At 71.8% G+C, this 227,523-nt stretch carries 205 protein-coding genes, 3 pseudogenes, 1 CRISPR repeat array and 1 riboswitch (2 of these 210 cut by a window edge); of the genes and pseudogenes, 125 read left to right on the top strand and 83 right to left on the bottom strand.

The window, feature by feature from the left end; all coding sequences use genetic code 11:
* The 5 genes from OG338_RS18480 to OG338_RS18500 form a co-directional block, all read left to right on the top strand.
* Window positions 1–118: the final stretch of a DUF488 domain-containing protein gene (locus OG338_RS18480; RefSeq protein WP_405938358.1), read on the top strand. Its footprint begins 269 nt before the window's first position; only the last 118 of its 387 coding nucleotides appear in the window; its start codon lies off the left edge, out of view; the stop codon is at window positions 116–118.
* A 52-nt stretch (window positions 119–170) separates the two neighbouring features.
* Window positions 171–1,319, top strand: coding sequence for an alanine racemase (gene alr / locus OG338_RS18485; protein ID WP_405938359.1), 1,149 nt, complete (start codon window positions 171–173; stop codon window positions 1,317–1,319).
* Window positions 1,320–1,371: 52 nt separating this feature from the next.
* Window positions 1,372–2,610 carry an alpha/beta fold hydrolase gene (locus OG338_RS18490; protein ID WP_405938360.1) on the top strand — a complete coding sequence of 413 codons (1,239 nt, stop codon included), beginning with the start codon at window positions 1,372–1,374 and terminating at the stop codon, window positions 2,608–2,610.
* Window positions 2,579–3,130, top strand: coding sequence for a tRNA (adenosine(37)-N6)-threonylcarbamoyltransferase complex ATPase subunit type 1 TsaE (gene tsaE / locus OG338_RS18495; RefSeq protein ID WP_405938361.1), 552 nt, complete (start codon window positions 2,579–2,581; stop codon window positions 3,128–3,130). Before OG338_RS18490 ends, tsaE begins: the two co-directional genes overlap by 32 nt.
* A gap of 129 nt (window positions 3,131–3,259) precedes the next feature.
* On the top strand, window positions 3,260–3,457 hold the full coding sequence (locus OG338_RS18500) for a hypothetical protein (RefSeq protein WP_405938362.1): 198 nt from the start codon (window positions 3,260–3,262) through the stop codon (window positions 3,455–3,457).
* A 21-nt stretch (window positions 3,458–3,478) separates the two neighbouring features.
* Here OG338_RS18500 and OG338_RS18505 read toward each other — a convergent pair whose 3' ends face one another.
* On the bottom strand, window positions 3,479–4,024 hold the full coding sequence (locus OG338_RS18505) for a hypothetical protein (protein ID WP_405940461.1): 546 nt from the start codon (window positions 4,022–4,024) through the stop codon (window positions 3,479–3,481).
* A 224-nt stretch (window positions 4,025–4,248) separates the two neighbouring features.
* Here OG338_RS18505 and tsaB point away from each other — a divergent pair, with 224 nt between their 5' ends.
* The 9 genes from tsaB (at window position 4,249) to groL (ending at window position 11,779) form a co-directional block, all read left to right on the top strand.
* Window positions 4,249–4,887, top strand: coding sequence for a tRNA (adenosine(37)-N6)-threonylcarbamoyltransferase complex dimerization subunit type 1 TsaB (gene tsaB / locus OG338_RS18510; protein ID WP_405940462.1), 639 nt, complete (start codon window positions 4,249–4,251; stop codon window positions 4,885–4,887).
* Window positions 4,884–5,390 carry a ribosomal protein S18-alanine N-acetyltransferase gene (rimI, locus tag OG338_RS18515; RefSeq protein ID WP_405938363.1) on the top strand — a complete coding sequence of 169 codons (507 nt, stop codon included), beginning with the start codon at window positions 4,884–4,886 and terminating at the stop codon, window positions 5,388–5,390. Before tsaB ends, rimI begins: the two co-directional genes overlap by 4 nt.
* Window positions 5,390–6,490 carry a tRNA (adenosine(37)-N6)-threonylcarbamoyltransferase complex transferase subunit TsaD gene (gene tsaD, locus OG338_RS18520; RefSeq protein ID WP_405938364.1) on the top strand — a complete coding sequence of 367 codons (1,101 nt, stop codon included), beginning with the start codon at window positions 5,390–5,392 and terminating at the stop codon, window positions 6,488–6,490. Before rimI ends, tsaD begins: the two co-directional genes overlap by 1 nt.
* Window positions 6,487–6,759, top strand: coding sequence for a hypothetical protein (locus tag OG338_RS18525; RefSeq protein ID WP_405938365.1), 273 nt, complete (start codon window positions 6,487–6,489; stop codon window positions 6,757–6,759). Before tsaD ends, OG338_RS18525 begins: the two co-directional genes overlap by 4 nt.
* Window positions 6,760–7,297: 538 nt before the next feature.
* Entirely contained in the window at window positions 7,298–7,963 is a 666-nt protein-coding gene (locus OG338_RS18530) for a hypothetical protein (RefSeq protein WP_405938366.1), read from the top strand.
* A gap of 70 nt (window positions 7,964–8,033) precedes the next feature.
* Complete coding sequence (locus tag OG338_RS18535) at window positions 8,034–8,399, top strand: hypothetical protein (protein ID WP_405938367.1); 366 nt, start codon at window positions 8,034–8,036, stop codon at window positions 8,397–8,399.
* A gap of 133 nt (window positions 8,400–8,532) precedes the next feature.
* Window positions 8,533–9,510 (top strand): polysaccharide deacetylase family protein, encoded by a 978-nt coding sequence (locus OG338_RS18540; protein ID WP_405938368.1) that lies wholly within the window; start codon window positions 8,533–8,535, stop codon window positions 9,508–9,510.
* A gap of 231 nt (window positions 9,511–9,741) precedes the next feature.
* A complete protein-coding gene (gene groES / locus OG338_RS18545) occupies window positions 9,742–10,050 on the top strand; it encodes a co-chaperone GroES (protein WP_018101172.1) in 309 nt (102 codons plus the stop codon).
* Between the two features lie 103 nt (window positions 10,051–10,153).
* Window positions 10,154–11,779 carry a chaperonin GroEL gene (groL, locus tag OG338_RS18550; protein ID WP_405938369.1) on the top strand — a complete coding sequence of 542 codons (1,626 nt, stop codon included), beginning with the start codon at window positions 10,154–10,156 and terminating at the stop codon, window positions 11,777–11,779.
* 64 nt (window positions 11,780–11,843) lie between these two features.
* Here groL and OG338_RS18555 read toward each other — a convergent pair whose 3' ends face one another.
* Entirely contained in the window at window positions 11,844–12,107 is a 264-nt protein-coding gene (locus tag OG338_RS18555; protein WP_405938370.1) for a DUF397 domain-containing protein, read from the bottom strand.
* Window positions 12,100–12,990 (bottom strand): helix-turn-helix domain-containing protein, encoded by an 891-nt coding sequence (locus OG338_RS18560; RefSeq protein ID WP_405938371.1) that lies wholly within the window; start codon window positions 12,988–12,990, stop codon window positions 12,100–12,102. The genes OG338_RS18555 and OG338_RS18560 overlap by 8 nt, the downstream gene beginning before the upstream one ends.
* 203 nt (window positions 12,991–13,193) lie before the next feature.
* Here OG338_RS18560 and OG338_RS18565 point away from each other — a divergent pair, with 203 nt between their 5' ends.
* From OG338_RS18565 to OG338_RS18595, 7 genes are all read left to right on the top strand, one after another.
* The gene (locus tag OG338_RS18565; protein ID WP_405938372.1) at window positions 13,194–13,595 is read left to right on the top strand and encodes an ATP-binding protein; all 402 of its coding nucleotides are present in this window, start codon (window positions 13,194–13,196) and stop codon (window positions 13,593–13,595) included.
* A gap of 171 nt (window positions 13,596–13,766) precedes the next feature.
* A complete protein-coding gene (locus OG338_RS18570; protein ID WP_405938373.1) occupies window positions 13,767–14,951 on the top strand; it encodes a 4Fe-4S cluster-binding domain-containing protein in 1,185 nt (394 codons plus the stop codon).
* Window positions 14,948–15,739 carry a hypothetical protein gene (locus OG338_RS18575; RefSeq protein ID WP_405938374.1) on the top strand — a complete coding sequence of 264 codons (792 nt, stop codon included), beginning with the start codon at window positions 14,948–14,950 and terminating at the stop codon, window positions 15,737–15,739. Before OG338_RS18570 ends, OG338_RS18575 begins: the two co-directional genes overlap by 4 nt.
* Window positions 15,717–16,499, top strand: coding sequence for an enoyl-ACP reductase FabI (gene fabI, locus OG338_RS18580; RefSeq protein WP_405938375.1), 783 nt, complete (start codon window positions 15,717–15,719; stop codon window positions 16,497–16,499). The genes OG338_RS18575 and fabI overlap by 23 nt, the downstream gene beginning before the upstream one ends.
* 144 nt (window positions 16,500–16,643) lie before the next feature.
* Complete coding sequence (locus tag OG338_RS18585; protein WP_405938376.1) at window positions 16,644–17,090, top strand: SRPBCC domain-containing protein; 447 nt, start codon at window positions 16,644–16,646, stop codon at window positions 17,088–17,090.
* Window positions 17,087–17,425, top strand: coding sequence for an ArsR/SmtB family transcription factor (locus OG338_RS18590; protein ID WP_405938377.1), 339 nt, complete (start codon window positions 17,087–17,089; stop codon window positions 17,423–17,425). Before OG338_RS18585 ends, OG338_RS18590 begins: the two co-directional genes overlap by 4 nt.
* 12 nt (window positions 17,426–17,437) lie before the next feature.
* The gene (locus tag OG338_RS18595; protein WP_405938378.1) at window positions 17,438–17,974 is read left to right on the top strand and encodes a hypothetical protein; all 537 of its coding nucleotides are present in this window, start codon (window positions 17,438–17,440) and stop codon (window positions 17,972–17,974) included.
* Here OG338_RS18595 and OG338_RS18600 read toward each other — a convergent pair.
* Window positions 17,911–18,951 (bottom strand): hydroxyacid dehydrogenase, encoded by a 1,041-nt coding sequence (locus tag OG338_RS18600; RefSeq protein ID WP_405938379.1) that lies wholly within the window; start codon window positions 18,949–18,951, stop codon window positions 17,911–17,913. The genes OG338_RS18595 and OG338_RS18600 overlap by 64 nt on opposite strands.
* 129 nt (window positions 18,952–19,080) lie before the next feature.
* On the opposite strand from OG338_RS18600, the gene OG338_RS18605 reads away from it, so the two are divergent.
* Both OG338_RS18605 and OG338_RS18610 read left to right on the top strand, forming a co-directional pair.
* Complete coding sequence (locus OG338_RS18605; RefSeq protein WP_405938380.1) at window positions 19,081–20,715, top strand: IS200/IS605 family accessory protein TnpB-related protein; 1,635 nt, start codon at window positions 19,081–19,083, stop codon at window positions 20,713–20,715.
* Between the two features lie 78 nt (window positions 20,716–20,793).
* Window positions 20,794–20,925, top strand: coding sequence for a hypothetical protein (locus OG338_RS18610; RefSeq protein WP_405938381.1), 132 nt, complete (start codon window positions 20,794–20,796; stop codon window positions 20,923–20,925).
* 425 nt (window positions 20,926–21,350) lie between these two features.
* On the opposite strand, the gene OG338_RS18615 is transcribed toward OG338_RS18610, so the two are convergent.
* On the bottom strand, window positions 21,351–22,124 hold the full coding sequence (locus tag OG338_RS18615; RefSeq protein WP_405938382.1) for an SDR family NAD(P)-dependent oxidoreductase: 774 nt from the start codon (window positions 22,122–22,124) through the stop codon (window positions 21,351–21,353).
* 52 nt (window positions 22,125–22,176) lie between these two features.
* Window positions 22,177–22,848, bottom strand: coding sequence for an MOSC domain-containing protein (locus tag OG338_RS18620; protein WP_405940463.1), 672 nt, complete (start codon window positions 22,846–22,848; stop codon window positions 22,177–22,179).
* A gap of 89 nt (window positions 22,849–22,937) precedes the next feature.
* Here OG338_RS18620 and OG338_RS18625 point away from each other — a divergent pair, with 89 nt between their 5' ends.
* Entirely contained in the window at window positions 22,938–23,867 is a 930-nt protein-coding gene (locus OG338_RS18625) for a LysR family transcriptional regulator (protein WP_405938383.1), read from the top strand.
* A 91-nt stretch (window positions 23,868–23,958) separates the two neighbouring features.
* Here the strand turns inward: OG338_RS18625 and OG338_RS18630 are convergent, their stop codons facing one another.
* On the bottom strand, window positions 23,959–24,285 hold the full coding sequence (locus tag OG338_RS18630; RefSeq protein ID WP_018101161.1) for a WhiB family transcriptional regulator: 327 nt from the start codon (window positions 24,283–24,285) through the stop codon (window positions 23,959–23,961).
* Window positions 24,286–24,710: 425 nt separating this feature from the next.
* On the opposite strand from OG338_RS18630, the gene OG338_RS18635 reads away from it, so the two are divergent.
* The 4 genes from OG338_RS18635 to OG338_RS18650 all read left to right on the top strand — a co-directional run bounded on the left by OG338_RS18635 (window position 24,711) and on the right by OG338_RS18650 (window position 29,047).
* Window positions 24,711–25,322 (top strand): response regulator transcription factor, encoded by a 612-nt coding sequence (locus OG338_RS18635; RefSeq protein WP_003948568.1) that lies wholly within the window; start codon window positions 24,711–24,713, stop codon window positions 25,320–25,322.
* Between the two features lie 249 nt (window positions 25,323–25,571).
* Window positions 25,572–26,147, top strand: coding sequence for a sigma-70 family RNA polymerase sigma factor (locus OG338_RS18640; protein WP_132904942.1), 576 nt, complete (start codon window positions 25,572–25,574; stop codon window positions 26,145–26,147).
* A 167-nt stretch (window positions 26,148–26,314) separates the two neighbouring features.
* Window positions 26,315–27,817 carry an IMP dehydrogenase gene (guaB, locus tag OG338_RS18645; protein WP_405938384.1) on the top strand — a complete coding sequence of 501 codons (1,503 nt, stop codon included), beginning with the start codon at window positions 26,315–26,317 and terminating at the stop codon, window positions 27,815–27,817.
* Window positions 27,818–27,922: 105 nt separating this feature from the next.
* Window positions 27,923–29,047 carry a GuaB3 family IMP dehydrogenase-related protein gene (locus OG338_RS18650; RefSeq protein WP_018101158.1) on the top strand — a complete coding sequence of 375 codons (1,125 nt, stop codon included), beginning with the start codon at window positions 27,923–27,925 and terminating at the stop codon, window positions 29,045–29,047.
* A 65-nt stretch (window positions 29,048–29,112) separates the two neighbouring features.
* Here OG338_RS18650 and OG338_RS18655 read toward each other — a convergent pair whose 3' ends face one another.
* Both OG338_RS18655 and OG338_RS18660 read right to left on the bottom strand, forming a co-directional pair.
* A complete protein-coding gene (locus OG338_RS18655; protein ID WP_405938385.1) occupies window positions 29,113–29,643 on the bottom strand; it encodes a hypothetical protein in 531 nt (176 codons plus the stop codon).
* 123 nt (window positions 29,644–29,766) lie between these two features.
* Entirely contained in the window at window positions 29,767–31,029 is a 1,263-nt protein-coding gene (locus tag OG338_RS18660; RefSeq protein ID WP_405938386.1) for a nucleotide sugar dehydrogenase, read from the bottom strand.
* A 247-nt stretch (window positions 31,030–31,276) separates the two neighbouring features.
* Between OG338_RS18660 and OG338_RS18665 the strand changes: the two genes are divergently transcribed.
* The 7 genes from OG338_RS18665 (at window position 31,277) to OG338_RS18695 (ending at window position 45,499) form a co-directional block, all read left to right on the top strand.
* Entirely contained in the window at window positions 31,277–32,986 is a 1,710-nt protein-coding gene (locus tag OG338_RS18665; protein ID WP_405938387.1) for a glycerol-3-phosphate dehydrogenase/oxidase, read from the top strand.
* 177 nt (window positions 32,987–33,163) lie between these two features.
* Window positions 33,164–35,107 (top strand): protein kinase domain-containing protein, encoded by a 1,944-nt coding sequence (locus OG338_RS18670; protein WP_405938388.1) that lies wholly within the window; start codon window positions 33,164–33,166, stop codon window positions 35,105–35,107.
* A 196-nt stretch (window positions 35,108–35,303) separates the two neighbouring features.
* Window positions 35,304–38,072 (top strand): protein kinase, encoded by a 2,769-nt coding sequence (locus OG338_RS18675; RefSeq protein ID WP_405938389.1) that lies wholly within the window; start codon window positions 35,304–35,306, stop codon window positions 38,070–38,072.
* A 106-nt stretch (window positions 38,073–38,178) separates the two neighbouring features.
* A complete protein-coding gene (locus tag OG338_RS18680; RefSeq protein WP_405938390.1) occupies window positions 38,179–39,816 on the top strand; it encodes a serine/threonine-protein kinase in 1,638 nt (545 codons plus the stop codon).
* Between the two features lie 148 nt (window positions 39,817–39,964).
* On the top strand, window positions 39,965–41,593 hold the full coding sequence (locus OG338_RS18685; protein ID WP_405938391.1) for a succinic semialdehyde dehydrogenase: 1,629 nt from the start codon (window positions 39,965–39,967) through the stop codon (window positions 41,591–41,593).
* Between the two features lie 61 nt (window positions 41,594–41,654).
* On the top strand, window positions 41,655–43,478 hold the full coding sequence (locus OG338_RS18690) for a GMC oxidoreductase (RefSeq protein ID WP_405938392.1): 1,824 nt from the start codon (window positions 41,655–41,657) through the stop codon (window positions 43,476–43,478).
* 299 nt (window positions 43,479–43,777) lie between these two features.
* On the top strand, window positions 43,778–45,499 hold the full coding sequence (locus OG338_RS18695) for a peptidase (RefSeq protein ID WP_405938393.1): 1,722 nt from the start codon (window positions 43,778–43,780) through the stop codon (window positions 45,497–45,499).
* Between the two features lie 301 nt (window positions 45,500–45,800).
* Here the strand turns inward: OG338_RS18695 and OG338_RS18700 are convergent, their stop codons facing one another.
* The gene (locus OG338_RS18700; RefSeq protein ID WP_405938394.1) at window positions 45,801–46,109 is read right to left on the bottom strand and encodes a chorismate mutase; all 309 of its coding nucleotides are present in this window, start codon (window positions 46,107–46,109) and stop codon (window positions 45,801–45,803) included.
* 323 nt (window positions 46,110–46,432) lie between these two features.
* Between OG338_RS18700 and guaA the strand changes: the two genes are divergently transcribed.
* The 3 genes from guaA (at window position 46,433) to OG338_RS18715 (ending at window position 50,327) form a co-directional block, all read left to right on the top strand.
* The gene (guaA, locus tag OG338_RS18705; RefSeq protein ID WP_405938395.1) at window positions 46,433–48,019 is read left to right on the top strand and encodes a glutamine-hydrolyzing GMP synthase; all 1,587 of its coding nucleotides are present in this window, start codon (window positions 46,433–46,435) and stop codon (window positions 48,017–48,019) included.
* Between the two features lie 337 nt (window positions 48,020–48,356).
* Complete coding sequence (locus tag OG338_RS18710) at window positions 48,357–49,622, top strand: hypothetical protein (protein ID WP_405938396.1); 1,266 nt, start codon at window positions 48,357–48,359, stop codon at window positions 49,620–49,622.
* A 183-nt stretch (window positions 49,623–49,805) separates the two neighbouring features.
* The gene (locus OG338_RS18715) at window positions 49,806–50,327 is read left to right on the top strand and encodes a DoxX family protein (protein ID WP_405938397.1); all 522 of its coding nucleotides are present in this window, start codon (window positions 49,806–49,808) and stop codon (window positions 50,325–50,327) included.
* Window positions 50,328–50,483: 156 nt separating this feature from the next.
* Here the strand turns inward: OG338_RS18715 and OG338_RS18720 are convergent, their stop codons facing one another.
* A complete protein-coding gene (locus OG338_RS18720) occupies window positions 50,484–51,794 on the bottom strand; it encodes a PspC domain-containing protein (RefSeq protein WP_405938398.1) in 1,311 nt (436 codons plus the stop codon).
* Window positions 51,795–51,991: 197 nt separating this feature from the next.
* On the opposite strand from OG338_RS18720, the gene OG338_RS18725 reads away from it, so the two are divergent.
* A complete protein-coding gene (locus OG338_RS18725; RefSeq protein WP_405938399.1) occupies window positions 51,992–53,290 on the top strand; it encodes a PspC domain-containing protein in 1,299 nt (432 codons plus the stop codon).
* Complete coding sequence (locus OG338_RS18730) at window positions 53,274–53,978, top strand: LuxR C-terminal-related transcriptional regulator (RefSeq protein WP_405938400.1); 705 nt, start codon at window positions 53,274–53,276, stop codon at window positions 53,976–53,978. Before OG338_RS18725 ends, OG338_RS18730 begins: the two co-directional genes overlap by 17 nt.
* 43 nt (window positions 53,979–54,021) lie before the next feature.
* Here the strand turns inward: OG338_RS18730 and OG338_RS18735 are convergent, their stop codons facing one another.
* Window positions 54,022–55,068 carry an NlpC/P60 family protein gene (locus OG338_RS18735; RefSeq protein WP_405938401.1) on the bottom strand — a complete coding sequence of 349 codons (1,047 nt, stop codon included), beginning with the start codon at window positions 55,066–55,068 and terminating at the stop codon, window positions 54,022–54,024.
* A gap of 309 nt (window positions 55,069–55,377) precedes the next feature.
* On the opposite strand from OG338_RS18735, the gene OG338_RS18740 reads away from it, so the two are divergent.
* On the top strand, window positions 55,378–55,731 hold the full coding sequence (locus OG338_RS18740) for a hypothetical protein (RefSeq protein WP_405938402.1): 354 nt from the start codon (window positions 55,378–55,380) through the stop codon (window positions 55,729–55,731).
* Window positions 55,732–55,790: 59 nt separating this feature from the next.
* Here OG338_RS18740 and OG338_RS18745 read toward each other — a convergent pair whose 3' ends face one another.
* A complete protein-coding gene (locus tag OG338_RS18745; protein WP_405938403.1) occupies window positions 55,791–56,945 on the bottom strand; it encodes an NlpC/P60 family protein in 1,155 nt (384 codons plus the stop codon).
* Window positions 56,944–57,094, bottom strand: a riboswitch (cyclic di-AMP (ydaO/yuaA leader). Its footprint overlaps the gene before it by 2 nt.
* Window positions 57,095–57,278: 184 nt before the next feature.
* Between OG338_RS18745 and pcrA the strand changes: the two genes are divergently transcribed.
* Window positions 57,279–59,717, top strand: coding sequence for a DNA helicase PcrA (gene pcrA / locus OG338_RS18750; RefSeq protein ID WP_405938404.1), 2,439 nt, complete (start codon window positions 57,279–57,281; stop codon window positions 59,715–59,717).
* Between the two features lie 69 nt (window positions 59,718–59,786).
* Here the strand turns inward: pcrA and OG338_RS18755 are convergent, their stop codons facing one another.
* Together OG338_RS18755 and OG338_RS18760 are read right to left on the bottom strand one after the other, a co-directional pair.
* Complete coding sequence (locus OG338_RS18755) at window positions 59,787–61,205, bottom strand: M23 family metallopeptidase (RefSeq protein ID WP_405938405.1); 1,419 nt, start codon at window positions 61,203–61,205, stop codon at window positions 59,787–59,789.
* A gap of 200 nt (window positions 61,206–61,405) precedes the next feature.
* Window positions 61,406–62,251 carry an esterase/lipase family protein gene (locus OG338_RS18760; RefSeq protein ID WP_405938406.1) on the bottom strand — a complete coding sequence of 282 codons (846 nt, stop codon included), beginning with the start codon at window positions 62,249–62,251 and terminating at the stop codon, window positions 61,406–61,408.
* 304 nt (window positions 62,252–62,555) lie between these two features.
* Here OG338_RS18760 and OG338_RS18765 point away from each other — a divergent pair, with 304 nt between their 5' ends.
* Entirely contained in the window at window positions 62,556–62,969 is a 414-nt protein-coding gene (locus OG338_RS18765; protein WP_405938407.1) for a cobalamin B12-binding domain-containing protein, read from the top strand.
* A gap of 135 nt (window positions 62,970–63,104) precedes the next feature.
* On the opposite strand, the gene OG338_RS18770 is transcribed toward OG338_RS18765, so the two are convergent.
* Together OG338_RS18770 and OG338_RS18775 are read right to left on the bottom strand one after the other, a co-directional pair.
* Window positions 63,105–64,769: a DUF5691 domain-containing protein gene (locus OG338_RS18770; RefSeq protein ID WP_405938408.1), complete on the bottom strand. Its 1,665-nt coding sequence runs from the start codon at window positions 64,767–64,769 to the stop codon at window positions 63,105–63,107.
* 29 nt (window positions 64,770–64,798) lie between these two features.
* The gene (locus tag OG338_RS18775) at window positions 64,799–66,187 is read right to left on the bottom strand and encodes an SWIM zinc finger family protein (protein WP_405938409.1); all 1,389 of its coding nucleotides are present in this window, start codon (window positions 66,185–66,187) and stop codon (window positions 64,799–64,801) included.
* 127 nt (window positions 66,188–66,314) lie between these two features.
* On the opposite strand from OG338_RS18775, the gene OG338_RS18780 reads away from it, so the two are divergent.
* The 5 genes from OG338_RS18780 to sucD all read left to right on the top strand — a co-directional run bounded on the left by OG338_RS18780 (window position 66,315) and on the right by sucD (window position 73,281).
* A complete protein-coding gene (locus OG338_RS18780) occupies window positions 66,315–67,427 on the top strand; it encodes an AAA family ATPase (RefSeq protein ID WP_365678416.1) in 1,113 nt (370 codons plus the stop codon).
* Entirely contained in the window at window positions 67,424–69,787 is a 2,364-nt protein-coding gene (locus OG338_RS18785) for a DUF5682 family protein (RefSeq protein WP_405938410.1), read from the top strand. The genes OG338_RS18780 and OG338_RS18785 overlap by 4 nt, the downstream gene beginning before the upstream one ends.
* Window positions 69,784–71,004 carry a VWA domain-containing protein gene (locus OG338_RS18790; protein WP_405938411.1) on the top strand — a complete coding sequence of 407 codons (1,221 nt, stop codon included), beginning with the start codon at window positions 69,784–69,786 and terminating at the stop codon, window positions 71,002–71,004. The genes OG338_RS18785 and OG338_RS18790 overlap by 4 nt, the downstream gene beginning before the upstream one ends.
* Before the next feature lie 189 nt (window positions 71,005–71,193).
* A complete protein-coding gene (sucC, locus tag OG338_RS18795; protein ID WP_073862690.1) occupies window positions 71,194–72,375 on the top strand; it encodes an ADP-forming succinate--CoA ligase subunit beta in 1,182 nt (393 codons plus the stop codon).
* Window positions 72,376–72,396: 21 nt separating this feature from the next.
* On the top strand, window positions 72,397–73,281 hold the full coding sequence (gene sucD / locus OG338_RS18800) for a succinate--CoA ligase subunit alpha (RefSeq protein ID WP_405938412.1): 885 nt from the start codon (window positions 72,397–72,399) through the stop codon (window positions 73,279–73,281).
* A 105-nt stretch (window positions 73,282–73,386) separates the two neighbouring features.
* On the opposite strand, the gene OG338_RS18805 is transcribed toward sucD, so the two are convergent.
* The gene (locus OG338_RS18805) at window positions 73,387–74,607 is read right to left on the bottom strand and encodes a helix-turn-helix domain-containing protein (RefSeq protein ID WP_405938413.1); all 1,221 of its coding nucleotides are present in this window, start codon (window positions 74,605–74,607) and stop codon (window positions 73,387–73,389) included.
* Between the two features lie 125 nt (window positions 74,608–74,732).
* Here OG338_RS18805 and OG338_RS18810 point away from each other — a divergent pair, with 125 nt between their 5' ends.
* A complete protein-coding gene (locus OG338_RS18810; protein ID WP_405940464.1) occupies window positions 74,733–76,286 on the top strand; it encodes a DUF6350 family protein in 1,554 nt (517 codons plus the stop codon).
* On the opposite strand, the gene OG338_RS18815 is transcribed toward OG338_RS18810, so the two are convergent.
* Window positions 76,276–77,121 (bottom strand): hypothetical protein, encoded by an 846-nt coding sequence (locus tag OG338_RS18815; protein ID WP_405938414.1) that lies wholly within the window; start codon window positions 77,119–77,121, stop codon window positions 76,276–76,278. The genes OG338_RS18810 and OG338_RS18815 overlap by 11 nt on opposite strands.
* A gap of 296 nt (window positions 77,122–77,417) precedes the next feature.
* Here OG338_RS18815 and purN point away from each other — a divergent pair, with 296 nt between their 5' ends.
* Together purN and purH are read left to right on the top strand one after the other, a co-directional pair.
* On the top strand, window positions 77,418–78,074 hold the full coding sequence (purN, locus tag OG338_RS18820) for a phosphoribosylglycinamide formyltransferase (protein WP_405938415.1): 657 nt from the start codon (window positions 77,418–77,420) through the stop codon (window positions 78,072–78,074).
* A complete protein-coding gene (gene purH, locus OG338_RS18825) occupies window positions 78,061–79,614 on the top strand; it encodes a bifunctional phosphoribosylaminoimidazolecarboxamide formyltransferase/IMP cyclohydrolase (RefSeq protein WP_405938416.1) in 1,554 nt (517 codons plus the stop codon). Before purN ends, purH begins: the two co-directional genes overlap by 14 nt.
* A 97-nt stretch (window positions 79,615–79,711) precedes the next feature.
* On the opposite strand, the gene OG338_RS18830 is transcribed toward purH, so the two are convergent.
* Complete coding sequence (locus tag OG338_RS18830) at window positions 79,712–80,296, bottom strand: RDD family protein (RefSeq protein ID WP_405938417.1); 585 nt, start codon at window positions 80,294–80,296, stop codon at window positions 79,712–79,714.
* A gap of 227 nt (window positions 80,297–80,523) precedes the next feature.
* Between OG338_RS18830 and OG338_RS18835 the strand changes: the two genes are divergently transcribed.
* From OG338_RS18835 to OG338_RS18845, 3 genes and pseudogenes are all read left to right on the top strand, one after another.
* Window positions 80,524–81,393 carry a bifunctional methylenetetrahydrofolate dehydrogenase/methenyltetrahydrofolate cyclohydrolase gene (locus tag OG338_RS18835; protein ID WP_405938418.1) on the top strand — a complete coding sequence of 290 codons (870 nt, stop codon included), beginning with the start codon at window positions 80,524–80,526 and terminating at the stop codon, window positions 81,391–81,393.
* Between the two features lie 28 nt (window positions 81,394–81,421).
* Window positions 81,422–81,871, top strand: a pseudogene (locus OG338_RS18840) (DUF3017 domain-containing protein); the annotation flags it as partial.
* Window positions 81,872–82,239: 368 nt separating this feature from the next.
* Window positions 82,240–83,229, top strand: a complete 990-nt coding sequence (locus OG338_RS18845; RefSeq protein ID WP_405938419.1) for a malate dehydrogenase — start codon at window positions 82,240–82,242, stop codon at window positions 83,227–83,229.
* A 71-nt stretch (window positions 83,230–83,300) separates the two neighbouring features.
* Here OG338_RS18845 and OG338_RS18850 read toward each other — a convergent pair whose 3' ends face one another.
* Together OG338_RS18850 and OG338_RS18855 are read right to left on the bottom strand one after the other, a co-directional pair.
* Window positions 83,301–84,023, bottom strand: coding sequence for an isocitrate lyase/phosphoenolpyruvate mutase family protein (locus tag OG338_RS18850; RefSeq protein ID WP_405938420.1), 723 nt, complete (start codon window positions 84,021–84,023; stop codon window positions 83,301–83,303).
* 8 nt (window positions 84,024–84,031) lie between these two features.
* Window positions 84,032–84,541: a carboxymuconolactone decarboxylase family protein gene (locus OG338_RS18855; protein ID WP_405938421.1), complete on the bottom strand. Its 510-nt coding sequence runs from the start codon at window positions 84,539–84,541 to the stop codon at window positions 84,032–84,034.
* Between the two features lie 46 nt (window positions 84,542–84,587).
* Between OG338_RS18855 and OG338_RS18860 the strand changes: the two genes are divergently transcribed.
* Window positions 84,588–85,994 carry a PLP-dependent aminotransferase family protein gene (locus OG338_RS18860; RefSeq protein ID WP_405938422.1) on the top strand — a complete coding sequence of 469 codons (1,407 nt, stop codon included), beginning with the start codon at window positions 84,588–84,590 and terminating at the stop codon, window positions 85,992–85,994.
* An 8-nt stretch (window positions 85,995–86,002) separates the two neighbouring features.
* Here the strand turns inward: OG338_RS18860 and rocD are convergent, their stop codons facing one another.
* Complete coding sequence (rocD, locus tag OG338_RS18865; protein ID WP_405938423.1) at window positions 86,003–87,208, bottom strand: ornithine--oxo-acid transaminase; 1,206 nt, start codon at window positions 87,206–87,208, stop codon at window positions 86,003–86,005.
* A gap of 179 nt (window positions 87,209–87,387) precedes the next feature.
* Between rocD and trpS the strand changes: the two genes are divergently transcribed.
* Together trpS and OG338_RS18875 are read left to right on the top strand one after the other, a co-directional pair.
* Window positions 87,388–88,401, top strand: coding sequence for a tryptophan--tRNA ligase (trpS, locus tag OG338_RS18870; RefSeq protein ID WP_405938424.1), 1,014 nt, complete (start codon window positions 87,388–87,390; stop codon window positions 88,399–88,401).
* Between the two features lie 106 nt (window positions 88,402–88,507).
* A complete protein-coding gene (locus OG338_RS18875) occupies window positions 88,508–89,101 on the top strand; it encodes a 2'-5' RNA ligase family protein (protein WP_405938425.1) in 594 nt (197 codons plus the stop codon).
* Window positions 89,102–89,106: 5 nt separating this feature from the next.
* Here the strand turns inward: OG338_RS18875 and OG338_RS18880 are convergent, their stop codons facing one another.
* Together OG338_RS18880 and OG338_RS18885 are read right to left on the bottom strand one after the other, a co-directional pair.
* On the bottom strand, window positions 89,107–89,895 hold the full coding sequence (locus OG338_RS18880; RefSeq protein ID WP_405938426.1) for a decaprenylphospho-beta-D-erythro-pentofuranosid-2-ulose 2-reductase: 789 nt from the start codon (window positions 89,893–89,895) through the stop codon (window positions 89,107–89,109).
* A gap of 30 nt (window positions 89,896–89,925) precedes the next feature.
* On the bottom strand, window positions 89,926–91,266 hold the full coding sequence (locus tag OG338_RS18885) for an FAD-binding oxidoreductase (protein ID WP_405938427.1): 1,341 nt from the start codon (window positions 91,264–91,266) through the stop codon (window positions 89,926–89,928).
* A 140-nt stretch (window positions 91,267–91,406) separates the two neighbouring features.
* On the opposite strand from OG338_RS18885, the gene OG338_RS18890 reads away from it, so the two are divergent.
* On the top strand, window positions 91,407–92,366 hold the full coding sequence (locus OG338_RS18890; RefSeq protein ID WP_405938428.1) for a YihY/virulence factor BrkB family protein: 960 nt from the start codon (window positions 91,407–91,409) through the stop codon (window positions 92,364–92,366).
* Here OG338_RS18890 and OG338_RS18895 read toward each other — a convergent pair.
* On the bottom strand, window positions 92,314–93,582 hold the full coding sequence (locus OG338_RS18895; protein ID WP_405938429.1) for a D-alanyl-D-alanine carboxypeptidase family protein: 1,269 nt from the start codon (window positions 93,580–93,582) through the stop codon (window positions 92,314–92,316). The genes OG338_RS18890 and OG338_RS18895 overlap by 53 nt on opposite strands.
* Before the next feature lie 121 nt (window positions 93,583–93,703).
* Between OG338_RS18895 and OG338_RS18900 the strand changes: the two genes are divergently transcribed.
* Both OG338_RS18900 and OG338_RS18905 read left to right on the top strand, forming a co-directional pair.
* Window positions 93,704–93,949: an SCO4848 family membrane protein gene (locus OG338_RS18900; protein WP_405938430.1), complete on the top strand. Its 246-nt coding sequence runs from the start codon at window positions 93,704–93,706 to the stop codon at window positions 93,947–93,949.
* A gap of 257 nt (window positions 93,950–94,206) precedes the next feature.
* Window positions 94,207–95,760, top strand: coding sequence for an ABC transporter substrate-binding protein (locus OG338_RS18905; RefSeq protein WP_405938431.1), 1,554 nt, complete (start codon window positions 94,207–94,209; stop codon window positions 95,758–95,760).
* 23 nt (window positions 95,761–95,783) lie between these two features.
* Here OG338_RS18905 and OG338_RS18910 read toward each other — a convergent pair whose 3' ends face one another.
* On the bottom strand, window positions 95,784–96,509 hold the full coding sequence (locus OG338_RS18910) for a TetR/AcrR family transcriptional regulator (protein WP_405938432.1): 726 nt from the start codon (window positions 96,507–96,509) through the stop codon (window positions 95,784–95,786).
* Between the two features lie 98 nt (window positions 96,510–96,607).
* Here OG338_RS18910 and OG338_RS18915 point away from each other — a divergent pair, with 98 nt between their 5' ends.
* Window positions 96,608–97,117, top strand: coding sequence for a MarR family winged helix-turn-helix transcriptional regulator (locus OG338_RS18915; protein WP_405938433.1), 510 nt, complete (start codon window positions 96,608–96,610; stop codon window positions 97,115–97,117).
* Window positions 97,118–97,143: 26 nt separating this feature from the next.
* On the opposite strand, the gene OG338_RS18920 is transcribed toward OG338_RS18915, so the two are convergent.
* From OG338_RS18920 to OG338_RS18945, 6 genes are all read right to left on the bottom strand, one after another.
* Complete coding sequence (locus OG338_RS18920) at window positions 97,144–97,926, bottom strand: hypothetical protein (RefSeq protein ID WP_405938434.1); 783 nt, start codon at window positions 97,924–97,926, stop codon at window positions 97,144–97,146.
* A gap of 88 nt (window positions 97,927–98,014) precedes the next feature.
* Window positions 98,015–98,791: a succinate dehydrogenase iron-sulfur subunit gene (locus OG338_RS18925; protein WP_405938435.1), complete on the bottom strand. Its 777-nt coding sequence runs from the start codon at window positions 98,789–98,791 to the stop codon at window positions 98,015–98,017.
* Window positions 98,791–100,545, bottom strand: a complete 1,755-nt coding sequence (sdhA, locus tag OG338_RS18930) for a succinate dehydrogenase flavoprotein subunit (RefSeq protein ID WP_405938436.1) — start codon at window positions 100,543–100,545, stop codon at window positions 98,791–98,793. The genes OG338_RS18925 and sdhA overlap by 1 nt, the downstream gene beginning before the upstream one ends.
* Window positions 100,546–100,575: 30 nt before the next feature.
* Window positions 100,576–101,049 carry a succinate dehydrogenase hydrophobic membrane anchor subunit gene (locus OG338_RS18935; protein WP_018101094.1) on the bottom strand — a complete coding sequence of 158 codons (474 nt, stop codon included), beginning with the start codon at window positions 101,047–101,049 and terminating at the stop codon, window positions 100,576–100,578.
* Window positions 101,050–101,054: 5 nt separating this feature from the next.
* On the bottom strand, window positions 101,055–101,435 hold the full coding sequence (sdhC, locus tag OG338_RS18940) for a succinate dehydrogenase, cytochrome b556 subunit (RefSeq protein ID WP_026171265.1): 381 nt from the start codon (window positions 101,433–101,435) through the stop codon (window positions 101,055–101,057).
* A 243-nt stretch (window positions 101,436–101,678) separates the two neighbouring features.
* On the bottom strand, window positions 101,679–102,188 hold the full coding sequence (locus OG338_RS18945; protein ID WP_405938437.1) for a 2-oxo-4-hydroxy-4-carboxy-5-ureidoimidazoline decarboxylase: 510 nt from the start codon (window positions 102,186–102,188) through the stop codon (window positions 101,679–101,681).
* A gap of 334 nt (window positions 102,189–102,522) precedes the next feature.
* Between OG338_RS18945 and OG338_RS18950 the strand changes: the two genes are divergently transcribed.
* From OG338_RS18950 to OG338_RS18970, 5 genes are all read left to right on the top strand, one after another.
* Window positions 102,523–104,130, top strand: coding sequence for a beta-N-acetylhexosaminidase (locus tag OG338_RS18950; protein ID WP_405938438.1), 1,608 nt, complete (start codon window positions 102,523–102,525; stop codon window positions 104,128–104,130).
* 177 nt (window positions 104,131–104,307) lie between these two features.
* Window positions 104,308–105,087, top strand: a complete 780-nt coding sequence (locus OG338_RS18955) for a DUF4328 domain-containing protein (protein ID WP_405938439.1) — start codon at window positions 104,308–104,310, stop codon at window positions 105,085–105,087.
* A gap of 157 nt (window positions 105,088–105,244) precedes the next feature.
* A complete protein-coding gene (locus OG338_RS18960; protein ID WP_405938440.1) occupies window positions 105,245–105,814 on the top strand; it encodes a hypothetical protein in 570 nt (189 codons plus the stop codon).
* Between the two features lie 283 nt (window positions 105,815–106,097).
* On the top strand, window positions 106,098–106,907 hold the full coding sequence (locus OG338_RS18965; protein WP_405938441.1) for a sigma-70 family RNA polymerase sigma factor: 810 nt from the start codon (window positions 106,098–106,100) through the stop codon (window positions 106,905–106,907).
* On the top strand, window positions 106,907–108,007 hold the full coding sequence (locus tag OG338_RS18970) for a hypothetical protein (RefSeq protein ID WP_405938442.1): 1,101 nt from the start codon (window positions 106,907–106,909) through the stop codon (window positions 108,005–108,007). The genes OG338_RS18965 and OG338_RS18970 overlap by 1 nt, the downstream gene beginning before the upstream one ends.
* A gap of 177 nt (window positions 108,008–108,184) precedes the next feature.
* On the opposite strand, the gene OG338_RS18975 is transcribed toward OG338_RS18970, so the two are convergent.
* Entirely contained in the window at window positions 108,185–109,102 is a 918-nt protein-coding gene (locus OG338_RS18975; RefSeq protein ID WP_405938443.1) for a L,D-transpeptidase family protein, read from the bottom strand.
* 203 nt (window positions 109,103–109,305) lie between these two features.
* On the opposite strand from OG338_RS18975, the gene leuE reads away from it, so the two are divergent.
* Window positions 109,306–109,974 (top strand): leucine efflux protein LeuE, encoded by a 669-nt coding sequence (leuE, locus tag OG338_RS18980; RefSeq protein WP_405938444.1) that lies wholly within the window; start codon window positions 109,306–109,308, stop codon window positions 109,972–109,974.
* Window positions 109,975–110,016: 42 nt separating this feature from the next.
* Here the strand turns inward: leuE and OG338_RS18985 are convergent, their stop codons facing one another.
* A complete protein-coding gene (locus OG338_RS18985; protein WP_405938445.1) occupies window positions 110,017–112,530 on the bottom strand; it encodes a YfhO family protein in 2,514 nt (837 codons plus the stop codon).
* 276 nt (window positions 112,531–112,806) lie between these two features.
* Here OG338_RS18985 and OG338_RS18990 point away from each other — a divergent pair, with 276 nt between their 5' ends.
* Together OG338_RS18990 and OG338_RS18995 are read left to right on the top strand one after the other, a co-directional pair.
* Window positions 112,807–114,339, top strand: coding sequence for a hypothetical protein (locus OG338_RS18990; protein WP_405938446.1), 1,533 nt, complete (start codon window positions 112,807–112,809; stop codon window positions 114,337–114,339).
* Window positions 114,336–116,648 carry a glycosyltransferase gene (locus OG338_RS18995; RefSeq protein WP_405938447.1) on the top strand — a complete coding sequence of 771 codons (2,313 nt, stop codon included), beginning with the start codon at window positions 114,336–114,338 and terminating at the stop codon, window positions 116,646–116,648. The genes OG338_RS18990 and OG338_RS18995 overlap by 4 nt, the downstream gene beginning before the upstream one ends.
* 45 nt (window positions 116,649–116,693) lie before the next feature.
* On the opposite strand, the gene OG338_RS19000 is transcribed toward OG338_RS18995, so the two are convergent.
* Entirely contained in the window at window positions 116,694–118,061 is a 1,368-nt protein-coding gene (locus OG338_RS19000; protein ID WP_405938448.1) for a polysialyltransferase family glycosyltransferase, read from the bottom strand.
* Entirely contained in the window at window positions 118,058–119,035 is a 978-nt protein-coding gene (locus OG338_RS19005; protein WP_405938449.1) for a glycosyltransferase family 2 protein, read from the bottom strand. Before OG338_RS19005 ends, OG338_RS19000 begins: the two co-directional genes overlap by 4 nt.
* Window positions 119,036–119,243: 208 nt before the next feature.
* Between OG338_RS19005 and OG338_RS19010 the strand changes: the two genes are divergently transcribed.
* From OG338_RS19010 to OG338_RS19025, 4 genes are read left to right on the top strand one after another with little or no spacing between them, the layout of a single operon-like run.
* Complete coding sequence (locus OG338_RS19010) at window positions 119,244–120,593, top strand: DUF6716 putative glycosyltransferase (protein WP_405938450.1); 1,350 nt, start codon at window positions 119,244–119,246, stop codon at window positions 120,591–120,593.
* 47 nt (window positions 120,594–120,640) lie between these two features.
* The gene (locus OG338_RS19015) at window positions 120,641–122,074 is read left to right on the top strand and encodes a cytidylyltransferase domain-containing protein (RefSeq protein WP_405938451.1); all 1,434 of its coding nucleotides are present in this window, start codon (window positions 120,641–120,643) and stop codon (window positions 122,072–122,074) included.
* Between the two features lie 11 nt (window positions 122,075–122,085).
* Window positions 122,086–123,024, top strand: a complete 939-nt coding sequence (locus OG338_RS19020) for an N-acetylneuraminate synthase family protein (RefSeq protein ID WP_405938452.1) — start codon at window positions 122,086–122,088, stop codon at window positions 123,022–123,024.
* Between the two features lie 11 nt (window positions 123,025–123,035).
* Complete coding sequence (locus OG338_RS19025) at window positions 123,036–124,112, top strand: hypothetical protein (RefSeq protein ID WP_405938453.1); 1,077 nt, start codon at window positions 123,036–123,038, stop codon at window positions 124,110–124,112.
* 35 nt (window positions 124,113–124,147) lie between these two features.
* Here the strand turns inward: OG338_RS19025 and OG338_RS19030 are convergent, their stop codons facing one another.
* Window positions 124,148–125,413, bottom strand: a complete 1,266-nt coding sequence (locus OG338_RS19030; RefSeq protein WP_405938454.1) for a M48 family metallopeptidase — start codon at window positions 125,411–125,413, stop codon at window positions 124,148–124,150.
* A gap of 277 nt (window positions 125,414–125,690) precedes the next feature.
* On the opposite strand from OG338_RS19030, the gene OG338_RS19035 reads away from it, so the two are divergent.
* The 7 genes from OG338_RS19035 (at window position 125,691) to OG338_RS19065 (ending at window position 134,147) form a co-directional block, all read left to right on the top strand.
* Complete coding sequence (locus OG338_RS19035; protein ID WP_405940465.1) at window positions 125,691–126,920, top strand: amidohydrolase; 1,230 nt, start codon at window positions 125,691–125,693, stop codon at window positions 126,918–126,920.
* A gap of 149 nt (window positions 126,921–127,069) precedes the next feature.
* Entirely contained in the window at window positions 127,070–128,110 is a 1,041-nt protein-coding gene (locus OG338_RS19040; RefSeq protein WP_405938455.1) for a BMP family protein, read from the top strand.
* 252 nt (window positions 128,111–128,362) lie between these two features.
* Window positions 128,363–129,952, top strand: coding sequence for an ABC transporter ATP-binding protein (locus tag OG338_RS19045; RefSeq protein WP_405938456.1), 1,590 nt, complete (start codon window positions 128,363–128,365; stop codon window positions 129,950–129,952).
* Entirely contained in the window at window positions 129,949–131,064 is a 1,116-nt protein-coding gene (locus OG338_RS19050; RefSeq protein WP_405938457.1) for an ABC transporter permease, read from the top strand. The genes OG338_RS19045 and OG338_RS19050 overlap by 4 nt, the downstream gene beginning before the upstream one ends.
* Entirely contained in the window at window positions 131,061–132,350 is a 1,290-nt protein-coding gene (locus OG338_RS19055) for an ABC transporter permease (protein ID WP_405938458.1), read from the top strand. The genes OG338_RS19050 and OG338_RS19055 overlap by 4 nt, the downstream gene beginning before the upstream one ends.
* Entirely contained in the window at window positions 132,347–132,751 is a 405-nt protein-coding gene (locus OG338_RS19060; protein WP_405938459.1) for a cytidine deaminase, read from the top strand. Before OG338_RS19055 ends, OG338_RS19060 begins: the two co-directional genes overlap by 4 nt.
* 118 nt (window positions 132,752–132,869) lie before the next feature.
* Entirely contained in the window at window positions 132,870–134,147 is a 1,278-nt protein-coding gene (locus tag OG338_RS19065) for a thymidine phosphorylase (protein ID WP_405938460.1), read from the top strand.
* On the opposite strand, the gene OG338_RS19070 is transcribed toward OG338_RS19065, so the two are convergent.
* From OG338_RS19070 to OG338_RS19080, 3 genes and pseudogenes are all read right to left on the bottom strand, one after another.
* Complete coding sequence (locus OG338_RS19070; RefSeq protein WP_405938461.1) at window positions 134,116–135,171, bottom strand: sigma-70 family RNA polymerase sigma factor; 1,056 nt, start codon at window positions 135,169–135,171, stop codon at window positions 134,116–134,118. The genes OG338_RS19065 and OG338_RS19070 overlap by 32 nt on opposite strands.
* A 98-nt stretch (window positions 135,172–135,269) precedes the next feature.
* Window positions 135,270–135,359: pseudogene (locus OG338_RS19075) on the bottom strand (murein L,D-transpeptidase); the annotation flags it as partial.
* A 28-nt stretch (window positions 135,360–135,387) separates the two neighbouring features.
* Complete coding sequence (locus OG338_RS19080; RefSeq protein WP_405938462.1) at window positions 135,388–136,686, bottom strand: MFS transporter; 1,299 nt, start codon at window positions 136,684–136,686, stop codon at window positions 135,388–135,390.
* A 63-nt stretch (window positions 136,687–136,749) separates the two neighbouring features.
* On the opposite strand from OG338_RS19080, the gene OG338_RS19085 reads away from it, so the two are divergent.
* Window positions 136,750–137,703, top strand: coding sequence for a LysR family transcriptional regulator (locus tag OG338_RS19085; RefSeq protein WP_405938463.1), 954 nt, complete (start codon window positions 136,750–136,752; stop codon window positions 137,701–137,703).
* Window positions 137,704–137,768: 65 nt separating this feature from the next.
* On the opposite strand, the gene OG338_RS19090 is transcribed toward OG338_RS19085, so the two are convergent.
* Both OG338_RS19090 and OG338_RS19095 read right to left on the bottom strand, forming a co-directional pair.
* Entirely contained in the window at window positions 137,769–137,981 is a 213-nt protein-coding gene (locus OG338_RS19090; RefSeq protein ID WP_405938464.1) for a DUF397 domain-containing protein, read from the bottom strand.
* Window positions 137,978–138,808, bottom strand: a complete 831-nt coding sequence (locus OG338_RS19095) for a helix-turn-helix domain-containing protein (protein WP_405938465.1) — start codon at window positions 138,806–138,808, stop codon at window positions 137,978–137,980. The genes OG338_RS19090 and OG338_RS19095 overlap by 4 nt, the downstream gene beginning before the upstream one ends.
* A gap of 207 nt (window positions 138,809–139,015) precedes the next feature.
* Window positions 139,016–140,569: a CRISPR direct-repeat array (repeat unit 29 nt; unit sequence GGGACCATCCCCGCGCGTGCGGGGAGCAG).
* A 229-nt stretch (window positions 140,570–140,798) separates the two neighbouring features.
* Between OG338_RS19095 and cas3 the strand changes: the two genes are divergently transcribed.
* The 8 genes from cas3 (at window position 140,799) to cas2e (ending at window position 150,194) form a co-directional block, all read left to right on the top strand.
* Window positions 140,799–143,693 (top strand): CRISPR-associated helicase Cas3', encoded by a 2,895-nt coding sequence (gene cas3, locus OG338_RS19100; RefSeq protein ID WP_405938466.1) that lies wholly within the window; start codon window positions 140,799–140,801, stop codon window positions 143,691–143,693.
* The gene (gene casA, locus OG338_RS19105; RefSeq protein WP_405938467.1) at window positions 143,686–145,404 is read left to right on the top strand and encodes a type I-E CRISPR-associated protein Cse1/CasA; all 1,719 of its coding nucleotides are present in this window, start codon (window positions 143,686–143,688) and stop codon (window positions 145,402–145,404) included. The genes cas3 and casA overlap by 8 nt, the downstream gene beginning before the upstream one ends.
* Window positions 145,401–146,069, top strand: coding sequence for a type I-E CRISPR-associated protein Cse2/CasB (casB, locus tag OG338_RS19110; protein ID WP_405938468.1), 669 nt, complete (start codon window positions 145,401–145,403; stop codon window positions 146,067–146,069). Before casA ends, casB begins: the two co-directional genes overlap by 4 nt.
* Window positions 146,070–146,161: 92 nt before the next feature.
* Window positions 146,162–147,379 carry a type I-E CRISPR-associated protein Cas7/Cse4/CasC gene (gene cas7e, locus OG338_RS19115; protein WP_405938469.1) on the top strand — a complete coding sequence of 406 codons (1,218 nt, stop codon included), beginning with the start codon at window positions 146,162–146,164 and terminating at the stop codon, window positions 147,377–147,379.
* On the top strand, window positions 147,376–148,104 hold the full coding sequence (gene cas5e, locus OG338_RS19120) for a type I-E CRISPR-associated protein Cas5/CasD (RefSeq protein ID WP_405938470.1): 729 nt from the start codon (window positions 147,376–147,378) through the stop codon (window positions 148,102–148,104). The genes cas7e and cas5e overlap by 4 nt, the downstream gene beginning before the upstream one ends.
* Window positions 148,104–148,874 (top strand): type I-E CRISPR-associated protein Cas6/Cse3/CasE, encoded by a 771-nt coding sequence (cas6e, locus tag OG338_RS19125; protein WP_405938471.1) that lies wholly within the window; start codon window positions 148,104–148,106, stop codon window positions 148,872–148,874. Before cas5e ends, cas6e begins: the two co-directional genes overlap by 1 nt.
* Before the next feature lie 4 nt (window positions 148,875–148,878).
* Window positions 148,879–149,838 (top strand): type I-E CRISPR-associated endonuclease Cas1e, encoded by a 960-nt coding sequence (gene cas1e / locus OG338_RS19130; RefSeq protein WP_405938472.1) that lies wholly within the window; start codon window positions 148,879–148,881, stop codon window positions 149,836–149,838.
* A complete protein-coding gene (cas2e, locus tag OG338_RS19135; protein ID WP_405938473.1) occupies window positions 149,835–150,194 on the top strand; it encodes a type I-E CRISPR-associated endoribonuclease Cas2e in 360 nt (119 codons plus the stop codon). Before cas1e ends, cas2e begins: the two co-directional genes overlap by 4 nt.
* A gap of 57 nt (window positions 150,195–150,251) precedes the next feature.
* On the opposite strand, the gene OG338_RS19140 is transcribed toward cas2e, so the two are convergent.
* A complete protein-coding gene (locus OG338_RS19140) occupies window positions 150,252–150,932 on the bottom strand; it encodes a prolyl oligopeptidase family serine peptidase (protein WP_405940466.1) in 681 nt (226 codons plus the stop codon).
* Window positions 150,933–151,155: 223 nt separating this feature from the next.
* Here OG338_RS19140 and OG338_RS19145 point away from each other — a divergent pair, with 223 nt between their 5' ends.
* Both OG338_RS19145 and OG338_RS19150 read left to right on the top strand, forming a co-directional pair.
* Window positions 151,156–152,310: an adenosine deaminase gene (locus OG338_RS19145; RefSeq protein ID WP_405938474.1), complete on the top strand. Its 1,155-nt coding sequence runs from the start codon at window positions 151,156–151,158 to the stop codon at window positions 152,308–152,310.
* Window positions 152,311–152,444: 134 nt separating this feature from the next.
* A complete protein-coding gene (locus tag OG338_RS19150; RefSeq protein ID WP_405938475.1) occupies window positions 152,445–152,759 on the top strand; it encodes a hypothetical protein in 315 nt (104 codons plus the stop codon).
* 73 nt (window positions 152,760–152,832) lie between these two features.
* On the opposite strand, the gene OG338_RS19155 is transcribed toward OG338_RS19150, so the two are convergent.
* The 5 genes from OG338_RS19155 to afsQ1 all read right to left on the bottom strand — a co-directional run bounded on the left by OG338_RS19155 (window position 152,833) and on the right by afsQ1 (window position 156,603).
* Window positions 152,833–153,036 carry a PspC domain-containing protein gene (locus OG338_RS19155; RefSeq protein ID WP_073964298.1) on the bottom strand — a complete coding sequence of 68 codons (204 nt, stop codon included), beginning with the start codon at window positions 153,034–153,036 and terminating at the stop codon, window positions 152,833–152,835.
* Between the two features lie 90 nt (window positions 153,037–153,126).
* Window positions 153,127–153,681 carry a VanZ family protein gene (locus OG338_RS19160; RefSeq protein ID WP_405938476.1) on the bottom strand — a complete coding sequence of 185 codons (555 nt, stop codon included), beginning with the start codon at window positions 153,679–153,681 and terminating at the stop codon, window positions 153,127–153,129.
* Window positions 153,682–153,779: 98 nt separating this feature from the next.
* Window positions 153,780–154,391 carry a hypothetical protein gene (locus tag OG338_RS19165; protein WP_405938477.1) on the bottom strand — a complete coding sequence of 204 codons (612 nt, stop codon included), beginning with the start codon at window positions 154,389–154,391 and terminating at the stop codon, window positions 153,780–153,782.
* Window positions 154,388–155,929 carry an ATP-binding protein gene (locus OG338_RS19170; protein ID WP_405938478.1) on the bottom strand — a complete coding sequence of 514 codons (1,542 nt, stop codon included), beginning with the start codon at window positions 155,927–155,929 and terminating at the stop codon, window positions 154,388–154,390. The genes OG338_RS19165 and OG338_RS19170 overlap by 4 nt, the downstream gene beginning before the upstream one ends.
* The gene (gene afsQ1, locus OG338_RS19175) at window positions 155,926–156,603 is read right to left on the bottom strand and encodes a two-component system response regulator AfsQ1 (protein WP_026171255.1); all 678 of its coding nucleotides are present in this window, start codon (window positions 156,601–156,603) and stop codon (window positions 155,926–155,928) included. Before afsQ1 ends, OG338_RS19170 begins: the two co-directional genes overlap by 4 nt.
* A 212-nt stretch (window positions 156,604–156,815) precedes the next feature.
* Between afsQ1 and OG338_RS19180 the strand changes: the two genes are divergently transcribed.
* Both OG338_RS19180 and OG338_RS19185 read left to right on the top strand, forming a co-directional pair.
* Window positions 156,816–157,562 carry a SigE family RNA polymerase sigma factor gene (locus OG338_RS19180; protein WP_405938479.1) on the top strand — a complete coding sequence of 249 codons (747 nt, stop codon included), beginning with the start codon at window positions 156,816–156,818 and terminating at the stop codon, window positions 157,560–157,562.
* 348 nt (window positions 157,563–157,910) lie between these two features.
* Window positions 157,911–159,542 carry an IS200/IS605 family accessory protein TnpB-related protein gene (locus tag OG338_RS19185; RefSeq protein ID WP_405938480.1) on the top strand — a complete coding sequence of 544 codons (1,632 nt, stop codon included), beginning with the start codon at window positions 157,911–157,913 and terminating at the stop codon, window positions 159,540–159,542.
* A 57-nt stretch (window positions 159,543–159,599) separates the two neighbouring features.
* On the opposite strand, the gene OG338_RS19190 is transcribed toward OG338_RS19185, so the two are convergent.
* Together OG338_RS19190 and OG338_RS19195 are read right to left on the bottom strand one after the other, a co-directional pair.
* Entirely contained in the window at window positions 159,600–160,448 is an 849-nt protein-coding gene (locus OG338_RS19190; protein ID WP_405938481.1) for a DUF1932 domain-containing protein, read from the bottom strand.
* Entirely contained in the window at window positions 160,445–161,812 is a 1,368-nt protein-coding gene (locus tag OG338_RS19195) for a hypothetical protein (RefSeq protein WP_405938482.1), read from the bottom strand. The genes OG338_RS19190 and OG338_RS19195 overlap by 4 nt, the downstream gene beginning before the upstream one ends.
* A gap of 266 nt (window positions 161,813–162,078) precedes the next feature.
* Here OG338_RS19195 and ribA point away from each other — a divergent pair, with 266 nt between their 5' ends.
* The 4 genes from ribA to OG338_RS19215 are packed head-to-tail and all read left to right on the top strand — an operon-like array spanning window position 162,079 to window position 166,700.
* Window positions 162,079–163,635: a GTP cyclohydrolase II gene (ribA, locus tag OG338_RS19200; RefSeq protein ID WP_405938483.1), complete on the top strand. Its 1,557-nt coding sequence runs from the start codon at window positions 162,079–162,081 to the stop codon at window positions 163,633–163,635.
* Window positions 163,632–164,981, top strand: a complete 1,350-nt coding sequence (locus OG338_RS19205) for a glycosyltransferase (protein ID WP_405938484.1) — start codon at window positions 163,632–163,634, stop codon at window positions 164,979–164,981. The genes ribA and OG338_RS19205 overlap by 4 nt, the downstream gene beginning before the upstream one ends.
* Window positions 164,978–166,096 (top strand): hypothetical protein, encoded by a 1,119-nt coding sequence (locus OG338_RS19210; protein WP_405938485.1) that lies wholly within the window; start codon window positions 164,978–164,980, stop codon window positions 166,094–166,096. Before OG338_RS19205 ends, OG338_RS19210 begins: the two co-directional genes overlap by 4 nt.
* Window positions 166,056–166,700, top strand: coding sequence for a hypothetical protein (locus tag OG338_RS19215; protein ID WP_405938486.1), 645 nt, complete (start codon window positions 166,056–166,058; stop codon window positions 166,698–166,700). The genes OG338_RS19210 and OG338_RS19215 overlap by 41 nt, the downstream gene beginning before the upstream one ends.
* A 2-nt stretch (window positions 166,701–166,702) precedes the next feature.
* Here OG338_RS19215 and OG338_RS19220 read toward each other — a convergent pair whose 3' ends face one another.
* Window positions 166,703–167,329, bottom strand: a complete 627-nt coding sequence (locus tag OG338_RS19220) for a hypothetical protein (RefSeq protein ID WP_405938487.1) — start codon at window positions 167,327–167,329, stop codon at window positions 166,703–166,705.
* Window positions 167,330–167,402: 73 nt separating this feature from the next.
* Between OG338_RS19220 and OG338_RS19225 the strand changes: the two genes are divergently transcribed.
* Both OG338_RS19225 and OG338_RS19230 read left to right on the top strand, forming a co-directional pair.
* Window positions 167,403–167,888, top strand: a complete 486-nt coding sequence (locus tag OG338_RS19225; protein WP_405938488.1) for an NUDIX domain-containing protein — start codon at window positions 167,403–167,405, stop codon at window positions 167,886–167,888.
* Window positions 167,889–167,919: 31 nt separating this feature from the next.
* On the top strand, window positions 167,920–168,972 hold the full coding sequence (locus OG338_RS19230) for a glycosyltransferase family 4 protein (protein ID WP_405938489.1): 1,053 nt from the start codon (window positions 167,920–167,922) through the stop codon (window positions 168,970–168,972).
* Between the two features lie 34 nt (window positions 168,973–169,006).
* Here the strand turns inward: OG338_RS19230 and OG338_RS19235 are convergent, their stop codons facing one another.
* Entirely contained in the window at window positions 169,007–169,600 is a 594-nt protein-coding gene (locus OG338_RS19235; protein ID WP_405940467.1) for an ATP-binding protein, read from the bottom strand.
* A gap of 177 nt (window positions 169,601–169,777) precedes the next feature.
* Here OG338_RS19235 and OG338_RS19240 point away from each other — a divergent pair, with 177 nt between their 5' ends.
* Window positions 169,778–170,194: a hypothetical protein gene (locus tag OG338_RS19240; RefSeq protein ID WP_405938490.1), complete on the top strand. Its 417-nt coding sequence runs from the start codon at window positions 169,778–169,780 to the stop codon at window positions 170,192–170,194.
* A gap of 70 nt (window positions 170,195–170,264) precedes the next feature.
* Here the strand turns inward: OG338_RS19240 and OG338_RS19245 are convergent, their stop codons facing one another.
* From OG338_RS19245 to deoC, 3 genes are read right to left on the bottom strand one after another with little or no spacing between them, the layout of a single operon-like run.
* Window positions 170,265–171,158 carry an aldehyde dehydrogenase family protein gene (locus tag OG338_RS19245; protein WP_405938491.1) on the bottom strand — a complete coding sequence of 298 codons (894 nt, stop codon included), beginning with the start codon at window positions 171,156–171,158 and terminating at the stop codon, window positions 170,265–170,267.
* Entirely contained in the window at window positions 171,148–172,587 is a 1,440-nt protein-coding gene (locus OG338_RS19250) for an aldehyde dehydrogenase family protein (protein WP_405938492.1), read from the bottom strand. The genes OG338_RS19245 and OG338_RS19250 overlap by 11 nt, the downstream gene beginning before the upstream one ends.
* 5 nt (window positions 172,588–172,592) lie before the next feature.
* Window positions 172,593–173,540 carry a deoxyribose-phosphate aldolase gene (deoC, locus tag OG338_RS19255; RefSeq protein WP_405938493.1) on the bottom strand — a complete coding sequence of 316 codons (948 nt, stop codon included), beginning with the start codon at window positions 173,538–173,540 and terminating at the stop codon, window positions 172,593–172,595.
* Window positions 173,541–173,675: 135 nt separating this feature from the next.
* Here deoC and OG338_RS19260 point away from each other — a divergent pair, with 135 nt between their 5' ends.
* Window positions 173,676–174,314 (top strand): PH domain-containing protein, encoded by a 639-nt coding sequence (locus OG338_RS19260; RefSeq protein WP_405938494.1) that lies wholly within the window; start codon window positions 173,676–173,678, stop codon window positions 174,312–174,314.
* Window positions 174,315–174,368: 54 nt separating this feature from the next.
* On the opposite strand, the gene OG338_RS19265 is transcribed toward OG338_RS19260, so the two are convergent.
* The 3 genes from OG338_RS19265 to OG338_RS19275 form a co-directional block, all read right to left on the bottom strand.
* Window positions 174,369–176,015: a phospho-sugar mutase gene (locus OG338_RS19265; RefSeq protein WP_405938495.1), complete on the bottom strand. Its 1,647-nt coding sequence runs from the start codon at window positions 176,013–176,015 to the stop codon at window positions 174,369–174,371.
* Window positions 176,016–176,082: 67 nt separating this feature from the next.
* Window positions 176,083–176,907 carry a purine-nucleoside phosphorylase gene (locus OG338_RS19270; RefSeq protein ID WP_405938496.1) on the bottom strand — a complete coding sequence of 275 codons (825 nt, stop codon included), beginning with the start codon at window positions 176,905–176,907 and terminating at the stop codon, window positions 176,083–176,085.
* A 95-nt stretch (window positions 176,908–177,002) separates the two neighbouring features.
* Window positions 177,003–177,440: a gamma-glutamylcyclotransferase gene (locus OG338_RS19275; protein ID WP_405938497.1), complete on the bottom strand. Its 438-nt coding sequence runs from the start codon at window positions 177,438–177,440 to the stop codon at window positions 177,003–177,005.
* Between the two features lie 260 nt (window positions 177,441–177,700).
* Here OG338_RS19275 and OG338_RS19280 point away from each other — a divergent pair, with 260 nt between their 5' ends.
* Together OG338_RS19280 and OG338_RS19285 are read left to right on the top strand one after the other, a co-directional pair.
* The gene (locus OG338_RS19280; protein WP_405938498.1) at window positions 177,701–179,140 is read left to right on the top strand and encodes an NAD(P)H-quinone dehydrogenase; all 1,440 of its coding nucleotides are present in this window, start codon (window positions 177,701–177,703) and stop codon (window positions 179,138–179,140) included.
* Between the two features lie 122 nt (window positions 179,141–179,262).
* A complete protein-coding gene (locus OG338_RS19285) occupies window positions 179,263–180,207 on the top strand; it encodes a DeoR/GlpR family DNA-binding transcription regulator (RefSeq protein WP_405938499.1) in 945 nt (314 codons plus the stop codon).
* 37 nt (window positions 180,208–180,244) lie between these two features.
* On the opposite strand, the gene OG338_RS19290 is transcribed toward OG338_RS19285, so the two are convergent.
* Window positions 180,245–180,862, bottom strand: a complete 618-nt coding sequence (locus OG338_RS19290) for a TetR/AcrR family transcriptional regulator (protein ID WP_405938500.1) — start codon at window positions 180,860–180,862, stop codon at window positions 180,245–180,247.
* 139 nt (window positions 180,863–181,001) lie between these two features.
* Window positions 181,002–182,756 (bottom strand): acetyl/propionyl/methylcrotonyl-CoA carboxylase subunit alpha, encoded by a 1,755-nt coding sequence (locus OG338_RS19295; RefSeq protein WP_405938501.1) that lies wholly within the window; start codon window positions 182,754–182,756, stop codon window positions 181,002–181,004.
* Between the two features lie 372 nt (window positions 182,757–183,128).
* On the opposite strand from OG338_RS19295, the gene OG338_RS19300 reads away from it, so the two are divergent.
* Entirely contained in the window at window positions 183,129–183,596 is a 468-nt protein-coding gene (locus tag OG338_RS19300) for a hypothetical protein (protein WP_405938502.1), read from the top strand.
* 7 nt (window positions 183,597–183,603) lie between these two features.
* Here the strand turns inward: OG338_RS19300 and OG338_RS19305 are convergent, their stop codons facing one another.
* From OG338_RS19305 to OG338_RS19320, 4 genes are all read right to left on the bottom strand, one after another.
* Entirely contained in the window at window positions 183,604–184,212 is a 609-nt protein-coding gene (locus OG338_RS19305; protein ID WP_405938503.1) for a Maf family protein, read from the bottom strand.
* A 23-nt stretch (window positions 184,213–184,235) separates the two neighbouring features.
* Window positions 184,236–184,364, bottom strand: coding sequence for a morphogenic membrane protein MmpB (gene mmpB, locus OG338_RS19310; protein ID WP_405938504.1), 129 nt, complete (start codon window positions 184,362–184,364; stop codon window positions 184,236–184,238).
* A gap of 80 nt (window positions 184,365–184,444) precedes the next feature.
* Window positions 184,445–184,651, bottom strand: a complete 207-nt coding sequence (locus OG338_RS19315; protein WP_405938505.1) for an acyl-CoA carboxylase epsilon subunit — start codon at window positions 184,649–184,651, stop codon at window positions 184,445–184,447.
* Window positions 184,652–184,665: 14 nt separating this feature from the next.
* Window positions 184,666–186,249 carry an acyl-CoA carboxylase subunit beta gene (locus OG338_RS19320; protein WP_405938506.1) on the bottom strand — a complete coding sequence of 528 codons (1,584 nt, stop codon included), beginning with the start codon at window positions 186,247–186,249 and terminating at the stop codon, window positions 184,666–184,668.
* Window positions 186,250–186,382: 133 nt separating this feature from the next.
* Between OG338_RS19320 and OG338_RS19325 the strand changes: the two genes are divergently transcribed.
* The 5 genes from OG338_RS19325 to hutH all read left to right on the top strand — a co-directional run bounded on the left by OG338_RS19325 (window position 186,383) and on the right by hutH (window position 192,378).
* Window positions 186,383–187,285 (top strand): biotin--[acetyl-CoA-carboxylase] ligase, encoded by a 903-nt coding sequence (locus OG338_RS19325; protein ID WP_405938507.1) that lies wholly within the window; start codon window positions 186,383–186,385, stop codon window positions 187,283–187,285.
* 125 nt (window positions 187,286–187,410) lie between these two features.
* Window positions 187,411–188,592: an adenylate/guanylate cyclase domain-containing protein gene (locus OG338_RS19330; RefSeq protein WP_405938508.1), complete on the top strand. Its 1,182-nt coding sequence runs from the start codon at window positions 187,411–187,413 to the stop codon at window positions 188,590–188,592.
* Window positions 188,593–188,668: 76 nt separating this feature from the next.
* Window positions 188,669–189,481: an enoyl-CoA hydratase/isomerase family protein gene (locus tag OG338_RS19335; RefSeq protein ID WP_405938509.1), complete on the top strand. Its 813-nt coding sequence runs from the start codon at window positions 188,669–188,671 to the stop codon at window positions 189,479–189,481.
* An 85-nt stretch (window positions 189,482–189,566) separates the two neighbouring features.
* Window positions 189,567–190,745 carry a diguanylate cyclase domain-containing protein gene (locus OG338_RS19340; RefSeq protein WP_405938510.1) on the top strand — a complete coding sequence of 393 codons (1,179 nt, stop codon included), beginning with the start codon at window positions 189,567–189,569 and terminating at the stop codon, window positions 190,743–190,745.
* Between the two features lie 88 nt (window positions 190,746–190,833).
* Window positions 190,834–192,378 (top strand): histidine ammonia-lyase, encoded by a 1,545-nt coding sequence (gene hutH, locus OG338_RS19345; RefSeq protein WP_405940468.1) that lies wholly within the window; start codon window positions 190,834–190,836, stop codon window positions 192,376–192,378.
* A gap of 12 nt (window positions 192,379–192,390) precedes the next feature.
* Here the strand turns inward: hutH and OG338_RS19350 are convergent, their stop codons facing one another.
* Window positions 192,391–192,681, bottom strand: a complete 291-nt coding sequence (locus OG338_RS19350) for a hypothetical protein (RefSeq protein ID WP_405938511.1) — start codon at window positions 192,679–192,681, stop codon at window positions 192,391–192,393.
* Between the two features lie 437 nt (window positions 192,682–193,118).
* Here OG338_RS19350 and OG338_RS19355 point away from each other — a divergent pair, with 437 nt between their 5' ends.
* From OG338_RS19355 to OG338_RS19365, 3 genes are all read left to right on the top strand, one after another.
* Window positions 193,119–194,384: an Ig-like domain-containing protein gene (locus OG338_RS19355; RefSeq protein WP_405938512.1), complete on the top strand. Its 1,266-nt coding sequence runs from the start codon at window positions 193,119–193,121 to the stop codon at window positions 194,382–194,384.
* Window positions 194,385–194,530: 146 nt separating this feature from the next.
* Window positions 194,531–195,991, top strand: a complete 1,461-nt coding sequence (locus OG338_RS19360) for an ABC transporter permease (RefSeq protein ID WP_405938513.1) — start codon at window positions 194,531–194,533, stop codon at window positions 195,989–195,991.
* A 35-nt stretch (window positions 195,992–196,026) separates the two neighbouring features.
* Complete coding sequence (locus OG338_RS19365; protein ID WP_405938514.1) at window positions 196,027–196,710, top strand: ABC transporter ATP-binding protein; 684 nt, start codon at window positions 196,027–196,029, stop codon at window positions 196,708–196,710.
* Window positions 196,711–196,769: 59 nt separating this feature from the next.
* On the opposite strand, the gene OG338_RS19370 is transcribed toward OG338_RS19365, so the two are convergent.
* The gene (locus OG338_RS19370) at window positions 196,770–197,288 is read right to left on the bottom strand and encodes an RDD family protein (RefSeq protein WP_405938515.1); all 519 of its coding nucleotides are present in this window, start codon (window positions 197,286–197,288) and stop codon (window positions 196,770–196,772) included.
* 139 nt (window positions 197,289–197,427) lie between these two features.
* On the opposite strand from OG338_RS19370, the gene OG338_RS19375 reads away from it, so the two are divergent.
* Both OG338_RS19375 and gdhA read left to right on the top strand, forming a co-directional pair.
* Window positions 197,428–197,778, top strand: coding sequence for a DUF1330 domain-containing protein (locus OG338_RS19375; protein ID WP_405938516.1), 351 nt, complete (start codon window positions 197,428–197,430; stop codon window positions 197,776–197,778).
* Between the two features lie 349 nt (window positions 197,779–198,127).
* A complete protein-coding gene (gene gdhA / locus OG338_RS19380) occupies window positions 198,128–199,507 on the top strand; it encodes an NADP-specific glutamate dehydrogenase (RefSeq protein ID WP_405938517.1) in 1,380 nt (459 codons plus the stop codon).
* A 12-nt stretch (window positions 199,508–199,519) separates the two neighbouring features.
* Here the strand turns inward: gdhA and msrA are convergent, their stop codons facing one another.
* Window positions 199,520–200,173 carry a peptide-methionine (S)-S-oxide reductase MsrA gene (msrA, locus tag OG338_RS19385; protein WP_405938518.1) on the bottom strand — a complete coding sequence of 218 codons (654 nt, stop codon included), beginning with the start codon at window positions 200,171–200,173 and terminating at the stop codon, window positions 199,520–199,522.
* A 72-nt stretch (window positions 200,174–200,245) separates the two neighbouring features.
* Window positions 200,246–201,349, bottom strand: coding sequence for a hypothetical protein (locus tag OG338_RS19390; RefSeq protein WP_405938519.1), 1,104 nt, complete (start codon window positions 201,347–201,349; stop codon window positions 200,246–200,248).
* A gap of 66 nt (window positions 201,350–201,415) precedes the next feature.
* On the opposite strand from OG338_RS19390, the gene OG338_RS19395 reads away from it, so the two are divergent.
* The gene (locus tag OG338_RS19395; protein ID WP_405938520.1) at window positions 201,416–202,561 is read left to right on the top strand and encodes a cystathionine gamma-synthase; all 1,146 of its coding nucleotides are present in this window, start codon (window positions 201,416–201,418) and stop codon (window positions 202,559–202,561) included.
* 48 nt (window positions 202,562–202,609) lie between these two features.
* Here the strand turns inward: OG338_RS19395 and OG338_RS19400 are convergent, their stop codons facing one another.
* The 3 genes from OG338_RS19400 to OG338_RS19410 are packed head-to-tail and all read right to left on the bottom strand — an operon-like array spanning window position 202,610 to window position 203,939.
* A complete protein-coding gene (locus tag OG338_RS19400; RefSeq protein WP_405938521.1) occupies window positions 202,610–202,861 on the bottom strand; it encodes a hypothetical protein in 252 nt (83 codons plus the stop codon).
* The gene (locus OG338_RS19405) at window positions 202,858–203,352 is read right to left on the bottom strand and encodes a sigma factor-like helix-turn-helix DNA-binding protein (RefSeq protein ID WP_405938522.1); all 495 of its coding nucleotides are present in this window, start codon (window positions 203,350–203,352) and stop codon (window positions 202,858–202,860) included. Before OG338_RS19405 ends, OG338_RS19400 begins: the two co-directional genes overlap by 4 nt.
* 56 nt (window positions 203,353–203,408) lie before the next feature.
* Window positions 203,409–203,939 carry a MarR family winged helix-turn-helix transcriptional regulator gene (locus tag OG338_RS19410; RefSeq protein ID WP_405938523.1) on the bottom strand — a complete coding sequence of 177 codons (531 nt, stop codon included), beginning with the start codon at window positions 203,937–203,939 and terminating at the stop codon, window positions 203,409–203,411.
* Window positions 203,940–204,095: 156 nt separating this feature from the next.
* On the opposite strand from OG338_RS19410, the gene ilvA reads away from it, so the two are divergent.
* From ilvA to OG338_RS19425, 3 genes are all read left to right on the top strand, one after another.
* Window positions 204,096–205,325, top strand: a complete 1,230-nt coding sequence (gene ilvA / locus OG338_RS19415; RefSeq protein WP_405938524.1) for a threonine ammonia-lyase — start codon at window positions 204,096–204,098, stop codon at window positions 205,323–205,325.
* Window positions 205,326–205,427: 102 nt separating this feature from the next.
* Entirely contained in the window at window positions 205,428–206,414 is a 987-nt protein-coding gene (locus tag OG338_RS19420; protein ID WP_405938525.1) for an ATP-binding cassette domain-containing protein, read from the top strand.
* Complete coding sequence (locus tag OG338_RS19425) at window positions 206,411–207,274, top strand: ABC transporter permease (RefSeq protein ID WP_405938526.1); 864 nt, start codon at window positions 206,411–206,413, stop codon at window positions 207,272–207,274. Before OG338_RS19420 ends, OG338_RS19425 begins: the two co-directional genes overlap by 4 nt.
* A 69-nt stretch (window positions 207,275–207,343) precedes the next feature.
* On the opposite strand, the gene greA is transcribed toward OG338_RS19425, so the two are convergent.
* Both greA and OG338_RS19435 read right to left on the bottom strand, forming a co-directional pair.
* Entirely contained in the window at window positions 207,344–207,841 is a 498-nt protein-coding gene (greA, locus tag OG338_RS19430) for a transcription elongation factor GreA (protein ID WP_405938527.1), read from the bottom strand.
* A gap of 183 nt (window positions 207,842–208,024) precedes the next feature.
* Window positions 208,025–208,441: a DUF4307 domain-containing protein gene (locus OG338_RS19435; protein ID WP_405938528.1), complete on the bottom strand. Its 417-nt coding sequence runs from the start codon at window positions 208,439–208,441 to the stop codon at window positions 208,025–208,027.
* Between the two features lie 97 nt (window positions 208,442–208,538).
* On the opposite strand from OG338_RS19435, the gene mca reads away from it, so the two are divergent.
* The gene (mca, locus tag OG338_RS19440; RefSeq protein WP_405938529.1) at window positions 208,539–209,420 is read left to right on the top strand and encodes a mycothiol conjugate amidase Mca; all 882 of its coding nucleotides are present in this window, start codon (window positions 208,539–208,541) and stop codon (window positions 209,418–209,420) included.
* 1 nt (window position 209,421) lies between these two features.
* A complete protein-coding gene (locus OG338_RS19445; RefSeq protein ID WP_405938530.1) occupies window positions 209,422–209,661 on the top strand; it encodes a hypothetical protein in 240 nt (79 codons plus the stop codon).
* A gap of 55 nt (window positions 209,662–209,716) precedes the next feature.
* Here the strand turns inward: OG338_RS19445 and OG338_RS19450 are convergent, their stop codons facing one another.
* The 6 genes and pseudogenes from OG338_RS19450 to OG338_RS19475 all read right to left on the bottom strand — a co-directional run bounded on the left by OG338_RS19450 (window position 209,717) and on the right by OG338_RS19475 (window position 217,940).
* Window positions 209,717–212,896 carry a tetratricopeptide repeat protein gene (locus tag OG338_RS19450; protein ID WP_405938531.1) on the bottom strand — a complete coding sequence of 1,060 codons (3,180 nt, stop codon included), beginning with the start codon at window positions 212,894–212,896 and terminating at the stop codon, window positions 209,717–209,719.
* Window positions 212,897–213,116: 220 nt separating this feature from the next.
* Window positions 213,117–213,293 (bottom strand): annotated as a pseudogene (locus OG338_RS19455) (FHA domain-containing protein); the annotation flags it as partial.
* A 6-nt stretch (window positions 213,294–213,299) separates the two neighbouring features.
* A complete protein-coding gene (locus OG338_RS19460; protein WP_405938532.1) occupies window positions 213,300–214,979 on the bottom strand; it encodes a protein kinase domain-containing protein in 1,680 nt (559 codons plus the stop codon).
* Between the two features lie 33 nt (window positions 214,980–215,012).
* On the bottom strand, window positions 215,013–215,519 hold the full coding sequence (locus OG338_RS19465; RefSeq protein ID WP_405938533.1) for a flavin reductase family protein: 507 nt from the start codon (window positions 215,517–215,519) through the stop codon (window positions 215,013–215,015).
* Between the two features lie 135 nt (window positions 215,520–215,654).
* Window positions 215,655–216,878: an acyl-CoA dehydrogenase family protein gene (locus OG338_RS19470; RefSeq protein ID WP_405938534.1), complete on the bottom strand. Its 1,224-nt coding sequence runs from the start codon at window positions 216,876–216,878 to the stop codon at window positions 215,655–215,657.
* Window positions 216,879–217,940 carry a class I SAM-dependent methyltransferase gene (locus OG338_RS19475; protein WP_405938535.1) on the bottom strand — a complete coding sequence of 354 codons (1,062 nt, stop codon included), beginning with the start codon at window positions 217,938–217,940 and terminating at the stop codon, window positions 216,879–216,881. It abuts the gene before it with no gap.
* A gap of 151 nt (window positions 217,941–218,091) precedes the next feature.
* On the opposite strand from OG338_RS19475, the gene OG338_RS19480 reads away from it, so the two are divergent.
* Window positions 218,092–219,372, top strand: a complete 1,281-nt coding sequence (locus tag OG338_RS19480) for an RNA-guided endonuclease InsQ/TnpB family protein (RefSeq protein WP_405938536.1) — start codon at window positions 218,092–218,094, stop codon at window positions 219,370–219,372.
* Here OG338_RS19480 and OG338_RS19485 read toward each other — a convergent pair.
* From OG338_RS19485 to OG338_RS19495, 3 genes are all read right to left on the bottom strand, one after another.
* Window positions 219,351–220,310, bottom strand: a complete 960-nt coding sequence (locus OG338_RS19485) for a hypothetical protein (RefSeq protein WP_405938537.1) — start codon at window positions 220,308–220,310, stop codon at window positions 219,351–219,353. The genes OG338_RS19480 and OG338_RS19485 overlap by 22 nt on opposite strands.
* A gap of 218 nt (window positions 220,311–220,528) precedes the next feature.
* Window positions 220,529–221,701 carry an MFS transporter gene (locus OG338_RS19490; RefSeq protein WP_405938538.1) on the bottom strand — a complete coding sequence of 391 codons (1,173 nt, stop codon included), beginning with the start codon at window positions 221,699–221,701 and terminating at the stop codon, window positions 220,529–220,531.
* Window positions 221,702–221,716: 15 nt separating this feature from the next.
* A complete protein-coding gene (locus tag OG338_RS19495) occupies window positions 221,717–222,964 on the bottom strand; it encodes an acetyl-CoA carboxylase biotin carboxylase subunit family protein (protein ID WP_405938539.1) in 1,248 nt (415 codons plus the stop codon).
* Between the two features lie 610 nt (window positions 222,965–223,574).
* Here OG338_RS19495 and OG338_RS19500 point away from each other — a divergent pair.
* The 4 genes from OG338_RS19500 to OG338_RS19515 form a co-directional block, all read left to right on the top strand.
* Entirely contained in the window at window positions 223,575–224,249 is a 675-nt protein-coding gene (locus OG338_RS19500) for an iron-containing redox enzyme family protein (protein ID WP_405938540.1), read from the top strand.
* Window positions 224,250–224,317: 68 nt separating this feature from the next.
* Window positions 224,318–225,601 carry an ATP-grasp domain-containing protein gene (locus OG338_RS19505; protein WP_405938541.1) on the top strand — a complete coding sequence of 428 codons (1,284 nt, stop codon included), beginning with the start codon at window positions 224,318–224,320 and terminating at the stop codon, window positions 225,599–225,601.
* Window positions 225,589–226,782, top strand: a complete 1,194-nt coding sequence (locus tag OG338_RS19510; protein ID WP_405938542.1) for an acetyl-CoA carboxylase biotin carboxylase subunit family protein — start codon at window positions 225,589–225,591, stop codon at window positions 226,780–226,782. Before OG338_RS19505 ends, OG338_RS19510 begins: the two co-directional genes overlap by 13 nt.
* Window positions 226,779–227,523: the 5' portion of an arginine deiminase family protein gene (locus OG338_RS19515; RefSeq protein ID WP_405938543.1), read on the top strand. 371 nt of this gene lie beyond the right edge of the window; the window shows 745 of its 1,116 coding nt (coding positions 1–745); the start codon lies at window positions 226,779–226,781; its stop codon lies off the right edge, out of view. Before OG338_RS19510 ends, OG338_RS19515 begins: the two co-directional genes overlap by 4 nt.

The following is a 227,523-nucleotide window of genomic DNA, read 5'->3' on the forward strand; positions in this document are numbered from 1 at the left end:
GGCCGGGCTGGTCCGCGAGGGCGGCCCGGTGACGCTCGTCACCGCCGTCAAGGACGTCGAGCACAGCCACGTACCGGTCCTCGCCGACCATCTGGAACACGAGCTGCGCCACCGCTGACGCGCCCCGCCGGACCGGCCCGCACGGGCGGCTCTGAGACACTGGGCGCGATATGAACGAGACAGCGTCCTTGCGAGCCCGTGCCGAGATCGACCTCGCCGCACTCCGCGCCAATGTGCGCGTCCTGCGTGCCCGGGCGGCCGGGGCGCAACTGATGGCCGTGGTCAAGGCCGACGCCTACGGGCACGGCGCGGTCCCCTGCGCGCGCGCCGCGCGGGAGGCGGGCGCCGCCTGGCTGGGCACCGCGACCCCGCAGGAGGCCCTGGCCCTGCGCGCCGCCGGGCTCGACGGGCCGATGCTGTGCTGGCTCTGGACCCCGGGCGGCCCCTGGCGCGAGGCGATCGAGGCCGGTATCGACGTGTCGGTGAGCGGCATGTGGGCGCTGGACGAGGTCACCGGGGCCGCCGCGGCGGCCGGCCGGACCGCCCGTATCCATCTCAAGGCCGACACCGGACTCGGCCGGGCCGGCTGCCAGCCCGCCGACTGGCCCGGACTGGTCGCCGCCGCCCGCACCGCCGAGCGCGCCGGCACCGTCCGCGTCACCGGCCTCTGGTCCCACTTCGCCTGCGCCGACGAGCCGGGCCACCCCTCGATCACCGCCCAGCTGGACACCTTCCGCGACATGGTGGCGTACGCCGAGAAGGCCGGCGTCGAGCCCGAGGTGCGGCACATCGCCAACTCCCCGGCGACCCTGACCGTCCCCGAGTCCCACTTCGACCTGGTGCGGACCGGGATCGCCATGTACGGCATCTCGCCCAGCCCGGAGCTGGGCACATCGGCCGGCTTCGGGCTGCGCCCCGTGATGACGCTCGCCGCGTCCGTCGCCCTGGTCAAGCAGGTCCCGGCCGGCCACGGCATCAGCTACGGCCACCACTACACGACCCCCCGCGAGACCACCCTCGGCCTGGTGCCCCTCGGTTACGCCGACGGCATCCCGCGCCACGCGTCCGGCCGGGGCCCGGTCCTGGTCGGCGGGGTGCGGCGGACCATCGCGGGCCGGGTCGCCATGGACCAGTTCGTCGTGGACCTGGACGGCGACGAGGTCGCGGCGGGCAGCGAGGCGGTGCTGTTCGGGCCCGGCGACCGGGGCGAGCCGAGCGCCGAGGACTGGGCACAGGCCGCCGGAACCATCGCGTACGAGATCGTCACCCGGATCGGCGGCCGGGTACCGCGCGTCCACCTGGGCGCCACGACCGACTGACACGACCCACTGACACAACCCACGGACACGACCCACGAGGAGCGGGGCACGGGTGAGCGACTTCAGCACGGGTGACGTGGTGGCGGCGGCCGCCGCTCCGGGGGCCGGCTGGCGCCGGGCGGGCATCGCCGGCGCCGCCATAGGCGTGCTCGCCGCCGGGGCCGCGGCCGGGGTCGCCGTGGAGCGGCTGACCGTCGGCCGGGGCATGCGAAAGCGTGCCCGCCTCGCCCTGGACGCCACCGGCCCGTACGGCGCGCTGCGCGGGACGCCCGGCCGGGCCACCGCCGACGACGGCACCGAGCTGTACTACGAGGTGGACGAGGTCGATCCGCCCGAGGACACCGCCCCCGCGGGCTCCCGCAGGCGCCGGCTCTTCGGGCGCAAGGCACCCGCCCCCGTCACCGTCGTCTTCAGCCACGGCTACTGCCTCGGCCAGGACTCCTGGCACTTCCAGCGCGCCGCCCTGCGCGGCCTCGTACGCACCGTCCACTGGGACCAGCGCAGCCACGGCCGCTCCGAGCGCGGCCGCGCCCAGGCCCGCGCCGGCGGCGGGGTGCCCGTCGGCATCGACCAGCTCGGCCGCGACCTCAAGGCCGTCATCGACGCCGCCGCCCCCGAAGGCCCGCTCGTCCTCGTCGGTCACTCGATGGGCGGCATGACGATCATGGCGCTCGCCGACCAGTACCCGGACCTGCTCCGCGACCGGGTCGCCGCCGTCGCCTTCGTCGGTACGTCGAGCGGGAAGCTCAACGAGGTGAGCTTCGGGCTGCCCGTGATGGGCGTCAACGCCGTGCGGCGCGTCCTCCCCGGGGTGCTGCGGGCGCTCGGCTCGCAGACGGAGCTGGTGGAACGGGGGCGCCGGGCGACCGCCGACCTGTTCGCCGGGCTGATCAAGCGGTATTCCTTCGGCTCCCGGGACGTGGACCCGGCCGTCGCGCGGTTCGCGGAACGGCTCATCGAGTCCACCCCGATCGATGTGGTCGCCGAGTTCTACCCGGCCTTCGCGGAGCACGACAAGAGCGCGGCCCTGCCCCTCTTCCGCGACCTCCCGGTCCTTATCCTGGCCGGCGACAAGGACCTGGTGACGCCCAGCTCGCACAGCGAGGCCATCGCGGACCTGCTGCCCGAAGCGGAACTCGTCATCGTGCCGGACGCCGGGCACCTGGTGATGCTGGAGCATCCCGAGACGGTGACCGACCGGCTCGCGGACCTGCTGGTGCGGGCCGGAGCCGTACCGGAGTCCTCTAACGTTGGCGGGCATGGAACCGCAGAACAGCCCGGCGGCCGCTGAGGCCACCGCGTACGAGAACACCCCCGGCGCCGTCACCGTGCGCCTCGCCCTCGAATCCCCCGAACAGATGCGGGCCCTCGGCCGCCGGCTCGCCGCCGCGCTGCGCCCCGGCGACCTCGTCATGCTCACCGGCGAGCTGGGCGCCGGCAAGACGACCCTGACCCGGGGGCTCGGCGAGGGCCTGGGGGTGCGGGGTGCGGTGACCTCCCCCACGTTCGTGATCGCCCGCGTCCACCCGCCGCTGGCCGGGGGCCCCGCGCTGGTCCACGTCGACGCGTACCGCCTGGGCGGCGGTCTGGACGAGATGGAGGACCTGGACCTCGATGTGTCGCTGCCCGACTCCGTGGTGGTCGTGGAGTGGGGCGACGGCAAGGTCGAGGAGCTCTCGGACGACCGCCTCCAGGTCTTCATCGACCGCGCGGTGGGCGACACCGATGACGAGCGCCGCACGGTGACCCTGGTGGGCGTCGGGGCGCGCTGGGCGGGCCTGCGCAACGAGTCCTGGACGCCGTGGGGCTGACCGCCCCGCGCTTTCCGACGTGGTGTCGGCAAAATGTTGCGCGGGACGGGGCGGACATGGTGACATGGAGGACGAGAGCAGGTTAGGTCTACCTAACCACGCCTTCCACCGGATCTCCAGGAGGCATTCATGCCGACGTCCGAGCGCACCCCGGACCCGCGACCGGCGGTATCGATGACGGCCCTGCTGGCAGCGGGCGCGGCGGCAACGGCGGTATCGACGCCGCCGGTCAAGCCGGCCCGGACCAAGCCCGCCCGGCGCTTGAGGACATCTGTGACGGGGGCATCGACGGCCCGCGCCGACAAACCGAGCCCGTCCGGCGATTGAGGGCAAAGGGGCAGGTCCGGGCTACGGGACCACCACGACGGCCGCCCCCACCGTGGCGAACCGCCACACCGCATCCCCGTCGGCCCGGGACATCCGCACGCCCCCCGCCTTCACCGTGGGGTCCGGCTCCTCCATCGACCCGTCCCGCGCCGCGCTGAAGCCGATCGTCACGTCGTTCACCGTTGCGAACCGCACCACATGCTCGATCGGCACCCCGTCGGACCCCTGCACGCTGCCCGAGCGCGACGTCACGTGATACGTGCCCGGCTCCGCGAGCACCGGACTCGGCATCACCTTGAACGTCCGCGTCGCCTTGCCCTTCGCGTCGACCAGCCACACCCGGCGGTCGTGCAGCGCGTAGACGACCCGCGCCCCGGTCCCGGAGCCGGCGGGCACGGTGAGCGGGTCCTTCTTCGGCTTGGCCTTGCCGTGGCCCCCGGCCGGCGCGGACGCCGACGCGCTGCTCGACGCCTTCGGCTTCGTCGCCAGATCGTCCGGCACATTCGCGGAAGCCTGGTACGCCAGGAAGCCGACCGCCGCGACGGCCGCCGCGGTGAGCGCGGCCACGATTCCCGAGCTGCCCCTTGCCACCGTGCGTGCCTCTTTCGCTGTCGTATGCCGTAAGGCGCGAACCGTACGTCGTACGCGAACCGTAAGTCGTACAAGCGTTTACACGTACTCCGCGTACACCCGGTGACGGTAGCAGCCGGGACCGCCCGGGCCGGGACGCCGTACGGGGCGCGGGGCGGGCCGCGCCGGAGCCGTAGGCTGTTTGCGTGCTCTTGCTCGCAATGGATACCGCCACCCCCGCCGTCACCGTCGCCCTGCACGACGGGACCCGCGTCGTCGCCGAGTCCGTCCAGGTCGACGCCCGCAGGCACGGGGAGCTGCTGCTGCCCGCCGTCGACCGGGTCCTCGCCGACGCCGGGCTGAAACTCGACGCCGTGACGGACGTCGTCGTGGGCGTCGGCCCCGGCCCGTACACCGGACTGCGCGTCGGCCTGGTGACGGCCGCCACCTTCGGCTCGGCGCTCTCCGTGCCCGTGCACGGCCTGTGCACCCTGGACGGTCTCGCGTACGCCGCCGGGCTCGAAGGACCCTTCGCCGTCGCCACGGACGCCCGCCGCAAGGAGGTCTACTGGGCGCGTTACGAGGACGCCCGGACCCGGACCGAGGGCCCCGCCGTCGACCGGCCCGCCGACCTCGCGGACCGGCTCGCGGGCCTCCCGGTCGTCGGCGCGGGCGCGGTGCTCTACCCGGACGCGTTCCCGGACGCGCGCGGCCCCGAACACCTGGCGGCCGGCGCCCTCGCGGGCCTCGCCGCCGAACGCCTCGCGGCCGGCGGGGAGCTGCTGCCGCCCCAGCCGCTCTACCTCCGCAGGCCCGACGCGCAGGTCCCGAAGAACTACAAGGTGGTCACCCCGAAGTGACCGTCACGACCGCGGTGCTGCGCGGGATGCGCTGGTGGGACATCGACCCCGTGCTCGCCCTCGAACACGAGCTGTTCCCGGAGGACGCCTGGTCGGCGGGCATGTTCTGGTCCGAGCTGGCCCACGCGCGCGGCCCGGCGGCCACCCGCCGCTATGTCGTCGCCGAGGAGCCGGGCACCGGCCGGATCGTCGGATACGCGGGCCTCGCGGCCGCCGGCGACCTCGCCGACGTACAGACGATCGCGGTCGCCCGCGACCACTGGGGCGGCGGGCTCGGCTCCGAGCTGCTGACCGACCTGCTCCGGCACGCCACGGCCTTCGAGTGCGCCGAGGTGCTCCTTGAGGTCCGCGTGGACAACACGCGCGCCCAGAAGCTCTACGAGCGCTTCGGCTTCGAACCGATCGGCTTCCGCCGCGGCTACTACCAGCCGGGCAACATCGACGCGCTCGTCATGCGCCTCCACGTACACGAAGAAGCAGCGGAAGAAAACGGGATCCACTGATGGCTGACGAACCGCTCGTACTCGGCATCGAGACCTCCTGCGACGAAACCGGGGTCGGCATCGTCCGGGGCACCACGCTCCTCGCGGACGCCGTCGCGTCCAGCGTCGACACGCACGCCCGCTTCGGCGGCGTCGTCCCCGAGATCGCCTCGCGCGCCCACCTGGAGGCGATGGTCCCCACCATCGAGCGCGCCCTGAAGGTGGCCGGGGTCAGCGGCCGCGACCTCGACGGGATCGCCGTCACCGCCGGACCCGGCCTCGCGGGCGCCCTGCTCGTCGGCGTCTCCGCCGCCAAGGCGTACGCGTACGCGCTGAACAAGCCGCTGTACGGGGTCAACCACCTGGCCTCCCACATCTGCGTCGACCAGCTGGAGCACGGCCCGCTGCCCGAGCCCACCATGGCGCTCCTGGTCAGCGGCGGGCACTCCTCGCTGCTGCTCGCGCCGGACATCACCAACGACGTGCGGCCACTCGGCGCGACCATCGACGACGCGGCCGGCGAGGCGTTCGACAAGATCGCCCGAGTGCTGAACCTCGGCTTCCCCGGCGGCCCGGTCATCGACCGCCTCGCCCGCGAGGGCGACCCGGCCGCCATCGCCTTCCCGCGCGGGCTCACCGGCTCGCGCGACCCCGCGTACGACTTCTCGTTCTCCGGCCTGAAGACCTCCGTCGCCCGCTGGATCGAGGCCAAGCGGGCGGCCGGCGAGGAGGTGCCGGTACGTGACGTGGCCGCGTCCTTCCAGGAGGCCGTGGTCGACGTGCTCACCCGCAAGGCCGTCCGCGCCTGCAAGGACGAGGGCGTCGGCCATCTGATGATCGGCGGCGGCGTCGCGGCCAACTCCCGGCTGCGCGCGCTCGCCGAGGAGCGGTGCGAGCGGGCCGGCATCCGGCTGCGCGTGCCCCGCCCCAAGCTGTGCACCGACAACGGGGCGATGGTCGCCGCGCTCGGCGCCGAGATGGTCGCCCGCAACCGGCCCGCCTCCGACCTGGAGCTGTCCGCCGACTCCTCGCTGCCCGTCACCGAGACCCACGTCCCGGGCGCCCACACGCACGACCACGACCACGTGCACGAGATCAGCAAGGACAACCTCTACTCATGAGCGCCCCGGTCACCGCCCTGATGTGGGAGGCCCGCGCCGCCGAGGGCCGGGGCGGCGAGCTGGCGGAGTGGGCCCGCGCCCGCGCCGCCGCGCTGCCCCGCCCCCCGCTCCGCGGCGAGCTGCTGCGCGCCCCGCAGGACCGGGTCCTCGTCATCACCTGGTGGCAGGGCGGGTACGCCGACGAGCTGCCGGAGCTCCCCGAGCCCGACCCGGCCCTCGTCACCCGGCCGGTCCACCGCTGGCGCTTCGAATCGCTGGGAGCGGTCTAGGGCCTGGCCACGGCACGTCGATGAGTTCCGGGAGCCCGCGCGGTCTACCCTTCACGGCACTTTGCCCCCGTACGTGAGGAGAGGACCATGCAGAAGGTCACCGTGGCCTTCGGGGATGCCCCGGCTTTCGGGCCGGGGAGGCATCGGGCCCTTGCAGGCCCGGCGCCCTCACGGCGAAGGAGCGCCCTCTGAACGGGTATGCTGCCCGGCGTGCGGTGCGAGAACCAAGCTCCGTACGCGTGCTGATCGAGAACCAAGACGGCACATGCACCACCAAGCTTTGCCGTACCGAACCGGGCAGGTTTCGTCCCGGCTGGTGTTGATCGTGGAAGACCTGTCGGGTCGCTGACCCGTAGGCGGCGTGAGCCAGGAATCCCCCTGCTTCCGCTGGGGGAGGATTCAACACGTTTCTGTGGTTCGAAGAAGAACCGGATCGAGGAAGCGGTCGGCCACTACGTCTGAATCGCGTCGTGGCCATCCGCAACGCCTGATCCCCGCGCGGGGATTGGGGCCATGGGCGCTCGATAAGGTCTGCCCCATGTCCCCTCGCTTCGTGCTGCCGCCGCCCCCGCCACCCGTGCAGATACGCGCCTGGCCCGACCGGGACGCGCTGCTCGCCGACCGGTCCTTCCTGCTCGGCGTCCTGGTCAAGGCGCACATCGGCCCCGGCCGGCTCGGGCTGCTGTGGCTGTGGGGGGTGGTCGGCGCGATCGGCTGGTCGGTCATCGGGACGGCGATCATCACCTTCGAGCAGTCGTACGACGTCATCAGCGCGATCATGGGCGTGGTGATGACCGGACTGGGCGCCGCCGCCCTGATCCCCGCGGTGATCCTGACCGTCGTCGGAGTGCGCCGGGACGCGGCGCTGCGCCGGCTGCTCACGCAGTGGGGCGAGCTGGACCGCGACCCCGCCCGCGACGCCGGACTCCGGCTCCCCGGCACGACGCTGGGCTGGCTGCTGCCCTCCTTCGTGCTCGGCGCGCTGGGGCTGTACGTCTGCGTCGTGGTGCCCGCGGAAGCGGTCCGGGGCGAGGACACGTACGGGCTGATGGCGGCGCTCATGGGGCTCGGGCTGCTGGCCTGGCTCATCGGGCTCGTCGGCGTCTTCAAGGCGTTCTGGCACCGGCGCTGGATCGTACGGACGCTGGCCGGGGCGACCACGCGGCCCGCACCGGTCGCGCAGGGCGGGGGCGTCCACCGCTGAGCCCGGCGTCCTACCCTTGGCGTGTACACGCGTGGCCGTGGTGGCGCGCCGACACAGGGGAGGGCTTTTCATGGCGTGGTACTGGTGGGTGCTCATCATCTTCTGGACCGGCGGCTTCGGCTGGCTGGCCGACAACGTCCGTACGGCGCTGCGCAACCGGCACACCCGAAGGCTTGAGCTGCTGGAGGCCGGCCGGCAGGAACGGCTCGCGGTCGAGGCGGCGAACCGGCCGCCCGAGCCCGTCTGCGGCTGCACGCACCACCTCGCCAAGCACGACAAGCAGGGCAAGTGCCATGAGCGGGTCGAGCTGCCGACCGCCTGGGACGAGCAGAAGAAGCCCGTCCGCTTCGAGTCCGGCCAGTGCAACTGCCAGCAGTACGTAGGCCCTCAGCCGCTCTCGCAGGTGTACGCGGACGACCTCACCGACCTCGCGTGACGCGTTCGGCCGCCCCCGTGTGAGCCACCCGGGGGACCGCGCGCGCCCGGCGGCGGTGTCGGAGCCGATGCCCCGTCGCGTACTGGCAGTATCCGGCGCCATGCAGCCAGTACGACAAAAGGACAAATTGGCCATGAATGGGCGTGAAACGGGTGCGGTGACGGGCGGGCGGCAGCGGGTACGGGGCCGCCTGCGGCGCAGGCCGGGTTACGCGGTCCTCGCCGCGCTCCTGGTCGCCGCCGCCGCGTCCGGCTGCGCGGCCGGGGACGACTCGGGCGCCGCGGCCCGGAGCGCGAAGGCCCAGGCCGGCCAGGCGGGCCCGCAGGCGGAACCGGCGGCGGCCGGGGCGCTCGGCACCCGCGCGGCGCAGGCGGAGCGGGCGAAGCTGGCCCAGGCGGCCCGCGCGGTCGCCGCCAAGAAGTGGGGCCTGGCGGCCACGCCGCTCGCGGCGCCCGTACCGCCCGCGAAGAAGCCGCACATCACGACCCGCAAGGGCTTCGAGGTCTCCGGCCAGAACGACTCGCTGCCGCCGGTCTTCACCCGGGTCCCCACCAAGGACAAGGTCGTCTTCCTGACCATGGACGACGGGGACGACAAGGACCCCGAGCTGCTGAAGATGATGTCGGAGCTGAACATCCCGTACAGCGCCTTCCTCACCGACTACCTGGTGCGCGACGACTACACGTACTTCGCGGACGCCCAGTCCCGGGGCACCGTGATCGGCAACCACACCCTCAACCACCGCTATCTGCCGGGCCTCTCGCACGACGAGCAGAAGCGCGAGATCTGCGGCCAGCAGGACATCCTGGAGAAGCAGTTCGGCAAGCGGCCCCGGCTCTTCCGGCCGCCGTACGGCAACTACAACACCGACACGCTGAAGATCGCCAAGTCCTGCGGCATCACCGCCGTGCCGCTCTGGGAGGCGGAGGCGTTCCCCGACCACATGGAGTGGCGCGAGGAGGACCAGGACCTGCACCCCGGTGACATCATCCTCACCCACTTCCGCGGCAAGGCGGACTGGAAGGGGAGCATGCCCGACCTGGTCCGGTCCGTCATGAAGGTCATCACGGACAAGGGCTACGCCGTGGCCCGCCTGGAGGACTACGTATAGGAGGCGGCACGGGCGCGGGCGGCCCCCGCGTACGCCACGAGGGGCGTGAATTGGCACTCCGCTTGACCGAGTGCTAATCGCGGCCATAGTCTCAGTGCTGGCACTCCCCATCGGAGAGTGCCAGCACTTCTGTGCGACCGGCAGGTCCGGCACCCGCGACGACGGGCCCACCTGGTCGCCACCCCAAAGACTGTTAAACCCCGTGAGATCTCCGAAGGGGGAGACCGGATCGTGTCGACCGCCAGCTCCAAGGTTGCGATCAAGCCGCTTGAGGACCGCATTGTGGTCCAGCCGCTCGACGCCGAGCAGACCACGGCCTCCGGCCTGGTTATTCCGGACACCGCGAAGGAGAAGCCCCAGGAGGGCGTCGTCCTGGCCGTGGGCCCGGGCCGCTTCGAGAACGGCGAGCGTCTGCCGCTCGACGTCAAGACCGGCGATGTCGTGCTGTACAGCAAGTACGGCGGCACCGAGGTGAAGTACAACGGCGAGGAGTACCTCGTCCTCTCGGCGCGCGACGTCCTCGCGATCATCGAGAAGTAATTCACCCACGTTTGCTTCTGTTCTGCGCCCCTGGCCCCCTGCGACATAACTAGCCGGGCGGCAGGGGCGCAGTTCTTGTTTTTGAGAGGAACAGTTCAGCTCCATGGCGAAGATCCTGAAGTTCGACGAGGACGCCCGTCGCGCCCTTGAGCGCGGCGTCAACAAGCTTGCCGACACGGTCAAGGTGACGATCGGCCCCAAGGGCCGCAACGTCGTCATCGACAAGAAGTTCGGCGCCCCCACCATCACCAACGACGGTGTCACCATCGCGCGCGAGGTCGAGCTGGACGACCCGTACGAGAACCTCGGTGCCCAGCTGGTGAAGGAGGTGGCCACCAAGACCAACGACGTCGCGGGTGACGGCACCACCACCGCCACCGTCCTGGCCCAGGCGCTCGTCCGCGAGGGTCTGCGCAACGTCGCCGCCGGCGCCTCCCCGGCCGCCCTGAAGAAGGGCATCGACGCCGCGGTCAAGGCCGTGTCCGAGGAGCTCCTCGCGACCGCCCGCCCGATCGACGACAAGTCCGACATCGCCGCCGTCGCCGCGCTCTCCGCGCAGGACCCGCAGGTCGGCGAGCTCATCGCGGACGCGATGGACAAGGTCGGCAAGGACGGTGTCATCACCGTCGAGGAGTCCAACACCTTCGGTCTGGACCTCGACTTCACCGAGGGCATGGCCTTCGACAAGGGCTACCTGTCCCCGTACATGGTGACCGACCAGGAGCGTATGGAGGCCGTCCTGGACGACCCGTACATCCTGATCCACCAGGGCAAGATCGGCTCGATCCAGGAGCTGCTGCCGCTCCTGGAGAAGGTCATCCAGGCCGGTGGCTCCAAGCCGCTCCTGATCATCGCCGAGGACGTCGAGGGCGAGGCCCTGTCGACCCTGGTCGTCAACAAGATCCGCGGCACGTTCAACGCCGTCGCCGTCAAGGCGCCCGGCTTCGGCGACCGCCGCAAGGCCATGCTCGGCGACATCGCCACCCTCACCGGTGCGACCGTCATCGCCGAGGAGGTCGGCCTCAAGCTCGACCAGGCCGGTCTGGACGTGCTGGGCACCGCCCGCCGCGTGACCGTCACCAAGGACGACACCACCATCGTCGACGGTGGCGGCAAGTCCGACGAGGTCGCCGGCCGCGTCAACCAGATCAAGGCCGAGATCGACGCCACGGACTCCGACTGGGACCGCGAGAAGCTCCAGGAGCGCCTGGCGAAGCTGGCCGGCGGGGTCTGCGTGATCCGCGTCGGTGCCGCCACCGAGGTCGAGCTCAAGGAGAAGAAGCACCGTCTGGAGGACGCCATCTCCGCGACCCGCGCCGCGGTCGAGGAGGGCATCGTCTCCGGTGGTGGCTCCGCCATCGTCCACGCCGTCAAGGTCCTTGAGGGCAACCTCGACAAGACCGGCGACGAGGCCACCGGCGTCGCGGTCGTCCGCCGCGCCGCCGTCGAGCCGCTGCGCTGGATCGCCGAGAACGCCGGCCTTGAGGGCTACGTCATCACCTCCAAGGTCGCCGAGCTCGACAAGGGCCAGGGCTTCAACGCCGCCACCGGCGAGTACGGCGACCTGGTCAAGGCCGGCGTCATCGACCCGGTCAAGGTCACCCGCTCCGCCCTGGAGAACGCCGCCTCCATCGCCTCGCTGCTGCTCACGACCGAGACCCTGGTCGTCGAGAAGCCGGCCGAGGAGGAGCCGGAGGCCGCGGGCCACGGCCACGGCCACTCGCACTAGCGTTCAGCCACGAAGGCCCGGTCCCCTGCGGGGGCCGGGCCTTTCGCGTTGGGCTGCGCGGCGGCTACAGGCCGGGCATCAGGCCGGGCTGCCCCGCTCGCACGCCTGCTACGTATGCGGCGTACTCGGACTCCGTCAGTGGAATGCGCCGGTTCTTGAGGATGGAGTGCCGGAGCACGTACCCCTTGCCCGGAACCTTCGCCACTTCGAGGCAGTCCCCGGACCCGCCGGTGGATGCCTCCGACTTCTCGAAGGAGAGGTGGTCATCGGGGATGGCGTCCAGCTCCTGGAGCACCTTCAGCTTGGCGTTACGAGCTTCGTCAGTCACGGGATAGCTCTCTTCTGATCTTTTCGATTCGCTCTACGGACTCATCCGGGCTCAACGAGAGGTCTTTCAGGTCCCCGATGAAGTCACGCAACCCCCGGACTTCCTTGGGGGTGTCCTTCATGATCATGCCCGTCATGGCATCGAACGCGGCGACCGGCCTTTCGTTCTCCCCGAACTCCAGCAGGTGGAGCGGGTATGCCAGTGCCGCGTTCGCTTCGAAGGGGACCACGCGCACGGTAACGGAGCGTTCGTGGACATCGGCCACGAGGGCGTCGAGCTGGCGGCCCATCACCTCGGCCCCGCCCACACGTTGGTGCAGGGTGGCTTCACCGATGATGGCTTCGATCGTCGGCGGGGTAGGCCGCTCGAACAGCTTTCGGCGCATCTGCCTGAACTTGACCGAGCGTTCGATGGCGGCCGTGGACATCGTGGACTTGCCCAGGTAGCTCGTGACGGTGCGCCCGTAGTCCCAGGTCTGGAAGAGCCCGGGGATGATGCTGCCGGCGCAGGTGGTGATCCGGCTTGCGATCTGCTCGTTGGTGACGAAGACCAGAAGACTGGCGTCGGTGTCGTCGGCAAACTCGGGGGCATTCCACCAAGCGCTCTGGACGAGGGCCAGGCCCTCGGAGCGCATGGTCTCCAGGCGGACACGTGTGACGTCGTCCATCTGGAGAAACGTGCAGATGGTGGCCCACTCCTTGTCTTTGGGCCAGGTCTCCCCGCGCTCCATACGCGAGACGCGATGGTACGACTTCAGGCCCAGCGCGCGAGCCAGGTCGAGCTGCTGCACCGGCTCTCCGTCGTGCCGGGCGGCGAGGCGGACCTCCTTCAGCGCCTCCCCGAAGCGCTGCCGCGCTGAGTTGGCGACTGGATTGAGCGCCATGGATCGCCCTCCCCTCTCCGGCCGTCCCTTGGCGAGAGCGTATCGCGCGCCCCCTCTCGGACAGCACTTCCGGGGGTACTTCCGGCAACGGGGTTGCGTACGCAGTTGCGTACGCACCACACTCGTCATTACGCACCGGACGGACAACGTGGCGGTGTGTGACGAGTTGTGCGGCTGGTCGCAGCCGCGTGCTGGAGGCTGCCATGCCCGCGATCGCGGATTTGTCCGGCCGGGCCTCTGAGGTGAAGACCTTTACCTCAGAGCCCGACTCCGTTTTTGAAGCCCGCAGTTGGGCGACCAAGGTCTGCGAGACCTTCGGCATTGCCGGAGAGTTGTTAGACACGTACCGACTCCTCGTCTCCGAGGTCGTCACCAACGCCGTCATGCATGGCCAGGGTGCGGACTACACGGTGGTGGTCTGCGGGGACGGCTGGGTCGAAGTGTGGGATGCCGGAAGCGAGTTGCCGCACAAGCGGGAACACGGCCTGGAGTCCGAGGGGGGCCGAGGGCTCGATCTTCTGGAGTTGCTCGCCCCTGGGTACCGAGTGGTTCAGGACGATCGGGGTGGAAAGTGCGTCCGCTTCCTGCCGGAGGTATCGGCATGAGGCAATCCTCCTGGTCACGCATCACCCGCCCCGGTGCCCGCCCCGGTGCCCGTGCCGGGCCGAGGCCGGCGCATCGAGTACGCCGGGCCCGACGACGGGCTTACTCCCAGATTCACCGTGCGCTGAGCAAAGCGCCGGTGCAACGTCTTCCGGAAACCGAGGTGGTAAGTCGTGATCAAAGAAGGTCAGTTCACCTACATCGAGGGTGGCGCCGCAGTCGTTCCCTACACGGGGAAGTACGCGGTAGCCGTCCCCAACCCGTTCGAGATGATCCGCGCAGGCTGGCAGGGAGCGGGCCTGGCGGCCGACCTTCCGTACAACCCGCTGCGTGTCGAGTTCGAGATCACAGACGGGTGCAATGACTCCTGTCCTTCGTGCGGCATGGGTGCCAAACCGCTCAGTGATGGAGTCACCCTCACGCGAGAGCAGCTCGACCATCTGGTGAACCAGTTCACCGACGTCTCGCTCCCCTCGTACGCCGTCACCGGCGGCGAGCCCTTCACTCAAATGGAAGCGCTCCTGTACTTCATGAAGCGCGCCCGAGGGCGGGTCGACCTGGGCAAGCTCACCACGAACGGCATCTGGGGTGGCGAGGAAACGACCCGCCGTCGCTTCGACCAGCTCGTGGAGGCCGGTCTGCTCGACAACCGGGTCTTCGTGCCGGTGATCATGCTCTCTGTCGGAGAGCAGACCACTCCGCTCGACCGTGTCGCCCGGATCATCCACTACGTCGTGACACAGTTCAGCGATCGTGAGCTGAACATTGCGCTGTCCAGCCTGGACGACCCCTCGCAGCGCGAGCACCAGCAGCTCTTCCAGCTCTTGGACGTCTACCAGGAAGCGTACGGCGACTTTCCGCACGACCGGGTCCACAGCACGATGCGTGTGTACCTGGAGAATGACCGGCTGAGCAACCAGGCGGAGATTCACCGGCCGGGCAGCACCAGCGTTACCCGGTGGATGAGGAACTGCTACGACTGTTTCGCTCCCACGGTAGGGACGTACGTCCTACCGCACGCCCTGATGAAGGTCAGCGGGGACCTCTACTCGTGCGCCGCGTTCAACGTCCCCGAGAAGCTCAGGTTCGGGAACCTGCTGGAAGAGAGCTTCCGCACGATCCTCGACCGGGTGAACGCGACCGGCTATGTACGCACGGTGCGCGAGGGTAGTGGCCTGGCCGGCGTCGGGTCGATCGTGCCCAAGTCGACCACGGATGCGATGACGTGTGGCAGCTTCTGTGGCTCGTGCACGATGCTCATCGACAAGGTTGAGGGCATCACCGGTGAGCGCGTCGGTCTGCCCAGGCTGCCCATCTTTTCGGCAGACAGCCTCTTCCGCGAGGAGGTCGCGCGGTGATCGACCACATCGTCACCGAGACGCTGGCGCTCGTTGCCGAGAAGCCCACGTCCGCGTGCGCGGCTCGGACCGTAGGTCTGTTCACCGAGCTGGACATCGACAGCCTCGCTCTTCAGGAGATCATCACGATTCTTCAGAACCGGTGCCACGTGATCATCCCGGACGAGGTGACGGCCCGGGTGCGTATGGTCGGCGATCTCACCCGGGCCGTGAACGACGCGCTCGCGGCATCCCCGTCGAGCCGCATCGAGATGGCGGAGGACTATCTGCGCGGCCATAAGAGCCTGCACCACGAGCGGGCCTCCCGCTTCCAGGCCGCCGGCGACCGGATGCGCGCCCGAGGTCTGTCGGACGAGCACGTCCTGATCGACCTGGGCGCCGGTTACACCGAGCTGGACTACGTTTTACGCAGTTCGTACGGCTTCCGGGGCCGCTACGTACCGGCCGACGTCTGGATCGACGGCACCTTCGATCTCCTCACCTGGCAGCCGCCGCGTCCGTACCACTGGTACGCGGCATTGGAGGTCATCGAGCACCTGAATGACCCGCGCTCGCTGGTCGAGCGGCTCATGGAATGGGCGGTCGAGGGCTTCGTCCTGACCACACCCAACAAAAACGTGGTCGACGTCTTTGCGCAGGACCCCACCCATGTTTCAGCTCTTGACGAGAAAACTCTACAGAGTTGGGGGATGGAAACCTCCCTGCACAACTTCTACGGCCACTACCAGGACGGCATCTGTGCCGTATGGACCCGACAAAAGAAGGATGGGCATGACTCTCGACGGTAAGAAGGTCCTGGTCTTCGGTGTCCTCACCGAACCCTCGATGGGCTTCCAGATCGCGAAATCCGTCATGGACCGCGGCGGCGACGTCATCGTGGCGAACGCCCCGGGCCGTCCCAGCAGCATCATGAAGCGGATCGTGACCCGCCTGCCGAAGCCACCGGTCGACTGCTTGGAAGCCGACATCACCAACGACGAGGATCTCGCTGAGCTGGCCCGGAACATCGGCAAGCACTGGGACCACCTTGACGGGGTGGTCCACGCGGTCGCGTTCGCTCCGGCCGATGCCCTCGGCGGCAACTTCCTGAACACACCGTTCGAGTCGGTGGCCACCGCCATGAGCGTCTCGGCGTTCAGCCTGAAGAGCCTTACCGCGCACGTGCTGCCGCTGCTGGAGCAGGCCGAGCGCGCCTCGGTCGTCAGCCTCACCTTCAATGCGACCGTGGCATGGCCGGTCTACGACTGGATGGGTCCGGTCAAGGCGGCCCTGGAGTCGACCAACCGGTACCTGGCGCGCGATCTCGGAGTGAAGGGTATCCGCGTCAACGCGGTCGACTCCGGCCCGATCACCACCATGGCCGGCAAGTCCATCCCCGGCTTCGAATCCCTCGCGGAGGCATGGCCGCAGCGCGCCCCGCTGGGCTGGGACACCTCGGACGCCGCACCGGTCGCCGACACCGTCGCCTTCCTCCTCGGTGACGACTCCCGCGCGATCACCGGACAGGTGCTGCACGTGGACGGCGGATTCTCGGCCGTAGGTGCCTGAGCAGCCACCAAGCGCAGGAAGGCCCGGCACCCCGGGAGGGGGCAGGGCCTTCCTGCTGCGGCAGGGTGCAACCCTCGGGTTGCGTCTGGGTGGTTGAAGTGCAACCCTGGAGTTGCATTCGATGGTGACGACGAAGGAGCCCTCATGAGCGAGGACCGGATCGAAAGCGAGACCTTGATCGCGGCGCCCCCGGAGCGGGTCTGGGCGCTGGTGGCTCAGCCCGGGTTCTGGGTGGCCGACAAGGCGAGTCTGCCCGGGACCGTGGCCGAGGAGGGGGCGTTGATGACGGCGAGGAATACCGAGCACGGCGACTTTCCGGTGCGGGTGGAGAAGGTGGAGCCGCCCACGTATCTGGCGTACCGGTGGACCAGCGCGTTCCCCGGGGAGGAGCTGCGGGAGGCCAACAGCACCCTGGTGGAGTTCACGTTGACCCGGGAGGGCGAGCAGACGCGGCTGCGGGTGGTCGAGAGCGGGTTCGCGGCGCTGGCCGCGTCCGAGGAGGTGCGCGGTCAGAATCTGAAGGACCACGCCGGAGGCTGGCCCCTGGAGCTGGACGCGCTCAAGAGCCGCGCCGAACAGCCCGCCGCGTGACGGAGGAACGTCCCGAGGCCGTCGACGGTGTCCTCGCCGCACTGGCCGACCCGACGCGGCGCCGGCTGCTCGATCTGCTCGCCGAGCAGGGCGAGGCCACGGCCACGACGCTCGCCGGACCGCTTCCCGTCTCGCGGCAGGCGGTGGTCAAGCACCTCGCCGTCCTGGAGGCCGCCGGGCTGGTTTCCGGCGGCCGGGTCGGACGCGAGGTGCGCTACGCGGTGCGGCCCGCGGCGCTCGACGCGACGGCGCGGTGGATGGCCTCGCTCGCGGCCTCCTGGGACCGGCGGCTGGCCCGCATCAAGCGCGTCGCCGAGGCGGCGGAACAGAAGTGAAGGAAGCACGCCATGGACACCACGGCACTGCGCACCGCCTACGACAAGCTGCTCGAAGCGGCGGCCCTCCCCGGCCTCGGTGACGCCGACGACGGAGGGTGGAACGCCGACGAGATCCTGGCCCATCTCCTCAGTGTCGACGCCTCGCTCGCGGCGGTCGCCCTGGCCGTCGTCGCCGGATCACGGCCCGCCTTCGACAACCGGGTCTCCCTCGACCCCTGGAATCTCGGCCGGATCATCAGGGAGCACGCGGGCCGGGCGGATCTGATCGACCACGTCCGGAGCCAGGCCGGCGTCCTGTGCGACATCGCCGACCGGCTCGGCGAGGAGGCCGCCTCGGTGCCGGTGCCGACGCTGCTCCTGTCGCGGGACGCCGTCGTGCTGGACCGGCCGATGCCGCTGGCGAGCCTCGTGGACGGCCTCGCCGAGGACCACGTACCCGGGCATACGCGGCAGCTCCTCGATCTCCGCGCCACCCCCGTACATCACGCCGACCGGTCCAGTGCCGCCGGAAGCACCGGCTCCGCGAACGGCCGTCCCCGGGCGTAGCGTTCCAGCTCGTCCAGGGCGTGGTCGGTCATCCGGTGCAGTTCGTTGCCGAGGGAGCCGGCCACGTGCGGGGTGAGGAGGACGTTCGGGAGGTCGTACAACGGGGAGTCGGACGGCGGGAGTTCGGGGTCCGTCACGTCGAGTACGGCGTGCAGGCGGCCCGGGACCAGTTCGCGCAGGAGAGCCGCCTCGTCGATCAGGGAGCCCCGGGCCGTGTTGATCAGCGTGGAGCCGGTCCGCATCAGGGCCAGCTCGCGGGCGCCGATCATGTGGTGGGTCTCGGGGAGCTGGGGGGCGTGCACGGAGACGACGTCGGCGCGGGTGCACAGCTCGTCCAGGGCGGCCGGTTCGGCGCCGAGGCGGGCCGCCTCCTCCGCGGTGACGAAGGGGTCGTACAGCAGGACCGTCAGGTCGAAGGGGCGCAGCAGCTCGATGACGCGGCGGCCGATGCGGGAGGCGCCGACGACGCCCACCGTGCGGCGGTAGTTGCCGGCGCCGTCCAGCTCGGCGCGCCAGTCGTGGTCGGCGCGGAGCTCGCGGTAGACGTGGGCGGAGTGCGGGACGCGCTTGTTGGCCAGCAGGATCGTGGCCAGGGTGTATTCGGCCACCGGCAGCGCGTTGGCCCCGGCCGCCGAGGAGACGGCGAGGCCGCGCTCCCAGCAGGCGTCGGTGATGTGGTGCTTGACGGAACCGGCCGCGTGGACGACCGCCTTCAGGCGGGGCGCGGCGGCCAGGACTTGGGGGGTGAGCGGGGTGGCGCCCCAGCAGGTGAACAGGACCTCCGCCTCGGCGAGGGCGGCGGCGACGCGCGGGTCCGGGGCGGCCAGGTCGTGGGCGACGAGGGCCGGGTCCGTACGGGCGAGGGCGGCGAGCCGGTCGCGGTGGCGGGGCGCGAAGAGGCGCTCGCAGATGTCCGGGCCCATGGCGAGCAGGACCGACGGCCTGGGCTTCTGAACTTGTGTGGGCTGAGTGCGCATAAGCGAGTTGTAGCGCCCAGGTGGCGTGGTGGTGGGTGGGGGTTGGGGAACGCAGTCTCTGGAGTCGAATGGGTGACCTTGTGGGTGGTTGCTCGTTGCGCCGGGTGACGTGATGAACCGGTTGGGGGTGTGGCGGTGGGAGACGTAAAGGAGTTGGCGGCGTCGTTCGTGGTGCCTGGGCCGTCCGGTGTGGCGGTGCGGGACCGTCTCAAGCACCTCACCAAACAGGATGAGCAGCTCCTGCGGGCTGTCGGTGCGCACCAGGGGCGACTCGCGTCGCAGGATCTGAAGGCACGGTGTGCAGATGGTCTGGAGCACAGCGCGGAGTCGTGGGCTGTACGTAAGCGTGGGTTGACGGGGGTGTCGTCGTCGCGGATCGCGGGGGCGATCACGAAAGCGTCGCATGATCAGTGGGCGCTGGCCCGGCGGTGCTTGGCCGCGCACATCCGCACCCTTGAGGCCGGGATCAAGACGCTCGAGCACCGCCTGTCGCTCCCGGTCGGGACCAGGGGCACGAAGCGCGGGGCAGGTGGATACCGGTCCAAGAGCGAGTGGTTCCACAAGTCGCGTCGTCTGAAGGCATTGGAGGACCGGCTCGCGGCTGCTGTCGCGGATTGGAGGTCGGGGCGGGTGCGGGTGGTGCGTGGCGGGAAGCGCCTGCTGAACACCCGCCATCATCTGGCCGAGGCCGGGCTGAGCGAGGGTGAGTGGCGTCAGCGGTGGGAGGCGGAGCGGTGGTTTCTGGCGGCGGATGGTGAGTCGGGGAAGCGGTACGGGAACGAGACGATCCGCGTCACCCCGGAGGGGCAGGTCAGCATCAAGCTCCCCGCCCCCTTGGCCCACCTGGCCAACAGCGCACATGGCCGCTACACCCTCACCCCCACGGTCCGGTTCGCGCACCGAGGGGCGGAGTGGGCCGACCGCATCGAGGCGAACCGTGCTGTGGCCTACCGCATCCATTACGACACCGGCCGGGACCGCTGGTATCTGACCGCGTCCTGGCAACGCCCTGCCGTGCAGACCGTTCCGTTGGAAGCTGCGAGGGCCGGTGGTGTGATCGGGGTGGATACCAACGCCGACCACTTCGCCGCCTACCGCCTCGACCCCCACGGCAACCCGGTCGGCAACCCCCGCCGCTTCGGCTACGACCTGTCCGGAACGGCTGCGCACCGTGATGCGCAGGTCCGCCACGCCCTCACCCGCCTGCTGCACTGGGCCCGCCGGACCGGTGTCACCGCGATCGCGATCGAGGACCTGGACTTCGGGGCGGAGAAGACGCGGGAGAAGCACGGGCGCAGGAAGCGTTTCCGGCAGCTGATCTCCGGTATGCCCACCGGAAAGCTCAAGGCCCGCCTTGTCTCCATGGCGGCCGAACACGGTCTCGCGATCATCGCGGTCGACCCTGCCTACACCTCGATGTGGGGTGGCCAGCACTGGCAGAAGCCACTGACCACCCCGCACCGGGAGATGTCCCGTCACGATGCCGCCGGTATCGCGATCGGGAGACGCGCCCTCGGACACCCGATCCGGCGTCGGACGACACCGCCCCGTGCGCACCAGAGCGATGTGCACGGGCATCGGACCGTCCAGGCCGCACCAGGTGCCCCAGGGCGTGAGGGACCCCGCCTCCGCATTCCCGGACCACGGACACGATCCGTGTCGCCGGATGCGGCGAGAACGCGGGCGACCAGGACACCCAAAACCGTCCGGGATGTCCGCAGTGAGCAGGAATGGGTCCAAGACCCACTCCTGCTCACTGAATAGGAACGGTTCTTGCGGGTCGTGGATGGTCGGATGGTCGGTCGAGGAAGCCGAAGCCGATACAGCCAAGGAGCCCCGACCATGTACAACTACAGCCACGACAACAAGGGCGGCTTTCTGCTGGTCTGCCCTTACAGCGGCACCAAGACCGTCGACACGGTCGCCCGCTGCAACGTGAGCCGGAACGACGGCGAGCGGCTGCTCCAGAACTGATGGGCCCCACCCTCAACACGCGGGTCTGCAACGACACCTTCGCGAGCGAGAAGGACACCGTGCCGAAGTACCTGGTGCAGGACGACAACAGCAGCCCGGCCACCACTGTCCACGAGCAGCACATCACCAACAACCTCTTCGTGAGCGAGGGCACCGGCGGCTACGGCTTCACCAGCCCGACGCCCGGCTTGGCCTTCGACCACAACGCGTTCCACGGTGCCCCGACGACCCGCCCGAACCCGGGCGGCATCACCGCCGACCCGCTGCTGCTGGACGACTTCCGGCTCGGCGCTGGCTCCCAGGCCCTCGCCGCCGGCGCGGCCGTCGAGGACAACGACGGCCAGGACTACTTCGGCAACCACCTGAAGCCGGCGCCCCAGCATCGGTGCCTGCGCGGGCCGCGGCGTGAAGTAGCCCTGGTCCCTTTACTGCGGCCCGTACTTGCGGCCCGTGCGCGAGGTCAGCCCGCCGAGCAGGCCGCGCGGGGCCAGCTTCACCGCGCCCATCAGCGCCTTGTAGCGCGGGTCCGGGACCGACACGGACTTCCCGCGCGCCAGGTCCGCGAGCGCGGCCGTCACCAGCTTGTCCGCGTCGAGCCACATCCAGCCCGGGATGTTGCCCGTGCCCATTCCGGCCCGCTCGTGGAACTCCGTACGCACGAAGCCCGGGCACAGCGCCATCAGCCGCACCCCGGACCCGGCCAGATCCTTCGCCGCACCCTGGCTGAACTGCACGACCCACGCCTTCGAAGCGCCGTACGTGCCGCGCGGGACGAACGCCGCGACCGAGGCCACGTTGACGATGCCGCCCCGGCCGCGCTCCCGCATCGGGGCCGCCGCCGCCGAGGTCAGCCGCAGCACCGCCTCGCAGTGCACCTTCAGCATCGACAGCTCGTCGGCCATCGGGACCTCCAGATAGCGTCCCTTGTTGCCGAAGCCCGCGTTGTTGACCAGCAGGTCGACCGGGTGCCGGGCGTCCCCGAGGCGCTCCTCGACCGCGCGGATGCCCTTGTCGTCGGACAGGTCGGCCCGCAGCACCTCCGCCTCGATGCCGTGCCGGTCGTGCAGCTCCGTTGCCTGCTCACGCAGCCGCTCCGCGTCCCGGGCCACCAGGACCAGGTCGTACCCGTCGGCGGCGAGCCGCCGGGCGAAGGCGGCACCGATACCCGCCGTCGCACCCGTGATCAGTGCAGTCGTCATACGCGGCACGTTAGAGCATCCCGGAACCGCGCCTCCGGGGGCTCCCGCGCCCTCAGGAGGCGGTGAGCTCCGCCGCGTACGCGCGCGCCTTCCGCAGCGTCGACGGGGACAGCGCCTCGCCGGCCGGGAGGAGCAGCGGCAGCAGGTCCCGCCGGGTGGTGACGGCCCGGAACTGAAGCTCCACGGTCACCTCGTGGTCCGGCCGGTGCACGATCTCGACCGGGTCGCCCGCCCGGACGGACCCCGGCGTGATCACCCGCAGATACGCCCCGGGGGCCGCCGCCCGCGTGAACCGCCTGACCCAGCGGGCCTCGCCCAGGTGGCCCTGGAACGTGCGGCACGGGATACGGCCCGACGCGACCTCCAGCACCAGCTCCCCGCCGATCCGCCAGCGCTCGCCGATCAGCGCCTCGCCGACCCGCAGCCCGGCCGTGGTCAGGTTCTCGCCGAACGAGCCGTTGGGCAGCGCCCGGCCCAGCTCCCGCTCCCAGGCGTCCAGGTCCTCGCGGGCGAACGCGTACACCGCCTTGTCCGAGCCGCCGTGGTGGCGCAGATCGCACACCGCGTCCCCGGCAACACCGCTGCCGCCCGCACCCTTCGGACCGGGGTCCGAGACCCGTACCGGCCCGTCCACGGGGTGCTTGTCGATCCCCGTCCGGCCACCGGGGGCGTCGGTGTAGGACGCCGCCGTGGGACGCCCCGCGTTCACGGTCAGCACTGTCATCGCGGTCATACCGGAACGGTATCCAAGGCCGGCTCAAAGTCGCGCGCGAATATCTCGCACCCACCCCAAGGGTCACTTATGCTGGAGGGGTGATCGAAGCCCGCCACCTCCGCGTCCTGCGCGCCGTCGCCACCACCGGCTCCTTCTCCGCCGCCGCCCGGGAGCTGGGCTGCACCCAGCCCGCCGTGAGCCAGCAGATGAAGGCCCTGGAGTCCTCCGCGGGGACCACGCTGCTCATCCGGACCGGCCGCGAGATGCGGCTGACCCAGGCGGGCGAGACGCTGGTACGGCACGCCTCCGGCATCCTCGCCGGGCTCACCGCCGCCGAGGAGGAGGTCGCCGCGATCGCCGGACTGCGGGCCGGCCGGGTCCGGCTCGTCTCGTTCCCGAGCGGCAGCTCCTCGCTGGTCCCCGGCGCCCTCGCCGCCCTGCGCGCCGCCCACCCCGGCACCCGGGTCTCCCTCGTGGAGGCCGAGCCGCCCCGGTCGGTCGAGATGCTGCGCGACGGTGACTGCGACATCGCCCTCGCCTTCCGCTACGGGGAGCCGGACGCCGAATGGGACGACCTGGTGGTCCGCCCCCTGCTCACCGACCGCCTCACGGGCCTGGTCCCCGAGGGGCACGCGCTGGCGGACCGGGACGAGGCCGGCATCGCGGAGCTGGCCGGGGAGTCCTGGATCGCCGGGTGCCCCCGGTGCCGCAGGCAGCTGGTGGAGGTGTGCGAGGAGTCCGGCTTCACCCCGCGCATCGATTTCGCCACCGACGACTACCCGGCGGTGATCGGCCTGGTCGGCGCGGGCCTGGGGGTCGCCGTACTGCCCGCCCTGGCCATCGAGTCGGTACGCCCCCGAGGCGCCAGGACCCTCACGGTGGAGCCGGCCATCGAACGCGAGATCGTCGCCCTGACCCTGCCGGACCTGGCAAGGGTCCCGGCGGTGGCGGCCACCCTGGACCACCTGGCGCTGACGGCGGGCAATTCCGGCCCCGCCGGCGCCAAATCCAGCCCCTCCGGCGCTTGAGGAGCGGGGGTCCGGGGGCGGAGCCCCAGGTTTCGGGAAGGGGCGGGGTGGGGTGCAGAAACGTTTCTCCCCCCGATACGCGCAGCGAAGGTCACCCATGCCCCGGCGGAGACGCCGGCGCCGCGGCGGTGATCAGCCGATTGCGCGCCCGCCCCATCAACTCCTCACGCTCGTCCTCGGTGAGCCCGCCCCACACCCCGTAGGGCTCACGAACGGCCAGCGCGTGCGCCGCGCACTCGGCCCGTACGGGGCACCGCATGCAGACCTCCTTCGCGGAGGTCTCACGCGCGCTCCGGGCCGCCCCGCGTTCCCCCTCGGGATGGAAGAAGAGCGAGCTGTCGACGCCGCGGCAGGCCGCCAGCAGCTGCCAGTCCCACAGATCGGCGTTGGGTCCGGGAAGTCGGGAGAAATCGGCCATTGCTTGTCCCCTCGAAACCGTGCTGAGTCGGAAACGTCGTGTTCGTCGTGGGTGGGTGCTCGTCGATGACCGCGTACAAGACCGTACATCTACGGTGCTAGTAGATGTAAATATGACTGATTGCGAATCTAGCCACAGACACCACTAAAAGGGAAGAAATCCCGCTAAATGGGGCACGGAGCCGCCAAAAGTTTCGGTTGACGGCTGGACGACCCGTGGCGCTCTGCTCCGTGAGCGCGTACTCACGTAGAGTGCCGAACTCGGTCTTCCAACCCGTAACTCTTTCGAGTGACCATCGTTGAGAGTGCGGAGGCGGTTGGCAGAAAGAGCGATCGGGCAGATGTCCGAGAGCGTCAACCGCACAGGTGACGACTTGTAACAGCCTGGAGGCTCAAGGTGACGCGCATCAGCTGCGGAGGGCGGTCATGACTTCCGTCCTCGTCTGCGACGACTCCCCGCTTGCCCGAGAAGCGCTCCGTCGCGCGGTCGCGACCGTGCCCGGCGTCGAGCGGGTGACGACGGCCGCCAACGGCGAGGAAGTCCTCCGCCGCTGGGGCGCCGACCGTTCGGATCTGATTCTCATGGACGTACGCATGCCCGGGCTCGGGGGGGTGGAGACGGTCCGCCGGCTGCTCTCCGCCGACCCCGGCGCCCGGATCATCATGCTGACCGTCGCCGAGGACCTGGACGGCGTCGCGCTCGCGGTCGCCGCCGGTGCCCGCGGCTATCTGCACAAGGACGCCTCCCGGGCCGAGCTCCGGGCGACCGTCACCCAGGCGCTGGCCGACCCGACGTGGCGGCTCGCCCCGCGCCGGCTGCGGTCGGCCGAGATGGGTGCGGCGCCCACGCTCACGGCGCGCGAGATCCAGGTGCTGGAGGGGATGAGCCACGGCCGCTCCAACGCGGAGATCGGCCGCGAGCTGTTCCTCTCCGAGGACACGGTGAAGACGCACGCCCGGCGGCTCTTCAAGAAGCTCGGCGCCTCGGACCGCGCCCACGCGGTGGCCCTGGGCTTCCGATGGGGCCTGGTGCGCTGACGATCGGCCCGGGCTCCGAGGGCCCGGGCCCACGGGGTGCGGCGCGAGCCGTACCCCGCCGATCCGGCGGTATGTGACGCTTCCCGGCCGATGCCGCATCCTTGAGACGTGGAGTTCCTCGGGAACGATTCGGTCGAGCGGAAGGGGAGGGCGCAGGACATGACTTCCGGCGCACCCGCTCATAACGCTTCGGTGCACAACTACGGAGGCGGTGCCGCGGATGAAGCGGGGCCGGGGCACCATGGTTCGATGCGCGACGACGGGACGACGGCGATCGGTGCCCTGGTGCACCGCGCCGTCGAGGGCGATGCGCAGGCCACGCACGACCTGCTCGCCCACGTCCACCCGCTCGCCCTGCGCTACTGCCGGTCCCGGCTGAACCGGCTGCCCGGTGACGCCCGCCACTTCGTGGAGGACCTGGCGCAGGAGGTCTGCGTCGCCGTCCTGATGGCGCTGCCGCGCTACAAGGACACGGGCAGGCCCTTCGAAGCCTTCGTCTTCGCCATCGCCGGTCACAAGGTGGCCGACCTCCAGCGCGCCGCGATGCGGCATCCCGGGTCGACCGCCGTGCCCTCCGACGAGATGCCGGAGCGCCCCGACGACTCGCTCGGGCCCGAGGAGCGCGCGCTGCTCAGCAGCGACGCCGCCTGGGCCAAGAAGCTGCTGGCCAACCTCCCGGAGAACCAGCGCGAACTGCTCGTGCTGCGCGTCGCCGTCGGGCTGACCGCCGAGGAGACCGGCCAGATGCTCGGCATGTCCCCGGGCGCCGTCCGGGTCGCCCAGCACCGCGCGCTGAGCCGGCTCAGGGCCCTCGCCGAACAGTGAGCCGGGCGGGCGGGTGCGCCGAACGGAGGGCCGGGCGCCTCGGAGCCGTACAGCACAGCCGTAGAAAGCTACAGAACCTGCGGGTGATCTTGCTCGTGGAATGAGACGCCTCCAGAGGCCGTTAGCATGGACATCCGCACCGATCAAGGCCATTTGGGGAAGGTGTCATGACTGCAAACGTCGACGGAGTGCCCGAGAAATTCGCGACGCTCGGGCTGACATACGACGACGTGCTGCTGCTGCCGGGCGCATCCGAAGTGCTGCCCAACGCGGTCGACACCTCGACGCTCATCTCGCGCAACGTCCGCGTCAACATCCCGCTGCTGTCCGCCGCCATGGACAAGGTCACCGAGGCCCGCATGGCCATCGCGATGGCCCGCCAGGGCGGCGTCGGCGTGCTGCACCGCAATCTCTCGGTCGAGGACCAGGTCAACCAGGTCGACCTGGTCAAGCGGTCCGAGTCCGGCATGGTCACCGACCCGATCACGGTCGGCCCGGACGCCACGCTCGCCGAGGCGGACGCGCTCTGCGCCAAGTTCCGCATCAGCGGTGTCCCGGTCACCGACCAGGCGGGCAAGCTGCTCGGCATCGTCACCAACCGCGACATGGCGTTCGAGTCGGACCGCTCGCGCCAGGTCCGCGAGGTCATGACACCGATGCCGCTCGTCACCGGCAAGGTCGGCATCTCCGGCGTGGACGCCATGGAGCTGCTGCGCCGCCACAAGATCGAGAAGCTGCCGCTGGTGGACGAGGCGGGCCTCCTCAAGGGCCTCATCACGGTCAAGGACTTCAAGAAGGCCGAGCAGTACCCGAACGCGGCCAAGGACGCCGACGGCCGGCTGCTCGTGGGCGCCGCCGTGGGCGCCAGCCCCGAGGCGCTGGACCGCGCCCAGGCGCTGGCCGAGGCGGGCGTCGACTTCCTCATCGTGGACACCTCGCACGGCCACAACAGCAACGCGCTGAACTGGATGGCCAAGATCAAGTCCGCCGTGAACGTCGACGTGATCGGCGGCAACGTGGCGACCCGCGACGGCGCCCAGGCCCTGATCGACGCCGGTGTGGACGGCGTCAAGGTCGGCGTCGGCCCCGGCTCCATCTGCACCACCCGCGTCGTCGCCGGCATCGGCGTCCCGCAGGTCACCGCGATCTACGAGGCCGCGCTGGCCGCCCGCGCGGCGGGCGTCCCGGTCATCGGCGACGGCGGCCTCCAGTATTCGGGCGACATCGGCAAGGCGCTCGCCGCCGGTGCCGACAGCGTGATGCTGGGCTCGCTCCTCGCGGGCTGCGAGGAGTCCCCGGGCGAGCTGATGTTCATCAACGGCAAGCAGTTCAAGTCGTACCGGGGCATGGGCTCGCTGGGCGCGATGCAGTCCCGCGGCCAGGGCCGCTCCTACTCCAAGGACCGGTACTTCCAGGCCGAGGTCGCCTCGGACGACAAGCTCGTCCCCGAGGGCATCGAGGGCCAGGTGCCCTACCGCGGCCCCCTCGCCAACGTGCTGCACCAGCTCGTCGGCGGCCTCCGCCAGACCATGGGTTACGTGGGCGCCGCGACCGTGGACGAGATGGAGAGCAAGGGCCGCTTCGTGCGGATCACCTCGGCGGGCCTCAAGGAGAGCCACCCGCACGACATCCAGATGACGGTCGAAGCGCCGAACTACAGCAAGAAGTAACGCGACGACGCAGGTGAGGGGCGGTCCCGGGTTCCCGGGACCGCCCCTCACCTGCGTGTCGGGGATACTGGACAGCGCAGACGCAGAGGGAAAGGCCACATCATCGTGACTGAGATCGAGATCGGGCGCGGCAAGCGCGGCCGCCGGGCATACGCATTCGACGACATCGCCGTCGTCCCGAGCCGCCGGACCCGCGACCCGAAGGAGGTCTCGATCGCCTGGCAGATCGACGCCTACCGCTTCGAGCTGCCGTTCCTGGCCGCCCCCATGGACTCCGTGGTGTCCCCGCAGCACGCCATCCGCATCGGCGAGCTCGGCGGCCTCGGCGTCCTCAACCTTGAGGGGCTCTGGACGCGGCACGAGGACCCGCAGCCGCTCCTTGACGAGATCGCCGAGATGCCCGTCGAGACGGCGACCCGCCGGCTCCAGGAGATCTACTCCGCGCCGATCCAGGAGGAGCTGATCGGGCAGCGCATCAAGGAGGTGCGCGACTCCGGCGTCGTCACCGCCGCCGCGCTCTCCCCGCAGCGCACCGCGCAGTTCTCCAAGGCCGTGGTCGACGCGGGTGTGGACATCTTCGTGATCCGGGGCACCACGGTCTCCGCCGAGCACGTCTCGGGCGCGGCCGAGCCGCTGAATCTGAAGCAGTTCATCTACGAGCTGGACGTCCCGGTGATCGTCGGCGGCTGCGCCACGTACACCGCGGCCCTGCATCTGATGCGGACCGGCGCGGCCGGTGTCCTCGTCGGCTTCGGCGGCGGCGCCGCGCACACCACGCGCAACGTGTTCGGCATCCAGGTCCCGATGGCGACCGCCGTCGCCGACGTGGCCGGTGCCCGCCGCGACTACATGGACGAGTCCGGCGGCCGTTACGTGCACGTCATCGCGGACGGCGGCGTCGGCTGGTCCGGCGACCTGCCGAAGGCCATCGCCTGCGGTGCGGACGCCGTGATGATGGGCTCCCCGCTGGCCCGCGCGACGGACGCGCCGGGCCGCGGCCGCCACTGGGGCATGGAGGCCGTTCACGAGGACGTGCCGCGCGGCAAGCTGGTGGACCTGGGCTCGGTCGGGACGACCGAGGAGGTCCTGACCGGCCCCTCGCACACCCCGGACGGCTCGATGAACATCTTCGGCGCCCTGCGCCGCGCGATGGCCACCACGGGCTACAGCGACCTCAAGGAGTTCCAGCGCGTCGAGGTGACGGTCGCGGACTCGCAGCACCGCCGCTGAGTTTCCCGTACGTACGCCGGAGGGCCCGGACCGCAAGCGCGGTCCGGGCCCTCCGGGCTTTCGCGTTACGCGCCCTTGCGCGCACCGGCGACGGCACCGACGGCGCCGAGGGCCAGGAAGAGGTACGTCTTGAAGTCGGCCGCTTCGCTGTACGCGTCCGTGAGGGCGCTGAAGTGGTCGAAGAAGATGCTGGTCGCCGACTCGTGCGCGAGGTCCGAGAGCACGATCGAGATGCCCGCGAGCTGACCGATGTACACGGCGCCGACGGAGAGCAGGGCGCTGACGACGGTCAGGGCCGGGTTGGCGCCGCCGAGCTTGCTCGCGGCGAAGCCGACGAGGAAGCCCACACCGACGGCGAGGTAGCCGATCTCGTGCTCGAAGTTGCCGAGGATGAGGCCGTAGACGAGCGCGCCGACGACCGCCGCCACCACGCCCGCGCCGAGACCGAGCGCGATGTTGTTGCGGGCCGGAGGCGCCGGGGTGAAGGGCGCGGGGCCGCCGCCGAACGGGGCGCCGGGCTGCTGGCCGGCGAACGGGTTGCCGCCCTGGGGCTGACCGCCGTAGGGCTGGTTCGGCGGTGGTACGGACTGGCTCATGCTGGGTTCTCCCCCTGGGGACGTCTTACGCACTGCTGTGCGAGGAGTGACGCCGCAGGCTAGCAGCCGGTTCCGACATCGGCCCACCGGAATCCTTGGGGGGACTGGGCTGAGGGCCCGTCATCACAGCCGGTGGGCGGCTCCGGCGGGGGTCGCGCCCCGGGTGTCCAGGAGCAGCTGCGCCTTCACGGCGAGGCCCTGGAGGTCGTACGTACGGTGTTGCTGGAGCAGCACCGTGAGGTCCGCGCCGGCGGCCGCCTCGTAGAGCGAATCGGCGCGGGGGACGGGGAGTTGGCGGACGCGCCAGTCCAGGACGTGCGGGTCGTGGAAGCCGATCTGGGCGCCCATGTCCATCAGCCGGGTGGCGATCTCGCGGGCGGGCGACGCCTCCTGGTCGGCGAGGTCGGGCTTGTAGGTGACGCCCAGCAGCAGAATGCGCGCGCCGCGCACCGCTTTCCCGTGCTCGTTGAGGAGGGTGGCACAGCGCTGGATCACGTACTGCGGCATCCGCTCGTTGATCTCCTGCGCCAGCGAGACCATCCGCAGCGGGGGGCCGGGGGTGCGGTGGTGGTACGGGAGATGGCCCGGGTCGACCGGGGCGCCGTGGCCGCCGACGCCGGGGCCCGGGCGGAAGGGCTGGAAACCGAAGGGCTTGGTCTCGGCGCACCGGATGACGTCCCAGAGGTCGACGCCCAGATCGTGGCAGAGCACCGCCATCTCGTTGACCAGGGCGATGTTGACGTACCGGAAGTTGGTCTCCAGGACCTTTGTCATCTCGGCCTCGCGGGTGCCCCGGGCCCGGACCACCTTGTCGCTGAGCCGGCCGTAGAAGGCGGCGGCGGATTCGGTGCAGGCGGGGGTGAGGCCGCCGATGACCTTGGGGGTGTTGGCGTAGACATGGGCGCGGTTGCCCGGGTCGAGCCGGCTGGGGGAGTGCGCGAGGTGGAAGTCGCGCCCGCCGCGCAGGCCCGAGCCCTCCTCCAGGATCGGGAGCAGGAAGCCTTCCGTCGTACCGGGCGGAACGGCCGACTCCAGGAGCACGGTGGTGTGCGGGCGCAGCCGGGCGGCCAGGGCGCGGGCCGCGTCGGCGACGGCGCTCAGGTCCAGGGTGCGGTCGGGGCCGAGCGGGGTGGGCGCGCAGATCACGGCGGTGCGGACGCGGCCCAGCTCGGCCTGGTCGGTGGTGGGCCGGAAGCCCAGCGAGAGCATGCGGCGGATGTCGGAGGCCGGCAGCGATCCCTCGACCGGGGCCCGGCCCGCGGCGACCTCCGCGAAGGCCCGGGGGTCGGTGTCGTAGCCGATGGTCTGGATACCGGCGTGGACGGCGGCCTGGGCCAGGGGTAGGCCGAGGTGACCGAGTCCGATGACGGCGAGGTCTGCAGGCACTGGGTGGGCCGTCCTTCCCTTAAGACCAGGAGACAGAAAGCGCAACCGCTGTGGACAGCGCTATGTCAGGTTAGGCGTAAATATGACCTATATGTCGCATTGCGGGGCCCTTGTCGTCCGGGTGTTGTCCACAGGCGGTGGCTGAAGTCGCGCGGCGCGGACAGAATCGATCTGTGGGCACGGGCGCCGAACGCATGGTCGGGGCCGCGATCCGTGCCGGACCACCCCGAGCAACCGGGAGGCAGCGGTGAGGACAGCGACACTGGGACCCGCGGAGCGCGCCGAGGCGCTTGCCGCCATGGCCGAGCGCGAACTGGACGTGCTGGTCGTGGGAGCGGGCGTGGTCGGCGCCGGGACGGCGCTGGACGCGGTCACCAGAGGGCTCTCGACCGGTCTGGTCGAGGCGCGCGACTGGGCGTCCGGCACGTCGAGCAGGTCGAGCAAGCTGATCCACGGCGGCCTGCGCTATCTGGAGATGCTGGACTTCGCCCTGGTCAGGGAGGCGCTGAAGGAGCGCGGGCTGCTGCTCGAACGGCTCGCCCCGCATCTGGTGAAGCCGGTGCCCTTCCTCTACCCCTTGCAGCACAAGGGCTGGGAGCGGCTGTACGCCGGTTCCGGGGTCGCGCTGTACGACGCGATGTCGGTCTCCTCCGGGCACGGCCGGGGCCTGCCCACGCACCGCCATCTCTCCCGCCGCCGGGCCCTGCGCGTCGCCCCGGCCCTGAAGCGGGACGCCCTGGTGGGGGCGTTGCAGTACTACGACGCCCAGATGGACGACGCCCGCTATGTCGCCACCCTGGTGCGCACCGCGTCCGCGTACGGCGCGCAGGTGGCGAACCGGGCGCGGGTGACCGGCTTCCTCCGGGAGGGCGAACGGGTCGTCGGCGCCCGCGTGGAGGACGTCGAGGCGGGCGGTACGTACGAGGTCAGGGCCAAACAGGTGGTCAACGCGACCGGGGTCTGGACGGACGACACCCAGTCGCTGATCGGCGAGCGCGGCCAGTTCCACGTACGGGCCTCCAAGGGCATCCACCTGGTCGTCCCCAAGGACCGCATCCACTCCTCGACCGGCCTCATCCTGCGCACCGAGAAGTCCGTGCTCTTCGTCATCCCCTGGGGCCGGCACTGGATCGTCGGCACCACGGACACCGACTGGGACCTGGACAAGGCGCACCCGGCCGCCTCCAGCGCCGACATCGACTATCTGCTCGAACATGTGAACGCGGTCCTGTCGACGCCCCTGACCAGGGACGACGTCGAGGGGGTGTACGCGGGCCTGCGGCCGCTGCTGGCCGGTGAGTCGGACGCCACCAGCAAGCTGTCGCGCGAGCACACGGTCGCCCACCCGGTGCCCGGCCTCGTCGTCGTCGCGGGCGGCAAGTACACGACGTACCGGGTGATGGCGAAGGACGCCGTGGACGAGGCGGTGCACGCCCTCGACCAGCGGGTCGCGGACTGCGTCACCGAGGACGTCCCGCTGCTGGGCGCTGAGGGCTACCGCGCCCTGTGGAACGCGCGCGCCAGGATCGCCGCCCGCACCGGCCTCCATGTCGCCCGGGTGGAGCATCTGCTCAACCGGTACGGCTCGATGACCGAGGAGATCCTTGAGCTGATCGTCTCCGACCCCGGGCTGGGCGAACCGCTGCCGGCCGCCGACGACTACCTGAAGGCCGAGATCGTGTACGCCGCCTCGCACGAGGGCGCGCGGCACCTGGACGACGTACTGACCCGGCGCACCCGGATCTCCATCGAGACCTTCGACCGGGGCACCCGCTCCGCCCGGCTCTGCGCCGAGCTGATGGCGCCGGTCCTCGGCTGGGACGCAGGCCGCATCGACCGGGAGACCGAGCACTACGAGAAGCGGGTGGAGGCGGAACGCGAGTCGCAGCGCCAGCCGGACGACCTGACGGCGGACGCGGCGAGGCTGGGGGCGCCGGACATCGTGCCGCTGCTGTGACCTCGCCCCGGCCGGAGTCCGGTTCCGGCTGTGACTCCGGTTCCTGGCAGAACTCCGCTTCCGGGAACCGAGCCGGAAACCACGCCGGGAGCGGCATCAGGACCCGGCACCGGGACCGGTCCCGGGGTGAGGGACAATGAACGCTCTGCCAGGGCGGGTTGATCGCAGAGGGGACGCATGTCGGAGGCGGAGCAGGCACGGGAGCCCCAAGGGGACACGGACGGACGTCTCCTGGCGGGGCGCTACCGGCTGGGGAAGGTGCTCGGCCGGGGCGGTATGGGCACGGTCTGGCGTGCCGTCGACGAGACCCTGGGCCGCACGGTCGCGGTCAAGGAACTGCGCTTCCCGTCGGCCATCGACGACGACGAGAAGCGCCGCCTCATCACGCGTACGCTGCGCGAGGCAAAGGCGATCGCGCGCATCCGGAACAACGGCGCGGTCACCGTCTACGACGTGGTGGACGAGGACGACCGGCCGTGGATCGTCATGGAGCTCATCGAGGGCAAGTCGCTGGCCGAGGCGGTCCGCGAGGACGGGGTCCTGACGCCGAAGCGGGCCGCCGAGATCGGCCTCGCCCTCCTCGACGTGCTGCGCTCCGCGCACCGCGAGGGCATCCTGCACCGCGACGTGAAGCCGTCCAACGTGCTGATCGCCGAGGACGGCCGGGTCGTGCTGACCGACTTCGGGATCGCCCAGGTCGAGGGCGACCCGTCGGTCACCTCCACCGGCATGCTCGTCGGCGCCCCCTCCTACATCTCGCCGGAGCGGGCACGCGGCCACAAACCGGGACCGCCCGCCGACCTCTGGTCGCTCGGCGGCCTGCTCTACGCGAGCGTCGAGGGCTCCCCGCCGTACGACAAGGGCTCCGCCATCGCGACCCTGACCGCCGTCATGACCGAGCCGCTGGACCCGCCGAAGAACGCGGGCCCGCTGAAGGAGGTCATCTACGGGCTGCTCACCCGGGACCCCGAACAGCGGCTGGACGACGCCGGGGCACGTGCCCTGCTCACCGACGTCATCAGCGCCTTCGAGCAGCCGGAGCGCCCCGTTCCGCCGCCCGCCGACGCCACCCAGGTCATGGCGCTGCCCAAGGGCGTCGCCGACGCCGGGCCCGCGTCCGGTGACACGGGCGAGGGCGCCAGGGACCGGCTGCGCGGCGCGCTGCGCTCCGTGCGCAACGCCAGGACGCCCGCCGCCGGTGCGGCGGCCGCCGCCCCCGTCGCCGCACCGCCCGTCCCGGCCCGCCCGGCCGCCGCACCCGGCGCCGCGTCCCCCTCCGGGACCGTGCCGCCGCAGCGCCCGGCCTCCTCGCCGGTCACCGCGCCCCGGGCGTCCCTCACGGACGTGGTCCCGCGCCGCACCCTCGCGATCATCGCGGCCGTCATCGTGCTCGCGGTCCTCGGCACGGTGCTGGCGCTCACCCTCGGCGGGGGCGACGACAAGCCCGACGACTCCGGCGGGAAGAACACCGGCGCCTCCGCCCCCGCCGGGGCGCCGAGCGCCGACGCCCCGTCCGGCTCCTCCGACGCCGCCCAGGGCGACAGCGGCAAGGAGCGGGACACCGGCCAGGGCGAGGACAAGGGTCAGGACAAGGGCGAGGACGACGACGCGGCCGGTGAGCAGGGCGAGGACGGCAAGAAGGACGGCAGGACCGAGGACGCCGTGCCCGCCGGCTACCGCACGGTGACCAACAAGCGGTTCCACTTCTCCATCGCGATGCCCGAGGGCTTCAGCTTCGACACCAACTCCGGCCAGGGCGCCGGTGCGATCTACAACGAGGGCGGCGGCTTTCCCCGTCTCCAGGTCGACTACACCTCCTCGCCCGGGAAAGACGCCGCCGCCTCGTGGAACTCCGCCCGGGGCGGGGTCGCCGCCACCAGCACGAAGTACCACCACCTGGGCATCAAGAAGGTGTCGTACAACGGCTATCCGACCGTCGCCGACTGGCAGTTCGAGCGTACGCAGCAGGGGCAGCGGGTCCGGGTGCTCAACCGGGGCTTCAAGGCCGACGGCAGCCACGGCTACGCGATCATGATCAGCTGCAAGGCCGACGAGTGGGACGGCAAGGAGTGCCGGGCGCTGCGGAAGGCGGCGTTCGCCTCGTTCAAGCCGGTCGACTGAGCCGGCGGCGGGATTCGGGGCGGCCGCGCCGCCGGTTGCGCGGACCCTGCCGCGCGGTCGCCACTTGCCACGTATGGTGAGAGTCCGGAGACCGTACGCAGCCGGAACACGCAGTCAATTGCACCGCGAGCGACTGCGATTGACCGATTCGGCGCGGTCTCCGTGACCGGGGGACAGCGCGCTCTGGGGAGGCGTCGTGGACGACTACGCGGGTCGGGTGCTCGCCGACCGCTACCGCCTTCCGCTGCCCCCGTCCGACGCGTACGAACTCGTGGAGACACGGGCCTTCGACACCTACAGCGGGCAGGAGGTCCTGGTCCGTCAGGTGCCGCTGCCCGAGATCGTGGACGCGGAGTTCGTGGAGGGCGACGGCCGGACGTCCGCCGCGCCGAGCACCGCCCGGCGGCCCGCCGACCCGGCCGTGCGGCGCGCCATCGAGGCCGCCCAGGCGGCGGCCCAGGTGCCCGACCATCCGCGCCTGGACCAGGTCTTCGACGTGTTCGCGGAGGCGGGCTCGCTCTGGATAGTGAGCGAACTCGTGGCGTCCCGCCCGCTCGCCGCGCTGCTCGCGGAGCGCCCGCTGAATCCCTACCGGGCCGCCGAGATCGGCTCCGACGTGCTGACCGCGCTGCGCGTGCTGCACGCGCATGGCTGGACCCACCGCAACATCACCGTACGCACGGTGCTCGTCTGCGACGACGGGCGCGTCGTCCTCACCGGCCTCGCCGCCGGGGCGGCCGAGGAGGCGCTGTGCGGCTACAGCCCGGTGCCGAGCCCCGACGACGAGGAGCCGGCCGAGGAGGGCTTCGGCGGCCCCGCCGTCGAGACCGCCCCCACCGGCCCGTACATCCCGCCCACCGGCCTGCTGCCCGCCTCCCGGGGGCCGGCGGCGATAGAGTCCGGCCGCCCGTACGACTCCGAGGAGGACTCCGAGGACGGCTCCGCCGAGGACCCCGCCTCCCGGCCGGTGCCGCCCGCCGGGTTGCCCCTGCCCGCCGCCGGGGCGGACAGCGCCGCGCGTGCCCGGGCCGGGGCGATCGCCGCGTACCGGGCCGGTACCCGCGCCGCCGCCCGCCGGGAGGCGCCCCCGGACCGGGACGAGTGGGCGCGGGACACCGCACCGTCGGGCCCCGGCGCGCCGGGCCGCCCCCGGGACGAGGACACCGCCGAGCCGTGGAGCGCCCTGCCGCCGGGGCGGGGTGACGCTTACGGGGACGATGCGTACGGCGACGACGTGTACGGCGCTGCCCCCGACCGGCCGCGTCCCGAGCTGCCGCAGCTGCCCGGGGGCTGGGTGCGGGACCCGGACGCGTCGGGGGCGTACGACGCCCACCCCTACGACGACGGGGAGGACGACGGTCCGGCGCCGCGCCGTCTCCACCTCGCCGGCACCTGGGACGACGGGCCCGCCGCCGGGCGCCCCGTGCCCGCGGGCGGCTCCCGCGACGCGCTGCGCGCCGACGCCGCCCGGCGCGGCACACCCCCGGGCGCCCGCGCCGAACTGCCCCCGCCGGACCGGGACGCGTACACCCCCGGGGCGCCCGGCCACGGCCCCGACGCCCCGAGCCCCGACGCCCCCGCGGACCGCTGGGGCGACGAGGACCCCGGGACCCCCGGCGCGGCCGGGTACCGCGGGCCCGCCACCGCGCTCGCCGCCGAGCGGGCGCGGCAGGCGCGGATCACCGTCGTCGGCGCGGTCACCGAGCGGTGGGCGCCGGAGCAGGCCGGGCCGGTGCACGGCAACTGGCAGCTGGCGCCGCCCATCGGGCCCGCCACCGACCTGTGGGCCCTCGGCGCACTGCTCTTCCGCGCCGTCCAGGGGCACGCGCCCTACCCCGAGGACAGCGCGGCCGAGCTGGTCCAGATGGTGTGCGGCGAACCGCCCGCCTTCGCCGAGGAGTGCGGGCCGCTGCGCCCGGTCGTGGAGTCGCTGCTCAGGCAGGACCCCACCGAACGGCCCGATGTGGAGGAGCTGAGCGGCTGGCTGCGCTCCCTCGTACGGTCGGCGCCGGAGCCGGAGGCCGGATTCGACATCGTGCCGCTGCCCGCCGAGGACGCCACCCGGCTCCCCGTCGTCCGCAGGCGCGGCGAGCTCGTCCGTAAGCGGCGCGCCAAGCGCGGCGGAGGGACGCACGCCCGGCACCGGCAGAACCGGGACGCCGTGGACCGCACCGCCGTCACCCACCACGAGCCACGCCTGAAGCCGTCCCGCGAGCCCCGCGCGCCACGGGAACCCCGCGCGCTGCGCGAGGGCGACCAGCCGCGCCGGCTCGGCCGGACGCTGCTCGTCCTCATCATGCTGGCGCTCGTCGCGGCCATCGCGTACGCCGTGCTGTTCCTGCCCGGGTCCGGCGAGGACGACAAGGGGGCCGGGCCCGCCCCCTCCCGTACCGCGTCCGCACCACCCGCCGCCACGACGCCCGAACCGACGACGGGCGCGTCCGGGAAGCCGTCCGCGCCCGCCTCCTCCGGGGCGCAGAAGCCGCAGACCAGCCGGTCCGCCGCAGCGCTCGCGCCCGGGTACACCCTGCGCAAGGACGCCGAGGGCTTCGAGGTCGGGCTGCCCAAGGGCTGGCAGCGCAGCCCCGCCAACGCGGAGCGTCAGATCCGCTACGGCAGCGACGGGTTCAGCGTGCTCATCGTCCCCGGCCGCGACACCGCCAAGGCCAACGGCAGCGACCCGCTCGACTACCAGCGGGACAAGGAGCCGGAGCTGAAGCCGTTCCGGGATTCCAGCTGGTCGTCGGCGAGCGGGCTGCGGCGTACGGACGTCGGCCGACAGGCCATGGCCGAGGGCCAGTTCACCTGGCAGGACGCCAACGGCCGCGAGGTGTACGTCCGTAACCTCGTCATGCTCGTCGGCGGGCGGTACCACATCCTCCAGGTCATCGGCCCCGAGGACGAGCGCGACCGGATCACCGAGATCTACCAACAGGCCAGCGTCTCCTACCGTGTGACGGGCTGACGCACGGGATTCGCATCACAGTGCGGTCTCGTGGGCGATGCGAGGTTCCGTGGCCGCGCGTCCCCTCCGTAACCTGTCTTCCGAAGCAACGGGGGCGGGGACACAGGTGGATCGATCACAGGGCACGGAAGCGGGGCTGCTGCTGGCCGGGAGGTACCGGCTGGGCGAGGTCCTCGGACGCGGCGGCATGGGCAAGGTGTGGCGCGCCCACGACGAGGTGCTGCACCGCACGGTCGCCGTCAAGGAGCTGACCGCCGGTCTTTACGTGGCCGAGTCGGACCGGGTCGTGCTGCACGCCCGGACCCAGAAGGAGGCCCGCGCGGCCGCCCGGATCACCCACCCCGGCGTCGTCACCGTCCATGACGTGGTCGAGTACGACAACCGGCCGTGGATCGTCATGCAGTACGTGGACGGGCCGTCGCTCGCCGACCGGGCGAAGGAGTCCGGCGGTGAGATCGAGGCCCGCGAGGCCGCCCGGATAGGGCTGCACGTGCTGGGCGCGCTGCGCGCCGCGCACGGGGCCGGGGTGCTGCACCGGGACGTGAAGCCGGGCAACGTGCTGCTCGCCCGGGACGGCCGGGTGCTGCTCACCGACTTCGGGATCGCCGCGATCGAGGGCGACTCCACCATCACCAGGACCGGTGAACTCGTCGGCTCCATCGACTATCTGGCGCCCGAGCGGGTACGCGGCGGCGACCCCGGCCCCGCCTCCGACCTCTGGTCCCTGGGCGCCACGCTGTACACGGCCGTCGAGGGGCGCTCGCCGTTCCGCCGGACGTCCCCCATATCGACCATGCAGGCCGTCGTCACCGAGGAACCGCCGCCGCCCGGCCGGGCCGGGCCGCTCGCCCCCGTCATCACCGCGCTGCTGCGCAAGGAGCCGGCGGACCGCCCGTCGGCCGCCGAGACCGAGCGGATGCTCCTGGAAGCCATGGAGGGCCGCTCGCCCCGGGCCGCCCAGGCGTTCGTCCCGACGCAGCAGGTCTCCGGGGACATGCTGCGCGGCGGCACCGCGGTGCTGCCCCAGCCCGGGCCCGCCGTGCAGCCGGTCCCGGCCCCCGCCCCGGCGCCCCGCCGCAGCCGGTGGCGTATCAGGGTCCTGGTCGTCGCCCTGGCCGCGGTGATCGGCGGCGGCGCGGCCACCGCCGCGATGATGTACGCGCACCGCACCGAGGCGGCCGGCGGCACGGACGGCGGCACGGCCGCGCACGGCACCCGTACCCCGGGGCCGGTCACGCCGACGCCGACCCCGACGCCCACACCGAGCCCCTCGGACACCGTGAGGCAGGACGTGCCGGACGGGTGGCGGCGCGTCGTGGACCCGTCCGGGTTCAGCGTGCTGCTGCCGGAGGGCTGGAAGCGCGTGGTCACCGACAACAACATCGACTACACCCCCGATGACGGTGTGCACTACCTCCGGGTCAGCTCCGACGCGTCCCCCGACTACGACCACCCCTACGACCACATGATCGGTCTGGAGGAGCAGCTGAGCACCCGGCTGCCCGACTACGAGCGGATCGAGCTGAACAGCAACGTCTACCGCGATCACATCGGGTCCGTCTGGGAGTTCACCTGGACCGAGAAGAACGGCGAGGCGCGGCACGCGATCGACCAGATGTACCTCGCGCGGGACGGCGGCCCGGAGTACGCGCTGTACATGACGGGCCCGGCGGACGACTGGGACGACACCCGCGACCGGTTCAACGCGATCCTCCGCAGCTGGCGGCCCCCGGCCGAGCAGTAGTCCGCCGGGCCATAGCCCCTGATCAGGGCTTATGCCGCCAGTGATCACTGGCTGAGTTGGCGAGGCTGTGGCGGGACTCCGGGAGAGACGGTGAAAAGGTGTTACCCACGGGTACCCAAAGCCCTTCCGCCGACGTACTCTCGCCCTCATGACGGACTCGCAGGCCCCCACGTCCCCCGCCGCCGCCACGGCCGGCACCAACCCCGTGGCCGCCGCCCCCGCGGGCGTGCGCACGGCCGCCGATGTCGTGACGCCGGAGGTCGTCGCCCGGCTGACGCGCGGGGTCACCGGCTCCGGCCGCACCGCCAACCACACGCCGTTCACCGGCGAGAAGCTGGCCGACCTGCCGGAGTCCACCCCCGAGGACGTGGCCGCCGCCTTCGCGCACGCCCGCGCCGCCCAGCCCGCCTGGGCCGCCCTGCCGGTCCGGGCCAGGGCCGCGGTGCTGCTGCGCTTCCACGACCTGCTCATGGACCGTCAGTCCGAAGTCCTCGACCTCGTCCAGCTGGAGACCGGCAAGGCCCGCCTCCACGCCCACGAGGAGGTCCAGGCGGTCGCCGTCGCCGCCCGGCACTACGGCCGCAGGGCGGCCGCGTATCTGAAGCCGAAGCGGCACACCGGGGTCGTGCCGGCGCTCACCAAGGTCACCGAGCTCCGTCAGCCGCGCGGTGTCGTCGGCCAGATCGCTCCCTGGAACTACCCGCTGGAGCTGTCCGTCGGCGACGCGCTGCCCGCCTTCGTCTCCGGCAACGCCGTGGTGATGAAGCCCGACACCGAGACCGCGCTGACCGCCCTGTGGGCCCGCGACCTGCTGATCGAGGCGGGGCTCCCGGCCGAGGTCTTCCAGGTCGTCATCGGCGACGGACCGGTCGTCGGCCCGGAGGTCGTCAAGCACGCCGACTACGTCTCCTTCACCGGCTCCACCCGCACCGGCCGCGAGGTCGCCCAGGGCGCGGCCGCCCGGCTCGTCGGGGTCTCGCTGGAGCTCGGCGGCAAGAACGCCATGCTGGTCCTGGCCGACGCCGACGTGGAGAAGGCCGCCGCCGGCGCCGTCCGCGCCTGCTTCTCCTCGGCCGGACAGCTCTGCATCTCCATCGAGCGGCTGTACGTCCACGAGTCGGTCGCCGACGACTTCGTGGAGCGGTTCGCCGCGCGTACCAAGGCGATGCGGCTCGGCAGCTCCCTCGCGTACGGCGCCGACATGGGCTCGCTGGTCGGGACACGGCAGCTGGAGACCGTCAGCCTGCATGTCGCCGAGGCCGTCGAGAAGGGCGCCAAGCTGGTCGCCGGCGGGGTCGCCCGCCCGGACATCGGCCCGCTCTTCTACGAGCCGACAATCCTGGACGGCGTCGAGGCGCCCATGGCCGTGTGCGCCGAGGAGACCTTCGGCCCGGTCGTCTCGATCTACCGCTTCCGCGACGAGGACGAGGTCGTGGACCTGGCCAACGCCACCCCGTACGGCCTGAACTCCAGTGTCTGGACCAAGGACTCCCGGCGCGGCCACCGCGTCGCCGCCCGGCTGCGCACCGGCACCGTCAACATCAACGAGGGGTACGCCCCCGCGTACGGCAGCGTGCAGTCCCCGATGGGCGGCATGAAGGACTCCGGTCTCGGCCGGCGCCACGGCTCCGAGGGCATCCTGAAGTACACCGAGGCCCAGACCGTCGCCCAGCAGCGGCTGATCCCGCTCGCCCCGTCCTTCGGGATGGACGACGAGAAGTACGCCGCGTTCATGACCCGCAGCCTGAAGGCGATGAAGGCGTTCCGCCTGCGCTGAGCCCGCCGACCCCCTCGTACCACTTCTGTCCTTTTCTGTCCTTTTCGTATCGAGGAGTGCCATGTCCCAGGACAGCCCTGCCCAGAATCAGGACCGGCCGGCCGGTGCGGCCGATGACGCCGCGTACGACTACGACGTGATCGTCGTCGGGTCCGGCTTCGGCGGTGCGGTCTCGGCGCTGCGGCTGACCGAGAAGGGATACCGGGTCGGCGTCCTGGAGGCGGGGCGCCGCTTCACCCCGGGCACCCTGCCGAAGAACTCCTGGGACCTGAGGAACTACCTCTGGGCGCCCGCCCTCGGCCTCTTCGGCATCCAGCGCGTGCACCTGCTCGGCAAGGTGATGGTGCTGGCCGGCGCCGGGGTGGGCGGCGGCTCGCTGAACTACGCCAACACGCTGTACGTGCCGCCCGCCCCGTTCTTCGAGGACCGGCAGTGGGCGCACATCACGGACTGGCAGGACGAGCTGAAGCCGTACTACGACCAGGCCAAGCGGATGCTCGGGGTCCGGCTCAACCCCACGACGACCCCCTCCGACGTCCACCTCAAGGCGACCGCCGAGGCCATGGGCGTCGGCGACACCTTCCACCTCGCCCCGGTCGGCGTCTTCTTCGGCGACGGCCGGGACGCGGACGGCGCCGCGCGCGCCAAGCCCGGCGGGACGGTCGCGGACCCGTACTTCGGCGGGGCGGGCCCGGCGCGCAAGGCGTGCACCGAGTGCGGCGAGTGCATGACCGGCTGCCGGCACGGCGCGAAGAACACCCTCAACGAGAACTACCTCCACCTCGCCGAGAAGGCCGGCGCGGTCATCCACCCCATGACCTCCGTCGTCGGCGTCACCGAGCACCCGGAGGGCGGCTACCGCGTCGCCACCGTGCCCACCGACCGCCGCCGGAAGGCGAAGCCCACGGACCTGCGCGCCCGGAAGGTGGTCGTCGCGGCGGGCACGTACGGCACCCAGACCCTGCTGCACACCATGAAGGACAAGGGACTGCTGCCCCGGCTCTCCGCGCGGCTCGGGGAGCTGACCCGTACCAACTCCGAGGGGCTGGTCGGCGCCCAGACCTCCGACCGGCGCTACCGCAAGAAGCACGGTACGAAGCCCGACTTCACCAAGGGCGTCGCCATCACCTCGTCCATCCACCCGGACGCCAACACCCACATCGAGCCCGTCCGCTACGGCAAGGGCTCCAACGCCATGGGCGGCATGACCATCGTCCAGGTCCCCTACAGCGCCCACCGGGTCCGCGCCTGGTTCGGCAATCTGGTCAAGCACCCCACGATCGCCGTCCGCTCGCTCTCCAACCGGCGCTGGTCGGAGCGCGTCATCATCGGGCTCGTCATGCAGTCGCTCGACAACTCCCTGACCGCCTACCGCAAGCCGGGCGGCATCGGCAAGGGCCTGCTCACCGCCCGCCAGGGCCACGGCGCGCCCAACCCCACGCAGATCGCCGAGGCGACGCAGAGCGCGACCCTGCTCGCCGAGGAGATCAACGGCTTCCCCGGGTCCAACATCGGTGAGCTGATGGGCACCCCGCTCACCGCCCACTTCCTCGGCGGCTGCCCGATCGGCGCCACCGCGGAGGAGGGCGTCATCGACCCGTACCACCGGCTCTTCGGGCACCCGGGCATCTCGGTGGTCGACGGCTCCGCGGTCTCCGCGAACCTCGGCGTCAACCCGTCGCTGACGATCACCGCCCAGGCGGAGCGCGCGATGTCGTTCTGGCCGAACAAGGGCGAGCCGGACCGGCGCCCGGCGCAGGGTGAGGCGTACGAGCGGCTGGCGGCGGTGGAGCCGCAGGCGCCGGCGGTCCCGAAGGAGGCGTTCGGCGCGCTCCGGCTGCCGTTCCTGGGGATGCCGGCGGTGCCGCCGAAGGGGAAGGCGTAAAAGCCAGGACAGGCCCCGGGGAACAGCAGAAGGGGCTGCACCCCCCTCCCAGTGCAGCCCCTCACGCTGTAACCGGTCCATCGTTCAACAACCGACAACCGGTGTTCCGCATGCATGACCTGCCGGACCCCCGGATGGTTGTCCTCGCACTGATGAAATCCTTATGTGAGGTGGATCACTCCGCTTGTCGTGCCCGATCCGTGATCTGTTTTCGGGCAACTTTTCCCGCGCGCCCCCGGTCGTACCCCCTGTCGCCGCCACAGCGGTCACACAGCCCCCGACGACCCCGAAGGCCCCAGATGAGAAGCACGACCCCGTTCCGCCGTGCGGCGGGCATCGTCGCCTCGGCCGGCCTGCTGGCGGGCGGTCTGCTCACGCTGAGCAGCCCCGCTCAGGCGGCCGGTCCCGAGTTCACGATCGGCGGCCCCGCCGAGACCGCCCTGCACCCGTATCCGGCCACGGGCTCCCCGCAGCGGGCGAGCCTGGACATCACGGTGACCAATCCGTCCGAGGACGAGGAGAACGGCGTCTTCGGGGACGAGTACACCGTCCGCTTCGACCTCGGGAAGCTGGCGGGCGTCGCGGACGTGTCCTTCGAGAAGGACAGCAGCCTGGACTGCGAGCGGACCGGGACCACCGCCGTCTGCCACGACTACGGGATCTGGCCCGGCCTGAGCACCCTCGCCGAGCTCCAGGTCAGCGCCGCCGAGGGCAGCGAGGACGGCGACTCAGGCACCATCGAGGTCACCGCCGAGGCGGACGGCGTCACCTTCCGCCCGTTCACCGCGCGGGTGTCGATCGGCGGGCCCGACCTGTCGATGAAGCAGCTGCCGCTGAGGACGGAGCTCAAGCCCGGCGACAGCCAGCCGGTGCCCGTCACCTTCACCAACAACGGCACCCGCGCCGCCCAGGGCGTCCTGCTCACCCTGCGCAACACGCGCGGGCTGGAATTCACCGAGCGGTACGAGAACTGCGAGTACAGCGAGGAGGACCTGGGTATGGGCAGCCCCGGCGCCTGGTCCACCGCGCTCTGCACCTTCCCCGGCAGTTACGAGCCCGGCGCCACGTACACGCTGGAAGTGCCGCCCACCTTGCGGGCCACCGAGCGCGCCTTCTACGACACCTTCCTCTACCGGATCGGCGAGGACGGCACCGACGCCCGCGCCGCGCTGCGCTCCGGCGCCCGCTTCAGCCCCGGCAAGGGCGCGAAGCTGGCCCTGCGCAAGGCCCCGGCCGCCCGCTCGGCCGACCTGGACCCGTCGGACAACCAGCAGGAAGCCGACTTCCGGACCGCCAACACCGCCGACTTCGCGGCCTACGGCGACCAGGCCGCGGGCAAGCCGGGCGACACCGTCGACGTGACCCTGGGCTTCCGCAACAAGGGCCCCGCCTGGATCGGCTACATCCGCTCCGGCGAGCCCGTCGCCACCGTCGACTTCACCGTGCCCCACGGCAGCTACGTCGTCTCGAAGCCGGACATCTGCCGGGGCGTGACCGCGGCCGGCGAATACCGCGAGAACCAGGAGAAGGCACCGCGCTACTTCTGCACCACGCCCATGACCGTCCTGGAGGACGCCGACTTCGCCCTGCCGTTCCGGCTGAAGCTCGTCTCGGCGGAGGCCGGGGCGACCGGTGACGTCGTCGTCCGCAACACCCACCTCCAGGCGCCCCCGCTGGCCTTCGACCCGGAGCCCGGCAACAACAAGGCGTCGGTGGTGCTCAACGCCGAGGACTCGGACGCCACGACGGGCGGTTCCGGCAACGGCGGCTCGACGGCCACGGGCGGCTCGTCCTCGTCGGGGACGAGCGGTACGAACGGCACGAGCGGTACGAACGGCTCCGGCTCGTCCTCGTCCGGCACCGGCGGCACTTCCGGCTCCGGCACCACGGGCTCCGGCTCCGGTGACGGCTCCCTCGCCTCCACCGGCACCGTCGCGCTCGCCGCGTCCGGCGCGGCGCTCGTCGCACTGCTCGCGGGCGGCGTCCTGTTCACGGTGTCCAGGCGGCGCGCGACGCGCTGATCCCCGTACACGCGGAAACGGCCGGCCCCGGGCGTCCCCGGAGCCGGCCGTTTCCCCGGAGAGACCTGGCGGTCCCTCCGAGTGACCGGGCTGCTGTCCCCTGCCGACCGGTCACAAACGCCGGTGCGTGGTCCCACGGCGTACACGCGGTACGCCACACACCCCGGCGGAGCCACATGTGGTTCCCCTGACCCGCGCCTGGCCGGCACGGACACCGGGACCAACGAAGCCGCGCCGGACCCGGTCACGCGCCGTACGGGTGAGACTCCGCCCGAACTGGGATACGGCGGGGGAGCGCCGTTCAGACCCGGCCCCGGCACAGTTCCAGCAGCGTCATCGCCAGCGGGGTGCCCGGCTTGCCCAGTGCCTCGCGGTAGCGGACCAGGATCTCCGTCTCGCGGGACAGATTGACCCGGCGGCCGCCCGACGTCATCCGGGCCTCCTGGATCACCGCCGAGACCGCCATCCGCTCCTGGACGAGCCCGATGATCCGGTCGTCCAGGGAATCGATACGGGTGCGGGCGTCGCCGATCAGGGACGCGGCCTCGTCGGTGCGGGCGCCGGTCGTCTCGGCGGCGGTCTTCGCCGCGGGGCTGGTGGTGCTGCTCATGACGGTCTCCCGGTGAGATGCGGCACCCGGGGCCGGACGGGTCCGGAACGCGGAACGCCCCGGGCCTGTCGGCCCGGGGCGCCTGGAACGTTGCTTGTCAGTTGCTCAAGCAGCACGACCATGGCAGCCGGCGGGCCGGATGCCATAGGTAAAGACGAAGGTCGTGTGCTGACGCATGCGGACAGTATGGCCCCTCGCCCCCGGGCCTTACGCACCCGGCCCGGATCGTGAGACGGCGCACACCCCCTCGGACCGGGGCAGGTCGCTTCCGGCCGCCGGTAGAATTGGAGGACCGACCCCTCTCCACCGCCGGAAGGCCGCCCGTGCCAGCAGCACCCCCCGCCGCCCCCGACACCACCACCGACGTGGTCCTGGTAGTCGACTTCGGCGCGCAGTACGCCCAGCTCATCGCCCGCCGCGTCCGTGAGGCCCGGGTCTACAGCGAGATCGTGCCGTCCACGATGCCGGTGGCCGAGATGCTGGCCAAGAACCCCCGCGCGATCATCCTCTCCGGCGGCCCCTCCTCCGTCTACGCCGAGGGCGCGCCCACGCTGGACCGCGCGCTCTTCGAGGCCGGGGTCCCCGTCTTCGGCATGTGCTACGGCTTCCAGCTGATGGCGACCACGCTCGGCGGCACCGTCGACGACAACGGCGCCCGCGAGTACGGCCGCACCCCGCTGACCGTCGCCAAGTCCGGCTCCACGCTCTTCGAGGGCACCCCGGCCGAGCAGTCGGTGTGGATGTCGCACGGCGACGCCTGCTCCGCCGCCCCCGAGGGCTTCACCGTCACCGCGTCCACCGAGGTCGTCCCGGTCGCCGCCTTCGAGAACGACGAGAAGAAGCTCTACGGCGTCCAGTACCACCCCGAGGTCATGCACTCCACGCACGGCCAGCAGGTCCTGGAGCACTTCCTGTACCGGGGCGCGGGCATCGAGCCCACCTGGACCACGGGCAACGTGATCGAGGAGCAGGTCGCCGCGATCCGCGCCCAGGTCGGCGACAAGCGCGCCATCTGCGGCCTGTCCGGAGGCGTGGACTCCGCCGTCGCCGCCGCCCTCGTCCAGAAGGCCATCGGCTCCCAGCTCACCTGTGTGTACGTCGACCACGGCCTGATGCGCCAGGGCGAGACCGAGCAGGTCGAGAAGGACTTCGTCGCCGCGACCGGCGCCAAGCTCAAGGTGGTCGACGCCGAGAAGCGCTTCCTCGACGCGCTGGCCGGCGTCTCCGACCCGGAGCAGAAGCGGAAGATCATCGGCCGCGAGTTCATCCGCGTCTTCGAGCAGGCCCAGCTGGAGATCCTCCAGGAGGACGGCCCCGAGGTCGCCTTCCTCGTCCAGGGCACGCTCTACCCGGACGTCGTGGAGTCCGGCGGCGGCACCGGCACCGCCAACATCAAGTCCCACCACAACGTGGGCGGTCTCCCCGAGGACATCGAGTTCGAGCTGGTTGAGCCGCTGCGCCAGCTGTTCAAGGACGAGGTCCGGATGGTCGGCCAGCAGCTCGGCCTGCCGGACGAGATCGTCCAGCGCCAGCCCTTCCCCGGCCCCGGCCTCGGCATCCGCATCGTCGGCGAGGTCACCAAGGACCGCCTCGACCTGCTCCGCGAGGCCGACGCCATCGCCCGCGAGGAGCTGACCGCGGCCGGCCTGGACCGCGACATCTGGCAGTGCCCCGTGGTCCTGCTCGCGGACGTCCGCAGCGTCGGCGTCCAGGGCGACGGCCGCACCTACGGCCACCCGATCGTGCTGCGCCCGGTCTCCTCCGAGGACGCGATGACCGCCGACTGGTCCCGACTGCCGTACGAGACCCTGGCCAGGATCTCCACCCGCATCACGAACGAGGTCGCCGACGTCAACCGAGTGGTACTCGATGTGACGAGTAAGCCGCCGGGGACGATCGAGTGGGAGTGACGTTTCCCGCAGCCCGCTGACGATGCCGCCGCCCGACGACCGGGCGGCGGCATCGTCGTATGCGGCCCCGGCGCGCAACTCGGCCTCGCCGGCGTTCGAGGCGCGGGGCCCGGGACGGAGCCCCGGTTCCGGGAAGGGGCGGCGGCTACCGGGGCACGCTCGGCCTGGCCCACCTCGTGCTCGGCGCCTGAGCAGGTATCGAACACGCTGACGAAGACACCCTTCCGGTGCGCCCCGATGCGCCGCCCCTCCACCCCGTACGGCACAATTCGCAGCGTTCACAGACGAGTTGACCCGCCGACGGCGGCAACAGGGGCGGGAAAGGGCGGCGTTCTCCGTGGCGTTGGACGAGGCACGACAGGGCGCGCACGGCGGCGGCTGCACCTGCGGGGACTGCCCGCACGGGGCGCGCCAGGGACACCGGCGCGCGGTGGCCGCCTTCCTGGCCAAGCGCGACGAGTTCGCCGCCGGACAGGGGCTGCCCGCCGGGGTCGCCCAGTCGGCGTCCGCGACCCGGCAGTGGGTCTCCGACGAGCTGACCGAGTCCGCGCGCGAGGTGGCCGACCGGGGCCGCGAGGCCGGGGACGCCTGGCTGTACCGGGTGTGGCAGCGCACCCTGGTCGTCGTCTGGGGCGGCCTCGCCGTCCTCGCCCTCGCCGAGGCGGCGACCGCGATCGGCGCGGGCTGGACCCACGCCCGTACCGCCGGACTCGTCGCCGGCCTGGTCACCGCCGGGCTGCTGACCGCCGCCGCCCATGTCCACCGGGCCCGCGGCGGCCTGCTCGCCCCGCTGATCGGTGAGGACAACCGGCTCTCCACCTCCCGCGCGGTCGCCGCGTCCTGGGTGCTGCTCGCCGTGTTCTCCGTGCTCGTCCTCGCCCTCGAACTGGCCGCCGCCTCCGGGCACGCCCGGCGCGACGAGCTGATCGACGGCCTGGACCTGGCGCGCGGCGCCGGCATCGTGGCGGTGCTCGCGCTGGTGTGCGCCGTGGCGGTGGCGGTGCGCCGGGTGGTGAGCGTACGGGTGCTGTCCGGGCGGCTCCAGAAGCTGCGCGCCGACCGGCCGCGCGCGGCGGACCTGCTCACCGACGACTCGGGGCGCGGCGGCTTCACGGATGTGCAGTACGTGCTGGTGTCCACGGTCGCCGTGGTGTTCGCCGCCGTCCGCCTGGCCCGCAGGCCCGAGCAGCTGCCCGACCTGCCGTGGGGCCTCGCCCTCCTGGTGGCCGTGTCGGCGGCCGTCTACTTCACCGGGAAGTTCGCCGAGGGCGGCCGGCCCGTCGTGCTCTCGGTCGTCCGGTCCCGCGAGGCGGGCGACCTGGACGCGCCGATCCGCACCGGGGACGACATCGAGATCCGCGGCGCCGGATTCGTGCCGCCGGGCGCGGGCGCCCCGGACCGGCTGGCCCGCGTCGTGGTGCGGATCGGCACCGTGCACGTCCACGTCCCCTTGGTCCCGGTTCCCGGAGGCTTCGCGAACCCCTCCGACACCCTGCTCACCGTGCCGGTACCGGTCGAGGTCGAACCGGGCACGGCCGAGGTACAGGTGGTGACGGCCGCGGGCACGGAAACACCCCCGATCACCATCGCCGTAACGGACTGACCCCACCCGGCCGCCGCGCCCCCGCCGCCGCGTCCGGCGACCGTCTCCCACGACCACGACCACGACCGCGCCCCGCCAACCCGTACCGCGCCCGATCCCCCCACCCCGTTCGTACGTAAGGTCGGGTGACGGGCCGTACGGTCCGGTGGCGGGCGACACGCGGTCGTGGAAGGCGGGAGCAGCATGTACGGGTACGGCGGGAACGGGCGGGGGCCGGGGCGGGTACAGGGCGAGGGCGGCAGCCTGCGGGACCTCGCGCGGGAGCATGCCCTGCTGCCGCTGCGCATCTTCCTCGGCGTCACCTTCGTGTACGCCGGGCTCGACAAGCTCACCGACAGCGCGTTCCTCCACGCCACCGGCCCGGGGTCGATCGGTGAGCAGATGCACTTTCTCCGCGACTCCGCCGCGATCCCCGGCCTGATCGACCTGGCGCTGAACAGCCCGTCCGGCTTCGGATACGCGATCGCGTTCGGCGAGCTGGCCGTCGGCATCGGCACCCTCCTCGGCCTGTGGGCGAGGATCGCCGCGCTCGGCGGCGCCCTCATCTCGCTGAGCCTGTGGCTCACCGTCAGCTGGCAGACCTCCCCCTACTACCTCGGCAGCGACCTGATCTACCTCATGGCATGGCTGCCGCTGCTGCTGGGCGGAGCCGCGTCGCTCTCCCTGGACGCGCTCCTCGCCGCGCGCCGGCGGCGTATCCGGTAAGCGATCCAGGTCACCCACGCGGCCGTCCACAGCCCGCCGCAGAACAGCGCGATGAAGAACTGCGGCGGGGCGTCCCAGCCGCCCGCCGCGTCCACCGCGTATCCGGCGGCCAGGGACAGCATCACCAGGCCGGTGACGGCCCGCCCCGGCCGGAACTCATGACGCGGCACGGTTGACCTCCAGCTGTCCGTAGTCCACTTCCAGATCCAGGTCGATCGTGCCGCCCGGGGTGCTGCCCTCGGCCGGCGGCATGGTCCGGCGCTGCTCCTGCGTGGCGCGGATGTCCAGATCGCCCTTGCGATGGCCGTCCACCACCACCAGTGCCCCGAACCGGGTCCGCGCGTGCACCCGGACGGTGACCTCCGGAGGGACGTGCACCACGACCCGGCCCGCCCGGGCCTCCACCCGGGTCCCCACGGTCTCGCCCTTCGGCACCGTGATCCGGGTCAGGTCCAGCTCGGCCTGGCCCGAGCCGATCGCGTACAACGGCTGGACCGCGGCGACGGACGCCGGGCGCCACTCCTCGCGCACCCAGTGCGTGCCGATGTCCTTGGGCAGCGAGGCGGCGCCCACCAGCAGCCCGGACGTGATCATCGCCAGCAGCAGCGTGCCGAACCCGGTCCGCCCGATGAACGCGCTGATCAGGATCGCCAGCCCGAACACCCCGAGCGCGGCGGCGAACCCGATCTCCAGGCTCGTGCCCATCGGCTGGGACCCCCAGGTCAGCCCCGTACCGAGACCGCCCGCGACCAGCGCGCCGGCGAACGCCGGGCCCGCGATGGACCGCGGCCCCCGCACCTCCCGCGACCGGGGCGGCGGCGGGCGGAACGGCGCTTCGGGCGTCGCCCCGCGCGGTTCGCCGAGGACCGCGGCGTCGTGCGGCCCCCACAGATAGCCGATCGCCACCTTCCCGGTCGACCCGTCCTTCACTATGGGGTCGCGCCACCACGACGGCCACGACAGCACCGGCGGCGCCTTCACCTCGGGCGGTGCCTCCGACGCGGCCTGCGCGGCCGCCTGGTGCAGCGGGTCCTCCGGACCGGCCTTCTTGCGCGCCTGCGTCCACATGGAGAAGCCGAGGACCGCGAGCGACAGCAGCGCGGAGAACGCCAGCGTGCCGCCGTTGCCCAGCATCGACAGGAAGAGACCGCAGCCGATCAGCGCGCACAGCACCGCGCTCAGCGACGCCAGCTCGACCCGGCCCGACAGCAGCCGCCGCGCCTCGTTCTCCTCCTCGCCCTCCGCCGGGATCAGCAGCCAGGCGAAGCCGTAGAAGATCAGCCCGAAGCCGCCGGTCACCGACAGCACTCCGAGCACGATCCGGAAGATCACCGGATCGACGTCGCAGTACCGGCCCAGCCCGCCGCAGACCCCGGCCACCACCTTGTGCCGCGGGCTGCGGTGCAGGCGCGGAGCGGGGTCCGGGGGAGGTGCGGCGCCGGGCGGCGCGTCCTGGGGAACGGTCATGACTCCATGGTGACGGCCCACCCGCCCCACCGGCACCCGCCCCGACCCTGGCCGGTCCCTGATATTGGCCGGCCCGCCTCTCAGGGATGCCGGACCCCCGCCCCGGGCCCCACCCTGCTACGGTCCCGGCTGTCTCAGGGTCGAAGTGGGGGCCGACCCTGATGCCCTCGCCCGTACGGGCATGTGACGATCGGACCATGCCAGCCGCCACCAGCCGAGCCGCAAGCTCTCACGCCCCCGACCCGGAGGAGCCTCCGCTGCGCAAGCTGTACCGCAGCGCCGACGGCCGGCTCCTCGGCGGTGTGGCGCGCGGACTCGCCGGACACCTCGGACTCCCGGTCGCCTGGCTCCGGTTCGTCTTCCTCGGCCTGTTCTTCGCGGACGGCCTCGGCGCCCTGCTCTACGCGGTGTTCTGGATCGTGGTCCCGCTCGGCGTCGGCGGTGTGGACGGCCCCCGATCCGTCTTCGAGACCGCCCCCGACGGCACCCGCCGCCTCCGCAAACCCGACAAGGGCCAGCTCTTCGCCCTCATCGCGCTGCTCGTCGGCGCCGCCATCTTCGTCGGCAACGTCGACATGGGCAGCAAGGCCGACCGCTACATCTGGCCCAGCCTCCTCATCGGCGCCGGCTCCGTCCTGGTCTGGCGCCAGGCGGACAACGCCCGCCGCGCCCGCTGGATGGAGGTCGGCCGCCGCCGCCGCGTCCTGCAACTGGCCCGCGCCCTGGCCGGAGTCGCCCTCGTCGGCCTCGGCCTCGCCGTCTTCATGGTCGTACGCGGCTCGGCCGCCCAGCTCGGCAACGTCATCACCGCCGCCATCGCCGTGCTCACCGGCATCGCCCTCCTCGCCGGCCCCTACCTCGTCCGCATGACCCAGGACCTCTCCGAGGAACGCCTCATGCGCATCCGGGCCCAGGAGCGCGCCGAGGTCGCCGCCCATGTCCACGACTCCGTCCTGCACACCCTGACCCTGATCCAGCGCAACGCCGACGACGCCGGCGAGGTCCGCCGGCTCGCCCGCGCCCAGGAACGCGAGCTGCGCAACTGGCTGTACAACCCCGAGGGCACCGGCAAGGACGAGGACGACGAGCCCGAGACCCTGGCCGAGGCCGTCAAACGGGCCGCCGCCGAGGTCGAGGACAAGCACGGCGTCCCGCTGGAGGTCGTCGTCGTCGGCGACTGCCCGCTGGACGAGAAGCTGGCCGCACAGATGCAGGCCGCACGCGAGGCGATGGTCAACGCCGCCAAGTACGGTGGCGAGGGCGGCGCCGTCCAGGTCTACGCGGAGGTCGAGGGCCGCACGGTCTTCGTCTCCGTGCGCGACCGGGGACCGGGATTCGACCTGGACTCCGTACCGGGGGACAGAATGGGCGTACGTGAATCGATCATCGGCCGGATGCAGCGCAACGGCGGCACGGCCCGGCTGCGTTCGGTGCCCGGCGGGGGCACCGAGGTCGAGCTTGAGATGGAGAGGACGAGCGATGAACGGGACCAGTGAGGCGACCGGGGGCCAGGAGAACCCGGAGCGCCGGGTACGAGTCGTGCTCGTCGACGACCACCGGATGTTCCGCACCGGCGTCCAGGCCGAGATCGGCCGCACCGAGGAGACCGGCGTCGAGGTCGTCGGCGAGGCGGCCGACGTCGACCAGGCGGTCACCGTCATCACGGCGACCCGCCCCGAGGTCGTCCTCCTCGACGTCCACCTCCCCGGTGGCGGCGGCGTCGAGGTGCTGCGCCGCTGCGCACCCCTGATGGGCACCGCCGAGAACCCGGTGCGCTTCCTCGCGCTCTCCGTGTCCGACGCCGCCGAGGACGTCATCGGCGTCATCCGCGGCGGCGCCCGGGGGTACGTCACCAAGACGATCACCGGCACCGACCTGGTCGACTCCGTCTTCCGGGTCCAGGACGGCGACGCCGTCTTCTCGCCCCGCCTGGCCGGCTTCGTCCTCGACGCCTTCGCCTCCACGGACGCGCCCCCGGTCGACGAGGACCTGGACCGCCTGACCCAGCGAGAACGCGAGGTGCTGCGCCTGATCGCCCGGGGCTACGCGTACAAGGAGATCGCCAAGCAGCTGTTCATCTCGGTGAAGACGGTCGAGTCCCACGTCTCGGCGGTGCTCCGCAAGCTCCAGCTCTCCAACCGCCACGAACTGACCCGCTGGGCGACCGCGCGACGGCTCGTCTAGGCGGCTTCGGTCCTGATCGGGCCGGGGCAGCGAGGGCCGGGGCCTATGCCACCCGGGTCGCCCCCGCGAAGGGCATTTGATCGATGGGCGCGATCCGGACCGGAGCCCCGGGGCGCGGCGCGTGGATCATCCGGCCGTTCCCGATGTACAGGCCGACATGGCTGACGCCCGAGTAGAAGAACACCAGGTCCCCGGGGGCCAGCTGGGAGCGCGGCACCCGCTGCCCGGCGTTGATCTGGGTGTACGTGGTCCGGGGCAGCGACACCCCGGCGGCGCGCCAGGCGGCCTGGGTGAGCCCGGAGCAGTCGAAGGCGTTGGGCCCGGTCGCACCCCATACGTACGGCTTGCCCAGGGCGTTGTACGCGAAGGCGACCGCCTGCGCGGCGCGCGCGTTGGGCGCGGCGACGGCGGCGCGCGGCGCGCCGCGGTCGGCGTGACCGGCCCCGCGCCCGTCCTCGGCGGCGTCGTAGGAGGCGCGCTCGGCCGGGGTGAGGCGGGCGAGCAGGCGGCGGGCCTCGGCCAGCTTGGCGCGGACGGTCGCCCGGTGCTCCTTCAGGGCGGCCTGCCGGGAGGCCAGTTCGGTGAGCTTCCCGGCCGCCTCGGCGCGTACCTGGGCGATCTCCGCGACCTGGCGGCGTACCGAGCGAACCTCGGTGGCCCGGCGCTCACCGGCCCGCTCCGCGTAGGTGGCGCGGCGCAGGTACTGGTCCGGGTCGGAGGAGAGCGCCAGCTGTACGGACGGGTCGATTCCGGCGGACCGGTACTGCGCGGCGGCGTACGCGCCGAGCACGTCGCGGGCGGTGTTGAGGCGGGCGGTCCGGCGGGCGGCCTCGTCGCGCAGGGCGTCGACCGACTTGGCGGCGGCGGCCGCCTCGGACTTCGCGCCGTTGTACTTCTCGGTGGCGACCTCCGCCTCCCGGTACAGCCGGTCCACCTGGGCCTTGACCTGCTTCGCGGTGGGCGCGGGGTCCGCGTGCGCGGCTCCCGGCAGCACGGCGGCCGTCGCGGCTCCGGCGACGGCGAGGGTCGCCGCGGTGCGGGCCGCGGAGGCGGTGATGAGGCGCTGCCTGGGTTTGCGATGCGCTGCCACGGGGGCGGGCGTCCTTCCGTGCGACGGCCCGACGGGGTATACCGGCGGGCTTCTCCGGCGGCCGGCGAGGACGGTTCCTGCTCCACGGCCACCGGGAAGGGACGCTAATCCGAGGTCACGGGAAGGTGTCGTTATGGCGGGTATTGGTCGCTCTTGGCGTGGCATTGTCGCCGAATGACCGCACATGAAGCCCGATTGAACGGGAAAAGCACCCCAGAATCAGGCAAAAAGTGCATTCATCATTCAAGCGACCCGTAGGGCCCACCCTGCCCGGAGCGGTCCGGGGCGAGGGTTCTAGGGTGCGGAACCATGCGCGTACTCATCGATTTCGTCGTCGCCCTGCACATCATCGGCATCGCCGCCCTGCTCGGCGGCTTCCTCGGCCAGATGAAGGCGATGAAGGCCGGCACCGCCCGGTTCGTCCCCGGCATGCTGCACGGCGCGCTGACCATGCTCGTCACCGGCGTCGCCCTGGTCGGCCTGGACCAGGCCGACGACCACCCCGTGAACAACGTCAAGATCGGCATCAAGCTGCTGTTCCTGGTCGTGATCCTGGGGCTCGTCTACGTCAAGCGGGACGAGGAGAAGGTCGAAAAGGGCGCCTTCGCGGCGGTCGGCGCGCTGACCCTGGCGAACATCTTCATCGCCACGCTCTGGACCTGAGCGGCGGACGCGCCTCGAAAGAGGGGGCCGGCCCCGCGCGGACCGGCTCTCTTCCCCGGTCAGGCGGGGCGCACACTCCCGTAGATCGGCATGTAGTAGATCGACTCCTCGCGCACATTCGCCCCGGGCTTCGGTGCGTGGATCATCATCCCGTCGCCCTTGTAGATCCCGACGTGGCTGATGTCGTCGTAGAAGAACACCAGGTCACCGGGTTGCAGATCCGCCGTGGCGATTCGCGTCCCGACGTTCACCTGGTCCCAGGTGGTGCGCGGGATGTCGACGCCCGCCGCCTTCCAGGCCGCCTGCGTCAGTCCCGAGCAGTCGTACGAGGAGGGGCCGGTCGCCCCCCAGACGTACGGCTTGCCGATCTGGGCGCGGGCGAAGGCGAGGACCTTCTCCGCCTTCGTGGAGGCGCTGCTCCCGGAGCCCGTGCCGGTGCCGGAGCCCGAGCCCGTCTCCGTACCGCTGCCGCCCGACTCCTTGGCCTTCCGCTCGGCCTCCTTCTTGGCGGCGGCCTGCTTCTTCGCCAGCTCCGCGGCCTTCCGCTCGGCCTCCGCCTTCTTCTTCCGCTCCAGCTCCGCCAGCCGCGCCTTCTCCTCGGCGGTCAGCTTCGAGAGCAGCGTCCGGGCCTCGGTCAGCTTCGTCTGGACGTTCTGCTTGCTGGTGCGCAGCGCGGCCTGAGACTTGGTCAGCGTCTCCAGGCTTCGCACGGCCGCGGCCCGCTGCTTGGACGCCTTCGCCTGCTGCGTACGGAATTCCGTGACCGCCTGCTGCTGGCGCTCGGCCATCCGGTTCATGAGGTGGGTCTGGGCGAAGAACGACTGCGGGTCGTCGGCCAGGAAGAAGGTCGCGGTCGACGCGAGGCCGCCGTTGCGGTACTGGGCGGCGGCGTAGTTGCCCAGCGTCCTGCGGGCGTCGTTCAGCTTCTCGGTGCGCTTGGCCACGTCGTCCAGGAGCGTGTCGACCCTGGACTTCTGCTGGTCCGTGGCCTCCTTGGCCTGGTTGTACTTCTGGGTCGCGTTGCCCGCCTGCCGGTAGAGGTCGTCCACCTTCTTCTGGACTTCCGCGATGCTCGGCTTCGGGGTGGGCGCGGCCATCGCGCTCTGCGAGGACAGCAGGGTCACCGAGGCCAGCGCCGCCGAGGTCAGCCCGACGGCGGGGGCGGTGGAACGCACCCGGGTGCGCGGTTTGCGATGCGACGCCAAGGCCGGCATCTCCTTCCGTGGACCGCCTACCGGGTTAGCTGTCGGGTTCGGGCGGAACGGAAGGCTGCCCTACGGTCCGGTGGGGGAGGACCGATTCACCCCGGTGATGCGTGTGGGTCCCCGGTTCCGGGCGGGCCCGGATTCGGCGTGGCGGCACGCTCGGCGTAGGTCGCCTCTGGGGGTACGGGCCGTCCGAACGTGCACGCTAGCCAACTCATGGGGCCGCTGTGAAGGTTGATGTGCGATATGCCCGATACATTTCCGTGACCTTTTCGGAGCGGGGCCGGGTGTCAGTGGAGAGCCCGGGCCTGTCCGTCGGACAGGCCCTAGACTCGGACAGCGATGAGCAGCCTCTTTGACGACAGTTTCCTGGCCGGCCTCCAGCAGGAGGAGGACGCGCCCCCGCCGCCCCCCGAGGACCCCGCACCCGAAGCGGTGCCGGAGGGCCTGTTCGCGGGCGTGTTCGACGGGCCCCCGCCGCCCCGTGACGCGTACTACCGCGACGGCGCGCACCGCCCCGTCATCGACCCCGAGGCGCTGCTCGACGGGCTGAACACCGAGCAGCGCGCCGCCGTCGTGCACTCCGGGTCGCCCCTGCTCATCGTCGCAGGCGCCGGCTCCGGCAAGACCAGGGTGCTCACCCACCGCATCGCCCACCTGCTGGCCGAGCGGGGCGTCCACCCCGGCCAGATCCTGGCGATCACCTTCACCAACAAGGCCGCCGGCGAGATGAAGGAGCGCGTCGAGCAGCTGGTCGGGCCCCGGGCCAACGCGATGTGGGTCATGACCTTCCACAGCGCCTGCGTCCGCATCCTGCGCCGCGAGTCCAAGCGGCTCGGCTTCACGTCCTCGTTCTCGATCTACGACGCGGCCGACTCCAAGCGGCTCATGGCCCTGGTCTGCCGCGACCTGGAGCTGGACCCGAAGCGCTACCCGCCGAAGTCCTTCACCGCCAAGGTCTCCAACCTCAAGAACGAGCTCATCGACGAGGAGACCTTCGCCGGGCAGGCCACCGACGGATTCGAGAAGACGCTGGCCCAGGCGTACGCGATGTACCAGGCCCGGCTGCGCGAGGCCAACGCGCTGGACTTCGACGACATCATCATGACGACGGTCCATCTGCTCCAGGCGTTCCCCGACGTCGCCGAGCACTACCGCCGCCGCTTCCGCCACGTCCTCGTCGACGAGTACCAGGACACCAACCACGCCCAGTACACGCTGGTACGCGAGCTGGTCGGCCCGGCCGGTCCGGAGCATGCGCCCGCCGAGCTGTGCGTCGTGGGTGACGCGGACCAGTCGATCTACGCCTTCCGGGGCGCGACCATCCGCAACATCCTCCAGTTCGAGGAGGACTACCCGGACGCGACGACGATCCTGCTGGAGCAGAACTACCGCTCCACCCAGACGATTCTGTCCGCCGCCAACGCGGTCATCGAGCGCAACGAGAGCCGCCGCCCCAAGAACCTCTGGACCAACGCCGGCACCGGCGCCCGCATCACGGGCTACGTCGCGGACACCGAGCACGACGAGGCGCAGTTCGTCGCCGAGGAGATCGACCGCCTCACCGACGCGGGTGACGCGAAGGCCGGCGACGTCGCCGTCTTCTACCGGACGAACGCGCAGTCCCGTGTCTTCGAGGAGATCTTCATCCGGGTCGGCCTGCCCTACAAGGTCGTCGGCGGCGTCCGCTTCTACGAGCGCAAGGAGGTCCGGGACGTCCTGGCCTACCTGCGGGTCCTCGCCAACCCCGAGGACACCGTCCCGCTCCGCCGCATCCTCAACGTGCCCAAGCGCGGCATCGGCGAGCGCGCCGAGGCCATGATCGACGCGCTCTCGCTGCGCGAGAAGATCACCTTCCCGCAGGCGCTGCGCCGGGTGGACGAGGCGTACGGCATGGCCGCCCGCTCCGCCAACGCCGTCAAGCGGTTCAACACGCTGATGGAGGAGCTGCGCACGATCGTGGAGTCCGGTGCCGGACCCGCCGTGGTGCTGGAAGCGGTCCTGGAGCGTACGGGCTATCTCGCCGAGCTCCAGGCGTCCACCGACCCGCAGGACGAGACCCGCATCGAGAACCTTCAGGAGCTGGCCGCCGTCGCCCTCGAATTCGAGCAGGACCGGGGCGAGGAGGAGGGTGCGGGCACGCTCGCGGAGTTCCTGGAACAGGTCGCGCTCGTCGCCGACTCCGACCAGATCCCCGACGAGGACACCGACGGCTCCGGCGTCATCACGCTGATGACCCTGCACACCGCGAAGGGCCTCGAATTCCCGGTCGTCTTCCTGACCGGAATGGAGGACGGCGTCTTCCCGCACATGCGGGCGCTCGGCCAGGTCAAGGAGCTGGAGGAGGAGCGCCGTCTCGCGTACGTCGGCATCACCCGCGCCCGTGAGCGGCTGTATCTGACCCGGGCCGCCATGCGCAGCGCCTGGGGCCAGCCCTCGTACAACCCGCCGTCGCGCTTCCTTGAGGAGATCCCGGACCAGCATCTGGAGTGGAAGCGGAAGGGCCCGATGGCCGCCCCGGCCGGCCCCACCTCGGGGATCACCTCGTCGCTCTCCGCCTCCCGGACCCGCTCCGGCCCCTCCGGCTTCGCGACCCGGCGGACTTCGGACAAGCCGACGATCACACTGGTGGCGGGCGACCGGGTCACGCACGACCAGTTCGGCCTGGGCACGGTGACGGCGGTCGAGGGCGTCGGCGACCAGGCGAAGGCCACGGTCGACTTCGGCGACGACCGCCCCAAGAAGCTGCTCCTGCGGTACGCGCCGGTGCAGAAGCTCTGAGACACGCGTGACGGCCGGAGCCCCCGAGGCCCCGGCCGTCGTCGCCGTTCGTCCCGCGCGGGCCGGCTCTCAGGTCGGGTTGATCCCGTGGCCGCGCAGCCACGGCAGCGGGTCGATCGCCGCGCCGCCGCCCGGCCGCACCTCGAAGTGCATGTGCGGGCCGGTCGAGTTCCCGGAGCTCCCGGAGTACGCGATGACGTCACCGGCCTTGACCGGGCCCGAGCGGATACGGGTGCTGCTGAGGTGGCAGTACCAGGTCTCCGTGCCGTCGGCCATGGTCACGATGGCCATGTTGCCGTAGGCGCTGTTGTACTGCGTACGGACCGTGCCGTCGGTCGCCGCCATCACCGGGGTGCCGTACTGGACGGGGAAGTCGATGCCCGTGTGCACGGACATCCAGTTGACGCCCGCCTGCCCGAAGTAGGCGCTCAGCCCGTGCTGCTTGACCGGCATCACGAACTTGGGGCGCAGGGCCTCCTTGCGGGCGGCCTCCTCCTCGCGCTTCTTCTTCTCGGCGGCCTGCCGCTCCTTCAGGTCGATGCGTTCCTGGGTGCGGCTGGCGCGGTCCGCGAAGTTCTCCGCGTCGGCGCTGAGGTTGGCGAGCTGGGTGTCCAGCGCGTTGTTCGCCACGACCGGCTTGACCGTGCCGGGGTCGGCGGCGGCCATGGTGGTGGTCGCGTCCTTCTTCGTCTCGTCCCCGCCCATCCCGCTCACGGACGCGGCGGCGATCCCGGCCACGCTCATCACGCAGGCGGAGGGAACGGCGACGGTGAGGAGTGCGGAGCGCTTCGCGGGGGAACGCCTGCGGCTGCGGCCGCCGCGACGGGCCTCGGCGGGGGCGGGACCGGGGTGCGGCGCGGCGGTCTCGTCCGGCTCGATGCCGTCGGCGGCGCGGCGGTGGGGCTCGTACGGGTCGTAGTCGCCGTTCTCGTACGACTCGCTGTTGTCGTACGTCTCGTACGTCTCGTACGTCTCCGAGGGGGCTGCCTGTTCGGCTTCGTTCGAGGCGGCCGGGCTTTGCACATTTTGCTCTTCGTGCCCGGGCGTGGCGCCGGTGTTCCAGGCGGTGGCGTCGTACACGCCGGTGTCGTACGTCCCCGTGTCGTCCGAGGGCCACGCGGGCGTGGCGGCGGTCCAGGTGGTGGTGTCCCACTGGCCGGAGTCGTAGCCCTGCTCCGGCAGCCAGGTCGTGGTGGTGTCGTACGTGGCGGTGGCGTACGCGGTCGTGTCGTACTGCGGGTGCTGCTGGGCCTGGTAGGCGTGGTGCGCGCCGGTGTCCCACTGGGTGGTGCCGTACGCGGTGCCGTAGCCCTGCGAGGTGTCGTACGAGGCGTCATAGGCGCCGTCGTAGGTGGCGCCGGTGCCGGGGAGGGAGCCGAAGAGCGGGTCCGTCTCGAAGCTGCCCGTCTCGAAGCCGCCCGTTTCCAAGCTGCCTGTGGAGTAGCCGTCGTATCCGGCATACCCGGCGTGGGGGTGCTGGTCGTTCACCAACTTCTCTCTCGCCTCGGCAGCAGGACGCAGGTTCCGGGGGTGTGGGGTACCCCGGGAGAACTGGCGGCGACTGTACCCGGCGGTATCCGCCGTCGACAATCTTCGACGGCGCCGGGGCGCACGGGAAAACGGGCAATCGGCCGTCTTTCGGCGGCGCCCGCACAGAGCCTTGGCTCTATGTTCGAAGTTTGTTCGGTTTAGGCGGCGGGGCTGGTGCGGGTGGTTCCGGCGGTGGCCCCGGGGGTCTCCCGGGCGGGCTCCGGCTCGTCCAGCGCCTGCCGTACGGCCGCCGCCACGGCCGGGTGCACCGGCAGCGCGAGGTGGCCGATGCCGGTGACGCGTACGTTGACCGCGTCCAGGTCCGGGTGGTCGACGCGGGCCGCCTCGGCGGGGACGATCACCCGGTCGAGTTCGCTCCAGAAGCTGACGAACCGGGTGCGGCAGCCGGGCGCGGGCAGCCGCAGCTCCTCGACGGGGGCCGAGCCCCGGCGCATCTGCCGCACGATGGGCAGCGCCCCGGCCAGCGGTGCGACGGCGGTCCCGGAGTGCGGGGTGCCCAGCGTGACGAGAGTCCGCACCCGGCGGTCACCGGCCAGCCGCTGTACGTAATAACGGGCGATGAGCCCGCCCAGGCTGTGGCCCACGATGTCCACCCGGGGGTGGCCGGTGCGGGCGCAGATCTCCTCGATGTGCCGGTCCAGCAGCTCGGCGGCCGTACGGATGTCGCTGGTCAGCGGGGAGTAGTTGAGCGATTCCAGATGGAGCCGGCCGTGCCGGGCCAGCGAGCGGCGCAGCAGGACGAAGACGGAGCGGTTGTCGATGAAACCGTGGAGAAGGACGACGGGCGGCCGGTCGGTGGGCGCGATGTCCGGGCGCCCGGCGGGCTCGGGTCCTTCACCGGCCGGTGCGCGGCCCGGGTGGCGCTCACCCGCGATCCCGGTCGGATACAGCAGAGCGTGCCCGGCGAGTACGAAGAGCTCCAGCGCGGTCGCTCTCAGCAGGGCGGCCGGCGGGGCGGGGAACGGCAGGCTGGGGGTCTTCATGGTCGGCCTCCTGCTCCGGACGGGCGCCGCGGAGACGGGCTGCGGCCCGTGCGGACGGAGGGCCCGTGTCACCGCGCCGTGCGGCTGACGGCGCGGTGACACGGCGACCCGGTGCGGCTCCCCGGGCAACGGCCCCGGTCGGCGAAACCGCCGAGGAATGCGGGGGCTGGTGCCCGTGAACAATGTCCCATGTGTGATTTCCCCCTCCCGGCCCACCGCGAAACGGCGGCTTGCGGGATGCTGTGGATAACGTTCGTTCACATCCCCGGCCCTTCAGGCACGGGAGACGCATGTGGAGGCAGTGATGGGTGTGACCGGTCCGATCCGTGTGGTGGTGGCGAAGCCGGGCCTCGACGGCCATGACCGCGGGGCGAAGGTGATCGCGCGGGCACTGCGCGACGCGGGTATGGAGGTCATCTACACCGGCCTGCACCAGACGCCCGAGCAGATCGTGGACACGGCGATCCAGGAGGACGCCGACGCGATCGGCCTCTCGATCCTCTCCGGCGCGCACAACACGCTCTTCGCCAAGGTGATCGAACTCCTCAAGGCCCGCGACGCGGCGGACATCAAGGTCTTCGGCGGCGGCATCATCCCGGAGGATGACATCGCCCCCCTGAAGAACCAGGGCGTCGCCGAGATCTTCACCCCCGGCGCGACGACGACGGCGATCGTCGACTGGGTCAACGCGAACGTCCGCCACCCGGCCGAGGCGTAGGGCGCCGGGGGCGCCGGGGTCCGGGGGCGCTGCGGTCCGGGGTGCGGCCCCCCGCGGCCCAGGCCCCGGGCTGACGGGATCGCCCTGAGCCCCCGCGCCCGTCAGGAGGCGGGATTCACGCGCGGGGGCGCGGGGTCACCGTATCGGGGCCCCGGACAGCTCGCTGTCCATCGTGGCGCGTAGGCGCAGGGTGGAGACCAGGCGTTGGAACGCCTCCGTCCAGTAGCCGTTCGCGCCGGGGGAGGCGTCCGCGGGTTCGGCGGGGGTGGTGGTCAGGACCTCCAGGCGGGCCGCCTCGGTGGGGTCGAGGCAGCGTTCGGCCAGGCCCATGACGCCGCTGAAGCTCCACGGGTAGCTGCCCGCGTCCCGCGCGATGTCGAGCGCGTCGACCACGGCGCGGCCGAGCGGCGGTGCCCAGGGGACCGGGCAGACCCCCAGCAGCTGGAACGCCTCCGACAAACCGTGCGCGGCGACGAAATCCGCGACCCAGACGGCCCGTTCCGCCGGGGGCAGCACCGCCAGGAGCTTCGCCCGCTCGGCGAGCGACGCCGTACCGGGGCCGTTCGACGGGGGCGTCGAGGGCGGACCCAGCAGCGCCCGCGCCCACGCGGCATCCCGCTGCCGCACCGCCGCCCGGCACCAGGCCGCGTGCAGCTCCTCGCCCCAGCCGTCCGCCACGGGCAGGCCCACGATCTCCGCCGCGCCGCGCCCGCCGAACCGTCCCGGCCAGACGGCGAGCGGGGTCGCCTCCACCAACTGGCCCAGCCACCACGACCGTTCGCCCCGGCCGGACGGCGGGAGCGGCACCACCCCGTCGCGCTGCATCGCCTCGTCGCACTCGTGCGGCGCCTCCACCGCGACGAACGGCGCGTCCCCGGTGAGCCCCGGGCTCACACAGGACAGCGCCCGGTCCGCCATCCGCCGGGCCAGCGCCGAACCGGGCAGCGCGGACAGCAACTCGGCCGCCGTCGCCCTGACATTGCGGCTGCGGTCCGTGAGCGCCCGCTCCAGGAACTCCTCGTCACCGGCGGACAGCCCGGTGCGCAACGAGTCCACGAACATCAGCCGGTCCTCGGCCCGTTCGGTCTTCCATGTGGTGGCCAGCAGCGCGCGGGCCGCCTCCGCGTCATACGCCCGTACGGCTCCGAGCAGTGCGATCCGCTCCGCGAACAGGCCCTCCTCCCACAGCCGGCGCACCGCCTCGGCGTCGTCCGGCGAGGGCAGCAGCGCGCTGCCGGACGCGCCGCGCAGCGCGAACTTCCACTCCGGGTTGAGACCGGCCAGCCACAGGCCGCGCGGCCCGGCGAACTCCAGGGTCTGCGGGCGCAGATCGGTGCGGGCCCGGGCCGCGTCCAGCAGGGCCGGCAGCGCGGAGTCCGGCGCCCGGTAACCGTGCACATTGGCGGTGGCCAGCCACTGCGGGATCAGCTCCGTCAGGTCCGGGGCCGCGCCCCGCCTGCCGCCGGAGCCCGACGCCCGGTCCGCCAGGAGCTGGGCCAGCCGACCCCGGGCCGCCTCCGGCAGGGGCGGCCGGGGATCGTCGGGCGCCACGGCGGGGCGCGGGGACGCGGCGGCGGGCAGCAGCCCCGCCCGCCGGCACACGGTGTGCAGCGCGGCGGCGGCCAGCAGCGCGGCCGCCGCGCCGTCCGGGCCGGTGCCGGACACGCCCGCCGGCGGCCGGCGGTCCGTGCCGAGCAGGGCCGAGGTGACCAGCTCCTCCCACGGCACGGAGGCGAGCGCGTCGGACGCGGTGGCCGCGCCCGCTGTCGGGGTGGCGGCTGGTGTGGTCGTACGGGACATCGCCCCTCCTCGGGAGCCGGACTACGGGGTCAGATGAGCGTGACGGTCTCGACGGGAGCACCCGTCCCGCCCGCGGGCCACGCCGCCAGCGGGTCGAAGCCCCGGTGGCCGCACTCGCCGAAGACCGTGAGCGGGGCGCCGCCCGAGACCGCGACGAGCTTCCAGAGCGACGGGCGGTTCAGCGCGGCGGGGGTCACCGGCAGGGCCTCCCGGCCCTCCGCGTCCACCAGCTGCCAGCCGTCCGGGGACGGCACGGGTATGACGTCGCGCAGGGTCACCGGCCAGGACTCCGCCCACGGGTCGTCGCCCAGGGCCCGTCCGTACGCGGCGATCGCCTCGGCGGCCGTGACGCCCGGCGGAGGCGTCACGGCGGGCTCGGGGACGCCGAAGCGCTCGCCCAGCTCGGCCCGGAGCTGCCCGGACCCCGGATGGGGCGTCAGGCCGGCGTCGACCGTGGCGCCCACGGGCAGCGCCTGGGCGGGAGCGCGGCCGGCCGCCCCGAAGGACAGCAGCAGCGCCGTGCGCCCCGACTCCTCCCCGTACAGCCAGATGCGGCGCGTGACGATCTTGCCCTCGGGCGTGTCGTACTGGGCGAGGACCAGCCAGCGGTCGCGGACCGGCGGACCCTCCGGGGAGGCGGGCAGCCCCACCCGGGTGCGGACCGTGGCCGCGAGCGCGGGCGGCAGCCGGTCGCGGCCCAGCCAGGCCGAGTCCAGCAGATGGAGCAGCGCACACTCCTCAAGCAGCCGCACCGGCCAGCCCGGACCGGACGCTGGGACGGCGCCCAGCTCCCGCACCCGGCCCGCGAGACCGGGCGCCTGCGCGTCGACCATGCGGGCCGCCGTCTCCTCCCACAGCCCGTACCCCGACTGCTCGGCCGCCGCGAGACCGCCCCGCAGCAGATCGGTGAGCCGCTGCTCCAACTCCCGCGCACCGCCCCCGATCCGCTCGGCGCGCTTCTCCGCCCGCTTGCGCGCGGCCTCCGGATCGGCGAGGCCCGCCGCCCCCTCCACGGCGGGCCGCGCCTTCGCCTCCGCACGGGCGCGGCGGCCGTCCAGCCACTCCCGCGCCCAGTCCGGCGGCGACCCGGCGGGCACCGCCGCATCGTCGGCGGCGCGGAGCAGCAGCAGCCCCAGTGCGTGCTTGCACGGGAACTTCCGGCTGGGGCAACTGCACTTGTACGCGGGACCGGTGGCGTCGACCACCGTCCGGTACGGCCTGCTTCCGCTGCCCTTGCACAGCCCCCACACCGCACCCGTCCCGTCCCACCCGGTGTCCGACCAGGAGCCGGCCGTACCGAGCTTGTTCCCCGCCTTGCGTGAGGCGTCGTCAGGAGCCAGGGCCAGTACCTGCTCCACCGTCCGGCGCGCGGCCGGGGCAGCGGCGCCCAAGGGTTCTCCCCCGTCAGTCAGCAGCATGCCAACGACGTTAGGCGGCCCCACTGACAATCGCCCTGACCTGCGCAAAGGTCGATTGTCAGTGCCATGGTGCACGGTGGAACCACATCCGGCCGACCGACTTGGCGACCGATCCGGAGGGGGATCCATGACCGTGTCCGAAACCACCCAGGCGAGCACCGGCGAGGCGCTGCGCCCGCATGCCGAGGACGCCTTCGCCGACGAGCTGAAGGCGCTCGCGGCGGCCGACGACCGCCCCAGGCCCGAGCGCTGGCGCCTGTCGCCCTGGGCCGTCGCGACGTATCTGCTCGGCGGCACCCTGCCCGACGGCACCGTCATCACACCCAAGTACGTGGGCCCGCGCCGCCTCGTCGAGGTCGCCGTCACCACACTCGCCACCGACCGGGCGCTGCTGCTCCTCGGCGTCCCCGGCACGGCGAAGACCTGGGTCTCCGAGCACCTGGCCGCCGCCGTCAGCGGTGACTCGACGCTGCTCGTCCAGGGCACGGCGGGCACCCCGGAGGAGGCCGTCCGCTACGGGTGGAACTACGCGCAGCTGCTCGCCAACGGCCCCAGCCGCGACGCGCTCGTGCCCAGTCCGCTGATGCGGGCCATGTCCCAGGGCATGACCGCCCGCATCGAGGAACTGACCCGCATCCCCGCCGATGTGCAGGACTCGCTGATCACGATCCTCTCCGAGAAGACCCTGCCCCTGCCCGAGCTGGGCCAGGAGGTCCAGGCGGTGCGCGGGTTCAACGTCATCGCGACCGCCAACGACCGCGACCGGGGTGTCAACGAGCTGTCCAGCGCGCTGCGCCGCCGGTTCAACACCGTGGTCCTGCCGCTGCCCGCCACCCCGGAGGCGGAGGTCGACATCGTCTCCCGCCGCGTCGACCAGGTCGGCCGCTCGCTCGACCTGCCGCCCGCGCCGGACGGCCTCGCCGAGATCCGCCGCGTCGTCACCGTCTTCCGCGAACTGCGCGACGGCGTCACCACCGACGGCCGCACCAAGCTCAAGTCCCCCTCGGGCACGCTCTCCACCGCCGAGGCCATCTCCGTCGTCACCAACGGCCTCGCGCTCGCCGCCCACTTCGGCGACGGCGTGCTCCGCCCCGGGGACGTCGCGGCCGGCATCCTCGGCGCGGTCGTCCGCGACCCGGCGGCGGACCGGGTGATCTGGCAGGAGTATCTGGAGACCGTGGTGCGCGAGCGGGACGGCTGGAAGGACTTCTACCGTGCCTGCCGGGAGGCGTCCGCATGACCGGCACCCGCGCGGCCGGGCCGCTGCTGCTGGGGGTGCGGCACCACGGCCCCGGCTCGGCCCGCGCCGTCCGCGCCGCCCTCGACACGGCGAACCCCCGGGCGGTCCTCATCGAGGGCCCGCCCGAGGGCGACGCGCTGCTGCCGCTCGCGGCCGACGAGGAGATGCGCCCCCCGGTCGCCCTGCTCGCCCACGCGGTGGACGACCCCGGCCGGGCCGCCTTCTGGCCGTTCGCCGAATTCTCCCCCGAGTGGGTCGCGATCCGCTGGGCCCTGGCCCGGGACGTGCCCGTCCGCTTCATCGACCTGCCCGCCGCGCACTCGCTGGCGATGGAGGCCGACGCGGACCGGGACGACACCGAGGGGGAACAGCCCGTCCCCGTCGACCCGATCCGCGTGCTCGCCGAGACCGCCGGATACGACGACCCCGAGCGCTGGTGGGAGGACGTGGTCGAGCACCGCACGCCCGGCAGCGGCGAGGCGGCCGGACCGCTCGCCGCGTTCGCCGCGCTCGGCGAGGCGATGACCGCGCTCCGCGAGGCGTACGGGGACGGCGGGCATCCCAGGGACGCGGTGCGCGAGGCGTACATGCGTATCCAGATCCGTACGGCCGCCAAGGAGTTCGGCGACGGGTTCGCCGTGGTCTGCGGCGCCTGGCACGTCCCCGCCCTGCGTACGCGGACGACGCTCACCGCCGACCGGGCCCTGCTCAAGGGCCTGCCCAAGGCCAAGGCCGAACTGACCTGGGTGCCCTGGACCCACCGCAGGCTCGCCCGGCACAGCGGATACGGCGCGGGCATCGAGTCGCCCGGCTGGTACGAGCACCTGTTCGCCGCCCCGGACCGCCCCATCGAGCGGTGGATGACGAAGGTCGCCGGACTCCTGCGCGCCGAGGACCGGTTCGTCTCGTCCGCGCACGCCATCGAGGCCGTCCGGCTCGCCGAGACGCTGGCCGCGATGCGCGGCCGCCCGCTCGCCGGGCTCAGCGAGACGACCGACGCGATCCGGGCCGTCATGTGCGAGGGCTCCGACGTGCCCCTCGCGCTCGTCCACGACCGCCTCGTCGTCGGCACCACGCTCGGCGAGGTCCCCGACACCGCCCCCGCCGTCCCCCTCCAGCGCGACCTGACCCGGCGGCAGCGCACCCTGCGGCTCAAGCCGGAGGCCGACGAGCGGGAGATCGAGCTCGACCTCCGCAAGGACACCGACGCCTCCCGCAGCCGCCTGCTGCACCGGCTCCGCCTCCTCGGCATCGCCTGGGGCGAACCGGCCACGGGCCGGGGGAGCACCGGCACCTTCCGGGAGAGCTGGCGGCTGCGCTGGGAGCCCGAGCTGTATGTGCGCGTCGCCGAGGCGGGCGTCTGGGGCACCACCGTGCTCTCCGCCGCCACCGCCCGCGCCGAGTCGGACGCCCTGGCCGCCACCGCGCTCGCCGAGGTCACCGCGCTGGCCGAGCGCTGCCTGCTCGCCGGCCTGCCGGACGCCCTGCCGGTCGTGATGCGGGCCCTCGCCGACCGCGCCGCGCTCGACGCCGACGTCGGCCACCTCGCGGACGCCCTCCCCGCCCTGGCCCGCACCCTGCGCTACGGAGACGTCCGCGCCACGGACACCACCGCGCTCGGCGGGGTCGCGGCCGGCCTCGCGGAGCGGATCTGCGTCGGCCTGCCCCCCGCCTGCACCGGGCTCGACGCCGAGGGCGCGGAGGCGCTGCGCCGCCAGGTGGACGGCGTCCACACCGCGATCGGGCTGCTCGCCGGAGCCGTCCCGGAAAACGCGGACGGGCTGCGGACACGGTGGCGCGCGGTGCTGCACAAGCTCACCGTCCGGGACACGGTCGCGGGCGTCATCCGGGGCCGGGCGGCCCGGCTGCTCCTGGACGACGGCCATCTCGACCAGGACGCCGCCGCCCGGCTGATGGGCCTCGCCCTCTCCCCGGGCACCCCGCCCGCCGACGCGGCCGCCTGGATCGAGGGCTTCGTCGGCGGGGCGGCGGGCGGCGGCATGCTCCTCGTCCACGACGAACGGCTGCTCGCCCTGGTCGACTCCTGGCTCACCGGAGTCCCCGCCGACACGTTCACCGACGTGCTGCCCCTGCTGCGGCGCACCTTCTCCGCGTACGAGCCGGGCGTCCGGCGCACCCTGGGCGACCTCGTCCGGCGCGGCCCGGCCCCCGCCGGGGCGACCGGGGCCGGCTCCCCGTCGGGGGCGGGCGCGACGGCCCCGGGCTTCGGCCCGGTCCTGGACACGGCCCGCGCGGACGCGGTGGTCCCGGTCCTCCGCCTGCTCCTCGGCCTGGACGAGCGCCCGGCGACGACGGAGCCCGCGCACCACGACGACACGCCCCTGGGGGAAACGGCATGACGGTCAAGGACACCGCCCACGAGGACACCGCCCACGACGAGCGGCTGCGCCGCTGGCGCCTCGTGCTGGGCGCCGACGGCGAGGAGAGCACCGGCCGCGCGCTCACCGGCCGCGACGCCGCGATGGACCGGGCGCTCACCGCGCTCTACGAGAGCGGGGGACGGCCCGGCGGCCGGGGCGGCGGCGGGCGCTCCGCCGGGCTCGGCGCCTCCGCGCCCTCCGTAGCGCGCTGGCTCGGTGACATCCGGACGTACTTCCCCAGCTCCGTCGTCCAGGTCATGCAGCGCGACGCGATCGACCGCCTCGGCCTCTCCGCGCTCCTGCTCGAACCGGAGATGCTGGAGGCCGTCGAGGCCGACGTCCACCTCGTCGGCACCCTGCTCTCGCTCAACAAGGCCATGCCCGAGACGACGAAGGAGACCGCCCGGGCCGTGGTCCGCAAGGTGGTCGAGCAGCTGGAGAAACGGCTCACCACCCGCACCCGGGCCACGCTCACCGGCGCGCTCGACCGGTCGGCGAAGGTTACCCGCCCCCGCCACCACGACATCGACTGGGACCGCACCATCCGGGCCAACCTCAAGAACTACCTGGAGCTCCCCGGCCGGGACGGCGCCGGCACGATCGTCCCCGAACGGCTTATCGGCTACGGCCGGGCCGCCCGGTCCGTGAAGAAGGACGTCATCCTCTGCATCGACCAGTCGGGCTCGATGGCCGCCTCCGTGGTCTACGCGTCGGTGTTCGGCGCCGTGCTCGCCTCGATGCGCGCCCTGAACACCCGGCTCGTCGTCTTCGACACGGCCGTCGTCGACCTCACCGACCAGCTGGACGACCCCGTGGACGTCCTGTTCGGCACCCAGCTCGGCGGCGGCACCGACATCAACCGCGCCCTGGCCTACTGCCAGTCCCGGATCACCCGGCCGGCCGACACCGTCGTCGTGCTCATCAGCGACCTGTACGAGGGCGGCATCCGCAACGAGATGCTGAAGCGGGTCGCCGCGATGAAGGCGTCGGGGGTCCAGTTCGTGACGCTGCTCGCGCTCTCCGACGAGGGCGCCCCGGCCTACGACCGCGACCACGCGGCGGCGCTGTCCGCCCTCGGCGCCCCCGCCTTCGCCTGCACGCCGGACCTCTTCCCGGACGTCATGGCCGCCGCGATCGAGAAGCGCCCCCTGCCGATACCGGACCCGGAGACCGCCCCCACCAGTGGGAATCTGTGACCGTAATCACCGCCCAGGTGTGATCTGCGATTTAGGGTCACACCGGCCTCGGGGATAACCTGCGAGATGGACATGCCGCGTATCCGGTCACCGTGTGCGCCTTCCTAGTGACACCGCAGTCACGTTGCCCCTCGCGGCACGCCCACGCAGAAAACCAACCGCGAGACCATTGATAAGGGACGGACGCGCGTGGACCTGTTCGAGTACCAGGCGAGGGACCTCTTCGCCAAGCACGGTGTACCGGTGCTGGCCGGTGAAGTCATCGACACGCCTGAGGCAGCCCGCGAGGCGACCGAGCGGCTGGGCGGCAAGTCGGTCGTCAAGGCGCAGGTGAAGGTCGGCGGCCGCGGCAAGGCCGGCGGCGTCAAGCTGGCGGCGAACGCCGACGAGGCGGTCGCCCGCGCGACCGACATCCTCGGCATGGACATCAAGGGCCACACGGTCCACAAGGTGATGATCGCCGAGCTGTCGCCGGAGATCGAGGCGGAGTACTACGTCTCGTACCTGCTCGACCGCACCAACCGCACCTTCCTGGCCATGGCCTCGGTGCAGGGTGGCATGGACATCGAGGAGGTCGCGGAGAAGACCCCCGAGGCCCTTGCGAAGGTCCCGGTCAACGCCGTCGACGGCGTCGACATCGCCAAGGCCCGCGAGATCGTGGCCCAGGCGAAGTTCCCGGCCGACGTGGCCGAGGGCGTTGCCGAGGCCCTGGTCACCCTGTGGGAGACCTTCGTCGCCGAGGACGCGCTCCTCGTCGAGGTCAACCCGCTGGTGAAGACCAAGGACGGCCGCATCCTGGCCCTGGACGGCAAGGTCTCGCTCGACGAGAACGCCGACTTCCGCCAGCCGGAGCACGAGGCCCTTGAGGACAAGGCCGCGGCCAACCCGCTGGAGGCCGCCGCCAAGGCCAAGAACCTCAACTACGTCAAGCTCGACGGTGAGGTCGGCATCATCGGCAACGGCGCCGGTCTGGTCATGTCGACCCTGGACGTCGTCGCGTACGCCGGTGAGAACCACGGCAACGTGAAGCCCGCCAACTTCCTCGACATCGGCGGCGGCGCCTCCGCCGAGGTCATGGCGAACGGCCTGGAGATCATCCTCGGCGACCCGGACGTCAAGTCCGTCTTCGTCAACGTCTTCGGTGGCATCACCGCCTGCGACGAGGTCGCCAACGGCATCGTCCAGGCCCTGGAGCTGCTCAAGTCGAAGGGCGAGGCCGTCACCAAGCCCCTCGTCGTGCGTCTCGACGGCAACAACGCGGAGCTGGGTCGCAAGATCCTCTCCGACGCCAACCACCCGCTGGTCCAGCGCGTGGACACCATGGACGGCGCGGCCGACAAGGCCGCCGAGCTCGCCGCGGCTGCGAAGTAAGGAAGAGGGACTCAGACCACCATGGCTATCTTCCTCACCAAGGACAGCAAGGTCATCGTCCAGGGGATGACCGGCGCCACGGGCATGAAGCACACCAAGCTCATGCTCGGCGACGGCACCAACATCGTCGGCGGCGTGAACCCGCGCAAGGCCGGCACGACCGTCGACTTCGACGGCACCGAGGTCCCCGTCTTCGGCTCCGTCGCCGAGGCGATGGAGAAGACCGGCGCCGACGTGTCCGTCCTCTTCGTGCCGCCGGCCTTCGCCAAGGCCGCCGTCATCGAGGCGATCGACGCCGAGATCCCGCTCGCCGTCGTGATCACCGAGGGCATCGCCGTCCACGACTCGGCCGCCTTCTGGGCGTACGCCGGCTCGAAGGGCAACAAGACCCGGATCATCGGTCCGAACTGCCCCGGCCTGATCACCCCCGGCCAGTCCAACGCCGGCATCATCCCGGGCGACATCACCAAGCCCGGCCGCATCGGTCTCGTGTCCAAGTCCGGCACGCTGACCTACCAGATGATGTACGAGCTCCGCGACATCGGCTTCTCGTCCGCCGTCGGCATCGGTGGCGACCCGGTCATCGGTACGACGCACATCGACGCCCTCGCGGCGTTCGAGGCGGACCCCGAGACCGACCTGATCGTCATGATCGGCGAGATCGGCGGCGACGCCGAGGAGCGTGCCGCCGACTTCATCGCGAAGAACGTCACCAAGCCGGTCGTCGGTTACGTCGCGGGCTTCACCGCCCCCGAGGGCAAGACCATGGGCCACGCGGGCGCCATCGTCTCCGGCTCCTCCGGCACCGCGCAGGCCAAGAAGGAGGCCCTTGAGGCCGCCGGCGTGAAGGTCGGCAAGACGCCGACCGAGACCGCCAAGCTGGCGCGCGAGATCCTCGGCGCCTGACCCCGGCGCCGCGCTCGCGCGGCAGGGTGTCACCGTACGCACGACGCGGGCCCGTCCCCCACACCCGGGGGACGGGCCCGCGTCGTCGTGGTGCGCCGGACCTGCTCAGCCGGCCTCCGGCACCAGCCGGGCCGGGCCGTGGAAGAACTCGTCGCCGAGCTTCTTCCGCAGCTTGACGTCCTGCGGCGTCAGCTTCTGCGGGCCCCCGACCGGCGGCACCCCGCCGACCTTCTGGGCGGGCGCCGGAGGTGTCTCGTACTTCCGGGGCGCCGTCGCCAGGGTGATCAGCGTCAGCCCCACGATCAGCACGGTGAACGCGATGGCCGTCCGGGCCCACAGCTGCGCCTTGCGTTCGCTGCCGGTACGGATCAGCTCCGGCACCGGCAGCGGGGCGACGGGCCGGCTGCGGGCGAGGGTGCCCAGGTGCTCGTGGATCAGCGCGGACTGCCCGGCCGGCGCGTCCGGCTCCGCGATCTCCGGCAGCCGCTCGGCGACCGCCGCCCGCGCCGTCACCAGCCGCCCGGCCGCCGCCCGGGTGCTCGCCTCGGTCTCCGCCGCGGTCTCCGGCAGCCCGAGACCCACCCCGTCGTGCAGCACCAGCGTGCGGCGGTACGAGGGGGGCAGGGCCAGGAGCGCGTCCAGCAGCGCCCGCGAGGCCGGGGCCTCGGGCGGCGGGTCGAGGCGGCGGTGCTCCCGGTTGAGCCGGCGCCACGGGGACATCGCGTACTCATAGGCGGCGGCCCGCACCCAGCCGACCGGGTCCCGGTCCACCGCGACCTCCGGCCACCGCTCCCAGGCCAGCTCGAACGCCTTGGTCACGGCCGCGCGGGACAGCGCGCGCTGCCCGGTCAGCAGATAGGTCTGCTGGAAGAGGGCCGAGGCGGCGTACTGGTACAACGCGTCGAACGCGGCGGCGGGAGTGTCGTCGGGCGCGTGCTCCGGATCGCCGGGAGGCGCGTCGGGCACTTCAGCCACCTCAGCTGCATCAGGCACAACAGCCACCTCGGCCACCTCGGCCACCTCAGCCACAACAGCCTCGTCCGGCTCAACGGCGACCGGAACCGGCGGAGGGGGCTCCGGAGGCGCCGAGGGCGCCGGGGGCTCCGGGGCGGTGGCGCCCGCCCCGATCAGCCGTGCGTACGCCTCCCGCTTGCGCCCGCGCGGGCTGCTGCGGCCCGTCTCCCAGGCCCGGACCGTCGCCCGGGTCACCCCGACGGCCGACGCGACCTGGTCCTCCGTCAGCGAAAGCGCCTCCCGCAGCCTGCGCCGCTCCTTCGGCGAGGGCAGCGGAGGGGCGGCGGCCTTCTCGGACGTGCTCTGCGTCATGAGGGCCGCCCGCACGGCCTGCACCGGGTGAAAAAGTACATAAACGTATATTGATCGACACCCCGGCTGTTCGCCCGTTACACGAAATAAGCGCGTGTCGTTGGCAGCATGACCGCGTGACCCAAGTGACCGAACGCAGCCCCTTGTTGTCGCAGGACGAGCGGGAACGGCCCGTCGTACTGGTCTCCGCGGTGCTGCGCGGGGCCGTCGCGGCCGGGCTCGGCCTGGGCTCCCTCGTCGTCCTCGTCGCCGTGCTCTGGGTCAGCTCACCGGCCCCGGGCAGCGGCCCCGGCGAGGCGTTCCACGCGGCGGCCGCGCTCTGGCTCCTCGCGCACGGCGCCGAGCTGGTCAGGACCGAGACGCTGACCGGGGCCCCGGCACCGATGGGCGTCGTCCCGCTGCTGCTCGCCGTGCTGCCGGTGTGGCTGGTGCACCGGGCGGCCAGGGATGTGCTGGAGCCCGACGAGGGGCGCGGCGCCCCGTCGCCCGGGGGCGCGTTCGCCCTGGTGACGGGCGGATATCTGCTGGTCGGCGGCGCGGTCGCCCTCTACGCGCGCGGCGCGTCGCTGTCCGCGCGGCCGCTCTCCCTGCTCTTCCCCGGCGCCCTCGTGGTGGCGGGCGCGGCGGCGGCCGGAGTATGGACGGCCCGTGGACGCCCGCTCGGCCCGCCGCCGTCCTGGGCGCCGGTGCGGCTGCACGAGGCGATGGCGCGCAGCCGGTTCCTGCGGCGGGCCGACGCGGTGGGCCGGTCGGCGCTGGCCGGGACCGCGGTGCTGCTGGGCGGCGGCGCGCTGGTCGTCGCGGCGGCCCTGGTGTGGCACGGCGCACCGGTCCAGGAGTCGTTCCTCCGGCTCTCCGGCGACTGGGGCGGCCGCATCGCCGTGCTCCTGCTGGCGCTGGGGCTCGTGCCGAACGCGGCGGTGTGGGGCGCGGCGTACGGGCTCGGCCCCGGGTTCGCCCTCGGTACGGCGTCGACGGTCACCCCACTGGCCTTCACCGGGCCCCCGGCCGTCCCCGACTTCCCGCTGCTCGCCGCGATGCCCGCGCCCGGCCCGGGCGCGCCGCTGAACTGGGCGGCCGGGGCGGTCCCGGTGGCGGCGGCGCTGACGGTGGCCTGGTTCACGGTACGGAGAGCGGTGCCGGCCGAGGGCGTACGGGAGGAGGCGTGGAGCCTGGGGGAGACCGCGCTCACCACCGCACTGGGGGCGGCCGGCTGCGGGCTCGGCACGGCGCTGCTGGCGGCCGCCGCCGGGGGACCGCTCGGCACCCACGCCCTGGCGGACTTCGGACCGGTGTGGTGGCTCACCGGGGCGGCGGCCCTGGCGTGGACGACGGCGATCGGCGTCCCGGCGGCCCTGCTGCTACGGGCCTGGCGGCTGCGCGGACGTAAGAAGGAAGGCGCCGAGCCGGCGGAGCCGGGCACCACGGCGCCTTCGGTGAGCACGATCAAGCCCCCCAAGCCCCCCAAGCAGCCCGCACCCGTCGTCCCCCAGCCGCCCGCACCCGCGAAGGCCGAGGACACGGGCGTGGACACGGGCGAGGCCGGCGAAGAGGGCCAGGGCGACGACGGGGACGACGACCTCGACGCGTACGACTTCCTGCCCACTGACCCCTGGCACGCCCGGGAGGCCGAGCGGGAGGCCGACGCGCCCCCCGGCCCCCCGGCCGCTAGCGCTTGACGCCGAAGAACGGCTCCAGCGGCTTCGGGAGCAGGTCGTTGCAGGTCAGCTGGCCGGACTTGGTCAGGGCGTCGTTCACACAGGTGTAGTAGTCGCGGTAGACCATCTGCACCGTGAACGTCGTCGCGACGATCGCCAGCGCGACCACGCCCGTCACCAGACCGCTCACCGCGGCCGTGGTCTGCTGCCGGCCCCCGCGCTGCGCGGCGAGCGTGTCCGGCGCGGGAGCGGTCCCGTCCGCCTGGGAGCTTGCCGCCCCGGCAGGCGCGGCGGCGTCACCGGCCACCGGCGGCCTCGGCTTGGCGCGCAGCGCGCTGACCGCCCAGTACGTGGCGAGCGCGCCGAGCAGCAGGGCGATCTCCGAGAAGTCGAAGATCGCGAAGAAGAAGGCCCACATGCCGGAGAGCAGCGCGTAGCGGGCGCGGCGCTGGATGGGGTCGGTCGGGTCCCAGCGCGGACCGGCCGGGGGCCGCTCCGTACCGCCGGGACCGGAGGGCCGCCCGCCGAAGGAGCCGTTCTGACGGCCGGGCTGCCGGCTGCTCCACTGGCTGCCCCACGCGGGCCGGTCGCCGCCGTTCGCGGAGCTGTCCGAGGAGTCGTCCGGAGACCCGTCCGGAGAGCCGGACGGGTGGCGCGGCTGCCAGGGCTGGTCCGGCCGGCCCTCGGGCGGCGGCGCGAAGGGGTTGTCGTCGTTCGGGCTCCCGGAGGAACCGTTCGGGCTCCCGGAGGAACCGGAGGAGCCGGTGGAAGAGGACGAGGAGGAGCGCTCGCGCATCAGCACGGCGGCCCGCTCGGGCAGCGGCTGGCGGAAGGCGGTGCGGCGTCGATCCGGCATGTGGTGAACGTCTTCCCCATCTCGTCGTTTCCGCCCGGCGGACGGTTCGCTGCCCCTGACGCTACCTTCCGGCGCGGAGGGGCCGAAAGCGGGGAGCGCGGGGGTCCGTCACCCCCGTCAGACGGGGGAGCGGCGAGGTGCCGGTATCGTTGCTGACGGTCGGCCCGTTCGTAGAGTTCCCCGTATGGGGGAGTGCGCTTCTTTCGTACGACCGTACAAATCGCAGGCCGCCGCCCCGGTGCCGTGGTGGCGGGCCGGCCGCTTCGAACCGCTCGCACGCGAGAAAGGGCCCAGCCGTGGCCTCCCCGCTTCCCTCCGCCGCCCCGGCCCGTGTGGTCGTCCTGGTCTCCGGTTCCGGTACGAATCTCCAGGCCCTGCTCGATGTGATCGGTGACGATCCCGAGGGCTTCGGCGCCCGGATCGTCGCGGTCGGCGCCGACCGCGACGGCATCGCCGGCCTGGCACGGGCCGAGCGCGCCGGGCTCCCCACCTTCACGTGCCGCGTCAAGGACCACGCCACCCGCGAGGAGTGGGACGCCGCGCTCGCCGAGGCCACCGCCGCGCACCGGCCGGACCTCGTGGTGTCCGCCGGGTTCATGAAGATCGTGGGCAAGGAGTTCCTGGCCCGGTTCGGCGGCCGGTTCATCAACACCCACCCCGCCCTGCTCCCCAGCTTTCCCGGCGCCCACGGCGTGCGTGACGCGCTCGCGTACGGAGTGAAGGTGACCGGGTGCACCGTCCACTTCGTCGACGACGGCGTCGACACCGGTCCGATCATCGCGCAGGGCGTGGTCGAGGTGACCGAAGAGGACACCCCGGAGGGCGAAGCGGCCCTCCACGAACGCATCAAGGAAGTCGAGCGCAAGCTGCTCGCCGAGGCCGTGGGGCGGCTCGCCCGCGACGGCTATCGCATTGAGGGACGAAAGGTTCATCTCGGTCATGTCGGAGAATAAGTCCATCCGCCGCGCCCTGGTCAGCGTCTACGACAAGACGGGCCTCGAAGACCTCGCCCGCGGTCTGCACGAGGCGGGTGTCGAACTGGTCTCCACCGGGTCCACCGCCGGAAAGATCGCCGCCGCCGGTGTCCCGGTCACCAAGGTCGAGGAGCTGACCGGCTTCCCCGAGTGCCTCGACGGCCGCGTCAAGACGCTGCACCCCCGCGTCCACGCCGGCATCCTCGCCGACCTGCGCCTGGACGCGCACCGCGCGCAGCTGGCCGAGCTGGGCGTCGAGCCGTTCGACCTGGTCGTCGTCAACCTGTATCCGTTCAAGGAGACCGTCGCCTCCGGCGCCACCGCCGACGAGTGCGTCGAGCAGATCGACATCGGCGGCCCGTCGATGGTCCGCGCCGCCGCCAAGAACCACCCGTCCGTGGCCGTCGTCACCAGCCCGGAGCGTTACGCCGACGTGCTCGCCGCGGTCAAGGCGGGCGGCTTCGACCTGACCGCCCGCAAGCGGCTCGCCGCCGAGGCGTTCCAGCACACCGCCGCCTACGACGTGGCCGTCGCCGGCTGGTTCGCCGACGACTACGCCGCCGCCGACGACTCCGGCTTCCCGGACTTCTTCGGTGCGACGTACGCGCGCGAGGACGTCCTGCGCTACGGCGAGAACCCGCACCAGCCCGCCGCGCTCTACACCTCCGGCACCGGCGGCCTCGCCGAGGCGGAGCAGCTGCACGGCAAGGCGATGTCGTACAACAACTACACGGACACCGACGCCGCCCGGCGTGCCGCGTACGACCACGCCGAGCCCTGCGTCGCGATCATCAAGCACGCCAACCCGTGCGGCATCGCCATCGCCGACGACGTCGCCACGGCGCACCGCAACGCGCACGCCTGCGACCCGCTCTCCGCGTTCGGCGGCGTGATCGCCGTCAACCGTCCGGTGACCGTCGCCATGGCCGAGCAGGTCGCGGAGATCTTCACCGAGGTCATCGTCGCCCCGGCGTACGAGGACGGCGCGGTCGAGATCCTGGCGCGTAAGAAGAACATCCGGGTGCTGCGCTGCCCCGAGGCCCCGTCCGCCGAGGTCGAGGTCAAGCCGATCGACGGCGGCGCGCTGCTCCAGGTCACCGACCGCCTCCAGGCCGAGGGCGACGACCCGGCCAACTGGACGCTCGCCACGGGCGACGCGCTCTCCGCCGACGAGCTGCGCGAGCTCGCCTTCGCGTGGAAGGCGTGCCGCGCGGTCAAGTCCAACGCGATCCTGCTCGCCAAGGACGGCGCCTCGGTCGGCGTCGGCATGGGCCAGGTCAACCGGGTCGACTCCGCGAAGCTGGCCGTCGAGCGCGCGGGCGAGGAGCGGGCCGCCGGTTCCTACGCGGCGTCCGACGCCTTCTTCCCCTTCCCGGACGGGCTGGAGATCCTGACCGCCGCCGGCGTCAAGGCCGTGGCCCAGCCGGGCGGTTCGGTCCGCGACGAGCTGGTGGTCGAGGCCGCGAAGAAGGCGGGCGTGACGATGTACTTCACGGGCACCCGGCACTTCTTCCACTGAGCCGAATCGTCCGGGCCGACTCGTTCCCGTACGACCGAGGGCCGTAACCCCACGCGATGCGCGTGCGGTTACGGCCCTCGGCCTGTCGGGCGGTCGGTCAGCCGACGCGCACGACGACGCTGGAGCAGACCTTGTCCGCGAACGTCTGGTTCTTGTCGTCCCACAGCGGCCACAGCCAGCCGATGTAGCAGGCGAGGCTGTCCAGGAAGTGGGCGATGTAGCGGACGAAGGCCATGCCGAAGCCGAGCGGGCGGCCGTCGGCCTCGCGCAGCAGGCTGATGCCGAGGGCCTTCTTGCCGATGAACTGGCCGGTCGTGCCCTCCTTGTAGAGCTTGAAGAGGCCGCCGCCGATGCCCACGATGATGCCGAGGAACATGACCGCGGTGCCCGCGCCACCGCCCATGCCGCCGCCGATGCCCATGATGACGGCGTAGGGGATGCCGATGCAGATGCCGTCGATCAGGATCGCGCCGACACGCCGCCACCAGCCGGACAGCGGCGGGCGGGCGCCGTAACCGGGCTGCTGGCCGTAGTCGCCGCCGGGCACCGGCGGGGCGGTCGGGTAGCCGTAGCCCTGCTGTGGCACACCCTGCGGGGCCTGCGGGTAGCCGTAGCCCGGCTGCTGCGGCTGACCGGGCTGCTGCCCGTAGGGGTTGTTCGGGTTCGGGTCGCCGAAGCTCATGGGCGTTCCTCCAACAGACGTACGGGGACGGTGCGGCCGCACGGAGGAGAGAGAAAACGTCAGCGGTCCAGCCCCCCGGTTACTGCTGCGGCACAGCGGCCCTCATCGTTATAAGCCGTTAGTACGTTTGTCCAGCCGCAGCGCAAGAAGTTGTCCAAGTGCAACCTTGCGTCCACGCCTGGTACCTGATTGGTCCGAGGGCGGGGTCATCCGGGAGTATGGGGACCATGACTGCCCAGATTCTCGATGGCAAGGCCACCGCAGCCGCGATCAAGTCCGATCTGACCGCCCGCGTGGCGGCCCTCAAGGCCCGGGGCGTCACGCCCGGCCTGGGAACCCTGCTGGTCGGGGACGACCCGGGCAGCAGGTGGTACGTGAACGGCAAGCACAAGGACTGCGCCCAGGTCGGCATCGGGTCCATCCAGCGCGAACTCCCCGACACCGCCACGCAGGAGGAGATCGAGGCCGTCGTCCGCGAGCTCAACGCCGACCCCGCCTGCACGGGTTACATCGTGCAGCTTCCCCTGCCCAAGGGAATCGACACCAACCGCGTCCTGGAACTGATGGATCCGGCCAAGGACGCGGACGGCCTGCACCCGATGAACCTCGGCCGTCTGGTGCTCAACGAGACCGGACCGCTGCCGTGCACCCCGCAGGGCGTCGTCCAGCTCCTGCGCCACCACGGCGTCGAGATCAACGGCGCCCATGTCGTGGTCGTCGGACGCGGTGTCACCATCGGGCGCTCCATCCCGCTGCTGCTCACCCGCAAGTCGGAGAACGCCACGGTGACCCAGTGCCACACCGGCACCCGGGACCTGGCCGCCCATCTGAAGCAGGCCGACATCGTCGTCGCCGCCGCGGGCGTGCCGCACATCATCAAGCCCGAGCACGTGAAGCCGGGCGCGGCCGTCCTGGACGTCGGCGTCAGCCGCGACGAGAACGGCAAGATCGTCGGCGACGTCCACCCCGGCGTGGCCGAGGTCGCCGCCTGGATCTCGCCGAACCCGGGCGGTGTCGGCCCGATGACCCGCGCCCAGCTGCTCGTCAACGTGGTCGAGGCCGCCGAGCGCGACGCGGCCGCCGGCTCCGCCGGCTGACCCCGTGGGCGCTGGTACGAGTCCGGACACCGGCTCCACGGCGGCCGGTGAGGCGGCGGCCCCCGACGCCTCCGCCGCGACCCGGCGGTCCCGGCGGTTCTCGCTGACCCGGGACACCGCGCGGCCCGAGGGCGGCGGGCGGGCGGCCGGCGGGGACGCGCCGGCCCCGGCCCGGCAGTGGCCGCTGCTCGCGGTGCTCTGCACGGCCGGCGCCGGACTGCTGATCGTGGCGGCCGATCCGTTCGAGGAAGCCTTCCGGGCCGGCACGATACTGATCGGCGCCGCCCTCGTGCTGGGCGCGGTGCTGCGCGTGACCGTCCGGTCGGTGGGCATGCTCGCGGTGCGGTCCCGCTTCACCGATCTGGTGACGTACGGCCTGCTCGGCGTCCTCATCGTGCTGCTCGCGCTGGTCGCGCAGCCGAAGCCGTGGCTGGACATCCCGTTCCTGGAGGACGCGGTCCACTTCACGGTCCGCTGACCCGGGCGCCGGAGAGCGGAAGCAGCGGGTGCCGAAGAGCCGGTGGCCGTCCCCTCCCCCGAGAAGGGACGGACACCGGGGGTCGGGGGCAACCGGAGCGCGAAGCTCCCGAAGCGGCGTCGAGCGGCCTTGCCCCGTCCTGCGTCCAGCCTTGTTGACGGCCCTCACCCGTTCAAGGGATGGCTTGCCGCTGTGGCACGGAAGTGACCATTCCGCCATGGTGTGATCAACAGGCAACGGGGGCCGGGCGGCCGCGCGGTTCCGGGTCGGATAGCCTGGCCGACGGATATCTCTTCACATCAAGATTCAGGGATGTCCCGCACCAGGGGCCAGGAGCCCGGACCGCCAGCTGTCTAACGGAGATCGCCATGACCCGCACTCCCGTGAATGTCACCGTGACCGGCGCAGCCGGCCAGATCGGCTACGCACTGCTCTTCCGCATCGCCTCCGGCCACCTGCTCGGCCCGGACGTGCCGGTCAACCTGCGCCTCCTGGAGATCCCCCAGGGGCTGAAGGCCGCCGAGGGCACCGCGATGGAGCTCGACGACTGCGCCTTCCCGCTGCTGCGCAACATCGAGATCACCGACGACGCGAACGTCGGCTTCGCCGGTGCGAACGTCGCCCTGCTCGTCGGCGCCCGCCCCCGCACCAAGGGCATGGAGCGCGGCGACCTGCTCTCCGCCAACGGCGGCATCTTCAAGCCGCAGGGCAAGGCGATCAACGACAACGCCGCGGACGACATCAAGGTCCTCGTCGTCGGCAACCCGGCCAACACCAACGCGCTCATCGCACAGGCCGCCGCCCCGGACGTGCCGGCCGAGCGCTTCACCGCGATGACCCGTCTGGACCACAACCGCGCGATCTCGCAGCTGGCCGCCAAGACCGGTGCCGCCGTCTCCGACATCAAGAAGCTGACGATCTGGGGCAACCACTCGGCCACCCAGTACCCGGACATCTTCCACGCCGAGGTCGCCGGCAAGAACGCCGCCGAGCTCGTCAACGACGAGGCGTGGCTGGCCGACTCCTTCATCCCGACCGTCGCCAAGCGCGGCGCCGCGATCATCGAGGCCCGTGGCGCGTCCTCCGCCGCCTCCGCCGCCAACGCCGCCATCGACCACGTGCACACCTGGGTCAACGGCACCGCCGAGGGCGACTGGACCTCCATGGGCATCCCGTCGGACGGCTCCTACGGCGTCCCCGAGGGCATCATCTCGTCCTTCCCGGTCACCACGAAGGACGGCAAGTACGAGATCGTCCAGGGCCTGGACATCAACGAGTTCTCCCGGGCGCGCATCGACGCCTCGGTCAAGGAGCTCACCGAGGAGCGCGACGCGGTCCGCGAGCTCGGCCTGATCTGAGCCCTTCAGGCTTACGCACACGACCCCGGCAGCCGTCGAGCTGCCGGGGTCGTGGTGTGTTTCCTTACGGGTCAGAGCCCGGCCGCGATCTCCCGCAGGGCCCCCATGGCCCGGCGCTGGAGCCCCGGCCCGAAGGTGATCCGGGTCGCCCCCAGCTCACCGAGGCGGCGCGGCCCCGGCCCGTCCGGCCCGGCCAGCGCGTTCAGCGGCAGCCCGGGCAGCGCACCGGCCAGCGGCCCGAACACCTCGGGCGGGGCCAGGATCGGGTACACGCAGTCCGCGCCCGCCGCCGCGTAGAGCCGGGCCCGGCGCAGGGTCTCCGCCGCCGGGTCCACCCCGGCCGGGACACCCGTGACATACGTGTCGATCCGGGCGTTCACGAAGAGCGCGTCCCCGGCCGCCGCCCGCACCGCGGCCAGCCGGTCCGCCTGCGCTCCGGCGTCCAGCAGGACCCCGTCCACCGTGTCCTCCAGATTGCAGCCGGCCGCCCCCGCCGCGAACAGCCGCTCCACCAGCTCGCCGGGCGGCAGCCCGTACCCGGCCTCGACATCCGCCGACACCGGTACGGAGACGGCCCGGGCGATCCGGGCCACCGCCGCGAACATCTCACCGGCGGGCGTCGAGCCGTCCTCGTAACCCAGCGAAGCCGCGACCCCCGCGCTCGGGGTGGCGAGCGCGGGGAAGCCGGCGTCCGCGAGGACCCGGGCGCTCGCGGCGTCCCACGGGCCCGGGAGGACCAGCGGGTCGCCGGGGGTGCGGCCGTGGTGCAGGGCCCGCAGGCCCGACGCGGTCACCGGGCCGCTCAGCCGTGGTCGCCGGGCGTGTAGTGGCCCGGCACCATGCGGGTGGTCACGGCGAAGCGGTTCCAGGCGTTGATCGTGATGATCGACGCGATGAGGTGGGCCAGCTCCTCCTCGCCGAAGTGCTTCGCGGCCCGCGCGTACACCTCGTCCGGTACGAAGCCGTCGGTCAGCACGGTCACCGCCTCGGTCAGCTCGATCGCGGCGATCTCCTTCGGCGTGTAGAAGTGCCGCGACTCCTCCCACGCGCTGAGCTGGACGATCCGCTCCAGCGACTCGCCCGCCGCGAGCGCGTCCTTGGTGTGCATGTCCAGGCAGAACGCGCAGTGGTTGAGCTGCGAGGCGCGGATCTTCACCAGCTCGCCGATCACCGGGTCGACGCCCCTGCGGGACGCGGCGTCCAGGCGGGCCATCGCCTTGTAGACGTCGGGAGCGTGCTGCGCCCAGGCCAGGCGCGGGGTGTGCTCGGGGCAGTAGCCGGAGGTGCTGTCGCTGTTCTCGTTCGTCGTCATGCCACCAGGTTACGGAGAGAGTGGCGCAGCGGTATGGTCCATTTCCATGACGGATGCCTGGGCCACTTTCGGCGCCGACCTCCATATCGACCCGACCGGCTCGACCGGGCTGCGGGCCGGCCTGATGGACGCCCTGCGCGAGGCCGTCCGCACCGGCCGGCTGACCCCAGGCACCCGCCTGCCGTCCTCCCGCACTCTCGCCGCCGACCTCGGCATCGCCCGCAACACCGTCGCCGACGCCTACGCGGAGCTGGTCGCCGAGGGCTGGCTCACCGCCCGCCAGGGCTCCGGAACCCGGGTGGCCCGCCGCGCCGACCCCCGCCCCCCGGCGGCGCCCGAGGCCCCGCGCGCCCGGCCACCGCGCAGCGCACCCGCGTACAGCCTGAAGTCCGGCACCCCCGACCTGGCCACCTTCCCACGCGCCGAGTGGCTGAAGGCGGCCCGGCGTGCCCTGTCCGCCGCGCCGAACGACGCCTTCGGCTACGGCGACCCGCGCGGCCGGATCGAGCTGCGCACGGTCCTCGCCGAGTATCTGGCCCGGGCGCGCGGGGTGTACGCCGACCCGGACCGGATCATCGTCTGCTCCGGATTCGTGCACGGGCTGATGCTGCTCGGCAAGGTGCTGCGCGGGCGCCGGGTTCGGGAGGTGGCCGTGGAGTCGTACTGCCTCGGCATCCACACCCGCCTGCTCACCGGGGCCGGGCTGCGCATCCCCTGCCTGCCCGTCGACGAGCTGGGCACCCGGACCGGCGAGCTGCACACCCTGCGCCAGGCGGGCGCGGTCCTGCTGACCCCGGCGCACCAGTTCCCCACCGGCGTCCCGCTCCACCCGGACCGGCGGGCGGCGGCCGTCGACTGGGCGCGGGCCACCGGCGGGCTGATCCTGGAGGACGACTACGACGGCGAGTTCCGCTACGACCGCCAGCCGGTCGGCGCCCTCCAGGGCCTGGACCCGGAGCGCGTCGTCTACCTGGGCACCGCCAGCAAGTCCCTGGCCCCGGGGCTGCGGCTCGGCTGGATGGTGGTGCCGCGCGCCCTGGCGGCCGCGGTCGCCGAGGCGAAGGGGGCGAGCGACTGGGCGCCGGGCGCGCTGGACCAGCTGACGCTCGCGGAGTTCATGGCCTCGGGGGCGTACGACCGGCACGTCCGGTCCATGCGGCTGCGCTACCGCAACCGCCGCGACCAGCTCGTCGCGGCCCTGGCCGAGCGCGCCCCGCAGATCCGGGTCAGCGGGATCGCCGCCGGGCTGCACGCCCTCCTCGAACTTCCGGAGGGCGGCGAGGCCGAGGTGATCCGGGCGGCGGCCTGGCAGGGCCTCGCGCTTGAGGGCCTGGCCTTCTACCGCCACCCGGACGCCGACCTGAAGCGCGAGGCGCTGGTCATCGGCTACGGCACCCCGACGGACAGCGCGTGGGCGGGGGCGCTGGAGGCGCTGCTACGGGTGCTGACGTAGACCGTCCCTCAGCCCAGCAGGACCTCCCGCAGCTGCTCAAGCCCCCAGTCCAGGTCCTCCTTGCCGATCACCAGCGGCGGCGCGATCCGGATCGTGGAGCCGTGGGTGTCCTTCACCAGGACCCGGCGCTCCATCAGCTTCTCGGAGATCTCCCGGCCCGTGCCCAGCTCCGGTTCGATGTCCACGCCCGCCCACAGCCCGCGTCCCCGGACGGCCTGGACCGCGCCCCCGCCCGCCAGGAGTCCCAGCTCGCGGTGGAGGTGGTCGCCCAGCTCGGCGGCGCGCTGCTGGTACTCGCCGGTGTTCAGCATGGCGATCACCTCCAGCGCCACCGCGCAGGCCAGCGGGTTGCCGCCGAACGTCGAGCCGTGCTCGCCGGGCTGGAACACCCCGAGCACCGCCGCCGACGACACCACGGCCGACACCGGTACCACCCCGCCGCCGAGCGCCTTGCCCAGCAGGTACATGTCGGGGACGATGCCCTCGTGCTCGCAGGCGAAGGTCTTCCCGGTCCGGCCCAGACCGGACTGGATCTCGTCCGCGATGAACAGCACGTTCCGCTCACGGGTCAGCTTCCGTACCCCGGCGAGATAGCCGGGCGGCGGCACCAGCACGCCCGCCTCGCCCTGGATCGGCTCGATCAGCACGGCCACGGTGTTCTCCGTCATGGCCGCGCGCATCGCGGTGAGATCCCCGTACGGCACGATCTCGAAACCGGGGGTGTACGGGCCGAAGTCGGCGCGGGCCTCCGGGTCCGTGGAGAAGCTGATCACCGTGGTCGTGCGGCCGTGGAAGTTGTCGGCGGCCACGATGATCTTCGCCATGCCGTCCGGTACGCCCTTGACCCGGTAGCCCCACTTGCGGGCGGTCTTCACCGCCGTCTCGACGGCCTCCGCCCCGGTGTTCATCGGGAGCACCATCTCCATGCCGCACAGCTCCGCCAGGCGCGTACAGAAGTCGGCGAACCGGTCGTGGTGGAAGGCCCGGGAGGTCAGCGTCACCCGTTCCAGCTGGGCCCGGGCCGCGTCGAGCAGCCGGCGGTTGCCGTGGCCGAAATTGAGCGCCGAGTATCCGGCCAGCATGTCGAGGTAGCGGCGGCCCTCGACATCGGTCATCCAGGCCCCGTCCGCCGTGGCGACGACGACGGGCAACGGGTGGTAGTTGTGCGCGCTGTGCGCCTCGGCGGAGGCGATGGCGTTTTCCGTGGTCGACACGGGATCTCCGATCGTCGTGCGGTGTGAGCCTTGGGTGGGCCCACTTTGTATCGTCGGTCGGTTCTCCCGCGGGGAAACCTTCGGTTCACGGCGCGGCTGATTTTTCCGCGGCGCGGGTCCGCCGGACGATTCCTCCACCGGCTGCCCGGGAAGGGCCGCACACCTGAGACAATGAGCCCATGGCCTCTGAACGTCCCCGTGTGCTCTCCGGAATCCAGCCCACCTCCGGCTCGTTCCACCTCGGCAACTACCTCGGCGCGGTCCGCCAGTGGGTGGCCCTTCAGGAATCCCACGACGCCTTCTACATGGTGGTCGACCTGCACGCGATCACCGTCGCGCAGGACCCGGCGCAGCTGCGGGCCAACACCCGGTTCGCCGTGGCCCAGCTGCTGGCCGCCGGGCTCGACCCCGAGCGCTGCACGCTGTTCATCCAGAGCCATGTACCCGAGCACGCCCAGCTCGGCTGGGTCATGAACTGCCTGGCCGGGTTCGGCGAGGCGTCCCGGATGACGCAGTTCAAGGACAAGTCCGCCCGGCACGGCGCCGACCGCACCACGGTCGGCCTGTTCACCTACCCGATGCTGATGGTCGCCGACATCCTGCTCTACCAGGCCGACCAGGTCCCGGTGGGCGAGGACCAGCGCCAGCACCTGGAGCTGACCCGTAATCTCGCCGAGCGGTTCAACGGCACCTACGGCGAGACCTTCACCGTTCCGGACCCGTACATCCTCAAGGAGACGGCGAAGATCTACGACCTCCAGGACCCGTCCTCGAAGATGAGCAAGTCGACGGCGAACCCGAAGGGTCTGATCAACCTCCTGGACGAGCCGAAGACCACCGCCAAGAAGGTGAAGAGCGCCGTCACCGACACCGACACGGTGATCCGCTTCGACCGCGCCGAGAAGCCCGGCGTCAGCAACCTGCTCACCATCTACTCGACGCTCACCGGCGTCTCGGTGCCGGAGCTGGAGCAGAAGTACGAGGGCAAGGGCTACGGCGCGCTGAAGACGGACCTCGCCGAGGTCATGGTCGACTTCGTCACACCGTTCCGCACCCGGACGCGGGAATATCTGGACGACCCGGAGACGCTGGACTCCATCCTGGCCGCGGGCGCCGAGAAGGCGCGGGCCGTGGCGGCGGAGACCCTGGCGCTCACCTACGACCGGATGGGCCTTCTGCCCGCCAAGCACTGAGTCCAAGGACCCTGGCGGCAAAGGGCCCGCAGGCGGCACACTTACGGCGTGATGCTTGCGGCCGTCAGTGGCTGAAAACAGACCACCGAGGATTGAGGAGAACGACGTGGGGACCGTAACGCTCGGCGTTTCGATCGCGGTCCCGGAGCCCTACGGCAGCCTGCTCCAGGAGCGGCGCGCGAGCTTCGGGGACCCTGCCGCACACGGCATTCCCACCCACGTCACCCTCATGCCGCCGACCGAGGCCCGGGCGGCCGACCTGCCCGCGATCGAGGCGCACCTCGCCACGATCGCGACCGGTGGCCGCCCCTTCCCGATGCGTCTCTCCGGCACCGGCACCTTCCGCCCGCTCTCGCCGGTCGTCTTCGTCCAGGTGGTCGAGGGCGCCTCGGCCTGCGCCTGGCTCCAGAAGCGGGTACGGGACGCCTCCGGGCCCCTGGTGCGCGAGCTCCAGTTCCCGTACCACCCGCATGTGACCGTCGCCCACGACATCCCGGAAGCGGCGATGGACCGGGCGTACGAGGAGCTCGCCGACTACGAGGCGTCCTGGATCTGCGGCGCCTTCGCGCTGTACGAGCAGGGCCGGCTGGACCGCGTCTGGCGCAAGATCAACGAGTTCCCGTTCGGCGCCGGGGGCGCGGGCCCGGCCGTCCCCGCGCAGAGCGGCAGCACCCTGGACGCCCCCTCGCTGCACCCGTAAGAAGGTCACACCGGGAGCCGCCGGAACAGCGGCCGGGGCATGTGCCGCAGCGCGGACATCACCGCGCGCAGCGCCCCCGGCACCCACACCGTCTCCTGGCGCCTCCGCAGCCCGGTCACGATCGCGTCCGCCACCGCACCCGGCGTCGTCACCAGCGGCGTCCGGGTGAACGGGATCGTCGCCAGCGGGCCCCCGGCCGCCCGCACCCCCGCCGCGTCCGGCACCACGAGCCCCGGGCGCACCACCATCACGTGCACCCCCGTGCCGTGCAGCGCGTCGCCGAGGCCCTGGGTGAAGACGTCCAGGCCCGCCTTGCTCGACCCGTAGATGAAGTCCGCCCGCCGGGCCCGCTCACCGGCCACCGAGGACAGCACCACCAGCGAGCCGTGTCCCTGCGCCTGGAGCGCGCCCGCGCACACCAGACCGGCGGAGACCGCGCCGGTGTAGTTCGTCTGCGCCACCCGGACCGCCGCGAGCGGTTCCTCCTCGTCGCGCCCCTGGTCGCCGGGGATGCCGAAGGCGAGCAGCACCATGTCGATGTCGCCCTCGGCGAAGACCTTGCCGAGGACCGTCTCGTGGGACTCGGTGTCCAGCGCGTCGAACGCCACGGTCTGGACGTACGCCCCCCGGTGGCGCAGGTCCTCCGCCGCGGCCTCCAGGGCGGGCGAGGGGCGGCCGGCCAGCCAGACCGTGCGGGTGCGGTGGGCGATCAGCCGGCGTGCGGTGGCGAGCCCGATCTCCGACGTGCCGCCGAGGACGAGCAGGGACTGCGGGGCACCGAAGGCATCCTTCACGGGAACGCTCCTTGCAGGGGAAGAGGGGATCTACAGGGACAGCCGGCGGGACAGGTCCGAGCGGAACGCCCCGTTCGGGTCCAGCTCGGCCCGCAGCGCCCGGAACTCGGGCAGCCGCGGGTACATCGCGGCGAGCGCGCCGGGGCGCAGCCGGGCGTCCTCGGTCAGGGAGACCCGGCCGCCCGCCGCCACCACCTCCTCGTCCAGCGAGTCGAGGAAGCGGGCGAGCCCCGGCAGCCCGGCCGGCAGATCGAGGGAGAGGTGCCAGCCGGGCGCCGGGAAGGACAGCCAGCCCGGACCGCCCTCGCCGCACCGCTTCAGTACCGCCCGGAAGGACGGGCAGCGGCTGCGGGCGATGCGCCCGACGATCCGGCGCAGCGTCTCCTCCTGCCCGTGCCCGACCAGGAACGCGTAGTGGATGCGGCCGCCGGTGGGCGATACCCGGTTGCTGTGCGGCCGGGCGTCCAGGGCGCGGAAGAAGGCCCCGACGGGCTGGAGTTCACCGGTGCGGGACCGGGGCGCGGCGCGGTAGCCGAGCTCGTTGAGCGCGGTGGCGGACAGCCGGCCGAAGAGGCGGGGGAGCAGCGGCGGAGCGGCGGGGCGGCGCGCCGGGCCGAGGGCGAGCGCGGTGTGCCGGGCGTGTCCCGGGAGCGCCCGCACCGGGACGTGGTCCGCGCGGACCAGGACGCCGCGGCCGGTGGCCCGGCCCCGGGCGGTGAGGTCGATCCGGGCGAACTCGTAGGGGCGGTGGCCGCGTGCCATCCGGCCCAGCAGGTCGTCCAGGCCGGCCGCCCGCTCGGTGTCGACCGCCATCAGGGCGGTGCTGACGGGCCGGAAGCGGAGGGTGGCCGAGAGGATCACCCCGGTCAGGCCGAGGCCGCCGGCGGTCGCGTCGAAGAGCGGGGTGCCCGGGCGCACCGTACGCACCTCGCCGTCGGCGGTGAGCAGCGTGAACTCCGTGACATGGCGGGAGAAGGAGCCGGACGCGCGGTGGTTGTCGCCGTGCCCGTCCGAGCCGATCGCGCCGCCCACCGTGACGTAACGCCCGCCGGGCACCACCGGCGGGAACCAGCCGAGCGGAAGCATCACCTCGCGCAGCCGGTGCAGCGTCGTGCCCGCGTCGCAGACCACCAGGCCGGCCGCCGCGTCGATGGTCCGTACGCGGTCCAGCGCCGTCATGTCGAGGACCGAGCCCCCGGCGTTCTGCGCCGCGTCGCCGTGCGTCCGGCCCAGGCCCCGGGCGATCGAGCCGCGCGGCCCGCAGCCCAGCACGGCCGCCGCGGCCTCCTCGTGGCTACGGGGACGGAAACGCAGCGCGGTCGTCGGGGCGGTGCGGCCCCAGCCGGTCAGGGACACGGTGTCGACAGACATGAGGGTGACCGTATCGCCCGAGATAACACCTTTGAGGGATTTGTTACAACACTCACCGAAATGGGTGATTGAGGGTCCGTCATCTCCTCCGTCTCGCACCGGGCTTCGGTTTTCCCGCGCCGGAGGGGTAGCAGTGACCCATGGACTGGCTGAAAAAACTCCCCGTGATCGGGCCACTCGTCTCCCGGCTGATGGAGACCCACGCGTGGCGCAGTTACGAGACGCTGGTGCGGGTCCACTGGGCCCGGCTGGCCGCCGCCATCACGTTCATCAGCTTCCTCGCGCTCTTCCCGCTGATCGCGGTCGGCGCGGCGATCGGCGCCGCGCTGCTCACCGACAAGCAGCTGGACAAGATCGAGCACAAGCTCGCCGAGCAGGTGCCCGGCATCTCCGACCAGCTCGGCATCGACAATCTGGTCGCCCACGCCGGGACGGTCGGTCTGGTGGCCGGTGCGCTGCTGCTCTTCACCGGTGTCGGCTGGATCGGCTCGATGCGGGACTGCCTGCGCGCGGTCTGGGAGATGGACGATCTGGACGAGGGCAATCCGGTTCTGCGCAAGCTCAAGGACGCCGGGTTGCTGTTCGGGCTGGGCGGCGCCGCCCTGGTGACCTTCGCGATCTCCTCGGTCGGCTCGGTGGCCGTCGGCCGGGTCGCCGACCTGCTCGACATCCCCGAGAACGGGGCGGGCGGGGTGCTGCTGCGGATCGCCGCCCTGCTGGTGGGGGTGATCGCCGACTTCCTGCTGCTGCTCTATCTGCTGACCCTGCTGCCCGGCGTCGAACCGCCGCGCCGCCGGCTGGTGGTGGCCGCGCTGCTCGGCGCGGTCGGGTTCGAACTGCTCAAGCTGCTGCTCGGCAGCTATATGAAGGGCGTCGCGTCCAAGAGCATGTACGGCGCCTTCGGGGTGCCGATCGCGCTGCTGCTGTGGATCAACTTCACGGCGAAGCTGCTGCTGTTCTGCGCCGCCTGGACGGCGACCCCGGGCAAGGAGGAGGACGAGCGGGCGGCGGACGCGGAGGGGGGCTCCACGCTCGCCGCCCGGCGCGTCACGGGCGAGGACGGCGACGCATCAGGTCCGGCAGCGGCCAGCGCCGGTTGACCAGGAACACCCCGCCGGCCAGCAGGACCAGCACCCCGCCGACGATGCCCAGCGCGATCCCGACCCCGCTGGAGCCGTCGGTGGCGGCCGCCGCCCGGGCGGTCTTGTCCGGTCCGTGCTCGCCCTGGCCGGCCTTGTCCGCCTCGGCGCCCTTGCCCGCCCCGGCGGTGTCCGTGCCGTCGCCGGTGACCGCGGACCTCGGCGCGACCAGCTCACCGACCGGGGTCACCTTGCCGGTCGCGGCGAACCCCCAGTCCAGCAGCCGGGCCGCCTCCTTGTACACCGCGTGCGTCTCGTCGTCGGCCGGGTGCATCACGGTGACCAGGAGGACCTTGCCGCCCTGCTCGGCGACACCGGTGAAGGTGTTGCCGGCGTGCGAGGTGTAGCCGTTCTTGACGCCCGCGATGCCCTTGTACGCGTTCACGCCGTCGGCCCCGGTGAGCAGCCGGTTGGTGTTCTGGATGCCGAAGGTCTCGCGCTTCTTGCCCTTCTTCTTCTCGCCCGGGAACTGCGCCTCGGCGGTCGAGCAGTACTCCCGGAAGTCCGCGTTCTGGAGTCCGTCGCGGGCGAAGAGCGAGAGGTCGTAGGCGCTGGAGACCTGCTTGGGCGCGTCGTACCCGTCGGGCGACACCACCTTCGTGTCGAGCGCCTGAAGCTCCTCCGCGCGGTCCTGCATGGCCTGGACGGTCTTCGGCACCCCGCCGTACATCGAGGCCAGTACGTGCACCGCGTCGTTCCCCGAACGCAGGAAGACCCCGAGCCACAGGTCGTGCACCGTGTAGCTGAGGTCCTCCTTGATGCCGACGAGGCTGCTTCCCTCGCCCATGCCGGCGAGGTCCTCGTCCTTCACCGTGTACTCCCGGGTCTTCGGCAGGAGCGCCTGATCACCGATGAGTGTGTCCGCGAAGAGCATCTTCAGGGTGGACGCCGGGGGCAGCCGCCAGTGCGCGTTGTGCGCGGCGAGCACTTCGCCGGTCTCCGCGTCCGAGACCATCCACGACCGGCCCGTCAGCTTCTTGGGCAGTACCGGGGCGCCGGGGCCCAGGTTGACCTGGGTGCCGGACTGCCCCAACTGCGCGCCGCCGATCTGCGACATGGTCGCCGGGGGCTTGGGGGCGTCGTCGTCCCCGTCGGCCGCCGAGGCGGGCGTGACGACGAAAGCGGACAGCAGGGCGGCAGAGGTGACCGCCAAAGCGGCCTTCTTGAGAGCTGGCACGGTCGAAAACGTACATGCAGTTGATGTGAATATATGTACCGGCGACGTGACCCGCCGGGCGGACCGCCGGGACGGACCACCCCGCCCGCGCCGCCCGGAGCGCGGCGGCGATACTGGGGCCATGAAGCTCAGCCGCCCGGTCTCCTGGTTCCTGCTCGCCTTCGGGGCGTGGTCGTGGGTCATCTGGGTCACCTTCGTCAAGAATTTGTGGAAGGACGGCAGCGGCCTCGCCTTCGACGACGCCGGTGACCCGACCGCGTACTTCTGGGTACATCTGCTGCTCGCCGTCACGTCCTTTCTTCTGGGGACGGGCGTGGGCTGGATCGGGTTCCGGGGCGTCAGGGCCCTGCGCGCCGAGAAGGCTTGAAAGGGCGGGGCCCGGGCTCGCTCCGCAGCCGGAGTAATCATCCGCGTACGCATGCGAAATGATGGAACGGGTGACCGTCCGGGAACCCTCTGTATTCGGCGTAAGCGTCAAAGGTTTCGACTGGCAAACAATTGGCTGTGAGCCTCTGATCCGCCCTTCCAGATGTGAAAATCGTGTGATTTGCTTGGCGCGAACGTGCGGTGATCTGCGTATCTGAGCGCGACACCGAGGTGGGGCAGTTAAGGGAGAGCACGTCAATGCGGTCGATCCGGCTACGGATTCTCGCGATTTTCGCGGTATTGGTCATCGCAGGCGTGGTCGCCTGGCAACTGCTTCCCTCGGACGAGGGGAACTCCGATCCGATCGTCGTCGGGACGACCGACGCGGTGACCTCGCTCGACCCGGCGGGCGCCTATGACGCCGGTTCCTGGGCGATGTACAGCAACGTCTACCAGTCCCTGATGACGTTCAAGTCCGGGGGCATCGTGCCCGAGCCGGACGCGGCCGAGAACTGCGAGTTCATCGGCGCCAAGCTCCAGACGTACCAGTGCAAGCTCCGTGACGACCTGACGTTCTCCAATGGGGACAAGGTCACGGCCGAGGACGTCAAGTACTCGTTCGACCGGATGCTGGAGATCAAGACGGACGTCGGTCCCTCGGTTCTCTTCCCCAGTCTGAAGAACGTGGTCGCCGAGGGCCGGCTGATCACTTTCAACCTCTCCTCGCGTGACGCGACCTTCCCGCAGAAGATCGCCACGGGCGCGGGCTCCATCGTGCAGAAGGACGCCTATGCGGAGCACAAGCTGCGCAACGACGGCCATGTGACGGGCTCGGGGCCGTACGTCCTGAAGTCCTACGAGGCCGGCGTGAAGGCCGAACTCGTGCCGAATTCGCGGTACAAGGGCGCGGTCACCAAGACCGGCGGCCCGATCACCGTGCGGTATTACAAGGAGTCCGACGACCTTCTCTCGGCCTGGAAGTCCGGTCAGGTCGACGTCACGCACCGTCAGCTGCCGCCGTCCACGCTCGCCGAGCTGAACCCGGGCGACACCGACAAGCGCGTCACCGAGGCGGACAGCGCCGAGATCCGCAACCTCGTCTTCAACGTCCGCGAGGGCGCTCCGCTCGACGACCGCAAGGTCCGCCAGGCCATCGCGGCGGTCATCGACCGCGGCCCGCTGGTGACCAAGGTCTACCAGGGCACCGTCGAACCGCTCTACTCGCTGATCCCGCAGGGCACCATCGGGCACAGCACCCCGTTCTTCGACGCCTACCCCTCGCCGGACGTCAAGCGCGCGAAGGGGCTCATGGAGGAGGCCGGCGTCCAGACGCCGCTGGCCCTCACCTTCGCCTACCGCGAGGGCGACCAGTACACCGGCGAGACCAAGGAGATCCAGCGTCAGCTGAACGCCACCGGACTCTTCAAGGTCTCCATCAAGGCCGTCGAGTGGACCCGTTTCCAGAAGGGCTACGCGAAGGGCGAGTACGACATGTACACCGTCGGCTGGCTCCCGGACTACCCGGACCCCGACACCTTCAGCCAGCCGCTCGTCGGCCGCGACAGCAGCCTCCACAACGGCTACACCAGCAAGAAGATGGACCAGCTGATCAGCGACACGCTCCAGTACAGCGACCGCAGCCGGGCCTCCAACGACTTCAAGGAGCTCCAGAAGCTGGTCGGCGAGGACGTGCCGCTGGTGCCGCTGTGGCAGAAGAAGGACTACGTGATCGCCAAGCCGGACATCTCCGGCTCGCAGTACCTCTCCGACGGCACGGGCGTGTGGCGCCTGTGGGAGCTCGGCTGGATCTGATCCCTGTCCGGGTGCGCGGGCGGCTAGGACCTCACCGGTCCGGCCGTCCGCGCCGTCGTTTCCGGCAGGAACTCCTCCAGCACCTCGTGGATCTGCCGCACCAGCGGCCGCAGCACCCGGAACCGGGACAGGGCCAGCGCGCGGGCGGCGATCGGGACCGTACGTGTGACCAGGCGGCGGCTGCGGGCGGCGCCGCCCGTCCGGTCGTACACCCAGAACAGCACCAGGCCCATGTGCGCGAGCCACATCAGCCGCGGCAGCAGCGGGGCCAGTTCCGGGTCCGTCCGGGTGGCGGAGCCGGTCAGACAGCGCTCGTGGATGGCGACGACCGCCTCGCGCGCGGTGACCGACTCCGGTGAGAACGGGCTGAGCGGGCTCTCCGGATCGGCCGCGTTCCTGAAGAACTGCGTGGCGAAGGGGCGGTACGGCTCCGCCACGTCCAGCCAGGCCAGCAGCACCCCGCGCAGCCGCGCCGACAGGTCCCGCTCACCGTCCAGGACCGGCCGCACCGCCTCCGCGTGCTCGGCGGCCAGCCGGTCGTAGAAGCCCTGGACCAGGTGCTCCTTGGACGAGAAGTAGTAGTAGGCGTTCCCCACGGAGACGCCCGCCTCCTGGGCGATGGCCCGCATCGTCGTCCGGTCGAATCCTCTTTCCCGGAAGAGCCGGAGCGCGGTTTCGAGGATCAGCGCACGGGTCTGCTCACTCCGGGGTGCCTTGACGGCCTTCGCGTCCTTCTCTTCCTTCACCACGGCCCCGAGCGTATCCGGGAAGGGGGCGCCGCCCGCACCGCCCATGGCCGATCCCGCGCCCCCATGGCGGAACCGCTGGTGCGCGTACGCTGAGCGCCATGGAGCTGCGCGACTGGACCGACGGGCACGTGGAGCGGTGGCGGCCCGTGCTTCCCGAGCTCGACGCGGACGTCGAGGGCGCGGTGACCCGGATGAAGAAGCTCTCGGTCCATCTGCGCCGGGTGCGCGAGCAGTCCCTCGTCGACTTCGACCTGGACCGGCAGGAGTTCGACACCCTGCACAAACTGGCCGGACGCGGCGGCACGGCGGCCCCGTCCGAACTGGCCGCCGACCTCGACCTCGCCCCCGCGTCCGTCACCGGCCGGCTGGACGCCGTCGAGCGCCGCGGCTTCGTCCGCCGCACCCCGTCCACCACGGACCGGCGCCGCGTCGACGTGGTGCTGACGGACGAGGGCCGCTCGACCTGGCTCGGCGCGATGGCCTTCCTCGGGCACGAGGAGGAACGGCTGCTCGGCGTCCTGGACGCGGACGAACGGGCGCTGCTCAACGACATGCTGCGGCGCGTCATGATCCTCGCGGAGGACCGGGACGGGACGGCCTGGGACTGAGCCCGCGCCACAACTCAATACAGGCCCTAAGGCTTCCAGCCCGGAACCTGCCGGGCCAGCTCCTCCCGGACCCCGTCGGGCCCCAGCTCCAGCAGCCGGGCCACCGCCTCGTTCCACCCCTCCGCCGCCTGCTCCACCGCGTCCCGGAACCCCCGCCGCAACGGCCCCCCGGCCAGCAGCAGCGCGACCGCGGCGACCGGGCGCAGCAGCCACCGCCCGCGCACCGAGGCCACCGCCTCCACCACCCAGCGCCCGTCCTCCGCGCGCCGGGGCCGCAGACGCAGCCGCGCCTCGCCCAGCAGGTGCTTCAGCCGCACGGTCACCGGGGCGCGCGCGGCGGGCGGCGCACCGGGCGGCAGCGCCGCCGCGTCCCACCACGCGGCCAGATCGGCCCGGCCCTTCCCCGAACCGCGCCGCAGCACACCCGAGCCGTCCGGCCCCCATATCCGCCCCCGGCCCTCGACGAGCCGGGGCCGGTCGGGCGCGGTCAGCCGCAGGGAGACCCTGGCGTTCAGGTCCGGGGCGCTCATCCGCTGTTCCAGCTCGACCGCGGAGGCGCGCCGCCACTCCCGTACGCGTATCGCCATCCGCTCGTCGTCGTCCGCCCGGCCGACCTCGTACAGCGCCCCGGTCCGCAGATGCCGCCCCTTCAGCAGCCGCAGGTCCTCGACGGGTTCCCCGTCCGGGGTGAGGACGGTCGTGCCCTCGGCCCGGGTGGACTCGGCCAGGTCCCAGACGAGCGGGGCGAGTTCGGCGACGAGGGCGCGTTCGACGGCCAGGACGGTCACGGAGTGGCGGAGGGTGGTCATCGGGACGACCGTACCGCCCGGGCCGCCGGGGCGCGGCAAGAGGCCCGGCCCCCCGCGGGGGACCGGGCCTCTTCACATGCTCGGGGGATCAGAAGCGACGCGTGATCAGCGCGCGCTTGACCTCCTGGATCGCCTTGGTGACCTCGATGCCACGCGGGCAGGCGTCCGTGCAGTTGAAGGTGGTGCGGCAACGCCACACACCGTCACGGTCGTTGAGGATCTCCAGGCGCTGCTCGCCGCCCTCGTCGCGCGAGTCGAAGATGAAGCGGTGCGCGTTGACGATCGCCGCCGGGCCGAAGTACTGGCCGTCGTTCCAGAACACCGGGCACGAGGACGTGCACGCGGCGCACAGGATGCACTTGGTGGTGTCATCGAAGCGCTCGCGGTCCTCGGGGGACTGAAGGCGCTCGCGGGTCGGCTCGTTCCCCTTGGTGATGAGGAAGGGCATGACGTCGCGGTACGCCTGGAAGAACGGGTCCATGTCGACCACGAGGTCCTTGAGGACCGTGAGGCCCTTGATGGCCTCGATCGTGATCGGCTTCTCCGGGCTCAGGTCCTTGATCAGCGTCTTGCAGGCGAGCCTGTTCTTGCCGTTGATCCGCATGGCGTCCGAACCGCAGATGCCGTGCGCGCAGGACCGGCGGAACGTGAGCGTCCCGTCCTGGTCCCACTTGATCTTGTGAAGGGCGTCGAGGACACGCTCCTTCGGGTCGATCTCGATCTGGAAGTCCTGCCACTGGGCCTCGTCGGAGACCTCCGGGTTGAACCGCCGGATGCGGAACGTGGCCGTGATGTACGGCGAGTCGGCGAAGCCGGGCTCCGGCTCGGGAGCCTTGTCGGCCTTGTCCAGGGTGGGTGTAGCCATCAGTACTTACGCTCCATCGGCTGGTAGCGGGTCGTGACGACCGGCTTGTAGTCCAGCCGGATCGACTCGGTGCCGTCCTCGGCGACCTCGCGGTACGCCATGGTGTGGCGCATGAAGTTGACGTCGTCGCGGTTCGGGTAGTCCTCGCGGTAGTGACCGCCGCGGGACTCCTTGCGCGCCAGTGCCGACGTCGCCATGACCTCGGCGAGGTCGAGCAGGTTGCCCAGCTCGATGGCCTCCAGCAGGTCGGTGTTGAACCGCTTGCCCTTGTCCTGGACGGACACGTCCAGGTAGCGCTTGCGCAGCTCCGCGATCTTGTCGACCGCGGTCTTGATCGTCTGCTCGGTGCGGAACACCATCACGTTGGCGTCCATGCACTCCTGGAGCTCCTGGCGGATCGCCGCGACCCGCTCGGTGCCCGTGGAGTTGCGCAGCCGCTCGACCTGGTCGATGACCTGCTGCGCCGGGTCCTCGGGCAGCTCGGGGAGCTCGCTCTTCGCGGAGTACTCGGCGGCGGCGATGCCCGCGCGGCGTCCGAAGACGTTGATGTCGAGCAGCGAGTTGGTGCCGAGGCGGTTGGCGCCGTGCACCGACACACAGGCGACCTCGCCGGCGGCGTACAGGCCCGGGACGACGGTGGTGTTGTCGGCCAGCACCTCGCCCTCGACGTTGGTCGGGATGCCGCCCATGGCGTAGTGCGCGGTCGGCTGGATCGGGATCGGGTCCGTGTAGGGCTCGATGCCGAGGTACGTACGCGCGAACTCGGTGATGTCCGGGAGCTTGGCGTCCAGCTGCTCCGGCGGCAGGTGCGTCAGGTCGAGGTAGACGTGGTCGCCCTCGGGACCGCAGCCGCGGCCCTCGCGGATCTCCGTGTAGATGGAGCGGGACACGACGTCACGGGACGCGAGGTCCTTCATGACGGGCGCGTACTTCTCCATGAAGCGCTCGCCGTCCTTGTTGCGGAGGATGCCGCCCTCACCGCGGGCGCCCTCCGTCAGCAGGATGCCCATGCGCCAGATGCCGGTCGGGTGGAACTGGAAGAACTCCATGTCCTCCAGCGGCAGCCCCCGGCGGTAGCAGGCGGCCTGGCCGTCACCGGTCAGGGTGTGCGCGTTCGACGTCACCTTGAAGAACTTGCCGGTGCCGCCGGAGGCGTAGATGACCGCCTTCGCGCGGAAGACGTGGATCTCGCCGGTCGCCAGCTCGTAGGCGACGACGCCGGCGGATTTCCTGACGCCGTCCTCCTCGACCACCAGCTGGTCCAGGACGTAGAACTCGTTGAAGAACTCCACGCCCTCCTTGACGCAGTTCTGATAGAGCGTCTGGAGGATCATGTGGCCGGTGCGGTCGCCCGAGTAGCAGGCGCGGCGGACCGGGGCCTCGCCGTGGTTGCGGGAGTGACCGCCGAAGCGGCGCTGGTCGATCCGGCCCTCGGGCGTGCGGCCGAACGGCAGGCCCATCTTCTCCAGGTCGAGAACGGCGTCGATGGCCTCCTTCGCCAGGATCTCGGCGGCGTCCTGGTCGACCAGGTAGTCACCGCCCTTGATCGTGTCGAAGGTGTGCCACTCCCAGTTGTCCTCCTCCACGTTGGCCAGCGCGGCGGCCATGCCGCCCTGCGCGGCGCCCGTGTGGGAGCGGGTGGGGTAGAGCTTGGTCAGCACGGCGGTGCGGCTGCGCTTGGTCGACTCGATGGCCGCGCGCATGCCGGCGCCGCCGGCGCCGACGATGACGGTGTCGTACGTGTGGATCTGCATGGTTTACCTCTGGTCCTTCGGGCCCGGCGCCTAGCGGATGTTCGGGTCGAAGGTGAAGATCACCAGCGTGCCCAGCAGGACGGTGAACACCGTCGCGGTGTACAGCAGCATCTTCAGCCAGAAGCGGGTGTTGTCCCGTTCGGCGTAGTCGTTGATGACCGTACGCAGACCGTTGGCGCCGTGCAGCATGGCGAGCCACAGCATCGCCAGGTCCCAGACCTGCCAGAACGGCGAGGCCCAGCGGCCCGCCACGAAGGCGAAGCCGATCTTGGAGACGCCGCCGTCCAGCACCAGCTGGATCAGCAGGTGGCCGAGGACCAGGACGACCAGCACGATGCCCGACAGGCGCATGAAGAGCCAGGCGTACATCTCGAAGTTGGTGCGCGAGCCCTTGGGGGTCTTGCCGGTCCGCTTGCGCGGCGGCTCGATGACGGGGGCCGGGTTGTCGACGTCGTAAAGGGAGACGCCTTCGACGGCGCCGATCGCGGAAGTCTCGGTGGACATGGGCCTCAGCTCCCGAAGAGTTCGCGTACGGCGTGGCCGAGCACGGGGTACAGGGCACCCAGCATCAGCACGATCCAGATGCCCAGCACGACCCAGAGCATCTGCTTCTGAACGCGCGGGCCCTTGGCCCAGAAGTCCACGGCGACGATGCGCAGACCGTTCAGCGCGTGGAAGAGAATCGCGGCCACCAGGCCGTATTCGAGCAGCGCGACGATCGGCGTCTTGTACGTGGACACGACGTCGTCGTATGCCTCGGGGGAGACGCGGACGAGGGCGGTGTCCAGGACATGCACGAACAGGAAGAAGAAAATGAGGACACCGGTGACTCGATGAGCCACCCAGGACCACATGCCTTCCCGGCCGCGGTACAGCGTTCCAGCCGGCACGGAAGAACCCTCCGGGAGCGGGGATTGGGGTCGGCCGGCTTGACTGTCGGTCTGACCCGGCCGGGTACGGTCCACCGGCCCCGGCCATCGTAGCGACGGATTGTCGGTTCGATCGCGCGGGGCCCTCCGGTGTGATCAAAGTGGCAACGAAACAGGCACGGACGGGCTATGGACGGCCCTCCGCGCCCCTGCTCGGCCCCTCCGTGCCGGGGATTCCGGCCCGCCCGGCCCGCCCGCAACCCGTTATCGACTCGATACCAACGCGGCCAGGCGGCCCCGGGCGAGTCGCCGCATCTCGTCCGCCGCGACCGCCCGCTCCCGGTCCTCCTCGTGCCCCAGCCGGGCCCGGATGCCGGCGAGGACCTGGTCCGGGTGCTCGGCGGGCGGGTAGCCGTCCAGGCAGATCACGAAGGCGTGGCCGAATCTGCGTTCGTACTCGGCGTGGGCGGCGGCCAGCGCGAGATGGGCGGAGCGTGGCGCGTCCGGCCGCAGCCCCGGGGACTCCTCGGCCGCCAGCGCCTCGGCGTGATCGGCGGGGGCCAGATCGTAGGCCGCCTCGTCGGCCGCGGCGAGCAGCGCGTCCGTGTCCGGGTAGGGGCGGTGGCCGGCCAGCCGGCGCGCCCAGGTCGCGCTGCCGAAGCACGCCAGCAGGGCCGCCTCGGCCTCGGCGGCGGGCGCGCCGTTGAACCGGGGCAGGCCCCAGGCGGGCGCGGCGGACCGGGCGGGTCCGCCGCTGCGGCTCTGCACGGGCACGGCGGTGCGCCGGGCGGGCCGGGGCGGCTGCTCGGGAAGGCCGGCGTGGGACTCGCTGGACCTGGACAGCGGGAGCTCCCGAATGGAGAGACTGAAGGGACTGCGGGGGCCCAACGCTAGCGAGACGGGGGTGAGGGTGGGCGAAGGGTGCGCGAATTTCACCCGGACGGGAGAGTTTCGTGATGCCCGGCGAGCGGATGTATGAGGAGAATGCCCGGTTACCTCCCTTCATCTGCCCTGTTTTCTCGCAGTTCTGCTCCCTTTCTCCCGGCTCTGCCCCTGCTCTGCCTCTGACTTTCCCCCCACGTTCCCCCGAACCGGAGGTTTCTGACTGATGGCATCCTCACGCGGCGCCCTCCTGGCCGTGACGGCGGCGGCCGCGGCGAGCGTCGCGCTCGCCGGCTGCGGCGGCTCCGGAACCGAGCACGGCAACGGCCCCGAGACGTCCCGTGCGGCGTCGTCCCCCTCCCGTACCCCTTCCCCCACCCCGTCGCCGACCCGCAGCTACCCGCTCTCCGAGGCGCCCCGCACCATCCCCGCCGTACGCGAGCACACCGCCGCCCACGGGCCCGGCTGGAAGCCCGGAGAGGACAGCGGGGTCGTCCTCGCGAAGGGCAGCGGCAAGCTCGCCGACGAGGGCAGGCTGCTGGCCGGCGAGCTGAAGATCCACTACCGGGGCGAGGCGGCCGCCCGCGCCGGTGACGTGGAGCTGGCCCTCACCCCGAAGGCGTCCGGCGGGCCGGAGTCGTACACCCTGCGCACCGCCGACGGGCGGGTGCGGATCAGCGGGCCCGGCGAGGCGGGCGTCTTCTACGGCACCCGCACCCTCAAGCAGTCCGTGCGCGCCGACGGCTCGATGCCCGAGGGCGAGGTGCGCGACCGGCCGGACAAGCCGCAGCGCGGCCTCAACCTCGACATCGCTCGCAAGCACTACACCGCGTCCTGGATCGAGGACCGGATGCGCGAGATGGCCGACCTCAAGCTCAACCAGCTCGGCCTGCACTTCTCCGACGACCAGGCTTTCCGCATCGAGTCGGACACGCACCCCGAGGTGGTCTCGCCGGACCACCTGACCAAGAAGCAGGTCCGGGAGATCGTCGCCCTGGCCGGCCGGCTGCACATCCAGGTCGTCCCGGAGATCGACTCGCCGGGTCACCTCGGCGCGGTGCTGCGCGCCCACCCCGACCTCCAGCTGCACAACGTCTCCGGCGTCGCCTCCACCGGCTCGCTGGACATCTCCAAGCCGGGCGCGGCCAAGCTGATCGACGAACTCCTCGGCGAGTACGCGGAGCTGTTCGGCGGTGCGTACTGGCATCTGGGCGGCGACGAGTACCGGGCGCTGATGGCAAGCAACCCGGCCGCCTCCTACCCGCAGCTCCAGCGCGCGGCCGTCGCGAAGTACGGCTCCGGGGCCGGCATCGCCGACCTCGCCACCGGCTGGCTCAACGACCGGGCGAAGGTGGTCCGTAAACACGGCAAGCAGCCGAAGGCGTGGAACGACGGCCAGTTCCGCGACAGCGAGGTGCGCGCCGACAAGGACATCGAGGTCGAGTACTGGACGGGCAAGGAGTACGGGGCCCGGTCGCCGGAGGAGTATCTGAGCGAGGGCCGCAAGGTCCTCAACCTCAACGACGAGTTCATGTACTACGTGCTCGGCCAGCCCAACGCCTTCGTCTACCCGACCGGCAAGCGGATCTACGAGCAGTGGACCCCGCTCGTGCTGCGCGGCACCACCCCGGTCCCGGCGCGCTACTCGGACCAGATCCTCGGCGGCCGGTTCGCGGTCTGGGGCGACTTCCCGAACGCCCAGACCGCCGACCAGGTCGCGGCCGGCATCCGGATGCCGCTGCGGGCGACGGCCCAGAAGCTGTGGGTCCCGGGCAAGCCGAAGCTGAGCTACGCGCGGTTCCAGGCGCTGGCGAAGGAGATCGACGCGGGCTGAGCCCCCCCCCGGAAACGCCTCTGACCATGGACAATGCGGCCCGCCGGGCATTACGGTCCGGTGGCCGCGCCGTCCGGGAGGGACGCGCGCGCTTCTCGCGTCGACGTATGAATCCTGGGGGGTTCCGTTTCCATGCTCTGTTCGCTCTGCGGTACGAGACCGGCAGGCGGCTCCGATGTGCGGTGCACCGTGTGCGCCGGTGCGGCGGGCGCCGGCCGGGGCCAGTCCTGGGCCGGCAGCCCCGGCTGGGCGCCGGAGCCGCTCGGGCTCGCCCAGCTGCGCTCGCCGGTGGGCCTCGGCAAGGCGGTGTGCGTGCTGCTCGGCGCGGCGGCCGTCGCGGACGTGCTGTCGATCGCCGCCGGTGTCCACACGCGCATGTTGCTCGCGGACGGGCTGGACGACGGTTTCCTGACGGTGGACGACCACGAACTGACCCTCGCCGACAACATGACCGGGTCAGCGGGCGTCCTCCAGCTGCTCACCTTCGTGGCGACGGCTGTTGTCTTCCTCGTGTGGCTGCGCCGGGTCCGGCGCAACGCGGAGGTGTTCGACCCGTCCGCCCACTCGCTGCGGCCCGGCTGGGCGATCGGCGGCTGGTTCGTACCCGTCGGCAACCTGTGGCTGCCGTACCGGGTGGTGAGCGGTGTGTGGTCCGCCAGTGCCCCGCTCGACGGCCACGGCCGCCGGCCCGTCGTGCCGCGCGGCCTGCTGAACGCGTGGTGGGCGGCGCTGGTCGTGGACCAGCTCGTGAGCCGGGGTGTCACCCGCTATTACGCCGACGCGGAGACCGCCGACGAGGTCATCCACGGGCTCGACCTGCTCGCGGCCACCGACGCGCTGGACCTCGGTGCGGCGGTCCTGGCCATCCTGGTCGTCCGCAGGGTGACGGCGATGCAGTCCCGGCGCGTGGACCTCGGCCCGGTCCCCGCGGTGCCGCGTCCGCTCCGGGCGCACTGAGGGGGCTGCGGGGCGCATCCGAGACGGGCGGGGCGGCGGTAATCGGCCAGCGGCAGTGACGCTTTTCGGCCATTCGGCGCTGAATGCGATAACAGGAAGCGCTGCGCCCCCCTGTGTCCGGCATGGGGCACCACGGGAGGGCTGACAGGAGACGCCGATGAGCCTGCTCGACCTGATCGCCGCCGCCGACGAACGCGGGCTCGCCGCCTCCGCGGTCGCCTGCCTCGAACGCTGTCTGCCCCAGCCCGCCCCGGGCACCGGCCCCGAACCGCTGCGCCCGCTCTGGGCCGCCTGCGCCGAACCCCGTCTCTGGCCCGCCCGCCTCGCCGGGGCCCGCACCGTCCTGGACACCCCCGGGCACCCCGGCGAACCGGCCGCCCGGGTCCGGGAACTGCTTGCCGCCGCCCCGGCCGACCGGGCGGGCGAACCGCTGCGCGCCTGGGCGGACGCCTGCTCGGTGCTGGCCCTGGAGGTCCACCTCGGCCACGACATGACCGCCCCCGCGATCCCGGACCCGGTGGCCCGCTGCCGGGCGGGCGACCCCTCGGGCGCGGGCCCGCTGCTGGCCGGCGAGGCGGCCCGCCAGACCGCGATCCTGGAGATGCTGGCCGCCGTGGACGAGGACGCCCCCGCCGCGGCCGGCCTGCCCCGCATCCGCGACGTCTCCACGGAGGGCGGCCGGATACTCCGCGCGGCGGCGGCCCGACGGGGGCGGGTGCGGTCCTGAGGACCGGGCCCGCCGCCGAGCGGCGGGAAGAACGAGGACGACCGGGGCCGCCACCCCCCACAGGAGAGGCCCCGGTCGTCTTCCGCGGGGCCGCAGGACGACCCCGTACTCATCTCTGCGCCGCGGGTGCGTTTTCTGTCACACCGGGGTGGGGCGATGGAATGTTGCGGGTTGTACAAGTCATGGACGCGGTGCACGCCGAGGACGTAGCGTGCTGAGTCGCGCAGGGTGGCGCGGCAGTGGTGACCAGCTGCGATTCGGACAGCAGGGCAGGGTTGAGGTAGTGCTGGGGGACGACGCGGGGCTTACTGCCGCGGTGCTCGCGGCACAGCGCGGGGACGAGGACGCCTTCCGTACTGTGTACCGCGCTGTGCAGCCGCGGCTGCTTGGCTACATAAGGACACTGGTGGGGGAGCCGGACGCCGAGGACGTGGCGTCCGAGTCATGGCTTCAGATAGCGCGTGACCTCGACCGTTTCAGCGGGGACGCCGACCGCTTCCGGGGCTGGGCCGCGCGCATAGCCCGCAACCGGGCGCTGGACCACATCCGGATGCGCGGCAGGCGCCCCTCCATCGGCGGCGACGAGACGGAGCTCTCCGACAAGCCGGCGGTCTCCGACACGGCCGACGAGGCGATGGAGTCCCTGGCGACCGGGCGCACCATGTCGCTCATCGCCCAGCTGCCGCAGGACCAGGCCGAGGCGGTGGTGCTCCGCGTGGTGGTCGGCCTCGACGCGAAGAGCGCCGCGCAGACGCTGGGCAAGCGGCCCGGCGCGGTCCGCACCGCCGCCCACCGCGGGCTGAAGCGGCTCGCCGAACTGCTCGGGGCGGACTCGGCCGGGACCGCGGCCCAGCGCCCGGGCGGCGGGGACGGGCCCGCCCCCGTCCCCGGTCAGGCGGACGGCACCCGGCGGCACCGGCCGGAGCCGGAGGGCCCCGAGGCGCCTTCGGCGGCCTTCCGGAAGAATGCCGGGGACGCGCCGGGACGGACCGGGGAGCTCGGTGCCGTACCCGTACAGCGCCCCCCACGCACCGGCCTGGTGGCTCCCGCCGGTGTGACGCATTCGCGTCTGTGGACGCAGAAGGACATGTGATGGCCGACGAGCAGTACGCATGGCTTGACAAGGAAGCGGCGGAGAAATTGCTCCGCGGCGAACCGGTCGACCCTGCCGAAGGCCGTCCCCGCCAGGACGCCGAGCGCCTGGCCGCCGCCCTCGACGCCGCCGCCCGCACCGCCCGTCCCGCCACCGGTGAACTCCCCGGCGAGGCCGCCGCGCTCGCCGCCTTCCGTGCCGCCCCCCGCACCCCCCGTACCGCCGGGATCACGGCCACGCACGACGACGAGGCCGGGACGGCGATGCTCGCCCCGGTCCACCTAGGCCGGGCGGCCGGTCCGCGCGCCGACCGCCCGTTCCGCTGGAGCCGGCCGCTGCGCTTCGGGCTCGCCGCCTCGCTGGCCTGCTGTGCCATAGGAGGGGTGGCCGTGGCCGCCGGGTCCGGGATGCTGCCCAGCCCTTTCAGCCGGCACACCCCCTCACCGGCGACCTCGGTCTCGGCCGCCGAGTCCCCGGAGAAGCCGGCCACCGGCGTCGTCCCCGACGAGGAGACCTCCGCGCCCCCGCAGCCCGGCACCCCCACCCCGGACGCCCCGGCCCCCGGCGACAGCCCCGAGGCCGGTGACGAGGACACCGCGCGCCCCGGCGGCGGCGCGTCCCACGACGACCGGAGCGGCCAGGACGACCCGGGCGGCACCGACCGTACGGGCGACAGCCGCACCGGCGGCGGGGCGCACTCCGGCGGCGGCGCGTCCGACGACGACGGCGACGAGGACTCCGGCCGGGGGAGCGGCCACTCCGGCGACGACTACTCCGGCTCCTGGTACGCCAAGACCCTCCAGGCATGCCGCGACTACCGCGACGGCACGCTCGACGCCGACCGCCGCACCCGCCTCGAAGCCCTGGCCAAGGGCGCCCGCAACCTCGACCGGTTCTGCGACCGGCTGCTCGACGCCGAGGACGGCGAACACGGCGGCACGGGCGACGCCGAGCAGGGCGGCGACGCCTCCGCGCCGCTCCCCGCCATCCGGTTCACCGAGTCGCCCGGCCCCTCGACGGCGGCCGTCGCGCCGGACCCGGAGCCGACGGAATCCGCCTCGGAGGACCCCCGGCCGACCGCCCCGGCGGCGGCCCGCTGACCCTTGCTACCGGCCGGTGTGACGTTTTCCGGCCTGCTGACGCTGTACGGAATGAGCCGACTGGTCATCGGCAGCGCCCGGAGCCGGGGTTCCCCCCGTACCTACGGCTCGGCGCACACGGCGCGGGCGGGACACGTTCCCCCGGTCCCGCCCGCGCCCCTCACCTTTCCTGCCGCCTCACTTGTAGACGACGACCTTGTCGCCGGTGCGGACGGCGGCGAACAGGGCCGCGATCTTCCCCTCGTCCCGGACGTTCACACATCCGTGGGAGGCCCCGTTGTAGCCGCGGGCCGCGAAGTCCGAGGAGTAGTGCACCGCCTGGCCGCCGCTGAAGAACATCGCGTACGGCATGGCCGTGTGGTAGATCGAGGACACGTGGTGGCGCGACTTCCAGTACACCGAGAACGTGCCCTCGCGGGTCGGCGTGTACTGCGAGCCGAACCGCACGTCCATGGACGAGATGACCTTGCCGTCGATCATCCAGGACAGCGAGCGGCTGTTCTTGCTGATGCAGAGCACCCGCCCCGTCAGACACCGCTTGTCCGGCTTGGCGACCGGACGGGTGGTCGGCGGGTTCAGCTCGGCGGCGGTCGGCTCGTGGGTCATGCCGAGCAGCTTCCGCCAGGTGAGCGTGTCGGTCTTGCCGGTCCGGTTCAGCCCGCGCTTGCCCTGGAAGGACTGCACGGCGGCCACGGTGACCGTCCCGTAGTAGCCGGTGGGGGTGCGGTTGAAATGCCCGATCTGCCGCAGCCGGGCCTGAAGCTCCCGCACCTGCTTGCCCTCGGCCCCGCTCGCCAGCAGCACCTTCCCCTGCGGGTCGGCCGCCGGCGTGGTGCGGGTCGCGGTCGGCTTCGGTGACGCCTTGACCGGTTCCTCCGGCTTCGGCGTCGCGCCCGCCGAAGGGCTCGCGGAGCCGTCGTCCGGCTTCGCGTCGTCGTCGGCGGAACTGCTGCCCGCCGGTGCGGAGGGCGCGGCCGGGGCGCCGGCGGCGGGCTGCTCCTTGCACCCGGCGGTCACCCCGGCCATCACCACCACGGCCACCACGGCGGCCCCTCGGAGCGCGTAACCGCGCCCGGTCCTGCCCGTGCGTATCATCCCAGCCCCCTGCATCCTCGGCCCCGGCATCTCCGGCCCGCGCCCTCGCGTATCTCATGGGACGGGTTTCCACGCCGACCGGTTGCCGAATCCTGCACCACGCTTACCGTCGCGCGTCTGTGACGCGGAACGCACCCTCCCGCACGCCTGCACCCGGAATTCCCGCTTCCGTGCGGTCGCGGCCGCGTGCGAGACTCCGTTTCATGCTGGGTGTCACCGACCTTCCGACCTATCTCGCCGGCCTCGCGCTGATCGTTCTGCTGCCGGGGCCGAATTCGTTGTACGTGCTGTCCGTCGCCGCGCGGCGCGGGGTGCGCACCGGGTATGTGGCAGCGGCCGGGGTGTGGACCGGGGACACCGTGCTGATGACGTTGTCCGCGCTGGGTGCCTCGTCGCTGTTGCGGACGACGCCCGTGCTGTTCGCGATCGTCAAGTACGCGGGCGCCGGTTATCTGACCTGGATGGCGATCGGGATGCTGCGGGCGGCCGGGGCGATGTGGCGTGAGCGGCACCGGCGGGTCGCCGAGATCACCGGCGAGGAGCGGGCCGGGGCCGAGGCCCCGGGCGCGATGGAGCGGCCGTACCGGCGGGCGCTGGTGGTCAGCCTGTTCAACCCGAAGGCGATCCTGTTCCTGATCTCGTTCTTCGTGCAGTTCGTGGACCCCGGCTACGCCTACCCGGCTCTGTCGTTCCTGGTCCTGGGCACCCTGCTCCAGATCGCGAGCTTCCTGTACCTGTCGATGCTGATCTTCGGCGGCACCCGGCTGTCCGCCGCCTTCCGCAGGCGCCGGCGGCTCTCGGCCGGGGCCACCTCGGCGGCCGGGGTGCTGTTCCTGGGCTTCGCGGCGAAGCTGTCGTTCAGCAGCGTCTGACGGAGCCGGCTCGGCCCGCCCACGCCGTACCCCGCCCTCCCCTCATCCATGCCCCCGCCCGCGGCGACGACGTATCCACCCCGCGGCCCTCGGCGCGCACGCCATCGCGAGGAGCGCGGCCAGGGCGGCCGCCCCGGTCGCCGTTCCCGCCCTCAGGCCCGGTGGGCGGAACTCGCAGTCGACCGTCGTCCGGCCCTCCTCCAACGGCGCCGCCACCAGGCCCAGGTACGAGCCCGCCGGGCGTCCGTCGCAGCTCCAGCCCGCGATCCGGGGCGCGGCCAGCACCGCCACCCCCCGGGCGCCCGCCGGCAGTTCGGCGTGCACACCGCTGCCGGAGGCCGACACCCGCGTCGCCCCCGTGCGCTTGAGCCCCGCCACCGCCGAGGCCAGCCGGTCCGGGGCCAGGCAGCCGACGGAGTCGTGCGGCACGGTCCCGGACCGCTCCGCCCGCAGGGTCACCGCGATCCGGCCCGATCCCGCGCCGAGCGGCAGCACTCCGGCGCGCCGGGCCGGCAGATCGCCCCGGATGTCCATCGGTTCGCCGGCCGTGCCCAGCAGCGCGGTGCCGAACAGGTCCGGTGCCCACAGGAACACCCGGCTGCCCGCAGGACAGCTCGCGCTCAGCGTGTACGCGCCGGGCGCCACCTCGTACGCGTGGGCGTTCCGGTCGGCGGCGGGCCTGCCGCCGGCGGAGCGCAGTGTGGTCGCCGGCAGCGTGTACACCCGGGCGCCCAGCAGCTTCTCCTGGTTGCGGAACGGCGAGCGGCCCCAGCCGGCGGGTGCGGGACCCGGGGGACGCACGGTCACCAGCGGCGGCACGTCCCGCCGGGTCACGGTCACCGGACGGTCGTCGGGGCGGTTCCAGCTCTGGTGCGGGTCGCGGGGCATGTGGACCCGGGCGCCGACCGAGAACACCGCGTCGGTCACCGGATTGTCCAGGCTCTGCAAGGCGCGCCCGCGCGAGGTCCAGCCGCCGCCGAGCGCGAGGAAGGTGCGGGTCGTCACGTCGGGCGTATGGCTGCTGTAGTACGCCGCGCCCTGGCCGCCGACCGTCAACGGGTCGTTCGCGGTGGACTGTTCGAGCCCCGGGTCGGTGCGGTAGCGCGGCCAGCCGTCGGCGCGGGCGACCGCGTCGGCCTGGAGGCGCTGGCGCTCGCCCCAGGGCGCGTAGTCGTCGAGCTGCCGCAGCCGCTGCCGGTCGGCGTACGCGGTGGTCGCGGCGGCCTGCCCGGCCTGCGCCCCGACCAGCAGCACCGCCGCGAGCAGGGCGAAACGGCCGCCGCGTACCAGCGCGAAAGCGCCCACAGAGGCGACGAGTCCCGCCGCGAACAGCGGATACGTCCAGCGGCTGACCAGGTCGCTGGGCGCGGCGCACACGGCGATCAGCACCAGCGTCCCGGCCCCGCCCAGCAGCGCCCGCAGGTCCGGCCGGCCGTGCGCCACAGCGGTCCAGGCGGCGACGACCACCAGGCCCGAGAGCACGAACGTCTGGCGGAACGGGCTGCCGTTGGGCGTCGCGAAGGCGTGCCAGAGCAGATGCGTGGGCCCCCACTGCAAGGAGAGGGCGACGAGCGCCACCAGCCCCGGCCACACCCACCGTTCGGCGCGCGGCGCCCCGCGGTGGAAGGCCAGCGCGCAGGCGAGCAGCAGGGAGCCGGTGCCGAGGAAGAGCGCCGGGCTGAAGAAGCCGTACGTGGCGGGCAGCAGCCGGGCCGCCACATCGGACCAGTCGGCCGGGGCGAACTCCCGGTCCAGGCCCGGGTAGGCGTGCCGGGTGCCGAGGAAGACCGGCAGCAGGACCGGGGCGGCGAGACCGATGCCGAGCAGGACCGTGCGCGCCGCGCGCCCCAGCCCCCGTATCCGCTCACGCGCGGTCCCGTTCTGGAGCAGCAGCCGGACCGCCAGCACCAGCGCCGCCCCGAGCGTGGCCATGTACGCGGTGTAGAAGTTCGACACCCAGGCGAGCGTCACCAGGAGCGTGCCGAGCACCGGCCGCCGCGCCGTCCGCGCCCACTCACCGGCCAGACACAGCAGCGGGAAGGCGATCAGCCCGTCCAGCCACATCGGGTTGTACACGGCCTCGGTCACCGACCAGCCGCACAGCGCGTACGAGGCGCCCAGCACGACCGCGACCCACTCCCGGCCGCGCGCCCGGCGCAAGGCGGTGAGCAGCCATGTCATGGCCGCCGCCGCCACGCCCGTCTTCACCAGCGTCACCGCGTAGACCGCCAGGTCGGCCCGGTCCCTCGGGAACACCCCGACGAGCAGCGCGAACGGGCTGGTCAGATACGTTCCGAGGTCCGGCAGGAAGCTGCTTCCGTAGCCGGATCGCCAGTTCAGCAGCAGCTCGCCGTCCGTCCGGCCGTGCAGCAGGTCCCACAGGTGGGTGTGGAACGGGACGAACTGATTGCCCAGATCGTTCACGGCGCGGGTGCGCGGGCCGAACGGGAAGCCACGCGCCACCGCGTCCCCCGCGCAGACGGTCACGACGGCGAGCAGGGCGGCCGTGGCGGCACTCCGGCCGCGCGGCGATCGGAGAAGCGACGGAGTCCTCATGATGCGTCGAATATGTCATCGGACATCGTGAAATCCTCTGGTGCGGGCGGCAGTTCACTCGATGGTCCGCAGGCGTTCATCCGGGCCCGGGGCCGGTCCCCCCGGGTGGCCGCCGCACCGGGCGGACGAGCCGAACGCAGTTCTCCGGGCCGACAGGGTGAGTTCATCCCCCGGCCGTTCAGGCTTCCTAACGTGCCACGGAACCCCGAACGGCCGGCGAACATCCGGCCCCTCCCTACGCCCCTCCCCCCACGGGCACCAGACGCTTGGAGCGCCATGACGAAAGCCCGCACCCGCTGGCCACGGCAGCGTGAGGCACCGGAACCGACAGCGCCCGGCGACGGCACGGTCTCCCGCGCCACCGTCCGGCCGACGGAACTGGAGACCTGCCTGCGGGCCTGCGCCGCGCACAGCGGAAAGCTGGTCGCCGGGCTCGACCGGCGGCGCACCGCGCTCGCCGAAGCCCTGCGCCACCTGCTGGCCACCCACGCCGCCGTCGAACAGACCGCCCCCGGCCCCTCCCCGGCCCCCCTCCTGCGGCGCCCCTCCCGGGGCGGCACGACCCTCCCCGACGAACTGATGGACCCGCTGCTCGCGGTCGGCAACAGGGCGCTGGACTGCGGCTACGAGGACGAGCTGAAGCTCGCCGTCCTCGTCACGGACACCGTGCTCACCCAGCGCAAGCGCTCCCGCGCGGCCTGGCGGCTGCGTGCCCGCGTGCTGGAGGCGATGGGTGCGGAGAGCGACGCCGTCGAGGCGTACGAGCGCTACCTCGCCCTCACCGACGACGACGGCTTCGGCGTCGCGGCGAAGACCGCAGGGCTGCGGGCGGGCGCCGAGAGCCAGGGCGAGCTGCTGCGGAAGCTGGAGCAGGGCTGCCCCGAGGCCGGCGCCTTCGCCGCCGCCTCCGTCACCGACACCTGGGCCGAGGGCCTGGCCCTCGCGGGCCGGGGCGACTGGAACCGGGCGCGCTCCCGGCTGATCGGTGCCCTCCTCGCCCAGGAGCGCACCGGCGCCCCCGTGCCGGAGATCCAGGAGGCGCTGGGTCAGCACCTCGCCCTCGCGCTGGAGGCGGCCGGCGCACCCGGCAGCGGCGGCACCCCCACGACCACGGGAGACACGGCCGCGCTCAACGAGCTGGTCACGCTCTACGCCGCACAGCGACGGACCCGGATGCGCGGACCCGTGGCCGACCCCCTCTTCGGTGGCGTCACCTGGACCACGCTCGGTGAGTTCCGCAACCGGATCGCCGGCAAGTCCATCTGCCTCATCGCCAACTCGCAGCGCGTCGGCAGTAGTTCGCTGGGTCCCGAGATCGACGCGTACGACCTCGTCGTCCGCTTCAACTCGTACCGCATCGACCCGGCGGCCACCGGCAGCCGTACCGACATCCACGCCACCATCCACAAGCACGGCTTCAACTGGGACAAGAAGGTGGACACCCGGCTGGTCTTCGGCGGGATCTCCGGCGACTGGAAGCACTCGCTGCGCAACCGGCTGGTGCCGGGCGCCCAGCGGTATCTGGGCGACGAGTCGCTGCGCTGGCCGCTGCGCGACATCGGCAAGGCCGGCACCGACGTCTGGCCGGCCATCCCCACCAGCGGCTTCAACATGCTGTGGCTGCTGGACTTCCTGGACGTCAGCCCCAAGCTCGACCTGATCGGCTTCGACTTCTACGAGAGCGGCGCCTACCGCATCCCCGCCGCGATGAAGATGCCCATCACCTCCGTGCACGAGTACACCAGTGAGAAGGCGTGGGTCATGGAACGGGCCCAGAGCGTCACCGAGACGAGGATCGCCCTGCGATGACGACGACGACCCCCGCCCCGACGGCCCCCGCCAACGCCCTCACCGGCAAGCGCCGCGTCGCCTTCGCGAGCTTCGTGGACGAGAACTACCTGCCCGGCTTCCTCACCCTGCTGCGCAGCCTGGCCCTGTCCAACCCCGGCGTCTGCGAGGACTTCATCGTCCTGCACGACGGGCTGCGCCCCGCCTCCGTCGAACGGATCAGGGCCCTGCACCCGCGCGCCGACTTCCGCCGTGTGGACGCGGACCACTACGACTCGTACGCCAAGGGTGACCAGGACAACTACCTGGTGCGCAAGGCGTACTTCATCCTCGACGTCTTCCGGGTGCGCGACTACGACACCGTGATCACCCTCGACACCGACATGATCGTCCTGGACGACCTGGGCGAACTGCTGAAGCTGCGCGACGGTCTCGCCGCCGTACCGCAGTTCTTCTACGGGCGGCACAAGCTCAACAGCGGCCTGCTGGTCATCCAGCGCCCGTACCTGAGCGACGACTTCTGCGCCAGGATCGACGAGACCGGCCGCTCCGGCGCGTACGAGCTCGACAAGCACGACCAGGGCATCCTGAACGCCGTGCTGGACGGTGACTTCGTCCGGCTCGACGCCCGCTACAACTACGTCAAGCGCCGCCTCTCCGGCGACCTCCCGGTGCCGGACACCACCGCGATCCTGCACTTCACCGGGCGCCACAAGCCCTGGCAGGGCGGCGAGGCCGGGTACGGGCAGGCCGAGGACCGCTGGCGCGACTTCGACCTGAGCGACGCCGAGTTCCACGCCGCCTACCTCGCCGCACCGGGTTCCAAACACCACGACCTGCTCGTCCACTACGGCACCCCGCACGTCCGCCGCACCGGCGACCCGGAGAGCGCCCGCCGGGTCGCCGCCGCGCACATCGCCGCGGGCGAGTACCAGGAGGCGGCGGACCTGCTCGGCTCCGTCCGCATCCCCGTGGACGAGGCGTGGCCGCACGAGGTCCTCGGCCACGCGCTGATGAGCGTCTCCCGCTACGAGGAGGCCCGCACCCAGCTCCTGCTGGCCGCCGCCGCCCCCAACCGGGCCGCCACCGCCTTCTCGCGGCTCGCCCAGATCGCCTGGATACACGGCGACGACGAGGCCGCGTCCCGGTACGCGCGCGACGGGCTCGCCGTGGACCCGACCCACCGGGCGAACCGGCTGACGCACCTGCGAACCCAGCCCGCCCCCGCACCCGGGGAGGGCCCCGCGGAGCGTCAGCTCGCCCATGTCGCTTTCTACATGGAGCGTCAGGGCAACGCCGGCGACAAGCTCCTCCCCGAGAGTGTCCGGCTCGCCTTCGACCGCGACACCGGGCCGGACCGCTGGCACTCCGTCCACGCCCACCGCCTCTTCGACGAGGCCGCCCTCGAACGCGTCAACACCCGGCGCGGGCTCGTCATCGGCGGCGGCGGGCTGTTCATCCCGGACACCGCGCCCAACGGCAACAGCGGCTGGCAGTGGAACGTGCCCGACCGGCTGCTGGAGCGGATCGACGTGCCGGTCATCGTCTACGCGGTCGGCTTCAACGCCTTCGACGGCCAGGCGTACGGCCACGGACGCGGCAGGTTCCTGTCCTCGCTGCGCAAGCTCGTGGAGCGCGCCGCGTTCTTCGGCCTGCGCAACCACGGCTCGATCGAGAAGGTCCGGGCGCTGCTGCCCGCGTCCCTGCACGACAAGGTGCGCTTCCAGCCCTGTCCCACCACCGTCACCCGGCATCTGGTGGACGGCTGGAAGGACCCGGCCGAGCGCGAGGACACGGTCCTGCTCAACGCCGCGTACGACCGCTCCGGGCTCCGCTTCGGCCACGACTACGCGCACTTCCTCGCCGAGACGGCCACCGCCGTGAAGGCGCTCGGCACCCGCGCCGAGGTCAAGTGCGTGGCCCACTCCCTGGACGACGAGCGCATCGCGTTCGACCTGCGGCGCGAGCACGGCGTCTCGCTCCCCGTCGTCCCGATGTACGACTTCGGCAACGACGAGATCCGCGACACCTACGCCAGGACCAAGCTGGTCATCGGGATGCGCGGACACGCGGGCATGATCCCGTTCGGCTGCGGGACCCCGGTCATCAGCCTGATCTCGCACCCCAAGATGGCGTACTTCCTGTCCGACATCGACCGGCCCGAGTGGGGCATCTCCGTCCACGACCGCCACCTCGGGGAACGGCTGGCAGAACGGGCGGCAGGGCTCCTGGACGACCACGCGGCGGCGGTCGCCGACGTGCACGCCCGCCAGCAGGAGCTGTGGAAGGTCACGGAGACCAACGCGGCCGAGCTGAAGGGCATCGTCTGACGCATGACGAAGGGGGGCGGGCCCGCCCCCCTTCGTCATGCGTACCTACCGCAGTGCCATCCGCCGCAGTGCCCTCGCCCGCCGGGCCACCCGCCGCACCGTCGCGTTGCGCGGCAGGAACGCGAACTGTCCGGGCACCCCGCCCGGCAGCCCGAGCGACGTCAGCCGCTTGCGCTTGAAGTAGCGCGGGGCCGAGGAGGTCCGGGCGGCGAGATACCGCTCGGCGACCGGCCGCAACTGCGGGTAGATCCTCGGCTGCATGACGAACCCGACCGCCGTCACCAGGTCGTTCAGCCCCTCCGGCGCCACCGGGGGGACGGACGCGGGCGCGCCCCCGTCCTCCAGGTCCGGCACCAGCGCGTCCACCAGCGTCACCGGGACCCGGTTGCTGTTCTCGAACGGCGTCAGCCTCTCCAGCAGCGTCCGGGTGCCGACCCGCGCCACCGGCAGCCCGTAGAACGCCGACGCCGTCAGCAGCGCGGTCGAGAAGCAGCCGACCACCAGGGCGGGCCGCATCCGCCGGTACAGCACCTCGGCGAGCACCGGAGCCGTCAGCAGCCCCGCGTCCAGCACGGTCAGTTCCGCGCCGAGCCGGGCCGCCTCCTCCTCCAGCGCCCGCGACCACTGCGCCGGAGCCGTCGGATGCGGCTTGAACACCAGCCGGCGGTGGCCGAGCGCCACCGCGCCCCGCATCATCCGCAGATGCAGCTCCTCCTCCTCGGCCGCGCCGATCAGCCCGAGCGCCGAAAGGTACTGGCCCAGCAGCAGCGCCGGGGACTCCACGGACGGCAGCCCCGCCGCCCCGGCCGCGTCGTCCAGCTCTCCGAGCACCTTCAGGAAGGCGTCCGTCGGCACGGTCCGCGCCGGCACCTCGAACTCGGTGAGCAGCAGCGGCCGCAGCCCCGGCACCAGATCGAGGTGGAGCAGGCGGCCCACCCGGGTGCCGACCAGCGGATCGATCCTGTTCCTGGTCGGGCCGTAGCTCATCAGCCCGTCCGCGTACACATCGACCGGCGCCCCGGTGAAGATCCGGCACAGGGCCATGGCCGGGTCGACCTGGATCGACTCCACGGCCAGCTCGACCTCGTCGTCGCCGAGCCCCCACGCCAGCCGCAGATGCCGCTCCCACAGCGGCACGTCGTCCGGGCGCGGCGACCAGGCGCCCGGGTGGTGCGGGGCGATCGTCGCGTTCCACGACACGACCTCGTCGAAACGTGTGCGCAGGGCGTCGAATCCGGGCATCGCGTCGAGGGAAGGGGCCGTCTCCGGGACGGACGCGTTGTTCGAGACAAGCAGAACGCGCCGGTCCGCGTCGGGGAAGAGGCCCGCGTCCAGGGCGGCGGCGAGCGTCGCCGTGCCGTAGAGGGTGGAGGCGAGGAAGACCTGAGTCGTACGGGTTCGGCTGCTGCTCACGCGGCCGTCACCGCCTTCGCCGGACGGCGGCGCAGCCGGCGCAGCAGGGTCGCGCGCCCGACGTCCATCGAGTCCAGGGCCTCGTCCAGGACCTCCTGCGGCATCCGCCGCAGCGCGCCCGCGCTCATCGATTTCAGCGCACGCGCCACCGGAGGCTCGAACCTTTCCATCGAGCCCAGATGATGCGAAATGATCGCGCAATAGTTGCGCACCGCTTTCGGCAGCAGCGCGGACGCGTCGCGGTCCGCCGCGGTTTCCCGTACGACCTGGTCGAACGAGCGAATGAAATCGAGCTGGCGCATATCGCCGATCTGAGTCAGGGACGAGGCGACGCCCCGCCGGTAGAAGATTCCGAGGAGGCCGAGGACCGCGAAGGAATCCGCCTCGCGGTGCAGCCGCCAGATCCACGGCCGGTCCTCCGCCGTGCGCAGCCCGTCCGTGAAATGCAGCAGACCGCGGTCCAGCAGCCGGCGGTGATAGATCCCGGCCCAGGCGTACGGATAGTCGACCATGGTGGAGCGCGTGGCGGGCAGGATCGCCGCGCGCGGATCCAGAGGTACGTCCCGGAGGCCGTGCGGGGCGCGCTGCACGGTGCGCGTCCGGGCGTGGGCCTGGACGTGGTCGGTACGGACGAAGTCGCAGGAGAGACGTTCGGCATGGGCCACGAGCTCGGTGTAGTAGCCGGGCGCGAGCCAGTCGTCGCCGTCCAGGAAGGTGATGAACTCCCCGCGAGCCGCGTCCAGACCGGTGTTGCGCGCGGTGGCGAGCCCACCGTTCTGTTCATGTGTGCGCACCACGACCCCCGGAATGTCCTCCTGGGCGCGGCGCAGGAGTTCCGCCGTCCCGTCCGTCGAGCAGTCGTCGACGAGGATGAATTCGACCCCCTCACGGGCATTCGCCCGCAGACTTCTCAGGGTGTCGGGGGCGTAGGCCCGAACGTTGTAGAACGGCACGATGACGGAGAGCTTGACCACGCCCACACGCTAGGCGCCGGTCCGGCCTTTGCTCTGGCCCCTGCGGGTACGACAGGTGAACGAAGAATGTCGGGGCAATGAACCGGCCCGTTTCCCTGCCGCGCACGGGTCTTCTCATCAGCTGATTCGCCGTTCGTCGGCAGGCTGTTAACCCGCTGTTGCCGTCACGTTGGGCCGCGAATCCGAATGCCTTCCTAAATTCGAAGACGTGCCACGACGTACCGAAAAGACGACCGCCCTCAGGGCAGCCGTGATCGCCGACTCCGACACCCGGTGGAAATGGGGCGCGCTCACCGCGCACCGCCTCACCGCCCCCGTGTCCGGGGCACCCGCGCAGCGGGCCGAGATCAGCGGACTGCTGCTGCGCGGCCGGGCGACCCCGACCCCCCGCCAGCTCGCCGAGGTCGGCGACGTGGGAATCCCCGCCGACCGGGTGCGCGAGGTCACCGCCGTCGAATTCCTGCACGCCGTACGGGACGAGGGATACGACGTCGTCGTCCTCGCCCTCGTCGGCGGCGCCGTCCAGGCCATGCTGCACGGCATCGCGGCGCTCCGGCTGCCCACGAGGCCCGTCCTCGTCACCGGCTACGTCGGCGTCGTCTACGAGAAGCTCACCGACGGGCTGCTGCTGCGCCACGGCGCCGACATCGTCCTCGCCAACTCCCGCCACGACGCGCGGCGTTTCCGCGCGGTGTACGAGGGAGTGGGCGCCGATGCCTCGGCCGTCACCGAGGCCGCCCTCCCGTTCCTCGGCGGCGAGCCGTACCGCCCCGAACCCGGCCGCGACACCCTGGTGTTCGCCGCCCAGCCCTCCGTACCGGAGAACCGCGCCGACCGGACCTACCTGCTGCGGCGCCTCGTCGAGCACGCCCGGTTGCACCCCGGCCGCGAAGTCCTGCTGAAGCTGCGCTCCAGGCCCGGTGAGCACACCACGCACATCGAGGAGCACCCCTACCAGCGGCTCGCCGAGCGGCTGCCCGGCGGCCTCCCGCCCAACTTCCGCCTGGTGTACGGGCACATGGGCGAGGTCCTGGACCGCACCGACCTCCTCGTCACCGTGTCCTCCACGGCCGCCCTGGAGTCCCTGCACCGCCGCATCCCCACCGCCGTCCTCACCGACCTCGGGGTGCGCGAAACCCTCGGCAACCACCACTTCACCGGCTCCGGACTGCTCACCTCCTTCGACCACCTGGACGGCGGCGGACACCCGGAACCCGACCCGGAGTGGCTGGCCGGCCAGGGCGTCGCCGCCGACGGCAGCTACCCCACGGCGTACGACACCGCCCGGACCCGGGTCACCGCACTGCTGGCCGGGGGCCGGCTGCCCGACCCGGCGCCCTACTACACGCCCGCCACCGCCCCCGGCTACCTCCCCGGCATCCTCGCCCGCCACCACCTCGCCCCCGACGGCCACCCGCTGCCCGGCGCCGCCGCGCCCCGCGAGGCCGGCCGGGTCAGGACGGCGGTGCGCGAGGCGGTCCGGGACGCGGCCCGGGGGGCGTACCGGCACGGCGTCCAGCGCGTCGCGCCGGTCGTCCGCCGGCTGGGGGAGCTGTGAATACGCGAGCTGTGAACACCACTGCCACGTCACCTACTGGAGCACCGATGAACCGACCCACCGTGCTCGCCGTCATCCCCGCACGCGGCGGCTCCAAGGGCGTACCCGCCAAGAACCTCGCCCGGGTCGGCGGCGTCCCGCTCGTCGCCCGCGCCGTCAACGCCTGCCTGGCCTCCGGCGAGGTCACCGACGTCGTGGTGACGACCGACGCGCCCGCCGTCGCCGAGGCCGCCCGCGCGGCGGCCGGAGCCCTCGGCGAGAGCGGCCGGCTGCACTGCGTACAGCGTCCCGAGGAGATCGCGGGCGACACCGCGACCAGCGAGGCCGCCGTGCTGCACGCGCTCGACGCCTACGAGGCGCTGCGGGGGCGTACCGCCGACGTCGTCCTGCTCGTCCAGTGCACCAGCCCCTTCGTCACCCGCGAGGACATCGACGGGGTCGCCGCCGCCGTCGCCCGCGAGGGCGCCGACACCGCCGTCACCGTCGCCCCCTTCCACGGCTTCCTGTGGCGCGACGGCACCGCGGTCGAGGACCACAACTACGGCGTCAACCACGACAAGCGGGTCCGCCCGCGCCGCCAGGACCGCCCCGAGGACCTGCTCGAAACGGGCGCCGCCTACGCCATGGACGCCGCCGGCTTCCGCACCCACCGCCACCGCTTCTTCGGCCACACCGCGCTGGTCCGCACCGACCCCGCGCGCGTCCTGGAGATCGACGACCCCCACGACCTGGCCCGCGCCCGCGCGCTCGCCCCGCTCCTGGACCGTGTCCACGAAGTCCCGTCTGGCCCGCGACGCCTGGCACGCACTCTCGCCGCACCGGCCGAAATCCCTAGTACATCCAGTACGAGGGATGTCGGCCGGCACGCCGAGAGCACGCACCAGACGCCGCAGGCCACGCCCTTCGGGCGTACGACGGGACTTCGTGGACACGGTCCAGACCCGGCCCCGCTGCCCACCCTGGACGACATCGACGCCGTGGTCCTCGACTTCGACGGCACCCAGACCGACGACCGGGTCCTCGTGGACTCCGACGGACGCGAGACCGTCGCCGTGCACCGGGGCGACGGGCTCGGCATCGCCGCCCTCCGCAAGGCGGGCGTGCCGCTGCTGATCCTGTCCACCGAACAGAACCCCGTCGTCGCCGCCCGCGCCCACAAGCTGCGGGTGCCCGTGCTGCACGGCGTCGACCGCAAGGACCTCGCGCTCAAGCAGTGGTGCGACGAGCAGTCCCTCGCACCCGAACGCGTCATGTACGTCGGCAACGACGTCAACGACCTCCCCTGCTTCGCGCTCGCCGGCTGGCCCGTGGCCGTCGCGAGCGCCCACGACTCGGTGCGCGCAGCGGCGCGCGCCGTGACGACCACCCCCGGCGGCTCCGGCGCCATCCGCGAGATCGCGGCCTGGCTCCTGGGCCCCACCCTCAGCACAGCCCCCACCTCAGTCCCCACCTCAGTCCCCACCTCAGTCCCCACCCAGTAAGGAACACCCTCATGAGCACCTCCCGCCTGCGCACCCTCGGCAACCGCACCGCCGGACCCGGCAACCCCGTCTACATCACCGGCGAGATCGGCATCAACCACAACGGCGACCTCGACAACGCCCTCGCGCTGATCGACGTGGCCGCCGAAGCCGGCTGCGACGCCGTCAAGTTCCAGAAGCGCACCCCGGAGATCTGCACCCCGCGCGACCAGTGGGACATCGAGCGCGACACCCCCTGGGGCCGCATGACGTACATCGACTACCGGCACCGCGTCGAGTTCGGCGAGACCGAGTACCGGGCCATCTCCGAGCACTGCGCCGAGCGCGGCATCGACTGGTTCGCATCCCCGTGGGACACCGAGGCCGTCGCCTTCCTGGAGAAGTTCGACGTCCCCGCCCACAAGGTGGCCTCCGCCTCGCTCACCGACGACGAGCTGCTGCGCACCCTGCGCGCCACCGGCCGCACGGTGATCCTGTCCACCGGCATGTCGACCCCGCGCCAGATCCGGCACGCCGTCGAGGTGCTGGGCTCCGACAACATCCTGCTCTGCCACGCCACCTCCACGTACCCGGCGAAGGCCGAGGAACTGAACCTGCGGGTCATCAACACCCTCCAGCAGGAGTACCCCAACGTCCCGATCGGCTACAGCGGCCACGAGACCGGCCTCCAGACCACCCTCGCCGCCGTCGCCCTCGGCGCCGCGTTCGTGGAGCGCCACATCACCCTGGACCGCGCCATGTGGGGCTCCGACCAGGCCGCGTCCGTCGAACCGCAGGGCCTGTCCCGCCTGGTCCGCGACATCCGCACCATCGAGGCGAGCCTCGGCGACGGCGTCAAGAAGGTGTACGAGTCCGAGCTCGGCCCGATGAAGAAGCTCCGCCGGGTCCCGGGCGTCGTGGCGGAGAGCGACGCGGCGGCCCCGGCCGCCGCCGAGCCGGTCGCGGTCTGACGGGCCGGCCGGTGAACCTCGCCTTCGTCGAGAGCCCGGTCCAGCTCCTGAACGTCCTGGAGTGGGCCGTCACCGAGGGAGGCGGCGGGCGCGTCCTCACGGACGTCACCGTCGTCGTCCTCCCCCCGGTCGACCCGATGTCGCGCGGTCAGCTGCGCCGGATGGCGGAGCTGGCCCGCGACGAGGGCATGACCGTGCGCTGGCAGGAGGCGCGCGGCGACTCGGGCACCCCCCTGAAGTCGCTGCGCGCCCTCACCCGGCTCGTCCGCAACGCCGACCACATCGTCATCGGAGACCCGTTCTCGCGTTACGTGCAGCTGCTGCTGTCGCTCGTACGCCCCCGCCGCCTCACCGTGGTGGACGACGGCACCGCGACCATGGAGTTCGTCGCCCAGCTCACCCGGGGCGAGCGCCTGGTGCGCTGGCACCGGCGCGGCGGCTTCGACCCGCGCGGCCTGGCCCTCGCCCCGGTGACGTCCACCGCGCGGCGCAGGTTCACCCCGTCGGCGGCGCGGGAGGTCGAGCTGTTCACCGCCATGCCAGTGATCCCGCCGCCGGGCGTCACCCTGATCCCCAACACCTTCTCCTGGACCCGGTCCCGCTTCGGCCCGCCCTCGCTCACCAAGGGCGCGGACCTGGTCGGCACCTCACTGGTCGAGACGGGCGTGGTGGACCGGGCCCGCTATCTGGAGGCGGTCGCCGCCCTCGCCCGTACGCACGGCGCCACCCGCTACTTCGCGCACCGCCGTGAATCCACCGAGAAGCTGCACGCCCTGGAGGCGGCCACCGGCCTGGAGATCGTCCGCCCCGACCTCCCCCTGGAGCTCATCGCCCGCCGCGGCCCCATCGGCCGTACGGTCCTGAGCTTCCCGTCCACCGTGGTCCACACCCTGCCCCTCGCCCTGTCCGGCACCGAGGTGAAGGTCGCGGTCTGCGACATCGCCCCGGAATGGCTCCACGAGACGGCGTCCCCGCGCGCCCAGGGCTTCCTGAGCGGCGTCACGGAGACCGCCCGCGACGTCCACCGCCTGGCACCGTGGCGGGTCACGGCGGTGACGGCGGTTACGGCGGTGACGGGGGAGGCGTGACGCCCAAAGGACGCGGAGCCTGGAGCCCGGAGGGCTCAGCGGCCGTTCAGGATCTGCCGGGCCACGCGCTCCCGGGCCCCCGCCAGCTCCTCGCCCAGGGCCGCCTCGCGCGCCGCGTCCGTGGTGACCGCCGCCGGCACCGGGGACGAGGCGAGGAGACGGGCCCGGCGCAGATGGGTCGGCGGATGGGTGGCGTCGACGCTGTGCCCGCGACGGGCCCCGGCCCTGCGCAGCCGTTCGCGCTCGCTCTCCGGCACGGTGTCCAGGTGCGCGGCCAGCCGGTCCCACAGACCTCGCCAGGCATCCCGGGCGTCCGTGCGGCGGACCGTCTGCGCGGAGTTGGACTCCCGCAGCAGCACGACGGCCGCCGAGTCCGCGATCAGCAGGCGGTCCATCAGACCGGTGGCGGCCTCGGTGGAACCGCATCGCGCGGCACTGTCGTCGGCCAGGTACTCCGCGCGCTGCGTGGCCCGCAGCGTCAGCCGGTCCAGCAGGAGCAGGACTCCGGTCACCGCACAGCGCGGCAGCAGAAGCACTCCGTTGAGCACGGCCTCCCCGGGCGTGGGCTGTTCGGTCCGGCCGAGCAGATAGACCCAGGCGTCCAGTGACCGGAGCGCGTTCCCGGTCACGAATCCGTGCCGAGAGTCCCCGTTGGCGTAGTGGCCGAGTTCATGACCCAGCAGCGCGAGGCGCTGACCGGGCGTGAGGACCTCCCAGAGGCCGAGCCCCAGGGTCAGCACCCGGCGCTGCCGGATGCCGTACGTGGACACGCTCGCGTTGAACTCGCCGTCGACCACGACGGCGTCCACGCCCCGGGTCCCCACCACGGCGGCGACCTCGTCGACCAGCGAGAACAGCTCCGGCGCGTCGGCGCGCAGCAGGACCGGGGCATCGTCGGGGAGCTTGCCGAAGCGCGGCCGCAGGACGAGGGCGACGATCAGGCAGACCGCGCCGATGACCGGCAACGCCCCACCCCAGCCGAGCACCACCAGCAGCACCCCGCCGACGACCAGCGCCGCCGTCACCCCGTGCACGGCCACCGCGAGGGCCAGGGCCAGGACCCCGGCCGTGTCGCGCCGGGGCCGCGGCGCCTCGCCCGTCGTCACCTCGGTCAGCGGCGCCTCGCCGTGCCGCTGTGCGAGCCTGCGCCGCAGCACGTCCAGCCGGCCGGCCGGTTCCTCCGGCTGCCCCGGGTCCACATTCCAGTCGCAGCCGGCGCACCACCGCACGAACCCGTGGTGCGTCCGGATCTCCGCCCCGCACTCCGGGCACTGAATGCGCTGTTCCACCGCGTCGAGCACTGCCGAGGCCCCCCTCGTCCCACGGCTCCGGACCGGAGACCGCTCAGATACATGTCGGACGCATGTGCGAGTCCGCGACCGCACAGTAGGCCGCGGCCCGGGTGGCCGTACAGGCGATTGAGCCGGGTTCCACCGGGAAACGAGCGCGGCAGTTTACCCATCCCGCGTACGTCCCACACGCCGAGACGCGGCCAAACATTCGCCTGTGTGGCTGAAGTTTTCTTGTTTCATGGTCAGTTGAGGAGGGAAGGGCCTTACCCTTCAACAGGTGAGCCAGTTGATCTGCCCCGAGTCCGAAGCCGGTCCCTCCCAGGGCGAGAACCTGCCCGGCGCGCTGCCCGACGCCCTGCGCGCCGAGCTGATCGCCTTCCGCAGGGACCTCCACATGCACCCCGAGCTGGGCAACCAGGAGTTCCGCACCACCGCGGCGATCAAGGCCCGGCTGGAGCAGGCCGGGCTCGCGCCGAAGGTGCTCGCCTCCGGGACCGGGCTCATGTGTGACGTCGGGACGCGCGGGGAGGACACGCGGCCGATGCTCGCGCTCCGGGCCGACATCGACGCGCTGCCCATCCCGGACACCAAGAGCGGCGTGCCCTACCGCTCCACCGTGCCCGACCGGGCGCACGCCTGCGGGCACGACATCCACACCACCACCGTGCTCGGCGCCGGGATCGTGCTCGCCGAGCTGGACCGGCAGGGGCTGCTGCCCAACCCGGTGCGGCTGATCTTCCAGCCGGCCGAGGAGGTGCTGCCCGGCGGGGCGCCCGAGGCGATCGAGTCCGGCGTCCTCGACGGCGTCGGCCGGATCATCGGCGTCCACTGCGACCCGAAGGTGGACGTCGGCCGGATCGGGCTCCGGGTCGGCGCGATCACCTCCGCCTGCGACCGCCTCGAACTCTCCCTGGACGGACCCGGCGGCCACACCGCCCGCCCGCACCTCACCACGGACCTGGTCACCGCCGCCGCCAAGGTCGCCACCGAGGTGCCCGCCCTGCTGGCCCGCCGGGTCGACGCGCGGGCCGGGCTCGCCCTGACCTGGGGGCGCCTGGAGACGGGCCACGCCTGCAATGTCATCCCGCAGCACGCGGAGCTCTCCGGCACGGTCCGCTGCCTGGACCTCAAGGCGTGGCGCGAGGCGCCGGACCTGGTGCACGCCGCGATCGACGAGGTGGCCGGAATGCACCGGGCCAAGACGGTGATCAACTACGTCCGGGGTGTCCCGCCCGTCGTCAACGAGGCCGCCGCGACCGACCTGCTGGCCGGTGCGATGGCCGCGCGCCGGGGACCGTACGCCATCGAGGACACCGAGCAGAGCCTCGGCGGCGAGGACTTCTCCTGGTACCTGGAGCACGTCCCGGGCGCCATGGCGCGGCTGGGCGTCCGCACCCCCGGCGACACGCGCGGGCTCGACCTCCACCGGGGCAATTTCGACGCCGACGAGGAAGCGATCACGGTCGGCGTCGAACTCTTCACCGCCTCCGCGTTGCTCCACGTCAACCACCTGTAACCGGACACGTCGCCCCGGGTTCGGCGCGCGTTCGCGACGATCCGATAACGGCTTCCGTACAGGTCTTTATCTGACATCTACGCGCGTTACGATCGCGGCGAAACCAGCGCCGGAAGAGGCGCTTCGGTCAGGTTTGAAGGAGCCTTCCCTTGCGCCGGGTATCCAAGTTCAGCGCCGCGATCGCCGTCACCGCGGCCCTCGCTCTCACCGCCACCGCGTGCGGCGAGTCGTCCGACGAGAGCAGCGGCTCGGACGACGGCAAGATGAAGATCGGCATGGCCTACGACGTCGGCGGCCGTGGCGACAACTCGTTCAACGACTCCGCCGCGCGCGGCCTGGACAAGGCCAAGGCCGAGTTCGGCGCCGAGACGAAGGAGCTCACCGCCAAGACCGGTGAGAGCTCGGCCGACCGCGACCAGCGCCTCCAGTCGCTCGCCGAGGGCGGCTACAACCCGGTCATCGCGATCGGCTTCGCGTACAAGGAGGCGGTCGACAAGATCGCGCCCAAGTACCCGAAGGTCAGCTTCGGCCTGGTCGACTCGGTCTCCGACGCGAAGAACGTCGCCAACATCGTCTTCACCGAGGAGCAGGGCTCGTACCTCGCCGGTGTCGCGGCGGCGCTGAAGTCCAAGGACGACAAGATCGGCTTCATCGGCGGCGTCGACCTCCCGCTGATCAAGAAGTTCGCGGCCGGCTTCCGCCAGGGCGTCCTGGACACCAAGCCGAAGGCCACGGTGCAGATCCAGTACCTGTCCACCGGCTCGGACCTCTCCGGCTTCGGCAGCCCCGACAAGGGCAAGGCCGCCGCCAAGGGCATGCTCGACAAGGGCATCGACGTCATCTTCGCCGCCGCGGGCGGCTCCGGCGCCGGTTCGATCGAGGCCGTCGCCGGCAAGAAGGGCGCCTGGTCCATCGGCGTCGACTCCGACCAGGCCAAGGACCCGGCCCTGTCGAAGTACGCCGACACGATCCTGACCTCGGTCGTCAAGAACGTCGACTCCGGCGTCTACGACCTGGTCAAGTCGGTCAAGGACGGCAAGCCGATCACCGGCACGCAGACCTACTCGCTGGCCAAGGGCGGCGTCAGCCTGACCCCCACGGGTGACCACCTCAAGGACATCCAGACCCAGCTGGACGAGGCCAAGAAGAAGATCGTCGACGGCACCATCACGGTCAAGACCACGACCTGATCCACCGTCGATCGGGGCCCGGCGAGCGGCTTCGGCCGCCCGTTCCGGGCCCCGATTCACGTACCCCCGGCGGGGTGGCGGCCACCTGTGATCAGGTGGCCAACGATTCGGCGACGCTACGCGCGTAGCGTCGGGACTGGAACCGGCCGGGCGCGATACGTTTTCCACCCCCCGCCTCCCGTCCTCACCGCCCCCGCCCTCCGCTCCTGCCAAGGAGAGTGCGCCATCAACGCGTCCAGCAGTCCCAACGCCGTGGAGCTCCGCGGTATCACCAAGCGGTTCCCCGGGGTCGTGGCCAACCACGACATCGACATCACCGTGCGCCGCGGCACCGTCCACGCCCTCGTCGGCGAGAACGGCGCCGGCAAGTCCACCCTGATGAAGATCCTTTACGGCATGCAGAAGCCGGACGAGGGCACCATCGCGATCGACGGCGAACAGGCCGTGTTCGCCAACCCGGGCGACGCCATCGACCGCGGCATCGGCATGGTGCACCAGCACTTCATGCTCGCCGACTACCTCACCGTCCTGGAGAACGTCGTCCTCGGCTCCGAGAAGCTGTACGGCATCGGGGACCGGGCCCGCGCCAAGATCCGGGAGATCTCCGAGGCGTACGGTCTCGGCGTCCGCCCGGACGCCATGGTCGAGGACCTCGGGGTCGCCGACCGGCAGCGCGTGGAGATCCTCAAGGTCCTCTACCGGGGCGCCCGCACCCTGATCCTGGACGAGCCGACCGCGGTCCTCGTCCCCCAGGAGGTCGACGCGCTCTTCGACAACCTGCGGGAGCTCAAGGCCGAGGGCCTGACCGTCATCTTCATTTCGCACAAGCTGGGCGAGGTCCTCTCGGTCGCCGACGAGATCACGGTCATCCGGCGCGGCACCACCGTGGGCACCGCCGACCCCCGCAACACCACGACCAAGCAGCTCGCCGAGCTCATGGTCGGCAGCGAACTCCCCTCCCCGGAGACCCGCGAGTCCACGGTCACCGACACACCCATGCTCACCGTGGACGGCCTGCGGCTCACCGCGACCGACCCGGACGGCGCCGTGCGCGCCGTGCTCGACGGCATCACCTTCACCATCCACAAGGGCGAGGTCCTGGGCATCGCCGGCGTGGAGGGCAACGGCCAGTCCGAACTGGTCGACGCGATCATGGGCATGCGCAACCCGGACGCGGGCGTCCTCACGCTGGACGGCGCGGACATCTCCCGCACCCCGACCCGCAGGCGTCGCGAGGGCGGCATGGGCGTCATCCCCGAGGACCGCCACCGGCACGGCCTCCTCCTGGAGGCCCCGCTCTGGGAGAACCGCATCCTCGGCCATGTCACCGAGCGGCCCAACAGCCGGGGCGTCTTCCTCGACATCAAGGCCGCCCGCACCGACACCGAGCGCATCGTGCGCGAGTACGACGTCCGCACCCCCGGGATCGACGTCACCGCGGCCTCCCTCTCCGGCGGCAACCAGCAGAAGCTGATCGTCGGCCGCGAGATGAGCCACAAGCCCAAGCTGCTGATCGCCGCGCACCCCACCCGGGGCGTGGACGTCGGCGCCCAGGCCCAGATCTGGGACCAGATCCGCGAGGCGCGCAGCGAGGGCCTGGCGGTCCTGCTGATCTCCGCCGACCTGGACGAGCTGATCGGGCTCTCCGACACCCTGCGCGTCATGTACCGCGGCCGCCTGGTCGCGGACGCCGACCCCGCGGACATCACCCCCGAGGAGCTGGGCTCGGCGATGACCGGCGCGGCCAGCGGCCACCTGGAAGCGCCGGAGGAGGGCGAGGCGTCCGCCGCGCCCGCCACGGACGACGACACCGACCCCCGCGAAGGGGAAGAGAACCGATGAAGAAGATCGACAAGGAGCGGCTGCTCCTGGGGATCGCGGCCCCCGTACTCGCGATCGTGGTCGCCTTCCTGGTGACGGCGCTCGTGCTCGCCGCCACCGGCAAGGAGCCGTTCAGCGCCTTCGGCATCATGTTCGACTACGGCCTGAAGTCGGACAGCCAGGTCTACATCCTCAACAAGGCGACGACGTACTACCTCGCGGGTCTCGCGGTGGCCGTCGGCTTCCGGATGAACCTCTTCAACATCGGCGTCGACGGGCAGTACCGCCTGGCCGCCTTCTTCGCCGCCGCGCTCGGCGGCGCGCTGACCCTGCCCGGCGCCCTCCAGATCCCGCTGATCATCCTCACCGCGATGATCGTCGGCGCCATGTGGGCCGGCATCGCCGGTCTGCTCAAGGTCACCCGGGGCGTCAGCGAGGTCGTCTCGACCATCATGCTGAACTCCATCGCGACCGCGGTCATCGGCTATCTGCTCCAGCAGAACCGCCTCGGCCACCTGGACGAGGCCGGCACCAAGATCTCCACCAAGCCGCTCCCGGAGTCCTCGCACTTCTTCGAGTTCCCGACCGAGCCGACGCCGATCTGGGGCTTCATCGTCGTCGCCGTCGCCGCCGGCATCGCGTACTGGTTCACCCTCTCCCGTACGCGCTTCGGCTTCGACCTGCGCACGGTCGGCCAGTCCGGCTCCGCCGCCGAGGCCAGCGGGGTCAACGTCCGCCGCATGGTCATCACCTCGATGCTCATCTCGGGCGCCGTCGCCGGCCTCATCGGCATGCCGACGCTGCTCAACGACAGCCACGAGTTCAGCGGCGACTTCCCGGTCGGCATCGGCTTCACCGGTATCGCCATCGCCCTCCTCGGCCGCAACCACCCCATCGGCATCGCGCTCGGCGCGCTGCTCTGGGGCTTCCTGGAGCGCGGCACCGGAAAGCTGGAGTTCGAGGGGTACGACAAGGAGATCGTCGGCGTGATCCAGGGCGTCATCGTCCTGTGCGTCGTCATCGCGTACGAAGTCGTCCGCCGCTACGGACTCAAGCGCCAGCAGAGCAAGGTCGGCGCGGAACTCGCCGCACAGGCCGCCCGTAACTCCGACCAGCAGGAGGTGTCGGCGTGACCGTCACGGCGACTTCCACCCCGCCCCCGGCGGCCCCCAAGGTCTCCGGCGGCAAGAGCGGGCGTTCCCGCCTGTCCTTCCCCGTCGTCCTGCTGATCATCGCGGGCGTCCTGCTCGCGCTGTCCGCCGTCCGCGCCATCACCGGCGCCCAGGACGTCACCTCGGCGGGCCAGATCAGCGCCGCGCTCGCCATGGCCGTGCCGATCGGCCTCGCCGGTCTCGGCGGCCTCTGGTCCGAACGGGCCGGCGTGGTCAACATCGGCCTCGAAGGCATGATGATCCTCGGCACCTTCTTCGGCGCCTGGGCCGGCTGGCAGACCAGCCCCTGGCTGGGCGTCCTCGCCGGTGTCGTCGGCGGCATGCTCGGCGGCCTGCTGCACGCGGTCGCGACCATCACCTTCGGCGTCGACCACATCATCTCCGGCATCGCGATCAACATCCTGGCGCTCGGCTTCACCACCTACTTCGCCAAACTGTGGTTCAACACCGGCGACGCGGCGGCCGCGGGCGGCTCCCCGAAGCAGTCCCCGCCTGCCGACGCGATCACCTCGGTGACGATCCCCGGCCTCTCCGACGGACTCCACTCCATCGAGAAGCACCACTGGTTCTTCGTCTCCGACCTGGCCGGCATCCTCGGCGGCCTCGTCACCAACCTCTCGCTGCTGACGATCCTCGCCGTCGTCCTCTTCGTCGGGACCTTCTTCGTCCTCTGGAAGAGCGCGTTCGGCCTGCGGCTGCGCTCCTGCGGCGAGAACCCGGTCGCCGCCGAATCGCTCGGCGTCAACGTCTACACGTACAAGTACATCGCGGTGATCGTCTCCGGCGGGCTCGCCGGGCTCGGCGGCGCCTTCCTCTCCCTGGTCACCTCGCACATCTACAACGAGGGCCAGACCGGCGGACGCGGTTACATCGGTCTCGCCGCGATGATCTTCGGCAATTGGCGCCCCGGCGGACTCGCCATGGGCGCGGGCCTGTTCGGCTTCGCCGACGCGCTCCAGCTGCGCAACGGCGGCGAGTCCGTCCACGCGCTGCTCCTGCTGCTGTTCGTGGTGCTCGTCGGTATCGCCGCGTGGAAGCTCTACCGCAAGAGCTGGACGCAGGGCGTCGTCAGCGCGGTCATCGCGGCCGTGGTCCTGGTCTGGTACCTCGGTACGGACAGCGTGCCCACGGAGTTCGTCAGCGCCACCCCGTACATCGTCACGCTGCTCGTCCTCTCGCTCTCCGCGCAGCGGCTGCGGATGCCGAAGGCGGACGGCATGCGCTACCGCAAGGGCCAGGGCAAGTGACGCCCCCGCCCTTCACCGAGGCCGACTGGGAAGCCCTGCGGGCCGCGGCCCGGGACGCCATGTCCCGGGCGTACGCCCCGTACTCCGGCTACCCGGTCGGCGTCGCCGCCCGTGTCGACGACGGCCGTACGATCACCGGCTGCAACGTCGAGAACGCCTCGTACGGCATCGGGCTCTGCGCCGAATGCGGCCTGGTCTCCCAGCTGCACGCCACGGGCGGCGGCCGGCTGACCCACTTCACCTGCGTGGACGGGGCGGGCGAGAGCCTGGTCCCGTGCGGCCGCTGCCGGCAGCTGCTGTACGAGTTCGGCGGACCGGAGCTGATCCTGGAGACCCCGGACGGCTTCCGCACTCTGGACGAGATGCTGCCCCAGGCATTCGGCCCGGCACACCTGGACTGAAGCCTTCCGCCGGGCGGGCCCTCGATACGGGCCCGCCCGGCACCTTTTCCCCTCTCTATGCGCGTAGAGTCAACGGGACCCACGCGTTTGTACGTACCGGCCGGAAGGACGCCAGACCATGGACGCCATCTCCGTCATCCGCACCAAGCGGGACCGAGGCGAGCTGACCCCCGAGCAGATTGACTGGGTCATCGACGCCTACACCCGCGGCGAGGTCGCCGACGAGCAGATGTCCGCGCTGGCCATGGCGATCCTGCTGAACGGCATGAACCGTACGGAAATCGCCCGCTGGACCGCCGCGATGATCGCCTCCGGCGAGCGGATGAACTTCGACGGCCTCTCCCGCCCCACCACGGACAAGCACTCCACCGGCGGCGTCGGCGACAAGATCACCCTGCCGCTCGCCCCGCTGGTCGCCGCCTGCGGCGCGGCCGTCCCCCAGCTCAGCGGCCGGGGCCTCGGCCACACCGGCGGCACCCTCGACAAGCTGGAGTCCATCCCCGGCTGGCGCGCCCACCTCTCGAACGCCGAGATGCTGGACGTCCTGGACACCACCGGCGCGGTCATCTGCGCGGCGGGCGACGGCCTCGCCCCCGCCGACAAGAAGCTGTACGCGCTGCGCGATGTCACCGGCACCGTCGAGGCCATCCCGCTCATCGCCAGCTCGATCATGTCCAAGAAGATCGCCGAGGGCACCGGCGCCCTGGTCCTGGACGTCAAGGTCGGCTCCGGTGCCTTCATGAAGACCCTGGACGACGCCCGCGAGCTGGCCTCCACGATGGTCGCCCTCGGCACCGACAGCGGCGTCCGCACGGTCGCCCTGCTCACCGACATGTCCACCCCGCTCGGCCTCACCGCCGGCAACGCCCTGGAGGTCCGCGAGTCCGTCGAGGTCCTGGCCGGCGGCGGCCCGAGGGACGTCATCGACCTCACGCTGGCCCTCGCCCGCGAGATGCTGGACGCGGCCGGCCTCAAGGACGCCGACCCGGAGAAGGCCCTCCGGGACGGCTCCGCGATGGACGTCTGGCGCCGCATGATCTCCGCCCAGGGCGGCGACCCCGACGCCACGCTCCCCGTCGCCCGCGAGCAGCACGTCATCAAGGCGTCCTCCTCCGGCGTCCTGACCCGCCTGGACGCCTACGACATCGGCGTCGCCGCCTGGCGCCTCGGCGCGGGCCGCGCCCGCAAGGAGGACCCGGTCCAGGCCGGCGCCGGCATCGAACTCCACGCCAAGCCCGGCGACGAGATCACCGCCGGCCGGCCCCTGCTGACGCTGCACACGGACACCCCGGAAAAGTTCGACTACGCCCTCAAGGCCCTCCCGGACGCCTACGACATCGAGCCCGCGGGCACGCCGTACACGGCTACCCCGGTGGTGCGGGAACGTATCGCCTGAGCTGCGGCTTTCCCAGGTCGGCGGCCTCCACCGCCTCCAGCCGCTCCGGCAGCCCGAACAGCGGGAACCACCGGGGCGTGTCCAGGAAGCAGTGGAGGCCCGTGATCGTGCCGTCCTGGATGTCGATGACCTGGACCGCCCAGGGGAGGAAGCCGGGGCCCTCCGGGTCGGGTTTGTAGTGGGCGAAGGCCGGGGTGCCGTTGGCGGAGGTGGCGAGGAGGCGGGAGCCGGCGCAGCTCGCGCCCAGGGACGTCATGAAGCCGGTGATGTCGTCGTGGCCCCGGAGCCACAGGTCGAACGGCGGCATCGTCATCACCGCGTCCTCGTGGAGGAGGGCGGTCAGGGCCCGCATGTCGTAGCCCTCGAACGCCGCCACGTACCGTTCGAGCAGGGCGGCCTGCTCCGCGTCCAGCGGGTCCGCCGCGTCGGCCGCCACGGACTCGTGGTCGGTCAGGGTCGCCCGGGCCCGCTGGAGGGCGCTGTTGACCGAGGCGACCGAGGTGTCCAGCAGCTCCGCGACCTCCGCGGCCTTCCAGGCCAGCACCTCGCGCAGGATGAGCACCGCGCGCTGCTTCGGCGGCAGGTGCTGGAGCGCCGCGACGAACGCCAGCCGCACCGACTCGCGCGCCACCGCCGCCTCCGCCGGGTCGTCGGCCGTCGGGATGATCCGGCCGTCCGGCATCGGCTCCAGCCAGGTGTTCTCCGGCAGCGGATTGAGCGCGGCCCGGGCGAGCGGCGTCGGCCCGGTCAGATCGACCGGCCGGGCCCGCCGCTTCCCCGCGCTCAGCATGCCGAGGCAGACGTTGGTCGCGATGCGGTACAGCCAGGACCGCAGCGAGGACCGGCCCTGGAATCCGTCGAAGCCGCGCCAGGCCCGTACCAGCGTGTCCTGGACCGCGTCCTCCGCCTCGAACGCCGAGCCGAGCATCCGGTAGCAGTAACCGGTCAGCTCGACCCGGTGCCCTTCCAGGCGGCTGTCGATGTCGCCCGGCGCCCCGGGCCCCGCCGCCGTCGGTTCACTCATCGCCGATCCACCCTGTCCCGCCGTGCGACCGCTCACTTCGTCCAGTACTCCGGAAGCTACAGCGGGGCACTGACAACGGGGTGGGCGAGCGGTAGCCGTCAGGTCCCCGGCTTGCGGCCGTACACGGAGACGTCGTCGCCGTTCCTCAGTGAATTCCAGTATGACTTCGCGTCCGGGGCGCGCATGTCGTGACCCGTACGCGCTCCGGAGTTCTCGTCAGTTCCGTACGGGCACCACGGCGGCGGGCCGCAGCCGTTCGGCGCGGGCGGCCCGCGTCCCGTACAGCGTGATGGATACGACTCCGAGGACCGCGAGCAGGCCCAGCGCGACCGTGCCCGCCCAGCCGCCGGTGTGGAAGGCCACCGCGCCGAGCGTGCCGCCCGCGCTGGAGCCGAGGTAGTACGCCGACTGGTACAGCGCCGACGCCTGGGCGCGGCCGGTCGTCGCCGTACGGCTCACCGAGGAGGAGGCGACCGCGTGCCCGGCGAAGAAGCCGGCCGTGATCAGCACCAGGCCGAGGAGCACGGCGGCCAGCCGGTCACTCAGCGAGAGCAGCAGGCCCGCGGCCGTCGTGGAGACGGCGAGGTACAGCGCGCCCCGCCGCCCCATCCGGGCGACCAGCCGTCCGGCGGCGGCGGAGGAGACCGTACCGACCAGGTACACCAGGAAGATCGAGCCCACGACGCCCTGCGGCAGGTTGAACGGGGCGTCCACGAGCCGGTATCCGATGACCGTGTACACGGCGCCGAACACCGTCATGAACAGCGCGCCGATCGCGTACAGCCGCCGCAGCAGCGGGTTGGCGAGGTGCGAACCGACCGTACGCGCGAGCGCCTTCGGGTTCAGGGTGCCCGGGGTGAAGTGGCGGGCGCGCGGGATCATGAAGTGGAAGACCACCGCGCAGGCCACGGCCAGCAGCCCGACCGCGCCGAGCGCCGCCCGCCAGCCCCACAGCTGCGCGACCCAGCCGGTGAGGATGCGGCCGCTCATCCCGCCGATGCTGTTCCCGGCCACGAACAGCCCGATCGCGGCGACGAGCGCCTTGGGCCGCACCTCCTCCGCCAGGTACGCCATCGCGGAGGCGGGCAGTCCGGCGAGCGCGGCGCCCTGGACCGCGCGCAGCGCGATCAGCGCGCCCAGCGAGGGCGCGAACGGTACGAACAGCCCGACCGTCACCGCGATCACCAGCGAGGCGGTCATCATCTGCCGCCGCCCGAACCGCTCGGACAGCGCGCTCATCGGCAGTACGCACAGCGCCAGCGCGCCCGTCGCGGCGGACACCGTCCAGCTCGCCTGCCCGGCCGTCGCGCCGAAGGACGCGGAGACGGCGGGCAGCAGCGCCTGCGTGGAGTAGAGGAGCGCGAACGTCGCGACACCGGCGGCGAAGAGGGCGAAGCTCATCCGGCGATAGCCGGGGCGCCCGGGTTCGAGCCGGTCGGTGGTGTCGGTGACGGGGGACGACGGGGTCGAGGCGGCCACGGTGAGGGTGGACGCCCCGGTACTGGCGGGAGGCATGCGTGAAACGTATGCCTCCCGCGATTCATGCGTCCAATGCACAAACAGCGAATAATCAATCCCATGGTGCATCAACGCAGCTCACAGCCACGGCTGTCACCGAGCAGTTACGAAGAAGACATCCGCGCGGTCCTCGCGCCGCGCCTCGCGTACTTCGAGGCGGTCGCCCGCCACGAGCACGTCACGCGCGCCGCGCAGGAGCTGGGCGTCCCGCAGTCCACGCTCTCGCGCGCGATGGTGCGGCTGGAGGACGACCTGGGCGTCGCCCTGTTCGCACGCAAGGGCCGCACGGTGTCCCTGACCCCGGCCGGCCGCACCTTCCTCGGCTCGGCCGAACGCGCCCTCGCCGAGGTGGAGAAGGCCGCCGACTCGGTACGTGCCGACGCCGACCCCACCGCGGGCAAGGTGGCCTTCGGCTTTCTCCACACAATGGGCTCCGAAACCGTCCCCGCCCTCATCCGCGCCTTCCGGGCCGACCACCCCCGGGTCCGCTTCCAACTCGTCCAGAACTACGGCGAGGCCATGATCGAACGCCTCCGCGCCGGCGGCCTCGACCTCTGCCTCACCTCCCCGGTCCCGGACGCCCCCGACCTGGTCACCCGCCGCCTGGACGAACAACGCCTCCGCCTGGTCGTCCCCGACGACCACCCCCTCGCCACCCGCCGCCGCATCCGCCTCGCCGAAGCCGCCGACGAAACCTTCGTCACCCTCGAACCCGGCTACGGCCTCCGCCGCATCACGGACGACCTCTGCGCGGCAGCGGGCTTCGCCCCCCGCGTCGCCTTCGAGGGCGAGGAGGCGGAGACCCTGCGCGGCCTGGTCGCGGCGGGCCTGGGCGTCGCCCTCCTCCCACCCCCGGCGGTGGCCCGCCCGGGCGTGGTGGAACTGACGGTGACGGCGCCGCGCGCGGTGCGCGAGATCGGGGTGGCCTGGCTGGACGGGCACCCGGACACGGCCCCGGTGGCGGCGTTCAAGAAGTTCCTGCTGGGGCGGCGGGGGAGTCTGCTGCCGGGGTGAGGTGCGGCGACCGGCCCCCGCCAGGTGGCTAGGGCCGGTCGCTCGGCGGTCGGTGAGGCGTTGGATTACCCGCGGCGCTTGGCGAGTTCGACGAGGCCGGTGAACCCGGCGGAGGAGAGATGCAGGTGCGGGCCGTCCGGGTTCTTGCTGTCACGGACCAGGAACTCGCCCGTGGTGTACGCGTGGTCCGGCGCCCATTCGACGCACTGCCCCCCGTCACCGCCGCTGTAGGTGCTCTTGACCCAGCGCACGGGCTGAGGGGCGGATGTGCTGCTCATTTGGCGTGGTCCTCCATGATCTTGCGAATCAGGGCCAGCGACTCTTCCTCGGACAGTGCCGCCATACGAAGCCGGTCCAAGGTGTCGATGGCTTTCGCCACCACGCTAGCCGTGTCGTCCATCTGCCCACCATGGGTGGGTGTTTCGGTGTAGACAGCGTGGGGTGCGCCGTTCAACGAGAGCAGCGTAAAGGGCAGGTTGCTGGGCGAGGCACCGGCTTTGTACGGGAGCACTTGGATCGTGACGTGCGGGGATGCCATCAGCACGGTCAGGTGCTCAAGCTGCGCGATCATGGCCGAGGGACCACCGACGCACGCCCGTAGGACGGCCTCGTGGATCACGACCCACAGAAGCGGCGGATCGGCACGCTCTATGACGGCCTGTCGCCTGACGCGCAGCTCCACGCGCTCCTTGATCTGATCCTCTGTCTCGCGCGGGTGAGCGGCACGGAAGACGGCGGCGGCGTACTCCGGAGTCTGCAACAGGCCCATGAGGAACGTGCACGAGTAGTCCGTGATCCCGCTCGCGGACTCCTCAAGGGAGATGTACGGAACGAACCACTTGGGGTGACCCCTCTTGCTCAGCCTGGCGCGGAGGCGAATGTACGTACCTGGCGTGCCCGCGACGCGGTCCATGGCCTGCGCGAACGCTTCCGACGCCAGCACCGCGCCGTTCTCGACCTTGCTGACTTGCGCCTGCTGATAGTGAAGCCGGTCCGCGAACCCTGTCTGCGACAGGGCCAACGCCTCACGCAGCGCCCTGACCTCCTCCCCGAAGTACGCAGCACCGTTCGAGGGCTCCCGATCCTGCTCCGCTTGTTCGCTCATCCGTACAACTCCCCGCTATCTCGCTTGCCTTGGAGTGCCCGCAGACTTGTCGAGCGTACGCTCATCGGTGGCGTGGAGTGAGTGATTCGTCACGCACCGCACGTGGGTGGGGGGTTGTGCGGCGCGGTGGGCGTGGCGCCGGGGGGGGCGTTCCCCGCGCGCGTGCGGGGAGCAGAACCCGACGCCGGCCACCGGAATCGCTCTCGCGGGACCATCCCCGCGCGTGCGGGGAGCAGCGGGAGTGGCCGACCGTCCGGATCCACTCGGACGGACCATCCCCGCGCGTGCGGGGAGCAGTCGCAGTGCTCCTGCGCGGCCTCGGCTGTGGTGGGACCATCCCCGCGCGTGCGGGGAGCAGATGCCCTGGCCCAGGTGGAGGCCGAAGCTGCGGGGACCATCCCCGCGCGTGCGGGGAGCAGTTTGAATTCGGGCATGCCGAATTCGTACAGGCGGGACCATCCCCGCGCGTGCGGGGAGCAGCGGCCTCAAAAACCAGTAACACCCGGGCCCCAGGGACCATCCCCGCGCGTGCGGGGAGCAGGCCCGGTAGGCCGCCGAGTTGGCCACCTGGGCGGGACCATCCCCGCGCGTGCGGGGAGCAGCCGCCAAGGCCCCGCAGCCGGTCGTCACCGTCGGGACCATCCCCGCGCGTGCGGGGAGCAGCAGCTTCTTCACGTCGCGCCGCTTCCACAGCGGGGACCATCCCCGCGCGTGCGGGGAGCAGCGGAAAGCGGAATGGCCGATACGCCCCGTGCGAGGACCATCCCCGCGCGTGCGGGGAGCAGAGCACCTTCAAGATCAGCACCCCCGTCCCCGAGGGACCATCCCCGCGCGTGCGGGGAGCAGTTGGTGACGAAGTAGGCGGCCTGGGCCTTGATGGGACCATCCCCGCGCGTGCGGGGAGCAGCGGTACGACGCCGCGCCGGCCACCTCCGTCCAGGGACCATCCCCGCGCGTGCGGGGAGCAGGGCGGGGACACCCGCTCGTTCTGGGACTCCTCGGGACCATCCCCGCGCGTGCGGGGAGCAGACGTGGGCGAAGTCGAAGTCGGTGGTGGCGGCGGGACCATCCCCGCGCGTGCGGGGAGCAGGGCCAGACCAACTTCCCGTCCGACGTGTCGATGGGACCATCCCCGCGCGTGCGGGGAGCAGGGACAGATCCTGCGCGGCCTCATCCCCCGCAAGGGACCATCCCCGCGCGTGCGGGGAGCAGAGCAGGATGACGACGATCGCGAGGGTGCTGATGGGACCATCCCCGCGCGTGCGGGGAGCAGAGGGGCGCCTGGTCGCGCAGAGCGTCCTCGGCGGGACCATCCCCGCGCGTGCGGGGAGCAGTGTCCACTTCGACACCCTTTCCGTCGAACACGAGGACCATCCCCGCGCGTGCGGGGAGCAGTCACGGACGCGGCGGGCCCCGTTGTTGGCGTTGGGACCATCCCCGCGCGTGCGGGGAGCAGTCTGCCGCAGACGCTCACAGCCCCGCACAGCCGGGACCATCCCCGCGCGTGCGGGGAGCAGCGGCTCCGCGTACGACCGGAGCCCGGCGGGTCGGGACCATCCCCGCGCGTGCGGGGAGCAGTTGAGCTCACGGTGCACGTTGGCCAGCTCCCTGGGACCATCCCCGCGCGTGCGGGGAGCAGCGCCAGATCGGCAGCGCCGTACAGAAGAAGGAGGGACCATCCCCGCGCGTGCGGGGAGCAGCGGAATCGTCTATGAATTCCTGATGCCGCGTAGGGACCATCCCCGCGCGTGCGGGGAGCAGACTGCGTGACCTGCGACTTTATTCGGCGAGGGTCGGGTTTCTGGCCACTTTCATGGAATCCGGCATAACGGTCCTAAGTCGCTCATCAGCTCATCAAGTGGATCAAGTTGAGAGGGGATTATATCCGTGAGTCATCCTCATGGTGGGGACTTCACCCCAACTACCCCTGAATCTCTGCAACTTTCATCGTATGAACATCTTGCCTTGCCCCCTCGTGTATTCATGATTCATGACCGCTGCAAGACACCCCAACCTCCGCGCCAGGCTCACCGCCCCCGCCCGTACCGTGTGGGCCAAGCACGATCGGGGTACCGACGGGTGGTTGCCGTTGTGGCGGCACATGGAGGACAGCGCAGCGGTCGCCGGGTTGCTTTGGGATACGTGGTTGCCCCGCAGCATCCGGGCGCTCGTCAGCTCGGGGCTTCCCGAAGGGGAGCGTGACGGGCGGCGGCTTGCCGTCTGGCTTGCCGGGGTCCATGACATCGGGAAGGCCACGCCCGCCTTCGCCTGCCAGGTCGATCCGCTCGCCGACCGCATGCGGGACGCCGGGCTGGAGATGCGCTCCGCCAAGGCCCTCGGCCCGGACCGCAGGATCGCCCCGCACGGGCTCGCCGGCCAGGCGCTGCTCGGGGAGTGGCTGCGGGAGCGGCACGGCTGGGCCGGGAAGCAGGTCGGGCAGTTGACCGTCGTCGTCGGCGGGCATCACGGCGTACCCCCGGAGCCCGGGCAGATCACCGCGTTGCAGAAGCACGGGCACCTCTTACGCAGCCCGGGCCCGAGCCGTGACGCCTGGCAGCGGGTGCAGGGCGAACTGCTCGACGCGTGTGCGGAGGAGTACCGCGTACAGGACCGGCTGGACGCCTGGCGGGACGTGCGGCTGCCGCAGACCGCGCAAGTGCTGCTCACCTCGGTCGTGATCGTCGCCGACTGGATCGCCAGCAACGCCGACCTCTTCCCCTACTTCCCACAGGACGCCGCCCGCAGCGGTGAGGAACGTGTCGCCGCCGCCTGGCGCGGGCTCGACCTCCCCGCCCCCTGGTCCCCGCTCGTACCCGCCGAGGACGCCCAGCAGCTGATCGGCTCGCGGTTCGGGCTGCCCGACGGGGCGAAGGCCCGGCCGGTGCAGGAGGCTGCCGTCGAGCTGGCCCGTTCCATGGGCGGGCCGGGACTGATGGTGATCGAGGCGCCCATGGGCGAGGGCAAGACGGAGGCCGCGCTCGCCGTCGCCGAGATCTTCGCCGCCCTCTCCGGTGCCGGAGGCGTCTTCTTCGCCCTGCCCACGATGGCCACCGGCAACGCGATGTTCCCCCGTCTGCTGGACTGGATCGACCGGCTCCCCTCCGCCCGCGGTGCGCGGCACTCCGTGCTCCTCGCCCACTCCAAGGCCGCGCTGAACGAGCACTTCGCCGACCTCATGCGCGACAGCGCCCAGCAGATCGTCGCCGTCGATCTCGACGCCCCGAAGACGCCGCACGCCGCTTCCGGCGAACTCGTCGCGCACGCCTGGCTGCGCGGCCGCAAGAAGGCCATGCTCGCGTCCTTCGTCGCCGGGACCATCGATCAGCTCCTCTTCGCCGGCCTCAAGAGCCGTCACCTGGCGATGCGTCACCTCGCCGTGGCGGGGAAGGTCGTCGTCATCGACGAGGCGCACGCGTACGACACGTACATGAGCGTCTATCTGGACCGCGTGCTGGCGTGGCTCGGTGCGTACGGGGTGCCGGTCGTGGTCCTGTCCGCGACTCTTCCCGCTCGCAGGCGGCGCGAACTCATCGAGGCATACGCGGGAGCGGCCGCGCGGGAGGAAGCGTTCGGGGCCGTGGCCCAGGCCACCGCCTATCCGTTGCTGACCGCCGTGAGGCACGGCGGCTCGCCGGTCATGCGCGCCCCCGGCGCCTCCGGGCGCGGCACGGACGTCGTGCTCGAACCGTTCGGCGACGACATGGACGTCCTGGCCGGCCGTCTCGCTCACGAGTTGGAGGGCGGTGGCTGCGCGCTCGTCGTACGCAACACCGTCAAGCGGGTGCTGGACACCGCGAAGGCGCTCAGGGCCAGGTTCGGCGACGAGAACGTGACGGTCGCGCACTCGTGCTTCGTCGATGTCGACCGGGCCGCCAAGGACGCGGACCTCCTCAAGCGCTTCGGGCCTCCCGGCATGGCGCAGGGCCGTCCTCCGGGCCCGCACATCGTCGTGGCCAGCCAGGTCGCGGAGCAGTCCCTCGACGTCGACTTCGACCTGCTCGTCAGCGACCTCTGCCCGGTCGACCTCCTGCTCCAGCGCATGGGCCGGCTGCACCGGCACCAGCGCGGCGTGGACCAGCGGGACCGTCCCGAGCGGCTTCGCCGTGCCCGCTGCCTGGTCACGGGCGCCGACTGGGGCGCCGAGGTGCCTGTACCCGTACGGGGGTCGGTCGCCGTGTACGGGGCGTATGCGCTCCTGCGGTCGGCCGCAGCTCTCCTTCCGCACTTGGAGCAGGGCGAGGAGCATCCCGTACGACTGCCCGACGACATCAGTCCCCTGGTTCAGGCCGCGTACGCGGACGGCACCGATGAGCCCGCCGGCTGGGCGGACGCCTTGACCGACGCGCGCGAACGCCATGAAGACCACCGCGCCGACCAGTCCGACCGGGCAGCCGTGTTCCGGCTGGGAAAGGTGGGCGCGGCCGGCAAGCCGCTCTTCGGGTGGGTCGCGGCGGGAGTGGGGGACGCGGACGACACCCCTGCCGGGCGTGCGCAGGTCCGCGACAGCCGGGAGAACCTGGAGGTCGTCGTGGTGCGGCGGAGGGACGACGGGACGCTGACGACCCTTCCGTGGCTCGCTCCCGACCGGCACGGCAACGCGCTCGGCGGGCTGGACCTGCCCAGGGACCAGGTGCCGACCCGGCGGGCGGCGAGGGCGGCGGCGAGTTGCGGGCTGAGGCTGCCGATGCAGTTCTCGTACGCCGACGTCATGGACCGGGCCATCGCCGAACTGGAGGAACTGTACGTACCTGCCTGGCAGGTGAAGGACAGTCACTGGCTCTCCGGCCGGCTGATTCTCGCGCTCGACGAGAATTGTCAGACCCACCTGGCAGGCTTTTCCCTGAGCTACAGCGAGAGCGACGGCCTTGAGGTGACCCGTGACTGAGACACATGAGAACGCGGCCCGCGCGCTGTCGTTCGACCTCACGACGGAGCCGTGGATTCCGGTTCTGCGTCTGAACGGCGAACACGCGGAGCTGTCGTTGCGGCAGGTGTTCGAAGAGGCCCGCAAGCTGCGGCGGATCGTCGGCGACCTGCCCACCCAGGAGTTCGCTCTGTTACGCCTCCTGCTCGCCGTCGCCCACGACGCACTCGACGGCCCCCGGGACACCGCGCACTGGGGGGAGCTGTGGGCCGACGACGACTGCTTCACTCCGGTCGGGGGCTACCTCGACGAGCATCGCGACCGCTTCGACCTCTTCCATGCCCGTACGCCGTTCTTCCAGGTCGTCGGGCTGAACACGGCGAAGGGCGAGGTCTCGTCCCTGAACCGCATCGTGGCCGATGTGCCCAACGGAGCGCCGTTCTTCAGCTCGCGGATGCCGGGCGCCGGCCGGCTGACGTACGCGGAATCCGCCCGATGGATCGTGCACGCGCACGCGTACGACACCTCCGGCATCAAGACCGGTGTCGTGGGCGACGACCGGGCCAAGAAGGGCAAGGTCTACCCGCTCGGGGTCGGCTGGGCGGGCAACCTGGGAGGTGTCTTCGCGGAGGGGGAAACGCTGCGGGAAACCCTCCTGCTCAACATGGTGTCGCCCGCGGACACCGCAGGTCTCAGGGACTGGGAGGCCGGCGACGACCTCCCCGCCTGGCGACGGAGGGCCTGCGGGCCGGGCGCGGAGCCCGTACGCCGTCCCACCGGTGTCCGTGACCTCTATACCTGGCAGACCCGGCGCATCCTGCTGCATGCGGACGGCGACGGCGTCCACGGCGTGGTCCTCGGCTACGGAGACCCGCTCACCGCCCGCAACAAGCACGGGTGCGAGCCGATGACCGCCTGGCGGCGCAGCAAGACGCAGGAGAAGAAGCACGGCGAGGCGACCGCCTACATGCCCCGCGAACACGACCCGGCCCGCTCGGCGTGGCGGGGGCTCGCCTCCCTGATCGCCGACAGGGGCGCACCCGCACAGGGAGCGGAAGCCGCCGACCACCTCCCGCCCAGGCTCTTCGAGTGGATCGCGCAGCTGGTGACGGACGGCGAGCTGGACGAGGGCCACCTGATCAGGGCGCGGATCGTCGGCGCCCAGTACGGGACGCAGCAATCAGTGATCGACGAGGTCGTGGACGACCACGTGTCCATGGCGGTCGTCCTGCTCCACGAGCGCAAGAGCGAGTACGCGGAGCAGGCGATCAGCGCCGTGACCGACGCCGACAACGCCGTCATGGCGCTGGGGGACCTCGCGACGAACCTCGCCCGCGCCGCCGGCACCGAAAGCGACGGCCCCCGGGCCACGGCACGCGATGCGGGATTCCACGTGCTGGGCACCCACTACCGGACCTGGCTCGCAGCCCTGGACGGCAGCACGGACCCGTACACGGCACGGGCCGACTGGCAGAAACAGGCGCACGAGATCGTCTCCCGGCTGGGCCATGACCTCATCGACCGGGCCGGCGATGCCGCCTGGCAGGGCGTGCTCATCACGGTCAAGTCGCGTACGGAATGGCTGAACGCCGGCCTCGCCGGCAACTGGTTCCGCCACCGCCTCGACAGCGTTCTGGGCCATCCCGGGGATTCCGATCAACCGACGGACACGGGCGGCGGACAAGAGGCCGCCACGCCCACCGCCGCGCTTGCCACCAAGGAACACGTATGACGACGATCACCACAACTCCGGTCACACCCCGAAAGCGAGTTGAAGAGCTCGCCGGTGAACGCATCGCCACCTACCAACCCGGATACCTCGCTGATCGGGCGAAGTCGGTGGCGGCTCTCGCCAGACTGCGGCGAGGTGCCGGGCAGAAGCTGGAGAGCTGCCCGGATCTGTGGGGCCTTGTCGACACCTCACCCCTGTATGAACCGCGCGAAGACGCCCGCGAGCTGAGCGAGCCCGAACTCGAACGCGCGGAGAACGCCCTCCACACGGCTCTCACGCTGTGGGCGCTGCACCAGCAGTCCCGCCGCGATGCGGGCATGCATGAACGGGGCGACCGCGGGAAGCCACGCGGGGTCGGTGCCGCGGTGCGCCGCATGATGAAGCCGGACGAGATCGACGACTCGCTGCGCAAACGGCTGGTCCGGGTCGGTACAGCGCCGGACCTGCCCACTCTCGCCCAGCGCTTGAGGGACATCGTCCTGCTCCTGCGGCGCGAGCGGTTGCCTCTCGACTACGCACTGCTCGCAGGGCAGCTCTACACCTGGCAGTGGCCGGACGGTCCCGACCGGGTGCGCAGGGAATGGGGGCGGTCCTTCCACGCCCGGCAGGTGGGCGAGCCGACCGACGGTGAGGAGCCGGGTGACGACGGACCGGTGGGCGAGTGACATCCGAGCGTTCCCCCAAGCCCGGTCCGGACTAACGGTGTTCCGCCGAACCGGCAGCACCCACACATAAGCCAGCACGACAAGGAAGCCTCGTGAACCGTTTCTACCTCGATGTCCATGCCCTGCAGACCGTTCCACCGAGCAATCTGAACCGGGACGACACCGGTTCCCCCAAGTCGTCGGTGTACGGGGGAGTCCCCCGAGCCCGGGTCTCCAGCCAGGCATGGAAGAAGGCCACCCGGGACTACTTCAAGTCCGAGCACCTCCTCGACCCGAGCGAGCTGGGTGTGCGGACCAAGAAGGTCGTCGAGGTGCTGGCCGGCCGCATCCGTGAGCACGACGCGGCCATCGCCGAGGACGAAGCCCTGAAGCTGGCGGCAGATGTCATCGTGGCCACCGGGCTCAAGGTCGAGGTTCCCAAGCGCAAGAGCTCGAAGAAGGCGGAGGCCGACGACGCCGAAGGCGGCGAAGAGACCAAGGAGGCGCTGCCCCAGGCCAAGTACCTCGTCTTCCTCAGCGCGCGCCAGCTCGACGGACTGGCCCGGTTCGCCGTCGAGGGCGCGGCCGACATCGCGGGGTTCCTGAAGGCCAAGGACAACAAAGCCCGGGTGAAGCAGATCGCGGACACCCTCCACTCGGTCGACATCGCGCTGTTCGGACGCATGGTCGCGGATGCCACCGACTTCAACGTGGACGCGGCGGTGCAGGTCGCCCACGCCATCAGCGTCCACCGCGTGGACAACGAGTCCGACTACTACACGGCGGTCGACGACCACAACAAGGACTCCGAGCCGGGCGCCGGAATGATCGGTACCGTCGACTTCAACTCGGCGACGCTCTACCGCTACGCGGCCCTCGGCGTCCATCAGCTGGCGGCCAACCTGGGGGAGGGACTTCAGGAGGACGATTCCAAGGTCACCCCCGTGCGCCGGGCCGCCGAAGCGTTCGTCCAGGGCTTCGTGGAGTCGCTGCCCACCGGAAAGATCAACACGTTCGGCCACCACACGCGGCCCGACGCCGTCGTCGTCAAGCTTCGCACCACCCGTCCCATCAGCTTCGTCGCGGCCTTCGAGGAGCCGGTGCGCGGAGACCTCGGCGGGCACATGTCCGAGGCGTGCGCGCGCCTCGCGGAGTACATCCCGGACGTCGAGCGGGCGTACGGCGACGAAGGGTCCACCCTCACGTGGGTGCTCCGCGTCGGTCCGAACACCCGGAGGCTTGCGGACATCGGCACGGAGTTCCGGACCATCGGCGAACTCGTCGCCTCGGTGGGCCAGGCCGTCGCCGAACGCCTGGAGAAGCCGGAATGAGCGTGCTGACCATGCGGCTGGCGGGCCCCTTGCAGTCCTGGGGTTCGTCCGCCCGCTTCACTCGGCGCACCACGGAATCGGCGCCCACGAAGAGCGGAGTGATCGGTCTGCTCGCGGCGGCGGCAGGCATCGAGAGGGGCGACGACGAGGCACTGGCCGCCCTGACCGGTCTGCGCTTCGGCGTGCGGATCGACCAGCCGGGCAGCCGTGTACGGGACTTCCAGACGGCACATCACGGGGTTACCGGCGCCTCCATGCCGCTGTCGGAACGCTTCTACCTGGCCGACGCGGTGTTCGTGGCGGCAGTTGCGGGCGAGAGCGGCCTTCTCACCCGCCTGCACACGTCTTTGCGGGCGCCGGCGTATCCACCGTTCCTCGGCCGTCGTTCCTGCCCGCCCGCGCAGCCGGTGGAGCTGGGCGTACGGGACGGGGACTCGGTCCAGCAGGTGCTGGCGGACGAGCCGTGGCAGGCCGCTGCCTGGTACCGCCGCCGGCACAGGGGCGAGACCACGGTGTCCCTGACGGTGCTCCGCGAGGCCGACGAGGAGGAGACCGACGCGGACCACCAGCGCGACCAGCCGCTCAGCTTCGCCGCCGAGCAGCGCCGGCACGCCCTGCGCACGGTGGTCAGCAGGACGGTGACCGTCCCCAACCCGGACGCCGCGCCCCGACAGACCGTACGACCCCGGCACGAGCCGTTCGACGCCTTGGGGGAGAGCGCCTGATGTTCCTGACCCGCTTCCGAATGAACACCGCGCGCACCGGCGCACGCCGTCTGCTGTCCTCCCCGCAGGTGCTGCACGCCGCCGTCATGGCGTCGTTCCCCGGACTCCTGCCCACAGAGGCGGCCGCCGCCGCAGACGGCCCCCGGGTGCTGTGGCGCCTCGACCAGAACGCGCGGGCCGAGGTGCTGCTGTACGTGGTCAGCCCCGACCGGCCCGATCTGACCCACCTGGTGGAGCAGGCGGGCTGGCCCGCGGTCGCCGACGCCCAGTCCCCGGGCTGGCAGACCCGGCCGTACGCCCCGCTCCTCGACCGCCTGGCCGAGGGACAGCAGTGGGCGTTCCGGCTGACCGCCAACCCGGTCCACGACATACGGCGTAAGCCGGACGAGCCCCGTAAGCGCACCGCCCACCTCACCCCCGCTCACCAGATGGGGTGGCTCCTCGACCGTCAGGAGCGCTGCGGTTTCCAGGTGGTCGAAAAGCCGCAGAGCGAACGCCTGCTCCCGGCCGGGACCACGCACCGGGGTCATGAGCACCACGGCGACCGGTACCGGCTGACGGTCGGCGACCGCCGGGGACTCGCCTTCGACAAGGGGCGGGGCGAGGGCAAGCGGCCCGGCCGCGTCAGCATCGTGACCGTGACGTTCGACGGCCGGCTGGAGGTGAGGGACCCGGCCGTGTTCCGGCGGGCACTCACCCAGGGAATCGGCAAGGCGAAGGCGTACGGCTGCGGTCTGCTGACGCTGGCGCCGCTCGACGGAACGGACTGAGCCGGTGGCCACGGTCTCCCAGCGCAACGCGCTCACGCCCCGCCATCTGACCCGTACCGGCGAACGGCTGTCCTTCGTCTACCTGGAGCGCTGTGTGGTGCACCGGGACGCCAACGCGATCACCGCCGAGGACGCGGAGGGCACGACGCACATCCCTTCCGCGACGATCGGGACGCTGCTCCTGGGGCCGGGTACCCGGATCACCCATCAGGCGATGAGCGTCCTGGGCGAGACCGGTGCCGCAGTGGCCTGGGTCGGTGAGCAGGGCGTGCGGTATTACGCGGGCGGGCGGGCTCTGACCCGCTCGTCCGCGCTCGCCGAGGCGCAGGCGGTCCAGTGGGCCAACGCCCGCAGTCGCCTGTCCGTGGCCCGTGCGATGTACCGGCTGCGCTTCCCCGACGAGGACCCCGAAGGGCTCACCCGTAAGGGGCTTCTGGGCCGCGAGGGCCGTCGGGTGAAGGACTGCTACCGGGCCGAGGCGGCTCGTACGGGCATCCGCTGGCGGGGCCGGAAGTACGTCCCCGGCGACTTCTCGGCCGGCGACGCGGTCAACCAGGCGATCACCGCCGCCGCCCAGTGCATGTACGGGGTCGCCCATGCGGTCGTGTCGTCCCTCGGGTGCAGCCCGGCCCTGGGCTTCGTCCACTCCGGCCACGAACTCTCCTTCGTCCTCGACATCGCCGACCTGTACAAGACGGAGGTCGGCATCCCGCTGGCCTTCGACGTGGCCGCGGAGAGCGAGGAGGACGTGGCATCCCGGACCCGGAGGGCCCTGCGCGACCGCATCAACGGGACCTCGCTGCTGGACCGGTGCGTGGACGACATCAAGGGCCTGATGGGCGTGGCCACGGCCCCCGCCGACCGCGACGTGGTCACGCTCCGGAGCGACGGCGGCGAGGAGGTCGCCGCCGGCCGGAACTACGGCGGTACGGACGCCTACGAGGCCGAGGAGCTTCTCTGGTGACGGTGATCGTGCTCACCAACTGCCCGGCCGGCCTCCGGGGCTTCCTCACGCGCTGGCTCCTGGAGATCTCGGCGGGCGTCTTCATCGGCAACCCCTCGGCGAGGATCCGCGACGTGCTCTGGGCGGAGGTCCAGGAGTACGCGGACCAGGGCCGCGCCCTGCTGGCCCACACCGCCGACACCGAACAGGGCTTCACCTTCCGCACCCACGACCACAAATGGCACCCCGCCGACTACGAGGGCCTGACCCTGATCCGCCGCCCGAGCGAGTCGGCGCCGAAGTCCCCGAAGCCTTCCGACGCGCCGAAGCCGGGCTGGAGCAGGGCGGCGAAGAGGCGCCGGTTCGGGAGAGGGTGAGCGGTTGGCCGCGGGGGCGCGGGTTATCCGGCCGGATCGGCCACTCACTCGCTGCCCTCACCCCACCCCCAACGACTCCCCGAACCCCACCGCCAGCGGCATCCGCAGCCCCAGCGGCGGCGGCGCCGCCAGCGCGTCGGTCACCGGGCGGGCGTACGCGTGGCCGAAGAGCGTGCCGCGTACGAAGTCGGCGGACAGGGCGGTGACTTCGGCGCGGTGCTGGCGGAGTGCGTGGCCGTCCGAGTGGACCTCGAAGCGGCAGGTGTCGCGGTTGGTCTTCTTGGCGCGTTCGGCCAGGCGGAAGGACGAGTCCGGGGCGCAGCGGGTGTCGTTGGTGCCGTGGACCAGCAGGACGGGGCGGCCGACCAGGTGTTTGACCGGTTCGGGGGCGGCGGACGGGGTGCTGGGGAGCCAGGGGGCCAGGGCCAGGACCGCGGTGACCGCCGGGTGGCCGCCCGCGCGGAGGGCCGCTCGGGCGCCCATGCCGTGGCCGGCCAGGCAGAGGGGGACGTCGCCGTAGCGGCGTACGGCCTCGTCCACCGCCCACTCCGCGTCCGCCGCGAGGTGCGCGTCGTCCTCGTTCCAGCCGCGGCAGCGGTACCGCACGACGTGGGCGGTGAGGCCGTCGGCGCGGCCCGCGTGGGCCAGGGCGCGGGCCAGCGGGAGCAGGCGGGCGTGGGAGAGGGCGGAGGGGCGGCGGTGCGAGTGCGGTTCGCCGTCCGGGAGCAGCAGGACCACGCCGCCGACCGTTGTTGCTCCGGCCGCCGCTCCGACGGCCCGTCCCAGCCGTGCCGCGGGCCGGGGGAGTGCGCGCTGTGCCATGGCGTAACAGTGTCAGACGAGTGGGGGTCCGCCACCCCTGTTCGCGGGGTCTGTTACGCAGCGGGGCGCGGGAAGGCTCGACCGTACCGTTATGCAACGGACCAGCCCGCTCTACGCGCGTAGGCGCTACAGTGCCTGGATGATGAGCCCGACCCTCCACGTGCCCGGCCCGGACCAGATCCGGCGCGCCCCCAAGGTCCTTCTGCACGACCACCTCGACGGCGGTCTGCGCCCCGGAACGATCGTCGACCTCGCCGCGGCGGTCGGTTACGACGCGCTTCCCGAGAACGAGCCCGACAAACTCGGCATCTGGTTCCGGGAGGCGGCGGACTCCGGTTCGCTGGAGCGGTATCTGGAGACGTTCGCCCACACCTGCGCGGTCATGCAGACCCGTGACGCGCTGGTCCGGGTCGCCGCCGAGTGCGCGGAGGACCTGGCCGCCGACGGGGTCGTGTACGCCGAGGTGCGGTACGCCCCCGAGCAGCACCTGGAGGCCGGGCTGACCCTCGAAGAGGTGGTCGAGGCCGTCAACGAGGGCTTCCGCGAGGGCGAGCGGCGGGCCCGGCAGGACGGCAACCGCATCCGCGTCGGCGCCCTGCTCACCGCCATGCGGCACGCCGCGCGCTCCCTGGAGATCGCCGAACTCGCCAACCGCTACCGGGACCAGGGCGTCGTCGGCTTCGACATCGCGGGCGCCGAGGCCGGCTTCCCGCCCACCCGGCACCTGGACGCGTTCGAGTACCTGAAGCGCGAGAACAACCACTTCACGATCCACGCGGGCGAGGCGTTCGGGCTGCCGTCGATCTGGCAGGCCATCCAGTGGTGCGGCGCCGACCGGCTCGGGCACGGGGTCCGCATCATCGACGACATCGAGGTCGCGGAGGACGGCTCCGTGAAGCTCGGCCGGCTCGCCTCGTACGTACGGGACAAGCGCATCCCGCTGGAGATGTGCCCGACGTCCAACCTCCAGACCGGCGCCGCGTCCTCGTACGCCGAGCACCCCATCGGGCTGCTCCGCAAGCTGCACTTCCGGGCCACCGTCAATACCGACAACCGGCTGATGAGCGGTACGACCATGAGTCAGGAATTCGAGAAGCTGACCGAAGCTTTCGGATACACGCTCGATGACATGCAGTGGTTCACCGTCAATGGAATGAAGTCGGCGTTCATTCCTTTCGATGAACGTCTGGCGATGATCAATGACGTCATCAAGCCCGGATATGCCGAGCTGAAGTCCGAATGGCTTTTCGAGCAGACCGCCGCGACCAGCGTGTCTTCGTCACTGGCAGGCTGAAACGGGCATACGGGGAACGGCCGGGGAAAGATTTTCCCGGCCGTTTTCCATGGTGTCGCATGTTTGCGGAGCGGGGGCGCGGCTGACTACGTTGCATAGCCGCTCACATCCCCTTCCCCAAGGATGAATGTCATATGAAGCAGTCTGCCGCCAGGACTCTCGGCGTCGCCGCCCTCGGTGCCGCTTTCGCCGCTGCCGCCGCCGGCACCGCGTCCGCCTCCGCGCTGCCGCTGGAGACCGCGACCAGCGTCCTGCCCGTCGCCGGTGCCCTGGCCGACGCCACCTCGACGCTGCCGGTCCAGGACACCGCCGACCAGCTCCTCGGCACCAGCCAGACCAAGCTCCTCGGCGACGCCACCACCCCCGTCAAGGGCCTCCTCGGCGGCATGCCGGCCGGCGGTCTGACCACCAGCGGCCTGTCCGCCAACGGTCTCCCGCTCGGCGGCTGAGCCGAAGCAGGACCACACCGGTGGGCGGGCACCCCGAGCGGGTGCCCGCCCACCGGCATGCGTACGGGAACGGCTACCAGGCGGTCGAGGACGACGACCCCTCCTGGGGCAGCAGCAGCCACAGCGCCAGATAAAGCAGGAACTGCGGGCCCGGCAGCAGGCACGAGACCAGGAAGATGATGCGCATGGTCCTCGCCGACGTGCCGAAACGCCGCGCCAGCGCTGCGCACACTCCGCCGAGCATGCGTCCGTCACGGGGGCGGGCAAGTGCGGCCATGGGAAGCTCCTTCGCGAACCGTTGCGGGGAGCAGTCCGATGTGCTCCCGATACGTCCATGGTCCCGCGACGAACCGGACGAAGCGTCGCTCTACGGGGCCATCCCGACCCCGGAAATCGTCGGGGTCGAACCCTGAGGGGCCTCGTGCCCCCTCCGCGACACCACCCGCGTCCGCGGCGCCCCGCCACCGCGCCGCCGCAGCCGCGCCCGGCACGCGGGCACCACCAGGACATGGGCGAGGGCGACGCCCGCCGTGTTCAGGAACAGCGAGTCCACGTCCACCACCTGACCGGGCACCCCGGTCTGCCCCAGCTCGATGGCCAGCGAGATCAGGGAGCCGGCCGCGACCGTACGGGCCAGCGAGAGCCACGGGGACACGTAAAGACGGCCCCCGGCCATCGGCAGCAGCACGCCCAGTGGTGCCAGGAGCAGCAGCCCGCCGCCGATCCGGCGGAACGCGGCGGCGGGGCCGAGCGACAGATCGGCCCTGATGCCGGCGAAGGGCGAGAGATTGGCGGCGTCCATCCACGGCACGTCCAGCGGACGCAGGGTGAGCCACCCGACGAGCAGCAGATGCGCGAGGAGCAGTGACACCCCGACCGCGCGGAAGCGGATGACGGCCTGGCCGTCCGTACCTTGACGCACGCTGCCCTAGACGCGGGCGGCGGCAGGATCGGTTCCGCCGGACCTGGGGAGACCTGCCTCACGACGGGCCCCGAGGCACCCGATGGCGCCCGGGGCCCCTACGGCAACCCCACCGTGCTCGGCACCGACGTCGGGCTGGCCTTCGTCTCCGCCGTGCACAGATAGCCGCGGGCCGGGTAGTCGCCCGGGCCACCCAGCGTCACCGTGTCGCCGGAGGCCAGGGCCTCGCTGTCCGCGAAGGTGCAGACGACCTGGGCCAGGGCCTCGGCGGGCAGGTCCTCCGGCTGCTCGTTGAGCCGCAGCGCGTCCTTCGCATCGCCCGGACGCGGTCCGAAGACGCGGAGCGTTCCGGGCACATCGGTGGAGAAGCCCGCCTGCCGTTCGTCCGCCGTGGGCTGCCTGCGCAACTCGTCCAGCAGCTCCGTGGCGACCGCCGGCCGGTCCGCGTCGGCCTCCTGCACCTGCACCGCCCGGTCCACCGTCACCAGCTGCGCGGCGCAGACCAGATACACCTGCACGGGGCTGCCCCGCCCGGACTGGGCCGCGGAGTCCCCGGCGGGCACCGCGCACGGCACCCGGGACGGGGCGGCACCGGCGTCCACCGGCACCGAGGTCGTACGGATGCCGCAGCCCGCCGCCAGTACGGCACAGAGTGCGGCACCTGTCAGGGCGGCGGCGGTTCGGTGTCCCCGGCGTTCGCTGCGCCTCACGTCGCGTCGTCCTCCTGGTGGTCCGGTATCGGTGCGTCGTGATCCCCGGCGGCACCGCCCGGCCCCCCGGGATCGCGCGGCAGGCGCAGCACGAAGACCGCGCCGTCGCCGTCGGGGGAGTTGCGGGCGGTGATGTCGCCGTTGTGGATGTGCGCGTTCTCCATGGCGATGGAGAGCCCCAGCCCGCTGCCGTCCGAACGCGGCCGCGAGGCGCTGGCCTTGTAGAACCGGTCGAAGACGTGCGGCAGGACGGCCTCGGGGATGCCGGGGCCGTGGTCCCTGACCTCGATGACCAGCTCCTCGCCCTCGATGCGCACCGAGACCCGTACCGGCGAACCGCCGTGCTTGAGCGCGTTGCCGATCAGATTGGCGAGGATCACGTCGAGCCGGCGCGGATCGAGGCGGACCATCATGCCGCGCTCGGCGTCCAGTTCGACCGCGTCCAGCCAGGCGCGGGCGTCGATGCAGGCGGTCACCTGGTCCGCGACGTCCACGTAGTCCAGGACCAGGCGGGCGGTGCCCGCGTCGAAGCGGGTCACCTCCATCAGGTTCTCCACGAGGTCGTTCAGCCGGCGGGTCTCGCTGACCACCAGGTTCACCGCGGGCGCGATCATCGGGTCGAGGCTGTCGGCCTCGTCCTCCAGCACCTCCGTGACCGCGGTGAGCGCCGTCAGCGGCGTACGCAACTCGTGCGACATGTCCGCGACGAAGCGGCGGCTGGCCTCCTCGCGGGCGCTCATGTCCGCGACCTTCTTCTCCAGCGAGCCCGCGGTCCGGTTGAACGTGCGTGACAGATCGGCCAGTTCATCGGTGCCGGACACCACGAGCCGGGTGTCGAGCTTGCCCTCGCCGAGCTTGCGGGCCGCGTCCCCGAGCCGCTGCACCGGCCGCAGCACGGTCGTCGCCGCCGCCTGCGCGAGCAGCGCCGAGCCGACCAGGGCGAGCGCCGTCGCGATCCCCAGCGACCAGGCGAGCGAGCTGAGGTCCTGCCGCTCCTGGTCGAGCGACTTCAGCATGTAGCCGGTCGGCCCGCCGCCGATGATCTTCGTACCGGCGACGAGATACGGCGTGCCGCGTATCGAGGTGCGCTGCCAGAACAGGTGGTACTCGTACTTGTTGCCCGCCTTCACCGGCTGCTTGCGGTCCACCTGCTCCCGCAACGACAGCGGCACGTTGTCGCGGGTGAAGGTGTCCAGGTCGCTGTTGCCGACGATGGGCTTGCCCGGGTCGCGCTCGTCGATCAGGAGCACGCTGTAGCCGGGGCTGCTGCTCGCCATCTGCACGGCCGCCGTCTGAAGGGCCTCCTTGGAGGGGCGCAGCGGCAGCGAGGCCGCCCGGGACTGCATCTCCTGGCGGAAGTCCCCGAGCGCCGCGTCCTGCGTACGCGTCAGCACGGCCTCGCGGTTGAGCCAGTACGCGATGCCGGAGGCCGACACGGCGGCGGTCAGCGCTACCAGGCCGAAGACGATGACGAGCCGTAGTCGCAGGCTGGTCCAGCGGAGCCCGGCGCTCAGGCCCCGCCGCACAGCCGTGCTCACTGCGGCGAGTCCAGCCGGTAACCCACGCCCCGTACCGTACGGATCAGGGTCGGCGAGGACGGTACGTCCTCCACCTTGGCGCGCAGCCGCTGGACACAGGCGTCGACCAGCCGGGAGTCGCCCAGGTAGTCGTGCTCCCAGACCAGGCGCAGGAGCTGCTGCCGGGACAGGGCCTGGCCGGGCCGGCGGCTCAGTTCGAGCAGCAGGCGCAGCTCGGTCGGCGTGAGCTGAAGGTCCTCGCCGTTCTTGGTGACGGTCATGGCGGAGCGGTCGATCACCACGTTCCCGAACGTCGCGGAGTCGGTCGACTCCCGCTCGCCGCGGCGCAGCACCGCGCGGATACGGGCATCGAGCACCCGGCCCTGCACGGGCTTGACCACGTAGTCGTCGGCGCCGGACTCAAGCCCCACCACGACGTCGATGTCGTCACTGCGGGCGGTCAGCAGGATGATCGGCAGCTGGTCGGTGCGGCGGATGCGGCGGCACACCTCGAAACCATCGATCCCGGGCAGCATCACATCCAGCACGACCAGGTCGGGGCGCTGCTCACGCAGCAGGTTGAGGCCGTCCTCTCCCGTCGCCGCGGTGGCCACACGGTGGCCCTGGCGTGACAGCGAGAGTTCGAGGGCCGTGCGGATGGCGTCGTCGTCCTCGATCAGCAACAGGAAAGGCACTGGGTCATTCTGACCCATGGGGCGCCCCAGTTCGACAGTCGGACCCCCCTGATACGCGCCCCATACGTCCCTCATGCATCCGGAAGCACGGATTCGTGCCGTCGCCGGGCCCTGTGACAGTCCCGTGACAGTCGGCGGACAGCGCCATGAAACTGCCCCGGCAAGCTCGTTGGCACAAGGAACGGACGGACTCCACCGATGGGGGGCGCGAGATGAACGCAACTCACAGCATCAACGCAAGCGCAGTCGTCACGCGTCTCCACGACGTCGGGCGGAGCACCGAGAAGTCCGGCGCCGCAATGAACGGACGGGGGTGCGTTCGTGGCGCCGGGCGTCAGCACACGTCGTTCATGACGGTGGTTGACGCGGGGGGCAACGGGGGAAGCGCGTACGGGGAGGACTCGGGGGAGCGGAAGGCACCGGAGCGGTCCGGGGACGCCGAGGCGGCGTTCACGGCCTACGTCCGGGAGCGCCGCGCCTCCCTGTACGCGACCGCCTACCACCTGACCGGTGACCGGTTCGAGGCCGAGGACCTGCTTCAGAGCGCCCTCTTCTCGACGTACCGGGCCTGGGACCGCATCAGCGACAAGGCCGCCGTCGGCGGCTATCTGCGTCGCACGATGACCAATCTGCACATCAGCGCCTGGCGCAGGCGCAAGCTGAACGAATACCCGACCGAGGAGCTGCCGGAGACGGCGGGCGACACGGACGCGATGCGCGGTACGGAGCTGCGCGCCGTGCTCTGGCAGGCGCTGGCGCGCCTCCCCGAGTTGCAGCGCACGATGCTCGTCCTGCGGTACTACGAGGGTCGTACGGACCCCGAGATCGCGTCGATCCTCGACATCAGTGTCGGCACGGTGAAGTCGAGCATCTGGCGGTCGCTCCGCCGGCTGCGCGAGGACGAGGTCCTCAGCTTCGGCCGTGACGAGGAGGAGTCCTTCGGCGAGCTGGTGGCCTGAAGGCGGGGGGAAAAACGGGGGCGCGCTGCCGCGTCGGGGGACGCGGTGGTGTTGTTACGGGGGAAGCAACGGGGCCCGAGGGATACGGGGGTATCTCGGGGGACAACGGGGATACGGGGAAGCTGCGGGGTCGGACGGGCCGGGGGCCTGTCCGACCCCGCAGCGTTTCCTTTCGAGCCCCTCCGGCGATTGAGGCGCGGGGGCGCTGCCGCGCCGGGGATGCAGTGGTGTTGTGGGCAGGGTGGTGCGGGTGGATGGCATGAGGATGTGAGTTCTGGGATCGAATGGGTGACTTGGTGGGTGGTTGCTCGTTGTGCTGGGTGACGGGCTGGGCCGGTAGGGGGTGCAATGGTGGGCGCGGTGAGGGAGTTGGCGGCGTCGTTCGTGGTGCCGGGGCCCTCCGGGGTGGCGGTGCGGGGCCGTCTCAAGTGCCTCACCGAACAGGACGAGCGGGTGTTGCGGGCAGTTGGCGCGTATCAGGGTGGGCTGGCGTCGCGTGATCTGAAGGCCCGGTGTGCGGCCGGCCTGAATCACAGTGCCGAGTCGTGGGCTGTGCGGAAGCGTGGGTGGACGGGGGTGTCGTCGTCGCGGATCGCTGGGGCGGTCACGAAGGCGTCTCATGATCAGTGGGCGCTGGCCCGGCGGTGCCTGGCCGCGCACATCCGTTCGCTGGAGGCCGGGATCAGGACGTTGCGGCACCGGTTGTTGCTCCCGGTCGGGGTGAAGGGCACCAAGCGTGCGCCGGGCGGTTACCGGTCCAGGGGTGAGTGGTTTCACAAGTCCCGCCGTCTCAAAGCCTTGGAGGACCGGCTCGCTGCCGCTGTTGCGGACTGGCGGTCGGGACGGGTCCGGGTCGTGCGTGGCGGGAGGCGCCTGTTGAACACCCGCCATCATCTGGCCGAGGCCGGGCTGAGCGAGGGTGAGTGGCGTCAGCGGTGGGAGGCGGAGCGGTGGTTTCTGGCGGCGGACGGTGAGTCGGGGAAGCGGTACGGGAACGAAACCATCCGCATCACTCCGGAGGGGCAGGTCAGCATCAAGCTTCCCGCCCCCTTGGCCCACCTGGCCAACACCAAGCACGGCCGCTACACCCTCACTCCCACGGTCGGGTTCGCGCACCGGGGTGTGGAGTGGGCCGACCGTATTGAGGCGAACCGTGCTGTGGCCTATCGCATCCATTACGACACCGGCCGGGGGCGCTGGTATCTGACCGCGTCCTGGCAGAAACCAGTTGTGCAGGCCCTCTCGTTGGAAGCTGCGAGGGCCGGTGGTGTGATCGGGGTGGATACCAACGCCGGCCACTTCGCCGCCTACCGCCTCGACCCCCACGGCAACCCGGTCGGCGACCCCCGCCGCTTTCCGTACGACCTCGGCGGATCGGCAGAGCATCGTGATGCGCAGGTCCGCCACGCTCTCACCCGCCTCCTGCACTGGGCCCGCCGGACCGGTGTCACCGCGATCGCGATCGAGGACCTGGACTTCGGGGCGGAGAAGACGCGGGAGAAGCACGGGCGCAGGAAGCGTTTCCGGCAGCTGATCTCCGGTATGCCCACCGGAAAGCTCAAGGCCCGCCTTGTCTCCATGGCCGCCGAACAGGACCTGGCGATCATCGCGGTCGACCCCGCCTACACCTCACGGTGGGGTGCTCAGCACTGGCAGAAACCGCTGACCACCCCGCACCGGAAGATGTCCCGTCACGATGCCGCCGGTATCGCGATCGGGCGACGCGCCCTCGGACACCCGATCCGGCGTCGGACGACACCGCCCCGTGCACACCAGAGCGATGCGCACGGGCATCGGACCGTCCAGGCCGCACCAGGTGCCCCAGGGCGTGAGGGACCCCGCCCCCACATCCCCGGACCACGGACACGATCCGTGCCACCGGACACGGCGAGAACGCGGGCAACCAGGACACCCAACACCGTTCGGGATGTCCGCAGTGCCAGGGTGTGGGTCCAAGACTCACTCCTGCTCACTGAATAGGAACGGTCCTGTCCGGCCCTGCAGCGGGTTGTCTTCAAGCCTCTCCGGCGATTGACCTCAGCCGGGGAACTTCACCTGGTTGCGCAGGTGGGCCAGCACCTCCTCCACCCGCAGGTCGTGCTGGTCCTTGTCCCGTTCCCAGCGGCACATCACCTCGGCCGTTGCGTCAGCCAGATCGGTCGGCAAGTTGGCCGCGTGGAGGGTGTCCGCGATCTCGCCCATCTCCGGTGCCCAGCGCCAGGCACGAGCAGCCACGCTTGGCAGGTACTCGGGGTCCGACAGGATCGCGGAGACCATGACCTCGGCCTCGGCCGTGAGCTGGTCGCCGACCCCGTGGGCGTCCGCGAGGGCGTGGGCGACGCCGGCGAGGGTGCGGGCGGCCTTCTGATAGCTGGCAAAGGCCATCTTCAGGGCGGACGCGGAGCCGACGGTGTCGCCCGCCCGGCGCACGTGCAAAGCAGTGTCGGTGAACAGCGACTCCACTTGGTCGACGGCTGAGCTGTCCCCTGCGAGGTAGAGACGGGCCGTGCGCTCGTCGCCCGGCGGGGGACCGAAGATCGCGCCGTCGACGACTGCGGAGCCTGGGTGGATGCTCTCAGCGATGCGCTGCATGCGCTGGGGACTGATGGCGTTGGCGTCGACGTACACCCCGCAGAAGTTGTGCGCGGCCACGGTCGCCGCGACATCCTCCGCCGCCTGGGGCGGGCAGATGGAGAGGACGACCGCACTCCGGGACAGTGCCTCCGGGAGAGAGTCGCAGGCCGTGGCTCCGGCCTTCCTCGCACGGCTGTGGGTGGCTCCGCTGCGGCCCTCCGGTACCCACAGCACCTCGTGGCCGGCGGCGACGGCCTGGGCGGCGACGGCGGCGCCCATGAAGCCGGGGTGCAAGAGGGTCACGGTGGTCACGGGCTGCCTCCTGGCGGGAGCTCGGCGATGGTGTGTTCCTGGTGAGCAATGATCGACTCCCGCATACCGACCGCGACAGGGGAGCCCGCTCCAGGGTGCAGGGCAAGCCGACGGCTGAAGTGGCTGATGCGACGGTTGACGCTTTCCGTGCGGCGCCGGGCGCTGGTGTCGAGGACCTCCTGGATCTGCGTTGCGGCACCGTCGAGGTCGCCGCGGCCGAGGCGGGCCATGGCGAGGTCCATACGGGCCAGGGACATCTCACCGAGCCGTCGGCGCTCGGGCGGTGCGGCCTCGAACATCTCCACGGACTCGGCGGCGCGGGCTTCGGCGTCGCTGAGGTGCTGGGGGCCGGCGAGCCAGAGGTGGGTGCTGCTGGCGTAGAAAAGCTGCTTCTCCGGGGGAAAGGCCATCATGCCGCCGGGCAGCTCGTCGGCATCGGTGAGCCGTTCGCGCAGCCGGTCGGCGGTGGCGAGGGCGCCGAGAGCGTCGTCCACCCTGCCCAGCTGGCCGTATGCGCGGGCCTTGATGCTCTCCAGCCGGATATGGGCCGTTCCGGATTCGGGGGTGAAGCCGGTGCCGGACTCGGCGAGGCGTACGGCGTCGGCCGGACGGCCGTCCCAGTACGAGATGAGTGCCTGGAGCCCCCGTACCCAGGCGCGCAGACCGTTGTGACCCGCCAGTTCACTGAAGAGGAAGGCCGTGCGGGCCTGGGTCTCGGCCGCGTCGTAACGGCCCAGGTCGAAGCTGGCGTTGGCCAGCACGCCGCACAGGACGCCCGCACCGACGTACAGGTCGCGGGTGTACTTCGGTGGCTGGCGGCCTTCGAGGAGTTCGAAGGCGCGGTCGCGCAGGGCACGCACCTCGTGAAACAAAGGTCCCACGGGCCGGTTGGGGTACGAGTCGACGATGCGGCGGATGTCGGCTTCCATCTGTTCCAGCGTGTGCGGTCCCACGTTGCTGCTTTCTGCCTGGGCCGCGAACCGTGCCGACTCGTCGGCCGCCACTGTGACCACGTCCTCAAGGCCGTACTCGGACGATTCCATTGAACTGCCCCGGCTCGCCGTGGACGGTGCGGTCTCGGGTTGTGGTCCGGACGGTGCGGGGCCGAGGAGGCGGGCAGCCGGGATACCGGGGAACATGAACTCCAGGACCCGGCGCGCGACGGTCTGAGGAGTGCGGACCTCGCCGTGCGCGTACCGGAAGAACTGCCGCTTCTCGATCGTCGCGGTCGCGATCGAGGGCGGACCCTCCAGCTCGGCCAACTGCCGGGCCGCCTGCTCATAGCGCCTCTTGAAGACCTGGTGGTCCTGCCAGCCGCGCTGGTTGATCAGGGTCTGGAAGAGGGTCTTCCCTGTTGCGTGCACGGCGTCTCCCCGGTGTCGGCGCCCGCTTCGCCACCCACGCTAGACATCAATCAGTGGCCGATGTAGCCAAGTTCGCCGGAAAACGCTGCCGTTCGGCGATTCGACATCGGTTGGGCACGAAAAGGCTGCGTCAGACATCTCCCAGGGTCTCGTTCAGACACGGGCAACGGAGAACACTTCGTCTTCGTCCCGGCGGTTCGTCTTCTTCGCTTCGGAGGCTTCGCCGCCGTGGTCTCGCACGCCTTGGCAGCTCAGGAGGCCCGCTCATGGCAGCCCACCACCAGCTCTGGTTCCCTGTCGTCGGTACCACGCACGCCGTCCGTGAAACGCGCCACCGTCTCATGGCCGCCGTCAGCGCGTGGGACATACGGCTCGGTGAGGAGCGGCTGGGCGGGATCGAGCTGGTGGCAGGCGAGTTGATTACGAACGCGGTGCTACACGCCGGGGTCGGCCCGATCACGGTGAACGTCCGGCTGGACGGCACCGAACTGGTCGTCGCCGTTTACGACACGGAGCCGGCCCTTCCCCGGGCGACCACTGCCGGGCCGGAGGCCGAGTCCGGGCGCGGACTGCTGTTGGTCGCCGAGTACGCCGATCGCTGCGGAACCGAGCCGACGGCGGGCGGCAAGCGCTGCTGGGCCGCGTTCGACCTTTCCTTGTCATCCAACTTTGAGGAGAGTGCCATGACTCCGGCACCGGCTAAGCCCACCCCGTCCACCCGCGCCATCGACCAGTTCACCGGCCCGTGGGAGTTCCTGTCGAACTACTCGGCCGCCGTGGTCCGGCTCGACGGGGTCGAATACCCTACGGTCGAGCACGCCTACCAGGCCGCCAAGACCCTTAACCGTTCCATCCGTACGCGGATTGCCACTGAGCCCGACCCGGGCGAGGCCAAGCGCCTGGGCCGGCGCCACGCCGACCGCCCCGACTGGGAGGAGGCGAAGGTGGCCGTGATGCGCTCGTTGGTCGAGCAGAAGTTCCAGGACCCGGAGCTGCGCGAGAGGCTACTCGCGACGGGCACGGCTGAGCTGGTGGAGGGCAACGACTGGGGCGACGAGTTCTGGGGTGTGTGCGCCGGGCACGGTCAGAACACGATGGGGCTGATTCTTATGGCCTTACGCGAGCAGGCCCGGCGGGAGACCTCGGAGTCCCACGAGGCGTGCGCCGCGCGGACGACCGACCTTTCCGGCACTCTCGGCTGCGCCGCCCAGGCCCGTATCCCCACCGCCCATGGCATGTTCACCGCCTGGGGATACCGCAATGTGCTGGAGGGCGGAGAACACCTGGCCCTCACCCTCGGCCGAGTCCGGGACGCCGAGCGGGTGCTCGTACGGGTGCACTCGGAGTGTCTGACCGGCGAGGCACTCGGCTCACTGCGGTGCGACTGCGGGCCGCAGCTGGACGCGGCCATGGCTGCGGTGGCCGCCGAGGGCGTCGGGGTGATCCTCTACCTGCGCGGACACGAGGGCCGGGGGATCGGGCTGCTGGCGAAGCTGCGGGCTTACGCGCTCCAGGACGCAGGGTTCGATACGGTCGACGCCAACGCCTCGATGGGGCTGCCGGAGGATGCCCGTGACTACCGGGTCGCCGCCCGGGTTCTGGCGGATCTCGGTGTGCGGTCGGTGCGGCTGCTGTCCAACAACCCGGACAAGGTCGAGGCCCTCACCGCACTCGGCGTCGATGTGGCCGAGCGGTTGCCATTGCTGGTGGACGCCAACATCCACAGCCTGGAGTACCTGCGCACGAAGCGGGACCGGATGGGTCACGACCTGCCGGGACTGCCCGAGGCGACGGATCTGGTCGGCGCGGAGTTCGCGTCGTGACCGCGCCCCAGGACTTCCGCCTGACGAGCGGATCTGGCGAAGTGGCCCCGCTGTGGGCGCGGTGCGGGCATGCCCCGCTCGAAGTACTGGTCGAGGTCCCGATGCCGTCGGCCACGGTCCGCCTCGCCGCGCCAGGACGGCCGAGTTGGATCGGCCGGGGCGAAACCTGGAGGCACGCGCCGGCCCGGCACGCGTTGGCCCTCCTCGCCGACACGAACCAGGCCGCAGGACCCGTCCGTTTGCTTCTGGCCGAGCGTGGTCGTCGACGCGTCCTCGCGATCCTGGGCGAGGCCGACGTCTCACATCCCTGGGTGGTCACCGGGTGGCTCGGCTGGCCCGACACCAAGCCCATCGGCAGCCAAGGGCTTCGGACCCGAGAAGCGCTTGCGGCCCGCAGCAACGACTACTGGACGCTAGACCTGGCCGCCCGTGCAATCGGATTCGGCCCCACGGACGTGGCTCATGCCCCGCCGTTGCCTTGGTGGGCGGGCATCAGCGTGGTGATCCCGGCCCGTGGAGTCCACGACGTCCTACCAGGCGTACTGCACGCGCTTGCCGACGCCGCTGCCCGCCTCCCGGCTGGCACCCCGTGGGAGGCGATCGTTGTCGACGACGCCAGCGACCCGCTGCTCAGCCTTCCGCCTGGGCTGCCCCGCCAGATCCGTCTGGTCCGCTCCGACACTCAGCTCCACTGTGGCGGCGCCCGCAACCACGGCATGGCCCGCAGCCGCTACGGCCTGGTCCTCTTCTGCGACGCGGACACTCACCTCGCGCCCGACTACCTGACCGAGCACGTCGCCCGCCACCTGCTCGCCCCGAACCTGATCACCGTCTCGCTGCGTGACCACATCCCCGCCCATCTACCTGTCCCGGCTCAGGCTCCCGACGGCAGCCGGGACTCCCGCGTCTCCGCGCACTACAAGCCGGGGCGTCTCGGCCTGGTCCCCGTGCCTGAGCCGGTCACCGTCCACCCGATCCGGCAGACGCGCGGCTTCCGGGACTTCGGTAACGGCCGACGCCTCGGCCCTGTGGACCTGCCCTTCATGGTCAAGGGCAACAACCTGGCCCTGCCCGCCGCGACCGCCCGCTCCATCGGCTTCCCGCCCGACTTCACCGGCTGGGGACCGGAGGACGTGTGCTTCGCCGCCAAGGCCATCGCCCGAGGCTCGTACGTCGTACCGGTGTTGTCCACCGGGGTGTTCCACCGCGAGCATCCGCCCCGCTCGGGCAGCGCCGCACGCCGAGACGCCGAACTCGCAGCCAATCTCAACCGCTACGCCCACCACCTGGACGGACGCGCCGCGCTGCCCTGGCAGGTGCCGAATCCGGTCGGGGTGCGCCGATGACCTTCGACGTTACGGACGCCTGGCACCCCACGGTCAACCCGTCCGCCCGTATGCCCGTTCACCACCACCGCCACCTCGCGGTCCTCGGCCACGGCGACGGACTCCTCAACGAGTTCCCGCGCCATCGCGGCGGCACCACCATCCGCCTCCCGCGCGTCCGGGACGGACGCCTCCATGTCATGGAGCTGGGCGGCGACAGCGTCTTCGCCCCGTGGTGGCTCCCGGCCCCCGAGCCCGACGCCGTACGGCACATCACCCAGGTGTACGAGACGGCCCTGCGACATCCGGAGCCGACGAAAGCGGAGCGCCGGGTACTCGCCGTCCTACGAGACGACTTCGCAGCACGGTGCGCGGAAGGCAGCAACGGCCTCACGATCGGCGAGGCGCTGTGGCAGGCCACCGACGCCCTCCACCGCAGACTCACCCCGTCCCTGCCTCGCCTGACCCTCACCAGCATCACCCGCTCCGACGCACGGCACACGCTGGCTCGGGCGCTCGGCCGCGTACCCGGCGGTCTGCTCACTGCCCTCGTGCGTTGGGCCGAGCAGGAGCACCGGCCGATGTGGCCACTGCTCGCCGTGGCTACCAGCCCCGAGGGCGTGCCGCTGCGCGTTCGTCTCCATGCCGTGGGCGGTCGCTTCGACCTCTCGCCGCTGCCGACGACCAGCGGCGCCCATCCCACGGGACGCCCCGTCCCGCTCGGCGAGGACGAACTGATCAACCTCCTCGATGCCGGCCGACTGGTCCCAAGCTCCCGCCTGACCGCGCTCGCGGAAGTGTCCCTGCACCTTGTCGGCACCCCCGTGCGCCACTTCGGTAACACATACGGCGCCTTCGACATCGCGAGCACTCTGCTCGCTGCTCCGGAGGCGGCGGCCATTTCCTGCTGCCCGGACGACGAGGACTCCTGGCACTACGCCGACCTGCCGCACGGCGACGACCACCGCTACCCGCTCCACCTCGTTGAGCTGGCCGCCTGTACAGCCGAGGGCCACGCCGCCGCCGAAGTGCTCATCAAGGCTTCGCTGGCCAAAGGTTCCCCCATCCACCTGGAGCTGAAGGGAGGAGACCTGGATGAGACCGTACGCGCTGGAGGGGCTGGACTGCTCCGGTAAGAAGACGATCGCCGCCCTGGTCCAAGAACACTTGCGCGAGCAGGGGCTGGACACGCGGATCGTGATCGGCCCCGTCCTCGGAGGCAGCCTCGGCCGCCTCGACGCTCGGCTCGCCAACATCACCACCGCCGTCCCCAGGGGCACCCCGACCGATCTGCTTCGCCGCGGGCTGTACGTGGCCGAGCCCGCGCTCGACGGGCTCCTGGTCCGCCCCGGGCCGGTCCGGGCTCTGAAGGTCAGCACCCACTTTCGTGCCTGGGCCCGCGCCGCAGTCGAGAACGACCGGTGGATGGCCGCCGGCTACCGCTGCACCCGTGCCGTCCACCTCCGGTACGCGGGAGCCACCCTCCTCCATACCGACTTCGGTACTCGCCTGGCCCGGCACCGGGCCGATGTTGCCGCCGGCCGCACTACCAAGGTCGAGCGCCGCCGCTTCTTCGGACCGGACCCCGCGGCCTTCGCCGCCTGGCACGCCGCTCTCGACCGCCTCATGTCTGCGCAGGTTCCGCACCTGCTGCGGCTGGACAGCACTGGCGCGGACCCCCACGAACTCGCCGCGAAGATCGCTTCGCACGCGGCCTCGTGTTGGGAGGCCCGCCGGTGAGGTCAGCCGCGCGGCAGGCCGGCCAGGTAGGTAGCATCCGGCCCGTCGCACACATGGACCAGGTTCCGCAGCAAGTACTCGCCGGGCTTGCGGTCCAGGAGCATGTGCCGGACGTACGTCTTCCACCACTGAAGCACGCACGGGTCCTGCCGTCCGGACAGCAGCCACACTTCCACGGGATCGGAGGCGAGGTAGCCCACGAGATCGGCGCGAACCCGCTCGAATTCCACCGTGGTGGTGGCCCCGCCGTACACCGCCTCGACTCCGGCCTCGCCCAGCACGACTCGCCGCTCGGCCTCCACTTCGAACCCCAGCAGGCGAACGGCCCGCCGTACGACGCCACGGGTCTGCTCTGGGCCGTCCGCCAGCAACCGCCCTGCCTGCCGGAGCCGTTCGGCTACAGCATCGGGAGCCACCGCTGCGCCCCTGAACGCGTCCTCGGTCTGTGCTCGTTCAGCAATCTGGGTGGCAGCCCGCCGTGCGCTCGAACGCCACGGCTCGACCAGGCCCTCCGGGCCCTCACCAGCACACTGGGCCGCCAGAGCCGCGTAGAAACCAGCAGCACGGTGACCGCGCACCGTGCTGTGCGGGCCGTCGAGTGCGTCAGGCTTGCAGAACACCACAGGCATGCCCAGGACTTCACACCGAACTCCACTGCCGGGCAAGCCGTTTCCGAGAACTCGCACGACCAGGAGAAACCCCGTGGTCTTCTTCCGCTGGATCACCGCCCCCCTGCCCGATGGCATCCCCGTCCGCCAGGTGTACGGCTTCTGCTTCGACGACACCGGCCGCGTACTGCTCCGCGAGGACGCCGGCCGCTACGGCCTGCCCGGCGGCAAGCCGGAACGCGGCGAGAACGCCCCGGCCGTCCTCGCCCGCGAGTGCCGCGAGGAAAGCCAGATCACCATCGGTGAGCCGGTCTACCTCGGCTACCAGGAGGTCACCGAGGACGGGCTGCCGCCGTACGCCCAGCTCCGCCTGGCCGTCCGGATCACCGACTTCCTCCCGCGCGAGCCCGACCCCGACACTGGCCGAACCTACGGCCGGCTGATCGCACCGCTCAACAAGGCCCCGGCGCTTCTCGACTGGGGCATCGACGGACTCCTCCAGTCCGCAGCCGCCGTCCAGGCCGCCTACCAGCTCGGCCTCGACCCGGCAGCGGTCCGCGAGGAGACCTGGCGCAACTGACCCACCCACCCGAGGAACTCAGGGAGCCCCGATGCGATGGCAGTTCCATTACCCCAAGCGCACAAGCTTCTACCCGCCCGACTACGACAACCCCGGACTCGGCGGCTGCGAAGCCTCCCTGGTCCTCCTCACCCGCGCCCTCGCCGCCCGAGGCCACGACGTCGAGGTCTTCAACTGCTGCTACCGCCCCGGCGTCTACGACGGCGTGACCTGGCGCATGACCTGGGAACTCGACACCACCCCTGCCCCTGACGTAGCCGTCGCGGTCCGCTTCGACGAGGCCCTGTGGCCCGCCGACTCCAAGGCCGGACACCACCTCTTCTGGATGCTCGACGATCGAGCTCGGGGCCCGGCCGCCTTTGCCGACACCTTCCGCGACCGGGGCGGCCAGGTCGTCCTCGCTTCCCATGCCATGCGGCAGCGGGTCCAGGCGGCTGCCGTGGACATCCCCACCCATCTGATTCCGCTCCCCGTCGAGACGGAGCGCTACACCCGTCCCCTCACCGGTCGCGGTCCCATCTGCCTCTTCGCCAGCATGCCCAACCGCGGCCTCGACGCGGCCCTCGCCGTCTGGCCACGCATCCGCGCTGCCGTCCCCGACGCCGAACTCTGGGTCACCAGCGGCTGGCAGCTCTGGGGCTTCACCAACTCCGAGTCCGACGACCGCTGGCACCAGATCCTCGGTGGCCGTCCCCTCCCCGACGGCGTCCGCCTGCTCGGCACCCGCCCCCGCGCCGAACTGATCGAGATCCAGCAACAGGCCGCCGTCACCCTCTATCCCTGCCGTTTCCCGGAGATGTTCTGCCTCTCGGCCGCCGAATCCGCCGCAGCCGGCACCCCCGTCATCACCAGCCCTGTCGACGCCCTCACCGAACGCGTCCACCACAACCAGACCGGCATCCTCATCGAAGGCGACATCGACGAACCCGACACCCAGCACGCCTTCGCCACCGCCGCCATCGGCCTCCTGACCGACCCCATCCGTCGCGCCGCCATGGCTCGTGCAGGACAGGAAGATGCCGTGCGCCTTGCCCCGGACAGGGTCGCAGCGGCCTGGGAGACCTTGATCATCTCCAGGACGTAGCAGTCGTTGAGCGGTGATGACGTCTCACGCAGTCCTACCGCGCCGCCGACATCCGGCAGCGGCCCGCCGCCGCGGCGGCCAGGCGGCCCAGGGCCTCCGGCTTGGCGCAGGCGTATGCGCCCAGCGCGACGTGCCGGGCCACGATGCGGCGTTCCGTACGCATCAGGCGCCACCCCCTCCGCAGCAGGAACGGGACCGACTTGCGGCCTTCGCGGAGGTCGCGGAGGAGCCGGCGGCGGAAGGTCGTGGAGGGGCGTCCGCGCAGACAGAGCGCGTCGGCCAGGAGGCCCAGGGACTGGCAGCGGTCGATGATGTCGGCCGCGAAGATGCCCTCGGCCACGAAGAGCGGGGTGCGCCCGATGTGCAGCACCTCGTGCCCGGTGCGGGAGCTGGTGGAGATGTCGTACACCGGCACATCGGTGCGGCCGGTCCGGCAGAGCTCCGTGATCGCGGTGACCGCCGCGTCGGCGTCCCAGGAGCCCGGGGAGTCCCAGTCGATGTCCGTACTGCCGCTGACGAGCGGCAGCGTGGGGTCGCCGGCCTCCTTGTAGAAGTCGTCGAGCCGCAGGACCGGGAGGCCGGTACGGGCGGCGAGGGACGACTTGCCGGAGCCGGAGGGGCCCGTCAACAGGACGACGCGGGTCGAAAGCGCTTGGGAACTCACAGGACACGAGTGTGAGGCATTGACCCGAACAAGGGACCCCCCGGAGGTCCTGTTGGTATCGCGCATCACACCTCAACTACTCTTTGCATTCGGTTGATTACCCGACCGATGGTCCGATCGTCCCGATCAGGTGGGAAATCCATGGCACGTCACGCACTTTCCAAGTCCCGGCGCCGCACCCTGCTGCGCGCAGGTCTGACCGTCACCGCGGTCGGCGCCGCACTCGGCGCGGGGGGTGCGGCGGCGCAGGCCGCCCCGCTGCCCGTCGTCCAGGAGACCGGGGCCGATGTCGGCCTCGCGGAGGCCACCGGCGCGGCCGGGGGCGCGGTCACCGGGGCGCTCGGGCAGTCGCTGGAGCACGGCGTCGCGCCCGTCACGCATCTGCGGCTCGACCCGCTGGCCGGTACCGGCACGGACCCGCTGGACAACGCGGTGGGCACCCAGGTCGCCGACTTCAAGCCGCTGTCCACCGCGCTGGTCACCGACCCGCTGACGAGCGGCGGGGCCATCAAGGACCTGCCCGTGGTGGGCCCGGTCGTGGAGGGCCTGCGCGGCTGAGTTTCCGCGGGCAGCGGGACGGCCCGTTCCCCGGATGCGCCTCCGGGAAACGGGCCGTCGCCGTGTGCGGTCAGTACGAGGAGCCCGACGCGCCCAGCGCGCCCGTCGGGTGCCAGACCGTCTTGGTCTCCAGGAACGCCGTCAGGCGGTGCATGCCTGGGTCGGCGGTCCAGTCGCCTTCCACAGCCTGTGGACGAGAAACGCGCTTCAGGTTGTCGGCCGCCGCGATCTCCAGCTCCTTCGCCAGCTCCGCGTCCGCCCCCGTCAGGTCGATGCCGTTCACGTCCTGGTGGGCGGCGAGCGGCGCGGCGATCTCCGCGGTCTTCCCCGACAGGACGTTGACCACACCGCCCGGCAGGTCCGAGGTGGCCAGCACCTCGCCCAGCGACAGGGCGGGCAGCGGGGCCTTCGCGGAGGCCACCACGACCACGGTGTTGCCGGCCGCGATCACCGGGGCGATCACCGAGACCAGGCCGAGGAACGAGGACTCCTGCGGCGCCAGGACCGCGACCACACCGGTCGGCTCGGGCGTCGACAGGTTGAAGAACGGGCCCGCCACCGGGTTCGCGCCGCCCACGACCTGGGCGATCTTGTCCGTCCAGCCCGCGTACCAGACCCAGCGGTCCACCGCCGCGTCCACGACGGCCGCCGCCTTGGACTTCGACAGGCCCTCCGCCTCGGCCACCTCGCGTACGAACTGCTCGCGGCGGCCCTCCAGCATCTCCGCGACGCGGTAGAGGACCTGGCCGCGGTTGTACGCGGTCGCGCCGGACCAGCCGCCGAACGCCTTGCGGGCGGCCACGACCGCGTCGCGGGCGTCCTTGCGGGAGGACTGGGGCGCGTTCGCCAGCCACTTGCCCTTCGAGTCCGTCACCTCGTACACCCGGCCGCTCTCGGAGCGGGGGAACTTGCCCCCGACGTACAGCTTGTAGGTCTTGAAGACGCTCAGACGGTTATCGGACATCGAGGTACGCCTCCAGGCCGTGACGGCCGCCTTCGCGGCCGAAGCCCGACTCCTTGTAACCGCCGAACGGCGAGGTCGGGTCGAACTTGTTGAACGTGTTGGCCCAGACGACACCCGCCCGGAGCTTGTTCGCCACCGCCAGGATGCGCGAGCCCTTCTCCGTCCAGATGCCGGCCGACAGGCCGTACTGGCTGTTGTTCGCCTTGGCGACCGCCTCGTCCGGCGTACGGAACGACAGCACCGAGAGCACCGGGCCGAAGATCTCGTCGCGGGCGATGGTGTGCGCCTGGGTCACGTTGGTGAAGAGCGTCGGGGCGAACCAGTAACCGGCCGACGGCAGTTCGCACGGGGCGCTCCAGCGCTCCGCGCCCTCCGCCTCGCCGGTCTCCGTGAGCGCGGTGATCCGGGCCAGCTGCTCGGCGGAGTTGATCGCGCCGATGTCCGTGTTCTTGTCCAGCGGGTCGCCGAGGCGCAGCGTGGACAGCCGACGCTTCAGGGCGTCCAGCAGCTCGTCCTGGACGGACTCCTGGACCAGCAGGCGGGAGCCCGCGCAGCACACCTGGCCCTGGTTGAAGAAGATGCCGGTGACGATGCCCTCGACGGCCTGGTCGATCGGGGCGTCGTCGAAGACGATGTTGGCGCCCTTGCCGCCCAGCTCCAGGGTGACCTTCTTGTCCGTCCCGGCGACGCTCCGGGCGATGGCCTTGCCGACGGCGGTCGAACCGGTGAACGCGACCTTGTTCACGTCCCCGTGCTCCACGAGCGCCTGGCCCGCGTCGCCGTACCCCGTCAGGATGTTCACCACACCCTTGGGCAGGCCCGCCTGGCGGCAGATGTCCGCGAAGAACAGCGCGGACAGCGGCGTCGTCTCGGCGGGCTTCAGGACCACCGTGTTGCCCGTGGCGAGCGCCGGGGCGATCTTCCACGCGAGCATCAGCAGCGGGAAGTTCCACGGGATGACCTGGCCGGCCACGCCCAGCGGGCGCGGGTTCGGGCCATAGCCCGCGTGGTCCAGCTTGTCGGCCCAGCCCGCGTAGTAGAAGAAGTGCGCGGCGACCAGCGGGAGGTCCGCGTCGCGGGTCTCCTTGATCGGCTTGCCGTTGTCCAGCGTCTCCAGGACGGCCAGCTCGCGCGAGCGCTCCTGGATGATCCGGGCGATCCGGAACAGGTACTTGGCGCGCTCGGAGCCGGGCAGCGCCGACCACTTCTCGAAGGCGCGGCGGGCCGCCTTCACTGCCCGGTCCACGTCGTCGGCGCCGGCCCGGGCCACCTCGGACAGCACCTCCTCGGAGGACGGGCTGACCGTCTTGAAGACCTTGCCGTCGGCCGCGTCGGTGAACTCACCGTCGATGAACAGGCCGTACGAGGGGGCGATGTCGACGACGGAACGGGACTCCGGCGCCGGTGCGTACTCGAATGCGGATGCCATGGGTATCAGTCCACCGTCACGTAATCGGGGCCGGAGTAACGGCCGGTGCTGAGCTTCTGGCGCTGCATCAGCAGGTCGTTCAGCAGGCTGGAGGCGCCGAAGCGGAACCAGTGGTTGTCCAGCCAGTCCTCGCCCGCCGTCTCGTTGACCAGCACGAGGAACTTGATCGCGTCCTTCGAGGTGCGGATGCCGCCGGCCGGCTTCACACCGATCTGGACGCCGGTCTGCGCGCGGAAGTCGCGCACCGCCTCCAGCATCAGCAGGGTGTTCGCGGGCGTGGCGTTCGTCGCCACCTTGCCGGTCGAGGTCTTGATGAAGTCCGCGCCGGCCAGCATCCCGAGCCAGGAGGCCCGCCGGATGTTGTCGTACGTGGACAGCTCACCGGTCTCGAAGATCACCTTGAGCCGGGCGGACCCGCACTCCGCCTTCACGGCGCGGATCTCCTCGTACACCTTCAGATAGCGGCCGGCCAGGAACGCGCCCCGGTCGATCACCATGTCGATCTCGTCGGCCCCGGCCGCCACGGCGTCCCGGACGTCCGCGAGCTTCACGTCGAGCGCGGCGCGCCCGGCGGGGAAGGCGGTCGCCACGGACGCCACCTTCACGCCGGAGCCGGCCAGGGCGGCGGCCGCGGTGGCCGCCATGTCGGGATACACGCAGACCGCGGCGGTGCGCGGCGTCGTGCGGTCGGTGGGGTCGGGGTTGACGGCCTTGGCGGCGAGGGCCCGGACCTTGCCGGGGGTGTCCGCGCCTTCGAGCGTCGTCAGGTCGATCATCGAGATGGCGAGGTCGATGGCGTACGCCTTGGCCGTCGTCTTGATCGACCTGGTACCGAGGGCGGCGGCGCGCGCTTCGAGGCCGACCGGGTCGACGCCGGGCAGCCCGTGCAGGAAGCGGCGCAGCGCACTGTCGGACGCCGTCGCGTCGGCGAATGCGGGGAGGGTGGTGGGCATGGTCACCACCTGAGCATATCTACGCGCGTAGCGACCTGTACAGGGACCCTGGTCACCGAGGGTTCCCGCAGCCGGCCCCCGGCGCGGGCGAAGCCGCCACCGCGCCCCCGCGCCGCGTCAGGCACAATCGGGCTCATGACGAGCCCCACGCCTGCCGACGAGCCCACCTACGCCGACCGGACCTTCCGGTCGCCCGCCGGGCTGGCCGGCGGCATCCTGCTCCTCGTGCTCGTCTGCGGGATCGGCGGCGACGCCGCGGTCCGGGGCGACGGCCGGGTGCCGTGGATGGCGCTCGCCGGAATGCTGACCGCGGTGCCCCTGGTCGTGGCCTTCACACTGCGCCCGGTGGTCGCCGCGAACGACCGGCGCATCCGCATCCGCAACCCGTTCCGCACGATCACGCTGCCGTGGAGCGACGTCGCCGACGTACGGGCCGGGTATTCGAGCGAGCTCTTCACGCACGACGGTACGAAGTTCCAGCTCTGGGCCGTCCCCGTGTCGCTGCGGCAGCGCAAGAAGGCCGCCCGTCAGCAGTCCCGGCAGGCGGTGGAGGACCCGTACCGGCGTACGTCCACGATCGCCGACGTACGCAACACCAAGGCCCGTACCGCGGCCGCCGACCAGGCCGTCGCGGACCTGCGCGAGCTGTCCGAGCGGGCCGGCGACAAGCCGGTGGCCGAGGCCCCCGCCGCCTCGGTGCGCTGGGCGTACGAGGTCATCGCGCCGGCCGTCGTCGGCGCGGTGCTGCTCGTGGTCCTCGGCGCGACCGGCTGACGGCACGGGGGCCGGAGGGGTGGCGCGACCGGGCCGGGCCCCGGCCGTGCCGGCTCAGATGCCCGCCGCTGCCGCCAGATCGCGCTTGATGCCGGTCAGCAGCTCCGCGGCCCGGGCGCGGGCCGCCGGCAGCGCGTCGGCGGAGCCGACCGGCACGACGACCTCCAGGTAGCACTTCAGCTTCGGCTCGGTGCCGCTCGGGCGGACGATCACCCGGGCGCCGTCGAGCGTGTAGCGCAGCCCGTCGGTCGGCGGCAGCCGGTCCGTGCCCCGCGACAGGTCCTCGGCCGAGGTCACGGGCAGCCCCGCCAGGGCGGCCGGCGGCCGCTCGCGCAGCCGGCGCATCGCGTCCGCGATGACCGACAGGTCCTCGACCCGCACCGACAGCTGGTCGGTGGCGTGCAGCCCGTGTTCGAGCGCGAGGTCGTCCAGCAGGTCCAGGAGCGTGCGCCCCCGCTCCTTCAGTACGGAGGCGAGCTCGGCGACGAGCAGCGCGGCCGTGATGCCGTCCTTGTCGCGGACGCCGTCCGGGTCCACGCAGTAGCCGAGCGCTTCCTCGTACCCGTAACGCAGCCCCTCCACACGGGCGATCCACTTGAAGCCCGTCAGGGTCTCCTCGTGGCCCAGGCCGGCCTTCTCGGCGATCCGGCCCAGCAGCGACGACGACACGATCGACTCCGCGAAGACGCCGGTGGCGCCCCGGCGGACCAGGTGCGCGGCGAGCAGCGCGCCGGTCTCGTCGCCCCGCAGCATCCGCCAGCCGCCGTCCGCCGCCGGGTCCGGCACGGCGACGGCGCAGCGGTCCGCGTCCGGGTCGTTCGCGATGACCAGATCGGGTTTCGCGCGGCGCGCGGTGGTGAACGCGAGGTCCATCGCGCCGGGCTCCTCCGGATTGGGGAAGGCCACGGTGGGGAAGGCGGGGTCCGGCTCGGCCTGCTCCGCGACGAGCACGGGGGCCGGGAAGCCGGCCCGGTCGAACGCGGCGGTGAGCACGGAGGTGCCGACGCCGTGCATCGCGGTGTACACGGTGCGGGCGGTGCGGGGCGAGTCCGCGTCGAGCACGGCGTCCGTCCGCGCCAGGTACGCCTCCAGGACCTCGTCGCCCAGGGTCTCCCAGCCGGTCTCCGGGCGGTCCACGGTGGCCAGCGGGCCGACCGCCGCGATGGCCGCGGCGATCTCGCCGTCCGCCGGCGGCACGATCTGCGAGCCGTCGCCGAGGTAGACCTTGTAGCCGTTGTCGCGGGGCGGGTTGTGGCTGGCGGTCACCTCGACGCCGGCGACGGCGCCCAGGTGCCTTATGGCGTACGCCAGTACGGGGGTGGGCAGCGGGCGGGGGAGGACCGCCGCGCGGAGGCCGGCGCCGGTCATCACCGAGGCGGTGTCCCGTGCGAAGTCGGCGGACTTGTAGCGGGCGTCGTAGCCGATGACGACGAGACCGCCGGTCTGTCCGTGGTCCTTCAGATACGCGGCGAGGCCGGCGGCTGCGCGGATGACCACGGAGCGGTTCATGCGCATCGGGCCGGCGCCGAGCTCGCCCCTCAGTCCGGCGGTGCCGAACTGGAGGGTGCCCGCGAAGCGGGTGGTGAGCTCCGCGGTGTCCTCGGCGGCGATGAGCTTGGCGAGCTCTTCGCGGGTGTCGGGGTCGGGGTCCTCCGCGAGCCAGACGCTGGCGCGGGCGAGGAGGTCCGGGGGTGTCGTCACGGGGTGCCTTTCTTGTGCGGTGCGCTGGGGGTGGGCGGGTGCGGGCGGGCAGCGCCCCAGGGCAACCTCAGATCCGGTCCAGCACCCGCGCCAGCAGGGACCCCATCCGCGTCGCGGAATCCCGCCCCGCCTGAAGCACCTCCTCGTGGTTCAGCGGCTCCCCGCTCAACCCCGCCGCCAGGTTCGTCACCAGGGACAGGCCCAGGACCTCCGCGCCCGCCTCGCGGGCGGCGATCGCCTCCAGGACCGTGGACATGCCGACCAGGTCGCCGCCCATGACGCGGACCATGCTGATCTCGGCCGGGGTCTCGTAGTGCGGGCCGGGGAACTGGACGTACACGCCCTCTTCGAGCGTCTCGTCCACCTCCTTGCACAGGGCGCGCAGGCGCGGCGAGTACAGGTCGGTGAGGTCCACGAAGTTGGCGCCGATGATCGGCGAGGCCGCCGTGAGGTTGATGTGGTCGCTGATCAGGACCGGCTGGCCGGGGCGCATGCCCTCGCGGAGGCCGCCGCAGCCGTTGGTCAGGACGACCGTGCGGCATCCCGCGGCGACGGCCGTGCGGACCCCGTGGGCGACGGCGGCGACACCGCGGCCCTCGTAGTAGTGCGTGCGGCCCAGGAACACCAGGGCCCGCTTGCCGCCGATCACGTGGGAGCGGATCGTGCCGCCGTGGCCCTCCACGGCGGGCGCCGGGAAGCCGGGCAGGGCCGTCACCGGGAACTCGGCCGCCGGAACGCCGAGCGCGGCAGCGGCCGGCGCCCAGCCGGAGCCCATCACGAGGGCGACGTCGTGAGTCTCGGCACCGGTCAGCTCGCGCAGGCGGGCGGCGGCGTCGGCGGCGGCGGCGTGCGGGTCGCCCTGGATGTGGTCCGGAATAAGTGATGCGTTCACGCGGACGAGCGTAACCGCTGAACCCCTACGCGCGTAGATGCCCCTGTACAGAGTCTTGCCGGATTCGTTCGTGTGTTCCGACAATCACGCTGCCGTCAGCAGGGGCGCTTGCGCATCTCCATCACGTAGTCGTGCGGCGCGCCCGCCGATTCCGCCGCGTCCGCGATCTCGCCCAGATAGCGGGCGGACGGCAGGCCGCCCTCGTAACCGTTCAGCACATAGATCCAGGCCGGCTCCTCGCCGTCCAGGGTGTGCACCCGGATCCGCATGCGGCGGTAGATGTCGAGGCCGACGCCCTCCCAGCGGTCCATGGAGTCCTCGTCCATGGGGGCCAGGTCGTAGAGGGCGACGAACACTTGCGAGCGGGGCGCCTCCACCACGGTGGCCAGCGCGCCCTCCCAGCCCATCTGCTCCCCGCCGAAGGTCAGCCGCCAGCCGTTCAGCCAGCCGGTCCCGCGCAGCGGTGAGTGCGGGGCGCGGCGCGTCATCAGCCGCGCGTCGAGGTTGCCGGCGTACGCGGCGTAGAGCGACATGTGATCGAGGGTACGGGAGGTGGCGGCGGGCATGCCGGTTCCTGTGAGGAACGACCCCGAGGGGAGGCGGGAACGGGGCGGACGCGTCCGCCGCGCACGTGCGCCGTGCGCCCCGGCGCACGTATGGAGGGCCCCGGGGAGAAGCACCTTGGCGCGTGCGGGACAATGAAGTACGTACTGCATTCCCCCGGGGCGATCCCCCGGACCCCCGGCCGGGGCAGCAGACGGCCGTGGGACGAGAAACGCGAGGCGGACTTTTCGTGACCCGGATCGTGATCATCGGCGGCGGACCCGGCGGGTACGAGGCGGCCCTGGTGGGCGCCCAGCTCGGCGCGGAGGTGACCGTCGTCGACTGCGACGGCCTCGGCGGCGCGTCCGTCCTCACCGACTGCGTGCCCTCGAAGACCCTGATCGCGACGGCCGAGGTGATGACCACCTTCGACTCCTCGTACGAGGAGCTGGGCATCATCGTCGCGGACGACACCCCGCACATAGAGCAGGCCGCACGTGTGGTCGGCGTCGATCTGGGGAAGGTCAACCGCCGCGTCAAGCGCCTCGCGCTCGCCCAGTCCCACGACATCACCGCATCCGTCACCCGCGCCGGCGCCCGCGTCATGCGCGGCCGCGGCCGGCTGGAGGGCCTTCAGGCGGCCGACGGCTCCCGCCAGGTCGTCGTCACGGCCGCCGACGGCACGGAGGAGACGCTCACCGCGGACGCCGTGCTGATCGCGACCGGCGGGCACCCGCGCGAGATCCCGGACGCGCAGCCGGACGGCGAACGGATTCTGAACTGGACCCAGGTCTACGACCTCGACGAGCTGCCGCAGGAGCTCATCGTCGTCGGTTCCGGTGTGACCGGTGCCGAGTTCGCCGGTGCCTACCAGGCCCTCGGCTCGCGCGTCACCCTCGTCTCGTCCCGCGACCGGGTGCTCCCCGGCGAGGACCCCGACGCGGCGGCCGTCCTGGAGGACGTGTTCCGGCGGCGCGGCATGAACGTCATGGCCCGCTCCCGCGCCCAGTCCGCGAAGCGCGTCGGCGACCGGGTCGAGGTGACCCTCGCCGACGGCCGGGTCATCTCCGGCACGCACTGCCTGATGGCCGTCGGCGCCATCCCGAACACCGCGGGCATGGGCCTGGAGGAGGCCGGCGTCCGGCTCAAGGACTCCGGGCACATCCGGACCGACAAGGTCTCCCGTACCAGCGCGCCCGGCGTCTACGCGGCCGGTGACGTCACCGGCGTCTTCGCGCTCGCCTCCGTCGCCGCCATGCAGGGCCGCATCGCGATGTACCACTTCCTCGGCGACGCGGTGGCCCCGCTGGACCTCAAGACGGTCTCCTCGAACGTCTTCACCGACCCGGAGATCGCCACCGTCGGCTACACCCAGGCGGACGTCGACGCGGGCAAGATCGAGGCGCTGGTCGTCAAGCTGCCGCTGCTGCGCAACCCGCGCGCGAAGATGCAGGGCATCCGGGACGGCTTCGTCAAGATCTTCTGCCGCCCCGGCACCGGCATCGTGGTCGGCGGCTGTGTCGTCGCCCCCCGGGCGAGCGAACTGATCCATCCGATCTCGATCGCGGTCGACAACAATCTGACGGTCGAACAGATCGCGAACACCTTCACTGTGTACCCGTCCCTGTCGGGATCGATCGCGGAAGTGGCCCGCCAGTTGCACAGCCGTAAGCGCACCGGCGGGGCGTGACGGGGCTTGTGGGCCGGGCCGCGGTCCGGCCCATACCACTTGGTGACCGCCTGTATGTACAACTTCTGCTATTCGGCGCAAACTGCTGAAAAGTCTCGCGCGGTCACGTTACTGTCAGTTTCGTGTTCGCTGCAGAACGTCGTCAGTTGATCCTCGAAATGGTGCGCGCCAACGGGGCGGTATCGCTCCGTGAGCTCGCCCGCGTCGTCCAGACCTCCGAAGTGACCGTACGGCGGGACGTGCGGGCACTGGAGGCAGAAGGACTCCTCGACCGCCGGCACGGCGGTGCGGTCTTGCCGGGCGGTTTTACGCGGGAGTCCGGCTTTCCGCAGAAATCCCATCTCGCCACCGCGGAGAAAACGGCCATCGCCGACCTGGCCGCCGGCCTGGTCGAAGAGGGCGAGGCCATCGTCGTCGGTGCCGGTACGACCACGCAGGAGCTGGCCCGCCGGCTCGCGCGCGTCCCCGGCCTGACCGTCGTCACCAACTCGCTGCTCGTCGCCCAGGCGCTGGCCCATGCCAACCGGGTGGAGGTGGTGATGACCGGGGGCACCCTGCGTGGCTCCAACTACGCCCTGGTGGGCAGCGGGGCCGAGCAGTCCCTCCAGGGGCTGCGGGTCTCCCGGGCGTTCCTGTCCGGGAGCGGGCTGACCGCCGAGCGCGGGCTCTCCACGTCCAACATGCTCTCCGCGAGCGTGGACCGGGCGCTGGTGCAGGCCGCGGCGGAGGTGGTGGTCCTCGCGGACCACACGAAGCTCGGTTCCGACACGATGTTCCAGACCGTGCCCACGGATCTCATCACCCATCTGGTGACGGACGAGCCCGCCGCGCACGACGACCGGGCGGCGGCGGAGTTGCAGGCGCTGGCGGATCAGGGCGTACGGATCGCTGTCGCGGGGGGCGGGGGGACGTCGTCCGCCCCGGACCCGGGGGCGGCGGGCGGGCGGCCCGCCGCCAGGCGCGAGATGCCGTTGCCCGGGCAGCGGCGTACGCAGCCCTTGCGGGCGCTGGGCGAGGGGGCTGTGGAGCGGGACCGGGCACGAGTGGCGGACCTGCGGCGGCGGTAGCCCGGGGGCGCTGCCCCGTACCCCGGACCCCCGCTTCTCAATCGCCGCAGGGGCCCGATTCGCCGCCGGTGGGGCTCGGATGCAGCCCTCGGAGCGTCAGTTTCAGCAGCCGGGTGGCCAGTTCGGGGTCGTCCGGGGACTGTTCCGCTGCCAGGGCGATCGCGTTGGTCAGCTGCATCAGGTCGTCTATCGAGACGTCCCGGCGGACCGCGCCGGCGGACTGGGCCCGGGTCAGGAGCGCCGAGCCCGCCTCGCGCAGCGGGGTGTTGCAGCGGGCCAGGGCCGAACTCTCGTCGCGGCAGGTCGACATGAGGGCCTGGGCCAGGCCGCGGTACTCGCCCGCGTGGGTGACGATCGCGCCCAGCCACTCCACCAGCGCGGCGCACGGCCGGTCCGATTCGGCGAGTTCGCGGGAGCGGGTGATCAGGGAGGTCACCGCCTCCTGGAAGACCGCGCTCATCAGGGCGTGCCGGGTCGGGAAGTGGCGGTACAGCGTGCCGATGCCCACCTCCGCGCGCCGGGCGATGTCCTCCAGGGACGCGTCCGTGCCGTGTTCCGCGAAGGCGGTACGGGCTTCCGCCAGCAGCCGGCCGTAGTTGCGGCGCGCGTCGGCACGCATGGGCCGGGCCGGTGCCCCTGCCTGGCTCATCGCCATGGTGCGGTCCCTCCTGTCTTCCCGGCCTGTCTCCCGGTCTCCAGGATGCCATCGCGCGGGCGGCCGCCGTTCCCGAATGCGCCGGTGCCCCGGTCACGTCCGACGACATGACCGGGGCACCGGCGGGGAAGAGGGCGGGTCAGTCCTTGATCTCGCAGATGACGGCGCCCGAGGAGACCGAGCCGCCGACCTCGGCGGCCAGGCTCTTGACCGTGCCGGAGCGGTGCGCGTTCAGCGGCTGCTCCATCTTCATGGCCTCCAGGACGACGATCAGGTCGCCCTCCTTGACCTCCTGGCCCTCCTCCACGGCGATCTTCACGATCGTGCCCTGCATCGGGGAGGCGAGGGTGTCGCCGGAGACGGCCGAGCCGGACTTCTTCGCCGCACGGCGCTTGGGCCTGGCGCCCGCCGCGAGGCCGGTACGGGCCAGGCTCATGCCGAGCGAGGAGGGCAACGAGACCTCCAGGCGCTTGCCGCCGACCTCCACGACCACCGTCTCGCGGCCGGCCTCGTCGTCGGCCTCCGCCTCGGCGGGCGCGGCGAACGGCTTGATCTCGTTGACGAACTCCGTCTCGATCCAGCGGGTGTGGACGCGGAACGGGTCGGCGGTGAACGCCGGGTCCGTCACGACCGCACGGTGGAACGGGATGGCGGTCGCCATGCCCTCGACGTTGAACTCCGCCAGGGCACGCGCCGCACGCTGGAGCGCCTGCTCACGCGTCGCACCGGTCACGATGAGCTTGGCGAGCAGCGAGTCCCAGGCGGGGCCGATGACCGAGCCGGACTCCACGCCCGCGTCCATGCGCACGCCCGGACCGCTCGGCGCCTCGAACTTCGTCACCGTGCCGGGCGCCGGCAGGAAGCCCCGGCCCGGGTCCTCGCCGTTGATCCGGAACTCGAAGGAGTGACCGCGCGAGACGGGGTCCTCGTAACCCAGCTCCTCGCCGTCGGCGATCCGGAACATCTCGCGGACCAGGTCGATGCCGGAGACCTCCTCGGTCACCGGGTGCTCCACCTGGAGGCGCGTGTTGACCTCAAGGAAGGAGATCGTGCCGTCCATGCCGACCAGGAACTCGACCGTGCCGGCGCCGACGTAGCCGGCCTCCTTCAGGATCGCCTTGGAGGCCGCGTACAGCTCGGCGTTCTGCGCGTCGGACAGGAAGGGGGCCGGGGCCTCCTCCACGAGCTTCTGGTGGCGGCGCTGGAGCGAGCAGTCACGCGTCGAGACGACGACCACGTTGCCGTGGGTGTCGGCGAGGCACTGGGTCTCCACGTGCCGCGGCTTGTCGAGGTAGCGCTCCACGAAGCACTCCCCGCGCCCGAAGGCGGCGACCGCCTCGCGGACGGCGGAGTCGTACAGCTCCGGGATCTCCTCCAGCGTGCGCGCGACCTTCAGACCGCGGCCGCCGCCGCCGAACGCGGCCTTGATCGCGATCGGCAGGCCGTGCTCCTCGGCGAAGGCGACGACCTCCGCGGAGCCCGAGACCGGGTCCGGGGTGCCCGCGACCAGCGGGGCACCGGCGCGCTGCGCGATGTGCCGGGCGGCGACCTTGTCACCGAGGTCCCGGATCGCGTGCGGCGGCGGGCCGATCCACGTCAGACCGGCGTCCAGCACGGCCTGGGCGAACTCGGCGTTCTCCGAGAGGAAGCCGTAACCCGGGTGGATCGCGTCCGCCCCGGAGTCCTTGGCAGCCTGGAGCACCTTGGCGATGTCCAGATAGCTGGCCGCCGGGGTGTCACCGCCCAGAGCGAATGCCTCGTCGGCCGCACGGACGTGCAGAGCGTCACGGTCCGGATCGGCGTAGACGGCCACGCTGCCGATACCCGCGTCCCGGCAGGCCCGGGCAACACGGACAGCGATTTCGCCACGGTTGGCGATGAGCACCTTGCGCACGATGGCTCCCTCCTTGAAACAAGCTGAGTTTAGGGACTACCGACACGGTCCTACGACCCGTCCCCAATGGTGAGCTTGCCCACACGGAGTGTGATTCGAGGTGTGCTCGAGTCGCGAAATCCCTTGTGCCACCACGGTACGCCGGGTACTGAAACCGCACAGTAGCCACCAGGTGTGGCCCAGGTCTCTATCGGCACGGGCAGCGACTTACCGTGATTCTTTGTGGAGTTCCCACTAAGGGGTGGGCAATTCTTTGCCCGACCCACGAGAGCCCGGAGGGGTGGGGGCGCGGCCGGGTCGCGCACGGCTCTTGTCGTGGCCATTACCCGTTAGTAGGGTCCGCGCTATTGCACGTACTGCTGGTAACAGGGGGTGAGTGTCGTGGTGCGCAGGCTGGCCGCCTTCTTGGCCGCGCTCGTGCTGGCCGTGGAGGCCGTGTGCATCGTGATCATCAACGTGGTCCTGGGCACGGTCGTGAAGAACCAGGACATGTCCCTCGCCGGCACGGACCCCGGGGCGATGTCCAAGGGCACCTGGGCGCTCGGCGGGGTCTCCGGGGTCTTTCTGCTGCTGTGCGCCGCGCTCCTCGTCCTGACGGGCGCCCGCGACCGGGCGCCGGGGCGCGTCGGCCGGATCGTGCTGATCTGCTGCGCGGTCGTCCACGGCGTGCTCGGCGCGCTGACGGTCGGACTCGTCGGCTGGGCGGCGTTCGCCTGGATGATGGTGACGCTCGGCCTGATCGTGCTCGTCCTGGTGGCGTACGGTGCCGAGCCGGCCGCCCGGTCCGAGAAGGCCGGGCCCGAGGCGGCCGGGCCCGAGCCGGAGCCCGGGCCGGCCTGATCCCCGCTCAGGCCCAGAGGTCGGTGATCCGGATGTCCAGCTCGCCCAGCAGGCGGCGCAGCAGCGGCAGTGAGAGCCCGATGACATTGCCCGGGTCGCCCTCGATGGAGTCGACGAACGGCGCCGAGCGCCCGTCCAGGGTGAAGGCCCCCGCCACGTGCAGCGGTTCGCCGGAGGCCACGTAGGCGGCGATCTCGGCGTCCGACGGCTCTCCGAAGCACACCGTGGTGGACGCCGTCCGCGAGACCGTCCGGCCGGTCGTGGTGTCCGTCAGGCTGTGCCCGGTCCGCAGGATTCCGGCGCGGCCGCGCATCGACTTCCAGCGGGCGGTGGCCTCCTCCTCGTCGGCCGGCTTGCCGAGCGCCTGCCCGTTCAGCTCCAGCACGGAGTCGCAGCCGATGACCAGGGCGCCGGCGGCCTCCGGGAGCGCGGCGACGACGGCCGCCTTGGCCTCGGCGAGCACGAGGGCGAGTTCCGCGGGGGTGTCCGCGGTGAGGGCGTCCTCGTCGACGCCGCTGACGATCACCTCCGGGGCGAGCCCGGCTTGGCGGAGCAGGCCGAGGCGGGCCGGGGAGGCGGAGGCGAGGACGAGGCGCTGGGCGGTCATGGGCGCCATCGTAGAGCGCCGCTCGAAACGCCTCAGCGCGTGCCCAGTACGAGCATCGCGACGACCATCGCCAGGGCCAGGACCAGGCCCGCCCGGCGCATCATCGTCTCCGCGTCGCGGAGTTCCTTGGGGGGTTTGTTCTCGGGGTCGGACCAGAGCATGACCCGATCCTGCTGCGGGGGGCCGGGCGACGCCTGAGTACGCGTACTCAACCGCCGCCCGGTACCCGTGCCACCAGCGGTTACGCGGGCCAGTACGTACGGGCCCAGGCGCGCGGGCCCGGCAGGTGGCGGCCGCGCCGGGCCAGCCGGCTCGGGTGGGACCAGCCGGCGGGCGGTTCCGGGGCGTTGGACGACACGGCGGAGACCGCCGCCGCACGGGCCTGGACCACCGCGAGCGCGGCGGCGAGTTCCTCCGGGGTCGGGTTGCCCCGTACGACCTTGATCATGGCCAGGACCCTTTCTAGAGGGGGATGTTGCCGTGCTTCTTGGGCGGCAGGGACTCGCGCTTGGTGCGGAGCTGGCGCAGACCCTTGACCACGTGGGCCCGGGTGTCGGACGGCATGATCACCGCGTCCACGTACCCGCGTTCGGCCGCCACGTACGGGTTGAGGAGCGTGTCCTCGTAGTCCGCGATCAGTTCGGCGCGGGTCGCCTCCTGATCCTCGGCGGCGGCGATCGTACGGCGGTGCAGGATGTTCACCGCGCCCTGCGCGCCCATGACGGCGATCTGCGCGGTCGGCCAGGCGAGGTTGATGTCGGCGCCCAGGTGCTTGGAACCCATCACGTCGTAGGCGCCGCCGAACGCCTTGCGCGTGATCACCGTGATCAGCGGGACCGTCGCCTCCGCGTACGCGTAGATCAGCTTGGCGCCGCGCCGGATGATGCCGCCGTACTCCTGGTCGACGCCCGGCAGGAAGCCCGGCACGTCCACGAAGGTCAGCACCGGCACGTTGAACGCGTCGCAGGTGCGGACGAAACGCGCCGCCTTCTCACTGGCGTTGATGTCCAGACAGCCGGCGAACTGCATCGGCTGGTTGGCGACGATGCCGACGGGGTAGCCCTCGACGCGGCCGAAGCCGGTGACGATGTTCGGCGCGAACAGGGCCTGGGTCTCCAGGAACTCGCCGTCGTCCAGCACGTGCTCGATCGCGGTGTGCATGTCGTACGGCTGGTTCGCCGAGTCCGGGATCAGCGCGTCCAGCTCGCGGTCCTCGTCGCTCACCGTCAGGTCCGCCTCCTCCGGGAAGGCCGGGGCCTCCGAGAGGTTGTTCGACGGGAGGTAGGACAGCAGCGACTTGACGTACTCGATGGCGTCCTTCTCGTCGCCCGCCATGTGGTGCGCGACGCCCGAGGTGGTGTTGTGCGTACGGGCTCCGCCCAGCTCCTCGAAGCCGACGTCCTCACCGGTCACCGTCTTGATGACGTCCGGGCCCGTGATGAACATGTGCGAGGTCTGGTCGACCATCACCGTGAAGTCGGTGATCGCGGGGGAGTACACCGCGCCGCCCGCGCACGGGCCGACGATCAGCGAGATCTGCGGGATGACACCCGAGGCGTGCACATTGCGCCGGAAGATCTCCGCGAAGAGCCCCAGCGCCGCGACGCCCTCCTGGATGCGGGCGCCGCCGCCGTCGTTGATGCCGATGACCGGGCAGCCGGTCTTCAGCGCGAAGTCCATCACCTTGACGATCTTCTCACCGTAGACCTCGCCCAGCGAGCCGCCGAAGATGGTGAAGTCCTGCGAGTACACACAGACGGGCCGGCCGTCGACCGTGCCGTAGCCGGTGACGACGCCGTCCCCGTACGGGCGGTTCTTCTCGATGCCGAAGTTGGTCGAGCGGTGCCGGGCGAACTCGTCGAGCTCCACGAAGGAACCCTCGTCGAGCAGCAGTCCGACGCGCTCGCGCGCCGTCAGCTTGCCCTTCGCGTGCTGCTTCTCCACCGCCCGCGCGGACCCCGCGTGGGTCGCCTCGCCGATGCGGCGCTGAAGGTCCGCGAGCTTGCCCGCGGTCGTGTGGATGTCGGTCTCTTCCGGCTCGGACATCGGGTGGCGGCTCCCTGCCTGGTCACGGGGACGACTTGGCTGCTGATCTGCTGACGAACAGCTACTGACCCGTAGCGTATCGGCGCGGATACGGTTCGGCAGTGCGTCCTTTGACACACCTAGGGTGGCTTGCATGACACCTTCGGATGCGCCACGGAGCCGGTGGTCGGACCTCGGCCGGCCGCCCCTCAACGTCCCCGCGCTGCGCCGCGGACTGCTGCGGCCCGGCTCGCTGTGGACCGCCCTCGACGTGGTCGAGTCGACCGGCTCCACGAACACCGATCTCGCCGCGCGCGCGGCGGGCCTCACCGAGGGCACGGTCCTCGTCGCCGAGGAGCAGACCGCCGGGCGCGGCCGCCTGGAGCGCACCTGGACCGCCCCGGCCCGCTCCGGGCTGTTCTTCTCCGTCTACCTGACCCCGGGGGACGTGCCCCCCGAGCGCTGGGGCTGGCTGCCGCTGCTCACCGGCGTCGCCGCCGCGACCGGTCTGGCGCGCGCGGCGGGCGTGGACATGGCGCTGAAGTGGCCCAACGACCTGCTCGTCTCGATCCCCAAGGACTCCGACAGGCTCCGTCCAGGGGAGACCCCATCCGGCGAGGAGCGCAAGACCGGCGGCATCCTCGCGGAGCGGGCCGGCGACGGCGTCGTCATCGGCATCGGCCTCAACGTCTCCCTGCGCGCCGACGAGCTGCCCGCCCCCACCGCCGCCTCGCTCGCCCTGGCAGGCGCGGTCTCCACCGACCGCGAGACGCTGCTCCGGGGCGTCCTGCGCTCGCTGGAGCACTGGTACGGGCTCTGGCGCGACGCGGACGGCGACGCGGCGGCGAGCGGGGTGCAGGAGGCGTACGTGGCGGGCTGCGCGACCCTCGGCAAGGCCGTACGGGCCCAGCTCCCCGGCGACCGCACGCTCACCGGTGAGGCCGTCGCCGTCGACGGGGACGGGCGGCTCGTCCTGGCCACCGGCGGCGGGCTGCGCGAACCGGTCTCCGCGGGCGACATCGTGCACCTGCGGGGCGCGGCGGGCGGCCTGACCTGAACCGGCGCCGCCCGCGCACCGTGCCCTGAGGACGTGAGGTAGGGCGCACCTGCCGTATCGTTGAGGTGATCCACCGACGGACAGATCGGCAGGGCAGTGCGCAGGGAACGGGCAGGAGGCGGCTGGTGACCGTCGACGACACGACCTCCGGCGATGGTGCGCAGCAGTCGTCGGACTCCTCGGTGCACGCCACACCGCACCACGAAGTCGACCACACGGCCGAGCCGACCGACGACCCCCTCGCGATCCGGCTGGAACAGCTGATCCTGGGCGCCGACCGCCGCTACACGCCGTTCCAGGCGGCCCGCACGGCCGGCGTCTCCATGGATCTGGCCTCCCGCTTCTGGCGGGCCATGGGCTTCGCGGACATCGGCCAGGCCAAGGCGCTCACCGAGGCCGATGTGCTGGCCCTGCGGCGGCTCTCCGGTCTGGTGGAGGCCGGGCTGCTCAGCGAGCCGATGGCGATCCAGGTCGCCCGGTCGACCGGGCAGACCACCGCCCGGCTGGCCGAATGGCAGATCGACTCCTTCCTGGAGGGCCTGACCGAGCCCCCCGAGCCCGGCATGACCCGCACCGAGGTCACATACCCCCTGGTCGAACTGCTCCTGCCCGAGCTGGAGGAGTTCCTGGTGTACGTGTGGCGGCGCCAGCTCGCCGCCGCCACCGGCCGGGTCGTGCAGGCGGCCGACGACGACGAGATGGTCGACCGGCGGCTGGCCGTGGGCTTCGCGGACCTCGTCGGCTTCACCCGGCTCACCCGCCGCCTGGAGGAGGAGGAGCTGGGCGAGCTGGTCGAGTCCTTCGAGACCACCTGCGCCGACCTGGTCGCGGCGCACGGCGGCCGGCTCATCAAGACCCTCGGCGACGAGGTCCTGTTCGCCGCCGACGACGCGGGCACCGCCGCCGAGATCGCGCTGCGCCTGGTCGAGGCGATGACCCTGGACGAGACCATGCCGGCGCTCCGGGTCGGCATCGCCTTCGGCACGGTCACCACCCGGATGGGCGACGTCTTCGGCACCACGGTGAACCTGGCCAGCCGGCTCACCTCGATAGCGCCCAAGGACGCGGTGCTGGTCGACGGCGCGTTCGCCGAGGAGCTGACGCGTACGGGCGACGCCCCGGTCTCCGAGGCGCGCGCGGCCGAGGAGGCCACCGCGGCGGCGGAGCGGGCCGAGAAGGAGGGCCCGGACGCCGAGGCGGCCCCGGTCCCGAAGTACCGCTTCGGCCTCCAGCCGATGTGGCAGCGCCCGGTCCGCGGGCTCGGCGTGGTCGAGCCGTGGCTGCTGGCCCGGCGCGGCGGCTCCTGAATCCGTTCCGCACACCCTTTCGGGGGAGAGCTCTAGGATCCCTCGGGTAACGCTCGTTAACCGACAGGGGTGCAGCATGACCGTCACGTCCGAGCAGCGGTACGGGGAGTTCGTCGTCGTCCGGGGTCACGAGGGCCTCGATCACGTCGCCGAGCTGGTTCTCGACCGGCCGAAGGCCATGAACGCGGTGTCCACGGACATGGCCCGCTCGATCGCCGCCGCCTGCGACGCGCTCGCCGCCGACCGGGACGTACGGGTCACCGTCCTCACCTCCAGCCACGAGCGGGCCTTCTGCGTGGGCGCGGACCTCAAGGAGCGCAACTCCTTCTCCGACGCCGACCTGGTGCGCCAGCGGCCCACCGCGCGCGCCGCGTACACCGGTGTGCTCGATCTGCCGATGCCGACGATCGCCGCCGTGCACGGCTTCGCGCTGGGTGGCGGCTTCGAGCTGGCCCTGTCCTGCGATCTGATCGTCGCCGACCCGACCGCGCTGGTGGGGCTGCCCGAGGTCTCCGTCGGCGTCATCCCGGGCGGCGGCGGCACCCAGCTGCTGCCCCGCCGGGTCGGGGCCGCGCGTGCCGCCGAGCTGATCTTCAGCGCCCGCCGGGTGTACGGCCCCGAGGCGCGGGAGCTGGGTCTGGTGGACGAGCTGGTGGCGGAGGGCGAGGACCGGGCCGAGGCGCTGGCGCTGGCCGGCCGGATCGCCGCGAACTCGCCGGTCGGGCTGCGGGCGGCCAAGCGTGCGCTGAGGCTCGGGCACGGGCTGGACCTGCGGGCCGGGCTTGAGGTCGAGGACTCCGCGTGGCGGTCGGTGGCCTTCTCCGGTGACCGGGCGGAGGGTGTGGCCGCGTTCAATGAGAAGCGGAAGGCGAACTGGCCGGGGGAGTGACCCTGGGTGCCCGTTCTTGAGCTCATCGGTCACGCTCCGGAGTCGTCGAGTGATCGCGGAGCCTATATCGCCCTAAACTGGCGCAATGGGTGGAGACGACGCACGACTGCGCGCCGTGGTCTCGCTGGCGCAGATGATGGCCGCGGCGCAGACGCCCCGGGGGTGCTGGCGAGCTGCCGCCCTGGGGGCCTGCGAGGCGCTGGGCGGCGGCTTCGCCGCGCTCTCGGTCTGGGAGCGCGACCGGGGCCGGCTGAGGGTCCTGGTCAACGCGGGGGAGCGGGCCGAGGGCGAGGAGGAGTTCCCCGAGGAGGAGGTCTATCCGGTCCACCGGTTCCCGGAGATCACCGAGTTCCTGCACGAGCGGTGGGCCGGCGGCGGTGAGCCGGACGCCTGGGTGGAGACCGCCGAGGGACCGGTGGAGGGCGGGCCCGAGGCCGGGGCGGCCGGGGCGCACGGATACGGGCCCGGCTACTGCCACCAGCGGGTGGCGGCGCTGCGCCGGCGCGGGCGCGGCTGCTGTGTGGTCGCGCCGATCGTGCTGCACGGGCGGGCCTGGGGCGAGCTGTATGTGGCGCGGCCGGTGGGCGAGCCGGTCTTCGGGCGGGCGGACGCCGACTTCGCGACGGTGCTGGCCGCCGTGGTGGCCGCCGGGCTCGCCCAGACCGAGCGCCTGGAGGAGGTCCGCAAGCTGGCCTTCACGGACCCGCTGACCGGCCTCGCCAACCGCAGGGCCGTCGATGTGCGGCTGGACGAGGCGCTGGAGCGGCACCGGGCGGACGGGGCGGTGGTCAGCCTGGTCGTCTGCGACCTGAACGGGCTGAAGTGGGTCAACGACACCCATGGCCACGCGGTCGGCGACCGGCTGCTGGAACGTTTCGGCTCGGTGCTGTCGCGGTGCGGGGCGATACTGCCCGGCGCGCTGGCGGCCCGGCTGGGCGGCGACGAGTTCTGCTTGCTGGCGGTGGGTCCCGGGGCGGACGAGGTGGTCGCCGTCGCCACCGAGCTGTGCGAGCGGGCGGCCGGTCTTGAGTTCGGCAACGGGGTCGCCTGCGGGATCGCGTCCACCGGTGACGAGATCGGGCCCGTGGTCTCGGCCCGGCGGCTGTTCCGGCTGGCGGACGCGGCGCAGTACCGGGCGAAGGCGGCCCGCTCGGACCGGCCGGTGGTGGCGGGGCGCGACGACGAGGTCATCCGGCTGGCGGACTCCCCGCCGAAGCCCCCGCACGACCGCCGCCGGCTGCGCGGCAGCCCGCCCGAACTCTGACCCGTACGGCCGGCATACGCGTAAGGGTTCCACCCGCCGACCACTGGTGACATGAAGGGTTTCAATCCGTACGCTGCTGAATATGGATATGCATACAGTCGTGGTGGGGATGTCCGGCACCACCGCTCAGGACGTCATCGCCGTGGCCCGCGGCAACGCCCGTGTCGAGCTCTCCGCCAACGCGATCGCCGGGCTGGCCGCGGCCCGCGAGATCGTGGACGCGCTCGCCGCGAAGCCCGAGCCGGTCTACGGCGTCTCGACCGGCTTCGGCGCCCTGGCCAGCCGCCACATCAGCCCGGAGCTGCGCGCCCGGTTGCAGCGCAACATCGTCCGCTCGCACGCCGCCGGAATGGGCCCGCGCGTCGAGCGCGAGGTCGTCCGCGCGCTGATGTTCCTGCGGCTGAAGACGGTCGCCTCCGGCCACACCGGGGTCCGCCCCGAGGTCGCGCAGACCATGGCCGACCTGCTGAACGCCGGGATCACCCCCGTCGTCCACGAGTACGGATCGCTCGGCTGCTCCGGCGACCTCGCGCCCCTGTCGCACTGCGCGCTGGCCCTGATGGGCGAGGGCGACGCGGAGGGCCCCGACGGCACCGTCCGCCCGGCCGGCGAACTGCTCGCCGCGCACGGCATCACCCCGGTCGAGCTGCGCGAGAAGGAGGGCCTGGCCCTCCTCAACGGCACCGACGGCATGCTCGGCATGCTGATCATGGCCCTCGCCGATCTGCGGACGCTCTACACCTCGGCCGACATCACGGCCGCCCTCTCCCTGGAGGCCCTGCTCGGTACGGACAAGGTCCTCGCCCCCGAGCTGCACGCCATCCGCCCGCACCCCGGCCAGGGCGCCAGCGCGGACAACATGCTGCGGGTCCTCGCGGGGTCCGGCCTCACCGGTCACCATCAGGACGACGCGCCGCGCGTCCAGGACGCCTACTCGGTGCGGTGCGCGCCGCAGGTCAACGGGGCGGGCCGGGACACCCTCGCCCATGCCGCGACCGTCGCCGACCGCGAGTTGGCCGCCGCCGTGGACAACCCGGTGGTCCTTCCGGACGGCCGCGTCGAGTCGAACGGCAACTTCCACGGGGCGCCCGTCGCCTACGTCCTCGACTTCCTGGCCATCGCCGCCGCGGACCTGGGCTCGATCACCGAGCGCCGTACCGACCGGCTGCTCGACAAGAACCGTTCGCACGGGCTGCCGCCGTTCCTGGCCGACGACGCGGGCGTGGACTCCGGGCTGATGATCGCCCAGTACACCCAGGCCGCCCTGGTCAGCGAGATGAAGCGGCTCGCCGTCCCGGCCTCCGCCGACTCCATCCCGTCCTCCGCCATGCAGGAGGACCACGTCTCGATGGGCTGGTCCGCCGCGCGCAAGCTGCGTACCGCCGTCGGCAACCTCGCCCGGATCGTCGCCGTCGAGCTGTACGCGGCGACCCGCGCGGTCGAGCTGCGCGCCGAGCAGGGGCTGACCCCGGCCCCCGCCACGCGCGCCGTCATCGAGGCGCTGCGGGCCGCCGGTGTCGAGGGTCCAGGACCCGACCGCTTCCTGTCGCCGGACCTGGCCGCCGCCGACGCCTTCGTACGGGCGGGCGGGCTGCTCTCCGCCGTGGAGCCGGTCACCGGGCCGCTGGCCTGACCGGGGCGGGCGTCAGAGCGCGGGGCTCGGGCCCGTCCGCCGGGACGAGTACGTGACGAACCCGGCCCCGAGGCCCAGGAAGGCGGCACCGCCGAGCACATACGGGGTGGTGTCGACGCCCGTCCCCGTCTCGGCGGGGGCGCCGGACTCCGCGCCCCCGCCCGCCGTCGCCGCGCCTGTGGCCATCGTGCCGGGCGCGGTGCCCGGATCGCCCGTGGCATTGGCCGACGGGACGAACCACAAGGCACAGAGCAGCGTCCCCGCGGCGGTGGCGGTCAGGAGCGGGCGGCGAGCGACAGCCACGAAATGGATCTCCCTACGACAGGCCCTAGGGCCTGTCTTCAAACTGCCGGACGTCCGGCTCGTCCCGATGCTAGGGCCTGTCATTCGCATCACGCCAGGGCCTCGGTGAACGCATGACGGCGAGGGTGCCGGGGAATGCGTGCACGGCGGGGCGCACCCCGCGCATCCCGCACAATGGGAGGGAGGGCGACGGCTTCGGCGGCCCGGAGCGGCGGGCCCGACCTGGGGAAACGCGGGCGCTGTCCGCTCGCGGCGGACCCGAGCCGGTCCGTGTCGCGGACGCGGGAACCACCGCCCCCGGCACGGCGTCGAAGAGTGGTGTTCCCCACACATTCGACGCACGTGGAACGGGGATCCCGTACAAGGGGTTCTTGGAACATTGACGGGGTTTCGCCGTTGGGCGGCCTTGTTCGGGGTTTTTGGGGATTTCGGCAACGATGGAGAAGCGTGTGATGACGGACAGCAAGCGGCGCAAGGGCCTGATGGCCGCGTCCGCACTGCTCGGCGGCGTACTGGTGCTTTCCGCCTGCGACGACGGCGGCGACAAGGGCGGTCCCAGCCCCGAGAGCTCGAAGTCCCAGGCGGCCGACGTCGACAAGGCGGCGGCCCAGGAGACCTCCGAGGCGCAGATAACGATCGCGCCGAAGAACGGTGCGACCAACGCGAGCATCAACAACGCCGCCAAGGTCACCGTCGCCAAGGGCAAGCTGACCGAGGTCACCATGACCAGCGCGGACGGCAAGAGCGTGCCGGGCACCCTTTCCGCCGACGGCTCCAGCTGGCAGCCGGACGCCCAGCTGGAGCGCTCGACCACCTACAAGGTCAGCGCCACGGCGAAGGACGCCAAGGGCCGCGAGGCGCACGAGAACTCGTCCTTCACCACCGTCTCGCCCGACAAGAGCTTCATCGGGAACTTCACCCCCGAGGACGGCTCCACGGTCGGCGTCGGCATGCCCGTCTCGATCAACTTCAACAAGCCGATCACCGACACCAAGGCCGTCCAGGACGGCATCAAGGTGACGTCCAGCAGCGGCCAGGAGGTCGTCGGCCACTGGTTCAACAACCAGCGCCTCGACCTGCGCCCCGAGGACTACTGGCAGGCCGGCTCGACCGTCACCCTGAAGCTGTCCCTGGACGGCGTCGAGGGCGCGGACGGCGTCTACGGCGTCCAGCAGAAGACGGTCACCTTCAAGATCGGCCGCAACCAGGTCTCCACGGTCGACGCCAAGACCCACATGATGACCGTCACCCGGGACGGCAAGACGATCAAGACCATCCCGATCTCCGCGGGCGGGCCCGACAACCCCACGTACAACGGTCAGATGGTGATCTCCGAGAAGTACAAGGAGACCCGGATGAACGGCGCCACCGTCGGCTTCACGGACGACGACGGCAAGGGCGAGTACGACATCAAGGACGTGCCGCACGCCATGCGGCTGTCCACGTCGGGCACCTTCATCCACGGCAACTACTGGGGCAAGGGCATCTTCGGCCAGGTCAACACCAGCCACGGCTGCGTCGGCCTCCAGGACGTCAAGGGCGCCGGTGACGCCGACCAGCCCGCCGCGTGGTTCTACAACAACTCCCTGATCGGTGACGTCGTCATCGTCAAGAACTCCCCGGACAAGACGATCCAGCCCTCCAACGGCCTGAACGGCTGGAACCTCAGCTGGGCCGAGTGGACGGCGGGCTCCACCGCCTGACCGGCCCGGCCGGCCGAACCCCACCCCGTACGCCCAAGGCGGCGGCACCCCGTTCCGGTGCCGCCGCCTTGGGCGTACACACTGTTCTCATCCGGCTCTCATGGTGGGCTTAACCCACCATCACGAGCCGTTCCTAACCTCGCGCCATGTTCTTCACCTACCTCCGGCGCGAGCTGCGCCGCCGCAGAAAGGCGGCGCTCGTCGTCGCCTCCGGGCTCGCTCTCGGCATTGCGCTGGTCATCGTCGTCAGCTCCGTTTCCTCGGGCATGAGCAAGGCCCAGGACAAGGTCCTCGAATCGCTGTACGGGCTCGGCACGGACATGACCGTCACCAAGGCGGCCGCGGCGCCCAAGTCCGGCTCGTCCGAACGCCCCAAGTTCGAGTTCGACGCCAAGGACAGCGACGACGACGCGACCCAGAGCACGGACCGGGTCATGGTCCAGGGCTTCCAGACCCTGGCCTCCTCCACCGTCACCGAGGTCGGCGAGCAGGACGGCGTCGCCGGCGCGGTCGGCGGGCTGAGCCTGTCCGTCATGAAGGTGGACGGGCAGTTCAAGCGCGGCGAGTTCAAGCAGGAGGGCGGCACGAGCCAGGGCGGCGGACGCGGGCCCGGCGGCGGCAGCGGCCAGCCGCCGGGCGAGGTCAGGGGCGGCGGCGCCTCCTTCGACGTCAACTCCTACACGGTGTACGGAACGGACGTCACCCAGCAGGACATCGGCCCGCTCACCTCCTCGAAGATCACCTCCGGCCGTACGTTCAAGGCGACCGAGACCAACGCGAAGGTGGCCGTCGTCGACTCCGCCTACGCCAAGGAGAAGACCCTCTCCACCGGCAAGACCGTGACCATCCACGGCACCGGGTTCACGGTCATCGGCGTCTCGACGGCCGACAGCGGCGACGCCGCCGCCAACCTCTACATCCCGCTCAAGCAGGCGCAGACCCTGTCCGGCTCCAAGGACAAGGTCACCACGGTCTATGTGAAGGCCGCGGACTCGCAGCGGATCGACGGCGTCAAGTCGGCCATCCAGAAGAACATTTCGGGCACCACCGTCACCACCTCCGCCGACCTCGCGGACACCGTCTCCGGCTCCCTGTCCACCGCGTCCGACCTGGCCGCCGGCGTCGGCAAGTGGCTGTCCTTCGCGGTCCTGGCCGCCGCGTTCCTGGTCGCCGGGCTCCTCACCTCCTCCGCCGTCAGCCGCCGGGTGCGCGAATTCGGCACGCTGAAGGCCCTCGGCTGGAAGAGCGGCCGGGTCACCCGCCAGGTCGTCGGCGAGGCCCTGGTCAACGGCCTGATCGGCGGCGTCCTCGGCATCGCGATCGGCCTGGCCGGCGCCTACGTGGTCACCGCCGTCAGCCCCACGCTCACCGCCGAGCTCGGCTCCTCCGGCGGCGGCGGGATGCGCGGCGGAATGATGGGCGGCGGCGGCCCCGGCCGGCAGAGCGCGTCCAAGGCCCTCGACATCGCGCTCACCGCGCCCGTCTCCCTCTCCGTCATCCTCACCGCCGTCGCCCTGGCCGTGGCGGGCGGGCTGATCGCGGGCGCCTTCGGCGGCTGGCGCGCTTCCCGGCTGCGCCCGGCGGACGCGCTCCGCCGCGTCGAGTAGCAGCCCGGACCCCACACCCCGTCAGGAGACCACCCATGTACACCCTTCAAGGCGTCACCAAGCAGTACCGGCGCGGCAAGTCCACCGTGCACGCCCTCGCCGGCGTCGACCTCACCATCGAGGACGGCGGCCGCCTGGTCATCCAGGGCCCCACCGGCGGCGGCAAGTCCACCCTGCTCCAGATGCTCGGCGGCCTGGACCGGCCCACCGCCGGGAGCATCGAGCTCGACGGGATGGACCTGGCGAAGCTCAGCGAGGCCAAGCTCACCAAGGTGCGCGCCGAGAACATCGGCTTCGTCTTCCAGAGCTTCAACCTCATCCCGACGCTCACCGCCCAGGAGAACGTCGAGACCGCCCTCGTCCCCCTCGGCGTCAAGGCGTCCGAGCGGCGCGGAAGAGCCGCCGAGGCGCTGGACTCCGTCGGGCTCGGCGAGCGCCTGGGCCATGTGCCCGGCGAGATGTCCGGCGGCCAGCAGCAGCGCGTCGCCATCGCCCGGGCCCTGGTCAAGCGGCCCAAGGTGCTTCTCGCGGACGAGCCCACCGGAAATCTGGACGAGTCCATGCGCGACGAGATCATGGAGGTCCTGGAGACCCTGTGGAAGGAGCACGGGCTCACCTTCGTCATGGTCACCCACGACAGCTCGATCGCCCGCCGCGCCCCGCGTCTGGCCACCATCCGCAAGGGCAGGGTCACCATCACGGAGAACGCCCCGGCCTGACCCGTCCCGCTCCCGTCCCCGACCGCCGCCGGCGGGCCTCCGTGCCCCCGGCGGCGGTGTCATGCCCCGGGCCGTGCGGCCCTGCGGTACGCCACGAGGTCACCCCGGCGGACTTGGCGCAGGCCGAGCGGGTCCGCGTACGAGACGCCCTGCTCGCAGGTCCGCACCCGCACCGGTCCGGTCTCCTCGGGCCGCCGCCCGGTCCGGTGTCCGGCGCGCAGCCCGTGCCAGGGGCGCAGCGGCAGCCAGGCCAGCCCGTAGAGCCAGCGCCGGACCAGCAGGCCGGGTCCGGGGCGGCGGGCGTCCGGCAGGCTCACCACCCGTATGCCCATGATCAGCTTGCCGGCGCCCGCGCCGAGGAACGCGGTGAGCACGACCTGGTTGACGAAGGACAGCACGAGCATCGGACCGGCCAGCAGCGCCGCCGCCTCGGGCAGGGACGCGGTGTCCACGTACGGCCTGGCCAGCAGCCCGGCCGTGAGTACGCAGAGGTAGCAGTCCAGGCCCACCGCGAGACAGCGGCGCGGCTCGCCCGCGCGCGGCGGGGTGCGCGGGCCGGGGTGTAACGAGGATGTCATGAGCGAATCATGTCTGATGCGCCGCCATTACGTCCCGGGGCGTTCCGTATTACCCCGCGGGTAATCGACGCGCTCCGGCGCCCCCGGCAGCATGGATTCCATCAGCCGACGGACGACCGCACGAACCGGAGGACCCGCCATGACCGCCTACGCCATCGCGCACCTGTACCCCGAGGGCCGCCCCAACGCGGAGGTCATCGACTACATCGACCGCATCCAGTCGACGCTGGACCCGTTCGGCGGCCGCTTCCTGGTCCACAACACGCCGGTCGAGGTGATCGAGGGCGCGTGGCCCGGCGCGGTGGTCGTCGTCGGCTTCCCCTCCATCGAGGAGGCGCGCGCCTGGTACGCCTCCCCGGCCTACCAGGAGCTGGTGCCGCTGCGGGCCCGGAACATGGCGGGCGACGTGGTGCTCGTGGAAGGCGTCGCGCCGGACTACGACCCGGGGGCGACCGCGGCGGCGCTGCGGGGCACCGCCCCGGTGGCGTAACGCCTGGGTTTCCGAAACCTCACCGCCGAGGCGGCGCGGCTGTGAGATTCACCACTTCGGCGGTGGGCCGGACACGGCCCCGACCTGGCCAATCGTGCCCGGAACCGGCCTCCCGCAAGGCCGTTGGTCCAGGTCCGGGGCTTCCGGGGGCCCGATCGCCAGGTGGATGCCACGGGCCGGGGCGCCGGGTCACTGGGAGAATCGATACGCCACGACGGTCCTGTTACGCCGCGCTCGCGAGCGGTACGCGCGAAGTTCCGGCGACACCCTCAATGGGGAGGGGGACCTGGCGCCCCTCGGGACGGGGGTGCCCCCGCGTATGTGCCGACCCATGGAAGGTCTTGATCAGATGCCGGTCACCCCTGACTCCGCCACCTCGCACGCCGCCGAGAACCGCGTCATCGAGCCGTTGTACGCAGAGGTGCTGCGCCGTAACCAGGGTGAGAAGGAGTTCCACCAGGCGGTCCGGGAGGTCCTGGAAACCCTCGCCCCCGTGCTCGCCAAGCGGCCGGAGTTCGTGGACGCCCGGGTCATCGAGCGCATATGCGAGCCGGAGCGGCAGCTCATCTTCCGGGTGCCGTGGTCGGACGACTCGGGCGACATCCACGTCAACCGCGGCTTTCGCGTCGAGTTCTCCAGCCTGCTCGGCCCGTACAAGGGCGGTCTGCGCTTCCACCCCTCGGTCAACCTCGGCATCGTGAAGTTCCTCGGCTTCGAGCAGATCTTCAAGAACGCCCTCACCGGCATGCCCATCGGCGGCGGCAAGGGCGGCGCGGACTTCGACCCGAAGGGCCGCTCCGACGCCGAGATCATGCGGTTCTGCCAGTCCTTCATGACTGAGCTCCACCGGCACGTCGGCGAGTACACCGACGTGCCCGCCGGTGACATCGGCGTCGGCGGCCGCGAGATCGGCTACCTCTTCGGCCAGTACAAGCGGATCACCAACCGCCACGAGTCCGGCGTCCTCACCGGCAAGGGCCTCGGCTGGGGCGGCGCCCTCGTCCGCACCGAGGCCACCGGCTACGGCTGCGTGATGTTCACCGCCGAGATGCTGCGCAGCCGGGGCGAGTCCCTGGACGGCCAGCGGATCTCCGTCTCCGGCTCCGGCAACGTCGCGATCTACGCCATCGAGAAGGCCCAGCAGCTCGGCGCGACCGTCATCACCGCCTCCGACTCCGGCGGCTACGTCGTGGACGACAAGGGCATCGACCTCGATCTGCTCAAGGAGATCAAGGAGCGCGGCCGCGGCCGCGTCTCCGAGTACGCCGAGCGGCGCGGCACGCATGTGAAGTACGTGGAGGGCGCCGGCGTCTGGACCGTCCCCGTCGACGTGGCCCTGCCCTGCGCCACCCAGAACGAGCTGCACGAGGCCGACGCGCTCGCCCTCGTCCGCAATGGCGTCAAGGCGGTCGCCGAGGGCGCCAACATGCCCACCACGCCCGAGGCCGTCCGCGTCTTCCAGGACGCCGGTGTGGCCTTCGCCCCCGGCAAGGCGGCCAACGCGGGCGGCGTGGCCACCAGCGCCCTGGAGATGCAGCAGAACGCCTCGCGCGACTCCTGGACCTTCGCCCACACCGAGCAGCGCCTTTCGGAGATCATGCGCCACATCCACGACTCCTGCTACACCACCGCCGAGAAGTACGGCAGCCCCGGCAACTACGTGGTCGGCGCCAACATCGCCGGCTTCGAACTGGTCGCCGACGCGATGCTGGCCCAGGGCCTCATCTGACCTGGGCCTGACCTAGGCCACGCCCACCGGGCAGGAGACGCCCGTGCCGCCGATGCCGCAGTAACCGGCCGGGTTCTTGTCCAGGTACTGCTGGTGCGCCGGTTCGGCGGGGTAGAAGGGGCGGCCGTCGGCCGGCAGGATCTCCGTGGTGATCCCGCCGTGGCCGGCGGCCGTCAGCACCTTCTGGTACGCCTCGCGGGACGCCTCGGCGGCCGCCGCCTGGTCCGGGGTGTGGGTGTAGACCGCGGAGCGGTACTGCGTACCCACGTCGTTGCCCTGGCGGAAGCCCTGGGTCGGGTCGTGGGACTCCCAGAACAGCTTCAGCAGCTCCGCGTACGTGACGGACTTCGGGTCGTACACCACGCGGACCGCCTCCGTGTGGCCGGTGAGGCCCGTGCAGACCTCCTCGTACGCGGGATTCTCCGTATAGCCGCCCTGATAGCCGACGAGCGTCGTCCAGACGCCGTCCGTCTGCCAGAACTTGCGCTCGGCGCCCCAGAAACAGCCCAGCCCGAAGTCCGCGACCGCCAGCCCCTCCGGATACGGGCCCAGCAGCGGATTGCCCAGGACCGTGTGCCGGTCCGGGACGGTGAACTCGGGGACGGGGCGGCCGCGCAGGGCCTCCTCCGGGGTGGGGAGCTGAGGGGTACGGCGGTGCGGGAACATACGGGGGCTCCTCCTGGATCGGCGTCTGTCGCTACAACGCGCGAACAGCCCCGCGGATTCCTGGGACACGCCCTAACGCGGCAGCGACGCCGGGCTGCCGCCGTTCGCCTCGTAGCCCGCGACCGCCAGCGCCCGGTACACCGCGTACTCCGCGGCCGGGTCCTCGCTCGTCGTCCACGGCAGCGCGCCCACGTATCCGTCGATGTGCACCAGCTGCCGCACCGCCTCCGCCCAGCGCTCCATCCGGACCAGGAACAGCACCAGCAGATGGCGCACCTGCGGCAGCATCGGGTCGTCGCCGCGCGCCGAGTGCACCGCGTACATCGCGCCCTCCACGGCCCGGGTCACCACCTGGCTCTGGTAGAAGCCGCGCACCAGATTGACCTCGGGCAGATGCTCGTACACCGCGAACAGCGGCAGCCCGGCCAGCAGCGAGCCCTGCGGGGCGCGGGCGGCGGCGGCCGTCGCGAAGCGGTCGGCCTCCTCGCGCGAGCCGTGCCACCGCTCGCTCCAGAAGTGCAGCGCCGCGATGTGCGCGCCCAGGTGCGCCGGGGCCCGGTCGATGATCTTCGCCCACAACCGGTCGAACTCCTCGCCGGAATAACCCAGTCCGCGCGCCACCGCCAGCTCCACGATGTACGGGACCGGGTCGCCCGGGGCCAGCAGGGCGGCCTCGCCGATCACCTTGCGGGCCTCCTCCAGGATGACCCGGAAGTCGTCCGTACCCGCCGTGGACGAGCGCCACGCCTGCTGCACCAGGAATTCCGCGTGCACCGCCGCCGCGCCCGCGTCCTTCGGCGCCTCCGCGCGCCACTTCCGCAGCCACGCACCGCCGGCGCCCGGCTTTTCCAGCAGTTCGAGCGAGGCCGCCCCGGCGAACGCCTGTACCCGCTGCCAGCGCAGCTCACCCTCCTTCGGCGTCCCGGCCAGCAGCTGGGACGCGGCCCGCCACTCCTGCGTGTGCTGTACGACCTCCAGCACGTCCAGCAGGTCCTGGTCGGGGCCCGGCGTCCGGACGTCCAGCTCCTCCTGGCGTACGAAGCCGTAGTCCTGCGGGTCGGCGGCGTCGGGGGAGCCGGGCACGGCCGTCCGGATGCCGCCGCGCCGGCGCAGCACGTACGGGCCGATCACGGCGGTCAGCATGCACAGCGCGAGCAGGAACCACAGAATCTCCATGCCCCCATTGTCACCGGACGGCCGGGTGACCCGTGCGGCCCCTCGGGACGAACTACGCTCGGCCCCATGAGCGACCAGCACAGCTTCGAAACCCGCGCCATCCATGCGGGGAACACGGCCGACCCCCTGACCGGCGCCGTGGTCCCGCCCATCTACCAGGTGTCCACGTACAAGCAGGACGGCGTGGGCGGGCTGCGCGGCGGTTACGAGTACAGCCGCAGCGCCAACCCGACCCGCACCGCCCTGGAGGAGAACCTCGCGGCCCTGGAGGGCGGCCGGCGCGGCCTCGCCTTCGCCTCCGGCCTCGCCGCCGAGGACTGCCTCCTCCGTACGCTGCTGACCCCCGGCGACCACGTGGTCATCCCGAACGACGCCTACGGCGGCACCTTCCGGCTGTTCGCGAAGGTCGCCGCGCGCTGGGGCGTGGAATTCTCCGTCGCCGACACCTCGGACGTGGCGGCGGTCCGTGCGGCGATCACCCCGCGCACCAAGGCGGTCTGGGTGGAGACCCCGTCCAACCCGCTGCTCGGCATCACCGACATCGCCGCCGTCGCCCAGGTCGCCCGCACCGCCGGGGCGCGGCTCGTCGTGGACAATACCTTCGCGAGCCCCTACCTCCAGCAGCCGCTGGCGCTCGGCGCGGACGTCGTCGTGCACTCCACCACCAAGTACATGGGCGGCCACTCGGACGTCGTCGGCGGCGCGCTGATCGTCAACGACCCCGACCTGGCCGACGAGTTGGTCTTCCACCAGAACGCGATGGGCGGGGTGGCCGGCCCGTTCGACGCCTGGCTGGTGCTGCGCGGCATCAAGACGCTCGCCGTGCGCATGGACCGCCACAGCGAGAACGCCACCAGGATCGCCGAGCTGCTGACCGGCCACCCCAAGGTCACCCAGGTCCTCTACCCGGGCCTGCCCGAGCACCCGGGCCACGAGATCGCCGCCAAGCAGATGCGGTCCTTCGGCGGCATGGTGTCCTTCCGCGTCGAGGGCGGCGAGGAGGCGGCGCTGGAAGTCTGCAACCGGGCGAAGCTGTTCACCCTGGGCGAGTCCCTGGGCGGCGTCGAATCGCTGCTTGAGCACCCCGGCCGCATGACGCACGCCTCGGCGGCCGGCTCCCCGCTGGAGGTCCCGGCCGACCTGGTCCGCCTCTCCGTCGGCATCGAGAACGCGGACGACCTGCTCGCGGACCTGACGCAGGCGCTGGGCTGAGGCGTGGAGCTGGGCTGAGGCAAGAGGGGGCCGGTGCGCCCGGTCCCCTCACCAGCCCTCCAGCGGCGGCGTCGTCCCCGAGGGCGGCGCCTCCCACGGCCGGGCGGCCAGCGCCCACACCGTGAACACCGTCACCGCCGCGACCAGCGTCAGCACCCAGAGCCGGCGCAGCGCCCGCCGCCGGCGCAGCAGCCTGGCTCCCCGCGCCGCCGCCGACGCCGCCAGACCGGCGGGCACCGGCGGATGCGGGCCCTCCAGCATCCGGCGCACCTCGTCCTCGCGACGCCCGGTGCCGCTCACGGCGCGGCCCCCAGCAGCCGGGCCGGGCCCCGGCGGGTGGTCGGGCTCCTGGTGCCGCGCATGGTGGCCACCGACCGGTTGCAGACCGCGCGCACCCGCTCCTCGGGCAGTCCGAGCAGCGCCGCCGTCTGTTCCTCCGGGACCCCCTCGTACAGCCGCAGCACCAGTACGAGCCGTTCCTGCGGGGTCAGCCGGTCCAGCAGGCCGCCGCGCGGCCGGTGGTGGCGCCATGTCTCGCGGGCGAACCTGGCCGCCAGCTCCTGTCGGGTGCGGTTGTACGGGTCCTCGCCCCGCAGCCGCTCCCAGTCGGCGAACGTCCGGGCCAGCGAGGCCGTCAGCAGCCGCAGCGCGCGCGGGTTGGAGCCGGACGCGTCCGCCGGTTCGGCGGTGAGCAGCGTCGCCGTGTGCAGCAGCCGGCCCGCCGCGCCCGCGACGAAGGACTCGAAGTCCTGGGCGCGGTCCCGCCGCGGGCCCGCATGACGCTCTCGCACACATCAATCCGAACGCGCCACGGCCCCCAGGTCAACCCCCGGTACGCGGCGTGCGTTCAGTTCGCGTGCGCCGTCTGGTGCGCGGCCTGCCGGGCCGCCAGCGCCGCGTTGAAGCGGGTGAGCAGCGCGCAGAACGTGTCCCGCTCCTCCTCGGTCCACCCGTCCGTCACCTGTGACATCAACTCCCGCCGCGAGTCCCGGACCTCGTCGAGACGGGCCTGGCCGCGCGGCGACAGCTGGAGCACGACCGCCCGGCCGTCCTCCGGATGCGAGGTCCGCTTCACCAGTCCGGTGTCGACCAGCGGCGCGACCTGCCGGGTCACCGTGGACGAGTCGATCCCCATCCCGGCGGCCAGCGCCTTGACGCCCATCGGACCTTCCAGATCCAGCCGGTTCAGCAGCAGATAGGCCGCCCGGTCCATGGAGTTGCGCACCTGGCCCACCCCGCCGAGGCGGGTCTGCTCGGCCCGGCGGGCGAATACGGCCACCTGATGCTGAAGGGTGTCGAGAACGTGGTCGGGACCCGGGTTTTCCGGGGCAGCGCCCCCGGAAGGAGACGAGGCAGTCGTCATGTCCTGAGGGGGCATGGCCGGGGGCTCTCTTCGTGCGGTGTCGGATGGGTGGGGGACAGAGTACGCGGCCCCGGGGCAACGCGTACCAGTGCTGCACAAACCTGCGGACATCGGCGCAGGACGGCCCCGCAAGCGGCGGCCGGAACCCCTGCGAGCTGCAAGACTTACGGTATGAACTTCCCGTCGCCCGGCAGCTTTCCCCCCGTGATCCTCGATGACGTGCGGGGGGCGCAGAAGATGCTCTCCGGGGTCGCCAGGCTCACCCCGCTCGAAGGAAGCCGCCATCTCTCGGGCCTCGTCGGCGCGCCCGTCCTCTTCAAGTGCGAGAACCTCCAGCGGACCGGGTCGTTCAAACTGCGGGGCGCCTACGTACGCATCTCGGGACTCACCCCGGTCGAACGCGCCGCGGGGGTGGTGGCCGCGAGCGCCGGGAACCATGCGCAGGGTGTCGCCCTCGCGTCTGCGCTCCTCGGCGTACGCTCCACGGTCTTCATGCCCGTCGGGGCACCGCTGCCGAAGGTCGCCGCCACCCGCGAGTACGGCGCCCGGGTGCGGCTGCACGGCACCGTCGTGGACGAGACCCTGGCCGCCGCCCAGGAGTACGCGCGCGAGACCGGCGCGGTGTTCATCCATCCCTTCGACCACGCCGACATCATCGCCGGGCAGGGCACGGTCGGCCTGGAGATCCTGGAGCAGTGCCCCGAGGTCCGGACGATCGTCGTCGGCATGGGCGGCGGCGGGCTCGCGGCCGGCATCGCGGTCGCGGTCAAGGCCGTCCGGCCCGATGTGCGCATCGTCGGCGTGCAGGCGGCCGGCGCCGCCTGCTACCCGCCGTCCCTGGCGGCCGACCGCCCCGTCTCCGTCGGCACGCTCCAGACCATGGCCGACGGCATCAAGGTCGGGCGCCCGGGCGATGTGCCGTTCGCCCTGGTCAGGGACCTGGTGGACGAGGTGCGTACGGTCTCCGAGGACGAGCTGTCCAGCGCCCTGCTGCTCTGCCTGGAGCGGGCCAAGATGGTGGTCGAACCGGCCGGGGCGAGCCCGGTCGCCGCGCTGCTGAGCGACCCGAAGGCGTTCCACGGCCCGGTGGTGGCGCTGCTCTCCGGCGGCAATGTGGACCCGCTGCTGATGCAGCGCATCCTCACCCACGGCATGGCGGCGGCCGGCCGCTACCTCAGCCTGCGGCTGCGGCTCACCGACCGGCCCGGCGCGCTGGCCGCGATGCTGGGCGTTCTCTCGGTCGCCGACGCCAATGTGCTGGACGTCAGCCACGCCCGTACGGACCCCCGGCTCGGCCTCACCGAGGCGGAGGTGGAACTGCACCTGGAGACCAAGGGGCCGGAGCACTGCGACGACGTGAAGGCGGCGCTGCGGGACGCCGGCTATCTGGTGATGGGCTGACACGTATGCCCCCACTTGTGTGTTCATCGGGCATCGCGCCCCCGGCGTACCTAGGATCTGGACCCGAGAGGTAGCCACCCGAACGCACTGGGGGAATCCCATATGCCAGGCGCCATCTACGCCGAAGGGCTCGTCAAGACCTTCGGTGACGTCACCGCACTCGGCGGTGTCGACCTCGACGTGCCGGAAGGCACCGTGCTCGGACTCCTCGGCCCCAACGGAGCCGGCAAGACGACTGCCGTCCGGGTCCTGACGACGCTGCTCAGGCCGGACAGCGGCAGCGCCTTCGTGGCGGGGATCGACGTCCTGAAGCATCCCAACGAGGTGCGGCGCTCGATCGGGCTCTCCGGCCAGTTCGCCGCCGTGGACGAATATCTGACCGGCCGCGAGAACCTGCGCATGGTCGGCCAGCTCTACCAGATGAGCGGACGCGCGGCGAAGGCCCGGGCGGGCGAGCTGCTCGACCGGTTCAATCTGGCCGACGCGGCGGACCGCCCCGCCAAGACGTACTCCGGAGGCATGCGCCGCCGCCTCGACCTGGCGGCGGCGCTCGTCGTGTCGCCGCCGGTCATGTTCATGGACGAGCCGACGACCGGGCTCGACCCGCGCAACCGCCAGCAGCTCTGGGAGGTCATCGAGGAGCTGGTCGCCGGCGGTACGACCCTGCTGCTGACCACGCAGTATCTGGAGGAGGCGGACCACCTCGCCCACGACATCTGCGTGATCGACCACGGACGCGTCATCGCACGCGGCACCTCCGACCAGCTCAAGGCCCGCATCGGCGGCGAGCGCGTCGAGGTCGTCGTACACGACCCCGGGCAGATCGAGCCGGCCCGCACCGTCCTCAACCGCCTCGGCGAGGGCGAGACCGCCGTCCTGCCGAACATGCGCAAGCTGACCGTCCCGGTCGACGGCGGCGCCAAGCTCCTCGCCGAGGTCATCCGCGACCTGGACGCCCAGGGCGTGGAGATCGACGACATCGGGCTGCGCCGCCCCACCCTGGACGACGTGTTCATCTCCCTCACCGGCCACGCGGCCGAACAGGAGAAGAACGAGGCCGGGAACCCCGGAACGGAGACGGAGAAATGAGCGCCCTCAGCGAAGCCCGTACCGCCGCCCCACGCCCGGGCGGCGGCATCGGCCAGTCGGTCCGCGACTCGCTGGTCATCGGCAAGCGGAACCTGATCCGGATGACCCGGATTCCCGAGATGATCCTGTTCGGGATCATCCAGCCGGTCATGTTCGTGGTGCTCTTCACCTACGTGTTCGGCGGCTCGATCGCCATCCCGGGCGCGGGCGTCAGCGCCGGCGCGTACAAGGAATTCCTGATGGCGGGCATCTTCGCGCAGACCGTCACCTTCGCCACGGCGGGCGCCGGCGCGGGCATCGCGGAGGACATGCACAAGGGCCTCATCGACCGGTTCAGGTCGCTACCGATGGCCCGGGGCGCGGTGCTGACCGGGCGGACGCTGGCCGACCTGGTGCAGACCGCCGTCACGCTCGTCGTCCTCGCGGGAGTCGCGCTGCTCGTCGGCTGGCGCACCCACGAGAACATCGGCAAGGTCCTCGGCGGCTTCGGCCTGCTGCTCCTGCTCGGCTACGCGTTCACCTGGATCGGCGCGCTGATCGGCCTCACCGTCCGCACCCCGGAGGCGGCCACCTCCGGCGGCCTGATCTGGCTCTTCCCGCTGACGTTCATCTCGAACGCCTTCGTGCCGGTCAACGGGATGCCGACGTTCCTCCAGTACGTCGCCGAGTGGAATCCGTTCAGCGCGACGGTGGCGGCGGCCCGCGAACTGTTCGGCAACACGATCGCGGGCGTCCCGAAGTCGGTGACCGGCGCCTGGCCGATGGAGCACCCCGTCTGGGCCTCGCTGATCTGGTCCGTGCTGATCATCGTGGTCTTCCGGACCCTGGCCGTACGCAAGTACCGCTCCGTCTCCCACTGAGGGCGCCGGAGCCCCGGACACGGAAGAGCCCCGGCCGCATCGCGCGGCCGGGGCTCTCCCACGTACGGATCAGCCGGTGTACGGCTTCGCCGACAGGATCTTCACCGTGGCGGTCTTGCCGTTCGGCAGCTCGTAGTCGGCGTTGTCGCCGGTCTTCTTGCCGTTCACGCCCACGCCGAGCGGCGACTGCGGGGAGTACGTCTCGATGTCCGCGCTCGCGTACTCACGGGAGGCGAGAAGGAAGGTCATGGTGTCGTCCTCGTCGCCGTCGAAGGCGATCGTCACGACCATGCCGGGCTCGACCACGCCGTCGTCGGCCGGCGCCTCGCCGACCTTCGCGTGTTCGAGGAGCTGGGTCAGCTGGCGCACCCGGAGCTCCATCTTGCCCTGCTCCTCCTTGGCCGCGTGGTACCCGCCGTTCTCGCGCAGGTCCCCCTCCTCACGGGCCGCCGCGATCTTGACGGCGATCTCCGTGCGCGCGGGACCAGACAGGTGCTCCAGCTCGGCCTTGAGCTGGTTGTACGCCTCCTGCGTGAGCCAGGTGACGTTTTCGCTGGTCTGGGTCACAGGGTGCTCCTCGTCGGTACTGGGAATACAAAGCAACGCCCTACCCGCAAGCATGCGCTGCTACGGGTGGGCGAAACCACGAGCCTAACAATTCACCGGGAAAAGGGGGAGAAGGCAAAGGTCCCGACCGTGGAAACCGCAGGTCAGGGCCGTTTAAATGGGGTTAAGACGGGCGTGCTGCGGTCAACGCGGCGCCCCGTCGTCCGCCGTGCAGCCCAGCAGCTCGACGGCGGTCGCCCGGGACGTCGTCCGCAGGGTCAGGATCCTGTCGATCCGGCTGCTGTCGTCATCGAAACGGAAGTCCTTGCGGGCGACCTCCGTGCCGTTCTCGCTGAGCGAGCGGAGGGTGCAGTAGCCCTGGTCGTCCCGGCCCTTGCGGACCTCAAGGTGTACCTCGACGCGTTCGTCCGAGGTGACCTTGAACTTGATCATCTCGGCGCTGAGGCCCTTGCCCCCCACGTAGTCGTAGCCGATCCAGCCGATCACGCCCAGCAGGGCGGCGCCGAGCACCGCACCGATGATCTTGAGCTTGCGGTCCGCGCGCTGGTCCGCGGAGCGGCCGTAGCGGTTCTCGGGAAGCGTCTCGCGCACCGCCGTCATGATCGTTCCTCCCGTACCGGGGATCGAGGAATTTTCCACCCCCCGGTTCGGTCACTATAGAAGTTGCACTTCGCGACCAATCACTGAGGATCGAGTCTTGACTGAGCAGCTTCGACTGATGGCCGTACACGCTCACCCCGACGACGAGTCGAGCAAGGGCGCGGCCACCATGGCCAAGTATGTGTCCGAGGGGGTGGACGTGCTGGTCGTGACCTGCACGGGAGGCGAGCGCGGCTCCATCCTCAACCCGAAACTCCAGGGCGACGCCTACATCGAGGAGAACATCCACGAGGTGCGCCGCAAGGAGATGGACGAGGCCCGGGAGATCCTGGGCGTGAAGCAGGAATGGCTCGGCTTCGTGGACTCGGGCCTGCCCGAGGGCGACCCGCTGCCCCCGCTCCCCGAGGGCTGCTTCGCCCTGGAGGACGAGACCGTCGCGGCCGGCCGCCTGGTGGCGAAGATCCGCGCGTTCCGGCCGCAGGTCATCACCACGTACGACGAGAACGGGGGCTACCCGCACCCCGACCACATCATGACCCACACCATCTCGATGATCGCCTTCGAGGGCGCGGCGGACACCGAGAAGTTCCCCGAGGCCGAGTTCGGCCCCGCCTGGGCGCCGCGGAAGCTCTACTACAACCAGGGCTTCAACCGGCCGCGCACGGTCGCCCTGCACGAGGCGCTGCTCGCCCGCGGCATGGAGTCGCCGTACGGGGAGTGGCTGGAGCGGTGGAAGGAGTTCGGGCGCGCCGAGCGCACCCTGACCACGCACGTGCCGTGCGCGGACTTCTTCGAGATCCGTGACAAGGCGCTGATCGCGCACGCCACGCAGATCGATCCGGACGGCGGCTGGTTCCGCGTCCCGATGGACATCCAGCGGGAGGTCTGGCCGACCGAGGAGTACGAGCTGGCGAAGTCTCTGGTCGATACCTCCCTCCCCGAGAGCGACCTCTTCGCGGGCATCCGCGACAATGCCTGATATGTACGCGACTCAGGCACTGACGAACCTCGTCCCGCTCGCCGAGGAACTCGACAAGAACAAGGTGACCCCCGGGGTCCTCGGCTTCATCGTCTTCGCGGCGCTCGCCGTGGGCGTGTGGGCGCTCATGAAGTCGATGAACCGGCACATGGGGCGGGTGAACTTCGAGGAGACCCCGGCGGCGTCGGACCCGGCGGCGGCCGAGGAGCCGGCCGAGCCGGTGTCCGCGAAGCGGAAGTAGGACGGCGGGGCGCCCGGGTGCGCCCCGCCCGCCGTGTCCCCGAGCGCCGGACGGATCAGACGCTCACGCCCATGATCTCCCGGGTCCGCCGGGACGGCGTCAGGTGCAGCGACCACGCCTGCCAGCCCGTTTCCAGGTCCGCGCCCCGGTCCAGGACCACCCGGTAGGTGTCCGCGCAGTCGTCCACCTTGGGGTCCCTGGCCGGGTGGCCGGCCGCGCGCAGCTCGGCCAGCTCCTGCTGGGCGACCACCGTGCCCACCTCGGCGCCGCCCGGTGAGGCGTACGGCAGCAGCGTGCACCGCAGGAAGCGCGCCCAGTCCGCGCCGCGCGCGTCCCCGTACGACTCGAACAGGGCGACCGCCTCGTCGCACAGCCCGAGGGCCTGGGGCGTCCGCTGGTTGCCCGCGTCGATCAGCGCGAGGTCCAGGCAGCTCCACGCCTCGCCGTGGGCGACCCCGATGCGCCGGAAGTCCGCCCGCGCGTCGGCCAGCAGCTGGCGGGCGAACCCGGAATTGCGCAGGTTGCCCGTCTGCGCGGCCCGCTGGTCCCGGGTGACGCGCCCCGAGTGGTGCCGGGCGCACGCCAGACCGTAGACATCGCGCATCCGCGAGAACATCGTGCGGGCCCGCTCCAGATGCCGCACGGCCTCCACCGTGTCACCGGTCTCCTCCAGCGCCTGGCCCAGGTAGTACAGCGTCCACGCCTCGCCGCGCGCGTCCTCGTTGTCGCGGTGCCGGGCCAGGGCGGCGGCCAGCTGCTCGACGGCCGCGCCGGGCTCGCCGGCCAGCAGCCGGGCCCGGGCCAGCTGGGTCGTCGCCCACGCCTCGCCGCGCTCGTCCCGGGTCCGCCCGTACAGATCGAGGGCGGCGCGCAAAGCGGTCTCGGCCTGCTCCACCTCGCCCAGGCGCAGCCGGACCTGGCCCGACTGGAAGCGGGTCCACGCCTCGCCGTGCAGCGACTCGCCCTCGCGGTGCAGGGTGAGCGCGGTGTCCAGCAGGGCGACCGCCTCGGCCAGATCGCCCCGGTCGCGTTCGACGGCGGCCAGCGCGTGCAGCGACCAGGCCCGGTCCGCGTCCTGCCCGGCGGCGAGCTGGAGCGCCATCGCCTCGCGGAGCCGGGCCGCCGCCTCGGTCAGATTGCCCTGGTGGTGCAGCGTGATGCCGAGGGAGCACAGCGCCAGCGCCGTACCGGCGTCGTTCTGCGCCTCCCGGTACAGGCCGACGACGGACGACAGCGTGCTGCGGGCCTTGTCCAGCTCGCCGAGCTGCCGGGCCGCGATGCCCGTACGCCACTGCACCGACCGTTCCAGAAGCCCCTGGTCGACCGCCTGGGACAGCTCGCTGATCTCACCCAGCCGGTAGAGGTCGCCGCGCAGCAGGCAGTAGTCGCACAGCGCGCCGAGCAGGGCGAGCACCGCCGCCTGGTCGACGCCCTCCGCGTGGCGCAGGGCGGAGGTGATGAAGCTCGACTCGTCGTCCAGCCAGCGCAGGGCCGCGTCCAGCGAGCTGAAGCCGTGCGAGCCGAACTGACCGGCCCGGGTCGACATCTTGCCGTCCACCATCCGGATCACCGCACCGGCCAGCTCCGCGTAGTTCGCGATCAGCCGCTCCTGCGCGGCGGCCCGCTCCGCCGGCTCCTCCTCGTCCAGCAGCCGGGCCAGCGCGAAGCCGCGTACGAGATCGTGCAGCCGGTAGCGGGAGCCGCGCACATGGTCGAGCAGCCCGGCCCCGGACAGGGCCGTCAGCAGCCGGCCGGCCTCCTGCTCGTCGGCGGAGAGCAGCGCCGCGGCCGCCGCCGCGCCCAGGCTCGCCCGGCCCGCCAGCGCGAGCCGCCGCAGCAGCCGCCTGGCCTGCTCGGGCTGGTCGGTGTAGCGCAGCCACAGGGCGCGCTCGACGGGCGGCACCGGGCCGTACGCGGCGAGGTCCGCCGCCAGCACGTCCGCCGTACGCGCCCCGAGCGCGGAACCGGCGACGCGCAGCGCCAGCGGCAGCCCGCCGCACAGCTCGGTGATCGCCTCGCTGGACGGATAGTCGTACGGACCCGGCTCGGCCTCCTGCGAGACCCCGCGCAGCAGCTCCTCCGCACCGCCCGGATCGAGCGCCCCGACCTCCAGCCGGTGCACCCAGGCGGGCAGCGAATCGGGCAGGTCCAGCGGCTCGCGGGTGGTGACCAGGACCAGGCTGTCCGAGCGCTCCGGGATCAGCGTCGCGACCTGCTCCGCGTCCCGGGCGTCGTCCAGGACGATCGTCACGGCGGTGCCCGTCAGATGCTGGTGGTACAGCTCGCCGAGCCGGCGCACCTGCTGCTCGGCGGACGCGCTGTCCCGGAACAGCAGCTGCTCACGGGGCGCGCCCAGCCGGTTCAGCAGATGCAGCAGCGCGTCCCGGGTCGGCAACGGTGCCTCGCCCTCCGCGTTGCCCCGCAGGTCCACCACGCACGCGCCCTTGAACTGGTCCCTCAGCTCGTGCGCCGCCCGTACGGCGAGCGTGGTGCGCCCGGCGCCCGGCGGGCCGTGCAGCACGACAACGGTCGGCTTCGTCTCGGTCGACGCGCGGGCCGCGTGCACCCACTGGCCGATGCGGGCCAGCTCGGCCCGCCGCCCCGCGAACAGCCCGTCGGCCGCCGGGAGATGGCCGAACGACTGCTCAAGCAGCGACCGCATCCGCGCGGCCGCGCTGCGGTCCCCGCCGCGCAACGGGGTGCGGGCCTTGGCGGCGGCCTTCTTCGCCGGGGCTCGGGTGGTGGCGGTGAGCATCCGCTGCTGGTCGAGGAACGGGCGGATGCCCCGTACGTCCAGGGCGGCCAGCCATTGCAGCCGCAGCTGCTCCGGAGTGGCGCCCGCCCGGTCGGCCGGCCGGTGCGAGGCGGTGGCCTTGGCGACCGTCGCGGTGGCCCCCGCCACGGCGACGACCGCGCCCGCGCCGAGCGCGAGCCCGGACGCCGTACCGAGCGCCACATCGGCGCCGAAGGCCGCGGCGGCGGCGACACCGGTCACCAGTAACGGCGTCGCCATGCTCTCCCGGCTGAAGCGCTGTCCGCTCGCCGAGGCGTCGAGCGCCTGCGTATACGCCGCGTACTCCTCGGCCGCGCCCTCCGCGATGGTGTCGAGCGCGGCCCGCGCCCGGGTCAGCAGGACGGACGGGTCCGTCCGCCCGCCGCTGCGCCGCGCCTCTTCCTCCACGGCCCGTACCAACAGCCGTTCCGCGTCGGCCCGGTGGCCGTCTCTCAACTGCATCCGTGTCCCCCTCCGGCTTCGCTGGTCGCGAGGTCCAGTGTCCTTCGTGCGACGCGTCTGCGCGAGGGAGGGGGAGCGGCCCACCGCCCGGGAACGCCGGTGGGCCGCTGGGGGGTTGGGTCAGTGCATCAGGTTGTCGCAGCTGCTCACCCACTTGTGGGAGCGGATGTTGTAAATACCGCTTCGACCGGTCGAGCGGAAGGCGAGCGCGGTCGCCTCCCCGTCCGGGCGCCACCTTGATGTGCTCCCCGGCACCCTCGGGGTTCTCGACGGCATAGGTCGCCGTACGGCTGAGATTGCTGAGCGACCAGTACGTGTCCGTCGCGACGATCTCGCCCGCGCAACGCGACACCCCGTCATGCGGAATCCCCAGGCCCCGCCCGGACACCCCGCGACCGGACCGTTACCCCTTTCCGGGCGCCTCTCTGGGATTCCGGTACACGATCTTGCCCTTGCCGTCCGCCATCAGGTACGCGGTGCCGTACGCGTCGCTGACGTACAGGGAGACGGCGGATCCCTTGATCTCGGGGTCGTAGCCGAGGATCAGATGGCTGCGTTCGGCGTTCTCGATGCCCAGTTCGGACTGGGCCCTGGGCCACAGGTCGTCCAGCAGGTCCCAGTCGAACGCGGCCATGTCGACGGCGTCCGGTGTGCTGACCGTCCCGGCCGGGGTGCCGCCCTCGACCTTGTCGCCCCGGTAGTCGTAGCCGATCCGCACCTCCGGCCGGTCCTTGCGCTGGACGCTGACCGAGACCAGATAGCCGTGCGCGGTCACCTGCTGGACGACGGTGCCGCCGGTCTTCGCCTTCAGCGCGGCCACCGCCTCGCGCATGCCCTTCGGGGTGAGGAAGTAGCCGTCCGACCGGTGCTTCGGCGAGGCGCCACCGGTGGCCGTCCCGGCCTTGTCCACGAGCCCCGGCAGGTAGTGCACCCCGGCACCGATCAGGGCCAGGACGACGGCCAGTTGTACGAGGGTGAGGAGGAGGCGGCGACGGGGGCGGCTGGTGGGAGGAGGGGGCGCGGGGGTCTCGTCGGTGCGGTCCGGGACGGCGTCGGAGGGCTCGGCCGCGGACGGTTGCGCGTCGGTGGGGTGCCCCGCGTCGGACGGTTGCGCCGCGTCGGGGCGGGGGAGGGGCGCGGAGCGGGTCGGCAGGTCGGCGTATCCGGGTGCGTCCGGCGCGGGGTTGGGCGTGGGGCTGGGCGCGCCCGCCCCCGTATCGGCGCGGCCGCCGCCCGCCGTGCCCGCCTCCACCGCCGCGAGCAGCCGTTCCAGTTCCGCCGCGTCCGGGCGGGCGGCGGGGTCGCGGTGCAGGAGGGCGGTCAGCACGGGGGCGAGCGCCCCGGCGCGGGCGGGCGGCGGCACGGACTCCTCCAGCACCGCGGTGAGGGTCGCCAGGACCGTGCCGCGCCGCATCGGATGGGCGCCCTCCACCGCGACGTACAACAGCATGCCGAGCGACCAGAGGTCGGACGCGGGATCGCCCTCCCGGCCGCGCAGCCGCTCGGGCGCGATGTACTCGGGGGAGCCGATCAGCGCGCCGGTCGTGGTCAGCGTGGACAGCTCGCCCAGCGCGGCGATCCCGAAGTCGGTGAGGACCGGGCTGCCGTCCTCCCGGATGAGCACGTTGGCCGGCTTCACATCGCGGTGCAGGATGCCCGCGGAGTGCGCCGCGACCAGGCCGGCCAGCACTCCCCGGCCCAGCCGGGCGGCCTCGGCCGGCGCCAGCGGTCCGCGCTCCAGCCGGTCGGCGAGCGAGCCGCCGGGCACCAACTCCATGACCAGCCACGGAAACCGCACCTCCGGGCCGGTGACGATATGGAAGATGGTCACCACCTGGGGATGCCGCAGCCGCGCGAGCGCCCGGGCCTCCCGCAGCACCCGTTCCCGCAGCACGGCCGCCTCCGCCGAGCCGTTCTCCGCGATCCTCGGATCGAGCGGGCGCACCTCCTTGAGCGCCACCTCACGGTGCAACTCCATGTCGCGCGCCCGCCACACGAGGCCCATGCCCCCGCCGCCGAGCCGTTCCAGCAACTCGAACCGCCCGTCGACGGCCCGCCGCCCCGCCCCCTCCGCCGTCGTCATGCGGCCCACCCTACGAAAGCCCGGCTCCGCGCTCTACGCCTGCGGGTGGCTCAAAGCGGCGAGTGAGTGGAAGCCCCTCTCGTACCAGACGAGCGGGCTGCCCTCGCCGGACTCCGCCTCTGCCACCCGCCCCACCAGAATGGTGTGGTCGCCGGACTCGTACTGCGCGTCCGTCTCGCATTCGAGGGTGCACAACGCGCCCTGGATCAGCGGCGTCCCATGGCCGGTACGGGTGACGGCGACATCCTGGAACTTGTCGTCCGACGAACTCGCGAAGCGCTGCGCCAGCGGCCCCTGGTCGGACGCGAGGACGCTGACCCCGAAACGGTATCCCTGCTCGAAGGCCGGGTGGCAGCGGGCGTTCCGGGCCAGGCAGACCAGTATCAGCGGGGGATCAAGGGAGACAGAGGTGAACGAACTGGCGGTGAAGCCGTGATCCGCACCTCTTCCGTCGGTCGTCGTCACCACGGTGACGCCCGAGGTGAACCGGGCCATGACGGCACGAAAGTCCTGTGAGGTCACTACGGGCGGTGCGGTCATGGACACAGCTCCCTTGTCGCGTGACGCGGCCGGTGGAGTGGTGCGGTGGAAGGGTGGTCGGCGGGTGCGGAAGTGTCGGCACACGGCAGGGGCGCCGTACCCGTCGCCCCTGCCGTGACAAGCGGCTCCACGACGTCAGTCCGAAGCCGGCTTCTTCGTGGAGGGCGCGCCCACCTGCCAGTCGACGGGCGGCGGAGTGCCGTTGAGCAGCCAGTCGCCGACCGCCCGCTGCTTGAATATCGAGGGGTTGTGGCTGGCGACCGTCCTGGAGTTGCGCCAGTGCCGGTCCAGCGCGCGACCGGTGCTCGTCGCCGAGGCGCCCAGCGCGTCGAACAGCAGGGTCGCCGAGCGCGGCACCAGCTCGGAGAGCATCACCTGTGCCTGCTCGGAGCGGATCTCCGCCACCAGGTTCGCCTCGCGGTCCTCCTCCGAATCACGCCCGGCGAGGCCCGTCTCCGAGGCCCGCTGCAACGTCTCCGCCACTCCCCGGGCCAGCGACCGCGCCGTGTAGGCGATGGAGGAGATCTCTCCCACGACCGACTGGATGTTCGGGTCGTCCTTGGCGAGAAGCGCGGAACTGTGCGAGTAGTTCCGTTGGCGGTTCTGCACCGCCGCCACGATGTCCCGCTCGACGGCGACGGCGATACCGGCCTGCACGACGAGCAGAATCCACTGGTAGAGCGGCGTCTGATAGCGGATGCGCTCATCGAAGGAGGCGACGTCGCGAGGGTCGACACTCGCCTCTTCGAAGAACAACGTGCCCGTGCCGGTGGTGCGTTGGCCGAAGCCGTCCCAGTCGTCGTGGACCGTGACGCCCGACTGACGCATCGAGACGAATCCGGCCACGCTCCGGTCCTCGTAGATCCCGGAGACATCCGCCCAGTCCGCGAAAATGGAACCGGTGGTGTAGTGCTTCTTGCCGGAGACCGTCATCTCGCCGTCCCGCAGGGCGAAGAGCGTGTTCTTCTGCCCCATCGCGATCGGGCCGGCCTCCGACCAGGCGTTGCCGACCATCTGTCCGTCGAGGAGCCGGGGCAGCCACCGCTTGCGGTAGTCCTCGTCCGGCCGGTGCACGACGTCCTCCACGAAGGCGATGTGGCCCCGGAAGATCTGCGGAATGTTGGAGTCGGCCGCCGCCAGCTCGATGAGCACGTCCCCCCACTCGGGAATCGTGAGCCCGTCACCGCCCCATTCCTTCGGGATGCGCAGCCGGCTGAAACCCGCGTCGGCCACGGCCCGCACCTGCTCCCGCGGCAGCTCGCGGCCACCGTCACGCGCGACCGCGCCCGCGGCCAGGTCCTTCGCCAGCGCCAGCACACTCGCCTCGGCCGATACGGTGGATGAGAGATCGGATGTCATCTACTTGGCATCCTTCCCGGGCTTCCGCACCACCTGCAACGTCGAGTTGCCGAAGGCTTCCGTGTCCGTGTCGAGGCGCGCGAACTCCTCGAAGCCCGCGGCGGCCAACTCGGCGAGCAGCGATTCCGCGGAACGCTCGGAGTAGTGCAGCACCTCAAGGTCGATGGGCTTGCGCTCGCCGTCGATCTCGACATAGCGGGTGATGGTGCGCCCGGGCACCAGGTCGGCGGCGATGTCGTCGTAGTCCTTGATGGTGTGGAAGCCGCGCCCCCACTCCGAAGCACAGTGGTCGACGATGAAGTGGCCACCGGGGCGCAGCACGTCGAAGACACGGGCGATGTGCCGTGCCCGGTCCTCCGCCCGGTCGAGCATGTGCAGCGCACCCATGTTGAGGGCCAGATCGAAGGACTCCGCCGGCACGTCGCGCAGGAAGATGATGTCCTTCTCGATGAACCCGTCGGCGGGCAGCCCCTGCTCCCGCGCACGCCGGCGCGCATTCTCCAGGGCGCTGTGTGACACGTCGAAGGAGGTCACCGTACGGCCTGTTCGGCTGCCCAGCAGAAAGAGGCTGTCGCGCCCCTCGCCGGTGCCCAGGTCCACGATGTCACCCTTGAACAGATCCGGGTGCCGCGCCAGGATCTCGCGCAGGCTCGCGTTCTCGGAGGCATCCTCCCAGGACGCCGCGCCGTGCTCGTACACCTTCGCGTAGCGGTCCTCGTACCCGAAGTAATAGCCCTTCTCCGTCACGTACTTGCGCATCGCGGAGACGATCGGGTAGTCCGGCGATATGGTGCGCTGCTGCGGCACCGCCGTGCTCTCGTTGCTGTACTCCGTCTGCGGCAGCACGGCCGTCAGCAAAAGCTTCTTCCCCGCCGCGATGCTGATCTTCTCGCCGACGCCGATGACCGTCACGGCCTCGCGCAACTCCTCCTCGGAGTAGCCGTCGTCGGGCAGATAGTAGAAGCCGAGCCTGCCCCGGGTGACCGTCAGTGACGCGGGCTCCGGATAGTCGAGTTGCACGACCTCGTTCGCGTCCATGGCGACAGTGATCTTCTCAGTCATCGTTCCCCTTGATTCTCCGAGGATGCCCCGTCCTTCGGGACGGGGAGGAATGGGTCCTTGGAGCGGAGCCGCGAAGCGGCGGAGTTCGCTCCACATCGGTCCTGGCCTGTGCTTTCTTTCGTTGTCAGTGGGGGCTGTTAGGTTGCGGATCATGGCGACGAAAGCGGCAGTTGGTCAGGGGCCCGGGCGTGCCCGGTACACCTTTCGGCTGCGTGTGTCGTCGGCGGCGCTCGCCCGGCTGGAGGGTGAGTGGGCGCGGTGTCGGTGGGTGTGGAACGAGTGCGTGGCGATGTCCCGCAAGGTCCACGCCGCGAATCGCGACGCCGCTGAGAAAGCGACGTGTGGTCCGGGCCGGCTGGACAGATTGCTGACCGAGGCCCGGCAGTCGATGCCCTGGTTGCGTGGAGGTGCGTCGGTACTGCAGCAGCAGACCATCCGTGACTTCGCCACGTCCCGCGCCAAGGCGCTCAAGGACATCAAGGCGAAGCTGCCGCTCCGGCGGCGGGCCGGGATGCCCCGGATCAAGCGGAAGCGGGACGCACGGCCCACGCTGAACTACACCCGGCGCGGCTTCCGCCTCAAGGACGGCCGCCTGCACCTCGCCGGCGGCATCGTCCTGACGGTCGTATGGTCCCGCAAGCTGCCATCCGTGCCGTCCTCGGTGCGGGTGTACCGGGACAGCGTGGGGCATTGGTACGCGTCGTTCGTCGTCGCCACCGAACCTCAGCCGCTCCCCGCCACCGGGCGTGTGCTCGGTGTGGACTGGGGTGTGAAGGAGACCGCGACTACCACATCGGACGCCCACGACCTGCCCCACCCCGGTCATGGGAAGAGTGCGGCGCGGAGGCTGGGGCGGTATCAGCGGATGATGGCCCGCCGCCGCCCGGCCAAGGGCAAAGCCGCGTCCAAGGGCTACCGCAAGGCCCAACGGCAGGCCGCGAAGGTGCACAAGAAGGTGGTCCGGCAGCGGCAGGACACCGCTCGCAAGTGGGCCAAGACGGTGGTCCGTGACCACGATGCCATCGCCGTCGAGGACTTCCGCCCGAAGTTCCTGGCGAAGACCAGCATGGCCCGCAAAGCAGCCGACGCCGCGATCAGCGCCACCAAGACCGCCCTGATCGAGATGGGCCGTAAGCACGGGCGGGACGTCCGTCTCGTGCATCCCGCACAAACCACGATGGACTGCGCACGGTGCGGTGCGAGAACCAAGCACGCACTTCCCCTTTCGGAACGTACCTACACCTGCACCACATGCGGAGCCGTGTCCCCGAGGGACAAGAACTCCGCGCGCGTGATGCTGGTCCGGGCTGGTCTCAACCCGGCTGGTGCCGATCGTGTAAGAGCCGGTAGACCGCAGGTCCCCAGCCAACGTGAGCCAGGAATCCCCGCCCTCCAAGGGCGGGGAGGATGTCAATTTCCCGTCTGTGCGTGAATGTGAGAACTGAACAGCTCGATGGGCTTGCTGCCGCGGAGATGGGCGTCGGCCGCATCCCGGGTCCAGTGGAAGATGTTCTGCTGCACCTTGCTGCCGCCGATGCTCAACCGCTGCTGTTCCAGGGCGAGGTTCATGACCCGGGAGGAGGTCGCGTAATCCTGCTGCGCGAAGGCCGCGATGCCCTCGAAGAGGGGCCGGCACACCGAGTGGAAGAACTCCGGCGACTCCCGGGTGCGGCAGGAGGCCACGATCCTGTCGAAGAGGCGGTAGTCCTCGACCTTCGCGAACGCCATCGCCGCGTGCAGGTCGTTGAAGACGTAGTTCGGGTCCGTCGCGTAGGCGCCCCAGGCGTCCGCGAGCGTCGACCACTGGGGCGACAGCAGCTCGGAGAAATCCGGTCCGCCCAGCATCTCCAGCCGCCACAGCAGGGCGACCGCGTCGAGGTCCTCCTGGGCTCCCGCCCGCGACTTGCGGCGTACCTCCAGCTGGTAGCAGCGCAGCGCCTCGTCCAGTTCGCCCTCACCGAGCAGCCCGATGGCGAAGTGCCACCACATGTGGATGCGCATCGGCTCCGCCGCACCCCACCCGTTGGAGTAGTGCGAGATGGACGCGCGCGCCGACCGGTGGTCGTGCAGCCGCTGGAGCACATGCACCTTGGCGTGCAGTGCGTAGACATCATCGGGATTGACGCTCATCGCACGCTCGGCGGAGACGATCGCGTCGGAATACTCCCCGCATTCCTCCAGCGCGAAGGCGAGAAGGCCGTCACAGAGGCCGGCGGCGCGACGGGTCATCGTGGTGCGCAGTTTGGCGAGGACGCGGCCCGTCTCCAGCATTCCTTCGTCGTCGCCCAGGGAGAAGTCGGCCATATGCGCGAGGAAGCCGTTGAGCAGTGCGTGCTCTCCGCCGGAGTTCTCCAGGCTGCTCGCCAGCATATCGCGAGCACTCGGTAAATCCCCGCGCGCCCAGCTCAGCACGGCTTCGCGGGTGGTGCGGTATTCGGGATCGAGGGATTGGGGGGCAATCGATTCGAGAACATCGATTGCCTCACGACATCGTGCGGCCTCCATTGTGGTGACGCCTTCGGCGGCAGCCACGAGGCCGTGGTGGGGGTCAGCGCCTCGAAGAGTGTGAGGGTCGAGGCGGAGGGCGACTAGATCTTCAACGATGCTATCCATGTTCGGCACCCCTGGAACGAGTACGACATAACGAGGACGAGTACGAACGGCGCGATCCACACCAGTGGTTGCGCCGCACCGAGAACGAGGAAGACGACGGCCAGGACGGGAATCGCCGTGGCATTGCCGAGGGCGACCGCATGGCCGGTGACAGCGGAGTCGTGATGGGTGGCGGTGTACTCGCGCAGCGCGATGCGCAGCGCGCCGAAGCCGGTCCCCAGCGCGAAGGTGGAGAGCGCCATCGCGATGACGGCGGCTCCACCCGTCGGCAGGGCCCACAGGACCCCGCCCAGTACGGTGCAGGCGATCACCAGCTTCGAGAGGGTGGGGGAGGACAGTCGCGTACGGGCCGACAGCACACCGGAGACGATGACGCCGATGCCCAGGCAGGCGTCCACGACGGCGACCGCGACCAGGCCGGCGCCGCGGTCACTGACCTGGAGCGGCAGCATCAGATTGAACGCGCCCAGCACCGGCCAGACGAGCGCGAACGTGGCGATCAGACGCCGGGGAGCCGCAGGCTTCACCGGGGGTCCGGCCGCCGCCTCCGCCTCCGCCTCCGCCTCGGGCTCGTCGGCCGTGGCCGGGACCGCGGCCGCACCCGCTCCCGGCCAGCTGAACGCCGCGACCAGCACAAAACCCGCCGTCAACGCCTGGACGATGCCGCGGGTGCCCACCAGCCCGATGATCACGGGGGCCAGCAACGGCCCGATCATCAGCGCCGCCTGATTGGCCGACATGGTGACGGAGCTGGCCCACGACACATCCTGCCGACGCTTCTCCTCGTTGAACCAGCTTTCCCAGCTCGCCTCCAGGGAAAAGAAGCCGATCCACATGAAGAGATTCGCCACGACCAGCCCGGTGGGATTCTCGACGAGAAAACTGACCACGAACGCGATCATGGCCACATAAAGCAGAGACAGCACAGAAAGCAGCTGTCCCGAGATAGTAATGCGGCGGAGTACGAGTGGAACCGCCAGTGCCGGCAGATATGACAACAGCGTCGAAACGACCAACCGCCAGTATCCTCCGCCTTCCGCTGTCGCGATCTGCCAGTTGATCACGACGAGGAAAGTGCCGGCGAAGAGGCGGTAAGCGGTCGAAACGATGGTATAGCGCATCATAGCTGTCGGCAAGGCTTTTTCCATGACTTCAATTTCGGCTCAGCCGAAGATTTCATCGGAGAGCGTATCCGCGATCTTGACGGGCATCAGGGTGCGTTCGGTGAAGATTTCGTCCCACGCGATTTCGACCACGCCGTCCCGGGTGGTCCAGTCCGCGACGGGCTTCGCGACATCGCCGGGCGCCTTGGACACATGGACGGAGACCACGTTCTCGGGAAGCTTCTCGGGAATTCTCACGGAGGCGATCTCTCCCGGCCGCGCCTTCAGGAAGGCCACGGCGCTGCTGCGGGTGGGCTCGCCGCGCACCAGCGGGAAGGGATCGATCCCCAAGTAGGAGGCCACATGCAGGGTGTACGGGTTGTACCCGTAGGCACGCTCCAGCTGGTCCATGATGCCGTCACCGCCGGGACGGGCCGCGGCCTCGATGAGCCACGGAGCGCCCTTGCTGTCGAATTTGACCTCGACGTGCGCGATCCCGTGGTCGATTCCCAGGACCTCGCACGCCTTTTCCGCCAAGGTCGTCAGCGCCTTGTCGCCCGTACGGTGACTGGGCACGAGGTGCCCCAGCTCGGCGAACACGGGGGGATCCGAGAGGTACTTCTCGGTCACCGTGAGCGTCTTGCGCCGGTCCCCGTGACAGAGCACCTCGACGGAGACCTCCTCCAGGGAGTCCACGTACTGCTCGACCAGGTAGTGGGTGCCCTCGATGGGGAAATCGTCGCGGTAGCGCTCGATGTGTTCCACCGAGGCCGCGAATGCGGCGATCGCCTCGTCGCGCGTATGGGCGAGGCTGACCCCGCCGCTGCCGCTGAAGTCGGCGGGCTTGAGCACGACCGGGTATCCGATCTCCCCGGCCGCCGCGAGCATCTCCGCTTCGGAGGTGACGGCGATGGAGCGCGGAGTCGGCAGATCCGCCGCCTCGAAACGTGCCTTCATCGCGTACTTGTCGCGTGTGACATGTGCGGAATCCGTGGAGAGTCCGGGCAATCCGTATTCCTTCGCCACGGCACTCGCCGTCGGTACACCCCAGTCGTTGATCGGCACGACCGCCGCCAGATCCCAGCCGCGCCGTTTCCACTCGGCGACCGCCGTGAGCACGGAATCCGCGTAACCGTCGTCCGCCGCAATCACTCGGTCGAAGAAGCGCTGTGGGGAACGCTGAGGATCGAGTGCTGTCGACCACACGGGCATGGAACTCGCATCCTTGGCACCCGAGAACGAGCGCTCACGCAGGAATAGGCGCGTACCGATCCCTAAGAGGAGGACATACGATCTAGATGTAACCATGCGGTCATGTTAAGTAGCGGTGAAGTGGGTGTCAATTGGGGCCTGGTTAACAAGACTTTTCGTCAAGTTCACGCAGTATCAAGGCTGTTGGACTGTTGCGTTGTCGGGGTGTTGTCGGAGCGCTGTCGGGCGTCGATGTGGATACGCCCGGGTGGGGGGAGTCTGAGCCGCTGAAGATGCTCGGGCCGGCGCCCGGCCGGCGTCAAGGTTGCCCCGGCCGCGCGATGTGGAGATCAAGTGCCCGAGGCTACTGGGGAGTTGGCCGACGTCAGGGCATGTGATCTGTGCCACATTAGGAACAACTTTCCTCATGAGCCCCACGGTGAGTGGTCTCATGCCGGAGGTGAGCACGCCGCCCGGAGCGGAGACCGGGCATCGGAGAGCCGCATTCCCGCAAGAGCCGACTCCACGGCGATTACTGCGACGGCAAAGCGCGTCGACGTGGGACGCCCACGTCAGTCCATGACCCGTTCCATGACCTCACGTGCGACCAGACACATTCACGCCTGCCGGTACGACGCGCCCTGCTGACGGAACGCGCCCATGACCTTCACGGCGCGCCCGAGGGTGCCAGGAAAGCCATCACCAACGAGCGATGAAGGGCACTTATATGTCACGCGAACGCCTCGAAAAGCTTGCCGCCGAAGGAATGGAGCGGCTCTTCGAGAAGGTTCCGAAGGCCCGTGAATTCCACGCCGCAGAGTGGTCGGACCCGGACTACTACCGGCGTCACCTCGTGGAGACCGTGCTCCGCATTCGCCTCAACAACGAGGTGGACGCGTACGGGCTTTACAAGGTGGGCTACAAGGACCACCGGCTCGCCGCGACGCTCGCGAGGTACCTCTCCGAGGAGAACAACCACGAGGGGATGTTCCTGCGCGACCTGAAGGAGTTCGGTCTCAGCAAGGACGACGTGGACGCGACACGTCCCCTGCCCTCGACCGAGTACCTCATCGGGTACATGTACTTCTCCATCAACCAGGAAGGGCCGCTCCCGACCACCGTCTGGAACTGGTTCGTCGAGTGGTACTCGGACCGCTACAACCCGGGCATCACCAAGCACGCGGCCGAGATCTACGGCCTGGAGAAGGTCAAGGGCTCCCAGGCCCACATCGACTACGACGAGTCGCACGACCACGACGAGCTGATGTGGGGCACGGTGGACCGGGCCATCAAGGGCTGGGGTTCCCTCGAAGACGCCGAACGGCACCTGACCAACTTCATCGACCTGATCGCGCTCTACTTCACCGAGCTCTACGAAACCACGGCCGGCCGCAAGGTCTGAGCCACCGCGAAGCCCTGGACCGCCCGTACATCCGCGTCACGCCATGATGTCGACCGTAAGGATTCGCAGTGCCCGACAGGACCGTCCTGATACTCGAACCGGAGTCATCCGGCGTCGACCTCATCCCGGCAGCGCTCGCGCTCGGATTCGGTGTCCACATCGGTGATCGCCGGGCGGTCCAGGAGCTGCCCACCGCGGCACGGGAGGCCGTCGCCGCGGGTACGGCGGCCCACCACCAGGTGGACACACGGTCGGCCGGGGCGGTGGCCGACATGGCCGCCGCCCTGGCCCGGCGGACCGAGATCGCCGCGGTGGTACCGGGTTTCGAGTACGCGATACCCACCGCGTCCGCTGTGGCGCAGCGCCTGGGCCTGCCGGGGATCGCCCCCCGGTCGGCCGAGTTGCTGCGGGACAAGCGAAGGATGAAACAGGCGCTCGCGGTCCAGGGCGTGCGAGTGGCCAGCGGTGTCCCGGTCGCCGTCGAACGCGCCGACGACTCCCTGCTCAAGGACGTGGCCCGCAAGGTCGGCTTCCCCGCGGTCGTCAAGCCCGTCAACGGCAGCGGCAGCCTCCGGGTACGCCGCGTCGAGGACTTCGGCGAGCTGTGCGACCAGGTGGAGCTGTCCCGCAACGACCCCCTGGACGACCTGGGCCTCAGCATCGGTGGCCGGCTCCTCGTGGAGTCGTATGTGACGGGCCCCGAGGTGAGTGTCGAGGGGTACGTCGCGGAGGGCACCGTTCGCGTCGTGGCCGTGACCGAGAAACAACTCGGCCCCGAGCCGCACTTCGTGGAGATCGGGCACATCGTGGACGCCGGGCTCGGACCGGAGACCCGGGCCGAGGTGGAGCGGGTCACCCGGGCCGCCGTCCAGGCCCTCGGCCTGCACGTCGGGGTCTTCCACCTGGAGGCGCGGCTGACCGCGTCGGGACCCGTGGTGATCGAGGTGGGCGCGCGCCTGGGCGGTGACCGGATTCCGGAGCTGGTCGCGGCCTCGTACGGATTCGACCTGCCCCGCGCGATGATCCGGGCCCTGGCCGGGCTGCCCGTCGCACCGCCGGACGTGGGCGGCCGGCCACGCGTCGCGGGAGTGCGCTTCTTCAGCGTCCCGCGACCGGCCGTGCTCGGCGATCCGGACCGGCTCGTCCGCCGGATCTCCGCCGTCACCGGGTGCCGGGGCGCCTCGGTCGACCGGACGGCGGGAGCCGCGCTGCGACCCGCCACCGACTTCCGCGACCGCTTCGGGCACGCCGTCCTCGTCGCCGACGACCGGCGGACGCTGGACGCCGCGCTCACCGAAGTGGACACGCACGTCGAGCAGTCCGTGAGGAGCGTCGCCGCATGCGCCTCCTGATCCTCAACCGGCACAGCGACAGCTTCGCGGAGTACGACCGGTACGTCGACCACGAGGAGCACGAGGTCTCCTATGTGACGGTCCCGGCACACGTGCCCATGGTCCAGCGGTTCAGCCGCCATCTGGAGGTGCTGCCCTCGCTCGTCGACGAGCAGCAGGTGCTGGCGGCCGCCGAGCGGTGCCACCGGGAGGCCGGCCCCTTCGACGTGGTGTTCGCCCAGTCCGAGTTCGACCTGCTGACCGCCGCCGCCGTACGTGAACGGCTGGGCGTGCCCGGCCCCGGGGTGGAGGCCACCCGGCTGTTCCGGGACAAGCCCCGCATGAAGGAGGCCGTCGCCGCGGCCGGGCTCCGGGTTCCGAGGTTCAGCCCCGTCACCTCGGCCGCGCAGGTCGTGGAGTTCGCCCGTACCCGCGGGGGAGCGGTGGTGGCCAAGCCGTGCGCCGGCGCGGCGTCCGGCGGAGTCGTCGTGATCGAGCCCGGCACCGACCCCGCCGCGGCGCTCGCCGGTCTCGACCTGGCCGACTACGAGGCCGAGGAGCATGTCTCCGGACCGATCTGGCACATCGACGGCCTGCGCCACCAAGGCCGTACGTGCTTCCGGCTCAGCTCCCAGTACCTCGGCACCTGCTACGGATTCGCGCAGGGCGAGCCGCTCGCCTCCGTGGTGCGCCTGGACGAGCCGGCCGCCCTCGTCGGTGAGTTCGCCGACCGGTGCCTGGACGCGCTGGACCTGCGCGAGGGGCCGTTCCACCTGGAGGTCATCGAGAGCGCCGACGGGCCGGTCTTCCTTGAGGTCGGAGCGCGCGTCGGCGGCGGCGAGATCCCGTTCGTGCTGCACGACGTCTACGGGGTGGATCTCGTGGGCGACTGGCTCCGCGTCGTCCTGGGACGGGCTCCGCGTACGCTGCCCCAGGGCGCCCCACGCGAGCACGCCGGCTTCCTCATGCTGCCGGAACCGACCGGGCGGACCCTGGTCTCGCGGCAGAGCCTGGTGGACCGGGTGGACTGCCTGTACGCCGAGGTGCTGCCCGAGCCGGGCCACCGCTTCGACGGCACCGGCGGCTACGACGAGCTCCTCGGGCGGTTCCGCTACCGCGCGCCGTCCGCGAAGCACCTCACCGACGCGGTGGCCGAGACGCTGCGCACGTACCGTTACGTGCTGACGGAGGAGGGCCGATGAGCCGTACCGTCTTTCTGATCCAGAACCCGGGCGACGTCATGCCCGCCGAGATGGCGCTCTTCATGGGCGAGGACCCGCCCTACGACCCGGGGCGCGCCGCCGCGGAGTCGGCCGCGCTGAAGGAGGTCCTGGTCAGCCGCGGGGCCGAGTGCCTGAGTGTCCGTCAGCTCCTGACGGAGGCCCCCCGGGAGGCGCTGGTCGGCCTCGCCACCGCCGCGATCGGCACCGACGAGCCGGACCGCTGGCCCGGCATCCGGGCGGCCTTCGACAGCTGGAGCGGGAACGACCTGGCGGACATCGTGATCCGCCGGCCGCATCTGCGTACGCACGCCGATCCCCAGCTGGCCGAGATCAGCCCGGACGCCGCCTACGAGTCGTACGAGATCCGCCCCCTGTTCGGCCTGATGTTCCCGCGCGACCACTACGTCGATCTCGGGGACGCGGTGGCGCTCGGGCGGCTGCGCAGACAGGACCGGGCGCGGGAGACCGCGGTCGTCAGGACGGTCCTCGAACAGCTCCGGGGCCGGCCCGCCGAGCTCACGACCGAGGAGGGCCGCTGGCTGGAGGGCGGGGACGCCGCGGTCGCGGAACGCCTGGCCGTCCTCGGCGGCGGATTCCGGAGCAGCCCGGAGGCGATGGACCCGCTCCGCCGGCGGCTGGTCACCGGGGACCGGGCCGTCATCAGCGTGCGCGACGGACGCCGGCGCCCCGAGGAATTCCACCTCGACCACTGGCTGGCCC

Origin of the sequence: Streptomyces sp. NBC_00726 (assembly GCF_045161735.1) — a bacterium.
GTDB lineage: Bacteria > Actinomycetota > Actinomycetes > Streptomycetales > Streptomycetaceae > Streptomyces.

Coding starts and splice junctions, on each gene's coding strand:
- alr (WP_405938359.1), top strand. CDS start 171: ATGAACGAGACAGCGTCCTTGCGAGCCCGTGCCGAGATCGACCTCGCC.
- tsaE (WP_405938361.1), top strand. CDS start 2,579: ATGGAACCGCAGAACAGCCCGGCGGCCGCTGAGGCCACCGCGTACGAG.
- OG338_RS18500 (WP_405938362.1), top strand. CDS start 3,260: ATGCCGACGTCCGAGCGCACCCCGGACCCGCGACCGGCGGTATCGATG.
- tsaB (WP_405940462.1), top strand. CDS start 4,249: ATGGATACCGCCACCCCCGCCGTCACCGTCGCCCTGCACGACGGGACC.
- tsaD (WP_405938364.1), top strand. CDS start 5,390: ATGGCTGACGAACCGCTCGTACTCGGCATCGAGACCTCCTGCGACGAA.
- OG338_RS18525 (WP_405938365.1), top strand. CDS start 6,487: ATGAGCGCCCCGGTCACCGCCCTGATGTGGGAGGCCCGCGCCGCCGAG.
- OG338_RS18530 (WP_405938366.1), top strand. CDS start 7,298: ATGTCCCCTCGCTTCGTGCTGCCGCCGCCCCCGCCACCCGTGCAGATA.
- OG338_RS18535 (WP_405938367.1), top strand. CDS start 8,034: ATGGCGTGGTACTGGTGGGTGCTCATCATCTTCTGGACCGGCGGCTTC.
- OG338_RS18540 (WP_405938368.1), top strand. CDS start 8,533: ATGAATGGGCGTGAAACGGGTGCGGTGACGGGCGGGCGGCAGCGGGTA.
- groL (WP_405938369.1), top strand. CDS start 10,154: ATGGCGAAGATCCTGAAGTTCGACGAGGACGCCCGTCGCGCCCTTGAG.
- OG338_RS18560 (WP_405938371.1), bottom strand. CDS start 12,990: ATGGCGCTCAATCCAGTCGCCAACTCAGCGCGGCAGCGCTTCGGGGAG.
- OG338_RS18565 (WP_405938372.1), top strand. CDS start 13,194: ATGCCCGCGATCGCGGATTTGTCCGGCCGGGCCTCTGAGGTGAAGACC.
- fabI (WP_405938375.1), top strand. CDS start 15,717: ATGGGCATGACTCTCGACGGTAAGAAGGTCCTGGTCTTCGGTGTCCTC.
- OG338_RS18585 (WP_405938376.1), top strand. CDS start 16,644: ATGAGCGAGGACCGGATCGAAAGCGAGACCTTGATCGCGGCGCCCCCG.
- OG338_RS18595 (WP_405938378.1), top strand. CDS start 17,438: ATGGACACCACGGCACTGCGCACCGCCTACGACAAGCTGCTCGAAGCG.
- OG338_RS18600 (WP_405938379.1), bottom strand. CDS start 18,951: ATGCGCACTCAGCCCACACAAGTTCAGAAGCCCAGGCCGTCGGTCCTG.
- OG338_RS18610 (WP_405938381.1), top strand. CDS start 20,794: ATGTACAACTACAGCCACGACAACAAGGGCGGCTTTCTGCTGGTCTGC.
- OG338_RS18615 (WP_405938382.1), bottom strand. CDS start 22,124: ATGACGACTGCACTGATCACGGGTGCGACGGCGGGTATCGGTGCCGCC.
- OG338_RS18620 (WP_405940463.1), bottom strand. CDS start 22,848: ATGACAGTGCTGACCGTGAACGCGGGGCGTCCCACGGCGGCGTCCTAC.
- OG338_RS18630 (WP_018101161.1), bottom strand. CDS start 24,285: ATGGCCGATTTCTCCCGACTTCCCGGACCCAACGCCGATCTGTGGGAC.
- OG338_RS18635 (WP_003948568.1), top strand. CDS start 24,711: ATGACTTCCGTCCTCGTCTGCGACGACTCCCCGCTTGCCCGAGAAGCG.
- OG338_RS18640 (WP_132904942.1), top strand. CDS start 25,572: ATGCGCGACGACGGGACGACGGCGATCGGTGCCCTGGTGCACCGCGCC.
- guaB (WP_405938384.1), top strand. CDS start 26,315: ATGACTGCAAACGTCGACGGAGTGCCCGAGAAATTCGCGACGCTCGGG.
- OG338_RS18655 (WP_405938385.1), bottom strand. CDS start 29,643: ATGAGCCAGTCCGTACCACCGCCGAACCAGCCCTACGGCGGTCAGCCC.
- OG338_RS18670 (WP_405938388.1), top strand. CDS start 33,164: ATGTCGGAGGCGGAGCAGGCACGGGAGCCCCAAGGGGACACGGACGGA.
- OG338_RS18685 (WP_405938391.1), top strand. CDS start 39,965: ATGACGGACTCGCAGGCCCCCACGTCCCCCGCCGCCGCCACGGCCGGC.
- OG338_RS18690 (WP_405938392.1), top strand. CDS start 41,655: ATGTCCCAGGACAGCCCTGCCCAGAATCAGGACCGGCCGGCCGGTGCG.
- OG338_RS18695 (WP_405938393.1), top strand. CDS start 43,778: ATGAGAAGCACGACCCCGTTCCGCCGTGCGGCGGGCATCGTCGCCTCG.
- OG338_RS18700 (WP_405938394.1), bottom strand. CDS start 46,109: ATGAGCAGCACCACCAGCCCCGCGGCGAAGACCGCCGCCGAGACGACC.
- OG338_RS18715 (WP_405938397.1), top strand. CDS start 49,806: ATGTACGGGTACGGCGGGAACGGGCGGGGGCCGGGGCGGGTACAGGGC.
- OG338_RS18720 (WP_405938398.1), bottom strand. CDS start 51,794: ATGACCGTTCCCCAGGACGCGCCGCCCGGCGCCGCACCTCCCCCGGAC.
- OG338_RS18725 (WP_405938399.1), top strand. CDS start 51,992: ATGCCAGCCGCCACCAGCCGAGCCGCAAGCTCTCACGCCCCCGACCCG.
- OG338_RS18730 (WP_405938400.1), top strand. CDS start 53,274: ATGAACGGGACCAGTGAGGCGACCGGGGGCCAGGAGAACCCGGAGCGC.
- OG338_RS18740 (WP_405938402.1), top strand. CDS start 55,378: ATGCGCGTACTCATCGATTTCGTCGTCGCCCTGCACATCATCGGCATC.
- OG338_RS18745 (WP_405938403.1), bottom strand. CDS start 56,945: ATGCCGGCCTTGGCGTCGCATCGCAAACCGCGCACCCGGGTGCGTTCC.
- pcrA (WP_405938404.1), top strand. CDS start 57,279: ATGAGCAGCCTCTTTGACGACAGTTTCCTGGCCGGCCTCCAGCAGGAG.
- OG338_RS18760 (WP_405938406.1), bottom strand. CDS start 62,251: ATGAAGACCCCCAGCCTGCCGTTCCCCGCCCCGCCGGCCGCCCTGCTG.
- OG338_RS18765 (WP_405938407.1), top strand. CDS start 62,556: ATGGGTGTGACCGGTCCGATCCGTGTGGTGGTGGCGAAGCCGGGCCTC.
- OG338_RS18770 (WP_405938408.1), bottom strand. CDS start 64,769: ATGTCCCGTACGACCACACCAGCCGCCACCCCGACAGCGGGCGCGGCC.
- OG338_RS18775 (WP_405938409.1), bottom strand. CDS start 66,187: ATGCTGCTGACTGACGGGGGAGAACCCTTGGGCGCCGCTGCCCCGGCC.
- OG338_RS18780 (WP_365678416.1), top strand. CDS start 66,315: ATGACCGTGTCCGAAACCACCCAGGCGAGCACCGGCGAGGCGCTGCGC.
- OG338_RS18785 (WP_405938410.1), top strand. CDS start 67,424: ATGACCGGCACCCGCGCGGCCGGGCCGCTGCTGCTGGGGGTGCGGCAC.
- OG338_RS18790 (WP_405938411.1), top strand. CDS start 69,784: ATGACGGTCAAGGACACCGCCCACGAGGACACCGCCCACGACGAGCGG.
- sucD (WP_405938412.1), top strand. CDS start 72,397: ATGGCTATCTTCCTCACCAAGGACAGCAAGGTCATCGTCCAGGGGATG.
- OG338_RS18805 (WP_405938413.1), bottom strand. CDS start 74,607: ATGACGCAGAGCACGTCCGAGAAGGCCGCCGCCCCTCCGCTGCCCTCG.
- OG338_RS18815 (WP_405938414.1), bottom strand. CDS start 77,121: ATGCCGGATCGACGCCGCACCGCCTTCCGCCAGCCGCTGCCCGAGCGG.
- purH (WP_405938416.1), top strand. CDS start 78,061: ATGTCGGAGAATAAGTCCATCCGCCGCGCCCTGGTCAGCGTCTACGAC.
- OG338_RS18830 (WP_405938417.1), bottom strand. CDS start 80,296: ATGAGCTTCGGCGACCCGAACCCGAACAACCCCTACGGGCAGCAGCCC.
- OG338_RS18835 (WP_405938418.1), top strand. CDS start 80,524: ATGACTGCCCAGATTCTCGATGGCAAGGCCACCGCAGCCGCGATCAAG.
- OG338_RS18845 (WP_405938419.1), top strand. CDS start 82,240: ATGACCCGCACTCCCGTGAATGTCACCGTGACCGGCGCAGCCGGCCAG.
- OG338_RS18855 (WP_405938421.1), bottom strand. CDS start 84,541: ATGACGACGAACGAGAACAGCGACAGCACCTCCGGCTACTGCCCCGAG.
- OG338_RS18860 (WP_405938422.1), top strand. CDS start 84,588: ATGACGGATGCCTGGGCCACTTTCGGCGCCGACCTCCATATCGACCCG.
- trpS (WP_405938424.1), top strand. CDS start 87,388: ATGGCCTCTGAACGTCCCCGTGTGCTCTCCGGAATCCAGCCCACCTCC.
- OG338_RS18885 (WP_405938427.1), bottom strand. CDS start 91,266: ATGTCTGTCGACACCGTGTCCCTGACCGGCTGGGGCCGCACCGCCCCG.
- OG338_RS18890 (WP_405938428.1), top strand. CDS start 91,407: ATGGACTGGCTGAAAAAACTCCCCGTGATCGGGCCACTCGTCTCCCGG.
- OG338_RS18900 (WP_405938430.1), top strand. CDS start 93,704: ATGAAGCTCAGCCGCCCGGTCTCCTGGTTCCTGCTCGCCTTCGGGGCG.
- OG338_RS18905 (WP_405938431.1), top strand. CDS start 94,207: ATGCGGTCGATCCGGCTACGGATTCTCGCGATTTTCGCGGTATTGGTC.
- OG338_RS18915 (WP_405938433.1), top strand. CDS start 96,608: ATGGAGCTGCGCGACTGGACCGACGGGCACGTGGAGCGGTGGCGGCCC.
- OG338_RS18920 (WP_405938434.1), bottom strand. CDS start 97,926: ATGACCACCCTCCGCCACTCCGTGACCGTCCTGGCCGTCGAACGCGCC.
- OG338_RS18925 (WP_405938435.1), bottom strand. CDS start 98,791: ATGGCTACACCCACCCTGGACAAGGCCGACAAGGCTCCCGAGCCGGAG.
- sdhA (WP_405938436.1), bottom strand. CDS start 100,545: ATGCAGATCCACACGTACGACACCGTCATCGTCGGCGCCGGCGGCGCC.
- OG338_RS18935 (WP_018101094.1), bottom strand. CDS start 101,049: ATGTCCACCGAGACTTCCGCGATCGGCGCCGTCGAAGGCGTCTCCCTT.
- OG338_RS18950 (WP_405938438.1), top strand. CDS start 102,523: ATGGCATCCTCACGCGGCGCCCTCCTGGCCGTGACGGCGGCGGCCGCG.
- OG338_RS18960 (WP_405938440.1), top strand. CDS start 105,245: ATGAGCCTGCTCGACCTGATCGCCGCCGCCGACGAACGCGGGCTCGCC.
- OG338_RS18970 (WP_405938442.1), top strand. CDS start 106,907: ATGGCCGACGAGCAGTACGCATGGCTTGACAAGGAAGCGGCGGAGAAA.
- OG338_RS18975 (WP_405938443.1), bottom strand. CDS start 109,102: ATGATACGCACGGGCAGGACCGGGCGCGGTTACGCGCTCCGAGGGGCC.
- leuE (WP_405938444.1), top strand. CDS start 109,306: ATGCTGGGTGTCACCGACCTTCCGACCTATCTCGCCGGCCTCGCGCTG.
- OG338_RS18985 (WP_405938445.1), bottom strand. CDS start 112,530: ATGAGGACTCCGTCGCTTCTCCGATCGCCGCGCGGCCGGAGTGCCGCC.
- OG338_RS18990 (WP_405938446.1), top strand. CDS start 112,807: ATGACGAAAGCCCGCACCCGCTGGCCACGGCAGCGTGAGGCACCGGAA.
- OG338_RS18995 (WP_405938447.1), top strand. CDS start 114,336: ATGACGACGACGACCCCCGCCCCGACGGCCCCCGCCAACGCCCTCACC.
- OG338_RS19015 (WP_405938451.1), top strand. CDS start 120,641: ATGAACCGACCCACCGTGCTCGCCGTCATCCCCGCACGCGGCGGCTCC.
- OG338_RS19020 (WP_405938452.1), top strand. CDS start 122,086: ATGAGCACCTCCCGCCTGCGCACCCTCGGCAACCGCACCGCCGGACCC.
- OG338_RS19050 (WP_405938457.1), top strand. CDS start 129,949: ATGAAGAAGATCGACAAGGAGCGGCTGCTCCTGGGGATCGCGGCCCCC.
- OG338_RS19065 (WP_405938460.1), top strand. CDS start 132,870: ATGGACGCCATCTCCGTCATCCGCACCAAGCGGGACCGAGGCGAGCTG.
- OG338_RS19070 (WP_405938461.1), bottom strand. CDS start 135,171: ATGAGTGAACCGACGGCGGCGGGGCCCGGGGCGCCGGGCGACATCGAC.
- OG338_RS19080 (WP_405938462.1), bottom strand. CDS start 136,686: ATGCCTCCCGCCAGTACCGGGGCGTCCACCCTCACCGTGGCCGCCTCG.
- OG338_RS19085 (WP_405938463.1), top strand. CDS start 136,750: ATGGTGCATCAACGCAGCTCACAGCCACGGCTGTCACCGAGCAGTTAC.
- OG338_RS19090 (WP_405938464.1), bottom strand. CDS start 137,981: ATGAGCAGCACATCCGCCCCTCAGCCCGTGCGCTGGGTCAAGAGCACC.
- OG338_RS19095 (WP_405938465.1), bottom strand. CDS start 138,808: ATGAGCGAACAAGCGGAGCAGGATCGGGAGCCCTCGAACGGTGCTGCG.
- cas3 (WP_405938466.1), top strand. CDS start 140,799: ATGACCGCTGCAAGACACCCCAACCTCCGCGCCAGGCTCACCGCCCCC.
- casB (WP_405938468.1), top strand. CDS start 145,401: ATGACGACGATCACCACAACTCCGGTCACACCCCGAAAGCGAGTTGAA.
- cas5e (WP_405938470.1), top strand. CDS start 147,376: ATGAGCGTGCTGACCATGCGGCTGGCGGGCCCCTTGCAGTCCTGGGGT.
- cas6e (WP_405938471.1), top strand. CDS start 148,104: ATGTTCCTGACCCGCTTCCGAATGAACACCGCGCGCACCGGCGCACGC.
- OG338_RS19145 (WP_405938474.1), top strand. CDS start 151,156: ATGATGAGCCCGACCCTCCACGTGCCCGGCCCGGACCAGATCCGGCGC.
- OG338_RS19150 (WP_405938475.1), top strand. CDS start 152,445: ATGAAGCAGTCTGCCGCCAGGACTCTCGGCGTCGCCGCCCTCGGTGCC.
- OG338_RS19155 (WP_073964298.1), bottom strand. CDS start 153,036: ATGGCCGCACTTGCCCGCCCCCGTGACGGACGCATGCTCGGCGGAGTG.
- OG338_RS19180 (WP_405938479.1), top strand. CDS start 156,816: ATGAACGCAACTCACAGCATCAACGCAAGCGCAGTCGTCACGCGTCTC.
- OG338_RS19185 (WP_405938480.1), top strand. CDS start 157,911: ATGGTGGGCGCGGTGAGGGAGTTGGCGGCGTCGTTCGTGGTGCCGGGG.
- ribA (WP_405938483.1), top strand. CDS start 162,079: ATGGCAGCCCACCACCAGCTCTGGTTCCCTGTCGTCGGTACCACGCAC.
- OG338_RS19210 (WP_405938485.1), top strand. CDS start 164,978: ATGACCTTCGACGTTACGGACGCCTGGCACCCCACGGTCAACCCGTCC.
- OG338_RS19215 (WP_405938486.1), top strand. CDS start 166,056: ATGAGACCGTACGCGCTGGAGGGGCTGGACTGCTCCGGTAAGAAGACG.
- OG338_RS19220 (WP_405938487.1), bottom strand. CDS start 167,329: ATGCCTGTGGTGTTCTGCAAGCCTGACGCACTCGACGGCCCGCACAGC.
- OG338_RS19230 (WP_405938489.1), top strand. CDS start 167,920: ATGCGATGGCAGTTCCATTACCCCAAGCGCACAAGCTTCTACCCGCCC.
- OG338_RS19240 (WP_405938490.1), top strand. CDS start 169,778: ATGGCACGTCACGCACTTTCCAAGTCCCGGCGCCGCACCCTGCTGCGC.
- OG338_RS19245 (WP_405938491.1), bottom strand. CDS start 171,158: ATGTCCGATAACCGTCTGAGCGTCTTCAAGACCTACAAGCTGTACGTC.
- OG338_RS19250 (WP_405938492.1), bottom strand. CDS start 172,587: ATGGCATCCGCATTCGAGTACGCACCGGCGCCGGAGTCCCGTTCCGTC.
- deoC (WP_405938493.1), bottom strand. CDS start 173,540: ATGCCCACCACCCTCCCCGCATTCGCCGACGCGACGGCGTCCGACAGT.
- OG338_RS19260 (WP_405938494.1), top strand. CDS start 173,676: ATGACGAGCCCCACGCCTGCCGACGAGCCCACCTACGCCGACCGGACC.
- OG338_RS19275 (WP_405938497.1), bottom strand. CDS start 177,440: ATGTCGCTCTACGCCGCGTACGCCGGCAACCTCGACGCGCGGCTGATG.
- OG338_RS19290 (WP_405938500.1), bottom strand. CDS start 180,862: ATGGCGATGAGCCAGGCAGGGGCACCGGCCCGGCCCATGCGTGCCGAC.
- OG338_RS19305 (WP_405938503.1), bottom strand. CDS start 184,212: ATGGCGCCCATGACCGCCCAGCGCCTCGTCCTCGCCTCCGCCTCCCCG.
- mmpB (WP_405938504.1), bottom strand. CDS start 184,364: ATGCTCTGGTCCGACCCCGAGAACAAACCCCCCAAGGAACTCCGCGAC.
- OG338_RS19315 (WP_405938505.1), bottom strand. CDS start 184,651: ATGATCAAGGTCGTACGGGGCAACCCGACCCCGGAGGAACTCGCCGCC.
- OG338_RS19320 (WP_405938506.1), bottom strand. CDS start 186,249: ATGTCCGAGCCGGAAGAGACCGACATCCACACGACCGCGGGCAAGCTC.
- OG338_RS19325 (WP_405938507.1), top strand. CDS start 186,383: ATGACACCTTCGGATGCGCCACGGAGCCGGTGGTCGGACCTCGGCCGG.
- OG338_RS19335 (WP_405938509.1), top strand. CDS start 188,669: ATGACCGTCACGTCCGAGCAGCGGTACGGGGAGTTCGTCGTCGTCCGG.
- OG338_RS19340 (WP_405938510.1), top strand. CDS start 189,567: ATGGGTGGAGACGACGCACGACTGCGCGCCGTGGTCTCGCTGGCGCAG.
- hutH (WP_405940468.1), top strand. CDS start 190,834: ATGCATACAGTCGTGGTGGGGATGTCCGGCACCACCGCTCAGGACGTC.
- OG338_RS19355 (WP_405938512.1), top strand. CDS start 193,119: ATGGAGAAGCGTGTGATGACGGACAGCAAGCGGCGCAAGGGCCTGATG.
- OG338_RS19360 (WP_405938513.1), top strand. CDS start 194,531: ATGTTCTTCACCTACCTCCGGCGCGAGCTGCGCCGCCGCAGAAAGGCG.
- OG338_RS19365 (WP_405938514.1), top strand. CDS start 196,027: ATGTACACCCTTCAAGGCGTCACCAAGCAGTACCGGCGCGGCAAGTCC.
- OG338_RS19370 (WP_405938515.1), bottom strand. CDS start 197,288: ATGACATCCTCGTTACACCCCGGCCCGCGCACCCCGCCGCGCGCGGGC.
- OG338_RS19375 (WP_405938516.1), top strand. CDS start 197,428: ATGACCGCCTACGCCATCGCGCACCTGTACCCCGAGGGCCGCCCCAAC.
- gdhA (WP_405938517.1), top strand. CDS start 198,128: ATGCCGGTCACCCCTGACTCCGCCACCTCGCACGCCGCCGAGAACCGC.
- msrA (WP_405938518.1), bottom strand. CDS start 200,173: ATGTTCCCGCACCGCCGTACCCCTCAGCTCCCCACCCCGGAGGAGGCC.
- OG338_RS19390 (WP_405938519.1), bottom strand. CDS start 201,349: ATGGAGATTCTGTGGTTCCTGCTCGCGCTGTGCATGCTGACCGCCGTG.
- OG338_RS19395 (WP_405938520.1), top strand. CDS start 201,416: ATGAGCGACCAGCACAGCTTCGAAACCCGCGCCATCCATGCGGGGAAC.
- OG338_RS19410 (WP_405938523.1), bottom strand. CDS start 203,939: ATGCCCCCTCAGGACATGACGACTGCCTCGTCTCCTTCCGGGGGCGCT.
- ilvA (WP_405938524.1), top strand. CDS start 204,096: ATGAACTTCCCGTCGCCCGGCAGCTTTCCCCCCGTGATCCTCGATGAC.
- OG338_RS19420 (WP_405938525.1), top strand. CDS start 205,428: ATGCCAGGCGCCATCTACGCCGAAGGGCTCGTCAAGACCTTCGGTGAC.
- OG338_RS19425 (WP_405938526.1), top strand. CDS start 206,411: ATGAGCGCCCTCAGCGAAGCCCGTACCGCCGCCCCACGCCCGGGCGGC.
- OG338_RS19435 (WP_405938528.1), bottom strand. CDS start 208,441: ATGACGGCGGTGCGCGAGACGCTTCCCGAGAACCGCTACGGCCGCTCC.
- OG338_RS19445 (WP_405938530.1), top strand. CDS start 209,422: ATGTACGCGACTCAGGCACTGACGAACCTCGTCCCGCTCGCCGAGGAA.
- OG338_RS19450 (WP_405938531.1), bottom strand. CDS start 212,896: ATGCAGTTGAGAGACGGCCACCGGGCCGACGCGGAACGGCTGTTGGTA.
- OG338_RS19460 (WP_405938532.1), bottom strand. CDS start 214,979: ATGACGACGGCGGAGGGGGCGGGGCGGCGGGCCGTCGACGGGCGGTTC.
- OG338_RS19465 (WP_405938533.1), bottom strand. CDS start 215,519: ATGACCGCACCGCCCGTAGTGACCTCACAGGACTTTCGTGCCGTCATG.
- OG338_RS19470 (WP_405938534.1), bottom strand. CDS start 216,878: ATGACATCCGATCTCTCATCCACCGTATCGGCCGAGGCGAGTGTGCTG.
- OG338_RS19475 (WP_405938535.1), bottom strand. CDS start 217,940: ATGACTGAGAAGATCACTGTCGCCATGGACGCGAACGAGGTCGTGCAA.
- OG338_RS19480 (WP_405938536.1), top strand. CDS start 218,092: ATGGCGACGAAAGCGGCAGTTGGTCAGGGGCCCGGGCGTGCCCGGTAC.
- OG338_RS19485 (WP_405938537.1), bottom strand. CDS start 220,310: ATGCTGGCGAGCAGCCTGGAGAACTCCGGCGGAGAGCACGCACTGCTC.
- OG338_RS19490 (WP_405938538.1), bottom strand. CDS start 221,701: ATGGAAAAAGCCTTGCCGACAGCTATGATGCGCTATACCATCGTTTCG.
- OG338_RS19495 (WP_405938539.1), bottom strand. CDS start 222,964: ATGGTTACATCTAGATCGTATGTCCTCCTCTTAGGGATCGGTACGCGC.
- OG338_RS19500 (WP_405938540.1), top strand. CDS start 223,575: ATGTCACGCGAACGCCTCGAAAAGCTTGCCGCCGAAGGAATGGAGCGG.
- OG338_RS19510 (WP_405938542.1), top strand. CDS start 225,589: ATGCGCCTCCTGATCCTCAACCGGCACAGCGACAGCTTCGCGGAGTAC.